The organism is Corynebacterium tardum (assembly GCF_046717785.1).
Classification (GTDB): domain Bacteria; phylum Actinomycetota; class Actinomycetes; order Mycobacteriales; family Mycobacteriaceae; genus Corynebacterium.
In genome coordinates, this window is the sequence record NZ_CP177104.1 from 617623 (window position 1) to 845823 (window position 228201).

Annotated in this window: 199 protein-coding genes, 1 tRNA gene, 3 rRNA genes, 1 other RNA gene and 14 pseudogenes; 115 read left to right on the top strand and 103 right to left on the bottom strand. The window is 62.1% G+C overall.

Features of this window, described 5'->3' with window-relative positions:
• Nucleotides 1-7: 7 nt before the first annotated feature.
• From ACLI1P_RS03045 to ACLI1P_RS03095, 11 genes and pseudogenes are all read right to left on the bottom strand, one after another.
• Nucleotides 8-184 (bottom strand): hypothetical protein, encoded by a 177-nt coding sequence (locus ACLI1P_RS03045; RefSeq protein ID WP_411709383.1) that lies wholly within the window; start codon nucleotides 182-184, stop codon nucleotides 8-10.
• A 94-nt stretch (nucleotides 185-278) separates the two neighbouring features.
• Nucleotides 279-437, bottom strand: a pseudogene (locus tag ACLI1P_RS03050) (IS256 family transposase); the annotation flags it as partial.
• Nucleotides 438-602: 165 nt separating this feature from the next.
• Nucleotides 603-1946 carry an IS256 family transposase gene (locus tag ACLI1P_RS03055; RefSeq protein ID WP_411709384.1) on the bottom strand — a complete coding sequence of 448 codons (1344 nt, stop codon included), beginning with the start codon at nucleotides 1944-1946 and terminating at the stop codon, nucleotides 603-605.
• Entirely contained in the window at nucleotides 1915-2823 is a 909-nt protein-coding gene (locus tag ACLI1P_RS03060; protein WP_411709385.1) for an IS3 family transposase, read from the bottom strand. Before ACLI1P_RS03060 ends, ACLI1P_RS03055 begins: the two co-directional genes overlap by 32 nt.
• A pseudogene (locus ACLI1P_RS03065) lies at nucleotides 2820-3207 on the bottom strand (transposase). Before ACLI1P_RS03065 ends, ACLI1P_RS03060 begins: the two are co-directional and overlap by 4 nt.
• Entirely contained in the window at nucleotides 3159-4376 is a 1218-nt protein-coding gene (locus tag ACLI1P_RS03070; RefSeq protein ID WP_411709386.1) for an IS256 family transposase, read from the bottom strand. Before ACLI1P_RS03070 ends, ACLI1P_RS03065 begins: the two are co-directional and overlap by 49 nt.
• Nucleotides 4345-5253: an IS3 family transposase gene (locus tag ACLI1P_RS03075; RefSeq protein ID WP_411709385.1), complete on the bottom strand. Its 909-nt coding sequence runs from the start codon at nucleotides 5251-5253 to the stop codon at nucleotides 4345-4347. The genes ACLI1P_RS03070 and ACLI1P_RS03075 overlap by 32 nt, the downstream gene beginning before the upstream one ends.
• Nucleotides 5250-5637, bottom strand: a pseudogene (locus ACLI1P_RS03080) (transposase). Before ACLI1P_RS03080 ends, ACLI1P_RS03075 begins: the two are co-directional and overlap by 4 nt.
• Entirely contained in the window at nucleotides 5589-6806 is a 1218-nt protein-coding gene (locus tag ACLI1P_RS03085) for an IS256 family transposase (RefSeq protein WP_411709386.1), read from the bottom strand. The pseudogene ACLI1P_RS03080 and the gene ACLI1P_RS03085 overlap by 49 nt, the downstream one beginning before the upstream one ends.
• Nucleotides 6807-7108: 302 nt before the next feature.
• Nucleotides 7109-9295, bottom strand: coding sequence for a 3-hydroxyacyl-CoA dehydrogenase/enoyl-CoA hydratase family protein (locus tag ACLI1P_RS03090; protein WP_411709387.1), 2187 nt, complete (start codon nucleotides 9293-9295; stop codon nucleotides 7109-7111).
• The gene (locus tag ACLI1P_RS03095) at nucleotides 9296-10456 is read right to left on the bottom strand and encodes an acetyl-CoA C-acyltransferase (RefSeq protein ID WP_296133545.1); all 1161 of its coding nucleotides are present in this window, start codon (nucleotides 10454-10456) and stop codon (nucleotides 9296-9298) included.
• Nucleotides 10457-10760: 304 nt separating this feature from the next.
• Between ACLI1P_RS03095 and ACLI1P_RS03100 the strand changes: the two genes are divergently transcribed.
• Both ACLI1P_RS03100 and ACLI1P_RS03105 read left to right on the top strand, forming a co-directional pair.
• Complete coding sequence (locus ACLI1P_RS03100) at nucleotides 10761-11924, top strand: NRAMP family divalent metal transporter (RefSeq protein WP_296133589.1); 1164 nt, start codon at nucleotides 10761-10763, stop codon at nucleotides 11922-11924.
• Nucleotides 11924-12694 carry a putative hydro-lyase gene (locus ACLI1P_RS03105; RefSeq protein ID WP_411709685.1) on the top strand — a complete coding sequence of 257 codons (771 nt, stop codon included), beginning with the start codon at nucleotides 11924-11926 and terminating at the stop codon, nucleotides 12692-12694. Before ACLI1P_RS03100 ends, ACLI1P_RS03105 begins: the two co-directional genes overlap by 1 nt.
• A 202-nt stretch (nucleotides 12695-12896) precedes the next feature.
• Here ACLI1P_RS03105 and ACLI1P_RS03110 read toward each other — a convergent pair whose 3' ends face one another.
• From ACLI1P_RS03110 to ACLI1P_RS03125, 4 genes are read right to left on the bottom strand one after another with little or no spacing between them, the layout of a single operon-like run.
• Nucleotides 12897-13496 carry a GntR family transcriptional regulator gene (locus ACLI1P_RS03110; RefSeq protein ID WP_408931920.1) on the bottom strand — a complete coding sequence of 200 codons (600 nt, stop codon included), beginning with the start codon at nucleotides 13494-13496 and terminating at the stop codon, nucleotides 12897-12899.
• A 6-nt stretch (nucleotides 13497-13502) separates the two neighbouring features.
• On the bottom strand, nucleotides 13503-15260 hold the full coding sequence (locus ACLI1P_RS03115; RefSeq protein ID WP_411709388.1) for an acetyl/propionyl/methylcrotonyl-CoA carboxylase subunit alpha: 1758 nt from the start codon (nucleotides 15258-15260) through the stop codon (nucleotides 13503-13505).
• Between the two features lie 18 nt (nucleotides 15261-15278).
• Nucleotides 15279-16826: a 5-oxoprolinase/urea amidolyase family protein gene (locus ACLI1P_RS03120; protein ID WP_411709389.1), complete on the bottom strand. Its 1548-nt coding sequence runs from the start codon at nucleotides 16824-16826 to the stop codon at nucleotides 15279-15281.
• On the bottom strand, nucleotides 16826-17587 hold the full coding sequence (locus ACLI1P_RS03125; RefSeq protein ID WP_411709390.1) for a 5-oxoprolinase subunit PxpA: 762 nt from the start codon (nucleotides 17585-17587) through the stop codon (nucleotides 16826-16828). Before ACLI1P_RS03125 ends, ACLI1P_RS03120 begins: the two co-directional genes overlap by 1 nt.
• A gap of 222 nt (nucleotides 17588-17809) precedes the next feature.
• Here ACLI1P_RS03125 and ACLI1P_RS03130 point away from each other — a divergent pair, with 222 nt between their 5' ends.
• Nucleotides 17810-19387 (top strand): ABC transporter substrate-binding protein, encoded by a 1578-nt coding sequence (locus tag ACLI1P_RS03130; RefSeq protein WP_411709686.1) that lies wholly within the window; start codon nucleotides 17810-17812, stop codon nucleotides 19385-19387.
• A gap of 86 nt (nucleotides 19388-19473) precedes the next feature.
• Here the strand turns inward: ACLI1P_RS03130 and ACLI1P_RS03135 are convergent, their stop codons facing one another.
• The 10 genes from ACLI1P_RS03135 to ACLI1P_RS03180 all read right to left on the bottom strand — a co-directional run bounded on the left by ACLI1P_RS03135 (nucleotide 19474) and on the right by ACLI1P_RS03180 (nucleotide 29895).
• Nucleotides 19474-20247 carry a hypothetical protein gene (locus ACLI1P_RS03135; RefSeq protein ID WP_411709391.1) on the bottom strand — a complete coding sequence of 258 codons (774 nt, stop codon included), beginning with the start codon at nucleotides 20245-20247 and terminating at the stop codon, nucleotides 19474-19476.
• 312 nt (nucleotides 20248-20559) lie between these two features.
• Nucleotides 20560-21450 carry a hypothetical protein gene (locus ACLI1P_RS03140; protein ID WP_411709392.1) on the bottom strand — a complete coding sequence of 297 codons (891 nt, stop codon included), beginning with the start codon at nucleotides 21448-21450 and terminating at the stop codon, nucleotides 20560-20562.
• Nucleotides 21451-21500: 50 nt separating this feature from the next.
• Nucleotides 21501-22508 (bottom strand): DUF2891 family protein, encoded by a 1008-nt coding sequence (locus ACLI1P_RS03145; protein WP_411709393.1) that lies wholly within the window; start codon nucleotides 22506-22508, stop codon nucleotides 21501-21503.
• 76 nt (nucleotides 22509-22584) lie between these two features.
• Entirely contained in the window at nucleotides 22585-22932 is a 348-nt protein-coding gene (locus tag ACLI1P_RS03150) for a DUF2200 domain-containing protein (protein ID WP_408930176.1), read from the bottom strand.
• Nucleotides 22933-22960: 28 nt separating this feature from the next.
• Nucleotides 22961-24214, bottom strand: coding sequence for an ATP-binding protein (locus ACLI1P_RS03155; protein WP_408930177.1), 1254 nt, complete (start codon nucleotides 24212-24214; stop codon nucleotides 22961-22963).
• A gap of 207 nt (nucleotides 24215-24421) precedes the next feature.
• Nucleotides 24422-25003, bottom strand: coding sequence for a hypothetical protein (locus tag ACLI1P_RS03160; RefSeq protein ID WP_408930178.1), 582 nt, complete (start codon nucleotides 25001-25003; stop codon nucleotides 24422-24424).
• A gap of 3 nt (nucleotides 25004-25006) precedes the next feature.
• Nucleotides 25007-25579, bottom strand: a complete 573-nt coding sequence (locus tag ACLI1P_RS03165; RefSeq protein WP_408930179.1) for a hypothetical protein — start codon at nucleotides 25577-25579, stop codon at nucleotides 25007-25009.
• A gap of 32 nt (nucleotides 25580-25611) precedes the next feature.
• A complete protein-coding gene (locus tag ACLI1P_RS03170; RefSeq protein WP_408930180.1) occupies nucleotides 25612-26895 on the bottom strand; it encodes a hypothetical protein in 1284 nt (427 codons plus the stop codon).
• Nucleotides 26896-27321: 426 nt separating this feature from the next.
• Nucleotides 27322-28635: an amino acid permease gene (locus ACLI1P_RS03175; protein WP_411709394.1), complete on the bottom strand. Its 1314-nt coding sequence runs from the start codon at nucleotides 28633-28635 to the stop codon at nucleotides 27322-27324.
• A 12-nt stretch (nucleotides 28636-28647) separates the two neighbouring features.
• Nucleotides 28648-29895, bottom strand: a complete 1248-nt coding sequence (locus ACLI1P_RS03180) for an arginine deiminase (protein ID WP_411709395.1) — start codon at nucleotides 29893-29895, stop codon at nucleotides 28648-28650.
• 596 nt (nucleotides 29896-30491) lie between these two features.
• Between ACLI1P_RS03180 and ACLI1P_RS03185 the strand changes: the two genes are divergently transcribed.
• Nucleotides 30492-31907: a hypothetical protein gene (locus ACLI1P_RS03185; protein ID WP_408930182.1), complete on the top strand. Its 1416-nt coding sequence runs from the start codon at nucleotides 30492-30494 to the stop codon at nucleotides 31905-31907.
• Between the two features lie 77 nt (nucleotides 31908-31984).
• Here the strand turns inward: ACLI1P_RS03185 and ACLI1P_RS03190 are convergent, their stop codons facing one another.
• Nucleotides 31985-32179 (bottom strand): LacI family DNA-binding transcriptional regulator, encoded by a 195-nt coding sequence (locus ACLI1P_RS03190; RefSeq protein WP_408930183.1) that lies wholly within the window; start codon nucleotides 32177-32179, stop codon nucleotides 31985-31987.
• A gap of 184 nt (nucleotides 32180-32363) precedes the next feature.
• On the opposite strand from ACLI1P_RS03190, the gene ACLI1P_RS03195 reads away from it, so the two are divergent.
• Nucleotides 32364-34031, top strand: a complete 1668-nt coding sequence (locus ACLI1P_RS03195) for a bifunctional metallophosphatase/5'-nucleotidase (RefSeq protein ID WP_408930184.1) — start codon at nucleotides 32364-32366, stop codon at nucleotides 34029-34031.
• 30 nt (nucleotides 34032-34061) lie between these two features.
• Here ACLI1P_RS03195 and ACLI1P_RS03200 read toward each other — a convergent pair whose 3' ends face one another.
• The 8 genes from ACLI1P_RS03200 to ACLI1P_RS03235 form a co-directional block, all read right to left on the bottom strand.
• The gene (locus ACLI1P_RS03200) at nucleotides 34062-34751 is read right to left on the bottom strand and encodes a hypothetical protein (RefSeq protein ID WP_411709396.1); all 690 of its coding nucleotides are present in this window, start codon (nucleotides 34749-34751) and stop codon (nucleotides 34062-34064) included.
• 35 nt (nucleotides 34752-34786) lie between these two features.
• Nucleotides 34787-35167: a thermonuclease family protein gene (locus ACLI1P_RS03205; protein ID WP_408930186.1), complete on the bottom strand. Its 381-nt coding sequence runs from the start codon at nucleotides 35165-35167 to the stop codon at nucleotides 34787-34789.
• Between the two features lie 257 nt (nucleotides 35168-35424).
• On the bottom strand, nucleotides 35425-37512 hold the full coding sequence (locus ACLI1P_RS03210) for a DUF262 domain-containing protein (RefSeq protein ID WP_408930187.1): 2088 nt from the start codon (nucleotides 37510-37512) through the stop codon (nucleotides 35425-35427).
• Between the two features lie 873 nt (nucleotides 37513-38385).
• On the bottom strand, nucleotides 38386-39237 hold the full coding sequence (locus tag ACLI1P_RS03215) for an alkaline phosphatase family protein (protein WP_408930188.1): 852 nt from the start codon (nucleotides 39235-39237) through the stop codon (nucleotides 38386-38388).
• Nucleotides 39230-40333, bottom strand: coding sequence for an ABC transporter ATP-binding protein (locus ACLI1P_RS03220; RefSeq protein ID WP_296131906.1), 1104 nt, complete (start codon nucleotides 40331-40333; stop codon nucleotides 39230-39232). Before ACLI1P_RS03220 ends, ACLI1P_RS03215 begins: the two co-directional genes overlap by 8 nt.
• A gap of 1 nt (nucleotide 40334) precedes the next feature.
• The gene (locus tag ACLI1P_RS03225) at nucleotides 40335-41180 is read right to left on the bottom strand and encodes an ABC transporter permease (RefSeq protein WP_408930189.1); all 846 of its coding nucleotides are present in this window, start codon (nucleotides 41178-41180) and stop codon (nucleotides 40335-40337) included.
• Nucleotides 41165-41950, bottom strand: a complete 786-nt coding sequence (locus ACLI1P_RS03230; RefSeq protein ID WP_296131912.1) for an ABC transporter permease — start codon at nucleotides 41948-41950, stop codon at nucleotides 41165-41167. Before ACLI1P_RS03230 ends, ACLI1P_RS03225 begins: the two co-directional genes overlap by 16 nt.
• A 131-nt stretch (nucleotides 41951-42081) precedes the next feature.
• On the bottom strand, nucleotides 42082-43221 hold the full coding sequence (locus tag ACLI1P_RS03235) for an ABC transporter substrate-binding protein (protein WP_408930190.1): 1140 nt from the start codon (nucleotides 43219-43221) through the stop codon (nucleotides 42082-42084).
• 207 nt (nucleotides 43222-43428) lie between these two features.
• On the opposite strand from ACLI1P_RS03235, the gene ACLI1P_RS03240 reads away from it, so the two are divergent.
• Complete coding sequence (locus ACLI1P_RS03240) at nucleotides 43429-44094, top strand: HAD family hydrolase (RefSeq protein ID WP_296131917.1); 666 nt, start codon at nucleotides 43429-43431, stop codon at nucleotides 44092-44094.
• On the opposite strand, the gene ACLI1P_RS03245 is transcribed toward ACLI1P_RS03240, so the two are convergent.
• The 3 genes from ACLI1P_RS03245 to ACLI1P_RS03255 form a co-directional block, all read right to left on the bottom strand.
• Entirely contained in the window at nucleotides 44080-44880 is an 801-nt protein-coding gene (locus ACLI1P_RS03245) for a GntR family transcriptional regulator (protein WP_366780291.1), read from the bottom strand. The two genes, ACLI1P_RS03240 and ACLI1P_RS03245, sit on opposite strands and share 15 nt — an antisense overlap.
• Before the next feature lie 196 nt (nucleotides 44881-45076).
• Nucleotides 45077-45649: a CAP domain-containing protein gene (locus ACLI1P_RS03250; protein ID WP_408930191.1), complete on the bottom strand. Its 573-nt coding sequence runs from the start codon at nucleotides 45647-45649 to the stop codon at nucleotides 45077-45079.
• Nucleotides 45650-46071: 422 nt separating this feature from the next.
• Complete coding sequence (locus ACLI1P_RS03255; protein WP_411709397.1) at nucleotides 46072-46959, bottom strand: glycine betaine ABC transporter substrate-binding protein; 888 nt, start codon at nucleotides 46957-46959, stop codon at nucleotides 46072-46074.
• 106 nt (nucleotides 46960-47065) lie between these two features.
• Here ACLI1P_RS03255 and ACLI1P_RS03260 point away from each other — a divergent pair.
• Both ACLI1P_RS03260 and ACLI1P_RS03265 read left to right on the top strand, forming a co-directional pair.
• A pseudogene (locus tag ACLI1P_RS03260) lies at nucleotides 47066-47357 on the top strand (gluconokinase); the annotation flags it as partial.
• A 233-nt stretch (nucleotides 47358-47590) separates the two neighbouring features.
• Nucleotides 47591-47968, top strand: coding sequence for a hypothetical protein (locus tag ACLI1P_RS03265; protein WP_411709398.1), 378 nt, complete (start codon nucleotides 47591-47593; stop codon nucleotides 47966-47968).
• A gap of 124 nt (nucleotides 47969-48092) precedes the next feature.
• Here the strand turns inward: ACLI1P_RS03265 and ACLI1P_RS03270 are convergent, their stop codons facing one another.
• The 4 genes from ACLI1P_RS03270 to ACLI1P_RS03285 form a co-directional block, all read right to left on the bottom strand.
• Nucleotides 48093-49469, bottom strand: coding sequence for a hypothetical protein (locus ACLI1P_RS03270; protein ID WP_411709399.1), 1377 nt, complete (start codon nucleotides 49467-49469; stop codon nucleotides 48093-48095).
• Between the two features lie 437 nt (nucleotides 49470-49906).
• Entirely contained in the window at nucleotides 49907-50515 is a 609-nt protein-coding gene (locus ACLI1P_RS03275; protein WP_411709400.1) for a cation transporter, read from the bottom strand.
• Between the two features lie 51 nt (nucleotides 50516-50566).
• Entirely contained in the window at nucleotides 50567-51934 is a 1368-nt protein-coding gene (locus ACLI1P_RS03280) for an MFS transporter (RefSeq protein WP_411709401.1), read from the bottom strand.
• A gap of 146 nt (nucleotides 51935-52080) precedes the next feature.
• A complete protein-coding gene (locus ACLI1P_RS03285) occupies nucleotides 52081-53202 on the bottom strand; it encodes a PucR family transcriptional regulator (RefSeq protein WP_411709402.1) in 1122 nt (373 codons plus the stop codon).
• A 90-nt stretch (nucleotides 53203-53292) separates the two neighbouring features.
• On the opposite strand from ACLI1P_RS03285, the gene ACLI1P_RS03290 reads away from it, so the two are divergent.
• The gene (locus ACLI1P_RS03290; protein ID WP_411709403.1) at nucleotides 53293-54879 is read left to right on the top strand and encodes an amidohydrolase; all 1587 of its coding nucleotides are present in this window, start codon (nucleotides 53293-53295) and stop codon (nucleotides 54877-54879) included.
• Between the two features lie 10 nt (nucleotides 54880-54889).
• On the top strand, nucleotides 54890-56125 hold the full coding sequence (locus ACLI1P_RS03295) for a M20 family metallo-hydrolase (protein ID WP_411709404.1): 1236 nt from the start codon (nucleotides 54890-54892) through the stop codon (nucleotides 56123-56125).
• Here the strand turns inward: ACLI1P_RS03295 and ACLI1P_RS03300 are convergent.
• Complete coding sequence (locus tag ACLI1P_RS03300) at nucleotides 56122-56568, bottom strand: MarR family winged helix-turn-helix transcriptional regulator (RefSeq protein ID WP_306507193.1); 447 nt, start codon at nucleotides 56566-56568, stop codon at nucleotides 56122-56124. The two genes, ACLI1P_RS03295 and ACLI1P_RS03300, sit on opposite strands and share 4 nt — an antisense overlap.
• Before the next feature lie 513 nt (nucleotides 56569-57081).
• Between ACLI1P_RS03300 and ACLI1P_RS03305 the strand changes: the two are divergent.
• From ACLI1P_RS03305 to ACLI1P_RS03335, 7 genes and pseudogenes are all read left to right on the top strand, one after another.
• A pseudogene (locus ACLI1P_RS03305) lies at nucleotides 57082-58376 on the top strand (IS3 family transposase).
• 95 nt (nucleotides 58377-58471) lie between these two features.
• Nucleotides 58472-59029: a bifunctional pyr operon transcriptional regulator/uracil phosphoribosyltransferase PyrR gene (gene pyrR, locus ACLI1P_RS03310; protein WP_411709687.1), complete on the top strand. Its 558-nt coding sequence runs from the start codon at nucleotides 58472-58474 to the stop codon at nucleotides 59027-59029.
• Nucleotides 59030-59034: 5 nt separating this feature from the next.
• Nucleotides 59035-59970 (top strand): aspartate carbamoyltransferase catalytic subunit, encoded by a 936-nt coding sequence (locus ACLI1P_RS03315; protein ID WP_306506955.1) that lies wholly within the window; start codon nucleotides 59035-59037, stop codon nucleotides 59968-59970.
• 24 nt (nucleotides 59971-59994) lie between these two features.
• A complete protein-coding gene (locus tag ACLI1P_RS03320; RefSeq protein WP_411709405.1) occupies nucleotides 59995-61281 on the top strand; it encodes a dihydroorotase in 1287 nt (428 codons plus the stop codon).
• 116 nt (nucleotides 61282-61397) lie between these two features.
• Entirely contained in the window at nucleotides 61398-62393 is a 996-nt protein-coding gene (gene argF, locus ACLI1P_RS03325; RefSeq protein WP_306506957.1) for an ornithine carbamoyltransferase, read from the top strand.
• Nucleotides 62394-62403: 10 nt separating this feature from the next.
• Nucleotides 62404-63342 carry a carbamate kinase gene (gene arcC, locus ACLI1P_RS03330; protein WP_408930198.1) on the top strand — a complete coding sequence of 313 codons (939 nt, stop codon included), beginning with the start codon at nucleotides 62404-62406 and terminating at the stop codon, nucleotides 63340-63342.
• Nucleotides 63343-63591: 249 nt separating this feature from the next.
• Nucleotides 63592-64441 (top strand): annotated as a pseudogene (locus ACLI1P_RS03335) (IS1249 family transposase); the annotation flags it as partial.
• Nucleotides 64442-64478: 37 nt separating this feature from the next.
• On the opposite strand, the pseudogene ACLI1P_RS03340 reads toward ACLI1P_RS03335, so the two are convergent.
• A pseudogene (locus tag ACLI1P_RS03340) lies at nucleotides 64479-65195 on the bottom strand (IS3 family transposase); the annotation flags it as partial.
• 66 nt (nucleotides 65196-65261) lie between these two features.
• On the opposite strand from ACLI1P_RS03340, the gene ACLI1P_RS03345 reads away from it, so the two are divergent.
• Nucleotides 65262-66478 (top strand): IS3 family transposase gene (locus tag ACLI1P_RS03345; protein WP_115021451.1). Its coding sequence is split into 2 segments (ribosomal slippage): nucleotides 65262-65523 and nucleotides 65523-66478, totalling 1218 coding nucleotides; the frame shifts between segments, so codons are not numbered across the junction.
• Nucleotides 66479-66525: 47 nt separating this feature from the next.
• Here ACLI1P_RS03345 and ACLI1P_RS03350 read toward each other — a convergent pair.
• A pseudogene (locus tag ACLI1P_RS03350) lies at nucleotides 66526-66999 on the bottom strand (transposase); the annotation flags it as partial.
• A 73-nt stretch (nucleotides 67000-67072) separates the two neighbouring features.
• On the opposite strand from ACLI1P_RS03350, the pseudogene ACLI1P_RS03355 reads away from it, so the two are divergent.
• Nucleotides 67073-67404 (top strand): annotated as a pseudogene (locus ACLI1P_RS03355) (IS256 family transposase); the annotation flags it as partial.
• A gap of 707 nt (nucleotides 67405-68111) precedes the next feature.
• Here the strand turns inward: ACLI1P_RS03355 and ACLI1P_RS03360 are convergent.
• From ACLI1P_RS03360 to ACLI1P_RS03385, 6 genes and pseudogenes are all read right to left on the bottom strand, one after another.
• Nucleotides 68112-69671 carry a YfcC family protein gene (locus ACLI1P_RS03360; RefSeq protein WP_411709406.1) on the bottom strand — a complete coding sequence of 520 codons (1560 nt, stop codon included), beginning with the start codon at nucleotides 69669-69671 and terminating at the stop codon, nucleotides 68112-68114.
• Between the two features lie 152 nt (nucleotides 69672-69823).
• Nucleotides 69824-70647: pseudogene (locus ACLI1P_RS03365) on the bottom strand (putative PEP-binding protein); the annotation flags it as partial.
• A gap of 79 nt (nucleotides 70648-70726) precedes the next feature.
• Nucleotides 70727-71527: an enoyl-CoA hydratase-related protein gene (locus ACLI1P_RS03370; protein ID WP_306506961.1), complete on the bottom strand. Its 801-nt coding sequence runs from the start codon at nucleotides 71525-71527 to the stop codon at nucleotides 70727-70729.
• A gap of 2 nt (nucleotides 71528-71529) precedes the next feature.
• On the bottom strand, nucleotides 71530-72501 hold the full coding sequence (locus ACLI1P_RS03375; RefSeq protein WP_296132779.1) for an NAD(P)H-dependent flavin oxidoreductase: 972 nt from the start codon (nucleotides 72499-72501) through the stop codon (nucleotides 71530-71532).
• 22 nt (nucleotides 72502-72523) lie between these two features.
• The gene (locus tag ACLI1P_RS03380) at nucleotides 72524-72934 is read right to left on the bottom strand and encodes an acyl-CoA thioesterase (RefSeq protein ID WP_411709407.1); all 411 of its coding nucleotides are present in this window, start codon (nucleotides 72932-72934) and stop codon (nucleotides 72524-72526) included.
• A gap of 86 nt (nucleotides 72935-73020) precedes the next feature.
• Nucleotides 73021-74463 (bottom strand): PucR family transcriptional regulator, encoded by a 1443-nt coding sequence (locus ACLI1P_RS03385; protein WP_411709408.1) that lies wholly within the window; start codon nucleotides 74461-74463, stop codon nucleotides 73021-73023.
• A gap of 118 nt (nucleotides 74464-74581) precedes the next feature.
• Here ACLI1P_RS03385 and gabT point away from each other — a divergent pair, with 118 nt between their 5' ends.
• Complete coding sequence (gene gabT, locus ACLI1P_RS03390; RefSeq protein WP_296132785.1) at nucleotides 74582-75910, top strand: 4-aminobutyrate--2-oxoglutarate transaminase; 1329 nt, start codon at nucleotides 74582-74584, stop codon at nucleotides 75908-75910.
• Between the two features lie 99 nt (nucleotides 75911-76009).
• Here gabT and ACLI1P_RS03395 read toward each other — a convergent pair whose 3' ends face one another.
• From ACLI1P_RS03395 to ACLI1P_RS03415, 5 genes are all read right to left on the bottom strand, one after another.
• Nucleotides 76010-76882: a DUF559 domain-containing protein gene (locus ACLI1P_RS03395; protein WP_296132790.1), complete on the bottom strand. Its 873-nt coding sequence runs from the start codon at nucleotides 76880-76882 to the stop codon at nucleotides 76010-76012.
• Nucleotides 76883-77063: 181 nt separating this feature from the next.
• Nucleotides 77064-78440, bottom strand: coding sequence for an NAD-dependent succinate-semialdehyde dehydrogenase (locus ACLI1P_RS03400; protein ID WP_411709409.1), 1377 nt, complete (start codon nucleotides 78438-78440; stop codon nucleotides 77064-77066).
• 25 nt (nucleotides 78441-78465) lie between these two features.
• Nucleotides 78466-80019 carry an APC family permease gene (locus ACLI1P_RS03405; RefSeq protein WP_411709410.1) on the bottom strand — a complete coding sequence of 518 codons (1554 nt, stop codon included), beginning with the start codon at nucleotides 80017-80019 and terminating at the stop codon, nucleotides 78466-78468.
• The gene (locus tag ACLI1P_RS03410; protein ID WP_411709411.1) at nucleotides 80016-80960 is read right to left on the bottom strand and encodes a universal stress protein; all 945 of its coding nucleotides are present in this window, start codon (nucleotides 80958-80960) and stop codon (nucleotides 80016-80018) included. Before ACLI1P_RS03410 ends, ACLI1P_RS03405 begins: the two co-directional genes overlap by 4 nt.
• A gap of 2 nt (nucleotides 80961-80962) precedes the next feature.
• Nucleotides 80963-82468 carry a flavin monoamine oxidase family protein gene (locus ACLI1P_RS03415; RefSeq protein ID WP_411709412.1) on the bottom strand — a complete coding sequence of 502 codons (1506 nt, stop codon included), beginning with the start codon at nucleotides 82466-82468 and terminating at the stop codon, nucleotides 80963-80965.
• Nucleotides 82469-82592: 124 nt separating this feature from the next.
• Here ACLI1P_RS03415 and ACLI1P_RS03420 point away from each other — a divergent pair, with 124 nt between their 5' ends.
• Nucleotides 82593-83267: a TetR/AcrR family transcriptional regulator gene (locus ACLI1P_RS03420; RefSeq protein WP_366780398.1), complete on the top strand. Its 675-nt coding sequence runs from the start codon at nucleotides 82593-82595 to the stop codon at nucleotides 83265-83267.
• On the opposite strand, the gene ACLI1P_RS03425 is transcribed toward ACLI1P_RS03420, so the two are convergent.
• The 3 genes from ACLI1P_RS03425 to ACLI1P_RS03435 are packed head-to-tail and all read right to left on the bottom strand — an operon-like array spanning nucleotide 83264 to nucleotide 87323.
• The gene (locus ACLI1P_RS03425; protein WP_296132802.1) at nucleotides 83264-84304 is read right to left on the bottom strand and encodes a histidinol-phosphate transaminase; all 1041 of its coding nucleotides are present in this window, start codon (nucleotides 84302-84304) and stop codon (nucleotides 83264-83266) included. The two genes, ACLI1P_RS03420 and ACLI1P_RS03425, sit on opposite strands and share 4 nt — an antisense overlap.
• 13 nt (nucleotides 84305-84317) lie before the next feature.
• A complete protein-coding gene (locus tag ACLI1P_RS03430) occupies nucleotides 84318-85655 on the bottom strand; it encodes an aromatic amino acid transport family protein (protein WP_296132804.1) in 1338 nt (445 codons plus the stop codon).
• A gap of 9 nt (nucleotides 85656-85664) precedes the next feature.
• Nucleotides 85665-87323 (bottom strand): thiamine pyrophosphate-dependent enzyme, encoded by a 1659-nt coding sequence (locus ACLI1P_RS03435; RefSeq protein WP_408930204.1) that lies wholly within the window; start codon nucleotides 87321-87323, stop codon nucleotides 85665-85667.
• A gap of 133 nt (nucleotides 87324-87456) precedes the next feature.
• On the opposite strand from ACLI1P_RS03435, the gene ACLI1P_RS03440 reads away from it, so the two are divergent.
• From ACLI1P_RS03440 to ACLI1P_RS03450, 3 genes are all read left to right on the top strand, one after another.
• Nucleotides 87457-87843, top strand: a complete 387-nt coding sequence (locus ACLI1P_RS03440) for a LysR family transcriptional regulator (RefSeq protein WP_411709413.1) — start codon at nucleotides 87457-87459, stop codon at nucleotides 87841-87843.
• Nucleotides 87844-87865: 22 nt separating this feature from the next.
• A complete protein-coding gene (locus ACLI1P_RS03445; RefSeq protein ID WP_411709414.1) occupies nucleotides 87866-88336 on the top strand; it encodes a LysR family transcriptional regulator substrate-binding protein in 471 nt (156 codons plus the stop codon).
• Between the two features lie 190 nt (nucleotides 88337-88526).
• Complete coding sequence (locus tag ACLI1P_RS03450) at nucleotides 88527-89495, top strand: DUF559 domain-containing protein (RefSeq protein ID WP_411709415.1); 969 nt, start codon at nucleotides 88527-88529, stop codon at nucleotides 89493-89495.
• Here the strand turns inward: ACLI1P_RS03450 and ACLI1P_RS03455 are convergent.
• The 6 genes and pseudogenes from ACLI1P_RS03455 to ACLI1P_RS03480 all read right to left on the bottom strand — a co-directional run bounded on the left by ACLI1P_RS03455 (nucleotide 89470) and on the right by ACLI1P_RS03480 (nucleotide 96735).
• Nucleotides 89470-90342 (bottom strand): annotated as a pseudogene (locus tag ACLI1P_RS03455) (IS481 family transposase). The gene ACLI1P_RS03450 and the pseudogene ACLI1P_RS03455 overlap by 26 nt on opposite strands.
• Nucleotides 90342-91586 (bottom strand): MFS transporter, encoded by a 1245-nt coding sequence (locus ACLI1P_RS03460; protein WP_411709416.1) that lies wholly within the window; start codon nucleotides 91584-91586, stop codon nucleotides 90342-90344. The pseudogene ACLI1P_RS03455 and the gene ACLI1P_RS03460 overlap by 1 nt, the downstream one beginning before the upstream one ends.
• A complete protein-coding gene (locus ACLI1P_RS03465; protein ID WP_411709417.1) occupies nucleotides 91583-93235 on the bottom strand; it encodes an ABC-F family ATP-binding cassette domain-containing protein in 1653 nt (550 codons plus the stop codon). Before ACLI1P_RS03465 ends, ACLI1P_RS03460 begins: the two co-directional genes overlap by 4 nt.
• A 317-nt stretch (nucleotides 93236-93552) precedes the next feature.
• Nucleotides 93553-94275 (bottom strand): sulfite exporter TauE/SafE family protein, encoded by a 723-nt coding sequence (locus tag ACLI1P_RS03470; RefSeq protein ID WP_411709418.1) that lies wholly within the window; start codon nucleotides 94273-94275, stop codon nucleotides 93553-93555.
• Between the two features lie 30 nt (nucleotides 94276-94305).
• Nucleotides 94306-95025, bottom strand: a complete 720-nt coding sequence (locus ACLI1P_RS03475; RefSeq protein WP_296132812.1) for a TIGR03089 family protein — start codon at nucleotides 95023-95025, stop codon at nucleotides 94306-94308.
• Between the two features lie 48 nt (nucleotides 95026-95073).
• The gene (locus tag ACLI1P_RS03480) at nucleotides 95074-96735 is read right to left on the bottom strand and encodes an LCP family protein (protein WP_296132813.1); all 1662 of its coding nucleotides are present in this window, start codon (nucleotides 96733-96735) and stop codon (nucleotides 95074-95076) included.
• Between the two features lie 54 nt (nucleotides 96736-96789).
• On the opposite strand from ACLI1P_RS03480, the gene ACLI1P_RS03485 reads away from it, so the two are divergent.
• The 3 genes from ACLI1P_RS03485 to ACLI1P_RS03495 all read left to right on the top strand — a co-directional run bounded on the left by ACLI1P_RS03485 (nucleotide 96790) and on the right by ACLI1P_RS03495 (nucleotide 99642).
• Complete coding sequence (locus tag ACLI1P_RS03485; protein ID WP_411709688.1) at nucleotides 96790-97701, top strand: glycosyltransferase family 2 protein; 912 nt, start codon at nucleotides 96790-96792, stop codon at nucleotides 97699-97701.
• 63 nt (nucleotides 97702-97764) lie between these two features.
• Complete coding sequence (locus ACLI1P_RS03490) at nucleotides 97765-98859, top strand: NDP-sugar synthase (RefSeq protein ID WP_296132818.1); 1095 nt, start codon at nucleotides 97765-97767, stop codon at nucleotides 98857-98859.
• Between the two features lie 534 nt (nucleotides 98860-99393).
• Nucleotides 99394-99642 (top strand): WhiB family transcriptional regulator, encoded by a 249-nt coding sequence (locus tag ACLI1P_RS03495; RefSeq protein ID WP_296132853.1) that lies wholly within the window; start codon nucleotides 99394-99396, stop codon nucleotides 99640-99642.
• 94 nt (nucleotides 99643-99736) lie between these two features.
• Here ACLI1P_RS03495 and ACLI1P_RS03500 read toward each other — a convergent pair whose 3' ends face one another.
• Nucleotides 99737-100207 carry a metallopeptidase family protein gene (locus tag ACLI1P_RS03500; RefSeq protein WP_411709419.1) on the bottom strand — a complete coding sequence of 157 codons (471 nt, stop codon included), beginning with the start codon at nucleotides 100205-100207 and terminating at the stop codon, nucleotides 99737-99739.
• A 93-nt stretch (nucleotides 100208-100300) separates the two neighbouring features.
• Here ACLI1P_RS03500 and ACLI1P_RS03505 point away from each other — a divergent pair, with 93 nt between their 5' ends.
• Together ACLI1P_RS03505 and ACLI1P_RS03510 are read left to right on the top strand one after the other, a co-directional pair.
• On the top strand, nucleotides 100301-100744 hold the full coding sequence (locus ACLI1P_RS03505; RefSeq protein WP_296132823.1) for a DUF3499 domain-containing protein: 444 nt from the start codon (nucleotides 100301-100303) through the stop codon (nucleotides 100742-100744).
• Nucleotides 100745-100771: 27 nt separating this feature from the next.
• On the top strand, nucleotides 100772-102139 hold the full coding sequence (locus ACLI1P_RS03510) for a phosphomannomutase/phosphoglucomutase (protein WP_296132825.1): 1368 nt from the start codon (nucleotides 100772-100774) through the stop codon (nucleotides 102137-102139).
• 129 nt (nucleotides 102140-102268) lie between these two features.
• Here the strand turns inward: ACLI1P_RS03510 and ACLI1P_RS03515 are convergent, their stop codons facing one another.
• The gene (locus ACLI1P_RS03515; protein ID WP_411709420.1) at nucleotides 102269-103621 is read right to left on the bottom strand and encodes an FAD-dependent oxidoreductase; all 1353 of its coding nucleotides are present in this window, start codon (nucleotides 103619-103621) and stop codon (nucleotides 102269-102271) included.
• A gap of 231 nt (nucleotides 103622-103852) precedes the next feature.
• On the opposite strand from ACLI1P_RS03515, the gene ACLI1P_RS03520 reads away from it, so the two are divergent.
• The 4 genes from ACLI1P_RS03520 to ACLI1P_RS03535 are packed head-to-tail and all read left to right on the top strand — an operon-like array spanning nucleotide 103853 to nucleotide 107557.
• Entirely contained in the window at nucleotides 103853-105523 is a 1671-nt protein-coding gene (locus ACLI1P_RS03520) for a nitrite/sulfite reductase (RefSeq protein ID WP_411709421.1), read from the top strand.
• Entirely contained in the window at nucleotides 105520-105798 is a 279-nt protein-coding gene (locus tag ACLI1P_RS03525; protein WP_408930208.1) for a hypothetical protein, read from the top strand. Before ACLI1P_RS03520 ends, ACLI1P_RS03525 begins: the two co-directional genes overlap by 4 nt.
• Nucleotides 105799-105822: 24 nt before the next feature.
• Complete coding sequence (locus tag ACLI1P_RS03530) at nucleotides 105823-106533, top strand: sirohydrochlorin chelatase (RefSeq protein WP_411709422.1); 711 nt, start codon at nucleotides 105823-105825, stop codon at nucleotides 106531-106533.
• Nucleotides 106526-107557, top strand: coding sequence for a sulfite exporter TauE/SafE family protein (locus tag ACLI1P_RS03535; RefSeq protein ID WP_411709423.1), 1032 nt, complete (start codon nucleotides 106526-106528; stop codon nucleotides 107555-107557). The genes ACLI1P_RS03530 and ACLI1P_RS03535 overlap by 8 nt, the downstream gene beginning before the upstream one ends.
• On the opposite strand, the gene cobA is transcribed toward ACLI1P_RS03535, so the two are convergent.
• Nucleotides 107554-108282 carry a uroporphyrinogen-III C-methyltransferase gene (gene cobA / locus ACLI1P_RS03540; RefSeq protein ID WP_296132837.1) on the bottom strand — a complete coding sequence of 243 codons (729 nt, stop codon included), beginning with the start codon at nucleotides 108280-108282 and terminating at the stop codon, nucleotides 107554-107556. The two genes, ACLI1P_RS03535 and cobA, sit on opposite strands and share 4 nt — an antisense overlap.
• 29 nt (nucleotides 108283-108311) lie before the next feature.
• On the opposite strand from cobA, the gene ACLI1P_RS03545 reads away from it, so the two are divergent.
• Together ACLI1P_RS03545 and manA are read left to right on the top strand one after the other, a co-directional pair.
• Entirely contained in the window at nucleotides 108312-109265 is a 954-nt protein-coding gene (locus tag ACLI1P_RS03545; RefSeq protein ID WP_411709424.1) for an exopolyphosphatase, read from the top strand.
• Nucleotides 109266-109274: 9 nt separating this feature from the next.
• Nucleotides 109275-110504, top strand: a complete 1230-nt coding sequence (gene manA, locus ACLI1P_RS03550; RefSeq protein ID WP_411709425.1) for a mannose-6-phosphate isomerase, class I — start codon at nucleotides 109275-109277, stop codon at nucleotides 110502-110504.
• Between the two features lie 84 nt (nucleotides 110505-110588).
• On the opposite strand, the gene ACLI1P_RS03555 is transcribed toward manA, so the two are convergent.
• Nucleotides 110589-111527, bottom strand: a complete 939-nt coding sequence (locus tag ACLI1P_RS03555; protein ID WP_411709426.1) for a hypothetical protein — start codon at nucleotides 111525-111527, stop codon at nucleotides 110589-110591.
• A gap of 304 nt (nucleotides 111528-111831) precedes the next feature.
• Between ACLI1P_RS03555 and ACLI1P_RS03560 the strand changes: the two genes are divergently transcribed.
• The 9 genes from ACLI1P_RS03560 to ACLI1P_RS03600 all read left to right on the top strand — a co-directional run bounded on the left by ACLI1P_RS03560 (nucleotide 111832) and on the right by ACLI1P_RS03600 (nucleotide 122262).
• Nucleotides 111832-112182 carry a DUF4259 domain-containing protein gene (locus tag ACLI1P_RS03560; RefSeq protein WP_411709427.1) on the top strand — a complete coding sequence of 117 codons (351 nt, stop codon included), beginning with the start codon at nucleotides 111832-111834 and terminating at the stop codon, nucleotides 112180-112182.
• Nucleotides 112183-112317: 135 nt separating this feature from the next.
• Nucleotides 112318-112953, top strand: a complete 636-nt coding sequence (locus tag ACLI1P_RS03565; protein ID WP_411709428.1) for a dTMP kinase — start codon at nucleotides 112318-112320, stop codon at nucleotides 112951-112953.
• Between the two features lie 12 nt (nucleotides 112954-112965).
• Entirely contained in the window at nucleotides 112966-113652 is a 687-nt protein-coding gene (gene mtrA / locus ACLI1P_RS03570; RefSeq protein ID WP_296132848.1) for an MtrAB system response regulator MtrA, read from the top strand.
• Nucleotides 113653-113721: 69 nt separating this feature from the next.
• Entirely contained in the window at nucleotides 113722-115494 is a 1773-nt protein-coding gene (gene mtrB, locus ACLI1P_RS03575) for an MtrAB system histidine kinase MtrB (RefSeq protein WP_411709689.1), read from the top strand.
• The gene (lpqB, locus tag ACLI1P_RS03580; RefSeq protein WP_411709429.1) at nucleotides 115491-117227 is read left to right on the top strand and encodes an MtrAB system accessory lipoprotein LpqB; all 1737 of its coding nucleotides are present in this window, start codon (nucleotides 115491-115493) and stop codon (nucleotides 117225-117227) included. Before mtrB ends, lpqB begins: the two co-directional genes overlap by 4 nt.
• 19 nt (nucleotides 117228-117246) lie before the next feature.
• Nucleotides 117247-117927, top strand: a complete 681-nt coding sequence (locus ACLI1P_RS03585; protein WP_411709430.1) for a ComF family protein — start codon at nucleotides 117247-117249, stop codon at nucleotides 117925-117927.
• A 147-nt stretch (nucleotides 117928-118074) separates the two neighbouring features.
• Nucleotides 118075-118728, top strand: coding sequence for a ribosome hibernation-promoting factor, HPF/YfiA family (hpf, locus tag ACLI1P_RS03590; protein ID WP_296132851.1), 654 nt, complete (start codon nucleotides 118075-118077; stop codon nucleotides 118726-118728).
• A 441-nt stretch (nucleotides 118729-119169) separates the two neighbouring features.
• The gene (gene secA, locus ACLI1P_RS03595; RefSeq protein WP_411709431.1) at nucleotides 119170-121731 is read left to right on the top strand and encodes a preprotein translocase subunit SecA; all 2562 of its coding nucleotides are present in this window, start codon (nucleotides 119170-119172) and stop codon (nucleotides 121729-121731) included.
• A 150-nt stretch (nucleotides 121732-121881) separates the two neighbouring features.
• Nucleotides 121882-122262, top strand: a complete 381-nt coding sequence (locus tag ACLI1P_RS03600) for a hypothetical protein (RefSeq protein WP_411709432.1) — start codon at nucleotides 121882-121884, stop codon at nucleotides 122260-122262.
• Here the strand turns inward: ACLI1P_RS03600 and ACLI1P_RS03605 are convergent.
• Nucleotides 122259-122693 (bottom strand): hypothetical protein, encoded by a 435-nt coding sequence (locus tag ACLI1P_RS03605; protein ID WP_411709433.1) that lies wholly within the window; start codon nucleotides 122691-122693, stop codon nucleotides 122259-122261. The two genes, ACLI1P_RS03600 and ACLI1P_RS03605, sit on opposite strands and share 4 nt — an antisense overlap.
• A 185-nt stretch (nucleotides 122694-122878) precedes the next feature.
• On the opposite strand from ACLI1P_RS03605, the gene ACLI1P_RS03610 reads away from it, so the two are divergent.
• The 5 genes from ACLI1P_RS03610 to ACLI1P_RS03630 are packed head-to-tail and all read left to right on the top strand — an operon-like array spanning nucleotide 122879 to nucleotide 124884.
• On the top strand, nucleotides 122879-123289 hold the full coding sequence (locus ACLI1P_RS03610) for an HAD-IA family hydrolase (RefSeq protein WP_411709434.1): 411 nt from the start codon (nucleotides 122879-122881) through the stop codon (nucleotides 123287-123289).
• Nucleotides 123290-123298: 9 nt separating this feature from the next.
• The gene (locus ACLI1P_RS03615; RefSeq protein WP_411709690.1) at nucleotides 123299-123808 is read left to right on the top strand and encodes a DUF6912 family protein; all 510 of its coding nucleotides are present in this window, start codon (nucleotides 123299-123301) and stop codon (nucleotides 123806-123808) included.
• Nucleotides 123809-123858: 50 nt separating this feature from the next.
• Entirely contained in the window at nucleotides 123859-124074 is a 216-nt protein-coding gene (locus ACLI1P_RS03620) for a hypothetical protein (RefSeq protein WP_411709435.1), read from the top strand.
• A 3-nt stretch (nucleotides 124075-124077) separates the two neighbouring features.
• Nucleotides 124078-124215: a hypothetical protein gene (locus tag ACLI1P_RS03625; protein WP_411709436.1), complete on the top strand. Its 138-nt coding sequence runs from the start codon at nucleotides 124078-124080 to the stop codon at nucleotides 124213-124215.
• Between the two features lie 54 nt (nucleotides 124216-124269).
• The gene (locus tag ACLI1P_RS03630) at nucleotides 124270-124884 is read left to right on the top strand and encodes a hypothetical protein (RefSeq protein WP_411709437.1); all 615 of its coding nucleotides are present in this window, start codon (nucleotides 124270-124272) and stop codon (nucleotides 124882-124884) included.
• A 16-nt stretch (nucleotides 124885-124900) separates the two neighbouring features.
• Here the strand turns inward: ACLI1P_RS03630 and rsgA are convergent, their stop codons facing one another.
• Nucleotides 124901-125920 carry a ribosome small subunit-dependent GTPase A gene (rsgA, locus tag ACLI1P_RS03635; RefSeq protein WP_411709438.1) on the bottom strand — a complete coding sequence of 340 codons (1020 nt, stop codon included), beginning with the start codon at nucleotides 125918-125920 and terminating at the stop codon, nucleotides 124901-124903.
• The gene (gene aroA / locus ACLI1P_RS03640) at nucleotides 125913-127232 is read right to left on the bottom strand and encodes a 3-phosphoshikimate 1-carboxyvinyltransferase (RefSeq protein WP_411709439.1); all 1320 of its coding nucleotides are present in this window, start codon (nucleotides 127230-127232) and stop codon (nucleotides 125913-125915) included. Before aroA ends, rsgA begins: the two co-directional genes overlap by 8 nt.
• On the opposite strand from aroA, the gene ACLI1P_RS03645 reads away from it, so the two are divergent.
• Nucleotides 127231-127908, top strand: a complete 678-nt coding sequence (locus tag ACLI1P_RS03645) for an SOS response-associated peptidase (protein WP_411709440.1) — start codon at nucleotides 127231-127233, stop codon at nucleotides 127906-127908. The two genes, aroA and ACLI1P_RS03645, sit on opposite strands and share 2 nt — an antisense overlap.
• A 30-nt stretch (nucleotides 127909-127938) precedes the next feature.
• Here the strand turns inward: ACLI1P_RS03645 and ybaK are convergent, their stop codons facing one another.
• Entirely contained in the window at nucleotides 127939-128442 is a 504-nt protein-coding gene (gene ybaK / locus ACLI1P_RS03650; protein WP_411709441.1) for a Cys-tRNA(Pro) deacylase, read from the bottom strand.
• Between the two features lie 37 nt (nucleotides 128443-128479).
• Between ybaK and ACLI1P_RS03655 the strand changes: the two genes are divergently transcribed.
• Together ACLI1P_RS03655 and rsrA are read left to right on the top strand one after the other, a co-directional pair.
• Nucleotides 128480-129115 (top strand): sigma-70 family RNA polymerase sigma factor, encoded by a 636-nt coding sequence (locus ACLI1P_RS03655; protein ID WP_411709442.1) that lies wholly within the window; start codon nucleotides 128480-128482, stop codon nucleotides 129113-129115.
• On the top strand, nucleotides 129115-129387 hold the full coding sequence (gene rsrA / locus ACLI1P_RS03660; RefSeq protein WP_411709443.1) for a mycothiol system anti-sigma-R factor: 273 nt from the start codon (nucleotides 129115-129117) through the stop codon (nucleotides 129385-129387). Before ACLI1P_RS03655 ends, rsrA begins: the two co-directional genes overlap by 1 nt.
• Before the next feature lie 142 nt (nucleotides 129388-129529).
• On the opposite strand, the gene ACLI1P_RS03665 is transcribed toward rsrA, so the two are convergent.
• Nucleotides 129530-129604: a 50S ribosomal protein bL37 gene (locus ACLI1P_RS03665; protein WP_100227335.1), complete on the bottom strand. Its 75-nt coding sequence runs from the start codon at nucleotides 129602-129604 to the stop codon at nucleotides 129530-129532.
• 80 nt (nucleotides 129605-129684) lie between these two features.
• Nucleotides 129685-129942: a WhiB family transcriptional regulator gene (locus ACLI1P_RS03670; protein ID WP_296133292.1), complete on the bottom strand. Its 258-nt coding sequence runs from the start codon at nucleotides 129940-129942 to the stop codon at nucleotides 129685-129687.
• Nucleotides 129943-130481: 539 nt separating this feature from the next.
• Here ACLI1P_RS03670 and ACLI1P_RS03675 point away from each other — a divergent pair.
• Nucleotides 130482-130949: a hypothetical protein gene (locus tag ACLI1P_RS03675; RefSeq protein WP_411709444.1), complete on the top strand. Its 468-nt coding sequence runs from the start codon at nucleotides 130482-130484 to the stop codon at nucleotides 130947-130949.
• Here the strand turns inward: ACLI1P_RS03675 and ACLI1P_RS03680 are convergent.
• Together ACLI1P_RS03680 and ACLI1P_RS03685 are read right to left on the bottom strand one after the other, a co-directional pair.
• Nucleotides 130946-132253 (bottom strand): hypothetical protein, encoded by a 1308-nt coding sequence (locus ACLI1P_RS03680; protein ID WP_408930219.1) that lies wholly within the window; start codon nucleotides 132251-132253, stop codon nucleotides 130946-130948. The two genes, ACLI1P_RS03675 and ACLI1P_RS03680, sit on opposite strands and share 4 nt — an antisense overlap.
• On the bottom strand, nucleotides 132250-133665 hold the full coding sequence (locus tag ACLI1P_RS03685) for a DEAD/DEAH box helicase (protein WP_411709445.1): 1416 nt from the start codon (nucleotides 133663-133665) through the stop codon (nucleotides 132250-132252). The genes ACLI1P_RS03680 and ACLI1P_RS03685 overlap by 4 nt, the downstream gene beginning before the upstream one ends.
• Nucleotides 133666-133795: 130 nt before the next feature.
• On the opposite strand from ACLI1P_RS03685, the gene ACLI1P_RS03690 reads away from it, so the two are divergent.
• Genes ACLI1P_RS03690 through ACLI1P_RS03725 form a run of 8 tightly spaced genes read left to right on the top strand, consistent with a single transcriptional unit; the run spans nucleotide 133796 to nucleotide 146141 of the window.
• The gene (locus ACLI1P_RS03690; RefSeq protein ID WP_296133288.1) at nucleotides 133796-134017 is read left to right on the top strand and encodes a DUF3107 domain-containing protein; all 222 of its coding nucleotides are present in this window, start codon (nucleotides 133796-133798) and stop codon (nucleotides 134015-134017) included.
• Between the two features lie 33 nt (nucleotides 134018-134050).
• Nucleotides 134051-135022 (top strand): DUF3152 domain-containing protein, encoded by a 972-nt coding sequence (locus tag ACLI1P_RS03695; protein WP_296133287.1) that lies wholly within the window; start codon nucleotides 134051-134053, stop codon nucleotides 135020-135022.
• 12 nt (nucleotides 135023-135034) lie between these two features.
• Nucleotides 135035-135808 (top strand): hypothetical protein, encoded by a 774-nt coding sequence (locus ACLI1P_RS03700; protein ID WP_306506991.1) that lies wholly within the window; start codon nucleotides 135035-135037, stop codon nucleotides 135806-135808.
• 42 nt (nucleotides 135809-135850) lie between these two features.
• Complete coding sequence (locus ACLI1P_RS03705) at nucleotides 135851-139027, top strand: PD-(D/E)XK nuclease family protein (protein WP_411709691.1); 3177 nt, start codon at nucleotides 135851-135853, stop codon at nucleotides 139025-139027.
• On the top strand, nucleotides 139020-142220 hold the full coding sequence (locus tag ACLI1P_RS03710) for an ATP-dependent helicase (RefSeq protein WP_411709446.1): 3201 nt from the start codon (nucleotides 139020-139022) through the stop codon (nucleotides 142218-142220). Before ACLI1P_RS03705 ends, ACLI1P_RS03710 begins: the two co-directional genes overlap by 8 nt.
• Nucleotides 142221-142262: 42 nt before the next feature.
• Complete coding sequence (locus tag ACLI1P_RS03715; protein WP_296133282.1) at nucleotides 142263-143372, top strand: potassium channel family protein; 1110 nt, start codon at nucleotides 142263-142265, stop codon at nucleotides 143370-143372.
• Between the two features lie 11 nt (nucleotides 143373-143383).
• Nucleotides 143384-144118, top strand: coding sequence for an NAD(+) diphosphatase (locus ACLI1P_RS03720; protein WP_296133281.1), 735 nt, complete (start codon nucleotides 143384-143386; stop codon nucleotides 144116-144118).
• Nucleotides 144087-146141 (top strand): ATP-dependent DNA helicase UvrD2, encoded by a 2055-nt coding sequence (locus tag ACLI1P_RS03725; protein WP_296133279.1) that lies wholly within the window; start codon nucleotides 144087-144089, stop codon nucleotides 146139-146141. The genes ACLI1P_RS03720 and ACLI1P_RS03725 overlap by 32 nt, the downstream gene beginning before the upstream one ends.
• Nucleotides 146142-146160: 19 nt before the next feature.
• On the opposite strand, the gene ACLI1P_RS03730 is transcribed toward ACLI1P_RS03725, so the two are convergent.
• Nucleotides 146161-146991 carry a TOMM precursor leader peptide-binding protein gene (locus ACLI1P_RS03730; RefSeq protein ID WP_296133277.1) on the bottom strand — a complete coding sequence of 277 codons (831 nt, stop codon included), beginning with the start codon at nucleotides 146989-146991 and terminating at the stop codon, nucleotides 146161-146163.
• A gap of 84 nt (nucleotides 146992-147075) precedes the next feature.
• Here ACLI1P_RS03730 and ACLI1P_RS03735 point away from each other — a divergent pair, with 84 nt between their 5' ends.
• A complete protein-coding gene (locus tag ACLI1P_RS03735; protein ID WP_408930222.1) occupies nucleotides 147076-147573 on the top strand; it encodes a M48 family metallopeptidase in 498 nt (165 codons plus the stop codon).
• An 18-nt stretch (nucleotides 147574-147591) separates the two neighbouring features.
• Here ACLI1P_RS03735 and ACLI1P_RS03740 read toward each other — a convergent pair whose 3' ends face one another.
• Nucleotides 147592-149022, bottom strand: coding sequence for a zinc-dependent metalloprotease (locus ACLI1P_RS03740; protein ID WP_408930223.1), 1431 nt, complete (start codon nucleotides 149020-149022; stop codon nucleotides 147592-147594).
• Between the two features lie 93 nt (nucleotides 149023-149115).
• Between ACLI1P_RS03740 and ACLI1P_RS03745 the strand changes: the two genes are divergently transcribed.
• A complete protein-coding gene (locus tag ACLI1P_RS03745) occupies nucleotides 149116-150192 on the top strand; it encodes a PDZ domain-containing protein (protein WP_408930224.1) in 1077 nt (358 codons plus the stop codon).
• A gap of 23 nt (nucleotides 150193-150215) precedes the next feature.
• Here ACLI1P_RS03745 and ACLI1P_RS03750 read toward each other — a convergent pair whose 3' ends face one another.
• On the bottom strand, nucleotides 150216-150899 hold the full coding sequence (locus ACLI1P_RS03750) for a beta-N-acetylglucosaminidase (RefSeq protein ID WP_408930225.1): 684 nt from the start codon (nucleotides 150897-150899) through the stop codon (nucleotides 150216-150218).
• A 52-nt stretch (nucleotides 150900-150951) separates the two neighbouring features.
• The gene (locus ACLI1P_RS03755) at nucleotides 150952-151494 is read right to left on the bottom strand and encodes a PPA1309 family protein (RefSeq protein WP_296133269.1); all 543 of its coding nucleotides are present in this window, start codon (nucleotides 151492-151494) and stop codon (nucleotides 150952-150954) included.
• A gap of 132 nt (nucleotides 151495-151626) precedes the next feature.
• On the opposite strand from ACLI1P_RS03755, the gene ACLI1P_RS03760 reads away from it, so the two are divergent.
• The 7 genes and pseudogenes from ACLI1P_RS03760 to ACLI1P_RS03790 all read left to right on the top strand — a co-directional run.
• Nucleotides 151627-154605, top strand: coding sequence for a UPF0182 family protein (locus ACLI1P_RS03760; protein ID WP_411709692.1), 2979 nt, complete (start codon nucleotides 151627-151629; stop codon nucleotides 154603-154605).
• Nucleotides 154606-154762: 157 nt separating this feature from the next.
• Nucleotides 154763-154839, top strand: a tRNA-Met gene (locus ACLI1P_RS03765).
• Nucleotides 154840-155009: 170 nt separating this feature from the next.
• A pseudogene (locus tag ACLI1P_RS03770) lies at nucleotides 155010-157520 on the top strand (type I restriction-modification system subunit M); the annotation flags it as partial.
• A 37-nt stretch (nucleotides 157521-157557) separates the two neighbouring features.
• Entirely contained in the window at nucleotides 157558-158046 is a 489-nt protein-coding gene (locus tag ACLI1P_RS03775) for a restriction endonuclease subunit S (RefSeq protein WP_232748495.1), read from the top strand.
• Nucleotides 158047-158136: 90 nt separating this feature from the next.
• On the top strand, nucleotides 158137-158784 hold the full coding sequence (locus tag ACLI1P_RS03780) for a restriction endonuclease subunit S (protein ID WP_227485839.1): 648 nt from the start codon (nucleotides 158137-158139) through the stop codon (nucleotides 158782-158784).
• Between the two features lie 9 nt (nucleotides 158785-158793).
• Nucleotides 158794-159570: a type I restriction endonuclease gene (locus ACLI1P_RS03785; RefSeq protein ID WP_070524725.1), complete on the top strand. Its 777-nt coding sequence runs from the start codon at nucleotides 158794-158796 to the stop codon at nucleotides 159568-159570.
• A pseudogene (locus tag ACLI1P_RS03790) lies at nucleotides 159468-159878 on the top strand (Sir2 family NAD-dependent protein deacetylase); the annotation flags it as partial. The gene ACLI1P_RS03785 and the pseudogene ACLI1P_RS03790, both read left to right, overlap by 103 nt.
• 18 nt (nucleotides 159879-159896) lie before the next feature.
• On the opposite strand, the gene ACLI1P_RS03795 reads toward ACLI1P_RS03790, so the two are convergent.
• The gene (locus ACLI1P_RS03795; RefSeq protein ID WP_070524723.1) at nucleotides 159897-160418 is read right to left on the bottom strand and encodes a hypothetical protein; all 522 of its coding nucleotides are present in this window, start codon (nucleotides 160416-160418) and stop codon (nucleotides 159897-159899) included.
• Between the two features lie 125 nt (nucleotides 160419-160543).
• Here ACLI1P_RS03795 and ACLI1P_RS03800 point away from each other — a divergent pair, with 125 nt between their 5' ends.
• Genes ACLI1P_RS03800 through ACLI1P_RS03820 form a run of 5 tightly spaced genes read left to right on the top strand, consistent with a single transcriptional unit; the run spans nucleotide 160544 to nucleotide 166433 of the window.
• Complete coding sequence (locus ACLI1P_RS03800; protein WP_070524721.1) at nucleotides 160544-162427, top strand: HtaA domain-containing protein; 1884 nt, start codon at nucleotides 160544-160546, stop codon at nucleotides 162425-162427.
• A gap of 43 nt (nucleotides 162428-162470) precedes the next feature.
• Nucleotides 162471-163529, top strand: a complete 1059-nt coding sequence (locus ACLI1P_RS03805) for an ABC transporter substrate-binding protein (protein ID WP_411709447.1) — start codon at nucleotides 162471-162473, stop codon at nucleotides 163527-163529.
• Nucleotides 163522-164565: a FecCD family ABC transporter permease gene (locus ACLI1P_RS03810; protein WP_180963883.1), complete on the top strand. Its 1044-nt coding sequence runs from the start codon at nucleotides 163522-163524 to the stop codon at nucleotides 164563-164565. The genes ACLI1P_RS03805 and ACLI1P_RS03810 overlap by 8 nt, the downstream gene beginning before the upstream one ends.
• The gene (locus ACLI1P_RS03815; protein ID WP_070524714.1) at nucleotides 164565-165371 is read left to right on the top strand and encodes a heme ABC transporter ATP-binding protein; all 807 of its coding nucleotides are present in this window, start codon (nucleotides 164565-164567) and stop codon (nucleotides 165369-165371) included. The genes ACLI1P_RS03810 and ACLI1P_RS03815 overlap by 1 nt, the downstream gene beginning before the upstream one ends.
• A gap of 3 nt (nucleotides 165372-165374) precedes the next feature.
• A complete protein-coding gene (locus ACLI1P_RS03820) occupies nucleotides 165375-166433 on the top strand; it encodes an HtaA domain-containing protein (protein ID WP_070524713.1) in 1059 nt (352 codons plus the stop codon).
• A gap of 15 nt (nucleotides 166434-166448) precedes the next feature.
• Here ACLI1P_RS03820 and ACLI1P_RS03825 read toward each other — a convergent pair whose 3' ends face one another.
• Nucleotides 166449-167624, bottom strand: a complete 1176-nt coding sequence (locus ACLI1P_RS03825; protein ID WP_070524711.1) for an esterase/lipase family protein — start codon at nucleotides 167622-167624, stop codon at nucleotides 166449-166451.
• A gap of 348 nt (nucleotides 167625-167972) precedes the next feature.
• Here ACLI1P_RS03825 and ACLI1P_RS03830 point away from each other — a divergent pair, with 348 nt between their 5' ends.
• From ACLI1P_RS03830 to ACLI1P_RS03855, 6 genes are all read left to right on the top strand, one after another.
• On the top strand, nucleotides 167973-169382 hold the full coding sequence (locus ACLI1P_RS03830; RefSeq protein ID WP_070524759.1) for a SulP family inorganic anion transporter: 1410 nt from the start codon (nucleotides 167973-167975) through the stop codon (nucleotides 169380-169382).
• A 190-nt stretch (nucleotides 169383-169572) separates the two neighbouring features.
• Nucleotides 169573-170223 (top strand): heme oxygenase (biliverdin-producing), encoded by a 651-nt coding sequence (locus ACLI1P_RS03835; protein ID WP_070524757.1) that lies wholly within the window; start codon nucleotides 169573-169575, stop codon nucleotides 170221-170223.
• A 126-nt stretch (nucleotides 170224-170349) separates the two neighbouring features.
• Entirely contained in the window at nucleotides 170350-171132 is a 783-nt protein-coding gene (locus tag ACLI1P_RS03840; RefSeq protein WP_083299245.1) for an HtaA domain-containing protein, read from the top strand.
• Between the two features lie 228 nt (nucleotides 171133-171360).
• A complete protein-coding gene (locus ACLI1P_RS03845; RefSeq protein ID WP_070524707.1) occupies nucleotides 171361-171849 on the top strand; it encodes a ferritin in 489 nt (162 codons plus the stop codon).
• Between the two features lie 129 nt (nucleotides 171850-171978).
• Nucleotides 171979-172353, top strand: coding sequence for a hypothetical protein (locus tag ACLI1P_RS03850; RefSeq protein WP_070524705.1), 375 nt, complete (start codon nucleotides 171979-171981; stop codon nucleotides 172351-172353).
• 442 nt (nucleotides 172354-172795) lie between these two features.
• On the top strand, nucleotides 172796-173002 hold the full coding sequence (locus ACLI1P_RS03855; protein WP_070524703.1) for an HAD-IA family hydrolase: 207 nt from the start codon (nucleotides 172796-172798) through the stop codon (nucleotides 173000-173002).
• On the opposite strand, the gene ACLI1P_RS03860 is transcribed toward ACLI1P_RS03855, so the two are convergent.
• From ACLI1P_RS03860 to ACLI1P_RS03875, 4 genes are all read right to left on the bottom strand, one after another.
• Nucleotides 172999-174045 carry an ROK family transcriptional regulator gene (locus ACLI1P_RS03860; RefSeq protein WP_070532436.1) on the bottom strand — a complete coding sequence of 349 codons (1047 nt, stop codon included), beginning with the start codon at nucleotides 174043-174045 and terminating at the stop codon, nucleotides 172999-173001. The two genes, ACLI1P_RS03855 and ACLI1P_RS03860, sit on opposite strands and share 4 nt — an antisense overlap.
• 19 nt (nucleotides 174046-174064) lie before the next feature.
• Nucleotides 174065-175257, bottom strand: a protein-coding gene (locus ACLI1P_RS03865) for an IS3 family transposase (RefSeq protein ID WP_102234021.1) whose coding sequence is annotated in 2 segments (ribosomal slippage) — nucleotides 174065-174978 and nucleotides 174978-175257 — 1194 coding nt in all. Because the reading frame shifts where the segments join, the coding sequence is not laid out codon by codon here.
• A gap of 75 nt (nucleotides 175258-175332) precedes the next feature.
• Entirely contained in the window at nucleotides 175333-176124 is a 792-nt protein-coding gene (locus ACLI1P_RS03870; RefSeq protein ID WP_408931834.1) for a vWA domain-containing protein, read from the bottom strand.
• A 247-nt stretch (nucleotides 176125-176371) separates the two neighbouring features.
• Nucleotides 176372-178237, bottom strand: coding sequence for a fibronectin type III domain-containing protein (locus ACLI1P_RS03875; protein WP_411709448.1), 1866 nt, complete (start codon nucleotides 178235-178237; stop codon nucleotides 176372-176374).
• A 233-nt stretch (nucleotides 178238-178470) separates the two neighbouring features.
• Here ACLI1P_RS03875 and ACLI1P_RS03880 point away from each other — a divergent pair, with 233 nt between their 5' ends.
• Nucleotides 178471-180237, top strand: a complete 1767-nt coding sequence (locus ACLI1P_RS03880) for an alkaline phosphatase D family protein (protein ID WP_411709449.1) — start codon at nucleotides 178471-178473, stop codon at nucleotides 180235-180237.
• Here the strand turns inward: ACLI1P_RS03880 and ACLI1P_RS03885 are convergent.
• The 4 genes from ACLI1P_RS03885 to ACLI1P_RS03900 are packed head-to-tail and all read right to left on the bottom strand — an operon-like array spanning nucleotide 180234 to nucleotide 182231.
• Nucleotides 180234-180683: a DUF1990 domain-containing protein gene (locus tag ACLI1P_RS03885; protein WP_408931831.1), complete on the bottom strand. Its 450-nt coding sequence runs from the start codon at nucleotides 180681-180683 to the stop codon at nucleotides 180234-180236. The two genes, ACLI1P_RS03880 and ACLI1P_RS03885, sit on opposite strands and share 4 nt — an antisense overlap.
• Before the next feature lie 14 nt (nucleotides 180684-180697).
• A complete protein-coding gene (locus ACLI1P_RS03890; protein ID WP_411709450.1) occupies nucleotides 180698-181015 on the bottom strand; it encodes a hypothetical protein in 318 nt (105 codons plus the stop codon).
• A gap of 57 nt (nucleotides 181016-181072) precedes the next feature.
• Nucleotides 181073-181756, bottom strand: a complete 684-nt coding sequence (locus ACLI1P_RS03895) for a DUF4232 domain-containing protein (RefSeq protein ID WP_411709451.1) — start codon at nucleotides 181754-181756, stop codon at nucleotides 181073-181075.
• A 55-nt stretch (nucleotides 181757-181811) separates the two neighbouring features.
• A complete protein-coding gene (locus tag ACLI1P_RS03900; RefSeq protein WP_411709452.1) occupies nucleotides 181812-182231 on the bottom strand; it encodes an NUDIX hydrolase in 420 nt (139 codons plus the stop codon).
• Between the two features lie 187 nt (nucleotides 182232-182418).
• Here ACLI1P_RS03900 and ACLI1P_RS03905 point away from each other — a divergent pair, with 187 nt between their 5' ends.
• Together ACLI1P_RS03905 and ACLI1P_RS03910 are read left to right on the top strand one after the other, a co-directional pair.
• Complete coding sequence (locus ACLI1P_RS03905) at nucleotides 182419-183594, top strand: S1 family peptidase (RefSeq protein ID WP_411709453.1); 1176 nt, start codon at nucleotides 182419-182421, stop codon at nucleotides 183592-183594.
• A 108-nt stretch (nucleotides 183595-183702) separates the two neighbouring features.
• A complete protein-coding gene (locus ACLI1P_RS03910) occupies nucleotides 183703-185187 on the top strand; it encodes an IS30 family transposase (RefSeq protein WP_411709160.1) in 1485 nt (494 codons plus the stop codon).
• A gap of 106 nt (nucleotides 185188-185293) precedes the next feature.
• Here the strand turns inward: ACLI1P_RS03910 and hisN are convergent, their stop codons facing one another.
• Together hisN and ACLI1P_RS03920 are read right to left on the bottom strand one after the other, a co-directional pair.
• A complete protein-coding gene (gene hisN / locus ACLI1P_RS03915) occupies nucleotides 185294-186067 on the bottom strand; it encodes a histidinol-phosphatase (protein WP_411709454.1) in 774 nt (257 codons plus the stop codon).
• Nucleotides 186060-186887: an inositol monophosphatase family protein gene (locus ACLI1P_RS03920; RefSeq protein ID WP_296134692.1), complete on the bottom strand. Its 828-nt coding sequence runs from the start codon at nucleotides 186885-186887 to the stop codon at nucleotides 186060-186062. The genes hisN and ACLI1P_RS03920 overlap by 8 nt, the downstream gene beginning before the upstream one ends.
• Before the next feature lie 69 nt (nucleotides 186888-186956).
• Between ACLI1P_RS03920 and prfB the strand changes: the two genes are divergently transcribed.
• From prfB to ACLI1P_RS03945, 5 genes are all read left to right on the top strand, one after another.
• Entirely contained in the window at nucleotides 186957-188063 is a 1107-nt protein-coding gene (gene prfB / locus ACLI1P_RS03925) for a peptide chain release factor 2 (RefSeq protein WP_296134690.1), read from the top strand.
• 33 nt (nucleotides 188064-188096) lie between these two features.
• A complete protein-coding gene (ftsE, locus tag ACLI1P_RS03930) occupies nucleotides 188097-188786 on the top strand; it encodes a cell division ATP-binding protein FtsE (RefSeq protein ID WP_296134689.1) in 690 nt (229 codons plus the stop codon).
• Entirely contained in the window at nucleotides 188787-189689 is a 903-nt protein-coding gene (gene ftsX, locus ACLI1P_RS03935) for a permease-like cell division protein FtsX (RefSeq protein WP_296134688.1), read from the top strand.
• 132 nt (nucleotides 189690-189821) lie between these two features.
• Entirely contained in the window at nucleotides 189822-190295 is a 474-nt protein-coding gene (smpB, locus tag ACLI1P_RS03940; RefSeq protein ID WP_408931822.1) for an SsrA-binding protein SmpB, read from the top strand.
• A gap of 25 nt (nucleotides 190296-190320) precedes the next feature.
• Nucleotides 190321-190677 carry a DUF488 domain-containing protein gene (locus tag ACLI1P_RS03945; RefSeq protein ID WP_296134686.1) on the top strand — a complete coding sequence of 119 codons (357 nt, stop codon included), beginning with the start codon at nucleotides 190321-190323 and terminating at the stop codon, nucleotides 190675-190677.
• Here ACLI1P_RS03945 and ACLI1P_RS03950 read toward each other — a convergent pair.
• Nucleotides 190674-191942, bottom strand: coding sequence for a septum formation initiator (locus ACLI1P_RS03950; protein WP_408931820.1), 1269 nt, complete (start codon nucleotides 191940-191942; stop codon nucleotides 190674-190676). The genes ACLI1P_RS03945 and ACLI1P_RS03950 overlap by 4 nt on opposite strands.
• 258 nt (nucleotides 191943-192200) lie before the next feature.
• Between ACLI1P_RS03950 and ssrA the strand changes: the two genes are divergently transcribed.
• Nucleotides 192201-192580: a transfer-messenger RNA gene (gene ssrA / locus ACLI1P_RS03955) on the top strand.
• A 37-nt stretch (nucleotides 192581-192617) separates the two neighbouring features.
• Here the strand turns inward: ssrA and ACLI1P_RS03960 are convergent.
• The gene (locus ACLI1P_RS03960; protein WP_411709455.1) at nucleotides 192618-193772 is read right to left on the bottom strand and encodes a tyrosine-type recombinase/integrase; all 1155 of its coding nucleotides are present in this window, start codon (nucleotides 193770-193772) and stop codon (nucleotides 192618-192620) included.
• Nucleotides 193759-194388: a hypothetical protein gene (locus tag ACLI1P_RS03965; RefSeq protein ID WP_411709456.1), complete on the bottom strand. Its 630-nt coding sequence runs from the start codon at nucleotides 194386-194388 to the stop codon at nucleotides 193759-193761. The genes ACLI1P_RS03960 and ACLI1P_RS03965 overlap by 14 nt, the downstream gene beginning before the upstream one ends.
• A gap of 184 nt (nucleotides 194389-194572) precedes the next feature.
• On the opposite strand from ACLI1P_RS03965, the gene ACLI1P_RS03970 reads away from it, so the two are divergent.
• The 11 genes from ACLI1P_RS03970 (at nucleotide 194573) to ACLI1P_RS04020 (ending at nucleotide 201806) form a co-directional block, all read left to right on the top strand.
• Complete coding sequence (locus ACLI1P_RS03970; RefSeq protein WP_144675412.1) at nucleotides 194573-194758, top strand: helix-turn-helix domain-containing protein; 186 nt, start codon at nucleotides 194573-194575, stop codon at nucleotides 194756-194758.
• Between the two features lie 151 nt (nucleotides 194759-194909).
• Nucleotides 194910-197231 (top strand): phage/plasmid primase, P4 family, encoded by a 2322-nt coding sequence (locus ACLI1P_RS03975; protein ID WP_411709457.1) that lies wholly within the window; start codon nucleotides 194910-194912, stop codon nucleotides 197229-197231.
• A 768-nt stretch (nucleotides 197232-197999) separates the two neighbouring features.
• Nucleotides 198000-198242: a hypothetical protein gene (locus ACLI1P_RS03980; protein WP_411709458.1), complete on the top strand. Its 243-nt coding sequence runs from the start codon at nucleotides 198000-198002 to the stop codon at nucleotides 198240-198242.
• A gap of 2 nt (nucleotides 198243-198244) precedes the next feature.
• Nucleotides 198245-198529: a WhiB family transcriptional regulator gene (locus ACLI1P_RS03985; protein ID WP_411709459.1), complete on the top strand. Its 285-nt coding sequence runs from the start codon at nucleotides 198245-198247 to the stop codon at nucleotides 198527-198529.
• 32 nt (nucleotides 198530-198561) lie between these two features.
• Nucleotides 198562-198915, top strand: a complete 354-nt coding sequence (locus ACLI1P_RS03990; protein WP_411709460.1) for a hypothetical protein — start codon at nucleotides 198562-198564, stop codon at nucleotides 198913-198915.
• The gene (locus ACLI1P_RS03995) at nucleotides 198912-199244 is read left to right on the top strand and encodes a helix-turn-helix domain-containing protein (protein ID WP_411709461.1); all 333 of its coding nucleotides are present in this window, start codon (nucleotides 198912-198914) and stop codon (nucleotides 199242-199244) included. Before ACLI1P_RS03990 ends, ACLI1P_RS03995 begins: the two co-directional genes overlap by 4 nt.
• A complete protein-coding gene (locus ACLI1P_RS04000; protein ID WP_411709462.1) occupies nucleotides 199244-200143 on the top strand; it encodes a major capsid protein in 900 nt (299 codons plus the stop codon). Before ACLI1P_RS03995 ends, ACLI1P_RS04000 begins: the two co-directional genes overlap by 1 nt.
• 13 nt (nucleotides 200144-200156) lie before the next feature.
• Nucleotides 200157-200555 (top strand): hypothetical protein, encoded by a 399-nt coding sequence (locus ACLI1P_RS04005; protein WP_411709463.1) that lies wholly within the window; start codon nucleotides 200157-200159, stop codon nucleotides 200553-200555.
• Between the two features lie 440 nt (nucleotides 200556-200995).
• Nucleotides 200996-201211, top strand: coding sequence for a hypothetical protein (locus tag ACLI1P_RS04010; RefSeq protein ID WP_411709464.1), 216 nt, complete (start codon nucleotides 200996-200998; stop codon nucleotides 201209-201211).
• Nucleotides 201208-201429 carry a hypothetical protein gene (locus ACLI1P_RS04015; protein ID WP_411709465.1) on the top strand — a complete coding sequence of 74 codons (222 nt, stop codon included), beginning with the start codon at nucleotides 201208-201210 and terminating at the stop codon, nucleotides 201427-201429. The genes ACLI1P_RS04010 and ACLI1P_RS04015 overlap by 4 nt, the downstream gene beginning before the upstream one ends.
• An 83-nt stretch (nucleotides 201430-201512) precedes the next feature.
• Nucleotides 201513-201806: a hypothetical protein gene (locus tag ACLI1P_RS04020; RefSeq protein WP_411709466.1), complete on the top strand. Its 294-nt coding sequence runs from the start codon at nucleotides 201513-201515 to the stop codon at nucleotides 201804-201806.
• Between the two features lie 540 nt (nucleotides 201807-202346).
• Here ACLI1P_RS04020 and merA read toward each other — a convergent pair.
• Nucleotides 202347-203771 carry a mercury(II) reductase gene (merA, locus tag ACLI1P_RS04025; protein ID WP_411709467.1) on the bottom strand — a complete coding sequence of 475 codons (1425 nt, stop codon included), beginning with the start codon at nucleotides 203769-203771 and terminating at the stop codon, nucleotides 202347-202349.
• A gap of 106 nt (nucleotides 203772-203877) precedes the next feature.
• On the opposite strand from merA, the gene ACLI1P_RS04030 reads away from it, so the two are divergent.
• Complete coding sequence (locus ACLI1P_RS04030) at nucleotides 203878-204267, top strand: heavy metal-responsive transcriptional regulator (protein ID WP_411709468.1); 390 nt, start codon at nucleotides 203878-203880, stop codon at nucleotides 204265-204267.
• 47 nt (nucleotides 204268-204314) lie between these two features.
• Here ACLI1P_RS04030 and ACLI1P_RS04035 read toward each other — a convergent pair.
• Nucleotides 204315-204560: pseudogene (locus ACLI1P_RS04035) on the bottom strand (LLM class flavin-dependent oxidoreductase); the annotation flags it as partial.
• Between the two features lie 192 nt (nucleotides 204561-204752).
• On the opposite strand from ACLI1P_RS04035, the gene ACLI1P_RS04040 reads away from it, so the two are divergent.
• The 11 genes from ACLI1P_RS04040 to ACLI1P_RS04090 all read left to right on the top strand — a co-directional run bounded on the left by ACLI1P_RS04040 (nucleotide 204753) and on the right by ACLI1P_RS04090 (nucleotide 219417).
• Nucleotides 204753-205439 (top strand): DJ-1/PfpI family protein, encoded by a 687-nt coding sequence (locus ACLI1P_RS04040; protein WP_411709469.1) that lies wholly within the window; start codon nucleotides 204753-204755, stop codon nucleotides 205437-205439.
• Between the two features lie 291 nt (nucleotides 205440-205730).
• Nucleotides 205731-207347: an AbgT family transporter gene (locus ACLI1P_RS04045; protein ID WP_411709693.1), complete on the top strand. Its 1617-nt coding sequence runs from the start codon at nucleotides 205731-205733 to the stop codon at nucleotides 207345-207347.
• The gene (locus tag ACLI1P_RS04050) at nucleotides 207348-208706 is read left to right on the top strand and encodes a M20 family metallopeptidase (RefSeq protein WP_411709470.1); all 1359 of its coding nucleotides are present in this window, start codon (nucleotides 207348-207350) and stop codon (nucleotides 208704-208706) included. It abuts the gene before it with no gap.
• A 101-nt stretch (nucleotides 208707-208807) separates the two neighbouring features.
• Complete coding sequence (locus ACLI1P_RS04055) at nucleotides 208808-209851, top strand: siderophore ABC transporter substrate-binding protein (protein ID WP_411709471.1); 1044 nt, start codon at nucleotides 208808-208810, stop codon at nucleotides 209849-209851.
• A gap of 173 nt (nucleotides 209852-210024) precedes the next feature.
• Nucleotides 210025-210897 (top strand): iron chelate uptake ABC transporter family permease subunit, encoded by an 873-nt coding sequence (locus ACLI1P_RS04060; protein WP_408932760.1) that lies wholly within the window; start codon nucleotides 210025-210027, stop codon nucleotides 210895-210897.
• On the top strand, nucleotides 210894-211952 hold the full coding sequence (locus tag ACLI1P_RS04065; RefSeq protein ID WP_411709472.1) for an iron chelate uptake ABC transporter family permease subunit: 1059 nt from the start codon (nucleotides 210894-210896) through the stop codon (nucleotides 211950-211952). The genes ACLI1P_RS04060 and ACLI1P_RS04065 overlap by 4 nt, the downstream gene beginning before the upstream one ends.
• Entirely contained in the window at nucleotides 211949-212704 is a 756-nt protein-coding gene (locus ACLI1P_RS04070; protein ID WP_306507908.1) for an ABC transporter ATP-binding protein, read from the top strand. Before ACLI1P_RS04065 ends, ACLI1P_RS04070 begins: the two co-directional genes overlap by 4 nt.
• 583 nt (nucleotides 212705-213287) lie before the next feature.
• Nucleotides 213288-214806 (top strand): 16S ribosomal RNA (locus ACLI1P_RS04075).
• 492 nt (nucleotides 214807-215298) lie between these two features.
• Nucleotides 215299-218373 (top strand): 23S ribosomal RNA (locus ACLI1P_RS04080).
• 125 nt (nucleotides 218374-218498) lie between these two features.
• Nucleotides 218499-218616, top strand: a 5S ribosomal RNA gene (gene rrf, locus ACLI1P_RS04085).
• The 16S, 23S and 5S rRNA genes sit together here, the layout of an rRNA operon.
• A 273-nt stretch (nucleotides 218617-218889) precedes the next feature.
• On the top strand, nucleotides 218890-219417 hold the full coding sequence (locus ACLI1P_RS04090) for a CPBP family intramembrane glutamic endopeptidase (protein ID WP_296135211.1): 528 nt from the start codon (nucleotides 218890-218892) through the stop codon (nucleotides 219415-219417).
• Between the two features lie 71 nt (nucleotides 219418-219488).
• Here the strand turns inward: ACLI1P_RS04090 and ACLI1P_RS04095 are convergent, their stop codons facing one another.
• Genes ACLI1P_RS04095 through ACLI1P_RS04110 form a run of 4 tightly spaced genes read right to left on the bottom strand, consistent with a single transcriptional unit; the run spans nucleotide 219489 to nucleotide 225075 of the window.
• Nucleotides 219489-220619 carry an aminotransferase class I/II-fold pyridoxal phosphate-dependent enzyme gene (locus ACLI1P_RS04095; protein WP_296135209.1) on the bottom strand — a complete coding sequence of 377 codons (1131 nt, stop codon included), beginning with the start codon at nucleotides 220617-220619 and terminating at the stop codon, nucleotides 219489-219491.
• Nucleotides 220620-221258 (bottom strand): DUF3239 domain-containing protein, encoded by a 639-nt coding sequence (locus ACLI1P_RS04100; protein WP_411709473.1) that lies wholly within the window; start codon nucleotides 221256-221258, stop codon nucleotides 220620-220622.
• 4 nt (nucleotides 221259-221262) lie between these two features.
• Nucleotides 221263-222900 carry a DNA repair helicase XPB gene (locus tag ACLI1P_RS04105; RefSeq protein ID WP_411709474.1) on the bottom strand — a complete coding sequence of 546 codons (1638 nt, stop codon included), beginning with the start codon at nucleotides 222898-222900 and terminating at the stop codon, nucleotides 221263-221265.
• Between the two features lie 12 nt (nucleotides 222901-222912).
• Nucleotides 222913-225075 (bottom strand): helicase-associated domain-containing protein, encoded by a 2163-nt coding sequence (locus ACLI1P_RS04110; RefSeq protein ID WP_411709475.1) that lies wholly within the window; start codon nucleotides 225073-225075, stop codon nucleotides 222913-222915.
• 227 nt (nucleotides 225076-225302) lie between these two features.
• On the opposite strand from ACLI1P_RS04110, the gene ACLI1P_RS04115 reads away from it, so the two are divergent.
• Entirely contained in the window at nucleotides 225303-225488 is a 186-nt protein-coding gene (locus tag ACLI1P_RS04115) for a hypothetical protein (protein ID WP_296134175.1), read from the top strand.
• 12 nt (nucleotides 225489-225500) lie between these two features.
• Here the strand turns inward: ACLI1P_RS04115 and ACLI1P_RS04120 are convergent, their stop codons facing one another.
• Entirely contained in the window at nucleotides 225501-226208 is a 708-nt protein-coding gene (locus ACLI1P_RS04120; protein ID WP_411709476.1) for a TetR/AcrR family transcriptional regulator, read from the bottom strand.
• 122 nt (nucleotides 226209-226330) lie between these two features.
• On the opposite strand from ACLI1P_RS04120, the gene ACLI1P_RS04125 reads away from it, so the two are divergent.
• Nucleotides 226331-227281 (top strand): ABC transporter permease, encoded by a 951-nt coding sequence (locus tag ACLI1P_RS04125; protein ID WP_411709477.1) that lies wholly within the window; start codon nucleotides 226331-226333, stop codon nucleotides 227279-227281.
• Nucleotides 227282-227380: 99 nt separating this feature from the next.
• Here the strand turns inward: ACLI1P_RS04125 and ACLI1P_RS04130 are convergent, their stop codons facing one another.
• The gene (locus ACLI1P_RS04130) at nucleotides 227381-228043 is read right to left on the bottom strand and encodes a resuscitation-promoting factor Rpf1 domain-containing protein (protein ID WP_411709478.1); all 663 of its coding nucleotides are present in this window, start codon (nucleotides 228041-228043) and stop codon (nucleotides 227381-227383) included.
• Between the last annotated feature and the right edge of the window lie 158 nt (nucleotides 228044-228201).

The window sequence follows — 228201 nt, forward strand, 5'->3', positions numbered from 1 at the left end:
TTCTTCACTACCGTTGATTGGGCCACACTGTTTCTGGCATGTCTTCGTCCCCGTTGGGAATGCAGTTCTCAGCGGTGCAGCCAGCGGCTTCAAGAATTCTGTCTGCAATCTCCATGTTGAAAAAGTCGGCAATCTCGGCAATCTCGGTTTCGGTCGCTTCCCGCGTCCACACAATCGCGTTCATGATCGTCCCCTTTGGGGGCTCTTCCGGTTTCAGAGTGCGTAGTGAGGTGAAGTTGGACAGAGCGTGTCAAGTTGTTTGTGTGTGGGGGTTAGGTTTATAGGTATTTGTCGAAGCGGTCGGGGTAGGCCACGGCCATTTGGTTGATGGCTTGTTTCCAGCCGGAAACTCGGGCTCCTTCCATGAGTCTGCCGGCTGTCGCTGAGACTCGTTTGCCTTGCTTTGCTCTCTTTGCAGCTCGTTTGTCTTCGATATTGAAGTGCCCCGGGTTTTGTTCCTAGGCGTTTGCCTTGATTTCTATTATTTCCTGTGGCGGGTTCTGCTTCCAAAATTCGGTTTCGACCTCGACCGGGGTTCGGTAGTCCAAGCTTTGGTGGAGCCTAGTCGAGCGTGTCAAGTTGTTTGTGTGTGGGGGTTAGGTTTATAGGTATTTGTCGAAGCGGTCGGGGTAGGCCACGGCCATTTGGTTGATGGCTTGTTTCCAGCCGGAAACTCGGGCTCCTTCCATGAGTCTGCCGGCTGTCGCTGAGACTCGTTTGCCTTGCTTTGCTCTCTTTGCAGCTCGTTTGTCTTCGATATTGCAGATCATCAGCCATAGTGTCTTGAGCGCTGATTCATCGTTGGTGAACTGCACCCTGTTGCGGGTAGCTTTACGCAGTTCATTGTTGAATGATTCAATCGAGTTCGTCGTATAGATAACCTTTCTGGCCGCTGGTGGGAACTGCAGAAACGGTACGAAACGCGCCCAAGCATCTCGCCAGACCTTGACTGAGCGTGGATACTTTTCTCCCAATTCAGAGGCTTCAAAGTCGTCTAAGGCAGCCTTAGCTGTGGGTTCATCCGCTGCGGTGTAAATCTTTTTCAACGCGGCCGATACGCCGCGGCGATCCCCGTAGGCTACCCACCGGTTAGCGGCACGAATCAGGTGCACGATACAGGTTTGCACCATAGAGTTCGGCCACGTTGCCTCGACTGCTTCAGGCAGGCCTTTAAGCCCGTCACAGCAGACGATAAAGACGTCTTTGACCCCACGGTTAGAAAGATTGGCGCATACCTGCGCCCAAAATGAAGCTCCTTCTTCTTTGGCAATCCACAATCCCAAAATGTGCTTGATGCCGTCGAGATCCACGCCGATAGCCATGTACGCGGATTTATTGACCACTCGGCCACCATCGCGGACTTTAATGCGCAGCGCATCGAGAAAAACCACGGGGTAGAACTCATCTAGCTGGCGGTTTTGCCAGATCATGACCTCATCGAGGACGGCATCGGTGACTGCGGAAATCGTCTCATGGGAAATATCAACCCGCATCGCCGTTGCCATATGGTGCTGGATGTCCCTAATTGTCATCCCCCCGGCATACAAGCTGACAATCATGTCATCGACATCAGTCAAGCGCCTAGAACCTTTAGGGACCATAGTCGGCAAGAATGTGCCAGCCCGATCCCTCGGGACATCAACGGTTAATGGCCCGTAGTTAGAATCCACGGTCTTTGGATACGACCCGTTGCGGTAATTGTCTGTCCCAGCAGCAGCTTTAGCGCTCCTGTCGCCAGACTCGTAGCCCAGGTGGGCATCCATTTCCGCGTTGAGTCCCCGGGTAATCGAGGCCTGCAACATGCCGCGAACCAGGTCATTGGCATCCGTTGTAGACGTGCCTAGGTCATCAATCAGCTTCGCGATTTCAGGGTTAGCAAGCAGTTTCTTTTCAATCGCATCAATCTTGGCCTTATCAGCCGGATCTCGTCGTGCCACAGTAGTCATTCTGGTCCATCTCCTCATGCAGGTTGGGAACCCACACACAAACCATCAGACACTCTCGCCTAGTCTCGTTCCACCATGACACCCACTCGAACGTCGCGATTTCTACCTCGACAACATCATCCCACCTGCGAGCATGGATCAGCTCGTTCTTGTAGGAACCATTAACATTTTCTGCCAGAGCATTGTCATAAGAATCCCCGACCGTTCCGGTGGAAGCGGCAATCCCGTGCTGGGCAAGTCGCTGGTTGTAGACAACGCTGACATACTGTGAGCCGTGATCTGAATGGTGAATGAGACCTGTTGTTTCCTCAGCACACACGATCGCCTGGTTAAGAGCTTGCAGCGGCAGTGCTTCCGTCCGCATCGAGTCTGATAACGCCCACCCAACGATCCGTCGAGAGTAAACGTCGGTGACAAACGCGGCGTACACAAAGCCTTTCTTCGTGCGCACATACGTAATGTCGGCCACCCACAGTTTATTCGGGCCCTGAGCTTTGAACTCACGCTCGACCAAGTCCGGGCGCAGATCAGGCACATTAGCCTTACGGGTTGTGAGAGGTGATCTGCCTTTGCCTTTGCCAGAAACACCGGCCAAGCGCATCAACCGAGCAGTTTGTTCACGACCGATATCAATTCCGTCACGGCGGAGAGCATGCCACATTTTCCGCACGCCGTAGACGCCGTAATTATCCCGATGAACAGCACTAATGCGGTCGACCAGCACAGCATCACGAAGGCGACGAGCACTTAACCCACGGGCCTTGGACTGGCGATACCCACGCGAGGTGATGAACCCACCAGCCCGGTTATCCTTCAACGTCTTACAGATGAACTCGACAGAGAAACGATTCCGGTATTCATCGATGAATCGGATCATTTCCGACGTTTTGGGTCGAGTTCCGACGCGAAAAAAGCTGAGGCAGCCTTCAGCAGCTCGTTAGTGTCGCGTAGCTCTTGATTTTCACGACGTAGCCTCGCGTTCTCGGCAGCCAAATCTTCAGGCACAGGTTCTGGAATGTTTCCCGCACGGCGGGCCTGCTGAGTCCATTGACGGGCCGTGTGCCATGAAACCCCCAGCTTTGGAGCTACTGCCTGGCACGCGGCTTGCATCGACATATTTTCCGCCAAGATGCGGTCTTCCACAAGACGGACCACACGGTCCTTCGCATCCTGGTCAAATTTCCTTGGCACGTTCCAAATTTTCCCATCTACTCAAACGGAACAAAACCTGGGACACTTCATATTGCAGATCATCAGCCATAGTGTCTTGAGCGCTGATTCATCGTTGGTGAACTGCACCCTGTTGCGGGTAGCTTTACGCAGTTCATTGTTGAATGATTCAATCGAGTTCGTCGTATAGATAACCTTTCTGGCCGCTGGTGGGAACTGCAGAAACGGTACGAAACGCGCCCAAGCATCTCGCCAGACCTTGACTGAGCGTGGATACTTTTCTCCCAATTCAGAGGCTTCAAAGTCGTCTAAGGCAGCCTTAGCTGTGGGTTCATCCGCTGCGGTGTAAATCTTTTTCAACGCGGCCGATACGCCGCGGCGATCCCCGTAGGCTACCCACCGGTTAGCGGCACGAATCAGGTGCACGATACAGGTTTGCACCATAGAGTTCGGCCAGGTTGCCTCGACTGCTTCAGGCAGGCCTTTAAGCCCGTCACAGCAGACGATAAAGACGTCTTTGACCCCACGGTTAGAAAGATTGGCGCATACCTGCGCCCAAAATGAAGCTCCTTCTTCTTTGGCAATCCACAATCCCAAAATGTGCTTGATGCCGTCGAGATCCACGCCGATAGCCATGTACGCGGATTTATTGACCACTCGGCCACCATCGCGGACTTTAATGCGCAGCGCATCGAGAAAAACCACGGGGTAGAACTCATCTAGCTGGCGGTTTTGCCAGATCATGACCTCATCGAGGACGGCATCGGTGACTGCGGAAATCGTCTCATGGGAAATATCAACCCGCATCGCCGTTGCCATATGGTGCTGGATGTCCCTAATTGTCATCCCCCCGGCATACAAGCTGACAATCATGTCATCGACATCAGTCAAGCGCCTAGAACCTTTAGGGACCATAGTCGGCAAGAATGTGCCAGCCCGATCCCTCGGGACATCAACGGTTAATGGCCCGTAGTTAGAATCCACGGTCTTTGGATACGACCCGTTGCGGTAATTGTCTGTCCCAGCAGCAGCTTTAGCGCTCCTGTCGCCAGACTCGTAGCCCAGGTGGGCATCCATTTCCGCGTTGAGTCCCCGGGTAATCGAGGCCTGCAACATGCCGCGAACCAGGTCATTGGCATCCGTTGTAGACGTGCCTAGGTCATCAATCAGCTTCGCGATTTCAGGGTTAGCAAGCAGTTTCTTTTCAATCGCATCAATCTTGGCCTTATCAGCCGGATCTCGTCGTGCCACAGTAGTCATTCTGGTCCATCTCCTCATGCAGGTTGGGAACCCACACACAAACCATCAGACACTCTCGCCTAGTCTCGTTCCACCATGACACCCACTCGAACGTCGCGATTTCTACCTCGACAACATCATCCCACCTGCGAGCATGGATCAGCTCGTTCTTGTAGGAACCATTAACATTTTCTGCCAGAGCATTGTCATAAGAATCCCCGACCGTTCCGGTGGAAGCGGCAATCCCGTGCTGGGCAAGTCGCTGGTTGTAGACAACGCTGACATACTGTGAGCCGTGATCTGAATGGTGAATGAGACCTGTTGTTTCCTCAGCACACACGATCGCCTGGTTAAGAGCTTGCAGCGGCAGTGCTTCCGTCCGCATCGAGTCTGATAACGCCCACCCAACGATCCGTCGAGAGTAAACGTCGGTGACAAACGCGGCGTACACAAAGCCTTTCTTCGTGCGCACATACGTAATGTCGGCCACCCACAGTTTATTCGGGCCCTGAGCTTTGAACTCACGCTCGACCAAGTCCGGGCGCAGATCAGGCACATTAGCCTTACGGGTTGTGAGAGGTGATCTGCCTTTGCCTTTGCCAGAAACACCGGCCAAGCGCATCAACCGAGCAGTTTGTTCACGACCGATATCAATTCCGTCACGGCGGAGAGCATGCCACATTTTCCGCACGCCGTAGACGCCGTAATTATCCCGATGAACAGCACTAATGCGGTCGACCAGCACAGCATCACGAAGGCGACGAGCACTTAACCCACGGGCCTTGGACTGGCGATACCCACGCGAGGTGATGAACCCACCAGCCCGGTTATCCTTCAACGTCTTACAGATGAACTCGACAGAGAAACGATTCCGGTATTCATCGATGAATCGGATCATTTCCGACGTTTTGGGTCGAGTTCCGACGCGAAAAAAGCTGAGGCAGCCTTCAGCAGCTCGTTAGTGTCGCGTAGCTCTTGATTTTCACGACGTAGCCTCGCGTTCTCGGCAGCCAAATCTTCAGGCACAGGTTCTGGAATGTTTCCCGCACGGCGGGCCTGCTGAGTCCATTGACGGGCCGTGTGCCATGAAACCCCCAGCTTTGGAGCTACTGCCTGGCACGCGGCTTGCATCGACATATTTTCCGCCAAGATGCGGTCTTCCACAAGACGGACCACACGGTCCTTCGCATCCTGGTCAAATTTCCTTGGCACGTTCCAAATTTTCCCATCTACTCAAACGGAACAAAACCTGGGACACTTCATATTGCAGATCATCAGCCATAGTGTCTTGAGCGCTGATTCATCGTTGGTGAACTGCACCCTGTTGCGGGTAGCTTTACGCAGTTCATTGTTGAATGATTCAATCGAGTTCGTCGTATAGATAACCTTTCTGGCCGCTGGTGGGAACTGCAGAAACGGTACGAAACGCGCCCAAGCATCTCGCCAGACCTTGACTGAGCGTGGATACTTTTCTCCCAATTCAGAGGCTTCAAAGTCGTCTAAGGCAGCCTTAGCTGTGGGTTCATCCGCTGCGGTGTAAATCTTTTTCAACGCGGCCGATACGCCGCGGCGATCCCCGTAGGCTACCCACCGGTTAGCGGCACGAATCAGGTGCACGATACAGGTTTGCACCATAGAGTTCGGCCAGGTTGCCTCGACTGCTTCAGGCAGGCCTTTAAGCCCGTCACAGCAGACGATAAAGACGTCTTTGACCCCACGGTTAGAAAGATTGGCGCATACCTGCGCCCAAAATGAAGCTCCTTCTTCTTTGGCAATCCACAATCCCAAAATGTGCTTGATGCCGTCGAGATCCACGCCGATAGCCATGTACGCGGATTTATTGACCACTCGGCCACCATCGCGGACTTTAATGCGCAGCGCATCGAGAAAAACCACGGGGTAGAACTCATCTAGCTGGCGGTTTTGCCAGATCATGACCTCATCGAGGACGGCATCGGTGACTGCGGAAATCGTCTCATGGGAAATATCAACCCGCATCGCCGTTGCCATATGGTGCTGGATGTCCCTAATTGTCATCCCCCCGGCATACAAGCTGACAATCATGTCATCGACATCAGTCAAGCGCCTAGAACCTTTAGGGACCATAGTCGGCAAGAATGTGCCAGCCCGATCCCTCGGGACATCAACGGTTAATGGCCCGTAGTTAGAATCCACGGTCTTTGGATACGACCCGTTGCGGTAATTGTCTGTCCCAGCAGCAGCTTTAGCGCTCCTGTCGCCAGACTCGTAGCCCAGGTGGGCATCCATTTCCGCGTTGAGTCCCCGGGTAATCGAGGCCTGCAACATGCCGCGAACCAGGTCATTGGCATCCGTTGTAGACGTGCCTAGGTCATCAATCAGCTTCGCGATTTCAGGGTTAGCAAGCAGTTTCTTTTCAATCGCATCAATCTTGGCCTTATCAGCCGGATCTCGTCGTGCCACAGTAGTCATTCTGGTCCATCTCCTCATGCAGGTTGGGAACCCACACACAAACCATCAGACACTCTCGTTGGACACGACGAGTTCAGTGGGTCACGGGCCTGACCCCCGGATGTTCAGAAGACTGAAATAGTAGCGGTGTGGTGAGTATCTGGTAGCGCCTTCAATCACCCCGGGGGGAACTGGGACATTCACAACTCCATTGGCAATAAGGGATAAGGGACCATCTCCACACCAAAACCACATACAAATGGTCCCTTTGCTGAATAGAGGGACCAGTGTAAAGGGAGCATTTGCGATGAGGGTGGCGCAGGCTAGTTGTTCAGCGGCTTGCGGGTCGCGGCCATGTGCTTGGCGCGCTCCACGTTGGCTGGCAGCATGACGAGGGGTACGTCGTACTCGACTTCGCGGTCGCAGAACTCGGTGAAGGTCAGCGAGCCGGAGCCGGTGTACATCTCCGCGAGTTTGGCCACGATGACGTGGTCGTTCTCGGTGGTGCCCTCGATTGGCCAGTCACGGTCGAGGGCAGGGTCGCCGGAGTACATGTCGATCTGGTTGTCGGCAGGTGGGGTGTACGAGCCTGCCAGGTTGCCGGCCTCCTCCAAAGCACGGGCGAGGACGTGGTCGTAGGACATGAGCACGACGTCGTCGGAGGAGAGGAAACCGGCCTTCTGGGCCTCAAAAGCCGAGGAGAAGTTGCGTGCGGAGGCGATGAAGTCGAAGGCCTTCTGGTGGTAGTCTTCAACGCCGGCTGCTTTGAGGCGCTCCAGTGAGGAGATGGTGCCGGTCCAGCCGGGGTAGAGGCCCACGGTGCGCTCGGGGAAGCCGAGGCGGGTATCGGCGTGAGCAACAACGCGGTCGCAGGCCAGTGCGGTTTCGAAGCCGCCACCCAAGGCCACTCCGCGCACAGCCGCCACGACCGGCACCGGGGCGAACTTGAGGGCGCGCAGGGTGGTGGAGCCGTCCGAAAGGAGGGATTCCACGAGCGACGCGTCGCCGGACTCACCCGCGGAAGCGATGGATCCAAGGTCGGCGCCCGCGCAAAAGACCGGCTTATCGTTGCCGATGACCAGTGCGACGAGGTTTTCCGAGGTCACCGCGCCCAGAGCAGCGCGGATGACTTCGAGGGCAGGAGTCGGCAGGGAGTTCATCGGGGTGTGTAGGTCGATGATGCCGATGCGCCCGGCCGGCGTGGAGACCGCATGGACAGCACCCGCGTCCAGGGAAACGATGGTCTCCGCATCCAGCGAAGCCAAGGTCACAACGCCCTCACGCGGTGCGAGCTCCTGGCGTTCTCCGGTAGAGGAGAGCACGGACCCCTTGCCGTAGAAACCGCCAGCCTGGGCAGCGGCGGAGACCAAGCCAGGAACGTTGGAGCCGTAGGCGGAGGCGACCCAGTCGATCCCGATGGCGTCGGCAAGCGCGAAGATGCCCTTCTTCCAGCCGAAGCCCAAGGTCAGGCCTTCGTCGATGAGACCAACGTGGTCCGCGATGGACGGGGCGACCTCGCAGCAGTATGCCAGGGTGTCGAGGAAGACCGCACGGGCGAAGCGGCCGCCCGGCGAATCGGTCTCCATGACCTCGCGCAGATCCTTGAGGCCCACGACCGGGTCAGTCGGCTGCGTGCGCGGAACGTACTCATAAGAGGAATTGATGACCTCGTCACGGCCGCGGTAGAAGCCACCGTCACCGGTACGGCCCGTGAGGCCACGCTCTACTAGGCCTTCGATGAAGGAGTCGTCCCCGAGGGGAACCTCCAGAAGCGGGTCACCCGCAGGCAGGGCTGTCTCCAAAGACGTCCAAATCGGCTTCACCAGCTGCAGACCGATGTAGTCGAGCAGTCCGAAAATACCGGTGCGGGGGATGCCGAAGGCGCGGCCGAAGGATGCGTCGGCAAGCTCGTAGCTCACATCGAACTCGCGGGCACGGGCCACACCGGCGGCCATCCAGTAGCAGCCCACGCGGTTAGCAATGAAGCCCGGGGTGTCGCGGCACTCGAGCGCAATCTTGCCCAGGGTCTGTTCGATGGTCGTGCGCAGCGTGTCTTCCGTCGAGCCGGAGGCGATGAGCTCCACCAGGCGCATCACCTTCGGCGGGTTGAAGAAGTGCGTGATGGCGAACTTGTCGCGGCGGGCCTCCGGAACGCCCTCGAGGAGGGATTCAAGCGGCAGGGTAGAGGTATTCGAGCTCAACAGAGCCTCCGTCGGCAAATAGGGCTCGATGGCGTCGTACAGCGCGTGCTTGGCGCCCAGGTCCTCGAAGATGGCCTCGATGACCCACTCGCGGTCCTCCAACAGCGCGTAGTCATCGCTGGCGCGCACGCGCTCGGCAAACTCCGGCAGGTGGAAGCCCTTGCGCTTGAGCTGGATGTCGACGCCGCGCTGGGCGCCCTCCGCGTTCTGGTCCAGCAGGACCACGTCCATGCCCGCGGATGCGCAGAGCGCCGCGATGCCAGACCCCATAGAACCTGCGCCGATGACGGCTACCTTGGTGATGCTCATTTACTTTTCTCCATTCTCAATAATCATGGCGATTCCCTGACCGCCGCCGATACACATGGTGACCAGGCCATAGCGCTTATTCTGGTGGCGCAGCGCGTAAGCCAGCTTGGTCAGCAGGATGACGCCCGTGGCACCCACCGGGTGGCCGTGCGCGACGGCGCCGCCGTAGACGTTGGTCTTGGCCGGGTCGAAGCCCAGCTCATCCTGCACGGCAATGGCCTGGGCGGCAAAGGCCTCGTTGGACTCGATGAGGTCGATGTCCTCCAGCTTCAAGCCGGCCTTGTCCAGGGCCTTTGGGACGGCGGCGATGGGGCCGATGCCCATGCGCGTCGGATCCACACCCGCGATGGACCAGGACACAATCTTGGCCAGCGGGTTGAGGCCACGCTTGGTCACTTCCTCCGCGGTGGCCAGCACGGCGGCCGCGGCGCCATCGTTGATGCCGGAGGCGTTGCCAGCGGTGACGGTTCCGTCCTTAACGAAGACTGGCTTGAGCTTCGCCAGCTTCTCGACGTTCGTCTCCCGCACCCCCTCATCAAAATCCAGCTCGCCCACCGGGACGATTTCCTCAGCATGCACGCCTTCCGCGCGGGCCTGGGCGGCACGCTCCTGAGACTCGGCGGAGAATTCGTCCTGGCGCTCGCGGGAGATGTCGTTGTCCGCGGCGACGTTCTCCGCGGTGACACCCATGTGGCCAGTGCCGAAGGGGCAGGAAAGTGCACCGGTGAGCCAGTCATAGAGCTTGCCGTCACCCATGCGCTTGCCAAAGCGCGCGCCTTCGACGGAATAGGGCGCGTTGCTCATGGATTCCGCGCCGACGGCCAGGGCCAGGGAGCCGTCGCCGGACTGCAGCAGCTGGGCCGCGCTGATGACGGCCTGGACACCGGAGCCGCACAGCCGGTTGACACCCATGGCGGTGGAGGAATCCGGCATGCCCACATTCTTAGCGATAGCGCGGGAGAGGTACAGGTCCTTCGGCACCACGGGCATGACGTTGGAAGCCACGGCGGTATCAAGGTCCGCGCCGCTCAGGCCCGAACGGTCAATAGCCGCTTCGGCGGCGAGGGAGCCGAGCTCGGTGAGGGAGAGGCGGGCGAGGCTGCCGCCGAATTTGCCGATGGGCAGGCGCGCAGCGCCCGCGATGTAGATGTCCTGGGGCACGATTTCCTCCATGTGTGAAACGAATGGTGATTAGTTAACTGTGTATCCTAGGGCACTTTTTGCCCGCGCGCCACCCCCGTCTATTTACAGATTGTTCAACAACCTTTATGCTTTCACCAATAATTAATGCGACCTGCGTCACGAAAGGTTCCCAAAAGTGAGTTCCGAGTCAAACGCCGTGCCCGCTCAGGGCGGCGCGGGCCCTGCCACCACCAACCAGACCAGCCCCGAAACCCAGGCAACCCCTGAAGCCCAGGCAAACCCAGCCGTCGACAAGCCCGCCGCACCCAAGGGCATCGGCGCCATGGCCGGCGCCATGTTCCTCATGGCCACCTCCGCCATCGGCCCCGGCTTCCTTACCCAGACCTCCGTCTTTACTGTGCAGATGGGCGCGGCCTTCGCGTTCGCCATTGCGTTGTCGATCATCGTGGACATTGCCATCCAGCTCAACGTCTGGCGCGTGCTGGCCATCTCTGGCATGCGTGCCAACGAGCTGGGCAATACCGTGCTGCCGGGACTGGGCTGGTTCCTCGCCGTGCTCGTCTTCATCGGCGGCATCGTCTTTAATATCGGCAACATTGCCGGCACCGGCCTGGGCGTCAATGCCATGCTGGGCATCGACGCTCGCCTGGGCGGCATCATCGCCGCCGCCATCGCCGTGCTGGTCTTCCTGTCCAAGCGTGCAGGCGTGGCGCTGGACCGCATCGTCGCGGGCCTGGGTGCCATCATGATTCTGCTCATGCTCTACGTGGCCATTGTCTCCCAGCCCCCGGTGGGCGAGGCCCTGAAGAACACCGTCATGCCGGAGTCCGTGGACTTCTTCGTCATCACCACGCTTATCGGCGGCACCGTGGGCGGCTACATCACCTTCGCCGGCGCGCACCGCCTCATTGACTCGGGCCTGTCCGGCCCGGAGAATGTCGGCGCAATTACCAAGACCTCGGTGCTGGGCATCATCGTCACCGGCATCATGCGCGTACTCCTCTTCCTGGCGGTCCTGGGCGTCGTCGCCACCGGCGTGGCCCTGTCTGAGGACAACACGGCTGCCGACGCCTTCTACAACGCCGCCGGCGAGTTCGGCCTCCGCGCCTTCGGCGTGGTCCTCTTCGCCGCGGGCCTGTCCTCCGTCATCGGCGCCTCGTATACGTCGATCAGCTTCGTCACCACGCAGAAGACCAGCCCGCGCACCCGCAACCTCCTTACCGTGGGGTTCATCGTGGTGTGCACGGTTCTCTTCGCGCTGCTCAACTCCGCCCCGCAGAAGCTGCTCATCTTTGCCGGCGCCTTCAATGGCATCATTCTGCCCATCGCCTTTGCCATGGTCATGTGGGTGGCTTTCCGCCGCCGCGACCTCACGCACGGCGTGAAGCAGCCGATGTGGCTGCTCATTCTGGGCGTGCTGGCCCTGGGGCTGGAAATTATTGTCGGCGTTAAGTCGATTTCTGGAATCGTCAACCTGTGGGCATGATGCGTACCCCGGAAGAAGTTCGCGCCTTTGCCCGCACGCACGCTATGGCCACGACTGCGGGCCATGCGCGCGGCTTCATGCAGGCCAACCTCATCGCCCTGCCGCGCGAGTACGCCTTCGACTTCCTGCTCTTTGCCCAGCGCAATCCCAAGCCCTGTCCTATCGTCGGGGTGCTGGAAGTCGGCGAGTACACCTCTGACCTCATCCCGGGCGGGGACGTGCGCACGGATATCCCGGCCTACAACATCTATGAGGACGGCCAGCTCACGCATACGCTTGTCGACGCCACCCCCTTCTACTCCCCAGACACCATTTCCTTCCTCATCGGTTGTTCTTTTACCTTTGAGAACGCACTGCTGGATAACGGCATCCCGCTCGCCCACATTGACCAAGGCCGCAACGTGCCGATGTATCGCACCACCATCGCCACGACGCCCGCTGGAGTCTTCTCTGGTCCGATGGTGGTGTCCATGCGCCCCATTCCCGCGAGCCAAGTGTCCGATGCCGTGCGCATCACCTCCCGCTATCCGGCCGTCCACGGCGCGCCCGTCCACGTGGGTGACCCAGCCGCCATCGGCATCGAGGACCTATCTCAGCCCGACTTCGGTGACGCCATCGACATCCCCGCGGGCAGCATCCCCGTCTTCTGGGCGTGCGGCGTGACCCCACAAGCCATCGTCATGAACTCGCGGCCCCGCCTGGCCATTACGCACGCCCCGGGCAAGATGCTGGTCACGGACATCCCGGACCGCGAGTTCCTTATTCCGTGATTACTCCTTGCCTCATTTCCGGCACCTCCGCTCATGGCTTCACTCATAAGGCATTAGTCACAAGGTTCGCCTGGGGGTAAACGAACCATCGTTAAACATGCAGAAGGTTCATATGGGGGGCAAGGAAACCTTGTGACTCAAGCCTTCTGACTCGAACCTTATGTGGTACGTCGGTGAAACCGCACGCCAGGGCCCGGTGAAGTTAGAGGACGCGGAGGATGGCGTTCATCGCGCGCATGAGGTCGGCGCGGGAGGCGTCGGCCGCGGCATCCCGCTCGCCGCGGGCGATGAGCTGGGCCAAGTCGATGTTGGACTGCACGTGGTCGTCGTGGATCTGCGGGTAGCGCTCCATCGTGAGCAGGAACGTCACGCGCATGCGGGCCAGCAGGTGGGACATCGTGCGGTCCAGGGTGGCAGAGCCCAGTCCCGCGACGAGCTGCCGGTGGAATTGTTGGTTGAGGAGGGGGCGGGGAGCGCCGGAAAGCGCGGCGGATTCGGTGAGGTGGATGAGCTCGCTGGGATCCGGGAAGGTCCCATAGCGCGCGGCGGCCGGCTCGATGGCGGCGCGGGCCAGGTAGAGATCGCGCACGAAGTCCTCGTCCGGTGTCGCAATAAAGACGCCGCGGTGGGGCAGGCGCTCAACAATGCGCTCCGCGGCCAGCATGGCGAAGGACTCCCGCAGGGTGTTGCGGGAGCAGTCGAAGCGCTCGGCTGCGCGGACCTCGCTGAGCTGCTGGCCGGGCATGTACTCGCCCTCGGAGATAGCGGCGCGCAGAGCGGACGCGACGGAATCAGCAAGCATCGTGGCTTAGCTGACGGTGGCGATGACCGCGCCCGGCTCGAGGCGGTCGCCTTCTGAGGCCACGAGGGAGACCTTGCCGGAGGTGGGGGCCTTGACGGCGGATTCCATCTTCATGGCCTCGATGGTGGCGATGGCCTGGCCTTCTTCGACGGTTTCGCCGTCGGCCACGTTCCACGCCACGAGGTTGGCCTCGTAGGGGCAAGTCACCTCGTTCTCACCGGTGCCGCCGCTTGTCTGCGCTCCTGCCGCCTGCGCCGCCGGCGCACCCGCCGCGAGGAGTTCAGCAGGAAAGCCCACGCTGACGAGTTTGCCGTCGATTTCCAGGGCCACGCGGGTGCGCTTGGCGTAGATGGTCTCGACCGGGGCGACGTGGCTCGTGGCCTCGGCGGACGGGCGGTAGTTGTGGTCCAGCCAGTCGGTGTAGATGCCGGCGGTGGCTTCAGGATCGCCGTGGTCCACCAGAACCTGGGAGTCCACCATGTCGCGGTGGAAGGGCAGCACGGTGCGCACGCCGTCGATGTCGAACTCCTGGAGAGCCTGCTTCGCGCGGCCCAACGCAATCTCGCGGGTAGGTCCCCAGACCAGGAGCTTGGCCACCAGCGAGTCGTAGTAGGGCGGGACGATGGAGCCGGAGCGCACGCCGGCGTCCACGCGGATGCCGGGGCCCGTCGGCGGCTCGAAGCGCACGACGGTGCCCGGGCAGGGGGCAAAGCCGTTGAGGATGTCCTCGGCGTTGATACGGAACTCAAAGGCGTGGCCGTTCGACTCGGGGTCCGGCGCCGTTGCGCCGGACGCGAAAGACAGCGGCTCGCCGGCGGCGATGCGGAACTGCTCCGCAATGATGTCCACGCCCGTGACCATTTCGGTCACCGGGTGCTCCACCTGGACACGGGTGTTGACCTCGAGGAAGGAGATGGTGCCGTCCTCGGAGACGATGTACTCAACGGTGCCGGCGCCGGTGTAGCCCACCTTGGCGCAGATGGCGCGGGCGCCTTCGTGGATGCCGTGGCGCTGGTCGTCGGAAAGCGCGGGCGCCGGTGCTTCCTCGATGAGCTTCTGGAAGCGGCGCTGGGTGGAGCAATCGCGGGTGCCCAGGACGGCGACGTTGCCGTGCGTATCGGCCAGAATCTGCGCCTCGACGTGGCGCGGGTGGGTGAGGAACTTCTCCACGTAGCACTCCGCGCGGCCGAAGGCCTCCTTGGCCTCGCGGCCAGCGGAGTTGAAGGCCGCCTCGATGTCCTCGAGGTTTTCGACGACCTTGAGGCCGCGTCCACCGCCGCCGTACGCGGCCTTAATGGCGATGGGCAGGCCGTGCTCCTCGGCGAAGGCGCGGGCCTCCTGCCAGTCATCGATGGGATCGGAGGTACCGGGGGCCAGGGGCGCGCCGACCTCCTCGGCCACGCGGCGTGCGGCAATCTTGTCACCGAGTAGCTCGATGGATTCCGGCGACGGGCCGATCCACGTCAGGCCCGCCTCAGCCACGGTGCGGGCAAAGCCGGCGTTCTCGGAGAGAAAGCCGTAGCCCGGGTGGATGGCGTCCGCGCCGGCGCGCACGGCGATATCGAGGAGTGCTGGAACGTTCATGTAGGTATCCGCCGCGGAGTTGCCGGGCAGCGCGTAGGCCTCGTCGGCCACCTGGGTGTGCAGGGCGCCGGCATCGGCCTCCGAGTAGATAGCGATGGAGCGAATACCCAGGTCGCGGGCGGTGCGGGCGATACGGACGGCGATCTCGCCGCGGTTAGCAATAAGGACTGCAGAAATCATGATTATCCTTCAGAGTGTTTAAGCGAGTTCAAAGCGGACCGTGGCCCCCGAGGGGAGCTGCGCGGCAATGTCGATGTCTTCTTCGAGGACGGTAGCGATGACCGGATAGCCGCCGGTTACGGCGTGGTCCCGGAGGAAAATGACGGGCTCGCCGCTGGGCGGTACCTGGACCGAGCCAGCCACCATGCCCTCTGAGGGAAGCTCTCCCTCCCGGGAGCGCTCCAGGCCCTCGGAATCCTCCGGGCCCACAAGCCGCACGCCCACGCGGTTGGACTGCGGGGTGACGGTCCACTCTGTGGTAAGGAAGGCATTGATGCTGTCCGGGGTGAACCAGTCATCGCGGGGGCCGAGCACACAGCGCAGCACGCCCTGGGTCTGGCCGTGGCGGCCCTGGCTCACGCGCAGCGGGTTGGCCAGCTGGCCGTCGGTCATGGCGGTGGAGCGGGGCAGAACGCCGATGACGTCGCCCTGCTGCACCGGCGAGGGGCCCAGCCCGGAGAGGACGTCCGTGGAGGCGGACCTCAGCTCGGCGTCCGCGACGATGCCGCCGCGGATGGCAATGTAGTTGCGCAGGCCAATCTGCGCCGGCTCCACCGTCACCGTGGACCCGGCCGTCACCAGCACCGGGCGGGCCAGGTGGACCGGCATGTCTCCCAGCAGCACGCGGGACTGGGCGCCGGTGACGCACATGACGGCGTCGGTCAGCGCGCGCAGCGTGATGCCGCCGATGTTTTCTAGCACCGTCGCCCCGCGCGGGTTGCCCACCGCCACGTTTGCGGTGGCCGCTGCCGCCAGGTCCGCCGCGCCCGAGGGGGTCACGCCCAGGTTGCCGCGGCCGGGGCGGCCCTGGTCCTGGAAGAGGGTGAGCAGGCCGGCGTCGAGGACCTCCATGCGCGGCAGGCGCGCCGGGGTACGGCGGGCCTCGAGGTTGGTGGACACGAAGTCCGGCAGGGAGTTCACGGCACGGTAGCGCACGCGGTCGCCCGGCTGGACCAGTGCGGGCGGCTGGGCGTCGGACTCCCACATCGGGGTTGTGGTGGTGCCTAGCAGCTGCCAGCCGCCGGGGGACACGCGCGGGTAGACCGCGGAGAACCCGCCGGCGATGCCCACCGCGCCCGCCGGGACCGCGGTGCGGGGAGTGGCGCGGCGCTCAATGTTGAAGTTCTGGGCCGGGTCCGCCGGGGTGCAATAGGTAAAGCCCGGGGCGAAGCCGCCAAAGGCCGCGAGCCATTCGGTGGAGGTGTGCCAGTCAATGAGCCCCTCGCGGGACATGCCCATGAGTTCTGCGGCTTCCTCGAGATCTTCGCCGTTGTACAGCACGTCGATCTCCACCAGGCGCGGGTCGTCGCCAGCCTGGGCGCTGGGGTGGAAATCCTCCAAGCGCTCCGCGGCCGCGGCAGCGGAGTTCGGCGTGGCGAACGTCAGGAGCAGGGTCGTGGCGGCGGCGATGGCGTCGACCTGGTCCTTGAGCGGGTGGGCGTCCAGCGCGGAGTGCCACGCCATGACCTGGGACAAATCCTCCAGCTCAATGAGCAGCGCGCGGGTGCCTACGGGGTGAATGCGCATTAGATGACGCTCCGAATCTCGATGCCGCGGGCCTTGAGCTCTTTCACCACGCCGCGCAGCAGGGCCACCGCGCCGGGGGAGTCGCCGTGCGTGCACACCGACTGGGCGTCCACGTTGAGCACGGTGCCGTCGAGGGCGGTGATGGCGCCGGTTTCGGCGACGTCGAGCACGCGCTTGACGACGTCTCCCTCATCCCCCATCACCGCATTCGCCTCCCGGCGAGAGACGAGCGTGCCATCGGGGTTGTAGTTGCGGTCCGCGAAGGCCTCGCGGATGACGGTGAGCCCCTTCTTCTCCGCGATGTCCACGGCCACGCCGCCCGGCAGCAGCATGACCGGCAGGTCGCCGAAGGCCTTGATGCCGTCGATGACGGCGTGGGCTTGGGCCGCGTGATGGACGATGGCGTTATACATCGCGCCGTGCGGCTTGACGTAGGCCACCTGCGTGCCGTTGGCCTGGGCCAGGGCCTGGAGGGCACCGATTTGGTACGTGACTTCGTCGGCCAGCTCGGCAGGCGCGTAGTCGATGAAGCGGCGGCCGAAGGCGGCGGGGTCGTTGTAGCCCACGTGCGCGCCGACGGTCACGCCTGCCGCGGCCGCTGCCTGCAGCGTGCCGGCAATGGAGTGCGGATCGCCGGCGTGGAAGCCGGTGGCCACGTTGGCGGAGGACACCAGCTGCAGCATGGCGGCGTCGTCCGCCACGGGGTTGCCCGCGGTGGTCTCACCCAGGTCGGCGTTGAGGTCTATGCGTAGCGCGCTCACGGTCTCGTCCCCTTCAGGAAATTGTTGAACAATCTGGCGGGGTTTAGTGTAGCCCGCGTCACGTGGCTTTGTGAAGTGGGTCCACCCCCTATGGTTCGTGTGAGCGAACTGCCCTAGTGATGCTCGAGGCGCCCCGGCAACCCAGGTGGGTTAAATGCAACATACACAGATTCAAATATGAGACAATTCACATCACGTTAATTGTTTCAAGGAGAATTTATGATGTGGACAAGGGTGGGCGCAAGCCTTGCGGTAATGGGCACGGTGGCCGGACTGGCAGCATGCGGCAGTGATGGATCCAGCAGCGCCTCGGGCTCTGAATTCATCACCACCAACTCGACTGAGCCGCAAAAGCCGCTCATCCCTGCCGATACCAGCGACGTCCCAGGTGCGACGCTTATTGACCTCATCTACTCCGGGCTGGTCTACTTCGACGAAAACGGAGAGGTTCACAATGACCAAGCGGAGAAGATTGAGAAGACCGATGACGTGACCTACAAGGTGACGATCAAGGACGACGCGGTGTTTTCTGACGGCACGCCCGTGCGCGCGCAGGACTACGTCAACACGTGGAACAGCGCGGTACACAACAGCATGATCTCCGCCTACTTCTTCGAGCCCATAAAGGGCTATGAGGAGGGCGCGAAAACCATGGAGGGGCTTAGCGTCAATGATGACAAGACCTTCACCATCGAGCTGGCGGAGCCCACCGCGGACTTTGAAACGCGCCTGGGCTACTCGGTGTTCTTCCCTATGCAAGAGGCCGCTTTCGATGACCTGGATGCCTACGGTCAAAAGCCGGTGGGCAGTGGCCCTTACAAGCTGCAGGAATGGAACCACAACCAGAACGCGGTCCTGGTCCCCAATGAGAAGTACACCGGGGACCGCAAGGCGCAGAATGACGGCCTGAACTTCGTCTTCTACGCGGATGCCAGCGCGGCCTACGCGGACCTTCTCTCCGGGAACCTGGATGTGCTGGAGTCGATTCCATCCTCGGCCCTGGCCAACTTTGAGACCGACCTGGGGGAGCGGGCAGTCAACGAGCCCGCGGCCATCTTCCAGTCCATCACTATCCCGGAGGGGGATAAGAACTTCCACGGGGAGGCGGGCGCCCTGCGCCGCCAGGCGCTGTCCATGGCCATTGACCGCGAGGAGATTACGGAGACCATCTTCCAGGGCACGAATACGCCTGCGGTGGACTTTACCTCGCCCGTCGTCAACGACGGCGCGACGGACATTCCCGGCCACGAGGTGCTGGACTACAACCCGGAGAAGGCCCGGGAGCTGTGGGCGAAGGCGGAGAAGATGCAGCCCTTCGAGGGGCCGTTTACCGTGGCCTATAACTCCGACGGCAGCCACAAGGAGTGGGTCGACGCGGTGGTAAATTTCATCCGCAACACCCTCGACATTGACGCCCAGCCGGCGCCGTACCCGGATTTCAAGTCTCTGCGTGACGAGGTGACGGGCAAGACGATTACCGGCGCGTTCCGTACCGGGTGGCAGTCGGTGTATCCGTCGCCGTCGAGCTTCCTGGAGCCGCTGTACGCGACGGGTGCCGCGACTAACGACGCCGCTTATGCCAACCCCGAGTTCGATTCGCTTCTGAAGAAGGCTGCTGCTGCGCCCAACGACGACGAATCGGTGGCGAAGGTCAACGAGGCTCAGGCAGTGCTCATGGAAGATCTCCCTGCAATTCCGCTGTGGTACACCAATTCCACCGGTGGCTACTCCGAGCGCGTGGATAACGTGACCTTCACGTGGAAGTCGAAGCCGCTGTATTACAAGGTCACGCTGAAGTAGAACGCGGCAAGCAGCAGAAAACGACAACAGCGCTCCTTGCCCCACAACCGGGGCAAGGAGCGCTGTTGTGCGTGTAAAGCGAACTCTTAGAAGAGCTGCTTGCGGCGGGCGACGACGGCGCCAGCTGCCAGCATGGCGGCGATAGCCAGTGCGGCGAGGCCGCGAGCCACGGTATTGGAGCCGGTCTCAGCGGAGATACCGCGGTTTGCTACCTGCGGCTCCTGGGCTGCGTCTGCAGCGCCCTGGCCCTGGGCAACCTTGCCGCCCTGGGCGATGACCTCATCGTGGTTGTCCTTGAGGAGCTGCTCGGACTCGGCCTTCTCTTCGGCGGACAGCTCAGACTTCTGGGCAGCCTCTTCGGACTTGACGTAGGTCTTGCCGTCCTTGGCCAGGTACCAGGTCACGCCACCGATGACGAGTGCGGCCGGCAGGGCCAGCCAGGCCAGCTGCTTCTTGTCGAACTCGGAGGTGGGCTCGCCGTTGAGCGGGTAGTCCACAGAAGACGGTGCGGTGGACTCGCCCGTGGAGGCCATGTCTACTTCCGGTGCGAGCACGCTGGTGGTGGTCGGAGCGGTCTCGGTCTCGGTGGTCTCCTCGCTAGCCGGTGCGTCAGCAGTCTCCTCGCCTGCCTGCTGCTCCTGGAGGCGCTCCCAGGCAGCCTGTGCCTGAGGGCCTGTCAGGGTGGTAGCGCCGAACTCGTTCGTGCTCTTGTACTTGCCGTCGGCCTGCTTCTGGTAGGTCACGCCATCGAGCTCGAACTCGGCCGGGGCCGGGATCTGTGCGGAGGCAACGGCGGTGCCGCCGAGTGCGAGTGCGCCGGACAGTGCGGCGGCGGTCAGGGTGCGGGTCATGCGCTTCATAGGGAAAACTCCTTGTAGTTCTGTGAGAGGAACGCGTCGACGCCAACCACACTAGTCCCAACTTTCACATTGGCCACAGAGGTTGGTGGGTGATTTTCACGATAAGTTCCAGTAATTCCTACTGGTAGACGTGGTAAGAGGCATAAGCTTGTATAGATAACAGCAGGTGTAGGGTGCTAAATGCGCGCGGAGGTGGACACCGTGTCCGCCGGCTTTAGAAAATCTCCCCGGGCAGGTTCGTGGCGGAAAGTTCACCCCCGCTTGGGGCTATAACATTGCTGTTCGCGGTGTGAAAGGGGGATGTGTGGGGAGCTACGAGGTCTGCTCGGGAGCGGTGGCCACACCATCGAATTGCCAGCCCACCACGGCATTGCGTACCGCGGTGGCAAGCAGGTTCGCCGGCTGGATGCAGCTGATGGTGAGCAGCCGGCCCGGCATCGGTCCCTCGCCCCAGATGCTCGTGTCTTGCTCCAGGCCGTCCTTGGACGGATCGTGCAGGTCCGTCGCGGTGTAGACCAGCCACTCATCGCCGGAGTTCTCCGTGCGCAGGTAGAGCTTGTCACCGATCGAGACCTTGTGTTCGTTTGCGCGGCCATCATAAAGATTGTTAAACACCGCCGGCACGCCCGCACCCGTGTGGCCGGCGATGACCACGATGTCTGGGGAGTCCGTTCCCGGCAGCGAATAGGGCTTGCCCTCGGCGGTATAGGTACAGGCCTCCCGCATGGAGTCAGGGTTGATCTTGTCGTCCTTGACCCGGCACGAGCCGTCCTCGAAGTTCGCGCGCACATCGATGGAGGGGATGGAGATCTCCACTGCAGGCGAGGGCTCGATGGCCGCCGCGGGTTCGGCGGCGACCTCCGTGGACGGTGGGGGAGTAGGAGCCTTTGGCCTGCCGCTGAGGCCGACGGCCGCGACGATGCCGAGGACCACAACTGCCAGGATGGCTGCGAGCGACAGTCCACGGCGGCGGGTCACCGTGCGCTGGGATGGCGTGCGGTGGGCTGGCTGAGTCGACGGGCGCGTGCGCTGCGGCCGGGGTGGCGCAGGACGCTGTGGGCTGGTGCGGCGCTGCGGGGCAGGCGCTTGCCGACGCCGCCCGGATCCCGCCCCCTGACGAGCGCGCTCGGCGCGAAGATCGATGCGGATTCCCTTTTCGGGCAAGCGGTAGCTATCGCGCTGCGCCGTATAACGAGAATCCATGGTGAACTCCTGAGACAAAGAATCCTTAAGAGAATTACAGTACTACTTGATTACTCGAGCTTCTCCGTTGCAGCCAGCTGGTAGCGCAGCGCGTAGGTGATAAGCCAGTGGGTGGACATAAAGTCGCCGTCGGTAAGCTGCGGCTCCGCGCTCGCTGCCAGTCGTGCCGCGTGCTCGTGCACGGAGTCACCGAAATGATCGGCAAGTTCTGTAAGCATCCACGCGCGCGAGAGCGCCAAGCCGAACAGGTGGGCCAGGCGGCCATCGGTGGGATCGCGGACCTCGGGCACCTGGCTAAGAAAGTCTAGCGTCGCGGCGTGGTCCGGGAGGAAGTCGTCGAGCCAGCGCTCAAAGTCTGTGCCTTCAGGCCCGCTCGGCAGCACGCGCGACATGAGGAGTGCCTCCGCCAGGCCATTGGACAGGAAGTCGTGGCCGGAGAGCTCCCAGTGGATGGGGTAATTGCGGTCGCTGCCAAACATCCGCAACGCCGCCGCGCGCACCGACTCTGCTAGGCCGGAATACTCCAGCTTCTCGGCCGCTTCCAGGAGGAGGAAGAGGTTGAAGGCGGTATTGGCGTGCATTCCGTGGCGAATGGGCTGGCTGAGCGTGGAGAGCCAGGACTGGCAGTGGCCGGCGCTCAGCTCTGCCAGCGCGAGCAGCGGCTCCGTCGGGCGGGCCGCGGCCAGCTGCATCAGCCAGGCGCGGCCATAGGGCATCTCGTAGCCCGGGTGAGCAGTGAGATAGTCCTGTTCCACCGCAAGGGCAGTGGGGCTCAGGCGCTGGCCCAGGACGGCGGTGAGGGCCGGTGGGACGTCGTCAAGCACTGCGTGAAGCAGCACTCCCGAGTACTGCATGTGGACGCTGGAGTGCCAATCGAAGCAGCCGTAGAAGCTGGGGTGGAGCTCACGCGGGCGCACGACGCAATCGGCGGCGGAGGAGCTGGTGTGGTGCATCGCGGCGGGAAACTCGCGCTCCAGCACGTCGACGATTGCCTCCGCCCAGGCGGGGAAAGCGTGGGCGAAAGGCTGAGGTGAGTCCGTGCGGTCCGTGTGATCCATGCAACTAGTATGTCAAAGCCGGCGGGCCCGTACGGTGGCTTTGCGGGCCTGAAGAGTTCTCAACGCTCTAAGCGCTCTAAGCGCGCAGTATCTTCTCCATGGCCTTGCCCTTGGCTAGCTCGTCAACAAGCTTGTCCATGTAGCGGATGTTTTGCATGAGCGGATTCTCGATGTCTTGCACCTTGTACCCGCACATGCTGCCGGTAATGAGTGAGCGGGACGGGTTCAGCGCCGGGGCTTGGGCGAAGAACCCCTCTAGGGTGACCTTGTCCTCGCGAACGCGGTTGAGCTCTTCTACTGAGTAGCCGGTTAGCCACGTGATGACTGCGTGGAGCTCATTAACGGTTCTGTCCTTGCGCTCGACCTTGGTGACGTAGTGCGGGTAAATATCAGCAAAAGGAACAGAGAAAATCCGGTGGGACATGGGACGCAGTATATTCGTGGCCGCTGGTTTAACCGTGCCATAGGGCCGAGATGGGCATTGCCCAGAGGCTCTCACCCATCGGTAGGACGTCTTTGCCTGTATACAAGACGATTCCTGCACGGAAGGAAGAGCCTGCAACTTGTTTAAGATAGCGCAGTCCGGCAAAGTCCTTCGACTGAATTGACATAGCAGCTTTGACCTCGACGCCGACAATGTCACGGGATCGTGATTCCAGTACGAGGTCAACTTCTTTTCCAGTGGAAGTACGAAAGTGGAAGAGGCGATAGTCAATGGATGACCACGCCTTTTGCTTGAGGAGCTCGTTGGCGACAAAGGCTTCGCAGATGCCTCCGGTAATCGCGCTGGAGATATTCATCTCCATTGCTTGTGGATCAAGCCCTGCCAGGCTTGTGGCAAGTGCTGTATCCGAAAGAAAAACCTTGGGTTTAGAAATAGCGCGCTTCTCAAGGTTGGTTCCCCATGATGGCAACTGGTTGAGCAAGAAGACATCGCTCAATGCAGACACATAAGTGGGAACCGAGCGTTGGGGAATATCGAGCGCGCGGCCAACGTGCGCCGCTACAAGCTCAGCGGTTCCTTGTGCGGCGAATTTATTGAGAAGATTCTGTAAGCGGTCGGGGAATTGAATTCCATATAGCTCGGCAGCATCTTTTGACAAGATGCGCTCAACGTAGGCGTCGAACCAACGGTGCTGTCGCCGCCGACTTGTGTCTCTTAGCCCTGGGAAACTGGGGGTGCAGAAGAGCTGAAAATAGTCATTTCGAGAAGGTGTAGATGTGGGATTCACGCCTGCTTCCTTCAATGACCACACTCGACCTGCAAAGTCGTCGTGGATACCCAAACGTTCGCCCACACTAAGGCCGTGGAGGCGGATTGTTTCCGCGCGACCAGCGAGAGATTCTTCAGCTCCTGTGGGGCTGAGGAGATTGGAGGACCCAGTGAGAATAAAACGACCTGGCCGTCGATCTTCTTCGAGGGCGCCTTTGATCGCACGAAAGAGTTCAGGTGCGCGCTGTATTTCATCAATGGCTAGTGTCCCCTTGGGGAGCTGTCTGACGAACCCGTCTGGGTCTGCTTTAGCTGACGCGAGAGAAGCGCTCTCATCAAGGTTAAAGAACCTATGCTCTCTGTTTCCGAGTAATTGATGAACGAGAGTGCTCTTTCCCACTTGGCGTGCGCCAGAAATGGTCAGCACGGGGGTATCGGATAGGATTTCCTCGGCCAATCCTCGTGCGTTTCTGTGTAGGAAAGTATCGGTCATGGCGGTAAATCTACCTGCAAATTTGCGGTTTTGCAAGGGTTTCGTTGCCGTTCTGCAATGATCTCGCTGCCGTTCTGCAAGCCCTCCATTGCCGTTCTGCAATGCTCTCGTTGCCATTTGATCAGGCTGGAAACGTCAAAAAGAGGGCACCCGCAGACGCTGAGAAGCGTTCTGTGAGTGCCCTCTGCGTGGGCTGGGGGAGGAGAGTTAGTTCCAGACGGGGGCGTCGGAAAGCTGCAGCTCGGAATAGCGCGCCTCCGGCACGGTGGCGGAGTAGGGCTGGCCCTGAGCCTCCCAGGTGAGGTCCTGGGTGCAGCGCACGTCCTGGCCGTCGGTGTCCAGCATGGTAAAGCCCCACACCAGCTTGCCCTGGGAGTTCGCCGGCAGCTCGTAGGGGCCGACCTCCTGGTTGAGCTTCCAGTGCTGCTCGTTGACGTAGGTGAAACCGTAGGTCTGGGTCAGCACCTTGGCCAGCTCGCCCTCGCCCTTGAGCGACCCGGAGACCTCGATGGTCTGGGTGCGGGACTGAGTGACGGTGTGGCTGACCGGGACCGGCTCGGCGTTGCGGTTGGCCACGCTCGTGGCGTCGGTCTGCTTGAACCAGCGGCGGGTGGCGGTGACGTAGGTGCCGTTCTCACCCGGCGTGGAGCAGTGCGTGCCCGGCTTGTGGTCCTCGTTCCAGCGCTGCGGCAGCTCGAAGTCCCCGCCGAAATCCGCGGCGTGGGCAACGGGGGCGGCCGCCAGCAAACTCAGTGCGGCGAAGGTGCTCGCGATGGACTTCTTCAGCACGCCTTAGCCCCAATCGTTGTTGTCGCGCGTGGAGACCTCGATGTGGCGCTCCTTCGGCAGGGTAGCGGTGAAGGTGCCGCCGTTGGCCTGCCAGGTGTTATCGGAACCGCAGATGGTCTTCTGGCCCTCGAAGTCGGAGACGACCCAGCCGGCGCGCAGCACGGCGGTCTTGCCCGGTGCGATGTTGTACGGGCCGACCTGCTCGCCCACCTCGTAGGACTGGGAATCGGTGTAGCTGGAGGAGAAGGTGAAGTTGATGAGGTCCATCAGCTTGAAGTCCACACCGGCGGACACGTTCCAGGTCTTGGTCTTGGTCTCCGTGATGGAGCGGGTGACCGGCAGCGGCTCGTCGTTGTAGTTGGAGACGGTCCAGGAACCGGCGGAGCCGTCGAAGTAGGTGCGCTTGATCTGCACGGTCTGGCCGGTATCACCCGGGTTGGCGCAGTGCTCGCCGATGGTCGTCGGATTGGCCGGGCCCAGGTCGCGCGCCGGCAGGGCGTTGGCGGCCGGAGCGAAGAGGATGCCGGAGGCAACGGCCAGCGCGGCGGCGGTGGAGGCAATCTTGGTCTTGAACATAGTGATAACTCCTTGAGAAGTGTGGGTGATGATTAGTAGATGGTCTGGGTGGCTACGGGCAGGTCACGGTAGTCATCCGGGGTGACGTCCTCGGTGCGCGTGGAGCCGTCCTTGCCCGTGATGGTGGCCTCCGCCCAGAAGCCGCTGGGAGCGGTGGTCTGCTTGTAGTTGGAGGTCAGGCTGTACTTGCCGTCCTGGCCGCAGTGAATCTCGCGGTAGTTGATGCGGGTCATGGTGGTGCCGTACTCCACGCGCACGCGCTCACCCGGGGCGAGGTCGACGTGCTTGAGCTCGGTGCCCACCGGCATGTAGGCGCGCTTGACCGCACCGACGGACTCCAGCCAGCCCTTCGGAATATCGCCGCGGTTGCCCTGCCAGTTGGTGTACGGCGCGTGCTCCGCACCCACGACGAAGTCCGTGACCGGCGCGTACTCGTAATCACCCTTGGACCAGTTGAGGAAGTCGGTGGAGTAGCCCGGCTTGCGGAAGGTAGGGGTTACCGCGGTGATGTCCAGCGGGTACCAGGAGCTATCGCGGCCCTCGCAGGTCTCGCCCTCCTTAGGCCAGGAGGGATCGCGCTGCAGGTCCTCAGAGGGCTGCATGACCTCGTCCTTCTTCGGGTCCGCAATCTTTTCCAGGCTGGGGCCGGAAACGGAGGTGTAGTTGCCCTCTACCGGCTTGGAGTTCGCGCCCGGGGAGCGGGACGGGATTTCCATGGCCAGGTCAGAGATGGAACCGTCTGCCTTGATGATGTAGGCAAAGGCGTAGCGCTCCGCTGGGCCCTTGCCGCGGATGACGTTGGCGCCCGGCATGTTCTCTACGCGGTCGTCGTTGCAGCCGACGAACATGGAGATGAAGTCCTTTTCCACTACGCCGTACTCCACGCGGAAGGACTCGCCCGGCTTGAGGGTAACGGGGCCGAAGGTTTCCTTATCGTGCCAGCCGTTGCTCATCTTCAGGCCGATATCGGACTTAGCGGTGGTGTCCCAGCCAGAAGGCATGGCGGCCTTGGAGTTGGCCTCAATCTTGTGATTGGTGCCCGTCTCCACGGAGGCGGTGTATGGCACCTCCTGGTTGGTGGTGTTTTTAAACTGCAGGGTGCCGTCGCTCAAGTAGCGGCGACCCGTCTCCGCAAAGTGCCACTCCGGGGTATCCGACTTTTCACCGGTGAGGCTGCAGCTCTTGTAGAGGTTCGTGATGGGGTAGGCCTGCGGCATGGGCGGAACGTTGGCCGCCTGCGCCACCGGCGCGAGGAACGCTGCCGCAGCCACCGTGGCGGCCAGCGGCGCGAGCGCGCGTACTCCCTTGATGTGCACCTGTATACCGTCCTTAAAGAAAGTTTAATAATGGTTGGTAACTTCTTGAATCCTGGGATAATCCTAGGTCCCGGGGTGGCGCAGTATCAACGTTGCTGAAGAAATAATTTTCACGTTCGCAAGAAAGTTAGCGATGTTAATGGGCGCCCGTCCAGCCTTTTGATCTTTCGTGCACCAACTATTGATTGACCCCGTGTGGAGGTGGTTGTATCTGGCGTGCTGATGGGCAAAGAGCTGGCAATAGCCTGAAAAGGCGGGCGCGTCCGCCGTGGAGGCGCCCGAACTAGTTTCCCCGATCTCCTCCCCCGTGGTGAAACCCCGCCGCGACTGTCGACGTGTCACGGTGTATCAAGCTTGGACGCGCCTTCCCCAGAGTCCCCGCCCTCCCGCGGCGCTCAAGGGGAGGGGACTGTCGAACCTGCGTTCTTAGAACAGGTCCCAGATGGTGATGCCCAGGATGATAGAGCCCAGGACGAAGACGAAGTAGTTCCACGGATCTCCGCGGAACTTCTTGTACTCCTTGACGCGGTGGAACATGTACACCGGCAGGAGGAAAATGAGGACGGCATCGAATACGCCGCCCACCACGTAGATGAGGTTGAGGATCGGCGGGTTGAATACCGAGACCAGCGTGCCAGTGATGAAGATGAACGTGTAGACCACGGTGAGCAGCGTGCGGCGGTTGAGGCGGTTCGCCGTGCGCGGCGCCAGCAGGCGCACCATGTAGGCGGTGCCTTCCTCCGCGCCCAGCATGGTGCCGAAGTAGGACGTGACGATGGCGAAGATGACGATGAGGGGAGCCAGCCACGCCAGAACTTGCACGCCGGTGACGTTGGCAAAGTAGGACAGGACCGGGATGTTCTGCTCGGAGGCCTCCTGCATTCCATCGGCACCCAAGGCCAGCACACAGGACCACACGAAGAGCATAGTGAAGATAACCAGCAGTGCGGCGGTGTAGAACTCGATGCGGGATACGCGCTTTTCGGTGTTCTTCCCGTAGGTGGGCTGCATGTCCACGGACATCTGCGACAGGGCCGCCATGTGGGAGAAAGAAAACGCCAGTACCGGCAAGATGAGCACCGCGCCGAGCAGCACGTACGGCCAACTGCCGTCCTCATACTTCACGTCCACGAAGGCCTGGAGGTCCCACTGCGGGATGAGGTACAACGAGGTCGCCGCCAGGGAAATGATGAGGGGGTAGACCAACATCTGGGCCAGCCACAGCATGGGCTTGCGGCCGACGGCGAAGATGCCGGTCAGGATTCCCACGCACAGCACGGAGAGAACCCAACGGTTCACGGAGGGGCCGTGAAGTTGGTTCACAATGAAGCTGTCGATGGCGTTGGTCAACGAGATGGCGTAGATGAACACCGTGGGAACATTCGCCAGCGAATACATCAGGGCCACGAACAAGCCGGTGTTGCGCCCGAGGTACTTGCGCACCAACTCCAGGATGTCCAGCCCGTAGTCTTGGCGGGGCGCTCCCGCGACGATCCGCGCGTAGGTACGGTGGGAAAAATACACCAGGGGGAAAATTATCACCGTGGCAAAGGCCAGCGGCCAGAAGCCGAAGGAGCCCGCTTGCAACGGTAAGAACAGGATGCCGGCGCCCATGGCGGTGCCGAAAAGGGCGAGCACCCAGCTCAGTGCGGTGCCCTCGGACTTGGCAGGGGCGCCCGGGTTGGGGGCGCCGTCGGCCGTTGCGGAATACGGCACGGCGTCTTCATTGGAAGTAGTCATTAATATTATTCTCTAGTAGTCAATGGCGTCACGGATAATCGGGCAGGTCATGCAGTGTCCACCACCGCGTCCACGCCCCAGTTCCGCAGAGCCAATCTCCACTACCTCCACGCCCGCAGCCCTCAGCTTCTGGTTGGTGTGCTTGTTGCGGTCATAGGCCACCACCACGCCCGGCTCAATGGCCACCACGTTGTTGGCATCATCCCACTGCTCGCGGGCGGCGGTGTAGGAGTCACCACCGGTCTCCACGACGTGGAAGCTGCCGATGCCGATCGCCTTGGCGACGACGTCGAGGAAAGACTCGGTGGGCAGTTCGACGTCGAAAGGCGCCGTGCTTGTGGCCGGATGCAGGACAATCGGCCGAATCGTATCCACCACCTTGGGGTAGGCGGTGACCTTGTCCGCGTCCAGGAAGGTAAAGACGGTATCCAGGTGCATCGACGCGCGGTCCTCCGCCATGGCAGCGATGATGATCTTGCTGGCCGCGCCCTCCTCGAACAGGCGCATGGCCAGCTGGCTCACGCCCTGCCACGTGGTGCGCTCGCCCATGCCTACCAGGACGATGCCCTTGCCTATCGGCATGATGTCACCGCCCTCGAGCGCCGCCAGGCCCGGGTCCTCATCCGTGTTGCCATACCAGAACTTAAAGTCCGCCTCCGCAAACCGCGGGTGGTAGTTATAGATGGCCCGGGTGAGCAGGGTTTCCTGGTGTCGGGCAGGCAGACACATGGGGTTGAGTGACACCCCACCGTAGATCCACGCGGAGTTGTCCCGGGAGAACTGCGTATTGGGCAGCGGGCGCAGTGCGAACTCCGACGGTCCGCTGACCTCCCGCATCGCGTCGATGATGCCGTGGCCCAGCCCCTTTGGGATTTCGGCGAAGGGAACCCCGCCGATGAGGAGCTCCGCCAGGCGCGCGGTGGGCATCTCCTCAAACCAGTGGCGCAGCTCGCCGCCCACGCCCACGCCGACGTTCTTATCCAGCAGCTTGAAGTCCAGGACGAAGTCGCGCCCAGCCGGGGTGTTGAGCGTCTCCTCCAGCAGTGTGTGCATCTCCAGCACCTCGACGCCATAGCTGCGCAGCTTGGCGACGAACTCCGCGTGGTGCCGCTTGGCCTCGTCGACCCACATGACGTCGTCGAAAAGCAGTGCTTCACAGTTGCTAGGAGTCAGCCGCTCGTGAGCCAGTCCCGGTGCGCACACCATGACTTGGCGGAGCGTGCCCGCCTCGGACCAGACGCCCAATGGAGGAGTTGTCATCTGAGTGAACCTCTCTGTGCTCGGTGGATACCGCCCAGCAACGCGGTGAACCGCGCCACCGAACGGTGGTTAGTGTGAGTTGGGTGACAACACTATGACGAGGCGGGGATATTTTCAAACACCTAGCCTCGTGCGAAAGTCCCTGTGTACGCGGGTTTTGCGGCGAGATGCATAGTATTACGGAAAGCTATTCATTCCGCGGGGTGACCCGGCTGACTGTTGGGGTGTGTGCGCCTTCGCTGAGGGGAATGCCATCTATGTGGGGCGATGCTCTGGCGAAGGATGCGGGCTACAGATTGTGACACACGTGAATAAGATGAGAGCTGGCGAAAATTCTGCGCGGAAATTAGAAATGCCTAATGTGGGGGTGTGTGCAGGGGTGGGGTTCGGTTGGGCGGATTGTGTGCTGTCGGGTCGTGCTGGACGCTACATATTTAAACTATTTTAACGCCTTAAACATCTATATAAATTGATGTATAAACTCGCTTTCAATGTTTCCTTTTGCGCCTAGAATGAATCGGGCGTACTTACTGCGGGCGTGTGTTAGTTCATTGCGCCGGGTGCGTATATGGGATACCCAAAAGGAATGGAAGCATATGGCAACACGAAGCGATATGTCGCGCCGGTATAGCGACATGACGTCAAGCGTCAATCAACTGAGAGACACTGCGCAGAAACAACTTCGTGCAACACGTGTCGGAAACGCGATTGCTGCGTCCGCCGCTGCATTGAACCACCGTGACCAGCAGACTACGCACCGTCTGTTGGAAGAGTCTATTGAAGCGCAGAGAGAGCAGACTCGCCAAATTGTGGGTGAACTACGCACGATTGATAAGTCAATCAATGCTTTTGCCCAGAAAACGGAAGAGCAGCTTGAGGATCTCAAGCACATCAACTTCGCTCAATGGCGCGATGGCGTGGGTAGAGATTACTACTACAACTACAGGCCACAAGCGAAGAAGTATCTTGAAAATTTCGAGAACCTATCCAATGCATGGCTGCGCGTAGTTTCGGCGAGAATGGTTGATGTGGTCCAGGAGTTCCCGCAGTGGAAGGAGCAGCACTGGCGCTCCGATGCCCTCCACACCGGTGTGTTCATCGATCCCCCTAAGCTGGAGGCTCCGCCGGTAGACAAGGAATTGCCACCGCAAAAGGTTCCAGACGGAGTTGCAGGGTTCGCCATGATCATCGGCCCGTCCGTGGTGATCATGATCTTGGCTGCAATTCTTGTTCCGATCATCGGCGGAATTGGTGGAGCCCTCACGCAGGGGTCGGTCAGTAGCGACGTACAGAGCAAGTTCGATTCGTTGGCTGAAGAATACCCTGAATTTGTGGAAAATCAGGAGGATCTCATTCCTGAATTCTATGATGCGTCTGAAGCCCAGATGCTGCTCAATGAAGGCTGCACGGCGGAGACCATGCAGGAAGACCTCGATCGCGCTTCTTCGAAGGGCGCTGAACTTGATCCGGCAGCCTTCCCCCAGGACCCTGCGGGCGTGGAACGGTACTGCTCGACGCGAACGGACGTGTTGGAAGCTGCCCGCGACATGGAAAGCCAAGCCAGCCAGGGCGTGAATAAGTTTGCAAGCATTTCAGTGGCGGTCCTTGGACTGGCGTTTGTTATCGCTTGTATTCTTCCGTTCCTCATCGCCTACCTCCGGCGCACTATGCGGCAGAAGCGGCGTGAAGTTGAGCAGCAGAATCAAGCTGCTATTGAGGCTTGGCGGCAGCGCGCCGAACAAAGCAAGGTCGAATTCCAGCAGCGAAACGAACAGGCACGCGAAGAAGCTTTTGAAAAATTCCAACAAGTTTTGGGCGTTCGACTCAATAAGAACCTCGGCACCCTCTGGGCAGATACGTCGACGCGCAATATGGCCCAGACGTTGTCCTCCATCATAGAAAACGAATTGCGCCGGCCGCCGGTGGTGGAGGAGCTTCCGGAGGTTGGAGAGCTTAGGATCAATCCTCAAATTCCGACCGTACTGGGTAAGGCGCTCGTTAGCACTAAGTAGGCTACCGCAGCTCTAAGCATCCTTGTCTGGGACGACCTGGGGCAACCTAGGGGAAACAATTCCAGACAAGGATGTTGTCATTTTGCGATGCACGAGCTCTGGGCTCCTCCACGTGGAACCGCTAACATCGTGGCGGGCGCTTCAGCCTTGACCTTGTCAATCGTTGACGCGGGAATTCGCGAGCCCGGCTTCCTGTTGAGTACCATGCTTACCGTCGCTGTATAGACACCAGCCGCCTTCGCGACGTCGCCCAAAGTTACTCGTTTAACCACGTCAAAAGTATAGGAGACGCAGCGGGACTGAGAACATCGAGCACAGTAAGAGAACAGACGATTGAGGGGAGTGCACGCTTCATGGAGTTCGGCGGTTGAGAAATTGAGTCGTGGGATTGAATGTTCACCCAGAGTTTGCTCGAAATACGAAAGTTCTCAAGCTGCGCCCGATAAGAATTTTTCCATGCGCACAACTCACATTGCTCTAGCCCTGTTCTCTCTTGTCTCGCTGCCGGCTGCTCATGCAACTGCGGTGGAAGCCGAGCCTGCTCACTCTGGCACCGTTAACGGGGACGTCGTGTACTTCCAAGACATGAAGGAGTTTGAACCTCGTACATGGGATGACGGTTCCCGCCAGGGCGGAATTGCCTACCTTGCCACCGCGCTTGAACGCCTGCGGCAGCAGGAAGGCGATCCGATCGTTGCTTTTGGCGGAGAGCTCGCTGCCGGAAGCCTCTTCGGGTCCGTATTCCGTGGTGAGCCTTTCGTAGATGCCTTCAATGACCTTGGCGTAGACGTGGGAAACTTTGGAAACCATGACTTTGATTACGGGGTGGACCACACCCGCGACCTAATTGACAAGGCCGAATTTCCGTGGATTTCGAGTAATCTAACCACGCAGGGCGGTAACCCAATCAGCGAAGACGGGACAACGTTTCAGGCTAAGTCTGGTGACCTCAACGTTGGGTTCGTATCCCTCACGGCTGATCTTGACCGCACTGTTGCTGCCAAGGACGTCGTGGTTGGGGACTTCGTTGAGGCGGCACGGGGAGGCGTCGACAGGCTGCGTGCACAAGACGTGGATGCAATCATCCTGCTGAGTCAGATCTCCAAGGATGACACGATTCGAGTGATGGATGCTGTTCCCGAACTCGCTGCGGCGCTGCGCGAAGAAAATGAAGCGCAATCGCCGGAAGAGGTGACGTTTACCGCGGATGGCCGGCCCATCGTCGCACCGCGCGCTGATTACGGCACGTTAGTCCACCTGGATATCTCCGTTGACCGTTCAACTCAGAAGAGCTCGGTGAAGGTAGAAAATCACGCGGTAAACCCTTCCTTGCCTGCTAACGCACAGTGGGCGGCGCGCTCCGAAGAGCTTTATGGCGAGCTGGACCGTCAGCTCAGCGAGGAGCTAGGCACGGCGTCGAAGCCGCTGACCAAGGCCGAGCTTGGTCCCTTGGTGGCCGACGCCTACCGGGAGCACTTCGACACCCAACTGGGCTGGCAGAACGGTGGCGGTCAGCGTGCGGACCTCGAAGCAGGAACTCTGACTCGGAGGGATGCACAGTCGGTGCTGCCGTTCGGGAACTCGCCCGTGGCGATTCGTGCAACGGGCTCTCAGATCAAGGATGCCCTGGAAAAGGGCATTGAATCCAACCCAGCGGGCGGAAACGGATTCCCCCGGACCGCCGGATTCACCTTTGACTACGACGAGTCAGCACCCTTTGGTAAGCGCGTGACCTCAGTTGAGCTCGAGGACGGCACCCCGCTGGATATGGACTCAACGTATTCGCTGGCCATTAGCAACTATGTGGTCAACGGAGGCGACAAGGTCGATTCTTTCGGCGATGCTGACGTCATCTCGACGGGCACGGCAATCGACGTCGATGTCTTTGCCGAGTACATCAAGCGGCATCGCACCGTTCCTCCCGTAGAAACGAGCGATAGCCCCGACCACCCAGCACAAGAGGGGAGCGCCGACGTGTCCTCCGGCGGGTCCTCGCGTAGTGCAATCATCGCTGTCGGAGCAGTCGTTGCCCTGCTCGGTGCCCTTGCAGCATTCATCCCCAAGTCTGTTTGGGAAGACGTCGCTCGGTATCTCTGGTCATTGGTTCCACCTGCGTGGAGGTAAGGAGGCGCTTGAGTCTTTGGTTACGGCTCCTTAACCAATCTGCGCACGCGTAGTGCAGTCAATCTGCGCGTAGGGTTGTCCCTTTTTGTCAATGCTGGTCATTGCGTAGTTTCCACCGTAGGCGCGGCAACCGGTATATGTGTCTACCGGGTTGCTGGGTGCAGGTGCGGCCGGGGCCTGGTACGCGGGCGCGGCCTGTTGAGCTTCTTGCTGCGCGCGACGGGCAGCCTCGGCTGCTTCTTGCGCGGCCTGGCGTTGTGCAGCTTCTTCGGCTTCGCGCGCGGCTTGTTCTTCGGCGCGCTTCTTTTCGCGTGCCTCCTCAGCGGCCGAGATCTTGCGATTAAGATTGTCTTTTTGCTCAGTGGCGTCTGCATCTAGCTCTTGCAGGAATCTTGCGTATTTATCTCCGAAGGCAGCCTTGTGGAAATCAGACTGTTCGTTCAGTGACTTCTCCAACTTGGAGATTACGTCCTTTGCAGCTAATACGCGCTCCGCATAGTGGCGCGCCTTGTCTAGTTCCTCGTCGTTCCACATGTCATCAAAGCGGAACTGCTGTGCTTCGTCGACTGCTGCTCGTGCATCCTCATAGGACTGGTACGAGTTGGTAGTGCCGAAAACGCATTCCGGGCCTACCGAGTTAATGCCCTTGCCAGCGGCTCGGGCTCTGTCGGCAGCTGCGGATACGTCGGGGAAGAAGCGGGTGTTGCTGCCCACCTTCATCGGGACGGCAAGGCCCTCCTCAGCTACCGATGCATTTACGAGTGAGCCTTTTTGAACACACCGGCTAAGGTGCGACCGTACTGATCCTCGCGGTCTGTGTCGTACTCGAGCGTCACTACTGTTCCTGTGGGGAGCAAATCCGCAAGGTACTGCTTTGCTTCTTCTGCCAAACACTCCTTGCCCATTTCTGGTGTATCGATGTTGAGCAGGCGAACGCGCGTAGACGTGCCGTCCTGAGTGACGTCGATTGTATCGCCATCGACGATGCTCTGGACTGTAATCACGTCATCGGACGCATCCGGTCCAAGGACCGAATACGCGCCGTAACCTACGCCACCTATTGCCAGCAATCCAGCAACAGCTTTGAAGAATCCCATTTCAGAAACCTCATGAGAGAAAGAGAGTAACAAGAACATCAGGAGTATACCCTCATGGATTTGGGGTCACGGGCGGCCGGTCAACGGTGCACTTGCGTCATCCATGTGCGTGGTGAGGCTTCACGCCGCACTTGCCGACGCCCCTCCCTCTGCCACTGCGGAAGCACCCGCGTCGACAGGTGTTGCATTCCCGGCAAGCGGAGGAATAACTCGGGATATGGAAACTCTGCGCGAATAGTAAAGAAGCAAACGTGCGGGGGCAGGGGTGGCGTGCAGTCCGGGGCGAAGACAACCGCCTATGAACTAGCAGACAACCTAGACAGCGGCACCAAGTCATCGCCATCTTCTAAGGCCCAGAACTCTTCGCCCCTAAGGTTCGTCACGCCGAGGGAGTGCGCGGCTTCATCCAGTGAGTCAAAAACATTGATGCCATCGATGACAAGGTGGCCGTCCTCATTAATGACGGCATCAACAATCCAATCTGGATCAACCGGATCGAGAAGGTCGCCGGATTTCAAAAGTTCGGCCTCAAAGAACTCTTGCAGGGTCCGGGATGCGGCACGCTCCTCCACGTCAGTCGTTGAAATAACGGGTGCAGAATCAGCTGTGATGTGTGCGAAAGCATCACGGATAACCACGGCAATGAGCTTGCGGCGGTTGGAAAGGAACTCGTCGTAGTCCATGTCTTCCCAACCCTCAGGAATGGCATGCCAGTACATTTGCTGCTTGAGCCATTCTTCGCCTTGCGAGCGCTTATCGACGAGCTCCTGCCAGTAATCCTTCGGAGCTCGATCCGAAATATGGATGTTGGTAGCCCAATCTGTGGGAGCAAAGTTAGCGACCTGATTGATGCGCTTGAAGTCCGTAATTCCCAAGACCTTTTCCTGGTATTTGCGCGGGAAAAGATGGTGCCCCTCGGTACCTTTAGCTGCGGGCTGGTTGGGATCCATCCAGTCACGAACGCGCTCGTTGAGCATGAACATCTTTGCATCCAGAATGTTCAACGCTGCAAGGTAGCACTGGTAGTGCGGTGACAGCGAAGCACCGGATGTAACCAAATTCTGCGGCAGATTGAAACGCCAGTAGTCCTCGGTGAGCTGAGTAGCGATTGTGCGGTTGAGCAGCTCTTCGAAACCATACGCATCCCCTTTGTCCAGCGCAGCAATCTGGTCGAGGTCTTTTTGAATTTGGGACTCGGACGAGCCCGTATAGCGGCCGGTGAGCTGCGACATGAAGAGCCAGCGGGCTACCAATGCACGAAGTCGAGCGAGTTCAACACCAAAGTCATTGCGACCAAGCAAGAAGATCACGTAAGAGTAGATGATATTCATGTGCGAGGTAACGTTCCGGTTGGTTCGGAATCCGGCTGCCTGAATCGAGCGAATGAATTCCGTCCAGTTCGTAGGATTCACAACGACCGGAAGGGCTTCCTTGAGTAGTCCGAGCTCGCGTTCTTGGCGCTCGGGGTTTACTCGGCCGGTGTGACGTTCCTTTGCCTGAAGGGCCGCGTAGGCGTCTTGCAAGCGGCCGCGCCTTTGTCCGACAGCAACCATCGCGCGAACAAGGTGGCCATTCTCCACGTCGATATAGGGATTGTGAGCAGTCCAACGGACTTCCTTTCCCAGTGCGGAGCTTGCATGCGCAGGAGACATCCGCGAGTTGCGTGAGAATTCTTCGATTTGCTCACGGCCTTCGGGCCAGAAAACACTCAGCCACGTCAGAATGTAGTCGTAGGCTTTCAGTCGAACGCCTTCTGAGTTGATGCGAACGAAGACGTCAGCAACGAGGCGCTTGTCAGCCTCGCTTTGAAGATGGACGACGTTGAATTGATATTTCTCAAGACCAGAAAGCTTGCTGAATACCGCGTGAATTGCCTCTTCCTCATCATCGCTGAGGGAGCCCCCTGATTCTTCATACCGGTTGAAGAAGGCCTTCATTGCTTTGAATGGGTTGGCGAAGTAGGTAGATATATCTTCGATCCATTCAGGAGACTTGGCAATAGGTGGCGTACGAACCTCAAACTTCTCACTGAAGGGATTAAATGCGATGCGGATCTGCTTCTCGTTGTAGTTGACGTCTCGGACAGGAAATCCTTTAATCGCCGCATAGAGGCTGGTCAAACGTTGTTGACCATCAATAATCTGGTGCTGGCCGATGAAATTAGCGTCACCCGAGATGGACCGTGACTCACCATCAGCAGCAACGTCCCAAAACATGAGCTCGCCTACGGGGTAACCGCGGTACATCGAATCAAAGAGGTCACGGACTTTCGACGTGGGCCAGACAAATGGCCTCTGGAGGTCCGGGAGTTGAATCTTTCCGGAGTGAACGTCATTGACTAGTTGCTGCACTTCCCACGAGACAGTGCGAAAGATGGAGGCCATGGAGAGAGACCTTTCTAAAGGGACGGGAAAGAGTTGGTACGTCTATAGAATATCGCGCGCCTCTGACACCTCATCATGGGAGCGCGCTGGTGTGTCCCAGTAGTGAAATTGCTTCCGAGAGAAAGCTCTCGACTTTTGGCAACTCTGGCATCTTGGTCGAGCCCGTCTCTGATGCCAAAGGATTGAGACATTTACACCCTTGAGCTTTCCGGGCCTTGGCCAAGAGGTGAATGATGTCGCTACGTAGGCGTTCGACAAGGCCGGTAGTCGAATTTTTGCTCAGAGTCATCCAACTGCGTATGAGTGAAGTGCTTCGTCCTTGACAGTATTGAAGGGCTCAGTTTGCCTATACTTTGCGCCAGTGATGAGGGAAGTCCTTTCGTGAGTGCCGGGGTCATCAGCAGGGGCAAACCCACAATCCTGTATTACCTCATTGCGGCCTACCAGCAGTGATGGTGTTGCTTCGAATGTAGCCGTAAGACGGATTGGCGTGCCGAGTGTGCATGACGGGACAATGGCACACTGCCCCTTTGAAGACTTGTGAAGTTTATGAATTTTGTGAATTCTTTGAAGTTTCTAGGCGGACGGCGGCAGTCAGGCCGGTTGTCCGTCGGAAGACGACTCTGATGACCAGCGGGCCTAATCCTTGCTAGGGAGACACCTGAATTCCAGCCCTCTTGAAGCGATCTGGCTAAGTTCTGCTGAATGACTACTACCTTGGCCAACCTGGTCTCTCGTGCGTTACGCGAATTCGCCTTAGCATGTGTACAACGCGCCTCGCCGAATACGATTGGGGGTTAAAAGTGTGTCCGCCCGGATGTAATCCTCAGCCGGGCGGGCGACGTCGCCGACAATGTGTTTGACGGTTGACTACTAAGATTCCCGTTCAGCGAGAATTAGAGAGGCCAGTTTGTGCGGTTCAATTTCAGATGGCCAGCACGGCAGCGAACCAGTCGGACTCCATGCGATAACCCATGATTCGCGCTCTCTCTCGGAACTACCGCCATGACCTCCTTCATCAACGTGACCGTGGTCAGTGGTCACGACGACGAGCCAATCTTCGTCGTAGTTGGTTGCGCGCTGCTCTACTGCAGAAACAACTCGCTCAATATGCTGATCAACTGACTGGATCGCCTTGCGATATTCGCTCCCCATCAGACCATATACGTGACCGGCATCGTCCACGCTGCAGCAATACATGAACCCCACATCAAAGCTACCGCTGCGGACTGCTGCCAGGGTGAAGTCAGCAATCTCCGCATCGATGCGTTCATAACCATAAGTCTCGCCATCGCGGGCAATTACACGGTGGAGACCGGCGTATTGCTGCTCGATTCGAGGATGGATGATGGGGCCAAGGCCGCTGGGATCAACAAGTACTGGCCAACCTGCTGCGGCGAATGTTCGTGTTGACTGGTCCCTGTAGAAGGCTTGCGACAGGAAATCAGGGCAGTTCCATGTTCGCCCACCCACGCAGCTGTTATCCCTAAGTCCGTGTTCTGCGTGTGTGGAACCCGTAAGGATACTGGCCCAGCCTGGTGCAGAAATCGTCGGAACTTCCATGTGCATGGAGAACCAATGCCCTTCCCCTGCGAGCTTTTGAAGGGTCGAACCGACTTCCTGCTCGGCAGCAATGTCCCATCGAACCCCATCCACACCGATCAGCAAAATTCGTCTCTTTGCGCCGGCATTTTCGCTGTTCTGAACATTTTCGGGATTACGCATTCGCATTTCTCTTCCTGTTGGCCCTTGCAGATTCAGCTAACTCGGAGTCAGTCGGGAGGTCCACAACGGCATCGTGGCGCATGGTCTCTAAGCGCACCTGACTTCCAGAGGGGAGCTCATTGGCTTCACGGTCGGGCATGTCTACACGAATTACTCCGTTCCCGGGCCCCGCAAGCATTACCGAAGTGAAAATTCCGCGAAGCTGCTTGTTAAGCACACGATAGGAGCCAGTGGAATCCGGAGTCACGCGGAGATCTTCAGGGCGGATGAGACAGACCAATGGATCGCCGTCAGATGCCTCCACTTCAGAATTCACGACGTCGACCCGGGTATTGAGTACGTCTACAGCGCCAGCGTTGTACTCACCGCAGATACGGTTTACAACCCCAACGAACTGGGAAATGAAGGGGGAACGCGGGTGGTGGTACAGCTGTGAAGGGGTCCCGATTTGCTCGATTACTCCATTGTTCATGACACCAATCCTGTCGGCCATGACAAGAGCCTCCTCTTGATCATGCGTGACCAGGAGAGTGGAAATTCCTTCAGAGAGCTGAATCCTTCGGATTTCATCTCTCAATTGAGTTCGAACCTTTGCATCGAGTGCAGATAGAGGCTCGTCGAGAAGCAGCAGCTGGGGCTCGATAGCCAGTGCACGCGCAAGTGCAACACGCTGTTGCTGGCCGCCTGACATTTGCCCGGGGAACTTCATCGCATGCTCTGAAAGCCCTACGAGTTCTAGGAGCTCACCTGCGCGATTACGGCGATTGCTCTTGCTGTGACCTCTAATCTTCAAGCCGTATGCAACATTGTCAATTGCATTGAGATGGGGAAACAGTGAATATGCTTGGAAAACGATCCCCATGTTGCGGCGACGGGTAGGAAGGTAGGAGATTTCGTCGCCATCGATACAAACAGAACCTTCATTGGCCTGCTCAAGACCTGCAAGGATTTTAAGGGTTGTCGACTTGCCGCAGCCCGAAGGTCCAAGGAGAGCTACAAGTTCAGCCTTGCCGATCTCAAGATTGAGGTTGTCAAGGACGGTCTTTGAGCCGTAACGCTTGGTAATGTTTCTTAATTCTACGTGTGACGGTGTCACCTTACTTTTCCTTTCGGGCGGAGTCGATCTTTGCGATAGCGGAGATAGACGCCATAAGCGCCCAAGTGATGAGAATCGTAATGAAAGAAAGAGCAGCAATGCCTCGGGGGTTATTGCGTGAGACTTCCACAATGAAGACTGGGAAGGTGTAGTGCAAGAGCAGTGACGCAATCGCGAACTCACCAAGAGTCATCGCAATAGAAAGCAGGGAAGCCGAGAGCATTGAGACCCGGAGATTTGGAAGCACGACATTGAACAAGGTTTGGGATGACGTTGCACCGAGTGAAGAAGACGCCGCGAACATGGTTTTGAGGTCCAAAGCCTTGACTCCGGCGTCGATTGCGCGATAGCACAAGGGAAGCGCCACAATTACGTACAGGGGCACTAACGACCATTTTGATACTAAGAAGGATGGGGCCACTGCGCGATAGAATTCCGACACACCTGATACCAACGCAACCGCAGGAATCACTAGTGGAAGAACAGACAGGAGCTCAGCTATTCTTGCCAACCCTGGGGAATGGAGGTTGAGGAATACGATTGTCGGAACCAAAAGGATGAGCATTAATAGGGTGGTCGCAACAGCAAGCAACAAGGTGTCGAGCACTGCTGAGACTGCACGTGGATTGTCGAATGCCGAGAGAAGCGGTTCGAGCGTAAATCCGTCGCCAGGTCGTGTGAATCCAAAGACGGCGGCAGCAATCCAAGGGCCGAAGAAAAAGACAAGTGCCACAACAAGAATGGTCGTAACCACCCAGTTAGAATTCCGTGTTCCATCCTTGCGGTGAACGCTTTCAGGTGTCTGGTTCGACCTATTGTCGAGTTCTGTGGCTAATTGCTGAGCCATTTGTCACTCCTTCGGGTGAGAACAAGTCGCAGACCCATCGCAATAAGGATGATGATCATCATCCAAGTCACCAGTGCAGCGGCTAGGCCAGGGTTCAACAGCACGTTTCCACTAATGAGGAATCCGATCACGATTGGAATGAGGTTGAGTGAGCCTCCTGCCAAAGCGTAAGCCGTTGCGTATGCCGCAAAAGCATTAGCAAAGAGAAGGAGCAATGAACCAACAATTGGGGGCCAAAGAACTGGTAGCGCAACATCTCGAAGAAATTGCATTCTTGTAGCTCCGAGTGATGAGGCGGCGTCAAACCATTCCTTTTTGAGCGAACTCATTGATGGAAGCATCAGTACGGTCATCAGGGGGACTTGGAAATAGAGATATACAAGTGCGACACCAGCAAAGTCGGTGATTGAAAATACCTCACCGAAGTTTGGAAATACTTTCCGAATTACTCCGGTCAGCAGGCCGTTGGTTCCAAGAAGTGCGATAAATGCATACGCCAGTTGTACTCCGCCTGATTGTGCCGCCAAGGCGGAGAAACTATTAACCAAGTTAGATAGCCATTTTGGCCCGGAATTCCTGGAGGTTAACGCCCAAGCGATACCTAGCCCAAAAATGCCTCCAACTATCGTCGTGAGTAGTGACAAATTGAAGGTTAAGAGGAAGGCGTCACGATAAGTCGAACTAACCGCCTCAGCCATAGTTTCAGTTGAAGGCTGACCAGTAGGATCCTTGAATGCCGTAACTACATTGGCAATGATCGGGATGATCAAAAAGGCTGAGACGAAAGCGAAATATGGGAGGGCGCCGACGAGCGCTTTGACATTAATCGCGCTACTTTGGGCACTCTTTCGTTTCTGTTTCCGTGAACTGGGTTCTCTGGAAGGGATTGTTGTCACCGACATCAGAACTTTACCTTTTGGGCCCACTGAGTTGCGATGACAGAATTCGCCTTGTCACCTTGGTCTGAGTTTGGCAGCTTGACCTTCTCCACGATCTTCGGATCCGGAAGGGTTTCAAGGGCCTTGGAAGATAGTTTTCCTGCCTCGGCAAGTTCCGTAAAGCGTGCTGGAACGGCACCTCCCAAAGCATATTGCTCAGACCCCTCATCCGAGGTAAGCCAGTCAATCCAAAGGCGGGCAGCGTTAGGATGGGGAGACTCGATAGTGCACGGTTGTGCGTAGTAATTGCCGAATACACCATCTTCGAGAACTGTCATCTCAAAATCAACGCCATCCTTTATCAACTGGTCCTGCACACCCACCCAGTTGTAATTCCAGTCGAAAATGACCGATGCTTCACCAGTGGTCATTCCCGAAGCAGGATCTGCTGTCGGCACAAGGTGGCCCATTTCTGCGAGCTCGGCAAAGAAGTCGATTCCTGGTTGAATATCGTCCAAAGATCCACCATTAGCTAGCGCCGCTGCGAAGACGGTAGCGATGGAAGAGGCGCCCTGGCGTGGATCGCCCGGCAGAGAAATCTTCCCCTTGTACTGCGGGTCTTTCAGATCTTGAAAGGTGGTCGGAACCTCGACGTCCTTCTTGTTGACACCAACAGAGAGGACACCGTAGTAGGCACCTACCCACATGCCGTCCTTGTCTTTGAGGTTTTCAGGGATAGCGTCCCAGTTAGAAGGCTTGTATGCCTCAATGAGCTTCTGGTTGATCGCAGGAGTGGTGAATGAGTAGCCAATGTCGAGGATGTCGGGCTGCGTTTCTTGACCCCGAAGGTTCTTTACCGCTTCAAGTTCTTCCGCAGAAGAGGCGTCTGGGGAGTCGACCTTGATTTTTACGCCGTATTTTTCTTCGAACTTTTGGAAGTGGCCTTTGTAGTTTGCCCACGTTTCAGGATAGGCAATGAGACGAACTTCGCCTTCTTCCTTGGCAAGCTTCACAATCTCGTCGAGGTTGCCACCTGCATTGCGGTTGGCCGTAGTTGAAGAGCTATTTCCTCCGCAGGCTGCAATAGTCGTGCCGGTAACGGCAAGTCCTGCGCCTAGGCCGAGAGCCTGGAGAATTGAACGTCGGGAAAGTGTGCTGGACATTGAGTAATCCTTTCGAGTCCGGAGTGAGCTTGAGGACCAATTTCTGGACACTGAAAAGTCTGGCACTCGATGATTTCCCCTAGGTTCCCTCCAGGTTAACTCTAGTGGAAGACAATTTAATACCTTTAAGCAAGAGTTCCTGTCCTTTATAGGGGCCACTTATGCTGGCTTCCGTAACGGTTGACGGAGTTCTTGATTGGAGAAAATATGCCTTTTGTAGAGCTGGTATTAGAATCTTCGGCAGTAATTTTCGATTTTAACGGAACGCTGAGTAACGATGAGGCGGTCTTGGAGAAGGCCTATGACAATGCGCTTAGAAAGTTGAAACTTGAACCATTAAAAGAGGGTGAATACGAAGCCTTGCTTGGGCTAAGTGACCGAGATATTTCACGGATGCTGACGGAAGCTCGTTCTGCAGAACACCGTGTAGAGGAGTTACTTGAAGCTCTGACTGCGAGCTATCTTGAGCAAAGCCGTGGAAATGAGCTGATTGGAACCAAGACGGTGAGCATGATCCAGGCACTCCAGAGCCGAGACATAAGGGTTGGAATCGTCACCGGTACTTTTAGGAAGCTCATTGAGCCTGTGTTGTTTGAGAGTAACTTATCGGCCCTCATCCCATTTGCTGTGACAATCGAAGATGTAAAACGGGGAAAACCGGACCCGGAAGGTTTCCTTCTTGGGGCCAAGGTGCTGGGAGTAGACCCTAAGTCTGTGTTGGTATTTGAGGATTCCGCGGCAGGGATTGCTAGCGCTCATTCCGCAGGGATGGCAGCTGTTGCCGTGGGGCCGAAATCGAAGGGCATGGAGCTCTGTGACTACTCCTTTGACGCAATGGAGAATGCGGCAGAGGTCGTCCTACGCGGTATCTAGCGGATCTGTGAAAACTTCCACTTGAGCTAAATCGCAACGAAGGACATCGAGAGAGTGCTCGATTGGGGTGTCGTCTTTCGAATATGTCGTTCTCTTAATCCTTAGGATGGGCTGGTCGGAACGTAGTTGAAGCTTCTTCTGCTCCCATGCTGTTGGAAGAGCAGGAGTGATCGTTTCCCTCTTGTGAGAGGGTTTCGCGCAATATCGCTTAGACAGGAGCTCATACAAAGACCCTGTCAAGTCTTGACTCAAGAGGTCCGGAGCGACTGGGACTGGGAAGAAAGAATCTTCTATCAACATCGGTACTCCGCTGACTCTGCGTAGTCTAACAATGCGGAATACCTGAGCGTGCTGCTCTAGACCCAATATTTCGGCGATTTCTGGACGTGCAGATTGCAAGTCAGTGTCCAATACTTGGGACTTAACAATGCGGCCCCTCTCTCGGAGCTGGGGAAGGAATCCTTCTATTCTGTTGAGTTCGACGGTGGGCGGTGTCGACTTAATGTAGGTTCCGCCTCCGCGGCCTCGGCGACGCTCAAGGAGGTCTTCGGCCTCGAGTATGTCCAAGGCTCGGCGTAGCGTAATTCTTGATGCATTGAAGGACTCAGAGAGTGTGCGCTCTGAAGGAAGTACATCACCGGGCTTCAAATCGCCATTTGTAATCCGTGAGCGTAGCTCGTCGGCGATATGAAGGTAGAGGTGCGTCTGGCGTTCGAGGCTGTACACACGGACTATCGTACTGTCTGCCTTAAGTGACAATTGGATTGATAGCTCCGTGAATTCCACGTGGGGAGAAGCGACGGCGACGACAACCGTGTCTACCTCGGCGACGAGTTAATGGTCGGCGGTGGAGACGACAGCACCGACGGTCTTAGCTCCAAGCTCCTGCGGAACGGGTACCCCTGCCGCCGAAAACGACCAAGGGCCCAGCCCTCCACGCACTTGCGGTGGAAGAGGCTGGGCCTTCGGGCTGTCGCGGCGCTTAGCGGCCGAAGTTCTGTACGGCGAAGAGCTTGCCCTCCGGGGTGACGGCCATGCCGATGCCCACGGACTTCGCGCGAGGGTCGAGCAGGTTCTTGCGGTGGCCCGGGGAGTCCATCCAGAGCTGAACCAGGCGGGCGTCGCTGTAGTCGTTCCAGGCCTGGAGGACGTTCTCGCCACCAGCCGGCAGGCCGGCGGGGTAGTGGGTCCAGTAGTTCGGACGATGGCGGGTAACGCCATCGCGGCTCAGGGTGTTGGCCCAGTCTTGCGCCAGGTTGGAGAGGCTGGGGTCGACGCGCAGCGGGGCCAGGCCGTTGGCCACGCGCTGAGCATTGGTCTGGTTGATGAGGCCCTGGACGCTGGCTGCTGCCGGGGCCGGGTGCGCGACGGGGCCGGCGGCGGCCGGGACGTGCTGGGTGATGTTCTGCGGCAGGCCGAAGGCGGAGGCATTGAACGGGCCGAAGGAGCTGGCGGCGTAAGCCGGGGCGGTGACGGAGCCGGCGAAGAGGGCTGCGGCAGCCGCGACCGGGGCGACGAACTTCTTAGTGGTGGAACCAAACTGAAGGCGGAACATTGACGGTGCCTTTCTTTACTTCAAGCCTGAATTGGCGGGTGATTACTGCGCTTCCGCAGCTCTTTTCACTTAAAAGTAAAGCTCTCCATAGCTATCAAAAGCCAGCTGACCAGCAACTTTAAGGTTCGAGGGCGATTTTGCGAAGGTTTGCGGTCGGGTTCTCAGAGAAATTCTGAGTTTCGGCGCTTTTTGCCTGAATTTGCATAGATAAATCCAGTTAGCTTCGAATCTGGGGGTGACACCCGGGGGTGGTGGCTCAGGTAGGGGGTTTGGCGACCTGCGTTTTTAGTTGGTGACGGGGCAGCCTTTAACGATTACTTGTCTATTTCTTTAAAAAAATATGGACATTCACTGGGAAACTGGATTTTGCACTTATGGAAGCCCGATGCGGCGAAGGTCAGCGCGGTGGTGTCGCGGGTGAGTTACTTGATGTCCGTGACCGCGTCTGGGTTTTTGTCAAGCCATTCCTGGACGGCCCTAGGCTCCTCGCCCTCGCCGTACTCGTTGACAATGAGATCTTCGAGGCTGCCATAGTGATCGTCGTCAAGCTTTAGCTCCCTGAGCCACTCAGCGACTTCCGGGTTGTCGGACTCGAAGCCCCCGCGTGCTAGCCAGTGCAGGCCCTCGGTAGTGCCCAGGGTGCCCTCCGGGTCCTGCAGATCCTTAACGGCGAATGTGGAGTTGGCCCAGAAGGGGCGCCACAGGGTGACCACGATGTCCTTCTTGGCAGCGGCGGCGGATTCCAGCTCCGAGAGCATAGCCGGTGTGGAGGACGTAGCCAGGGTGTAGTCGGTGAGATCGTAGGCGTCGATGGTCTTCTGAGAGGCCCTGGTCAGGCCGGCACCTGGCTCAATGCCCACGACTCGGCCGTCGAAGCGGCCGGCCTGGCCCTTAAGATCCGTAATGGAATCGACGTCTTCGACATACTCCGGCATCGCCCAGGTTAGGCGCGCATTGTCATAGAAGGCGCCATAGTCCTCAATGGTCCTGCCGTGCTCGTCCATGTACTGCTTGTGAGTGTGCTCCGGCCACGCGGCCGGGTAGATATCGATCTCGCCGGAGGCGAGTGCGGTGTAGACCGAGGAGGCGTCGCTAAGCGGCGTATGCTCCACCGCGTAGCCGGCTGCCTTGAGCTTATTGTCCAACAGGAAGGCGGCGGACAAGCCCTGCGACCACGTGGGAATGTAGCCCAGCGTGATGGTCGCGGGATCCTTATCCGTGGTGGAGGAGGAAAGTACTGACGCGCACGATGCAAGGGGAACGGCCAGTGCTGCCGCAAGGATGGTGGGCAATACCTGACGGGGAAGCATGGTGTGTCCTTTCGCGGAGTGTGGTGACAACATCGCTACAGCAATGGGCCGCGAAAATACAGTAGCGCGAGTGGGTAGGATCGGTGCAAGGTATGAAGGAGGGGCGATGCGCAGGCACGTTGTGGTTATGGGGGGTATCGAGCTGCGGAAAGTCTACGGTGGGGGAGCTGCTGGCGCAGCGCACCGGCCTTCCTTTTCGTGACGGTGACGATATGCACCCAGCGGCGAACATAGAGAAGATGGCGGCGGGGCGCGCGCTTGACGACGATGACCGCAAGCCCTGGCTCGAGTCCATCGGACGATTTCTTGCTGCTCAGGAGTCCGGCACCATCGTGGGATGCTCCGCACTCAAGCGCTTCTACCGCGATCTCATCCGGGCCGCGGCGCCGGAGACCGTCACCAGCGTGGCGAAGGCGTGCACCTTGAAGAAGATGACCATAACCAAGATGGCGGCGATGGAGGCGACTGCAATTCCGAGCAACGGACCGGCGCCCAGGACCGGTTCCCAGGTATCCATGACGTTCAAGAGGCAAAGCCTTCTCTGCGCTATGTGATCTAGGTTTACCCCCGTTTTCTATGTGGTTACAACCACCGGGTGTGAGGTTGCCACCCATGCAGTAGTGTGTGAAACATGAAGAACCGCATTCTTGCCGCAGCTGCCGCTGCGGTTGTATCTCTAAGCCTCTCCGCCCCCGTCGCCAGTGCCGAGCTCACCCAGACCGAGCGCGATCAGTTCCGCACCGACCCGGTAGGTGCCATCGCGTGGCAGTCCATTAAGGGCTCCTCCAACGCTTTGCGTGCCGACGGCGGATCTTTCACCGCTGCCTCCCTCTATTCCATGACCTCCCCGGGTCAGAATATCGGCATGCCCGCGCTGCAGGGCTGTGCTGAGCGGGTTGGTTCCTCCTCGCCGGCGGGCGGAGTGCGCTTCGTCGCCGCGGCACTGTGTGCCACGTTCGATTCGAACGCGCGTGCCGAGGTGCAGCGCGCGAACCTGCCCACCCTGTAGCTGTGCCTCGCACGATCCTTACCTATATATAAAGGAACCCCGACCGAGAACAATGCGGTCGGGGGTTCCTTGCAGTTGTGCTATGCGCCGAGGGCGCTGCACTAGAAGGGGCGGGGGCTGTGTTTTAGAACAGGCCCTCAGCCTCCTTGCCAAAGTCGTTGACGGTTGCCTTGCGGGAATCAACGTTCTGGTCGTTGGCGGTGGAGTTGTCACCCTTCAGGCGGGAAATCTGGGTAACCTCGATGAAGTTCTTCAGGCGGCCTTCCTTGGTGTTGCCGTCGCCGAAGTCCAGGTTGGCAACGCGAGCGGACTCACCAGCGTTGATCGGGTTGGCCAGGGTCACCTCGAAGGAGCGGGTGGAGGTCTTCTCGTCGAAGCCCAGGTCGCGGATGTGTGCACCGTTGGAGGAACGCGGGGTGATGAGGCGGTCAACGCCCTTCGGGCCCTCAGCGGTCTTCACGTCAACGCGGTACTGAACAGCCGGGAAGTCGCCGTAGTAGCGCTCGGTGCCGACGTTCTCCAGGCGGAGAGCAACGGTACCGGCGAAACCAGCGTGCTTAGCACCGGAGGTGGTCAGAATCGGCTTCAGGTCCAGCTTCTCGTTGGAAGCGGTGCCGTTGTCGATCTGCTCCTGCTTCTTCTTGTCGGCTTCCTCTTCCTTCTTGCCCTCAGCCTCGGACACGGCCTTCTCCTCCGGAGCGACCTCGTTGTCCTTCAGGACCTCAGCGTCAGCCTCCGGGGACTTCTCCTCCTCAACAACCTTCGGGTCGTTGACGTCGGTGGTGTTCTGAGCGTCCTTGTTCGGAGCGTAGGAATCCGCGATGTCGTCGTACAGCTTGACGCGAACCTCGTTCTTCATCGGCTGCATTGCGGACCAGAAGGTCGGGGTGGACCAGGTGCCGTTCGGCTTGCAGTACTGCTGGGTACCGGTCATGTTCAGAACGCGGAAGCCGTAGGTGGCCTCACCGGTGTGGTTCGGCGGAACGTCGTACGGTCCGATGGACTGGCCGGCCTCCCAGGACAGGGAGTAGGACGCGGAAGCGCCCAGCTTGGTGGCAATCTGGTGGGAGACGCCGAAGGAGCCCTCAGCACCCTTGCCGGAGCCCTTGCCGCCCAGGTTCATGGACGTGGTCTCGGTGCGGTCACCGTTGACGGAAAGGGAGATGGACTGAGACTTGGACAGATCCTGCTGCAGCGGGATGTCCTTCTTGGTCTGGTTGGTGGTGGAGATGGTGCCGGCCGGCATGAAGTTGTCGGTCACCTTGTAGACCACGGTGCGGTGGTCCTCCCACGGGTTGCACACCGGGCGCGGGTTGAGGACGTTTGCCTTCATGTGGTCGGAACCGTGGGTGGTGTGAACGATGGGGAGCTTGGCGTTGACGGCCGGGGTCTCCGGGTAGGACTCGGTGTGGGTTGCAGCAGAAGCTGCCGGTGCGATGAGGGCGGTGCCTGCAATCGCGAGGCCGGCGACGAGGCCAGCGGTACGACGACGCATAGTCATGGTGAAATCTCCTGGAAATGTTGGTTTGGGTCTTCGAGAAGAACTCGAATGTCGGGCGACGCACTGTGTATGCGCTGTACGGCTCTGTGTGTTTCCGTACGGCTCAGTGCGTGACGTGAAGTAACCATAAGGCGGATTTCAGGAAAGCGCACCCTTAACGTTGTTTATACTTTTGTCCTTAAATTGAATTTCGATAGGGTGACACGAAGGTGAACAATTGGCTAAGAAATTTGCCTCTACCTCGAAAATGTCCCTATAGACCGTATGGTGCGAAAACGTCTGCTTGACCGATTGGACATAGACTAAAGTTTGACCTCATCCAGGGGTGAAATCGGGTTGCTGGAAGGTGTCGGGAAATTACTTTTTAACCCGCAAGAAGCAAGCAAAATTGCAAAAATTAACACCCGCGGCTTAAAACCTGCTGAAGTTAACGCCGTCTAATCCTCTTCGATCTCCGGATCCTCGGCGCGTGCCTGTTCAAAGACCTCGGCCGCTGCGCGCAGGTTGATAGCGCCGATAAGGAGCCCAACGACGATGTCCGGCCACGGGCTTGCCCACGCCAGCATCACCAAGCCAGCCAACAGGATGAGCACGTTCGCGGCCACGTCGTTGCGTGCCGCCAGCCACGCCCCGCGGGTGAGCGCCCCACCGCGGCGCAGCCGCACCAGCAGCAGGGCGCACACGAGATTGATGAGCATCGCCACCACGGCAGTGCCGGACAAGGTAAAGGGTTCCGGGACGGCTCCAGTGATCATCTTCCATATGGCAGTGCTTAGTGACGCCACCGCGGGCACCAGAATTAGCCCCGCCAACACGTAGCTTGCCTTTCGGCGTCCCTCCGGGCGCCACCGTAGCGCTGCGAGCACGAGCGCGTTGATGAGGAAGTCCTCCAAGAAATCGGCTGCGTCCGCGAACAAGGAAGCGGAGCCAATAATGGAGGCGACGAGGACCTCGCCGAAGAACCCGAAGAGGTTGAGCGCAGCCACCCAGGCCACGATGCGGCGCGCGCGGGCATCCAGGGTGGAGGAGGACAGATCGGAACTCATAGCGGTTCAGCTTACTGTGTTGCCGCTGCGTCACGCGCTCAGGGGGGTGGGCTAGTCGGAGACGACGATGTCGTCGTCGCGGCGGTGCTTCTCACCGGCAAACCCGCCGTAAGCGGTAATCAGCGCGGCGACGGCCAAGATGATGATTCCGGGGATGGGGCTAGGGGCGTCGTTGGACGCATTCATCGCTGTGGCGAGGAAGGGGAGCAGTCCGGCGACCGCGGAGGCAATGTTGGCGGAAATCGCCACTCCGGAATAGCGGACGTTTGCCGGGAAGATCTCGGACAACAGTACGCCGGATACCGAGTAGGTGATGGTGACGAGGGAAAGCCCCAGGCAGACTGCCAGGGTGAGCAGTACAACGTTGCCTGAATCAATCATGGCCCACAGTGGCCACGCCATCACTGCAGTGGCCACTCCGCCAAAGCCAATGATGCGCCCGGGGCCGAATTTTTCGCCGAGGCGGCCAAAGCTGAGGTTGATAAAGATCTGGCACACAGCGGCCAACAGGGTTGCGTTGACAACTGTCTGGCGTTCAAAATCTAGGGCTGTGGTGGCGTAGGAAAGTACGTAGGTGCTCATGACGAAGAATCCGCCGATGCCTAGAAAGGCCGCAGCCGATGCCAGGCAGATCTGCGGAAAGTGGCGGGTGAACAGCTCCTTGAGTGAGCCCTTGTGGGCAGCTTCGTCGGCCTCCGCTTCCTCCTCTAGGGCCTTGTAAACGGGGGACTCTTCGGCCTTGGTGCGGATCCACAAGGCAACGCCCAAGAATGGGAAGGCGATGAGGAAGGGGATGCGCCAGCCCCATGAGTTGACAGCGTCGTCGCTCAGCATAAGAACAAGTGCGAAGGCGCCGGAAGATAGGAGTGTTCCCGCGGGGGAGCCGATCTGAACGAACGCTGCGTAGCGCCCGCGCTTTTCCGCGGGAGCGTGCTCGATTGCCATCGTGGTGGCGCCGCCCCACTCGCCGCCTACAGCGACTCCTTGAAGAAGGCGGAGAATCACTAGCGCGATGGGAGCCCAGACGCCGATCGAGGCGTACGTGGGGAGTAAGCCAATGATGCCGGTGGCTACGCCGATGACAACGATGGAGATGATGAGCGCTGGGCGCCGGCCCATCTTGTCGCCGATTTGGCCGAATAGCACGGCGCCGAGTGGGCGGGCGAGGAATCCGACGCCGAACGTAGCGAAGGACGCGAGCGCTGCTCCCGTGCCGGACATTCCGGAGAAGAACAGGTCATTGAAGACGAGAGCGGCGGCGGTGCCAAAGAGGAAGAAGTCGTACCACTCGAGCGCAGTTCCTACGAAGGCTGAGCTGGCGATGCGGAAGACGTCCTTGGAATCGACCTGGATTTCTGCGTGCTGAGGCTCTGCGGGCAGGCTCTCAGCAGGAATTGCTGAAGGTGCGGGAGTGCTCATGTCGAGGTGCTCCTTGTGTGAGACGGGTTACCTTTCTCAACACGATAGAGGTAGATCACCTCACGGTGTGGCGTCTTGAGTGTTGTTTATGCATGGCACCAGCTTCTGGGCGGTTCAACTGTGACCGTGCACAGCTCTGGTTCGATCTAGTTTGGCGCGCGGCGAAGGGCGAGGAGTGCCTTAGCTGCATCCTTCGGGTGGGAGATGTCCAACCCGGTAGTGTCCGTGACCTGGCGAAGGCGATTAATCACCGTATTGCGATGGCAGCCTAAAGTGCGCGCGGTGTCCTTTACTGATCCAGAATCCAGAAAGGCCACGAGCGTCTCGTAGACCGGCTCATGCTCCCAGCGTAGCGTGTCTATGTCGCGGGTGAGTTCGTTGATTCCGCTGTGCTCAAAGTTGGCCAGGGCATCCCCGGCCACGGCCCAGAGAAGCTCGGGCGCGTCGTACAGCATGCTGAGCTTGCCGGTTGCCGCAAAGACGCTCGGGGCCTGCCGCGCGGCGTTCCGGACGCCTTCGAGGCCCGCGGTGTGGGAAAACCGTACTCCCGGGACGGTGACGAGTAAATCACTGGAGAGTTGAGTGGATGCTGGCTGATTGGCCATGGGCCAGAAGGCCACAAAAGTGCCGCGAAAGCCATGGCCAAAAGCCTTTCCTGCGGAGATTGGGCTGCGCAGCAGGCTATTGAGGCGAATTGCTGCACTGGGGTGGGCTACTATAACGTCAAAGGAATCGGTGGGGCCGACCCCGAGCGCGCGGGCGACCTCTGCAATGTCGAAGGGGTCCAATTGTTCCGCGGAGAATAGCCGTTCCACGTGGCGGGCGTGCGCAAGCTGCGCGTCGTTGTGGCTGCGGGCTTCCTCAAGGAGAAAGGCATCACGCACCATTAGGTTGTACGAAGTCACAACGGAATGTATCTGCGACACGTGGTCAATCAGTGTGTCCTGATCTGCGCCTGCGGCGGTGCGAAGGTGTGACCAGAGGATGGTGAAGTCGAGCTGGATGGCGTCGATAAGCCAGGCCAGTTCCACGCCTTGCTGTGCGCGCCGACGCCCCAATGTCTGCGAGTGTGCCTGCATGTCCTCTAAGGGGATCGCGCCTGTCAGGACATCAGTGATGTGGGCGAAGGCTTCGAAGGCGGTGAGACGTAGCTCTTCGTCGCTCACCTGCGCGTCTCCGTACCGGTCCCCAAATTGCGTCAGGAAGTCCTCCACCATCTGCGGGACGTGGGTGCGGGAGACAATGGCTCGCCACCTGTCATCGTGCATGTGCACAAGCCTACACAGTGATGCTTAGTACTTTGCCCGGTGTGTGTCACAGTACGAACTAGTATGTGGTGAACCGCACAAGGAGGATGCATGATTACGCTTATTGACAATGCCCACATCCTTACCCAAGACCCGGAATACCCGGTGGCGTCAGCAGTTGCGTGTGCCAACGGGCGCGTTCTGGCGCTGGACCAGGCAGCGCGATCGTTGTCTGCCGATGAGACTTGGGACGCCGGCGGGCGCACACTCACCCCCGGGTTCAATGATGCGCACGCCCACTCAGTATGGTTCGGCCAAACGCTGCTGGATGTCTCCCTGAACCGCGCCACCACGCCCGATGATGTCTACGACGCGCTTTCTGCTGCTGAGCCTAACCCCGATGGGTGGATCGTTGCTGCCGGTTTCCGGCCCTCAGGGTTGGACGCTCCCGTTGACATTGCAGCGCTTGATCGCGCGACGAACGGCAAGCCTCTGCTCATTAAGCACAATTCTGGGCACGCCTACACAGTTAATACGGCTGCGCTTCGCGCCGCGGGCGTGGACCCCGCAGATCCCCCTGAGGTCGAAGGCGGGGAGTTCCTCACCGATGACAATGGGTGCACCGGTGTGCTGGATGAAAACGCGATGCGCTACATCCAAAAGGTCACGCTGCCTGAATCCGGAACAGAGATTGGTCGTGCGCTGGAGAAGGCTACCCGGCAGTACCTGGAATGGGGCCTGACGTCAGTGACGGATGCTGGCGTGGCTGGCGGGTGGATCGGGCATAGCCCCAGAGAAATTGCTGCCTATCAAGACGCCACCCTGCACACACGAATGCAGGTGATGGTCACCATGGACGTACTGCATGCAGTGGCAGGGCACGCGGCAGACGGACCCGGCTGGGGACTTGATGGCGGCATCCGCACGGGATTCGGTGACGAGTGGCTGCAGTTGGGACCGGTCAAAATATTTAGCGACGGATCGCTCCTGGGCACCACCGCCGCCCTCACGGAGGACTATGCCTGCTGCGCGCACCATGGCTACTTTCAAGGAGATCCGTCCCAGATGCGCTCCCGCGCTCTCGACGCGGCGGCCTCCGGCTGGTCCCTAGCCATTCACGCGATTGGGGACGCCGCAGTGGACTTTGCCATTGAAACCTTGGAGGAAGCCACTGCACGCTATGGCGCCCCGTCGATGCCGCACCGCATCGAGCACGGCGGGGTGGTGCGGCCGGATCAGATAGAGCGGCTGCGCGGTCAGCCCATCGTTGTGGTACCGCAGCCATTGTTCATCTCCGCCTTCGGAGACGCCATGGCAGAGGCCTTGGGGCCGGAGCGCGCTGCGCTGAGCTACCCGGGCAAGCGCCTACTCGAGGCATCCCTGGTCCTTCCCGGCAGCTCCGATCAGCCCGTCGCGCCGGGCCGGCCGCTGGACGTCATGCAGGCTTTCGTGGAGCGGCGCACCGCTTCCGGCGAGCTCTATGGCCCAGATGACCGGCTCACACCTGCGGAAGCCTTGTACGCCTACACCGCCGGCTCGGCTGCAGCGACAGGCTGGGCGGGGCGCAAGGGGCAGGTGATCCCGGGCCAGTTGGCGGATTTCGCCTTGCTGTCCCACGACCCTTTGACCACTGCATTCACAGACATCAGCGTGGACGCCACCATCGTCGGCGGCGAGCTACGCTACGGAACTATCTAAGGAGAACATCATGCGAGAGACCACCAACGAGCAATTCCTGGCAGACTTCCAGGCCATGTCCGCTAATGGCGCGACGCCGGGCGGCGGCGTGGAGCGCCAGGCGGCGAGTGAGGGCGATAACCTCAACCGCGCCTGGTTCCACGAGGTGCTGGAGTCCCTCGGCGCGCGGGTCATCTATGACGAGATTGGTAACCAGTACGGCCTCTTCGAGCTCGTGCCGGGCGCGGACTACGTCGGCCTGGGCTCGCACCTGGACTCGCAGCCGCTGGCCGGCCGCTTCGATGGCGCGTATGGCGTGCTGGCCGCGGCGCATGCGGCGGGCCGGGTGGCGCAGTCCGGCGTGGACGCGCGCTACAATCTCGCTGTTATCAACTGGTTCAACGAGGAAGGCTCGCGCTTCGCGCCGTCCATGATGGGCAGCTCCGTCTTTACGGGGGTGCTCGCGCTTGCCGACGCCCAATCGGTCACCGATCTCGCCGGCGTCACCGTCGCGCAGGCGCAGGAAGCAGCGGGCTGGGCCCCGCGCGAGAAGGCACCGACGCTGGCAGCGTACGCGGAGATCCACGTGGAGCAAGGCAAGGAGCTCGAGGCCGCGGGCAACACCATTGGGCTTGTCACCGCCACGTGGGGAGCGCGAAAGTTCCAGGCCGTGGTATCCGGTGAGCAGGGGCATACCGGGTCAACGCTCATGGCGGACCGGCGCGACGCGCTCTTCGGCGCTTCGCTCATCATCTCCGCGGTCCAGCGGCTGACCCGCGAGTTCCCGGAAGGTCAGCTGCAGGCCTCGGTGTCGCAGTTGACGCTGGAGCCGAACTCGCCGGTGACGATCGCCCGCGAGGTGCGCTTCAACGTGGACCTGCGCTCGCCGTCCTCGGAGGTCCTGTCCCAGGCGCAGGAGAAGCTGCGGGAGCTCATCGCCGCGGCGGAGGAAGAATCCCGCACGTCCGTGGAACTGGATCTCACGCACGAGTGGGCGCTTAACCCGTATCCGGACGCCGGGGTAAAGCTGGCGCGCGAGGTGGTCGACGAGCTGGGCTACCCGCACCAGGAGATCTACACGGTGGCCGGGCACGATTCTACGAACCTCAAGGAGTTCGTGCCCACGGTCATGCTGTTCATCCCGTCTAAAGACGGCATCTCCCACAACGAGAAGGAATTCACCACCGAGTCCGACTGTGTGGCCGGTCTGGACGTGCTCACACACGTGACCCGCCGGCTGGTCGTCTCCGGCTGCGGGGAGAGCTAGTTCGCGTCGCTCCAGGGCTCGTAGCCGTAGGCGCGCAGCGCGATCTCGAATCCGCGGCGCATGGCGGCGAGCTCGTCCTCGCTGACCTCGTAGGTGCGCAGGCGAGCGGGCCCTGCCATGGGGACATGAAGCAGGAAGCGTCCTCCCTCCTCGGTGATGCGGCAGACGCGGCGGCGCAGATCCGCAGGGTCGTCGGTCAGCGTAATGAGATCGTCGCGTACCAAGCGCTTGACGGCTTGGCCGATGGTGGCAGACTGCCAGCCCAATTCCTTTCGCAATTCGAGCAGGGAAATGGGGCCCTGCTTGTCGATGAGCCGGAGAAGTGCGAGATGAGAGCCGGAGATTCCGTAGCGGCGGCGGGCCTCGGTATCAAAGCGGTTACGAGCGCGCTCGAGCCGCAGCCATGCCGAAATGGTCTCCTGGACGGATTCGTTGTGTGTCACGTTTTCTAGACTAAAAGTGTTGCCGGGGAGTCTGCAAGCAGTTCTGAGGGCTGTAAACATAGAACTTAAAAAACTTCAGCGCCCGGGCCGCGCGCAGTGGGGGCCTCGGACGCTGAAGCTTCTCTATCTCTCTCTGTGTGCGTTCTCTCCAACGCACGAGAGATAGTATGCAACTTTTTTATTAAAAATGTGTGTGGCAATCTCGAATCTTTCCTCCCAGATCCCTGTGAGTGTCCTATCCTCGGCTTTCCTCCTCGAAGCAGCCGGCGGGGGGAGTGCGCGGGGGATGCGAGCGGGGGTGAAGGAGGCGAAAACACCATCGAGCCCCCGGGTTTTGAACGGGGGCTCGACGGTGTCTCTATCACGTACCTTCGTGTATCGGCCTAAGCCGCCCTCCGAAGGGATGAACTGCTCCCCATTAGTTGGACTGAGAAAATCAGTTACCGACTAGTGGGGAGTAGTTTTCATTGAGAGCTCGAAGTTCGCTGAGTGAGCATCAGCGCGAGCAGTTGGTTGAACTTTTTGAGCAAGGCATGGGCTTTAAGGCTGCTGTCACTGCTCTTGATGTCTCCAAATACGCCGTCCGTATGCTCTATCGTCGGTTTACGCTGCATGGCAGGTTATGTCTCGTGGAGAAACCGACTAAGCAGCAGTATTCGTTCGAAATCAAGAAGGAAGTTGTCCAACGTCACCTTGCTGGTGAGACAGCGATGGATCTCGCGCGTGAATTTGGCCTGTCATCAGAGCAGCTAGTCAGCCAGTGGTCGTGGAAATGGCGTAAAGGTGGCGATGACGCGTTAAAACCGAAGTCGAAAGGCAGGCCTAAAGGTTCGGCCGCGCCGAAGCTGCTCACGGAGGAGGACAAGCTGCGTCGCCAGATCGCACGGTTGGAAGCGGAAAACGCTTACTTAAAAAAAGCGGGACTTGAGGAATCAGGGACGCGCCTGAAAGTCCAGGCGATTGTCATCCTCAAGTCACAGCATCGTCCGCAATACCTTTTGGATGCGGCAGGCATGCCGAGATCGACGTTCTTCTACCACCAGAAACGACTCAGCGAGCCGGACAAGCACGCTGCGCTCAAAGACGCGATCCGGGAAAGCTTCGAACGTAACAAGCATCGCTACGGCTACAGGCGAGTGCTACTTGACCTGCGCAACCAGGGGTGGGTGGTCAACCACAAGCTCGTCTACAAACTCATGTGCGAGTTGGGGCTTCGAGCCAAGGTCCGCCAGCGCAGGCTATATGTTTCCTACAACGGGACGATCAGCCACATTGCCGAGAACACACTTGACCGCAAGTTCACCTCAGATAAGCCAAACACCGTCTTTGTTAGCGACGTCACCGAGTTCAGGATCGCAGGCCGCAAAGTCTACCTGTCACCGGTGATGGATCTGTTCGACCGTTCAATCGCTGCCCACACCGTGGCTACATCACCGTCGACAGCCTTTACCGCCGATGCTTTAACTCAGACGATTAAAATGTGTGCGCCTGAGACTGGGTGGATGATGCACACCGATCAAGGTTTCCAGTACCGGCATTCGTCCTGGCGCAACCTCATTCATGACAACGGCGGTGTTCAGTCGATGTCGCGTAAAGCCAACTGCTACGACAACGCGGTCATGGAGAACTTCTTCGGCCACTTGAAAACCGAGATGTACCACGGAGAAGTCTTCGACACCGTCGCAGAGTTCAACCAAGCGATCGACGACTACATCCAGTGGTACAACACCGAACGCATCCAATAACGACTCAAGGGCCTGACCCCGATGCAATATCGAAATCAGACCCTTGAAGCCCTAACCACCTAGAGTTAAACCAGTCCAACTTTCGGGGGCCAGTTCATTGTGCTACCATCTCCCTCAGCCCGAGAGGGTGCCACAACAGATCCTTTAAGGACCGCGCACTGACGCGGAGAAGGAGCACAATAATGAGAGAACTCATGGACGCTGCGGATATCAACCGCACGCTCGACCGCATTTCGCACCAGATCATTGAAAAGACCGCGGACGCTGACCACGTTGTCCTCTTGGGAATCCCCTCCGGCGGCGTTCCCTTGGCGAAGCGGCTCGCCACCAAGATCGAGCAGTACGGGGGAAAGACGATCCCCTCCGGCTCTCTTGACACCACGCTTTACCGTGATGACCTGCGCGGACGCCCGCACCGCGCGCTGCAGCCCACCTCCATCCCCGACGAGGGGATCGACGGCGCCACCGTTGTGCTGGTGGACGACGTGCTGTACTCCGGCCGCACCATCCGCGCCGCGCTCGACAGCCTGCGCGACTTGGGCCGCCCCGCGCGCATCCAGCTGGCGGTCCTAGTGGACCGCGGCCACCGCGAGCTGCCAGTTCGGGCGGACTACGTGGGCAAGAACCTGCCCACCTCCACCGAAGAAAAGGTCGCTGTGCTGCTGGAAGAGATTGACGGCAGCGACTCGGTCATCCTCACTCGAAAGGAAGCGTAAGAAGCGTGAAGCACCTCCTGAGCATTTCTGACCTGTCCAAGGACGAGATCGTCGCCCTGATGGACACCGCCGACCGCTTCCGCGAGTCGCTCGAGGGCCGCTCTGTGCCCCAGCTGCCCACGCTGCGCGGCCGCATGGTGTTCAACCTCTTCTACGAGAACTCCACGCGCACCCGCTCCTCCTTCGAGGCCGCGGGCAAGGCACTGTCGGCCAACATGATGAACATCGCCGCCTCCACCTCCTCGGTAAAGAAGGGCGAGTCCCTGCGGGACACGGGCCTGACGCTGAAGGCGCTGGGCGCCGACGCGATCATCATCCGCCACCCGCTCTCCGGCGCGCCCCAGCACCTGGCCGAGGTTGTCGCCCCGGGCGGCAAGGGCCCGAGCGTGGTCAACGCCGGCGACGGCCGCCACCAGCACCCCACCCAGGCCCTGCTGGACGCGGTGACCATGCGCTCGCGCATCGGGGACGTGGCAGGCAAGAAGGTTGTCATCTGCGGCGACTGCCTGCACTCGCGCGTGGTGCGCTCCAACGTGGACCTGTTGTCCACCCTCGGCGCGGAGGTGGTGCTCGTGGCGCCGCCGACCCTGTTGCCGGTGGGCGTGGAGAACTGGCCGGTACGCACCTCCGCCGACTTCGACGCGGAACTGCCCGACGCGGACGTGGTGATGATGCTGCGTGTGCAGGCCGAGCGCATGCTGGGCGGCTTCTTCCCGTCCAACCGCGAGTACTCCGCGCTCTTCGGCATGAACGAGGAGCGCTCCGCCGCGATGAAGCCCGGTGCGATTGTCATGCACCCCGGCCCGATGCTGCGCGGCATGGAGATGGACTACGTGGTGCCGGACCAGGACAAGTCCACCGTGCTGCAGCAGGTGGCCACCGGCGTGCACGCCCGTATGGCTGTGCTCTACACCCTTCTTGCCAACGAGGATCTGGCCTAACCGGGCCGCGAAAGGACGACTTCCATGACTTCCCTGCTCATCACCAACGTCCGCCCCTACGGCGAGGGCGAGCCGGTTAACGTGCTGGTGGAAAACGGCGTGATCGCCTCCGTCAACGCGGGCGCGGACGCCCAGGCGGATTCCACGCTCGACGGCAAGGGCGCCGTGCTCCTGCCGGGCCTGGTGGACATGCACGTGCACCTGCGCGAGCCCGGCGGCGAAGACGCCGAAACCATCGAGACCGGTTCCCGCGCCGCCGCGCGCGGCGGGTTCACTGCCGTGTTCGCCATGGCGAACACCACCCCGGTGAACGATTCCCCGGTGATCTCCGAGGCCATCTGGCACAAGGGCCAGCAGGTGGGCCTGTGCGACGTGCACCCGGTGGGCGCCGTTACCAAGGGCCTAGAGGGCGAGACGCTCACCGAGTTCGGCCTCATGGCCCGCTCCGACGCCAAGGTGCGCATGTTCTCCGACGACGGCAAGTGCGTTGAAAACCCGCGCGTCATGCGCCGCGCCATCGAGTACGCCCGCGGTACCGACGTGTTGCTGGCCCAGCACTGCGAGGAGCCGCGCCTGACCGAGGGGGCCAGCGCCCACGAGGGCGAGAACGCTGGCCGCCTCGGCCTGGGCGGCTGGCCACGCGTCGCCGAGGAGTCCATCGTGGCCCGCGACATCCTGCTTGCCCGCGACTACCACGGCCGCGTCCACTTCTGCCACGCCTCCACCGCCGGCTCCGTCGAGCTGATCGCATGGGGCAAGCAGCAGGGCGCGGACATCACCGCCGAGGTGACCCCGCACCACCTCCTGCTCTCCGACGACCTGCTGGACACCTACGACGGCACCTACCGCGTCAACCCGCCGCTGCGCGAGGAGACCGATGTGGAGGCGTTGCGCAGGGCGCTTCTCGACGGCACGGTGGACGTCGTCGCCACCGACCACGCACCCCACACCCCCGAGGACAAGGCATGCGAGTTCGAGCTCGCTCGCCCGGGCATGCTGGGTCTGGAGACCTCCCTGGCCATCATCGCCGAGATCTTTGTCAGGGGCGGCCTCGCCGACTGGCGCTGGGTGGCCAAGGTCATGTCCGAGCGCCCCGCCGAGATCACCCGCCTCGCCGACCAGGGCCGGCCCATCGCCGAGGGCGAGCCGGCCAACCTGACCCTGGTCAACGAGGACGACACGTGGGCGGTGGACAAGGCCGGCTTCGCCTCCAAGTCCAGCAACACGCCGTACCGCGGCCACACCTTCAGCACCCGCGTCGCCGCGACGGTGTTGCGGGGCGAGGTGACGTTCGCTGGGGATCGTCGATAAGCAAACAGTGATAATTCTCATACGCGTTAGGCATAGAACAAGCAGCCGCCTCGGCGTTACCATCGACAGTGGACGGAATTCCCACCGTCCTCTTCCAACTCGAAAAGGAGTTTCCAATGCCTGTCAGCCTTAGCGGCCGCAAATTCACCAAGCTACTCGACTTCACCCCCGATGAAATTCGCTACCTGATCAAGCTCTCCAAAGAGTTCAAGAATCTGAAGCTCACCGGCACCCCGCACCGCTACCTTGAGGGCAAGAACATCGTCCTGCTCTTTGAGAAGACCTCCACCCGCACCCGCTGCTCCTTCGAGGTCGCCGGCATGGACCTGGGCATGGGCGTGACCTACCTGGACCCGGGCTCCTCGCAGATGGGCAAGAAGGAATCCATCGAGGACACCGCCCGCGTGCTCGGTCGGATGTACGACGGCATCGAGTACCGCGGCTTCGCCCAGGAGATCGTCGAGGACCTGGCCGCCAACGCCGGCGTGCCGGTGTGGAACGGCCTGACCACGGAGTTCCACCCCACCCAGATGATCGCGGACATGCTCACGGTGGAGGAGAACTTCCCGCAGGGCCTTAAGGGCCTCAAGTTCGTGTTCATGGGCGACGCCCAGAACAACGTGGCCAACTCGCTCATGGTCGTCTGCGCCAAGCTGGGCTTGGACTTCGTCGCCTGCGGCCCGCAGGAGCAGATGCCCAAGGCCGAGCTGGTGGAGCAGTGCAAGGAGATTGCCGCTGAGAACGGCGGCTCCGTTACCCTGACCGAGGACGTGGACGCGGCCGCCACCGGCGCGCACGTGATCTACACCGACATCTGGGTGTCCATGGGCGAGCCCGACGACATCTGGGAGTCCCGCATCAAGCTCCTCGAGCCCTACCGCGTGACCAAGGACGTCATGGCCAAGGCCGCCGACGACGCTATCTTCATGCACTGCCTGCCCTCCTTCCACGACACGAAGACCACCATCGGCGCCGACATCGCCGAGAAGTTCGGCGTGTCCGAGATGGAAGTCTCCGACGAGGTCTTCGAGTCCGCGCAGTCCAAGGTTTTCGACGAGGCCGAGAACCGCATGCACACCATCAAGGCCGTCATGTACGCCACCCTCAGCTAGGAGAATCAACATGGGACACCGTTTGGTTGTCGCCCTCGGCGGGAACGCCTTGGGCAACTCGCCCCAGGAGCAGCTCGAGCTGATCCAGGGCACCGCCACCGCGCTGGTCGACCTCATCGAAGGCGGCCACGAGGTGATCATCACCCATGGCAACGGTCCTCAGGTGGGCATGATCAAGGTTGCCACCGACAATTCGGCCGAGAAGGTCGGCGGCACGCCGGAGATCCCGTTCCCCGAGTGCTCCGCCATGAGCCAGGGCTACATCGGCTACCACCTGCAGCAGGCGCTGGAAAACGAGCTCCACAAGCGGGACATTGCCAAGCCCGTGGCGTCGCTGATCACCCAGACACTAGTTCAGGCCGATGACCCGGCCTTCAACAACCCGAACAAACCCGTCGGCTCCTTCTACTCCGAGGAGGACGCGAAGCGCCTCATGGAGGAGACCGGCGAGACGTACGTGGAGGACTCCGGCCGCGGCTGGCGCTGGGTTGTGGCATCGCCGCAGCCGACGGAGATCGTCGAGGGCGAGGCCATCACCTCGCTCGTCAACGCAGGCGCAGTGGTTATCTCCACCGGCGGCGGCGGCATCCCCGTTGTCCGCCGCGACGGCGGCGGCTTCGAGGGCGTGCCCGCCGTGATTGACAAGGACCGCTCCGCCGCGATCATGGCTGACCAAGTTGGCGCGAGCCACCTGATCATCCTCACGGCCGTGGCGAACGTGGCAGTCAACTTCAATACGCCCGAGCAGCGCGACCTGACCGAGATCACCGTCGACGAGGCCAAGCAGCACATGGCGGACGGCCAGTTCGCCCCCGGCTCCATGCTGCCTAAGGTGGAGGCGTGCGTCTCCTACGTCGAGGGCGGCGCCGGGCGGACCGCCATCATCACCTCGCTGGAGAACGCCGGCGAGGCCCTGAACGGCACCGTGGGCACCTCCATCAAGAGCTAAGCCCGCCGCCCAATCGCGGGGCGCGGAACCTAGAAAGGTTTCGTGCCCCGTTTTTCGTGGCCAAATAGTTGGCGCGCACCAACTTGTCGGGTAAAGGGTCAGAAAGCGTGTCTGGGATCGGAGATTTTTAGGTTCTGACCTGTAGGTTAGCGTCAGATATACGCTTTGGGAGCATATATCTGGCCTCAACGCGGTAAATCCACAGTGTGGCTGCCCGCCTGTGGTAGTAGGCGGTGGTGTGGTGGCTCAATGCCAAAGAACCGACCACGCTGCTACTGCGGCGGTGATACCAAACGCAATGGAACAACCCGCAAAGGCACTACCCGATGGCGATGCAAAGCCTGCGGTGCTTCAGTCAGCAAAAGCCGGCCAGATGTCGCCAAAGCAGCTACATTCGCCCAGTTTATCGAGCACTGCACCACCACAACCACGCTTTCAGCAGTAGCCAAACACAATGGTGTCAGCACTTCAACGATTAAACGACGCTTCAGCTGGTGCTGGCTTGTTGACGTTCCTGATCCCACTATCGGGCATACAGGCCGAATCTACGATCAGGTTTTTATCGATGGGCCCTACACCACCAGTGGATGCTTAATCGTGGCCGCCACCATCGACCACGTCATCGCCTGGCACTGGTGCAAACGCGAAACCACCCACGCGTATAAACAGCTTTTGCAGCGCATCCCAGCACCGTTTATCGCTGTCATCGATGGCGGTCAAGGAGCTGCCAGCGCTATCAAATAATGCTGGCCTTCTACGGTTATCCAGCGCTGCCTGGTGCATGCTCAACGCGTAGTCCGCCGCTACACGACCTCACGCCCACGCACTGATGCCGGGCGCACCATCTACCAGCTAGCGCTAAAACCCACACGTATTAGCACTATCGACCAAGCCAGCCAGTGGGGTGCTCAACTGCGTGAATTCGCCTCGGTCTACCGCAGCTGGTTAGACGAAAAGACGCTTGTTAAAGACCCTCAGACCGGTCGTTGGACGCGCACCTGGACTAATGCCAGCGTGCGCAAGGCCCTACAGCAGTTTGAACCACCTCTGGCGCAGCAACCTGCTGTTTGTCTTCCTCAACCCACCCGACGGAGTCCTGGGTCTGGCCCCCGGAAAGTAGACACGTCGGGGGTTAGCTATGCTGCTTGGGTCAGTGTAGCTGATGTGAGTGCTTCGAAGTCATCGGGGGCTAGAAGGTTGCACCAGGAGTGTCGTCTGCGCGTGTTGTAGCGCATGCACCATCGAAAGACTTCTTGGCGGCAGATGATGGGATTGTCAAAGACTTTCCGATCACGCAGAACTTCACGCTTTAAGGTGGCGTTAAATGATTCTGCTAGGGCATTATCGGCACTCGTTCCCACTGCTCCCATGGATTGGCGAACACCAAGTTGGGCGCAGTGGTCCCTAAATGCTTGTGAGGTGTACACACTGCCATGATCAGAATGGAAAATTGCCCCTTTAAGGCTTCCGCGGACTTTTCTGGCATGAGACAAAGCTTCGATAACCAGCGATACCCGCATGTGATCGGCGAGTGCATGTCCGACGAGTTTGCGCGAGTAGACGTCGATGACTGTGGCTAGGTACATGTTCTTGCCGCCCTTACACGGCAGGTAGGTGATATCGCCTACGTAGACGTGGTTCGGCCTGTCAGCGGTGAATTTGCGGCCTATTAAATCGGGCATGACTCGGTGGCCAGGCTTGCGCCTGGTGGTGATGCATCGACGCCGTTTACTAAAGCCTTTAAGCCCCATGGATTTCATGATGCGTGCGACCTTCTTATGGTTGGCCGGAGGAAAGTCCGTATCGTCGTTGAGGCTTGCAGCTATGCGTTTAGCACCATAAAGTCCGTGCTCGTCATCTGAGGTTACCCTCGTTTAGTGGACACCCTATTTGTACGGATCTTGTGTCCGTAAGAGAGGATGTTCATTGTGAGTCAACAGCGCAAGAAGTACACGCCGGAGTACCGGCGTGAAGCCGCGAACCTGGTAATCGAGTCAGAGCGACCGATCGCTCATGTGGCTAAGGAAATCGGTGTTTCCGCCGGGCTTTTGGGCCGGTGGGTCAAACTCGAACGTGAACGCCGAGGATCCTCCGATGGGATGAGCGAGGCTGACCTCCGAGCTGAGAATGCTCGTCTGCGCCGGGAGCTGGCAGAAGCCAAGATGGATAACGAGTTTTTGTCAAAAGCGACAGCCTTCTTCGCCGCGAAGCAACGCGAGCAGAAAAGTTCGAACTAATGCAGCAGGAGAAGGCGAACTACAGCATCAAGCGCATGGCACGACTATTAAAAGTATCTCGGTCTGGATACTACAAATGGGCCCATGCGCAGCAGAAACGACTATCCGGCGAAGATGATCGGGCAGCATTTTACGATGATGTTGACCGAAAGATTCATCAGATTTGGAAAGACTCCGATGAGGTTTATGGTGCTCCGCGGATCACCGCAGAGCTTGCCGAGCGCTACCAGATCACCTTGAATCGCAAGACTGTGGCTAAACGGATGCGCATGATGGGCATTGAAGGGATTTCACCGCGTGCCTTTGTCCCGGTGACAACGATTCAAGCCAAGCGTAAGTCAACTCTTCCTGACCTGGTCAAGCGCATGTTTGATACTGGTCAGCTCAACCGAGTGTGGATGTCAGATATTACCTACCTGCGCACCGGTGAGGGCTGGTTGTACTTGTGCGCGGTCCGCGATGGTCATTCCCGCAGGGTACTGGGCTGGGCTATGGATAGCGTTCAAGACACACACCTGGTTGAACGGGCCCTGCGGATGGCGCATACGCTACGCGGTGATGTTCCTGATGGGCTGGTGTTTCACGCTGACCGCGGAACGCAATTTACCAGTGAGAAGCTCTGGGAGGTCTGCCGCAACCTGGGCATTGCCCAGTCTGTGGGGCGTACTGGTGTGTGCTTCGATAACGCGATGGCTGAGTCGTTCTGGTCGACGCTAAAGACTGAATTCTATGACCGGCAGCGCTGGGCGACCCGTGATGCTGCACGCAAGGCCGTTGCCTACTGGATTGAAGTCGTCTACAACCGCCGACGCCGGCACTCTGCACTCGGGATGGTCAGCCCCGTCGACTTCGAAAACCACATTGGTCTAACCACCAGTAGAAAAGAAATAGCTGCCTAACCACTAGGTAGCTCCACTACGTGTCCACGATTTGCGGGCAACCCCACATCGAAGATGGTTTTGATTTTTGCGCCAATAAGGGCATCAGAGCACATATTTACCCTGCGTTTTTCGCGAGTGTTGACCCATTTGTAGAACGAGGAGCGATTGAGCTTTAACACGTGGCACATCCGCTTGACCGAGTATTCGGTTCGATGGTCATAGACAAACTGGAAGCGGATTACCAGCGTGTCTCTTTAAGCAAAATACTTCGCGGCCTTGCGCAGGATGTCGCGTTCTTCGCGCAGCTTTGCGTTTTCTTTTTCTAGCTGGCGGATCCGCTCAGAATCAGTCGTCGCCTGAGCCTCATCGCGCAAGGTCTTCGTGCGGGCACGCTTGCCGGTGCCGTACTGCTTAAGCCAGGAGAAAAGTGAGGAACGATTGACTCCAAGCTCTGCTGAAGCCGCGTGAAGTGAGAGGTCCTCATTGTTTTCGTAGAGGGCCACAGCATCACGTTTGAACTGTTCGGAGTACCTAGGCATGGTGGTAGATTACCTTTCTTCCCAGCCCAACCGGGCTGGATATCAGGTGTCTACCTAACGGGGGTCAGGTCCCCTTGACACACAACGGATAAAAGTCACCACCAACAGCCTTGAAGGCGGTATCAACTCCCAGCTGAAACTACTAGCACTCGTTCACCGCGGAAGACGCGGTGAACACCAACGCCGAATGCTTAAGTGGTGGCTGTATCTAAAACAGAACTGCCCGACGATCCCGTAGAAATCGCCAGGCAGTCCAACTGGGGCCAGGACCAACTCGCCAAAGTACCTATCCTGACCCACAACGAGAACCAAGCAGACCACGAAACAGGACGACCAGCCCTCTACGACAACGCTATCGACACCAACTACACCCACTCAATCGGCATCCAAAAAGGACAAATCTAACCCAAGCGACACGCCGAGCCAGACACACTTTTGACCCTTAACCCAACTTGTCCGCAATGCGGAGGTTTGAGGCGCGGAGGGGGCAAAAACACGCACGTTATAGGCGCCGTTTCCGCTGATAGAAAGCCTGTGGGAAGCAATTTTATAATGCCAACGAGCGGGAGCTGGGCTATCACGAGCTCGAGATTGCGCTGACCGCGTACGGCGAGACCGGCGGGGAGGACGTCGAGAAGCAACCCGGGTACTACCGGCGGCGTTAAAGATCGGGGAGATCGCGTACAACGGCGTCGACGAGCTACTGGGCGGCGGAGGTGGCGTGCGCTCCGCTGCAGACGGTATCCGGGTACGGTCTGCCGATCGGCCGGAAGCTGGTGCAGGCGCTGACGGGCATCGTTCACATCGCCCGCACCACCCCGAAAGCCACCCTGGCCACGCCTACTTGCCCAACAACATCGGCGTGCCGAGCGCCGGGGTGCACGCACACGCGCTTCATCGAGGTCCACCACGTTAAGGAATGGGAAAACGGGGCCACACAGATCTGGAGAATCTGCTGCCCCTGTGTTCCGCGTGCCATTCACTGGTGACGGACGGCTACCTGCGCATCGTTCGGGAGGCGTCGCACCTCCACTTCATCTACGGCGACGGTAGCCGGTACGTCTCCGTGAACCACTCCTTGCCCCGCCGAGGGCGGGGGGAGGGCGCCGGCCCTAGCTGTAGATGAGCACCTGCGCGACAAGCATCGCGCCGCCGAAGACGAACATGAACACCACCATCGGCCAGACGAACTTCAACCAGTGGGAGTACTTGATATGCAGCATCTGCAGCGTGGCCATAACCAGGCCGGTCGGGGCGATGAAGAGCATCGCGTACTGGCCCCAGTTGTAGGCGGACACGGCGATGAAGCGGGGGATGCCCACGGAGTCCGCGAGCGGGGCTATGATCGGCATCGCCAGCACGGCGAGGCCGGAGGACGAGGGCACCACGAAGCCGAGGAAGAAGAACACCATCATCAGCATCAGGATGAACACGGGGCCGTGCATGCCGGAGACGAGGCGGGTGGCGGCGTCGAGCATGGTGTCGGAGATCATGCCCTCGTTGAGGACCAAGTTGATGCCGCGGGCGAGGCCGATGATCAGGGCCACGCCCACCATCTCGGAAGCGCCCTGCGAGAAGGCCTCAACTACCTCGCCCTCGCTGAGCTTGTGCTTGCCAAACAGCGACAGGATCATGATGGTGATCGCGATGATGAGGAAGGACGCTGCCATGGTGGGGAACCACCAGCCCTGGCCCATCACGCCCCACACCATGATGGGGAAGGCCGCGGCGAAGAGGATCAGGATGACCTTCTGCTTCAGGTCGAACGACCGGATGTCCTCCTCCGCGGTGTCGAGCTGCCACTGCGCGTTGAACTTCTCGCGGTCCTCGTAGGCGATGGAGGCCGAGGGGTCCTTCTTAATCTTCTTGGCGTACCAGTGCAGGTAGGCAATCACCACGATCGCGCCCACCACCGCGCCGGCGACACGCCAGCCGATACCCTCGGTGAACTTAATGCCCGCGGAGTTGGAGGCGATGATGACCGAGAACGGGTTGATGGTGGAGAATGCCGAGCCGATGGAGCCGGCGAGGAACACCGAGCCAACCACAATGATCGCGTCGAAGCCGAGCGAGATGAAGATGGGGGCGAGGATGGGGTAAAACGCCACCGCCTCCTCCTCAAGGCCGCAGAAGGAGCCGCCCATCACCATGAGGATCGACACCGCGGCGACGAGAATGAACTCGCGGCCCTTCGTCTTCTTGGTCAGCGCGAACAAGCCGGATTCGAACGCCCCGGTTGCGCGCACTACGCCGATGAGGCCGCCGAGCACCAGGATGAACACGATGATGTCCACGCCCTCGATGGTGCCGTGCACCATGCTGAGCGGGATGTCCATAAAGCCGGCGTGGTTCGGGTCAACGCGCTCGTAGGTGCCGGGGATGGAGACGGGGTTGGTGATGTCCCCGCCGGTGAAGCTGTCGATGTTGATCGGCACGCCCAGCTGGTCCAGGGTTTCCTGGGTGGCGGGCATGTCGCTGGTTTCGCCGCTCGGCGCGGTGACGACGAGGTCGCCGGCGCCCTCGTTGTACTCCACCTTGGAGTAGGAGCCGGCTGGCACCCACCAAGTACAGAGCACCGCGATGACGGTGAGGAAAAAGAGAATGGTGAAGGCCGACGGGAATTCGAATTTCTTCTTCTCAGGGGCCTGTTTCTGGGGAACTGCCGTGGTCACGGTGTTAGTCCTTCCCTGGCTAGGTGCCCGGGGCAAACGTCCCAGGCGAGTGGTCGGTACAAGAACAAGAATAAGTGTAAACCCGCCACCATGCGCCACAGGCACTGCGAGAGGGTGATTATTCCTACAGCAATTGCCGTCGGGTATCAGAGCAGGTCGTTCGTGCCGATGGAGGCGAAGTCCGCAGCACTCAGGAGCTGTTCGGCGGTCAAGGCAGCGGCCGGGGTCTCCACCATCACGCCGACCTGGGGCAGGCCGAAGGAGCGGGCGCGGCGCACAAACCACTCGGCCTCCTCCTGCGTGGCCACCATAGGGGCCATGACCCACAGGTCGCAGCCGTCGACCGCCTCGCGCGCCGTGGAGAGGCGCAGCCCGCGGCGGCCAAGGGCGAGGTTGGGCTCCGCGCCGAGGTCGGCGAAGCGCAGCGGCTTGACGGCGCCGGCGTCCAGGGTGCGCACCACCACGCGGCGGCGCCCGAACGCCTGAGCACGCCCGCATACATCTCCGCCTGCTCCGTCACGGTCGGCGCGCTCTCCCGGTCCACGAAGAGGAACTCGGTGCGGAGCAGGCCGCAGCCCTCCAGGTCCAGGCCGGACGCTGCGGCGGCGTCTGCGACGGTGCCGATGTTGGCCAGCAGCGCCACCCTGTGGTTGTGCTCCGCTGAGCCCGTGGAGCCCGCCAAAGCAGCCGCGCGGCGGCGCGACCGCTCGGCCAGGGCGGCGGTGTCAGTGCCGCTGGGGGTGATGATGACGTCGCCTGAGGTGCCGTCGATAGCTACAAAGCTCCCGGGCGCGACCCCGAGGATACCTTTGGCCTGCACCACGGCAGGGATGCCCAGCTGAGCGGCGAGGACCGCGGTGTGGGAGGTCGCGCCGCCGGCCTCGGTGACGATGCCGAGGACCCGGGCCGGGTCCAGGGTGACGGTTTCCGCGGGGGCGAGGTCCGCGGCGACGAGGATCGAGGGGTTCTCTCTCGCATACGCTCTCTCAAACGCACAAGAGTGAGTATGGCCAAACGCACTGACAGGGCCATGGAATCAGCGTGGCAATCAGCTGCTAGTCAAACTGGGCGGGGCGCTTCTCCAAGAAGGCCATTACGCCCTCTTTGTGCCCGGCCGAGGACATCTGGGCGTACTGCGTCGGCTCCTCCCAGGCTAGCTGCTCCTCAAGCTGGCCCAGCGCGGTGCGGTTGATGGCCTCCTTGGCCTTCGCCAGGGCGTCGCGCGGCGCGGCGTGGAAGCACTCGGCCACCTTCAAGGCGGTCTCTAAGGCCTGGCCCCGGGGCGCGCGCTTGGCGACGATCCCCGCGTCCTCCGCCTCCTCGACCCCCAGCTTGTCCTGCAGCAGGGATAGCGCCAGGGCGCGGTGGCGACCCAGCGAAGCGTAGGCGCTCAGGCTCACGCCACCATCCGGGATGAGGCCGATCTTTCCGAAGGGCAGCGTGAAGTAGGATTCCTCTCCGCCCACGATGAGATCGCAGGCCAAGGCCAGCGAGGCGCCCGCGCCGGCGGCCGCGCCTTCGACCGCGGCGATGACAGGAACCTCGGCGGCCTGAATCTGCGTGATGAGCGCGTTGAGCTGCGGCAACATCGTCGACTCCGCCGGGTCCGGTACCTCGCCTGACTGCTGCGCGGCGGCTGCGGCCTGGGCGGCGGCCACGATATCCGCGCCGGCACAGAAGGCGGTTTCGTCACCGGTGATGATGAAGGCGCGGACGGAGGGGTCGCGGGAGGCGCTATCAAGCGCGGCAGACAAGGCGAGGCAGTGTTCCTTGGCAATGGAATTGCGGCGAGAGGAATTGTTGATCTGGGCGATGAGGGCAGCACCCTCGCGCCGGATCAGGATAGCGTCAGTCATGGTTAGTCCTTTACAAGGTCGGTGAGGGAGGAGATGATGCGCTCGGCGTCGGCGGTGATGCGGGAGACGATGTCGGCGCACGGGGCGACATCGTGGATGAGGCCCTGCGAGGTACCGCAGGTCCACACCCCGGCATCCAGGTCACCGGTTTCGTAGACTGCGCGGCCGCGCTTGCCGGCGACCAGGTGGCGGATATCGCCGAATTCCGCGCCCTGCGCTAGGCGCTCGGCCACCTCGTCGCTCACGGCGTTTTTGGCCACGCGGGTGGAATTGCGCAGCTCGCGGAGGATGAGCTGGGTATCGAGCTCAGAGCGCTCCACGATGGCTTGTTTGACGTTCTCGTGCACCGGCGCCTCCGCAGACGCGACGAAGCGGGTGCCCATGTTGATGCCCTCGGCGCCCAGGGTCAAGGCAGCGGCGAGCCCGCGGCCATCGGCGAATCCGCCGGAAGCGATGATGGGGATATCCAGCTGGTCCGCTGCCGCCGGGATGAGTACCAGGCCCGGAATGTCATCCTCGCCCGGGTGTCCGGCGCACTCGAAACCGTCGATGCTCACGATGTCGACACCCACCTTCTGCGCGCTAAGCGCGTGGCGCACCGAGGTGCACTTGTGGATGACGGTGATACCGGCGTCCTTGAAGGCCGGCATGTGGTCCTTCGGGTTATTACCGGCGGTCTCGGCGATCTTCACGCCTTCTTCAATAATGACGTCGCGGTACTCCGCGTACGGCGGCGGCGTGATGGCCGGCAGCATGGTGAGGTTGACGCCGAAAGGCTTGTCCGTGAGCTCCCGGGCGCGGCGGATCTCCTGGCGCAGGTCCTCCGGGGTGGGCTGGGTCAGGGCGGTGATGATGCCGAGTCCGCCGGCATTGGACACAGCCGCGGCGAGCTCAGCGCGGCCGACCCACTGCATGCCGCCTTGGATGATTGCGTGCTCGATGCCGAGCATCTCAGTAACGCGGGTGGAAACCATGGTGAACTCCTTAGGTGAATGGCTATTCGGAAAGATGGGCGCGCAAGCGCTGGATGAGGTCTTCCGGAAGGGGGGTGGGCCGGCGCTGCGTGGTGTCAATGACTACGAGCGTGGCCGTCGCCGTCACGCAGGACTTTCCCTCCTGGATGAGCTCGTGGGTGACGGTGTAGGAGGTGTTCCCGATGTGGGAGACCCACACGCGGGCCTCGATGGAATCGGCGTAGGTGAGCTCGGTGTCGTAGACGACGTTAAGGGAACGCACCACGTGAACGATGCCTTCCGTGGAGAACGGGCCGGTGAGATCTTTCGCCGCGCGCACCCGGGCTTCCTCCACGAGGGTGACGATGGTGGCGTTATTGACGTGGGCGTTCGCGTCCTGGTCGGACCACCGCAAGGCGAGGGTTATCGGGATAGCGTTGGCGGGGGCGCGCATGGTCCTCCTTGAGCGAGCAATCTAAGTGTTGCGTATCACTATACATACGAATTATGGTTCGCAGCTCTCGTTCGTGGAGAAATGTTTCAGGCACTAACACTGAGCAGAAGTAGCTCCGCCCGTGTCACTGGATTGCTCAGGTCGACGCCGCACAGCTTCTCAAGCTTGTCCAGTCGCGCGCGCACCGTGTGGCGGTGCACACCCAGCTCCGCAGACGCGGTGGCGAGGTTCGCGTTGCCCACGAGGAAAGCGCGCAGGGTGGCGGCGAGCTCGGTGCCGTGGCGTGCATCGTGCGCGGCAAGCAGGTCTACAGTTCTCGCGCGCCGAGTGGCCAGCGCCTCCGGCACGCCTGGTTCCGCCAGCCAGGTCGGAGTCTCCGAGCTGTACAGGGAGGTGGTGCCCATGGGGAGGCTGTGTGCGTGGGCGGCCAGCGAGGCTGCCAGCGTGGAGCTCAGCTCCTGCCACTGCGCATTCCGCAGGGCGGCAACGCGCAGGTAGCGCGCATGCTTGCTCCACAGCTCGTCCTGCGCAGTCCCGGGCGGTAGCGCGATGAGGGCGGAATCGTGGTCGGGCCGGACAAAGAGCACCGGCTCGGCCTTGTCGAGATCGGCGAGGGTGCGGGCGAGGCGCGACGGCGACGGGGCGGCGATGTGGACAAGGTCGATGGCTCCGTGGCGGTCCACCATATGAAAGGCAGCCTGCAGGGCGGGGCTGTCCAGTCCGGCGAGCTGTGCGTCGAGCGCCAAAGCGCCCAAAATGGTCTGCGCCGTGGTGTCGGGGTGGTCTAAGAGCAGGCTGCTCAAACCCGCCAGGTGGCGAATGAGGGCGCGGGCGTAGGAATCGAACTTTTCTGTGCGGGTCACGGCCACGGCGAAGCGGCGTCCGGTGGAGCCAAAGACGCTGGTGATGGTGGCGCCCGCGCTTGTTGACGTCCCCGCGCCCCGCCCCGTCTGCTCCGCCGCCTCTCGTGCCGCTGCCTCGGCGCTTCGTCCGCCGTGGTCCACTCGGCTCACCGTGGTGGACGTGCTGGACACCGCCACCGCAGCGCCGAGCTCCTTGCTGGCCTGCGCAATAAGCGCGCCGATGCCGTCGGCGGCTGCCTTGTTGAGGCGTTCTTGTTGGCGGTGAAGAGCGAATTGCGCGTTGTTGTTTAGACGCGACTGCTCCTGCGATACCGCAGACATGATGGCGATAAACCGCGTGGCGCGGGGAACCTCGATGAGGGTGAGGTGGTGGCGGCGGCAGGCGTCGACAAGCGCCTGTGGAACCTGGGAAAATGCCAGGCCTGTGCCGAATCCAATGCCGTGCACGCCCGCGGCGGTCAGGGAGGCGGCATAGTGCTCGAAGCCCTCCTCGTTGTCCTCGAAGGCCAAGCCAAGGGTGAGAATGAGCGCGCCCGGCGTGGTGAACTCGGTGGGGTCTGAAAGCTCAGAGCTGTGGATGGTGTCGAAGTGGGCGGGGCCTTCGAAGATGGGGCGCAGGTTGAGCGAGCGCTGATTGCTCAGCCAACGGAATGAGATCTCACGCATGGTGGACACACTACACAGTCGGTGGTCCTAAATTTGTACACTTCGTCCATAGAGTTGTGCGAGTGTTGTGGGACACACTATGTGCATCGCAGTTACCTACAGAACGTAAAGGAGCATCATGCAGGAACTTGAGTACCACATCGAGCAGTCCCGCCACCTGGGCCAGCAGGTCCCCGGCCCGAAGAGTGCCGCGCTGGATGAGCGCCGCAAGAACGCCCTGCCGGCCGGCATGGCGCCGTCCCTGCCGGGGTACGTGGTCGACGCCGACGGCGGCATTCTTGTCGACGCCGACGGCAACCGCTTCATCGACCTTGCCTCCGGCATTGCCGTCACCTCCGCTGGCGCATCCAACCCGGCCGTCGTTGCCGCCGTTCAGGAGGCCGTCGCGCACTTTACCCACACCTCTTTCACTATCTCCCCGTACGAGTCCTACGTGGCCGTGGCGGAAAAGCTCAACGAGGTCACCCCGGGCGACCACCCGAAGAAGACCGCGCTGTTCAACTCCGGCGCCGAGGCCGTGGAGAACGCCGTGAAGATTGCCCGCAACTACACCGGCAAGCGCGGAGTCGTGGTCATGGACCGTGCCTTCCACGGCCGCACCAACCTCACCATGGGCATGACCGCGAAGCAGCAGCCGTACAAGAACGGCTTCGGGCCCTTTGCCCCGGAAATCTACCGCGCGCCGATGTCCTACCCGCTGCGCGACGGCCTCAGCGGTGCCGAGGCCGCCAAGCACACCATCACCATGATTGAGCAGGAAGTCGGCGCCGCCAACCTGGCCTGCGTGGTCACCGAGCCGATTCAGGGCGAGGGCGGCTTCGTCGTCCCGGCCGAGGGATACCTGGCCGCCATCCAGAAGTGGTGCAACGACAACGACGTCGTCTTCATCGTCGACGAGATTCAGGCTGGCATGATGCGCACCGGCACCTGGTTCGCCTCCGACCACGAGGGCATCGTGCCGGACATGGTGACCATTGCAAAGGGTATTGCCTCCGGCATGCCACTGTCTGCCGTCACGGGCCGCGCCGAAATCATGGACGCCCCACAGCCGGGCGGCCTGGGCGGCACCTACACCGGTAACCCGGTGGCCTGTGCCGCAGCACTGGCTACCTTCCAGGAATTTGAGGAAAAGGACTTCGGCGCTCGCGCTCAGAACCTGGAGAAGATCGCCCGCGAGGAGCTGGAGCCAATTCTTGGCGATTCCCGCGTTGCTGAATTCCGCGGCCGCGGCGCCATGCTCGCCCTCGAGTTCGTCACCGCCGACGGCGAGCCGGACTCCGAGCTCGTGCATAAGATTGCCGGCGGTGCCAAGTCCGAAGGCGTACTCCTTCTCACCTGCGGCTTGGACCACAACGTCATCCGCTTCCTGCCGTCCTTGGCCATCCCGGAGGACCTGTGGCGCGAGGCGCTGCAGGTAGTGGTGAAGCAGTTCAACGAGTTTAAGTAGGCCGGGCAGGGTCGCAGCGCGCGGTGCCTGTGTGGAAATCAGCCGAGGAAGCTCTTGGAGCCCAGTGGTTCGAGAGGCTTCCTCGGCTGCTTTCGTCGGTTAGAGCGACAGTTCAAAGCCTTGCTCGGGGTAGGCCTCACGCAATATTCCCTCGTGCCAATCCCACACTCCTTGCTCCGGCATGGGCACCGGCGCCTTGCGAGCGGAGAGGATGTTGTCCACAACCCGCTGAAGCTCCCACTTGATGCACGTGCCGGTGTAGCGCAGGAAAATGTATCCAGCTAGTACTGCGTCGTTTCCCTTCCAACGGTCCCTGATAAACACGGTGCGATTGTCAGCCCGGTGTACCGAGTAACCGTCGATCTCAATGATGGCATTGAGCTGGGGGAGATAGATGTCCCAGTAATAGGCCCCCATGTACACATTATTTTCTACACGCAGGCCACGTTCTTTGAGGGCGCGGATGAGGATCCTTTCTGCGCCGCTGTCAGTGGCAAGGGCTGCTCTGCTGAGTAGAGCCTTAGCTCGCGCGGATAGTCGGGTTCCTGCGTTATCTCTTTCCACGAATGCGTTTCCTTGGCGCCTCCGGTAAAAGCTCTCCAAGACGGTGATGGCGAGGGCATCATCATCGAGATGCTCGATGGCCAGGCACGGTATGTGAGCATCTATCCCATCAACGCATAGCGAGGAAAGGCGGTTCGTGCGGACCCCTGTGAAGTACGTCGACGAAGGCAGGCGTTGGTCATGTGCGACGGTGAGGGGGAGGGTTAGTTCCTGCCCCAAATAGAGTTCTGCGGCAGACTTGCCTGTGGCGAGAAGCCCCGGCCACCGCGCCGACAGTACGGCGATGAGCTCGCGTGCGGTGGGTTCGCGATGAAGGTAGACGCGGTTACAGATCTTGACGTAGCGCCCGGAAGCTACTCCGCGGTAGATCGCTGAGCTACTGATGCCGGTGACGACCAAAGTGGTCATGATATCCCCCTGAAATGATTGAGTGCTGCACCCCGCAGCACTGTCAGCGTAGCTTCATGGGGACGATTGCGCAGGGCGGAGTCTCCCTATCCCGAAGAAAACAGCCAAGGAGACCGCGAGATCCAGCAGGATCAGGCAGTCTCCTCGGAAGATTTCTCCGGCTTAAGGAGGCGAAGAAGCTTTACTTCTCCACGTAGTACATCTGCTTGTTCACGAACTCATCCATGCCCAGCGGACCCAGCTCGCGGCCGAAGCCGGAGCGCTTCACGCCGCCGAAGGGGATTTCTTCGCCTTCGCCAGCCGGGGTGTTGACGTTGGCCATGCCGCACTCGAGGCGGCGGGAGATGGCAGCAGCGCGCTCGGGATCCTGGGAGAAGACCGTGCCGCCCAGGCCGTACTGGGTGTTGTTGGCCAGGTCGAGGGCCTCGTCGTCGCTGCTGACCTTGTACACGGCTGCGACGGGACCGAAGAACTCCTCGTAGTAGATGTCGGAGCCAACCGGGATATCGGTAATGACGGCGGGGGAGATGTAGGCGCCCTTTTCGGCGAGCTCGCCGCCCACGCGCAGGTTGGCGCCGGCTTCAACGGCGCGGTCGAGCTGGTCGCGCAGCTTCTCAGCGGCATCGCGGGAGGACAGTGCGGAGTAGCCGCCTTCCTTCTCATTGTCCGGGGTGACCGGAACGGCAGCGCCGGCGAGGCGCTCGAGCTCGGCGACGAACTCGTCGTAGATGTCCTCCATGACAATCATGCGCTTGTTGGAGTTGCAGGCCTGGCCGGTGTTGTACATGCGGGTCTTCCATGCCAGCTCGGCGGCAGCCTTGACGTCGTCGGTGTCCAGCAGCACGTACGGGTCGGAACCGCCGAGCTCCAGCACGGCCTTCTTGAGGTTCTCGCCGGCCTGTGCGCCGACGATGGAACCAGCACGCTCGGAACCGGTGAGGGACACGCCTTGCACGCGGGAGTCGGAGATGATGGTGGAGATCTGGTCGTGGTTGGCAAAGACGTTGTTGTACACGCCTTCCGGAACGCCAGCGTCATCCATGATCTTCTGCACAGCGAGTGCGGAGCGCGGGCAAATCTCGGCGTCCTTGAGAATGATGGTGTTACCCAGCATCAGGTTCGGGGCGACGAAGCGCGCGATCTGGTAGTAGGGGAAGTTCCACGGCATGATGCCCAGCAGCGGGCCGAGGGGCAGGCGACGGATAACGGCGGTGCCGTTGGACGCGGTCGGAATCTCCTGGTCCTTGGTGAAGTCCTCGCCGTTCTCGGCGTAGTACTTGATGATGGCGCCGGAGAACTCGGCTTCCTCGACAGCTTCGGAGTGGATCTTGCCCATCTCCTCGCCGGCGATGGTGGCGAGCTCGTCCTTGCGCTCTACAAAGAGCTCGGACACGCGGGTCATGATTTCTGCGCGCTCGGACATCGGGCGCTCAGACCAGGCGCGGTATGCGGCGGCGGACTTGGCCAGAACGGCCTCGATCTCGGCGTCGGTAGCCTGGTCAAAGTTTTCGACGACTTCGTTCGTTACGGGATTTTGTACTCGGTAGGTGTTAGACATTAGTCACTCCTTATCTCGTATGCGTTTATACCAGGGTTTCCTGGACGTCGTCTCGGGACGTGATGCGCGTGAGCGTCTCACCCTTGAAGAAGCCCGGGTGGGCAAAGCGGGTGAAGAGCATGAGCACCACGCCAAGGCCCAAGATAGCGACACTCAGAATGAAGACCATTCCGATGCCCCCGATCTCGGACCCCGAGCCGTAGGACGGGTCCATGGAATCGTAGGCGGTGATGAAGAACATCATGAGCAAGAATCCGCCGCCCACGGTGGGGAAGAGGAACTTGAACACGATGCTGTGCAGGGAGCTAAACAGCTCGTGGCGGAAGTACCAGATGCAGGCCACTGCGGTGATGCCGTAGTAGAAGCACACCATGAGGCCCATGGTGGCGATGGTGTCCCACAAGGCGTTCTCTGAAATCAGACGCGTGGCTGCATAGAAGACGGCAGCTGCCACCGCGGAGGCGATGGTCGCCGTCGATGGGGAGCGGAAGCGCGGGCTGATTTTGGCGAAGGCCGGGGGCAGCGCCCGGTAGTAGCCCATCGCGAGCAAGGTGCGCGCCGGGCCCACCATGGTGGACTGCAGGGAGGCAAAGGACGAGGACAGGACCGCGATGTAGATGAGGATCGAGGCCTTGCCCAGCACCGGCTCCGACAGCGCGGCGAAGATAGACTCCTGGTTGTCCGGGTTGCCGGCGCCCAGGCCGGTATCACCGGTGCCCGCCCAGCTGATGACGGCGAGCGCTGTGAGGATGTACAGGGCGATGATGATGAGCACCGTAATCGTCGCTGCGCGGCCCGGGGTCTTCTCGGGGTTCTTCGTCTCCTCGTTCATTGTGAGGGTCACGTCCCATCCCCAGAACATGAAGATGGACAAGGAAATGCCGGCGGCCACCAGGGAGAAGCTACCGATTCCTGCGGGGTTGAACCACTCCAGGGAAATCGGTGTGAAGTCGAAGCCACCGTGGGTGTAGGCGTTGTGGATCGCCACGACGTCGAAAAGCACGATGGCGGAGATCTGGATTGCCACGAGCACGTATTGCAGCTTCTGGGTGGAATCAAGGCCGCGGTAGGAGATGTAGCCCGCGATGGCGATGAAGATGAAGGTGGTGGGGATGTTGACCCACAGGTTGCGGGTCAGGTCGCTGATGGCAGGGTTGCCAAGGAGCTGGCCCAGGAGCAGGTAGAAGAAGTCTACGGCGACGGCGGCCAGGTTCGACAGAACTAGGATCGTCGCGGTGATGAGCCCCCAGCCGCCCATCCATCCGGCCCATGGCCCGAAGGCTTTGGTGGCCCACGTGAACGAGGTGCCGGAGTCCGGGACCGCGTTGTTGAGCTCGCGATAGGCAAAGGCCACGAGCAGCATGGGGATGAAGCCGAGCAAGAGGACGGCGGGGACGTACTGGCCCACAGCGGAAATGGTGGGTCCAATACCGGAGGTCAGAGTATAGGTCGGGGCGATGCAGCTGACGCCAATGACGACGGCGCCGAGAAGGCCTACGCGGCCGGTGGCAAGTCCCTTGTCGGAGGAGCTGCCGCTTGTCGTCGTAGTGGGGGCGGTTGGGGGAGTTGCGGTGGTCATGTGTTCTTGCCACCTTTCGGGATGAGGTTCTCGTCCTCGCCGGCTTGCATGTAGCCAGCCGGCACGACGAGCATAGGGACGGGGATGAGGCGCAACATGCGCGAGGCGGTGGTGCCGAGGAACAGGCGGCCGGGGACGGCCATGCGGGAGGAGCCGACGACAGCCAGCTCGCCGTGGTCCCAGTCGAGTTTCTCCAGGGCTTCGGCAACGTCTTTGCCGGAGGCCACTTCGGTGGTGGCGTGCCCGGCGTCGAGCATGTGCTGGGCGACGTCTCCGAGACGTCGATTAGCGTAGGCGCGGACGGCGCTGGGAACATCGGTGCCGACGCCCTGCATGTCCGACTCGCCGCTGAGGACGAGCGAGACAAGCCGCAGCGACACCCCGCGGCGGCGGGCGCGGTCGAGTCCGATGGCGATGACGTCGGAGGTTCCCTGGCGGGGGCCAAAGAACGTGGTGATGCGGGAAATCGGGCCAGGGTGGGAATATCCTCGCGGGGCCAGCGCGACCGGTACCGGGGCGGAGTGCAGCAGCGCGTTGACTGCGGAGCCCATCTTGAAGCGACCGAGGATTCCACCCTTGCGCGCGCCGACGACGAGGATATCCGCGCCCAACTCCTGCGCCGTGGCGCTCAAGGCCGCGGCCTCGGAATCACCCGGCACGATGCGCGCGGTGGCGTTGATGCCTTCGGGGACTTCAGCCAGTGCGTCTTCGAGCCAGCCAGCAATCTGTTCTTCCAGGATGGAGTCATAGCCGCGGTCGTGCGGGTAAACGCCGGAGAACGAGTTCTGGGCTGGGGCAACCATGACGATCTCGAGGCGGACGTTGCGCTCCTTGGCAAGGGCAATGCCCAGGCGAAGGGCATCCATGCCGTAGTCGGTAGCAACGTAGCCGACGAGGATCGCGCCACTGGCGCCACGCCGAGGGAAGTCTGAGGCGGACATGGCTACTTCGCCTTCTCAGCGATGGTCAGCGCAGCGATCTCACCCTGGCGAATGGCGCCGTCGACGTGCTGGTAGCCCTCGGCGGCGATGTCGGAGCAGGCGTAGTAGATCGGACCGGTCGGCTCGTTTTGCAGGTGGCCCCAGCGCGAGAGTCCGCCCAGATCGTAGGAGGTGGCGTAGGCGCCACGAGTCCACTCTTCCGCCGCCATGTCGGAGAGGTAGAAGGCGATGGGCTCCTTGGTCTTCGGGCCCAGGTAGTCCGCCATGGCCTCGAGGATGCGCACCTTGCGCTCCTCTGCAGACAGGTGCCACATCTCTTCGGCGTAGACGTCGGAGACGAAGCCGACAAGGGTGCCATAGCGGTCCTCTTCTCCGTCGGTGGATTCCGCGAAGTTCTTGCCGTAGTTGGTGTTGTCGTACACTTCCTGCACCAAGCGGCCGCCGCCGAAGCCGGTGCCGGACAGACCGTCCTCGCGCCAGAACGGGGTCTCGTAGACCGCGTGGACCTTAATGACCAGGCCCATGGAAATGTGCTGGTGTGCGATCTGCTGGTCGCGCGGCATCGGCGGCACAAAGGAAATGCGGTTGTAGAGGTTCGGCGGCACTGCCAGTACGGCGAAGCGCGCCTTAACCGTGACCTTCTCAGAGTAGGCGGTGACGTTGCCCGGCTCGCCGTTGCCGGCCACACCGTTGCGCACGTCGGCCTCGATCTTGTTGAGCTCATCGGCCGTGGAGGGGTCCGGCTCGACCCAGTGCAGCTCGCGGACCGGGGTGCCCAAGTGAACGTCCTCACCCAGGCCCTCAGCCAGCGTCAACGACACGGACTGCATGCCGCCGACCACGCGCTTGTCCAGGATGAAGTCCTCGTCCACGAGGTTGCTAAAGGAGCCTGCGGAGCACGCCATGAGGACTGCCTGCAGGGTGGAGAAGGCGTAGGAAGGCTTGGTCAGCATGCCGGAGGCAACGTAGATGGAGACGTTATCGATCGCCTCGGCATCGTCGGAGAGCGTTTCCAGCCAGTTGCGGAAGGAGATGGAGTCCAGCTCCTTCGCCTTCGGGTGGGACCACGGGTTGGCCGGGTCCATCTCGGCGGCGAGGTCATCCATGATCTTGATGAGGCGGTCCATCTCGGCGATGGTCTTCTCGTCGGCGGGGAAGACAGTGCCCTCGTATTCGTGGCGGGTGCCGTCTGGGGCCACGTAGATGGACTTGCCCTCGCGGTAGCGGGAGAAGGTTTCGAGGCCGAGCTCGTCAACGAGCTCGATGAGGCGGGTCTGGTCTGGGGAAATCCACTGGCCACCCAGCTCAACGAAGTGCTCCACGCCGTTCGCGTCCTTGACCTTGCCGTTCCAGGTGCGGCCACCGACGCGCTCGCGAGCCTCGAGGACGGCGACGCTCAGCCCCTTCTTCTTGAGCGTGTGGGCCGCCATGAGGCCGGCGGGGCCGGCGCCGATGACGACGACGTCACGCTCGATGACGGGATTGTCGGATGGGATAAGGGAAGTCATGATGGTGTCTCCGTTCCTATGGGACGATGGAAGGACAAGTGAGACGAAAATGAACTATATTCATTTTGTGTCACGTATCACTGTACAGAACAAACGTAATCTAAGACAAGGACTTTGGACTGTGGTGCGTAACCGATCTAAAGGTCGTCCGACTAAGCCGCTGGTCAATCGCGATAAAATCGCGCAGGCTGCGCTCACCATTGTGGGGGAAGAGGGGTATGAAAAACTGACCATGTCCCGCATTGCACGGAGGCTAGGTGTGGGAACCAGCGCGCTCTATAACCACGTTTCGGGGAAAGACGATCTGCTGGCCCTCGTGGAAGATGCCGTCATGGAGCAGGTCGAGTGCGGGCCTTTGCGCGCGGTACTTGCTGGAGCCCCAGAGCGCACGCCCCACGGGGCCTTGATCGAGTGGGCTATGTCCTACCGCGACGTGTGCGCGCGGCACGCGCCACTTGTGCAGTTCATTGCCACCACCCCCATCTCCGGAGCACCCCGCACCGTGGAGATGTATGAGCTGGTGGCGCGGGTCCTCGAGCACGCCGGTGTGGCGCGCGAAAACATCGTCCCCCGCATTGTCGCGCTGGAGTCCTTCATTTACGGCAGTGCCTACGATGTCCATGCCCCCACGGACATCTTTGAGGTACTGCCCGGAAGTCAGGAGAGCGCCCCCACGCTCATGGCGGCACAGGCTGCCTTCCTGCCGGCGGAGGACGCCGGGGAGCCGGACACGAACCCCTATGCGGACGAGCCCTTTCGTGTAGGGCTCGCCGCGTTATTGGCAGATCTTGCTGGTTAGCCCTCCCAGGGCTCAATCCCAGCCCGCTCCCAGGCCTCGAGGAACTGCGTCGTCTCCTCTTCGTTGGTGATGGACACGCGCACGCCTTCGTCGAGGTAGCGGCGGATAACTACACCCTGGTCCAGGACCTTCTGCTCTACGTCGCGGGCATCCCCGCGGGGCAGCCACACGAAGCTGCCGTAGGACTGCTGGGCGCCGAGGGCCTGAGTCACGCGGTCGCGCTGGGCCTTGGTCTCCGCCACGGCGTCGTCAAGCTCGTCGTGGTGCTTGAGCACTTCCACCGCGGCCATCTCTGCCATGGTGGTCACCGTAAGCGGCAGGGAGAGCAGCTGCAGGGCCTTGATGAGCTGAGGGCCGGCCACCGCGTAGCCTACGCGCATGCCGGCCAGGCCCCACGCCTTGGAGAAGGTGCGCACGCCGAGCAGGTTGGGGTAGCGGGTGTATTCCTCCACGGAATCCGGGGTATCGGGGGCATCGTTGTACTCCCAGTAGGCCTCGTCGAGCAAGACCACGACGTCCTCCGGGACGCGGTCCATGAAGGCACGGAATTCGCCGCGGGTGAAGACCGTTCCGGTGGGGTTGTTGGGGTTGCACAGGATGATGAGCCGGGTCTTGTCGGTGATGGCGGCCAGGGCGGCGTCGAGATCCACGGCGTAGTCGTCGGTAAGCGGGGTGAGGATCGGCTCGGCGCCGGCCATGCGCACGTAGAGGGGGTAGGCCTCGAAGCTGCGCCAGGGGACCACGACTTCGTCGCCGGTCTGGCAGCAGGCCAGAATGGTGGCCTGCAGGATGGGAGTGGAGCCGGCAGAGACGAAGATGTGCTCGGCGGGCACGTCGAGGTAGTTGCACAACGCGTTGGTGAGCTCGGGGCTGCCCGGCTGCTGATAGCGGTTGGTGGAGGAGGCGGCCTCCGCCACCGCGGCGATGATGTCCTTCGAGGGCTCGAACGCTACCTCGTTGGAGGACAGCTTGAGGGCATCCGGGTAGTCCTTGCCCGGCTGGTAGTCGGGGAAGGCATTGAGGTCATTGCGAAGCACAGATCAGTCCTTTCTAAATCATGTCCCAGATGGTCACGGCCATAATGAGCAGGCCCATGCCGAAGACGAAGTAGTTCCAGGGGTCGTTGCGGAATTTCTTGTACACGTCCAGCTTCTTGAACATGTATACCGGTACGAGGTACACGATGAACGCCACGAACACGCCGGAGACCACAGAAATCATGGAAATGATGGACGGGTTGAACACCGCCACCAGCGTGGTGCACACGAAGGCGATGACGTAGATGATGTTGAGCAGCGTGCGGTGGGAGACCCTTTCTGCCAGCGCCGGGGCGGCGTTGCGCAGCAAGTATTCCGTGCCCTCCTCGGTGCCCAGCATGTGGCCGAAGTAGGAGGAGACGATGGCGCAGATGACCACGACGGGCGCCATGTAGGCCATGAACGGGGTGCCGGTGACGTTGGCAAAGTACGACAGGACCGGGATGTTTTGCTCCAGTGCCTCATTCATGCCGTCCGCGCCCAGAGCGAGGACACAGGACCACACGAAGAACATGGTGAAGACCACCAGCAGGATGGAGGTGTAGAACTCGGTGCGGGACACGCGCTTTTCTGTCTTCTCGCCGTACTGCGGCTGCATGTCGATGGCGAACTGGGACAGGGCCGCCATGTGGGAGAAGGAGAACACCAGCACCGGCAGGATGAGGAAGATGCCCTTGAGGATCTGTCCCAGGCCGTCCGCGCCGTCGTCGTAGTGGATGAAGCTGTGCAGGTCCCAGCGGGGGATGAGGTAGATCGAGGTCACCGCCAACGCGATGATGAGCGGGTAGACCAGCACCTGGGCCAGCCAGATCATGGGCTTGCGGCCGATAGCGAAGGCACCGGTCATGACGCCGACGCAGATGACGGCGAGCAGCGGGCGGTTGATAGACGGCCCACCCAGCTGGTTGACAATAAAGCTGTCTACGGCGTTGGTAATGGACACGCCGTAGATGAGCACCGTGGAAAAGACGGTGATCCAATACAGCACCGCGAAGATGATGCCGGAGCGCTTGCCTAAATACTGGGAGACCAGCTCCAGGATGTCCTTGCCGTGGTCCTTCTGCGGGGCACCGGCGACGATGCGCGCGTAGGTGCGGTGGGAGAAGTACACCAGCGGGAAGATAAAGACCGTGGCGAAGACCAGTGGCCAGAAGCCGAAGCCGCCGGCGTTGAGCGGCAGGAAGAGGATGCCGGCGCCCACGGCGGTGCCGAAGAGCGTGATGATCCAGGAAGCGGTGGAGGCGGCTGGGCGCTGCTTCGCGTCTCCGTCGGTCCCGTCGGTGCTGTGCTGGGGCGGGGCGTGGTCGTCCTCGGTGAGGCGAATCGGGCGGGAGTTGCTAGTGGTACTCATGATGGGTCCTTAGGCGGTCCTTGGTGCGATGGGGAGGGAATGGTCCTGGTCGGTGATGATGTTGATGAGCGCGGGCACGCCCTGGTTCTGGATGGCGTCGAGCGCGCGGGCGACGGCGCCGGCGGCCTGGGAGTCCTCGGTGACGAGCTCGCCGTGGGCGCCGAAGCTCTTGGCCACCTCCGCAAAGTCCGGGTTGACCAGCTGCGTTCCGGAGACGCGGTCCGGGAAGTGGCGCTTCTGGTGGTCACGGATGGTGCCGAACTCACCGTTGGACATGACGATGATGAGGAAGGGCGCGCCGTATTGCAGGGCGGTGGCCAGCTCCTGGCCGTTCATGAAGTACTCGCCGTCGCCGGCGATGGTGACGACGGTGCGCTCGGGGAACTGCAGCTTGGTGGCCACGCCCGCGGGCACGGAGTAGCCCATGGAGCCGTTGCGCACGCTGAACTGTGAGGGGTAGACCGCAGAGCGCAGGAACTGCTGCGCCCAGATGCAGTGGTTGCCCGCGCCGAAGGTGTACAGGGAATCCTGCGGCAACTGCTCATGGAGCGCGGCGAGGATGGACTCCAGGTGGGCGGTGCCGTCCTTGCCCGGGCGGTAGTCCGCCGGCTGGGGCAGGGTGGCGAACTCGAGGTGGTGGGCGTGGGCGGTGTCGAACCATTCGCCGCGCTCGGCCGTACCCTCCAGGGTGAGGTCCTCCAGCGCGGCGGCGAAGGCCACCGGGCTGGCCACGATGTGGCGCTCAAGTGCTACGGAGTGCCCGCGCAGGCTGGTGTCCGGGTTGATGGCGATGTTGCGGGCCTGCGGGGACTGGCGCAGGGTGTAGCCGTCCGTGGGGACGTCGCCCAGCACGGCGCCGATCTCAACGACGAGGGAGGCTGCCTCGAGCAGCTGCGCGGCGCGCGGATCGCGCCCGTAGCCCAGCCACCCGGCGTTGGCGGGGGAGTCAAAGGGCACGCGGTCGGCGGCGCGGAAGTCCTGAATGATGGGGATGCGGTGGGCCTCTGCAAAGCGCGTAATCTGCTCCGCTGCCTCCGGCGTCCAACGCGGGCCGCCGGCGAAGAACAGGGGGCGCTCGGCGCGGGCTAGCTCATCGGAAAGGAAGTCCAGGTCCGCGGCCGAGAGTGCGCCCTCCGATACCGGGATAGGCTGGTGGATGGTGCCCGTGAACTCTTGGTGGAGGACATCCTCCGGCAGGCCCACGATGACGGGGCCGGGGCGGCCTTGCTTGGCCTGGAAGAAGGCCTCCGCCACCACGCGGGAGGCGCGCGCGGGATCGTCGAGAACGAAGACCTGCTTGGCCTGGGTGCCGAACCACGCCTTGGGGTCGAACTCTTGGAAGGACTCGCGGTCGCGGTCGGAGACCGGGATGAGGCCGACGAAGAGGACCAGTGGGGTGGCGTCCTGCCAGGCGGTGTGGATGCCCACGAAGGCGTTGGCCGCGCCGGGTCCGCGCGTGACCATGGCCACGCCCGGCTCGCCGGTGGCCTTGCCGTGGGCCTCTGCCATGTACGCCGCGCCGCCTTCCTGGCGGGTGACGATGGCCTCCACCGGGGAGTCGTAGAGTCCGTCGAGGACCGGCAGGAAGCTTTCGCCGGGCACAAGGAATGCGCGGCTGACGCCGTGCGCGGCGAGGGTTTCGGCGATAGCGATGCCGACGTGTGACATTAGGAACCTCCCTAGATTTACTGTGTTGGTGGTCTCATTATTCTGGGCTGATTCCATGTTGTCTAATGCCGACAAAGCTGGATAGTCATGCATGTAGGGCATGGCCCGTGGTAGAAGTAGGGGAATGGATATGGTGAAGGCCAAGTATCTCCTTGCCCTGGCGGAGAGCGGAACGGTCACCGCAGCCGCGGAGCGCTTAGGGATTACACAACCGGCGTTGAGCCGGCAGCTGCGGCGCTTCGAGGAGGAGCTCGACCTGGAGCTCTTCGCGCGGGCGGGATCGACGCTGGTGCTTACCGACGCCGCCCGGGCCCTCCTCCCCACCTGCCGGCGTCTCCTTGCCGAAGCCGCCCGCGCCGGCAGGGCAGTGGAGATCCTCCGTGCGGGCACGGCTCCGGCGCTGCGGGTGGCGGCTACGCCGACGACAATCTCCACGCTGCTCGCTCCCTTTATTGAGGAGGCCGGGCCTCGCAATTCCCCTGCTCACCAGCATCCCCACCTCGCACTACGAGGTCTTTGACGCCCTGGAGGGGGCCGCGGACATGGTTATCGCGCCGATCCCGCCGGGGCGCGAGGTGGCTTCGCTGCCGCTGGGCTCGGTGCCCGTGCGCGCCTGGGTCCCGCCCGCGCACCCCTTGGTGGCGGAGTGCAGCGGCGCGGCCACGGTGGAGGCTCGGCGCCTGCTGGAGGAGCGCTTGGTTTTACCGTCGCGCAGAAGCGTCTCGCGCGGCGTGATTGATTCGTTCATTGGTTCCGCGGGACTGAGCCTGGGCCCGCACGTAGAGTGCGATGACACGGCGACCCTGTGCGCGCTGGCGCGCGCCGGTCGCGCCGTGGCGCTCATGACGGAGCTGCAGCCGGACAGGCTGGTGGGCTTTGACATCGTGGCCGGGGAAGAGAGCATCGGCGGGGTCCCGCTGGTGGCCGCCTGGCGCCCCGGCCACTTCGCGGGGGAAGAGATTGCGCAGATTGCTGGGCGGTTCCGCAGTTTTATTGCGGGCTCTCTTCGCTAGAGCCGCCTTCTTGAGGCTGGGAGGTGTGCGCCGGATGCGCCCTGGACATAGGTCTGCTGTGGATTTTACTGCCCTTGTTGCCAAAGATTCGGCCAGTTTTTGAGTCAGAGGCAATAACTTTGGCAGATCTGGCAGTTACTCAGCACTCAGCGGTGCGCCGTGTTAGTTTGGGGCCTGCGGGGGAAATGACATGAAACACGGTATTGTGCGCGGACTATCTAAAGGTGCGCTTGCCACTCGGGTGCGCCGAGGAGAGATTACGCGACTCGCCAAGGGCCTCTACGTCTGGGGCATGCCCGAGCCAGTAGAACTATTAACGCTGTTACAGGAGCACCGGCCATTCCTTAAGGCGACAGGTACAACGGCTGCTCAGGTACTCCTTGGCCAGGATGTCACTTTCCCACTGAAGCTTGCCAGTGCGGAGAGAATGCCGGTATCAACCTTTTATGTGCACGCGCGGGTGAGTGTCAGAAGCTTTGTTAGCGTGTCTGGGCTCCGGGTCCTTAACCCACTTGTCGCTATGAAGACGGTTAGCCCTGAGCTGGGAATTCGCGTTTTCGAGTCCATCTATTCCTCAAAGGCCGGGCGGGCTCGCTTGGATAATCACCGTGAAGCACTCAAGGTCGTCCCTGTTGCCAGCCAACGGATGCTGGAGCAGGCCGCGTTGTTCACGGATTCCGGGGCCGAGGTCAAGGTGGCCAAGGGATTGAAGAGGCGTGGGCTCAAGGTTGAGTGCAACGTTGTTATCGGCCACTACACCTGGGACATCGTGCTCCCCGAGCTCAAGGTTGCGGTAGAAATCAACGGGATGAAATTTCATTCCCAGCAAGAGGCATGGCTGCGGGACCACTGGAAAAACAACGAGGGTGCACTGATTGGGTGGCTAACTCTTCGCTACACAGGCCATTGTGTGGCGCATCATCTGGACTATGTCGTCGATCAAATTGCCAATGCCCGGAATCCGAACTTTGAGAAGCGCTACTTCAAGTTCATCGGCTTCTGGCACGAGGGAGTGTTGGCACCCAAACCAAAACCATGGGAGTACAGCGAGCATTTGGGATATCTTCCGCCAGACGTGCCTGAACCACCCGATTACCCAGCGCCATCTGTTTTCCCAGAGTCACCCAACTGCCCTAGTCGTACTGCTCGGGGACGTTGATCAATCGTGAGAACGGCGGCTGGTTGTCGCAGGCCGTGTGCGGGCGGTGCTGGTTGTACTGGTGCAGCCAATCCGGCAGGGCGTCGCGTCGTTCTTGCTCGCTGGTGTAGCAGCGGGCGTAGGCCCACCCGTCGGCCATGGTCCGGTGGAAGCGCTCTACCTTGCCGTTGGTCTGCGGCCGGTACGGACGCGTCCGCTTCGGGGTGATCGAGAGGGCCTCGCAGGTGTCCCGCCACAGGTGCGAGCGATAGGCGCCACCGTTGTTGGACAGCACCCGCTCCACGGCGACGCCGCGATCGGCAAACCACGCCACAGCCCGATGCAGGATCCCGACCGCGGTGACGGCGGTCTCGTCGTCGTGGACCTCGGTGTACGCGACGCGGGAGTGGTCGTCAATGACGGTGTGCACGAACGCGTATCCGGCCCTGGGGTTGTGCCACTTGCTCTTCGGCTTACCCGGTGGCGCCGTTCGGTTGGGGTCGCCCTAGCGGCGGCCGACGTAGCGCCAGCCGCCGCCGTCGGGAATGTTCCCGAGCTTCTTCATGTCCACGTGGACCAGGGAGCCGGGGTGGGGGTGTTCGTACCGGCGGCTCGGTTCGCCAGTCTCGCGGTCCACGTAGGAGAGCCGCTTCGTCGTCGCCTTGTCCGTCTTGTTCGGTGAGGTCTTCGGCCGGGACGAGTGAGCCTGCATCGACTCGCCGGCGCGATAGCAGTCGCCCCACCTCTTCACGGTCGGCCAGGAGACCTGGAAGCGGGCGGCGACTTCGCTGATGGGCCAACCGTCGTCGACGACGAGCTGGGCCACCTTGAGCCGGTGGCGAGGTGTCAGGGTGGCGTTGGCGTGCATCACTCCTCACCTGCTGCGACGGGCGTCGTCCGCGGCGTTCGGAGTTGCCCCAGGACTGCAAGGAGGATCGTCGTGGCGAGCGGCACGAGTCCGGCGGCGATGAACAAGCTGGCAGCGGCGATGTGTCGGCTGAGGAGTCCGGTGAGTGCGATGGACAGTGGCATGAAGGCGATGGAGATGAAGAAGTCGAGGCTGGCGACTCGGCCAAGCATCTCCAGCGGTACGTGTACCTGCAGGACCGTGCCCCAGATGACCATCCCAACTCCGATCGACGCACCGTAGACCGCCAGTCCGGCGCTGATGATCCACGGATTGTTGGTGAGTGCGGGGATGGCCAATGGAAGGCAGCCGAGTGCCCATGCGCCGACCATTACGGGCAGGAAGTGTGAGGGGGTGGGCCATGAGCCGGCGACGAGGGAACCCACCAGGCCGCCGACGCCCAGAGCTCCGAGGATGAATCCGTACACAGCCGGACCGTTGTCATGCGTCGAGCGTATGAGCGCGGGCAGGAGAACTTCCAGCGGGCCGGTCACGGCCAGGCCCATGGCGGCCGCCAACAGCACGCTGGAGCGAACCCATCGCGTGCGGGCGACGTAGCCGAACCCGTCGAGCAGGTCCCGCAGCGCAGAGGTGGCCGGAGCTTCGGCGTCGGTCTCGGCTGAGCAGGGGGCAGGAACCCGCAGGGCGGCTATCAGGGCGAGTCCGAGCGCGCCGGCGATGAGGTACCCGCCCGCGGCGGGCACGCTCGCGCCGATGACGGCACCGACGACGCCGGGGGCGAGGGTCTGTCCTACCAGCGGCCGGGTGGTCCCTTCGAGCCCGTTGACGGCCATCAGGTCGTCGCTTCCCACGAGGACGGGCACGAGCGCGGTGTAGGCCGGGAAGAAGAAGGCGGTCGAGACGCCGATGATGAACGCGGACACTGCCAGCATCCAGAAAGTGGCCGCGTCGAAGATGGCGGCGGTGGAGGTCGTCGTCGAGGTGGCGAGGTTGACAGTGAGGACGCCGACGATGACGGACTTCTTGGTGACGCGGTCCGCAAGTACCCCGGCGGGCAAGGATCCTGCGAGCAGGCCGATGCCGCTCCACGCCACGACACCCGACAAGGTGGTCGCCGTGGCGCCCAGGTCGAGGGTCTGCATGGCTAAGTAGAGGGCCCAGGCACCCTGGGCGAAGACGGTGAGCACCATCGCTGCAAACAGCGGTCGGTAGCCGGGGACGGACAAGGGGCGAAGGGGGTTCATGGCAGGTCCTTTGTGGCAAGGCTGAGGTGGGGCCAGTCGGTGAGGTCGTCGAGCATCTGCCGGTCGTGCGTGGCGACGATCGTGGCGCAGGAGGTCCGCAGGAGCTCGGTGGTGATGTCGTCGACGAGGCTCGATGACAGATGGTTGGTGGGCTCGTCCAGGAGCAACAGGTCCGGGTCCACCGCCAGGCACATGGCCAGATGGAGGCGGCGTTGTTGCCCTTGCGACAGGTGCCCCACGGGTGTGCGGGTTGCCGCGGGCTCAAGCAGCCCGAGTGAGCCGAGGGAGGGTGCCTGTGATCGGCGGCCCTGCGTGGCCAGGTACGTCTCGTAGACCACGTGTGCGGGGAGGGCGTCGTCCCAGTCAGGGACCTCTTGAGACAATAGGGCGACGCGCACCCTCGGGTTCACCCGCAGCTGGCCTGTACTCGGGGCCAGTCGCCGACCGAGAAGCCCCAACAGTGTGGACTTCCCAGCACCGTTCGGCCCGGTGACCACCAACCGGTCTCCACCGCTGATGTCCACCGAGACCGGGGTGGTCAACTGGTCAGTCACGGTGAGCATGGAGGCGTTGACGATGTTCTGACCGGTCCGCGCTGACGATATGGGCCATGCCAACCGCAGCGGTGGCTCTGGCACGTCGATCTGATGACGCTCTAGGTCCACGATGCGGCGGTTGAAAGCCTGGACCACCCCGGCAGCGCGCGTGGCCCGTTGGTGCTTGCCCGTTCCCTTGTCGGGTCGCCAACCGCCTTGCGACAGGCGGGAACGTGCGTCGTCGGCGGCGCGGGTCAGTTCCTGATGCCGGGCGACCTGGGCGGCATAGTCTTGCTCCCAGGCGGCCCGTTCTCGTTGCCGCCCTTCGATCCAGCCCTCGTAACCGCCCGCGTAGGTGCGCGGAAGGCCATCGCGGGTCGGGTCGAGGTCCAGGAAGCTGGTCGCCACGTCGCGCAGCAGGGCGCGGTCGTGGCTGACTAAGGCCAGGCCACCGGGGTGGTCCCGCAGGCGCTCAGTCAGGAACGACAGCCCTGCCGCGTCCAGGTGGTTGGTGGGCTCGTCCAGCAGCAACAGGTCAGGGGTCGATCCGAGGGCGACCGCCAGCCGTACCCGGTACCGCTGACCGACCGACAAGGTCGACAGGACCCGATCGCGGTCGCTACAGGCGTTTAGGCCCGCCAGGGCGATGTCAACACGGCGGTCTGCATTCCAGGCGTCCAGCCGCGTGGCCGCCTCGAGTGCGGCGGAATAGGCGTCGGCCGCGTCATCGCCCGCGGCCAGCGCCGCGGTAGCCACGTCGAGGGCCTGCAGAGCGGCCCTGGATGGGGCGGTAGACTCGGCAATGAGGTCACCGACCGTGCGATCGCCCTCGGTGGCCATGTCCTGTTTGACCAGGACGAGGGAACCCACCCGGGTCACCACTCCCGAGTCGGGTTTCAAGATCCCCGCCAGTATGTGGAGCAAGGTGGTCTTGCCCCGGCCGTTGTCGCCGACGATCGCCAGTCGCGACCCGGTGGAGACGGTGACGTCAGTCCCACTCAGCAGCGGCCTGTCGCCGATTGTCAGGTGGAGTGATTCAGCGCGGATGTGTGCAGCGGATCCTTGGGATGTCCCGATCCAAGCACATGACTGTAAAGGTTCTGTGGTTGGCATTGTGTACTCTCAGCTCGTCATGGAGCCGGGCACCACGAAGCGGCCGCCCGGCAGATGGCCAGGACGGCAGACGAGAGGTCATAAGGGGTCCCGCCGCCGTCAGCGGACGGAACGCAGCTTCATCGAGGCGATTCCTGAGTACATGCGGCCGAGTATACAGAGCCCGGGCGATGCCACGCAAGTCAACTAATGTCCCCGGTCAGTACACTTCGTTGACAAAGTTATCGCCAGATCTTGAGCCGGAGACGATAACTTTGGCAGATCGGGCAGTGTCGAGCGTGATCCTGGCAGTTGAGTTTGACAGCAGGTCGCGGACGCTAGGCTGCAACGAGCCCCTCAACAATGAGCGCCAAGGCCGCGCTGATGGCCACGATAAGAACGATGCGGTTGAGTACCTTGGCGTTGATGAAACGATTGAGGTAGCTGGCCGCGATGAGTCCCACGATGGCCACGGGTAGGTAGGCCGCAGCGGCGGTGAGGTGTAGCTGGGTGACCTGCCCGTGGAGCGCCAGGATTACCAGGGAAATGAGCGTGCCGACGATAAAGGTGCCAGACAGGGTGCCGCGCACGCGGTCCGGATCGTAGCCCTTGAGCACCAGCGCCATGGGCGGGCCGCCGATGGAGGTCGAGGTACCTAAGAACCCGGAGGCCACCCCCGCTACCGCGATGGTGGAGGTCGTGCGCTTGGGGGACCAGCCCAGGCTGGACAGCGTCATGGCCAGGATGACGGCGCAGCCAATGAAGAGGGATAGGCCGCGGTGGGAGAGCGCGGCAATCGCCCACGCGCCGAGCATTGAGCCCGGGATGCGAGCGAGGGAGGAGATGGCCACGATGTCCCAGGACACCGCCGCGCGGGCCTTGAACATAGTGGTCGTGGCAATAACGAAGGCCAGCAGCAGAACCAGCGTGGGCACGAGATCCGGTGCAATGAGCGCCAGGATCGGGGTGGCAATGGTGCCGAGCCCAAAGCCAATTGTTCCCTGACAGATGGTGCCCACGAGGATGAGCACACCGATGAAGATGTAGAGCCCGCTAACCATTGCTCTACTATCTCACAGCACTTCTGCACCCTAAGAGGCGCGCACGGTGACCTTTTCGTTGGACGCGATTTCTTCCAAGCGGTCGGCGGAGCACAACCCGGACACGACAACGGCGGAGCCGCCGGCCGCCAGCGGCTCAAGGACCGCGCGCTGGAAGGACGCGAAATCCTGCCAGCCCTGGGAGAGCACGCGCTCGGCTTCGAAGTCGGTGGGGAAGAGCTGGGGCAGCGGGGTGGTCCGGCCATAGAACTGATCCCCGTAGAAGCGCACGGTGGGGCCAAAGTCAATGGTTCCCAGGGGCAGCTCCCCGCCGCTTTCCACCACGCCGCGCCCGAACGGATCCTGGGTGACGAGCACGGTGTCCGCGCCGGGAACGCCGCCGGCGGCAAAGGACTCGGGGGAGGTGAAGACGACAGCAGGGGCGTCGGTAGCTGGGGCGCCGGCGGCAGGGGTGTTGCCAGCTGCTTCGTTAGAGCGGGGCGTGCCGTCGGTGATATCGAAGTCCACGCCCGCGGCCAGCGCCCCGAGCGCGATGACCGCCGCCTGCCAGGACACGGGCAGGTCGATGCGGATGCGCGCCTCACCGCCGGGCTCTAGGTCCAGCTCCTCCAGCAGCATGTTGGCAATCTTGGAGGCCCAGTTGTCCAGGGTCTGCGCCGAAAAGTCCATGCGCGTGCCGTCGGCCTCGTTGTAGACGCTCAGGCGCGGGGCGGCGGCGTCGGCGGACAGGAGGTGCTGTAGGAGTTCCATGTCCGCCCATCGTAGGTGGCGGGCCGGATACCCGCCACGATCCTTCTGCTAGTTCACGCAGCGCGGGCCGTCGCCGCCGGCATCGATCTCCGGGGCGACCTCGGCGGTGCCGAAGTCATCGCCCGGGGTACCCACCTGGTCCTCCGAACCCGCTGCAGAGTCGGCTTCGCTGGCCTGGGCGGCCTCTTCCTCCATGGCGGAATCGTCCTTGGGGCCGGCGTAGTCGTCGGTGGCGACGACGATGAAGGTATCCGGATCGAGGTTCTCGTTCGCCGTCACCGGCAGGCCACCCATCTGCTCCGCCAGCGCTTGGGCGCGCTCGTCGTTCGCATCGGCGGCGACAATCTGGGACTCCGAGTAGAGGCCCGACTGTGCGTTGGCGGTGCGCTCGACGGAGTAGCCCACGTTCTTCATCCACGTACCGATACCGCCGGCCATGCCGTCCACGGTGCCGGCGTTGAGCACGTGCAGCTCCATGTCGTCCGCCACGGGCTTCTCATCCACCTCGGTGTTGTCCTCGGACGGCGCGCCCTCCGGCTGATCGCTGGCCTCGGCCGCCTCCTGCGACTTGGCCAAATCATCCATGAAGCGGTGGACCTCGGCCGTATCGATGGTGACCACGGACTCGCCGTAGTCGCCCGTGCCGGTAATCGAGGTCACCGGGATGGTGGTAAAGGTGACGTTGCCGCCGGCCAAGCCAGCGAGCTGGGTGACAAAGCCCATGATGTCCCAGTCGTCATCGATGACGACGGATCGCTCCACGGCATCCGCAATCTTGTTGAGCTTGCCGGGCGAGGTCAATGTGCCCGAGTCCAGCACCTTGGAGGTCAGCGAGGCCATGTAGGCCTGCTGGCGCACGATGCGGTCCAGGTCGCCGCGCGGCAGGTCGTAGCGCTGGCGCACGAAGGACAGGCCCTGGGCACCGTGCAGAGTCTGGCGGCCCTTGGGGAACTTCGCACCCGACATCGGATCATCCACGTCGTTGTTGAGACAGACGTCGACGCCCCCGACGGCGTCGGTAAGCAGCACAAAGCCGAGCAGTCCCACCTCGGCGTAGTGATCCACGCTGACATCCGTGAGCGTGCGCACCATGGAAATCAGCCCCGCGCGGCCGGCCTCCGTGCTTTCCTTCTCCATCTCCTTCTCGGTATGCGGAGCCTTCTTGCCGGCTGCCTCGGCCTCGGCGTTTTCCTGGATGAGCTCCTGCATCTTGTCTTCTTTGTGCAGCGCAAAAACGGCGTTGATCTTGGTGTTGCCGAATTCGCCGTCGTGCACGTAGGTATCGCGCGGGATGGAGACCGCGGTGGCGCGGGAGCCGTCGTTGGGGATGCGGATGACCATGATGGTGTCCGTATTTTCTTCACCCTCGGCCACGCCGGCGTGCAGGTCCGCCAGCTCCTGCTCGGAGAGGGGATTGCCCTTGGCGTCCGTGCGTGAGTCCTTGCCCACCAGCAGGATGTCCACGGCGCCATCGAGACCGTTGTCCTTAAAACCACCGTCGTTGCCCAAGGACAGGTTCGAGGCAGACGAGATGTCATTGCCCAGCTTGCCGACGGTGAAATATCCCACGCCGGAGAGCACCAGCACCACCGCGGACAGGAAGGACACGACTGCCTTGACCGGGGTGGAGCCGCGCTGCGGCGCGGACACGGGGGAGGACGGCGCGGCCTGGATGCGGCGGGCGGCGCGTGGGGAATTCGGGGAAGTCACGGCACATAGTCTAAGTGAGCGAACCCGAAAACCGTGAAGCAGTGTCGCGAGCGCGTGCAGCGTGGCAGGTTTAGTACTCTCAATGCCATCGTGAAAGAAATACGCAAACCTCTCGCCGTCGTGACGGTGACGTTCTCCCCCGGCCGCTACCTCGGCGCCTTCCTGACCTCGCTGCGCGCGGCCACGGCGCGGGACACGTATGTGGTCCTCGCGGATAACGGATCCACCGACGGCGTGCCGCAGGCCGCAGCCGCGGAACACTCCGGCGTGGAATTCTTCGCCACCGGCGGAAACCTGGGCTACGGTGCCGGAATGAACGCCGGCGCGCGCTACGCCCGCGAGCGCGGCGTGGACGAGGAGTTCTTCCTCATCGCCAACCCGGACGTCACCTTCAACCCTGGCTCCCTGGACGAGCTCATTGAGTGCGCTCAGCGTCACCCGGAGGCTGCGGCGGTGGGACCGCGCATCGTGGAGCCCGACGGCACCAACTACCCCTCGGCGCGCGCCGTGCCGACCCTGGCCACCGGCATCGGGCACGCCTTGCTGGGCTCGGTGTGGCCCTCCAACCCGTGGTCGACGGCCTACCGCGACGACGCTGACATGGACACCGAGCGCCCCGCGGGCTGGCTCTCCGGCTCCTGCCTCTTGGTGCGCTGGGAGGCCTTCGAGCAGATTGGCGGCTTTGACGAGCGCTACTTCATGTACCTGGAAGACGTGGACCTAGGAGACCGCTTCACCCGCGCTGGTTGGGACAACATCTTTTGCCCGACTGCGGAAATTACCCACGCCAAGGGACATTCCACCCAGGCGCACCGCGGCGCGATGCTGCGCGCCCACCATGATTCGGCCTACCGCTTCCAGGCGGACCGGCATCCGCGGTGGTTCGAGGCGCCGCTACGCGCGGCCCTGTGGCTGGGCCTGCGGCTGCGCGGCGTGGCGGTTAGCGCGTGCCGCGACCGCTCCTAGGGCCGTGTGGCGGATACACTAAGCCTGATTTATCAGTAAGAGTTAAAGGAACGCAGAGACACTATGACTGATGCAGCACCCCAGTGGGGTTCCACGGCAGATGCCGTGATTCTGGTCGGTGGCCGCGGCACCCGCCTGCGCCCGCTGACGATTGGTACGCCGAAGCCGATGCTGCCGACGGCGAACTACCCCTTCCTGCAGCACCTTTTGGCCCGCATCAAGGACGCCGGAATTGAGCACGTGGTGCTGTCTACGTCCTTCAAGGCGGAGGTCTTTGAGGAGTACTTCGGCGACGGCTCCGACTTGGGCCTGGAGATTGAATACGTGGTGGAGGAGACCGCGCTGGGTACCGGCGGCGGAATCCGCAACGTCTACGACAAGCTGCGCCACGACGCCGTTATGGTCTTCAACGGCGACGTCCTGTCCGGCATGGACCTCAACGGCATCTTGGACACGCACCACGCCAAGGATGCGGACGTGACGATGCACCTGCTCAACGTGGCGGACCCCCGCGCGTTTGGTTGCGTGCCGACGGATTCCAACGGCCGCGTGACCGCCTTCTTGGAGAAGACCGAGGATCCGCCGACGAACCAGATCAACGCCGGCTGCTACGTGTTCAAGCGCGAGGTCATCGAGACCATTCCGGCAGACCGCGTGGTCTCCGTGGAGCGCGAGACCTTCCCGCAGCTGCTGGAGTCCGGCCGCCTCGTGGTGGGCCACGTGGACAACTCCTACTGGCGCGACATGGGCCGCCCGGATGACTTCGTGCGCGGTTCCTCTGACCTTGTGCGTGGCATCGCCCACTCGCCGCTGCTGGCGGGCCGCACCGGCGAGTCCGTGGTGGATGAGTCCGCCGGTATCGCCGGCGGCGTGCTCCTGCTCTCCGGCACTGCGGTGGGTCGCGGCTCCGAGATCGGCGCGGGCTCGCGCCTGGATGGCACCGTGGTCTTCGACGGTGTGAAGATTGAGCCGGGGGCGATCATTAGCAACTCCATCATCGCCTCGGGCGCGCACATCGGCGCCAACGCCCACATCGACAACTGTGTGATTGGCGAAGGCGCGACCATCGGCGCGCGCTGCGAACTGCAGGGCGGCATGCGCGTCTTCCCGGGTGTGAGCATCCCGGATGCGGGCGTGCGTTTTAGCTCGGACGCTTAAGCGCCGAGTGCGGCATCGACGTAGCTAGCCGGTCCGGCCTGCCGGCAGGCAGGCAGGGGCGCCGAGGGAGGACAGCTTCCTTCGGCGCCTTTTTGTCGTTTCTTGTTGCTTCTACGTTCTTGCCGCCATGTGCCGCGTGGTGTGTGAGGGATCCACGAGATCTCTGTGCTTGGGTGGCGACACGCCGAGGAAACCTTGGAATTGTTCACAGGGTTAAGGGGTGCCACTACATGTAGTACCCCCTACGTTCACCCCCGCAGGGTGGGTTGTGTGACTGGTGTGAAAATTGGGGATCGTGTGCTGCGTTTTTGTCGAGTTCGCGGAGAAATCACTCGGGACAGGTTGACGATATTTAGTGATCCGGTGTGAAATGACATCAGTGTAATCAACGGCACGGCGGGCACGGCACCAGAAGTAATTCTCGGTGTAGGGTCGGTGCCACCGACTAAGAGAGAAACGACCTCGGAGAAAGGAAGCGGCGTGGACAATAAATCGAATAACAGCGCTATTCTCCGTGGCGGTGCTGCTGCAGAGATGTCGCTCGATGAACTCTTTGGTGCCGTCGAGCAGGAGTGGCAAGACCAGGCGCTGTGCGCCCAGACGGATCCGGAAGCCTTTTTCCCAGAAAAGGGCGGCTCAACCCGTGAGGCCAAGCGTATTTGCCAGGCCTGCGCGGTGCGCGATGAATGCTTGGAGTATGCGCTCGAGCACGATGAGCGCTTCGGTATCTGGGGCGGTCTTTCGGACCGTGAGCGCCGCCGCCTGAAGCGGGAAATCAGCTAGTTCTGAAGAATCCTTCTCCCCGTCGTGGTGCTCATCAGCCTTCTGTATGTGTAGCGAGGCTGGTGGGGTACTGTGACGGGGAGATTTTTATGTCTTACCAGCTAAAGCGCGGGTCAATATCCTCCGGGTCGAGGTTGAGGTAGTTAGCCACCAGGGCGGTAAGCACGGTGGAGAGGAGCTCTTCTCGCTCGCGGGCCGAGCGCACCCGCTCTTCCACGGGCATGCGGAAGATGACTAGGCGGGCGCGGGTGGGCTGGCCGTGAGAATCCACGCCGGCAGGCACGATGCGCCCGAGTGGTACGGGGCCATCCGCGATGATCTCGTCCGGCAGCACAGTCATGTCCACGGACAGGCGCATGCGGGGCACCGTATCCACCGCCAGATCTAGGCCGGCGAGCTGTTCCGCGAAGGAGTTCTGGATGGGGGCGTAGGCCTCCAAGACCGCCATATCGAAGCGCTCAGCGGCGCTGCGGTAGCGCGGGGTGGCCTGCGGCAGCAGCGGCCCGCGGGCGCCGTGGCCGTGGCGGTGGCGGGCCGGGCGGATGTGCGGGCGGGGAGCGTTCATGCGGCTAAGTCTAAAGCGCGGACGCGGGGCGAAAGGCGCAGACTCGCCGCGCAGGACTATTCAAATCTCAAGTTAGGGTTTAGACTTGGGCGCGTGACTTCCTCCCGCCATTGCTCTCGCCCCGGCTGCGGCCGTCCCGCCGTGGCAACGTTGACGTACGCCTATGCCCAGCAGACTGCTGTGGTCGGTCCGCTTTCTGAGGAAGCTGACCCACACAGCTGGGATCTGTGTGAGAAGCACAGCGAGCGCATCACTGCGCCGCAGGGCTGGGAGATGGTGCGCGTGGACCGCATCGAGCTGGATGAGGACGATGACCTCACCGCCTTGGCGGAGGCCGTGAAGGAGGCCGGCCGCGTGACCACTGGGCTCGTCGACGATTCGACGACGGGTTCTGGTGCCGATCCCATTGATTACGCTGCCACCTTCGACGGCGCGGATCCCCGCAATTCCAACCACCCGGTCTTCCGCACGCGCCGCGTGCACGACGCCCGGCAGCGCCGACGCGCACATCTTACGGTGGTGCCCGACGTAGAGTAGCCGGGTACGCGGGTATGCTTGTGGTCTATGCGAACTCGTGAACAGCTCAATGCAGTGATCAAGGCCTATGACGTCCGTGGCGTCGTGGGCGAGGACATCGATGAAGCCTTTGTGCGGGATACCGGCGCGGCCTACGCTGCCATCCTCCGCGGTGAGGGCGAGACCACCCTAGCCGTGGGCCACGACATGCGCCCGTCCTCCCCGGACCTGGCGGCGGCTTTCGCTGAAGGCGCTGCGGCGCAGGGCATCAACGTCATCCAGTTGGGCCTGACCTCCACGGACGAACTCTACTTTGCAGCCGGCAACCTGAACTGTGCTGGCGCAATGTTCACCGCTTCCCACAACCCTGCCAAGTACAACGGCATCAAGCTGTGCCGCGCGGGTGCGGTGCCGGTGGGGCAGGAGACCGGCCTGGAGCAGATCAAGGACATGCTGATCGACGGCACGCCGGCCTTTGATGGCGAGCCGGGGACCGTCACTGAGCGCGAGGTGCTGCCGGATTACGCGGCATTCCTGCGAGGCTTGGTGCCGCTGGAGCAGTCCCGCCCGCTCGTCGTCGCGGTGGATGCCGCGAACGGCATGGGCGGCCACACCGTCCCGGCCGTATTTGAGGGCCTGCCTTTCGACGTGCGTGATTTGTACTTCGAGCTGGACGGCACCTTCCCCAACCACGAGGCCAACCCGCTGGACCCGAAGAACCTGGTGGACCTGCAGAAGTTCGTGGTGGAGCAGAAGGCGGACATCGGCCTGGCCTTCGACGGCGACGCCGACCGCTGCTTCGTGGTGGATGAGAAGGGGCAGCCGGTGTCCCCGTCCGCCATCTGCGCGCTGGTGGCGGAGCGCTACCTGGATAAGTTCCCGGGCGCCACCGTCATCCACAACCTGATTACCTCGAAGACGGTTCCGGAGCTCATCGCGGAGAAGGGCGGCAAGGCCGTGCGCACCCGCGTGGGTCACTCCTTCATCAAGGCCCAGATGGCCAAGGAGAAGGCGGTCTTCGGTGGCGAGCACTCCGCTCACTACTACTTCCAGGAGTTCTGGAACGCGGACTCCGGCATGCTCGCCGCCATGCACGTGCTGGCTGCACTGGGTGAGCAGGACAAGCCGCTGAGCGAGCTCATGGCGCAGTACTCGCGCTACGAGGCCTCGGGAGAGATCAACTCCACGGTAGAGGACCAGAAGGCCACCACGCAGCGCGTGCTGGATGAGCTGGCGGACAAGATTGAGTCCGTCGACGAGCTTGATGGCGTGACCGTACAGCTCAAGGACACCGACGCATGGTTCAACGTCCGCGCTTCCAATACGGAGCCGCTGCTGCGCCTCAACGTCGAGGCCAAGACGGAGGACGAGGTCCAGGCAATCGTGGACGAGGTCCTCGGCATCATCCGCGCCTAGAGAAACTCACTCAACGCGCAAGCGGGCGCGGGGAGAAGCGTAAGTGCTTTCTCCCCGCGCCCGCTGTGTCTGTGCCGACTGCGCCAGTGAAGCACCGGTGAGGTGCCAGTGAGGCGCTGAGCGTGCGCTTTAGCCGCGCGAGTTGAGAACCATCTCTTCCCACTCGACGAACTTCTTGCGCTCGCGGCCCTCGGCCTCACCCAGGGCGCGCTCGGCGGCGTCCAGCTTCTTCCAGCCCTCCCAGGTCAGGTGCTCCAGGCCCTTGGACTCGAAGAGCTCGACGATGTCCTCCTCGCGCTCGTGAGAGAGGTTGCCCGCTTCGTTGTCCTCCAGCAGCATGGCGATGGTCTCGTTGGCGTCGGACTTGGTGTTGCCGATGAGGCCCACCGGGCCGCGCTTGATCCAGCCGGTGGTGTAGAGGCCGCTGACTACGTTGCCGTCCAGGTCAATGACGTGGCCGCCGTCGTTGTTGATGACGTTCTTCTCGGTGTTGAAGGGCACGCCCTCAATGGCGTCGGACCGGTAGCCCACGGCCAGGTAGACCGCCTGTGCCGGCCACTCGGTGAACTTGCCGGTGCCGGACACGGAGCCGTCGCCGTTGAGCGCGGTGCGCTCGGTCTTGACGGCCGTGACCTTGCCGTTCTCACCGATGAACTCCACCGGCTGCTCGAAGAGGTGGATCTGCAGGGTGTGCGGTGCGTCCTTGGGTTCGCGAATGGCGTAGCCCTCCAGCGTCTGGCAGACCAAGTCGCAGGACTTGGCTTCTTCGCGGGCCTTGAGGGAGGCCTCGTCGTAGTCGATGTCCTCCGGGTCCACCACCACGTTGATGGTCGGGGAGTGGTCGAGCTCCTTGAGCTCCAGTGGGGTGAACTTGGCCTGCGCCGGGCCGCGGCGGCCGAAGACTCGCACGGTGGTGGCCTGGTTCTTGGCCAGGGACTCGTAGACGTTATCCGAGATCTCGGTGGATTCCTTGAGCTCGTCGCCAGTCTTGGCCAGGATGCGGGCCACGTCCAGGCCCACGTTGCCCACGCCGATGACGGCTACTTCCTTAGCGGAGAGGTCCCAGGAGCGCTCGAAGCGTGGGTTGCCGTCGTAGAAGCCGACGAACTCGCCCGCACCGTGGATGCCCTCGAGGTCGGAGCCCGGGATCTGCATGCCGCGGTCTGCTACGGCGCCGGTGGCAAAGACGATGGCGTCGTAGTATTCCTCCAGTTCGGAGACGGTGACGTCGCGGCCAACGGTGATGTTGGACAGCAGGCGGATCTGCTCGGTGTCGAGCACGCGGTGCAGGGAGTTAACAATGCCCTTGATGCGCGGGTGGTCCGGGGCCACGCCGTAGCGGATGAGGCCGAAGGGGGCCGGCATCTGCTCGATGAGATCGATCTCAACGTTGCCGCCGGTCTTCTTCACCAGGATGTCGGAGGCGTAGATGCCGGCCGGGCTGGCGCTGATGACGGCTACTTTCAGGGGCTGCTGAGTCATGATGACCTTTCGGAGTGGAGTGCTAACTAACGAAAGTTTAGTTCTTTAAAGAGCGTGGGCTTCATTGAACCGGTTAGTCTGGTGTCTGAGCAACTTTTTCTAATTACATTCGGGAATCATTGTGGCATAGACGCAGCGTGCTTTGCATATTCCACTGCAAATAAAAAAGACTGCTTTGTCTGTTTCGTCTAGACCGGTAGGTTTTCAGTATCCAACGAAAGGCAGCAGACTATGACCACCGCCACACAGCGAAAGCTGCGCGCGAAGAAGCCGGAAGGCCAGTGGAAGATCGACGGCACCACACCGCTCAACGCTGACGAGGAGATCAAGCAGGCGGACGAGGCCCTCGCCGTGCGCCAGCGCGTGATCGACATCTACTCCAAGGAGGGATTTTCCTCCATCCCCGCAGAAGACCTGGCCCCGCGCTTTAAGTGGCTGGGACTGTACACCCAGCGCAACCAGAACCTGGGCGGGGAGATGACCTCCAAGCTCACCAACGCTGAGCTGCAGGATGAGTACTTCATGATGCGCGTGCGCTTCGACGGCGGCCGCGCCGATCCGGCGAAGCTGCGCGCGGTGGGGGAGATTTCCCGGGATTATGCCCGCTCTACCGCGGACTTCACCGACCGCCAGAACATCCAGCTGCACTGGATCGAAATTGAGAACGTCCCCGCCATCTGGGAGAAGCTGCGCTCCGTTGGCCTGGATACCCTGCTGGGCTGCGGCGACGTTCCCCGCGTCATTCTTGGTTCCCCCGTGGCGGGCGTGGCTGCCGATGAGATCATTGACGCCACCCCGGCCATCGAGGAGATCAAGAACAACTATCTTCCGCGCGAGGAGTTCCACAACCTCCCGCGCAAGTTCAAGACCGCCATTTCCGGCAATGCCCGCCAGGACGTCACGCACGAGATTCAGGACATCGCCTTCGTCGGCGCCGAGCACCCTGAGTACGGCCCGGGTTTTGACTGCTTCGTGGGCGGCGGCCTGTCCACCAACCCAATGCTCTCGCAGTCCCTGGGAGCCTGGATCCCGCTTGAGCGCGTCCCGGAGGTCTGGGCCGGCGTGGCCCGCATCTTCCGCGATTACGGCTTCCGCCGCAACCGCAACCGCGCCCGCCTGAAGTTCCTGGTGGCGCAGTGGGGCATTGAGAAGTTCCGAAAGGCTCTGGAGGAGGAATACCTGGAGGAGCCGCTTCTCGACGGCACCCCGCTCCCCGTCGCCCCCGGTACCCGCGATCACCTGGGCGTGCACCGCCAGCAGGACGGCAAGTTTTACGTCGGCGTCAAGCCCACCGTGGGCCATGCCACCGGCGAGCAGCTCATTGCCATCGCCGACGTGGCCGAGAAGTTCGGCATCACTCGCATCCGCACCACCCCGATGAAGGAGCTGCTCTTCCTTGACGTGGAGGAAGAGGACATTCCGGCGCTCTCCCGCGCGCTGGATGAGACCGGCCTGTATTCCCAGCCTTCCGAGTTCCGCCGCGGCGTCATTTCCTGCACCGGCCTGGAGTTCTGCAAGCTGGCGCACGTGACCACCAAAGCCCGTGCCATCGAGCTCGTCGACATCCTGGAGGACACCTTGGGTGACCTCGATGTCCCGATCTCCATCGCGCTCAACGGCTGCCCCAACGCCTGCGCGCGCTCGCAGGTCTCCGATATCGGACTCAAGGGCCAGATCGTCACCGACGCCGACGGCAACCGCGTGGAAGGCTTCCAGGTGCACCTCGGCGGCGCGCTCGGCCTCTCTCCGGACTGGGGCCGGAAGCTGCGCGGCCACAAGGTGGTGGCTGACGAAGTTCCGGACTACGTCATCCGCCTGGTCAACAAGTACAAGGAGCAGCGCGAGGACGGCGAGCAGTTCCGCCACTGGGTCCTGCGTGCCGACGACGAGGATCTCCAGTGAATTTCCGCCGCACCCCCAACCCGAACCGCAACCACCCGGCCTACTGCCCCTATTGCGCCGGCACTGACCTCTTCCCGGATGAGGAAGACGACTTTGCCTGGAAGTGCCAGGAGTGCCTGCGCATCTTCTCGCTGCGCTTCCACGGCCAGGACGACGCCCCCGTGGCCCCCGCGCCGGCGGTATCCGCCAACGAGGCGCTCAAGCGCTCCCTGGCTCGGCGCGGGCATTCCACCGCGCCCCAGGCTCACCAAGCCCCCGAAACCCCCGAGGCCTAAGCACTGTATTTGAGGAAGGCCACCATGACCGCACTGATTACCCTGTCGCACGGCTCGCGCCACCCGGAGGCGGCAGCGAGCGTGGAGGCGTTAACCCGCGCCGCCGGCGAGGAAGCCGGCGTTCCGGCCGCCGCCGCGCATCTAGAATTCTCCTCCCCAGCGCTGGGGGCCGCGGCCTGCGACCTCGCCGCGCAGGGCGTGCGCGAAGCCGTGGTCGTGCCTCTGTTGTTCACTGAGGGATACCACCAGCGCGTCGATGTCCCCGCCGCACTGAAAAGCGCTGCCGCCGAGTCCGGCCTTACCCTGCACCGCGCCCGCGGCCTGGGAACCGGCGAGGACATGGCCCAGCTGCTGGCGCAGCGGGTCCCGGCCGGAGCACAGAAGGTCGTGGTCTACTCTGTCGGCTCCTCCGATGCGCGCGCCAACGCCGTCGTGGCCCAACTTGCCCGCCGCGTGGGCGAGCTGACCGGCTGCGCCGCCGAGGTGTCCTTCGCCACGCAGCCAGCACCGGCCGCCCTCACTGACACTGCCACTGCGCACGAAGCAGCCCACGGAGAAGGCGCTACCCGTGAGGTGGTCGTGCCCTTGTTCGTCAGCCCCGGGCTGTTGTTGGATCGCCTCACCACGGCCTCTGACGACGATGACTCCTGCCCGCACCGTACGGTGCTGCCCCCGCTGGGGGAGGCCCTGGCGGGAATTGTGGCCCGACGCTTCGAGGAGGTGGCGCATGCGTAGCCTCATCCTCATTGCCCTTGCGGGTGCCGCGGCCCAGCTTGTCGACGGCGGCATTGGCATGGGCTTCGGCGTAACCTCCACGACGATTCTGCTGCTCGCCGGCCTAGGCCCGGCGACGGCCTCGGCCGTGGTCCACACCTCGGAGCTGGGCACCACACTGGTCTCAGGCATTAGCCACTGGCGTTTTGGCAACGTGCATTGGCCCACCGTTCTCAAGCTTGGCGTGCCCGGCGGGCTTTCCGCGTTTCTGGGCGCGACGGTGCTCTCAAGTCTCTCCCTGGAGGCCGCGGCGCCCGTGACGTCTGCCATCCTCATCGTCATGGGCCTGAACCTGGTGTGGCGCTTTTCTCGCTTGCGCCCGCGTTCTGAGTCGGCTTCCCGAAGGGCGCATTCCACCCCGTTCCTCGCCGGTCTGGGCATGGTCGGCGGCTTCATTGATGCCTCCGGTGGCGGCGGCTGGGGCCCGATTTCGACCTCGACGCTGCTGGCGGTGGGCCGCGAGCAGCCCCGGCGCATTGTCGGCACGGTCAACACCGCGGAGTTCCTCGTCACATTCGGCGCGACGGCAGGATTCATCGTGGGCCTGTGGGACGAGATCGTGGCGAACGCGGCGGCGGTAGCAGCACTACTCATCGGCGGCACCATCACCGCACCCGTGGCAGCGTGGCTTATCTCCCGCATCAATCCCACCCTGTTGGGCGGGTTCGTGGGCACCGCCATCGTGGCGCTCAACGTGCCGCGGGCGCTGGGCTGGCTGCTGCCGCACGCGGCGATTGTGGGCCTGCAGGTAGCCGTGCTGGTGGCGGGCGTCGGCCTCACCGTGTGGGCAACGCGGCGCCGCAAGCGCTTAGAAAAGCTCTCGGAAGAGCAGGAGGGGAGTGCGCAAGCACAGCCGGGGACCGCGCGGGAGCGCGGCGGCCAGCACGGCGGCAGCCGAGTCGTCTCCTCGACCGAGCCGAGCTCTCCTGCCGAGGCGAACGCTGCTGACCAGACGGCACCCGTCACCGCTGGCAGACGGAGCTAGAGCCCGGCGACGTCACCAATCACAATGACCGCTGGGGGCTTTACCGCATTATCCTCCATCGTGGCGCCGAGCTGGGCCAGCTCGCAGCTAAAGGTGCGCTCGCCATCCAGGGAGCCTTCTTGGATGATGCGGACGGGGGTGCGGGGGTCCCGGGAGGCGTCGATCAGCGCCGCGGCAATGGCGCCGGCATTCTTTACTCCCATGATGACGGAGAGGGTCGCCCCGGAGCGCGCCAGCGCTGCCCAATCCACCAGGGACTTGGGGTGCCCGGGAGGCAGGTGGCCAGAGACCACCGTGAAGGCGTGCACCATCCCGCGGTGGGTAACCGGCGTGCCCGCCAGCGCCGGGACCGCCACCGCCGAGGTCACCCCGGGGACGACCTCCACGGGCACGCCGGCCTGAGCCAGCGCGGTGAGCTCCTCAAAGCCGCGCCCGAACACGTACGGGTCCCCGCCCTTGAGGCGCACCACCCGGCGCCCGGCCAGAGCATGGTCGATGAGAATCTCGTTGATACGCTCCTGGGCCACTTGCCTGCCGTAGGGGATCTTGGAGACGTCGATAAGCTCCTTGGCGTCAACGTCACACAACTTATCCAGCTGCGCGGTGGGGCCCAGGTGATCCGCCACGATGACCTCCGCGGACTGCAGCGCGCGCTGTCCACGCACCGTGATGAGATCCCAGGCGCCCGGGCCGCCGCCGACGAGGATGACCGGATGAATGCTCATGACCATTCATCCTAGCTATGCTCGGGCCTATGACTTCCTACGACCCCGAAACCGTCCGCTTCTTCGACGCCGCACACGAAGGCGCCCAAGCCCGGCTCGTGGCCGCGGCGGTTCCAGCCCTGGCCCGTGCGGTGGGTGGCATGCAGCCGCGCAGCCTTGTCGTGCTCGCCGCCGATCAAGTGGCTCGGGCCGCCGCCCACGTGGCCGCGGGCCTCGCAGAGCCGGCTGAGGTCCCCGTGGTCGTCGCCGAGTCCCTGCCCCGCTTCACCGGTGCACTTGATGTCGTCGTGGCAGTCGGGGAGAGCCCCTGGCTCGAGCGCGCCCTCGTCACCGCAGACCGCCGGGGTGCCACCACCGTCCTCGTCGGGAGCGTGGAGGAACCGCCAGAGGACACCTTCGTCATCGACACCTTGCCCACCACGCAGGGCCGCTCCCCAGTGCGCGACATCGCCGCGCTGCACGCAGTACATGCTGTGCTCTCTGAGGACCCTGAGTTGGTGGCGCGCCGCCTGGAGGACGTGGCGGACGCGGTGGACCGGGAAATCGAGGCACTTTCCCCGCAGCGAGATTCCACAACGAATCCGGGACGCGCCCTGCGCGAATTCACCGAAGGCGGGCACGTGGTGCACAGCAGCGGGCCGGATGCCTATTTATTCTCCGAGGAGCGCACGCGCGTATCTCTGGGAGCGCTGGTCGCGCGGATGGCCGGCGCGGTGTGGGCGGCCCATGGGCTGGGCGGAACCGTCGTGGACGCCGAGGGGCTGGGTCCACTCGTGGAGAACGCTCCCCGCGACATCTTCTATGATCCGTTCGAATCCGAGGAGCCTTTGGTACCCTTGAAAATTGTTTTATGGGGACAGGAGGAGGCGAACTTGCCCCATTCTTTCGCTGCGGCGAGCGCCGACCCCGAGTCCGGTGATCTGGCCCGCGCGCTGCAGCTCATCACGCGGAGTTACGCCGCGACCGCCTATGACGTGAAATAGAGGTTTTCTATGCAGTTGCTTGCCAGTGCCACCCGCAATTACTCCTGGGGCTCGCGCACGTTGATCCCGTCCCTGCTGGGACAGCCGGAGTCCGACAGCCCCGTGGCGGAGCTGTGGTTCGGTGCCCACCCCGCCGACCCGTCCACCGTGGACGGCACGCGCCTCGATGACATCATCGCGGCGGACCCGGAAGGTCAGATCGGTGCCCGGGTTTCCGGCGAATACGGCTCGCGCCTGCCGTTCCTGCTCAAGATCCTGGCCGCTGCGGAGCCGCTGTCTTTGCAGGCGCACCCCTCCAAGGCGCAGGCGGAGGAAGGGTTTGCCCGCGAGAACGAGGCCGGGATTGAGCTGACGGCCTCGAACCGCAACTACAAGGATGACAACCACAAGCCGGAGCTCATCGTGGCCCTCACAGAGTTCTATGCCATGGCCGGCTTCCGCCCGCTGGAGCAGACCCGCCGCCTCTTCGCGGCGCTGGAGTGCGAGGAGCTCAACCACTACGAGGGCATGCTGGCCGACGATCCCGCGGCCGAGGGCGACAACCTTCGCGCGCTGTTTACCACCTGGATCACCATCCCCGGTGCCAAGCGCAAGGAGCTCATCGCTGCCATCGTGGCCGCCGGCGAACGCCTGCAGGCGCGCGGCGCCGACGAAGAGTGGATGGGCACCGTGATGGGCACGGTGGCTAAGCTCAATGAGCAGTACCCGGGAGACATCGGCGTGCTCGGCGCACTCCTGCTCAACCACGTGGTGCTGCAGCCGGGCGAGGCCGTTTACCTCGACGCCGGCCAGCTGCATGCCTACGTCTCCGGTCTCGGCGTGGAGATCATGGCGAACTCCGACAACGTCCTGCGCGGCGGATTGACCCCGAAGTTCGTGGACGTCCCCGAGCTGGTCAAGGTCCTGACCTATTCCGCCGCCGCGGACCCGCGCGTGCCGCAGGAGGATAAATCCGCCGCGGAGGCCGCGCACGGTGCGCAGGCATGGTCCTACCCGGTGCCCATCGACGAGTTCGCGCTTGACCGCGTGGAGCTCGCCGGAGAGGAGTCCCTCGACGTGGACTTCGACGGCCCCGTCATCGTGCTGTGCACCGGGGGCGCAGCGAACCTGCGCAACTCCGCCGGCGAATCCGTGGACCTGACCGCGGGCCACGCGGCGTGGTTGCCCGCGAACGATCCCGCAGCGACGGTCACCGCCGCCGGCGCGGATTCCGCGCAGGTCTTCATCGCGCGCGTCTAAGAAGAAGGCGCCGAAGAAGAAAGTAAACGAGAAGGGCTCCCCGCAGAAACGATACGGGGAGCCCTTTGGGCTTATTCAGTGAGGCTATTCAGTAGGTTCCAGTCCGGTGGGAGCGGCCGCAGTTGGTGCTTCGGGAGTCGGTGCCTCATTGGACTTGGAGGCCTGGGAGTCGCTCCCAGACTCCTCGCTCGGCGCGGTGAACTGCGCAAGCTCCGGCAACCCGTCAGGAGCCAGGGCCGCGGCGGCTGGTGCAGCGACGGGGGACGGTGTGCTCTGCGGGGCGGCGTTCGCGGCCGGTTGAGACTGCGCAGAAGGCTGCGTGTTCGGCTGCGAGTCGTTGTTGGCAGGGCCAATCGGCTCGTTCTGTGGCTCCTGCTGGGGGCTGGGGGCCGGCGCTGCGGAGTTACCCTCCGGGGTGGAGGGCTCCACGTTTCCAGCGGAGTCATCAGACTTGTTGTGGTTGTTGCTCTCGGTCGGCTCGTTCGGTCCAGTCTGCGTAGCCGGCGCGGAGGTGGACGGCGGGCCAGACGGCGTGCTCGGCGCCGGCGTGGTCGTGCCCAGAGTTCCCGGCTGGGGTTGCTGGTTCTGCTGATTCTGCTGGTTCTGCTGAGCAGTCGGACTCTGCGGGGCCTGCTGGTTTTGCTGGCCCTGCTGCCAGTTCTGCTGCAGGGAGGAGACGTTATCTGGGCGGTAGATGGCCGTCGGTTCCGCCGGCTCCGTGCGGTCGAACACCGCGTTGGGTGCTAGGTACGGATCGTTAACGATTCCTGCGTTGCCGCCGGCCGCCAGAGTGGAGTTCTGGGAGGTCTTAGGCTCCGGCGTCGTCGACGTCGTGGTGTAGGTGTGCTGTGAGGACGTGGTCGAGCGAGTGGTCGAGGAATCCTTCGCCTCAGTGGAGGCCTGCTCCGCCACGACGACGGGAGAAGAGGGCGCGCTCATGCGCCACACGATGACCCCTAGGGCCAGCGCGCAGAGGAGACCTACTGCCACGAACGTCATCATGCGGCGAGTAGAGCTGGTCATGGCACATCTCCTTTCTGCGGGCCAAAGGTCACAAGTCGATAACAACGATAGCACGAATGTCAACAAAATCTACGGTTCACCATGTAATCCTCGCGTTGACACAGCCGGGGCACAGGGATTTGGCAGATTTATGCGTGCGGGCAGAACCTGCTAAGAGGGCGTGTGCGGGGCGCTGCGCAGAGGGCTGAGGGGAGCTCGAGGTGGAGGGGCCGCGTGGAGAGGAGTAAAGAATGGTAGTAATTGGTTGAGATACCGCGCTTGCTTTCCAGGTGGACCAACACTTCCGATAACTAAGGAGAAACCAATGAGCTCATGGGATGAGGACATCTTCAGCGACGAGGCCGTCGTCGAATTTCTTGACGAACTCGCAGACTTGGACGACGAAGCCGTCGCCGCCGTGGAGGATGCCTGCGCGCTGGCCGTTTCCGGTGAGGAGCAGGGCGACGAGGAGCGCCGCATCGCGCTTGCCGCCGCTACCATCGCCGCCATCTGGAGCGGTGCGCCGTTCAGCGCCGGCGACGTGGTGGAGGACTACCCCTTCATCCGTGACCTGGCGGGGTCCGGCAGTGAGACGCTCAATGAACACGCGCTCGAGCTGCTGGAGAGCGTGGAGGAAGACTACGACCTTGAGGCCTTCATCGAGGCGCTGTCCTAGAAGAGCCCCTGAGGATTCCACAAGGAGACCGACGGAGCCCACGCAGGGCGCGGAGTACACGCACGGGTATGCTCGGCGGCCCGGGCTGCTGTCAAGCCCCCGCGGAACCCCACCAGAACGAGGCTAAACACACGCATGCTGATCAGTATTGAAGGAATCGACGGCGCCGGAAAGAACACCGTCACCCAGCGCCTGCGCCGCGAAGTCGACTGCCCGGTCGAGGTCCTAGGCTTTCCCCGCTACGAGGACTCGGTCCACGCGCAACTGGCGCAGGAGGCGCTCTACGGGCGCATGGGGGACCTCACCGATTCGGCCTACGGCATGGCTACGCTCTTTGCCCTCGACCGTTTGGGTGCCAAGCAGCAGCTGGAGGAGGCCGCGGCGAGCAAAGACTCCCTGCTCATCTTGGACCGATACGTGGCCTCTAATGCCGCCTACTCCGCCGCCCGCGTGGGCGAGGAGTCCGTGGTGGACTGGGTGTATGACCTAGAGTTCGGGCGCTTCGGGCTGCCGGTGCCGCAGCTGCAGATTTTCCTCGACACGGACGTCGAGGAGGCGGGGCGGCGCGCGGTGAGCCGAGCGGCCGAGAACGAAAACCGCACGCGCGACCGCTACGAGCGCGACGCCGGGCTGCAGGCGCGCACGGCAGCCGCGTACCGGCGCTTGGCGGCCCAGCAGTGGGCGGGGCAGTGGATCGCCACCGCCGATGCCGATATGATTATCCAATCAGTCAAGGATCTCCTGGCGGGGTCCCTGCAGGTCAACAACTAGGAGAACAGCAACGTGGCACCGAAAATCTTGGTCGTGGATGATGACCCGGCAATTGCCGAAATGCTCACCATCGTGCTGGAAGCAGAGGGCCTTGACCCCATTGCCGTCAATGATGGCAATGAGGCCATCCCTGCCTTTCGTGAACACGACCCGGATCTGATTCTGCTGGACCTCATGCTCCCGGGCATGAACGGCGTGGACATTTGCCGCGCCATCCGCACCGAATCCTCCGTGCCGATTGTGATGCTCACCGCCAAGACGGACACCGTGGACGTGGTGCTGGGCCTGGAATCCGGCGCGGATGATTACATCACCAAGCCCTTCAAGCCCAAGGAGCTCATTGCTCGTATCCGTGCCCGCCTGCGCCGCACGGAGTCCACGTCGAGCGAGATGATCGAGGTGGGCGACCTGCTGATCGACGTCCCAGAGCACACCGTCACCCGCAAGGGCGGCGGGGAGATTTCGCTGACGCCGCTGGAGTTTGACCTGCTACTGGAGATGGCGCGCAAGCCCGGCCAGGTCCACACGCGCGAAGCGCTACTGGAATCCGTCTGGGGCTACCGCCACGCGTCGGATACGCGCTTGGTGAACGTGCACGTGCAGCGCCTGCGCGCCAAGATCGAGCACGACCCCGAAGACCCGCACATCGTGCTGACTGTGCGCGGCGTGGGCTACAAGACCGGAAAAGTCGGCGAGTAAAGGACTGCCGTTATCTTTGGATGGTTAAGGCGGGTACAGGGGACCGTCGCTGAGCGCTGGCGCACCTCCCTGCAGACACGCGTCATTGGCATGATTCTGGTGGCCTCCGCGGTGGTCATGTTGATTTTGGCGTATGCCTTGGTCTCCGTGCTCACCCAGCGCCTGGTGAGCCAGAAGGAGGACGCCGCGTTCCAGGAGCTGGAGCGCGCCCGTGTGGCCGTGGAGCAGCAGATCGATGCGACCGGTACCGCGAACTCCACGCAGGTGCGCATCAACTCCGCCCGCGCTGCCTTGGGGCAGATGTCCGCCCAGCAAAACGACGCGCAGGCGGCCTATGAGCCGGTGGTGGTCGTTGACAACGGGGATGGCACGGCAACAACCTCCCCGGAGGGCTACCGCATCCCGGAGAGCATGCGTCAGCTGGTGAGCCAGGGTCAGATTGTGCAGCAATACGCCCAGGTGGACCAGCAATCGGGAGCCACGTATAACGCGCTGATGATGGGCACGCCCATCGAGAGCGATATCCCCAATACCCAGGTGTACCTGGTGATGTCCATGGAGTCGGAGGAATCCACCATGGCGCTGATGCGCGGCCTCCTGTCGGCTGCAGGTGTCGTCGTCGTGGTCCTGCTCGTGGGCATTGCCTGGCTGGCCACCCAGCAGGTCATCACCCCGATTCGCTCCGCCTCCCGCATTGCGCAGCGCCTGGCGGCCGGGCACCTGCGCGAGCGCATGGTGGTCAACTCGGACGACGAGATGGGCCGCCTGGCGTCCTCCTTCAATGACATGGCGGACACGTTGTCCCGGCAGATTACCCAGTTGGAGGAGTACGGCGACTTGCAGCGCCAGTTCACCTCCGACGTTTCCCATGAGCTGCGCACGCCTTTGACGACGGTGCGCATGGCTGCCGACGTCATTGCGGCCGACGCCGACGATTTCAGCCCCTACACCAAGCGCTCGACGGAGCTGCTCATCAACGAGCTCGACCGCTTCGAGGAGCTGCTCGCGGACCTGCTGGAGATTTCCCGCCACGACGCCGGCGTGGCGGACCTGTCCACGGCCTCTATCGACATTCGCTCGTGCGTCGACTCGGCCATGAGCCAGGTGGCGCACCTGGCAGGCGAGCTCGGTGTGGAGATCCGCGTCAACGCCCCAGAGGAGCCCGTGTCCGTGGAATGCGATTCCCGCCGTGTCGAGCGCATCCTGCGCAACCTCCTGGCCAACGCCATCGACCACTCGGAGGGAAACCCGGTGACGGTGGACATTGCCGCGACTGACGACGCCGTGGGGATCGCCGTCACCGACTCCGGCGTGGGCCTCAAGGAGGGACAGGAGGAGCTGGTGTTCAACCGCTTCTGGCGTGCGGATTCTTCCCGCAAGCGCCACTCCGGCGGCACCGGCCTGGGCCTGGCCATCGCCCGCGAAGACGCGGTCCTGCACGGCGGCACCCTCGACGCGGTGGGAGAGTTCGGCGTCGGCTCGCGCTTCCGCCTCATCCTGCCGCGCACCCCGGGTGCGACCGTGGAGTCCGAGCCGATTGCCCTGGTCCTGCCCGGAGCGACACTGCCGAAGACCGCCTCCCAGGCAGCGCTTCCGGTGGGAGAAGACGGCGCCACCGTGACGAGCACCGCCGAGGCTGCGACGGCCCCGAACTCGGCAGACGGCTCAGACACGTACCCGGCCGCGAGTGAGCCCGGGGAGGCGTCGGAAAGCACGGCAGCCATCGCGGACGCTGCCGGAATCGTGTGGCCCTCCGAGCGCCAGGGCCGTGGCCCGGTAGCCGAGGAGGCGCCCTTCAACCAGAACAGTGTCCCCGAGTTCGATGAGGAGGCGCAGCGATGACCCGAGCAGTGCACCCTCGGCTGAGGCGTACTACCCGCGGCACTCTGGCCGTGCTCAGCTGTGTCTCCCTGACCGCGCTGGTGGGCTGCTCCACCCTGCCGCACGATACGGACCCGCAGGTCATCGGTTCCTTTGAGCCGCACGACCGCGCGGATGACGCCGTGGTGGAACCGCGCACCAACAGCGAGCCGGACTTGCTGGTTCGTGACTTCTATTCCGCCGCGGCCATCCCCGTGGGCAACTACGCCGCGGCGCGCACTTTTTTGTCCTCGGACATCTCGGAATCGTGGGACCCCACCAGCACGGTGCTGGTCGTGGACTCCCTGGACCTGGTGACCTCCAAGATGGAGGACGGCGAGCTGGAGTATTCCGTGCGCGGCAACATCATTGGCCGCTTGGCCGATGGTGGGGCGTACGTGCCCGATAACTCGCGCCTGGAGGCCACGGTGCGCCTGCGCCAGTTCGACGGCCAGTGGCGCATCACGGACCTGCCTACGGGAGCGGTGATTGAGCGCACCGAGCTGCGCAACCGCTACCGTCCGCAGTCGCTGTACTTCTTTGACTCCACCCAGCGCCTGCTGGTGGCGGACCGCCGCTGGCTTTACAGCGGTAAGGACTCCATCGCCGCGGAGCTGGTCACCCTGCTGCTGCAGGGCCCGTCCTCCGATATTGCGCCGGCGGTGTCCAGCCCGATCCCGAAGGATGCGACCTTCCTGGGCCTCAACGACGGGGTGTACGAATTCGGCGGCATGGCCGGCATGTCCCAAGAGGATCGCCTGAAGTTCGCGGCGCAGCTGGTCTGGACGCTCAACAACGCAGAGGCGGCGAACTCAGTGCGCGCGACCATCGATGGCAGCCCACTCGTCGATGGCATGGAAGAGATGACCATCGATGACTTCGCGGAATTCAACCCCGAGGATTCCGCCCAGACGGTCTCGACCCTCTACGCCGTGAACGAAGGATCGCTGCTGGAGGTTTCGTCCGAGGGCAGCGCCGAGGTGAGCGGATCTGCCGGGCAGATTCACGACATTCAGTCTGCGGACGTCTCCGACGAGGGCGTGGTGGCCGCCGTGCGCAAGCGCTCCGAGGAGGAGTCGCAGCTAGCCATGGGCAAACTGGGGCAGAACCTGGAGAACTCCATTAAGGGCAAGACCCTGGCGCGGCCGACATTTGAAAATAGCGGCCAGGTGGCGTGGACCGTCATCGACGGTGACCGCGTGGTACGGGTGACGCGTTCGCCGGCCACCGGTGAGCTCTCCACCTCCGAGGTGGACATGTCCGAGCTGGAGGACATCGAGGGCGAGATTTCCGTCCTCCGCCTCTCCGCCACGGGTGCGCGCGTAGCCATGATCATCAACGGCAGCATCTACACCGGCGTGGTCGCGCGTGCGACGTCGGGCGAGCGGCGCATCGTCAACGTGCACCGCGTCGGCCCAGAACTGACCGGCTCCGCGCTGTCCCTGGACTGGCAGGCCGATGGATCGCTGCTGGTGGGCACCTCGTCGTCGAATTCCCCGGTGTGGCGCATTGAGCAGGACGGCTCCTCCTCCACGACGCTGCCGACGGGCAATATCACCGCCCCGGTCGTGGCGGTGGCGGCCTCGCCGTCGACGCTTTACGTCACGGACTCCCACGCCCTCTTGCAGCTGCCGGCCGGCGGCTCCTCGTCGTCCTATTGGCGCGAGGTGGATGGCTTGCAGGGCGTGCGCTCGTCCCCCATCGTGGCACGCTAGCCAGCGCTAGAGTGGGGGCATGTCACAGCGGTGGGGGATAGGTGAGGCGGCGGCCTCCCTGGTAGAGCTCATTTTGCCGCGCCCGTGCGCCGGGTGCGGCGGGGAAGCAGAGGCCGGTGAGGCGCTCTGCGCGCGGTGTCAGCAGCTGCTGCGCCGGGTTCCGCATCCGATTGACAGGCCCCGTCCCCTTGGCTTCCCGGCCTGGGCGCTGGGACCGTATTCGGACACGCGCCGGGGGATCATCATTGCGATGAAGGAGCGCGGCAATCGCGCGGTGCGCGCGCATGCGGGGGCGGTAGTGGCGGCGGGGATCGACTTCCTGCGTGCCCGTGGGGAGATTCCGGAGACCGCGGTGCTGGTGCCTGCACCGACGCGGGCGTCCTCCGCCCGGGAAAGGGGCGGCGACCCCGTGACAGCGATGTGCGCGGCAGCGGCTGCGCGCCTGCCCGGCTGGCGGGTGGTACCCGCCCTGGCCACGGCGGAGGGCAGCGCCGACCAGTCGGGGCTCAACGCGGACGAGCGCGCGGACAATATGCGCTCGGCGGTGTTGCTCACCCCGGCCGCGGCACAGCTGCGGGGGAGGCAGGTGCTGCTTGTCGACGACGTCGTGACCACCGGCGCGACCCTGCGCGCCAGCGCGGCGCGAGTGCGGGGTGCCGGGGGTGACGTTGCGGGCGCGATTGTGCTGGCAGATGCCTAAGTGGGGGTCGGTGTGACAGGTTGGTTATGACCAGTGGTAGCATGAGGGGTGTCACAGGGAAGCGGACATGAAGCTTTCATCACAAACTTCTTAAGTCCGCGGAATGTGCAGTCATTCAGTCCCCACGAGTACAGGGAGGCATTGTCCATGTCCCAGCAGACCAACGCTCAGGTCACCATCACCGGCCGTAACGTCGAGGTTCCGGAACACTTCCAGGAGCGCGTCTCCGAAAAGTTGGCCAAGATCGAGCGCCTTGATCCGACTCTGACTTTCTTCCACGTGGAGCTGCAGCACGAGCCGAACCCGCGCCGCGAGTCCGAGGCAGAGCGCCTGCAGATCACCGCCACCGGCAAGGGGCACATCGCCCGTGCTGAGGCGAAGGAAGATTCCTTCTACGCTGCCCTGGAGACCGCCCTGGGCAAGATGGAGCGCTCCCTGCGCAAGGTGAAGGTCCGCCGCGAAAACGTCAAGTCTGGCCACCGCGCCCAGAAGGGCACCGGCGAGATTGCCGCGGAAATGGTCGCCGAGGCTGAAGCCCAGGCCAAGCAGGCCAAGGAAGACCGCTACATCGACCCCTACGCTGAGACCGTCGAGGACGTTCGCCCCGGCCAGATCGTGCGCTTCAAGGAGCACCCGGCCACCCCGATGTCTGTCGACGACGCACTCAGTGAGATGGAGCTGGTGGGTCACGACTTCTTCCTCTTCGTCAATGAGGAAACCAACAAGCCCTCCGTGGTTTACCGCCGCCACGCCTACGACTACGGTCTCATCTCCTTGACTGAGGAGAATGCTGAAGGCTAAAGGCTAGAAGCCATAGGACCCCGCTGCCACGTGTGGCTGGGTCCTCTTTTTGTGCTCGCTCCTAGCGCGTGGGAGAGAAGTACTTAGCCGTTGAGCCGGTTGGACAGGCAAACCTCCGCCGCTGCCAGGAGGTCGGTAAGGGGTGGGGTGAGTGACAGGGGGAAATAGGGGAAGTGGGGCCTGAGTTAGCTGCGTGGGTGCGCAGTAACGTCCTCAGTAACACCCTCAGTGTGGCATTCGTTCAGCGGGCAGAATCTGTTACATGGGGCTTGCATGGGGCCTACATGAGGCGCAGGTGGCACGCGTAGAGGGAGCGCGTGCGGTAGGGGAGAAGTGGGGTGGAGCGCCCTTTTGAGCGAGGTGGGGAGCGAGACTTAAAACTCAGTGAGTACAATGGCGCGGAGTTAACTATATTGTCGCGACAAGAAGGACTATCTAGACGTGTTTGGACTTTCCAAGCTGCTCCGCGCCGGTGAGGGACGCACCGTTAAGCGCCTGGCCAAGATGGCCGATGATGTTATTGCACTCGAGGACAAGTACGCCGCGCTTTCCGACGATGAACTGAAGGCCAAGACCGACGAGTTTAAGAAGCGCCTGGCCGATGGTGCCGAGATGAATGACATCCTTCTCGAGGCCTTCGCCACCGTACGCGAGGCGGCCTGGCGCGTTCTGGACCAGAAGCACTACAAGGTGCAGATCATGGGCGGCGCTGCCCTTCACTTTGGCAACGTGGCGGAGATGCGCACCGGTGAGGGTAAGACCTTGACCTCGCTGCTGCCGGCCTACCTCAACGCGCTTGGGGGCAAGGGCGTGCACATCGTTACCGTCAACGACTACCTGGCCAAGCGTGACGCCGAGATGATGGGCCGTGTCCACCGCTGGCTCGGCCTGTCCGTCGGCGTGATCCTGTCCGAAATGCGCCCGCCGGAGCGCAAAGAGGCCTACGCCTGCGATATCACCTACGGCACCAACAACGAGCTGGGCTTTGACTACCTGCGCGACAACATGGTCCGCTCGCTCGATGACGCCGTTCAGCGTGGCCACAACTTCTGCATCGTCGATGAGGTGGACTCCATCCTTATCGATGAGGCCCGTACCCCGCTCATCATCTCCGGCCCGGTGGACGGCTCCTCCCAGTTCTACGGCGTCTTCGCACAGCTGGCCCCGAAGATGCGCGAGGGCATCCACTACGAGGTGGACCACAAGAAGCGCACCATCGGCGTGCTCGAGGACGGCGTGGAGTTCGTCGAGGATCAGCTGGGCATTGAGAACCTGTACGCCCCGGAGCACTCCCAGCTGGTGTCCTACCTCAACAACGCGTTGAAGGCCAAGGAGCTGTTCGCCCGCGACAAGGACTACATCGTCCGCAACGGCGAGGTGCTCATCGTCGACGGTTTTACCGGCCGTGTGCTGGCTGGTCGCCGCTACAACGAGGGCATGCACCAGGCCATTGAGGCCAAGGAGCAGGTGGAGATCAAGAACGAGAACCAGACTCTGGCCACCGTTACCCTCCAGAACTACTTCCGCCTCTACGACAAGATTTCCGGCATGACCGGTACCGCAGAGACCGAGGCAGCCGAGCTGCACTCCATCTACGGCCTCGATGTGGTGCAGATTCCGACGAACAAGCCGAACCAGCGTGAGGACCACTCCGACCGCATCTACAAGACCCAGGAGGCGAAGTTCGCCGCCGTTGTCGATGACATTGTTGAGCACGTGGAGAAGGGCCAGCCGGTGCTGGTGGGTACCACCTCCGTCGAGCGTTCGGAGTACCTCTCCCAGCTGCTGAGCAAGCGCGGTGTTAAGCACTCCGTGCTCAACGCCAAGCACCACGAGGAAGAGGGTCAGATCGTCGCCCGCGCCGGCCGCCCGGGTGCGGTGACCGTGGCCACCAACATGGCCGGCCGTGGTACCGATATCGTGCTGGGTGGTAACCCCGAGGTCATCCTGGATGAGAAGCTGCGTGAGCGCGGCCTCGATCCGTTCGAGGACGAAGAGAAGTACCAGGAGGCCTGGGACGCCGAGATCGATGCGGAGAAGGAGCACTCCAAGAAGCTCGGTGACGAGGTCCGTGAGGCCGGTGGCCTGTACGTGCTGGGTACCGAGCGCCACGAGTCGCGCCGTATTGATAACCAGCTGCGTGGTCGTTCGGGCCGCCAGGGCGATCCGGGAGAGACCCGCTTCTACCTGTCCATGCGCGATGAGCTCATGGTGCGCTTCGTGGGCCAGTCCATGGAGAACATGATGAACCGTCTTAACGTTCCGGACGATGTCCCGATCGAGGCCAAGATGGTGTCTAACTCCATCAAGGGCGCGCAGGCGCAGGTGGAGAACCAGAACTTCGAGATGCGTAAGAACGTGCTCAAGTACGACGAGGTTCTCAACGAGCAGCGCAAGGTTGTCTACGCCACCCGCCACGACATCCTGGACGCCGGTGACATCAAGGACAACATTCGCACGATGATCGATGACACCGTGTCGGCCTACGTGTCCGGCGCTACCGCCACCGGCTACGTCGAGGACTGGAACCTGGATGAGCTGTGGAATGCACTGGAGTCCCTCTACGGCCCGACGATGTCCCACGAAGAGCTGGTGGACGGCACCGAGTACGGTTCCGCCGGCGAGCTTTCCGCGGAGCAGCTGCGTGACGCGCTGGTCGCGGACGCCAACGCGGAGTACGACAAGCTGGAGGAAGCAGTGACCGCCATCGGCGGCGAGAGCCAGATGCGCAACACCGAGCGCATGGTGATCCTGCCGGTCATCGACCAGAAGTGGCGCGAGCACCTCTACGAGATGGACTACCTCAAGGAGGGCATCGGCCTGCGTGCGATGGCACAGCGCGATCCGCTGGTGGAGTACCAGAAGGAGGGCGGCGACATGTTCAACGCTATGAACGACGGCGTGAAGGAAGAAACTGTGCGCCAGCTGTTCATGCTGCGCAAGCAATTCAAGGCCCAGGAAGAGGCGAAGGCTGCCGAGTCCGCAGAGAATACCGAGGCCTAGCTCCTCAAAGAGCTCATCGCAGGGCGCTAGCGCGCCATTGAGAGACGGTGCGGGGTGCAATCCCCGCACCGTCTTTCCATTGGAGGCACTTAGCTATATACTGGCAAGATATTAATTGTTCGTGCCGTTGTGCCTTCGGAGGTCTTCACCATGCGCCGCATCTCTCTGCGAGTAGGTTTGTCCGTCTTCGCCTCCGCCACCCTGCTGGGCGGCGGTGCAGCCGCCTCTGCTCTGCAGGTCGCCCCGGAGGAGCAGTGCCAGCTCTCCGCAGTCTTGGATGCTGCGGACGGCACCCAGGACGCGGAGGCCCCGGCTGCCGCAGTGAAGGACAAGGACCACGTTGCCTCGTGCGCCGAGACCGCCGCAGAAGAGGATGCCGCGCAGTACAGCGCCGCGGAGGCGCAGGCGCCGAATCCCGCGACTCAGGCCACCATGTTTGGTGGAATTAGCTTGGCGCTGGTGAGCGCCTCTGCCGCCTTCGCCGGCATTGATTGGACCCCGATCCTGATCAAGCTTGGCTCGATGTTCTAGAGCTTGCTTGCCGGCCTTGTTGCTGCGGCCGGCAACCGCGTGCCTACGGTGAGGAGGCGGAAGGAGCGTAGATAGCGCCCAGTGGCCGCCCCCGTAAAAGCGCGCTGTTGTCCGCCGATGAAGGCGGACCCAAAGTATTCGCCGTTGGCTCGGGCATGCAGGCTGGTTAATGAGAATCGGCCGCGCTTTCCGCTGGTGTGCTGGCCTTTGATCCACGCCTTGATGTGGGTCACTATCTCTGGCGCGAAGCGGTTCTTATCCAAGTGATGCATGGGGCGCAACGTCGCCGCTACTTCGAGCGCGATGAGGACGAGCCCATGAATATCGCTGCGGGTGGCCACGTCGGCGGCGGTCGGCTCGCGCTCGTAGCGGATGCGCTGCGGGGCAACGTAGAGCTGTAGGTGGCTCATGCCGGGGATGGGGGTGTACACGAGGATGTACCTTTCCGCGGTTGGCTGGCGCGGAGAGGAAGAGACGGACGCGGTGCTTATTCTACCCACAAACTAGGTGGCGCGCGCTGGGCAGTGCCGTGGGTGGTGGCGGCATAGGTACTGGATGTTCGCTATACTTTCGGACGATAAACACAGCTCAACGCGAAGGACCAAGGATAGAGAATATGCGTGGACTCATCGTCGATTTTGTGGGTGTGCTCGACGGCACCGAAGAGGACGTCAAGCGCTGGCGCGCCCTGTTTGCCGCCGCCAAGTCTAATGGCGTGGCCACCGCAATCCTGTCCAACGATCCGGGCGGTCCCGGTGCGGAGCACATCCGTGAGTGGGAGTACCGCGGCATCGTTGACGCCGTTGTGCTCTCCGGGGAAGTGGGGGCGGAGAAGCCGGATCGCGCAGCGTTCCAGGCGGCAGCGGATGCCATCGAGCTTCCGATCAATGATTGCGTGATGGTGGATGATTCTATCGTCAACGTCCGCGCCGCGGTGGAGAACGGAATGGTGGGCATGCTCTACACGGTCTTCGACCGCACCAGCGTGGAAGTCCAGGCGGTCTTCGATATTGAGGGTGAGTTCTAAGTGGCGGACGTGCGTGTCTACCTGCCCGCCACCTTTGCCATGTTGGCGGAGCTCGAGCAGACCGGCCAGTTGGCCGCGCGGTCGGGCTGGGGGTTCATGGTGACCCCGGCGCTGCGGGAGTTCTACACCGAGGGCGGCGATGAGGAGGAGATTGCCTACTCCGCATTTTTGGAGGCCTCCATGGCCTCTCTGCGCTTGCTCGCCATTGGTGATGAAGAGAAGTTCCCGCACCGCCGAGTGGTCATCTCCGTCAACGTTGATGAATCCGTGGTGACGCCCCAGCCCGATATGGGCGAGCCCGTGGTGAAGCTGGCCCCAGCGGTCATCACGAAGGACAACCTGCAGTGCATCCACGTCGACATCGAGGAATCAGAAGCGGCCACCGCGAAGGCCATTGAAGCCATCGATACGGCCGATTTGGGCGACGAGGACGCGGAGCTGGCCGTGGGCGACGCGCTGGATAACTTCATGGCCTTCTATGACCCGACGGAGCTTCCCTTCCTCGTGGAACTGCTCTAATCACAGAGCCCAATCCCCACGTTCTTTTATCCAAAGGAGAATCCATTCTCATGCGTAACCTTATGACCTCGTCGATGAAGACGCGTTTCGTGGCCGCCGCCGCGGCTGTAGCCCTAGGCGCGGGCGCGTGCGTAGCGCCGACTGCTGGTGCCGAAGAACCCAGCGGGGCACAGGCACCGGTAGCTGCTAGCGCTGCTGGCACGACCGACGGAGAGCAGGCCAACGGCGGCACGCTCACCGCGCCGGACCCGAAGATTGCTGAGTAGCCGATGACGCCGTGGCTGCGCATCCTGGAGGGCTCATCCAACGGACCTGCGGGTGTTATCTTTGCCGTCCTGTTCGGCATCATTAGCGTGGGCATGGCCGCCTACAAGGAGTTTGGAAAGTACCTGCCCACACTCGGCTAAAACTTGATAGTCTGCTGAAGTAAATTCTCCCGCTTCACCGAAAGGCTCTCTATCATGTCCTTCACCCGTCTCCACCGCGTGCTCGCCACCACGACCCTAACCGCAACGCTCGTTGCCGGCGGCGTTGTTGCTCCGACCGCCGGGGCGGTGACCACCACGCTGAAGGACAACAAGTGCACGATCCGCCTCAGCGACGATGAGGCGGGGGACCTGTCCAAGGCTGAGGGCAAGGCCAACGACGTAGACTCCTCTCTGCTGAAGGACGACTACAAGATCTGGCTCAAGGATGCAGCTTCCCGCGCCCGCGCCGTGGAGGACCAGGCCGACGAGCTGTACCGCGAGATCCCCAGCTACGAGGCCACCGCGGAGCTGAGCAACGATGAAGATGAGGTAAAGCGCGCCAAGAACAACATCGCGGTGGCAGAGACCTTCCGCAAGATCGCGCCGGACTACGTCAAGGCCCTCAACGCCTGCGCGAAGAAGGAAAAGTACGGCACCGACAAGGATGACGATCGGGATAACACCCTCGGCAACATCGATAAGGGCGGCGCCATCATCCTCGGCACCACCGCTGCGCTGAGCATCCTCATGTTCGCCTTCCGTGTGGCCGTCCCGCAGTTGAAGAACATCCTGCCGCCGGAGATTGCAGCCATGCTCCCGAACTACTAAGTCCGGGGTGGAGTTCTTACTCCCAGTCCACGTTGGTGCGCAGGGCAGCGAGAAGCCCGCGCACCGCATCGCGGCGCCGCGCTGACGCGGTGCCTTCTTCGATATTCAGGTCCAGCCCGCATTCCGGGTCGGCCGGGGGACCGGCGTGGGTGCAGCCGCGGGGGCAGTCTTCGATGGCGGCTGCGAGGTCTTCGAACACCTCAATGACGTTTTCGGCGTCGATATGCGCCAGGCCAAAGGAACGGATACCGGGGGTATCGATGATCCAGCCGCCGTGCGGGGTGGATTCTGACTCCGGCAGGCGGAGTGCTACTGACTGCGTCGAGGTGTGGCGGCCCTTGCCCACAGCAGATACTTCACCGGTTTCGCGGTGCGCATCGGGGACTAGGCGGTTGACCAGGGTGGACTTGCCCACGCCGGAGTGGCCAATCAGTGCTGTCACGTGGCCGTCGATAGCCGCGCGTACCTGCGCCAGCTCGTCGTCGACGCCGGCCTCGACCACCTCGACATCCAGGTCCGCGAACTCCGCCGCAAAGGGCGCAGGATCGGTGAGATCCGTCTTGGTCAGGCACAGCACGGGGCGGATGTTGCCGGCAAACGCGGCGATGAGGGCGCGCTCCACAAAGCCGGAGCGCGGCGGGGGATCGGCCACCGCGGTGACGATCAGCAGGCGGTCCGCGTTGGCCACCACGATGCGCTCGTAGGCGTCGGTGTCGTCGGCGGTGCGGCGCAGTACCGAGGTGCGCTCTTCCAACTTCACAATGCGGGCCAGGGTGTCCTTCTTGCCGGAGGTATCACCGACCACGCCGACGCGGTCGCCCACCTCCACTGCGGTGCGGCCCATCTCGCGGGCGCGCATGGCGGTCACTACCGGCCCGCCGTCCAGCGCCACGCCCCAGCGCCCGCGGTCCTTGGTGATGACCATGCCGAACTTTGCGTCCTTATGCTTCGGGCGGTCCTTCGTGCGCGGCCGGGAACCCTTGCCGGGGCGGATACGGACGTCGGACTCGTCGTAGCTGCTAGCGCGCCTAGCCACGGAGCATCTCCTCCCACATCGTGGCGAAACCGGGCAGGGTCTTCGACGTGCACTCGATGTCGTCGACCTCAACCCCCTCGACCGCCAGGCCAATGATGGCGCCGGCGGTGGCCATGCGGTGGTCCGCGTAGGCATGCCACTTTCCGCCATGGAGCGGAGCGGGGGTGATCCGGAGACCGTCGTCAAGCTCGGTGACGTTGCCGCCCAGCCCGTTGATTTCGGCAGCCAGGGCTGCCAGTCGGTCCGTCTCGTGGCCGCGCAGGTGCGCGATGCCGGTCAGGGTCGACGGCGTTGAGGCCAGTGCGCACAGTGCTGCGACGGTGGGGGTGAGCTCCCCAATATCGGCCATGTTGAGATCTACGCCGCGCAAGCCCGTCGCGCCCTGCGCGGGGCCGGTGACCTTCAGCTGCTGCTTCTGCTGTGGGGTGCTGGGGACTAGCTCCACCCGCGCCCCCATCTGCTCCAGGATTCCGCGGAAGGCATCCCCCGGTTGCGTGGTCTCCTCCGGCCACTCTGGGATACTCACGCTGCCTCCCGCCACGGCGGCTGCCGCCAGGAACGGGGTGGCGTTGGACAGATCCGGCTCGATGGCCCATTCGCGGCCCGCGATGGCGCCCGGGCGTACCACCCAGGTGTCCGCGCCTGCGTCGACGTGGACGCCGGCCTCCTGCAGCATGCGGATGGTCATGGTGATGTGCGGCTGGGAGGGCACTGCGCCGCCTTCGTGGTGCACGCTGATGCCGTGGCGGAAGCGGGCGCCGGCCAAGAGCAGGCCGGAGACGAACTGGGAGGACGCGGAAGCGTCGATAGTCACCTCGGCGCCCTCCGGCACGCCGTGCGGCGTAATCCTCAGCGGCAGGCTATCGCCCTCGACGTCAACGCCTAAGTCCCGCAACGCGGCGGTCATGGTGGACATCGGGCGCTTACGGGCGTACGCGTCGCCGTCGATAAGCACCGGCCCATCCGCCAGTGCTGCCACCGGCGGCAGAAACCGCATCACGGTGCCGGCCAGGCCGCAGTCAACCTCCGCGCCGTGCAGCCCGCCAGCCGGGTCCACGCGCAGGTGCGGCCCGGACTCAGCCCCGGATTCGACAATGCCCACGCCCATGGCCCGCAAGGCGTCCTTCATCAGCTCCGTATCGCGGGAGACCAGCGGGTTGTAGATGGTGGAGGGGGAGTCCGCCAACGCCGCGAGGATGAGGGCGCGGTTGGTCATGGACTTCGACCCCGGCACCTCCTGTGTCCAGGACAGGGGGCCGGAGGGTTGCGGGGCACTCCAGAAAGCAGACATGTAGTCCATAATAAAGGGCATGTGCGGAAGATTTGTTTTGTTCACCGAGTCTCTTCTGGATGAGGTTGGTCAGTGGGAGTCCATCACGGAGGTGCACGCGCCCGAAGGCCTGCCACCGGCGCGCTACAATATCGCGCCTACCCAGCAGATCGCCATCGTTCGGGTGGAGGAGTCCGTGGCGCGCGTGGAGCCGGCGCGGTGGGGTCTCATCCCGCACTGGAAGAAAGACCTGGATGGGCCTCCGCTGTTCAACGCGCGCGCGGAAACGGTGGCCTCTAAGCCGTCCTTCCGGGATGCCTTCAAGGCCCAGCGCTGTGTTATCCCGCTGGATGGCTATTACGAATGGAAGGCGGACGAGGACTCCGCGGGTAGCGGGAAGGGCAAGCCGAAGAAGCAGCCGTACTACGTCACGGGGCCGGAGGGGATGCTGTGGGCAGCTGGACTGTGGGCCACGGGCATGGACCGCCTGTCCGCCACGATGGTGACCACGGCAGCTACAGACGAGATGGAGTGGCTGCACCACCGGCTGCCCAAGTTCCTGACGTCTGAGGAGATTGGTCCGTGGCTGGCGGGGGAGGAGCTGTTGGAGCCGAGCTCGGTGCGGGGCTTTGCCGCGCAGCCGGCAGACCCGGCGGTGGGCAACGTCCGCAACGACTACGCGGAGCTTATCGACGCCTCCTCGGCAACCCTCTTCTAGCCCTTTTGGCTAAGCCCTACTTCTTGGGCGCTAGTCCGCGAGGACGTCCTGGAAGGACACCTCGAGGACTTGCGCCAAGTCCTCGGCGTTCATCTCGATGTCCAGCCCGCGCTTTCCGCCAGAGAAGAAGATGGTGTCCCACATCAGCGCGGTTTCATCCACCACTGTGGGCAGGACATTCTTGTGGCCCAGCGGGGAGATGCCGCCGGGGATGTAGCCGGAGGACTTGGAGGCATCCTCCGGCTTGGCCATCGTGGCCTTGGAGGCGCCGAATGCGGCGGCGGCCTTCTTGAGGCTGAGCTGGAAGCTCACTGGCAGCACACACACCGCGAGCTGCGGCTTTGGGGCCTTGCCCGCGGTGAGGTCAACAACGAGGGTCTTAAAGATGCGCTCCGGTTCGACGTCGAGGGCCGCGACGGCGGTGTCTCCAAAGTGATCACTGCCGCCCTCAAAGGTGGTGACGCTGTGTTCCACCCCGGCCTCCTCGAGGATTTTCAGGGCGGGGGTGGCGGCATGCGGGGTCTTCTTAGACATATCTTCCAGCCTAGTCCGGGGCGCTACCATGGTAGACATGGCCACAGAAACAACGAGTGCGCGCCAGGCGCCGACCCAGCACCGCGAGCAGCAGCGGCTATTTGAGGAACAAGCCCTGCCCCTGCTGGACCAGCTCTATGGCGGCGCGATGCGGCTGACCCGCAACCCCCAGGACGCCGAGGACCTGATCCAGGAAACCTACCTCAAGGCCTACAACAACTTCGGCTCCTTTAAACAGGGCACGAACCTCAAGGCGTGGCTCTACCGCATCATGACGAACACCTACATCAACTCCTACCGCAAGGCCAAGCGCCGGCCGACGGAATCCTCCGCAGACGAGTTGAGTGACTTCCAGCTCTACACCACGGCTGGGCATGACTCGACCGGTCTGGAATCCGCCGAGGTCGAGGCCCTGAAGCAGATGCCGGACTCGCAGATTTCTGATGCCATGAATGACCTTCCGGAGGACTACCGCATGGTGGTCTACTACGCGGACGTGGTGGGCTTGGCCTACAAGGAAATCGCGGAAGTAATGGACACTCCGCTGGGTACGGTGATGAGCCGGCTACACCGTGGAAGAAAATTGCTGCGGACGGCGTTGAAGGACGTGGCACGAGAACAGGGCATTGGCCGCAACCACCCTGACATGCACCCAGAAATGGAGGAGAAGTAATGGAACGCGCAACCGGACGCAACTGCGGTGCGTGCAACTCTCCGGAGGTCGAAGCACTCTTCCGAGAGTTGCTCGATGATTCGACGAGCTACGCGCGGGCCCTGGCCATTCGAGAGCACATCGCCCAATGTGATTCCTGCCAGGAGCGGCTCGACAGCGAAGAAGTGGTGCGGGCGCTGGTGCGCAAGTGCTGCGGCGGGCAACGCGCTCCCCAGTCGCTGCGCCAGCGCATCTCCGTGCAGATCACGAGCACGGAGATTACCTGGGGCTAGTCCCCATTCTGGGCGCATTCTCCTGTAGGGCGGCTCGGCATTCTCCTGTAGGGCGGCTCGGCGCTGTGGCTTGCCGCGCATAGCAAAAGGCTCGCTCCCTGCCGTTGGGAAACGGTGGGGAGCGAGCCTTTAGTTGCTGACGTTATGCGTTAGGACGCTTGCCGCGGTTAGCGGACTTCTTACGGCGATCCTTGCGCTTACGGCCACGCTTGCTCATCGCGTACTCCTTCTTTTAAGGGTAAATGAACTTATTCAACTGTAGCGGCAGGGTATGCCGGAGCGGAAATCGGGGTCTGCTTATGCGGACACGCGGGCACGGCCGCGGCTGCGGTTGCGGCGCTTGAGGGCGCGGCGCTCCTCCTCGGAGAGACCGCCCCACACGCCGGCGTCCAAGCCGGACTCGAGGGCCCACTTGAGGCAGGAAGAGGCAACCGGGCAACGGTTGCAGACCAGCTTGGCCTTAGCGATCTGGGTGAGTGCGGGGCCGGAGTTACCGACCGGGAAGAACAGCTCCGGGTCTTCGTCGCGGCAAACAGCTTCGTGGCGCCAATCCATGATTGAAATCTCCTAACAAAATTTAGACAGCAGGGTGTGCACCAGGACAGTCCACGGACGTAGACGCACGGACGTGTGCTGCCCTGAGTTTTAAAGGGTGGAAGTGAATTGGTCTGCGGTCAGTGGGGCCCTGTCTCGAGTTAGGGCCAGCGTCGACGCCGCCGTGATTCACCTGTTGTTTACCCGGATGTTGCTCCGAGTTTCGAACTGATTAAACAGCCCGTTGTTTTTGCTACCTGAGAATAATGACATGTTTACTCACAGTCCGCTAGAGGTAAAGCCCAAAAAGTGGTGAAGCTCACTAAAAAATATGCTCTCGGGGCGCGGCACTGACGCGAAGTCTTGCTGTAAGAAGCCTGTCAGAAACCGCTCTAACAGGCGGTTTAACGGTAGAAGTGTGAGTGTGGTGACGCAGATCGCGTCAAATCCTCCGGCCGCCCCCTGCCCCCGAAATGGCCCCTTCGGATAGCTGGGTTGGCATCAACGCGCGGGTTAACTCGTATTAAATCGAGGAAATATACACAGTAGACTGAGAGCTCGTGAGCAAGAAGAAGACACCATCCCCCAAGAACTCCATCCCACTGCGCAAGGAACGCAAGGAACAGGCACCGCGCCCAGTACTCCTGGCCGCCGGAATTGCCGCCGTACAGTCCATCGCGGTGATCATCTTCGGCATCTTCCTCATCGTTCGGGAGATGTCCGGGGCCGATAACGCGTCGATGGTCTCCGACTCGGGTGCCTCGCCCTTCGTGGGCCTGGGCACGGCGATCTTCCTCTTTATTGTCTTCGGGTTCGTCATCATCGGCTCGTGGGCCTTTGTGAAGGGAAAGCGCTGGGGACGCGGCGCCATTGTGCTGGTGGAGTTCATCCTCGCTGCCATGGCTTTTCAAATGTTTAATGGCGGCGCCATCGCCTTGGGCATTGTCACGCTGGCTAGCGCGGCCGTCGTCCTCTACCTGATGATGGCAGTACCTGCGACCGCCCAGTGGGCGGAGCAGAACTTCTAGGAAGCTGTCAGCGCCACGGCGGTGCTGCCGCGCTGCTCGACGATGGCAGTGCCGGCAAGGGTCAGGGAGACCGGGCCCGAGTAGCCTTCGCGGTCGACGTCGATCGTTCGCTCCACCTCGCCGCTGGACCAGTTCACCACGGCGATGCCTTCCGCAGTGGGAACGAGGAGCCGGTCGTCGACCGCCACGCCGGTACCCAACGCGCCGTCCACAATGTGGTCAACGCGCAGCTCCGTCGGGGTAAACAAGTAGAGGCGCTCCCCGTCGAACCACGTCATGTTGTGGGGCAAATCAGCAATCGCCGGTGCGAAGGGGGCGGAGGCGTCGGTAAGCGCCTTAGAGGGCTCCACTTCGGTGGACGCGATGGTCTCGCCGTCGAAGTTATAGGACACGATACGGGGAGAATCGCTGGGCAGGAATACTGCTGCGGCCTCTTGGCCGACGGCGACTAGGCGCGCGCCCGGGTCATTGATCTCAATATCGCGCGTGATTTCTGGCGCGCGAGAATCCTCTGGGGTGGTCTTCTGGATGCGCAGCCACGTGGAGTCCGGGGAATCGGGGCAGGATTCCGTGACGGCCAGGTTTTCGGTGCGCGTCAGCGCGGAGGTGATCGTGCAGTCCTCGTGCGGCTGCTGGCCGGGCTCCTGCTTGGCGTCGACCTCGCCGTACTCGACAGTGCGCACCATGTCATCGCGCCAGAGTTCAATGCGCTCCGTGGATACCGTGCCGACGTTGCTGTTGGAGGAAATCGGCACGACCTCTTGAGCGCTGCGGGCACTCCGAGTGCTGTCGTACTGGCCGCTCGCGGCGTCGAGCGCCACGACGTCTCCGCAGCCGTTGCCCGTTCGGTACGTGGCCACAATCTTGTTCCAGGCAGTTCCCAGAGAGCAGAGGTCGGCATCGCCGCGGCGATAAGTCCACGCCGTCTCCCCAGTCGGGGAAGTGGCGGTCAAGGTATCGCCGTCGTGGGTGACAAGCACTCCCTGTGCGCTCACCACGCGGGACTGTCCCGGAACTGGGGTGTTGGGTAGCGAAAACGACTCGGTGAGGTGCGCGGGGATGGAATCCAGGGGCTCCGCGGAGGCGTCGGCCTCTGTGTCAGCAACCGTGTCCGCGGCGGGGCTAAGCTCTGCTTGCCGGATCGGTGCGGTCACAAACGCGCCGGCGAGGGCAATGGCGCTGACTGCGGAGATAGCGCCCACGGCTACCCAGTCGGCCTTAGTTGAGCGCAGGATCGGGGCCGAGGGCTTGGGCCGTGCCGAATCCTTCATGGGGGATTCCTGGTCCAGATTCTCAGCGCTCATCGGCGTCCTCCTTGTCGGGTACGGCGGCTAGTCGCCCGCGTGCGGCGCCCAGCGCGGGCGGAATTCGTGGCGTGGCGCGGCGAGCGCTCCGCGCGCTCGGAGCGCTGCGAGTGAGCCCCGCGCTTAGCCGGCGCGCCCAGCACCTTGGTGGCCGGGCCGACGGATTCGGTAACACCCTCCGGAATGTCGAGTGCTTCCGCCAGCTCCGGGGAGGTGCTAAACCACTGCGGCGGAGTGGGCTCGCCGAGGTTCAGTTCATCATTGATCACCTGCCACTTGGGCAGCTCATCGTATCCCACCAACGTTACCGCGGTGCCGCTGTGTCCGGCGCGGCCGGTCCGGCCGATGCGGTGCACGAAGGTCATCGGATCATCCGGCACCTGATAGTTGATGACGTGGGTGACATCGTCCACGTCGATGCCGCGGGCGGCGACATCCGTGGCCACGAGGATGTCCACCGTGCCGTCGCGGAAAGCAGCCAGTGAGCGCTCGCGCGCGGACTGATCCATGTCCCCGTGTACCGCGCCCACGCGGAAGCCGCGCTGCGCCAGGTCTTCGGCCACGGTTGCCGACGCGCGTTTAGTCCGCGCAAAGATGATAGTGCGGCCGCGGTCCTGCGCCTGCAGGATGCGGGAGAGCACCGCTACCTTGTCCATGCGGTGGGCCTGGAACGTGACCTTGCGGGTGGAGGCGTGCGTCTGCTCCTCCTCGCCGGACTCCGCGCGGATGTGGACCGGCTTGTTCAGGAAGGTGCGCGCCAGCGTCATAATGGGCCCCGGCATGGTGGCGGAAAAGAGCATGGTCTGGTGCGGATTGCCGTGCAAGAGCTGGAGAATCTTTTCGATGTCCGGCAAGAAACCCAGGTCCAGCATCTCGTCCGCCTCGTCCAAGACGAGGACGCTGACGTTGTCGAAGGACAGGTGCTTGCGCTGGCACAGGTCAAGGAGGCGGCCCGGCGTGCCCACGACCACGTCGGCTCCCTTGTCAATCTCCGTCAGCTGCTTCTCAAAGCGGCGCCCACCGCACAGCGTGACGACGCGCAGCGGGAGGTTCGCGGCCGCCGCCGCAAGGTCCCCGCTGACCTGGATAGCTAACTCGCGGGTCGGGGCGATGACCAGCGCGCGGGGAGTGCCATCGAGTTCCGGAATGTCGGCATCGTCAAAGACGCGGTCCAGCAAAGGAACGCCGAAGCCCAGCGTCTTGCCCATGCCGGTGCGGGCCTGACCAATGAGGTCTTGGCCATTGAGAGCGATGGGAAGAGTGAGCTCCTGGATGGCGAAGGTGCGCGTGATCCCCTGGTCAGCGAGTGCGTCACAAATTTCAGCGGCTACGCCGAGGGACGCAAACGTCGGGGATGCGGATGGTTCATTGCGCTGATCGCGGGAAGCGTTTGAGGAATTCGGGGCATGCACACCTCGATAGTAGAGGACGTGGCTATAGTGGGGCCATTAGAGCGCTGGGGCGCCGGACGACGACGGTGGTCTCCGGGTTGACCGGGGCTCCGGCATGAGAAGAAGTACTGAGTATAAGGAGCATATGCACATGGATATCAAGATTGGTTTTGCTGATACCGCTCGCGAGCTGGTTATTCACGCTGAAGGAACCCAGGAGGAGCTGGCGCAGACCATCAACGGTGCCCTGGCGGATAACTCCACGCTCGAGCTGGAGGATTCTAAGGGCCGCAAGTACATCGTGCGCACCGAGCGCGTGGTGTACGTCGAAATCGGCACCGCACGCGCCCACACCGTCGGTTTCGCGGGTTAACAACCATCCGAGTAAGCCGGCGCGGTAGCCTAAATGGCCATGGACAACCCTGCGGATTTTCAGCACCGCCCTCAGCAGTCTTCCCGGTCTAAGCACCAGCGCCCTTCGGCGGTGGTGCGGTTTGCTAACGAATACGGCTGGTGGCGGGTTGTCGCCATCCCCGTGATGGTGGTCATCACCGTCTGGATGCTGGTTGATGTCGTGCGCAGCCCTGCCGAGAACACCGCGGCTGACGCTGGGGACGCGGGGGAGGCGTCGCACAGCAGCGCAGGTGCTACCGCGTCCGCGCGCAAGGGTCCCGATCCCGCCAATGCCAGCGCAGTGGAGGCCGCTAAGGAGGGGCTGCCCGCCGGCGGCGCGTTTACGGAACAGGGCGATCAAACCTACCGTAACGCCGGCCCGTCCACCATGCACGTGGGCAAGGGCGGCAAGGAAACCGTCCGGTTCTCTGTAGAGATTGAAAACGGCGTGGACACGTCGGCGTACGGCGGAGACGTGGCGGTAGCAGCGCTGATCGACGCCACCCTGTCGGACCCCCGCGGCTGGACCGCCGCTGGCGACTTCGAGTTCATCCACGTCAAGCCGGACGACAACCCAGATACCCGCTTCCGCCTGTCCTCCCTTGCCACCACCGCGGAGATGTGCGGCGCACAGCTCGAGATGGAAACTTCGTGCCACACTGCGATCACGGGCGAATCCGTTGTTAACCTCAACGAATCCCGCTGGGTGCGCGGCGCGGTGCCTTTCGAAGGGGACCTGGGTAACTACCGCCAGTACCTTATTAACCACGAGTTTGGCCACGCGATTGGCTATGCCGCGCACCAAGCGTGCGGCGGAAATGGCAAGCTGGCTCCGGTTATGATGCAGCAGACGTTGAGCTTGAACAACGGCGTGCTGGCGAAGAAGGAGCCGGAGGAGATCTATCCGGACGAGGACGTTACGTGCGAGCCCAACCCGTGGCCGTACCCGAATCCGGCGAACCGCGACCCCCACAACCCTGACTAGGAGGATGTGCTCATGCCGCTGCCACCCGAACCAGTTCTGGCTGCTTTTCATGCTGAGGCAAGCCCGCGCCGCGCTGCCGGCGAGGTGCTAGGAACCGCCTGGGACAATGGGATCCACTTAGGGGATGTGGTGTATGCCGAGGCTCGCGAGTGGTCCGGTTGGTCCGCTAAAGTGCGGGAGAAGCTGGAGCTGCCTGGCGCGCGCATTGCCCGTCCCGTGCTCACCACGGACGGCCGCTATACCTTCTCCGGTTGGAAGGCGACGCAGTTCGTCCCCGGCCACCTGCGCGGGCGCGTTGACGAGACAGCTCAGCTGGCGCTGCGGCTAGACGACGCCATGGTGGCCTCACCACTGCCCACCGTGGGGCACCGCGAGGACGTTTTCGCGCGCGCTGAGCGCGCCGCGTGGGAGGAAACAGGTGAGGCCTATTCCGATGCCGAATTGGAGGGCGTTGAGTTGGTCACGGCGCACATGGACCTTCTGGGGACCACCATCTTTTCAGGGGTGAATCCGCCCGCGCTCACAGATATTGTGCCCTCGGCCAGCCCCCGGCCGCGCGGATGGTCGGCGGCATTAGTCATGGTGGATGGCCTGATCGCCGGCGTGGTGGATGACGACATTTGCGACCGTTTTGCTGCCGTGCCCGGCATTCGCCAACTTTTGTTGCGCGCGGTGGCGTACCGGCGCTACGTCAATACGCTGCACCCACAGTCCAAATCGACAGTGCGTTCGAGCATTGAAAGGGTGGAAGAGACGCTCGTGTCCGTGGCATCTGACAGACTGTAGGGCGTGAAATACTCCAGCCAGTCAGCCACCCACACCGGCGCCATGCTTCCGCCTTCGCCGGATGTCCGCCTAGTTCCCCGCACCCGCCGCGCTTCCACGCGCGACTGGGACATTCTCCTTCCCACCACCGGCACCTGGCGAGTGCTGGGAACAGCGGGTGCGGGCGTATCGAGCCTGCTTATTGACGTCGTTGTGGGGCGCCTTCGCGCCGGCATGGACGCCTCCGGCATCCTCGTGGTCGCTCCCTCCAAGGAGTCGGGGTCGATGCTGCGCCGTGAGCTAGCTGAGCATCTCGATGACTACGCGGCGCAAGCCTCCATGGTGCGCTCCGTACACTCCCTGGCCTTCGCTCTGTTGCGCCGGGGGAGTGAGGAGGACGTGCGGCTTATTACCGGTGCCGAGCAGGATGCGGTGATCCGGGAACTCCTCTCGGGTCAGGCAAGCGATGGGCGTGGCGCGTGGCCGGAGGAGATTCGCCCTGCGCTTGATTATGTAGGCTTTGCCCGGCAGTTGCGTGACTTGCTGCTGCGCTCGATCGAGCGCGGCCTGGGGCCGGCTGACTTGGAAGAACTGGGGGCGAAGCACCAACGCCCGATGTGGAGCTCAGCGGGCGAATTTTTGCGTGAATACGAGCGCACACAGGCCTTGGCTGGTTCGCATTCCTACTCGGCTGCGGAGTTGGTGAGCCAGGTGCTGCTGCGCCCGGAGCTCCTTCAGAACCATCCCTGGCACACCATCGTGGTTGATGACGCACAGCTTTTGGACCCGACCGCCGGAAAGCTCATCGCCGAGCTTTCCAAGAGCGCGGAACTAACTGTTATTGGTGGAGACCCCGATCAGGCAGTCTTTGCGTTCCGCGGCGCCAATGCCGAGTTTCTCACGTCTTGGAAGGCAGATACTGAGTTGCGGCTGACTGCGCCCCGCCGGACCCCGGCGCCGGCCTGCGTGAGTGTGGTGGACTCGCGCGGGGTTATGCGCGATGTCGTCGCAGATGCAGTACGCCGCCGTCACCTAGAGGAGGGCGTGGACTGGCGCGATATCTCCGTGATTGTGCGCTCCACCAAGGATATCGGTCCGATTCGCCGCGCGCTCTTGGCAGCGGGCGTGCCGGTGCACATTAGCCCCACGGATGTGGTGCTGGCTGAGCAACGACTGGTGAAGTCCGTGATGCTGGCCCTGCGCGCGCTGGAGGCCGAGCTCACACCGGCCGAGTTGGAAGACCTCATCACCGGCCCTGTCGGCGGTGCCGACCCGGTAACTCTGCGCCGCCTCATCCGCGGTCTGCGCCGCTGGCGCCCGGAGCAGCGCGGCATGGACACGCTGCGGGAATTGCTCGACGGCGAACTGCCGGATTTCAACAACCTTCTCACTGAGCGCGAGGAGGCCATCCTCACCCGTATCCGCGGTGTGCTGTCCGCCGGGCGTGAGGCGCTGCGGGCCGAGGCGGAGGTGGAGGAAGTCCTGTGGGCGGTATGGAATGCCACTGGTCTTGATGGTCGCCTGCAGGCCGCGGCCCTGCGCGGCGGTGCGGCCGGCTCGCAGGCGGACCGCGACTTGGACGCCATGATGGCGCTCTTCGATGCCGCCGGTGACTATGCCGAGCGCCGCCCGGGCGCATCGCTGGATTCCTTCATCCTGCACATCACCGAACAAGAGCTTCCCACGGGCGTGCGTGACCGCCGCTCCGCGCTGCCGGACGCGGTAGAGATCCTCACCGCACACGGCGCTGTCGGCCGCGAATGGGACACGGTCATCGTGGCCGGAGTGCAGGAGGGAACCTGGCCCTCGGTGGGGGAGACCGGTTCGCTCTTTGACCAGGAAGGGCTCATCAATCTTCTAGACCGTAACATCTCGCCGGGGACCCCGGTCAGCCACGTCGCGGGCCGCTTGGCAGAAGAACGCCGTCTCTTCCACGTAGCTACCACCCGGCACCGTCACCGCCTCCTCATCGTCGCGGTGGACGCCCCGGAGGGCGATGAGGTCGAAGAGCCGTCGCGCTTTATCACCGAGTTCTTGTCCGTCGAGGGGGTAGATGTCCCCGGACAGCGTGCACGCCGGGACGCCGCCCGGCGGCTGGCGCGTCAAAGCCTGCCGCGCGAGCTGGGGCTTGACGTTCCGGAGCCCGGTCCAGTGACGCTGCGCGGCGGCGGCTCTGCCGACGAAGAGCTTGACCCTCTGCAGGTCTCCGTACTGTCCGTGTCCGCCTTCGTGGCCCAGCTACGCCGCTGTGCTGCCGACCCGGAATCGAGCGAGCTTGAGCGCTCCCAGGCGGTGCGGCAGCTGGCCCGCCTTGCCCATGGCGGTGTTCCCGGGGCGCATCCGGACGAGTGGTGGGCGGCACGCTCCATTGCGTCGCAGCCGGCCCTGCGCGGATCCAGCACCGTGTCCCCCTCGCGCGTCGAGGCGCTGATGAAGTGCCCGCTTAATGCGGTACTGGGCCGGCTCGTTGAGGACGATTCCTCCACCCTCAACCTCGTCCGCGGCAACCTAGCGCACGCGTTCTTAGAGGCCCTGGGGCGCGGCGTTGAGACCGGCCCCGCAAAGAAGCTCGTGGTCGATGCTTTTGAGACCATCCTCGATGTTCCGGCGTGGAAGCGGGAGCGCGAGCTGGAGGACTTTGCGCGTCTTATTGATAGGACTGCGGAGTGGTCCGTGAGCTCCACGGTACGGCTCACCCCCGTCGGCGTGGAGGTTCCCGTGACGGTAGACGTCGCGCCGGACGTGACCATCCACGGCTACATCGATCGCCTTGTTAAGTCCGGCGAGGATTACATGGTGGTGGACCTGAAGACGGGTAAGACGGTGCCGTCGAAGCAGACCGTTAAGGAAAACCAGCAGCTGCTGACCTATCAGCTGGCGCTAGAACACGGCGCTATCGTCCCCGGTCAGCGAAGCCCCGGCGAGGGCCCTGATGCCGACGCGGATGCGGGGCAGGAGCACGGCGAGGAATGGGTATCCGAAATCCGCACGGGTGCTGGTCTCTCCCGCGCCGGCGGCAAGCTGGTCTACCCGCGCTCGACCAATCAGTCCGTGGCCACGCGGGACCAAGATCCCGTCCCTCCCGAGGAACTTGAGGAGTTTGCCCGCAAGCTACCGGAGCTGGTCGCCGAGCTGCGAGGTCCCGGCCTGACGGCTCGCGAAAACAAGGATTGTGAGAGGTGCCCCATCCGTTCTATCTGCCCCATCATGAATGAAGGAGGTCTGGTGACCAATGCCTAAGAATTCAGCTCACCACTTCAGTCCGGACGCCCTGGCGCACGCGTTGGGCAAACCCTTCCCACCTACGCCGGAGCAAGCAGCGGTCATCGACGGCCCCTTGGGCCCCAAGCTCGTCGTGGCGGGTGCGGGCGCTGGCAAGACTGAGACGATGGCCTCCCGCGTGGTGTCCCTCGTGGCCAACGGTTTGGTGCGCCCGGAGCAGGTGCTTGGACTGACCTTTACGCGCAAGGCGGCACAGCAGCTGGAGCAGCGAATCCGCCGCCAGTTGCTTACGCTGCGTTCCTCCGGGCTGGTCGCGCCGGGCACTGCGGCTGCGGACGCCCTAGAGAACATCGCCCCCAAGGTATCCACTTATGATTCCTACGCAGGTGATCTGGTCCGGGAATACGGCCTGCTGATGCCGGTAGAGCCGGATGCCCGCATGATCACCGCCGCCGAGCGCTACTCCATCGCGCATGAAGTAGTAAGCAACTTCACCGGTGCGCTGAGCGCCGACAACGAAGTGGCGTCGGTGACTCAAACCGTCATCGCGTTGTCGGATGCCCTCGACGGAGAGCTCATTGACACCACGCTGCTGCGCGAGCACGAGCACGCCTTCCGCGCCACGGCAGAAGACCTGGAGAAGTCGTCGCGAACCAAAGGCGAGTTCAGCAGAGATCTGCAAAAGTATCTCGATACACAGCGCCTGCGCTTGCAGTACCTGCCGCTGGTGGATGCCCTCAAGAAGGAACAGGCGGAGCGCGGGGTCATCACGTTTGGTGAGCAGATGTCCATTGCCGCTACCTTGGCGCAGAGTTTCCCCGTGTTGGGGGAGGAGCAAAGCGCGCGCTACCGCGTCATCATGCTCGACGAATACCAGGACACCTCTCATGCACAGCGCATCCTGCTGCGTTCCCTGTTTGGTGGCGAGCGCGAAGGCCTATCCGTGACGGCCGTGGGTGATCCCATGCAGTCCATCTACGGATGGCGTGGCGCCACGTCGGAAAACCTCGCCGCCTTCGTTGAGGACTTCCCGCAAAACGACGGGGAGAATGCTCCCAAGGATCAGCTCACGACGTCGTGGCGCAATCCCTCCACGGTGTTGACGCTAGCCAATGACGTGGCCGCCGAGCTGTTTTCTGCTGCGCCGGGTAAGCGGCCCGTCGATGAGCTGGCACCGAAGCCCACCGCGCCGGCTGGTGATGTGCAGTTGGGCTACTTCGCCACAGAAGACGAAGAACGAGACTTTATTGCCCAGCACCTGCGTAAGCTGTATGACGCTACTCCGGAAGGTGAGGACTTTAGTGCCGCGGTGCTGGTACGCACCAATAAGCAATCGCCGTTGATCGCCGCTGCCCTGGATGAGGCCGGCGTGCCCAACGAAATTTTCGGCCTGGGTGGCCTGTTGTGGAAACCAGAGATCCAGGATCTCGTAGCAGTGGCAACGCTGTTGGTCCGGCCGCAGGACGCCGCCGCTGCGCTGCGCGTGCTCACCGGTCCCATGTGCGGGCTGGGCATCGCAGATATTCAGGCTCTTCACTCACGCCAGCGCAACCTGGCTGGCGCCACCGAGGGACGCACCAGGTGGGAGGGCGGTGACCCGTTGGCGCACTTAACGGAACAGGTCGAAGCCATCGTGGCAGAAGGACCAGACCAGGTCTTGGGATTGGCCGATGCGTTGGCGGACTTGGGCGAGCGCGAGCGCTATACCCCGGAAGGGCTGGAGCGCATGGAAGCCGTGTCGGCGAAACTGCGTCACCTGCGCACGTACTCCCTGGGCAAGTCCTTAAATGACATTTTCGCTGACATCGAGACCGTATTCGGTCTGCGCACCGAGGTACTCGCCGCGGGAACCCCAGGCGGGACGACGCACCTTGACGCCTTCGCGGATATTGTCGCTGGGTTCCACGGTGACGGTTTGGCCGCCTTCTTGGACTACCTCAAGTTGGCGCGCGAGGAAGAAAACGGTCTTACTCCCGGTGAGGTACCTGCAGTGCGCAACCGCGTCCAGATCATGACGGTGCACAAGGCCAAGGGACTGGAGTGGGAGCACGTGTGCGTTGCCCACGCGGATTCCTCGAGCTACAAGGCGCAGGCGGAAACCTTCCTGACCAAGATCCAAAAGGTCCCCGGAGATGAGGACTACATCGACGTGCCCGATGACGCGAAGGACCGGTCGGCCTTTGAAAAGGCATGCAAGGCCTTCCTTGCGCAGGACCGCGAGTTCCAAGCCGAAGAGGCAGCGCGTTTGTTCTACGTAGCCATCACGCGCACTGAGTCCTCGCTGACGGTGACGGGCTCGGGCACGAACAAAAGGAAGAAGGGGCCGTACCACTACCTGACACTGCTCAAGGACAAGCACCCTGACTTGGTCGTGCACTGGGATGTGCCGGAGGCTCCGGAGGAGAAGGCCGAAGGCGCAGAAGAGACGGCGCACTTCCCAGCGCTGTCCCCGCGGCCGGAGGCAATCAGCGCAGCAGACGCGGTACGAGCGGCTATGGAAGAACTGCCGCCACTGCGCGATGGCGAGACTTTCGAAATTTGGGAGCGGGAAGCTACCGCGCTGATTGAGGAGAACGAGGCGCTGAAGGCCCCCGTGGTCGATGTGGAGCTGCCCGGTGAGCTGACGGCGTCCGACATGGTGGCGATGGCGGCCGATCCCATACAGTTTGCCCGCCGCCAGCGTCGCCCCGTTCCCTTCAAACCGAACTCCTACGCCAAGCGCGGCACCGCCTTCCACGCCTGGCTGGAAGACCGTTTTGGTTCCCCAGCGCTGCTCGGGGAGGACGAGCTTCCGGGCTCCCACGACGAACCGAATCAGGACCTTGAGGCCCTCAAGGAGTCCTTCCTGTCCTCGGAGTGGGCGCAGCGCACGCCGTCCTATGTGGAGGCGCCCTTTGAAATCACCATCGGTGACTCCGTTGTGCGCGGCCGCATGGACGCCGTATTCCAAGAGGCGGACGGCACCTGGTTCGTGGTGGACTGGAAGACCGGACGTCAGCCCAAGGGAGAGGCACTCACCGCGGCGGAGATTCAGCTTGCCGTGTACGCGGAGGCATGGCGGCGAATCCACAAGGTAGATTCAGTTCGCGCGGCCTTCTACTACGTCAGCGAGGGCTACCTCCTGGAGCCGAAGAGCTTGCCCAGTGGCGAAGAGTTGGCCAACCTTCTAAACTCTGCAGTTTCGACCCCACCCGGGTTGAGTCTAAGGTAGTTTCTCGGTATATCCGCTCCGGTCAAGGGAGGATGGCACTTCGTGGCCAAGCACATAGGAAAGCGCTTTAAGTCGCGGTTCTTACCGCAGGTGGAACTGACGTCGCAGCCAGATCACGCGCTGATCGACGTGATCACGTTGCCCCGCACGGAGAGCACCAGCCCGTGGAAACAGCTTGCTCGACGCGTTTTCTGGGCCATGGGCCTACTCATCTTCGTCACAGTGGTGGTCTACCTCGATGGGGACGGCTATAGCGAGGGCCTCTCCTTGCTCGACGCCGCATACTACGCCGCAGTGTCACTGACTACGGTGGGATACGGCGATATCGTGCCGGTAACCCCGCCGGCGCGGTTCATTAACCTCATCATCGTTACCCCAGCCCGCCTGCTCTTCCTTGTGTTATTGGTCGGCGCGACCCTGTCGGTGCTTACTGATCGGGCCCGCCGCACGTTTGAGATCCAGAATTGGAGAAAGCAATTGCGTAACCACACCGTCGTCATCGGCTACGGCACCAAGGGCGCCGGCGCGGTCTCCGCGCTGATCGCCGACGACGTCCCGGCCTCCCAGATCGTGGTCATCGATACCAACCGTGCCTCCCTGGCCAATGCTGAGCACCACGGTCTGGTGACCATCTACGGCTCCGGAACCAAGCAGGACGTGCTGCGTATTGCCGGTGTGGAGCACGCGTCTTCGGTCGTCGTGACCCCGTCCACGGACGATACCGCGGTGCTGTGTACGCTTTCGGTGCGCGAGCTCAACCCGAAGGCCAAGATCGTGGCCTCTGTGCGCGAGTCCGAGAACCGCCACCTACTGCTGCAGTCCGGCGCTGATTCCGTGGTCACCTCCGCCGAGACGGCCGGCCGCCTCTTGGGCTTGGCCACCGTGACCCCGACCGTGGTGGAGATGATGGAGGACCTGCTGTCCCCGAACGAGGGCTTCTCCGTTTCGGAGCGCCCCGTGCGCGAATTTGAGGTCGGCTCCAACCCGCGCCACCTGGCAGATATCGTCCTCGCCGTCCTCCGCAACAACGAACTGCACCGCGTGGATACCGCGGATGCCTATGCGCTGAAGCCGGGTGACCGCCTGCTCTACATCAAGCACGAGATGCAGCAAGCGGTCGAGGACACCGACGAGTCTGACGACGAGAAGTAGCAGCTCGCCGCATGTATCTGCCTGTCACCGCCTCTGGCCGCATACCCGTTACTGAGGACGGTCACCCAGTGCTGGTGGATCACCCCGCCGGAGAGGCCCTCGTGGAAGTTGGTCAGCTTCGCGCCTTCTTTCTAGAGGAGGAGCTCGCTGCTGATCTGGGACGCTTGGAGGATGCCACCTTCTTTGCCGGGCACGGCGAAATCCTCAAAGTCCTGCACCTCATGCGCAACCGCCGGGAAATGCGCTTCCACCCGCGAACTGGCCGGGAACTATCTTTTCCCGAGCCGGGAGCGGTGGGGCGCGATGCGGATGCTTTTGTCTTCCCGCGCATTGACCCCGCCGTGATCGGCATCATCCACCACCCGGAATCAGACCGAATTCTGCTCGCGCGCAATCGTGCGCGGTCCGGGTTCTTCTCCCTTATCGCCGGGTACGTCGAACCGGGGGAGGGCCTCGAGGAGGCTTTCCAGCGCGAAGCTCTGGAGGAGACCGGCCGGCGGGTGGAGCAGGTGACCTATTGGGGCTCGCAGCCGTGGCCGCCGAGTGGTTCGCTCATGGTGGGGTTTTCCGCGGCCACGGGGGATGTCCGCCCCGTGTGCGATACTGACGGTGAGCTCGCGGAGGTGCGGTGGGTGTCCCGCGCAGAGCTGCCGAGTTTGACCATTGCCCGGAAGGGCTCAATTGCACACACGATGATTATGGAGTGGTTCCACGGTGAAAAGACCGGATCTGTCCCTGCTCGATGAGGACCAGCGCGCCGCCGCCACGGCGCCGCGCGGCCCGGTCTGCATCCTGGCCGGTGCCGGAACCGGCAAGACCCGTACGGTCACCTACCGCATTGCCCACATGGTGGACCAGGGGTTCGTGAACCCGCAGCGCGTCCTCGCCGTCACGTTTACCACCCGCGCCGCCAGTGAGATGCGCGAGCGCCTGCACCAGATGGGCGTCGGGGGAGTGCAAGCCCAAACCTTCCACGCCGCGGCGCGCCGGCAGTTGAAGTATTTCTGGCCGCAGGTGGCGGGTGATCTGCCGTGGCAGCTCATCGATAACAAGTTCAGCCTCGTCGGCCGCGCGGTGCGCTCCCTGGGACTGGATAACTCGAAGGACACCATCCGTGACTTCCTGGGGGAGATCGAGTGGGCCAAGTCCTCCCTGGTGAGCCCGGATGGCTATCCCGGGATCATCGAGAACACCGACCGCGAAGCCCCGGGAGATCCGGCGGCCGTGGCGGAGGTGTTCCGCCGCTATGAGCAGATGAAGTCCACCCCGGACCTGATGTACCTCGACTTCGACGATCTCCTCATGCACATCGCTGGGGCCATCGAAAACGTGCCGGCCGTGGCGGAAATATTCCGTGAGCAGTACCGCACCTTCGTGGTCGATGAGTACCAGGACGTCACGCCGCTACAGCAGCGGGTGCTGGAGGCGTGGCTGGGAGAGCGCGATGACCTCACCGTGGTCGGGGACGCCAACCAGACCATCTATTCCTTCAACGGCGCCTCCCCGGAGTACCTGTTGGACTTTTCGCGCACGTACCCGCAGGCGACCGTCGTCAAGCTCCAGCGGGACTACCGCTCCACGCCGCAGGTGACCACCCTGGCCAATGAGGTCATCGCCAAGGCCAGCGGGCGTGCCGCGGGCACCCGCCTGGAACTGCAGGGCATGCGCGAGCCCGGCCCCGATCCCACCTTCAAGGCCTATGAGTCAGAGGAAGTGGAGGCCAAGGAAGTCGCGGGCCAGGTGCTTACCCTGCTCAACCAGGGCGTGAAGGCCTCAGAAATTGCCATCCTGTACCGCATCAACGCCCAGTCTGAGCAGTTTGAGCAGGCGTTAGCGGACGCCGGAGTGGTGTACCAGGTCCGCGGTGGCGAGGGATTCTTCCGCCGCCCGGAGATTCTGGAGGCCATTCGCGTGCTTATCGCCGCCACCCGACGGGATGATCTGCCCGATGACCCGGTGGCGATTGCGCGCGCGGCGTTCGTGGAGCTGGGCTTGAGCGCCACGGAGCCGCAGGGCGCGCAGGCGCGTGAGCGGTGGCAATCCCTCAACGCATTGGTGGACCTCATCCAGCAGATCGTGAACGACCACGAGGATATTGACCTCAACGGAGTGCTGGGGGAGCTGCACCGCCGCTCGGAGAATAAGCACAATCCCACCATGGAGGGCGTGACGCTGGCAACGATTCACGCCGCTAAAGGCCTGGAGTGGGACGCGGTGTTCCTGGTGGGGCTGACGGAAAAGCTGCTGCCCATCAACCACGCCATCAAGGCCGGCGATGAGCAGGTGGAGGAGGAGCGCCGCCTGTTCTACGTGGGAATTACCCGCGCGCGCGAACACCTGGCCCTGTCGTGGGCTTTGGCTAAGACCACGGGCTCGCGCGCCTCGCGCGAGCGCACCCGCTTCCTCGACGGTCTGGTGCCTGGCATCGAGGACACCGCGCATTCCAACCGCCGCTACCGCCCGCGGCGCTGCCGCGTGTGCTCCGGCGAGCTCACCAGTCCGGCGGAGAAGGTGCTGGGCCGCCACGAATGGTGTGAGTACGAGGGTGACGAGGAAGTCTTTTCTGCCTTGCGTGCGTGGCGCGCGTCAGTGGCCAAGGACTCGAAGGTGCCGGCGTACGTTGTCTTTTCGGATGCCACGCTGCAGGCCATCTCGGAGGAGCTCCCGGAAACCGAGGCGGAGCTGCTCGGCGTCTCCGGGGTCGGCCCGGCCAAGCTGGAGCGCTATGGCGCGGAGGTGCTGCAGATTATTGCCGCCGCGCGGGGCTAGGACTGACGCAGCATCCTCACTAACCGCCCGCGCAGTGCGGGCAGCGCGGGTGCTGGGAGACCAGGCGGTGCTGCTCTACACCGTAAAGGTCGACCTCCTTGAGCTCCCCGGCAAGCGGCTTGCCGCGCGGCGCGCCCGGCGGGGAGGGCCTGCCCAGCAGCCGGCGCACTGCTACGACGGAGTGGAGGACCACCGCGGCGCGCACGACCGGATCCCCGGGTGCGTCAGCCTTCTCGGCGCGGCGGGCCACCTCGTGCCAGTGCTCATCGGCGTCAATGCGGTGCAGGTGCGCACACAGTGGGCAGGGCCCTGAGCCCGCGACGCGGACGGGGCCGATGATGCCGCGTGCGTCCATCATGGAGACCGGTAGCCATGTGGCCGGTCCGGCCTGGAGGGCGTCGGCCCAGTCGACAGCACCGGCGAGCATGTCCACGGCCACGATGGGCAGGTGCCCGGCCACGGCGGCGATGTAGTCGGCGGGTTTATCTGCACGCAGGGGAGCGCGGGGCTGAAAGCCGTCTGCCATGAGCGCGTCCCGCAGCTCCGTTGCTAGTTGCGAGCTGCCCAGTACGGCAACGCGCTGCGTGCGCGGCGTGGGCCACAGGATGTGGTATCCAATGAGATCGTCCACCAGACTCCGGGCGGCAGCCTGGCTGAGGCCACCGTTGACCAGCGAGCGCTCAATGGTCTGCCGGGTCAGCGGCGTGCGCAGCCGGTTGAGTAGCTCTGCAAGCCACGGCTGCGCCTGCAGCACGCCCACCCGCGTGGCATCCATGCCGCATTGGACGACTCCCGGTTCGCGTTCCAGCGCCGTGATATCCGGCGCCAACCTATAGGTTTCTGCCCCCATGACAGTCCTTCCCCCTTATTCCGCGCCGGGCTGGTTCCCAACCGCGGTATGTCTCTCATTGCACCACAGGTAGAATTCCCTGTCATGTCGAGCAAGCCCGAAGTCCGCGTGATCCGCTCCGCTAAGCGCAAGCGCACCGTCCAGGCCCGTCTGGTGGACGGGGTGCTGGAGGTGCGCATCCCGGCGTGGATGTCGGCGGTGGAGGAGGAGAAAGCCGTCGCGGACATCGTGGCGAAAGTGGAGAAGAAGCACTCATCGGCGCCGCTTTCCGACACCTCCCTGGCCGCCCGCGCTCGCGACCTCAATATGCGCTACCTCGAGGGCCGCGCGAAGCTGGGGTCCATTCGCTGGGTAGGAAACCAAAAATCCCGTTGGGGTAGTTGCACTACCTCAACGGGAGATATTCGGATTTCGGACCGGCTACAGGATGTGCCTGAGTACGTCCTCGACGCGGTCATTATCCACGAGCTGACCCACACCTTCGTGCCCGGGCATGGTCCGGAGTTCTGGGAGTGGGCCGACCGCGCGCCGAAGGCGGAGCGCGCCAAGGGCTACCTGGAGGCCTACCAGCGCTTCCGCTGAGGCCAGCTACTCCGGCGGCTACTCCTTGTCCGGGTTTTCTTCGCCGTCGTCGTTGCCGCCGGACTGCTTATCGTCTGAGTCTTGGCCTTGGTCCTGGTCCTGCGACGCAGTGCCATCGGACTCCTGCTTGAGCATCTCCTCCAGCTTGGAGAACTCCTCTTCAAAGCCCTCATCGGTGGAATCATCGAGCAGTCCGTCGATAAAGGAGGCGGGATTGTCAATGTGCTCCGCCGTCGGCAGCAGGTCCGGGTGGTCCCACGCCGAGTCGCGCTTATCGGCACCGACCGCCACGGTGGCGCGGCGCCACAGCTCGGCGGCGGCCTCGACCTTCGGGGCGTTGAGCTCAATGCCCACGACCTGAGAGAAGGCCTTCTCCGCGGAGCCGCCGGTGGAGCGGCGGTGCGACCACGCCTCCGTCATCGTCTTCGTCGACGGGATGCGCTCCCCCAATGCCTCGGTGACCACGTGCTCCACCCAACCTTCGACGAGCGCCAGCAGCGTCTCGAGGCGGGAGGCAGCACCTGCGTTGCGGGAGGTGATCCGCGGAGACAGGTCCATGCCCTGCAGCTTGCCCATCGCGTCCTGGATTGCCTGTGGGTCGCCAGATTCCAAGTTGAGTTCGCGGGTAGCTTCCTCGATGTGGGAGGTATCAATGACCAAGCCCATGGCGTATTCCTCAACGGAGGACACGAGGCGCTCCACCAGCCACGGAACGTGCTTGAACAGGCGCTGGCGGGCGGCCTCTCGGGCACCGATGTAGACCAGCACCTCTTGGGCGGGGACGTTGAGGTTGCGGGCGATGGCCTGAATATTGTGCGGCAGAAGGGCGGTGGTGCCGGCGGGGGAGACCGGCAAGCCGAAGTCAGAACCGGTCAGTGCCTGCGCCGCTAAGTCACCCAAAGCGTGGCCCAGCTTCATACCGAAGTTCATTCCGGACATGGAATTCATCATGGAAGACAGCGGGCCCATCATCTCGCGGGCTTCCTCTGGCAGGGAGTCCAGCTGCGCATTGTTCATGTGCTCGGCCACGGGGGTGACCATGCGCTGCCACATTGGCAGCGTGGCATCCAGCCACTGGCCCGAGTTCCACGCGGTCACGGTGCCCGAAGCAGTGGGCAGCGAGGTGGCGTCATCCAGCCACAGCTCCGCTAGCCGTACTGCCTCCTGCACGGCGTCACGGTCCTTGTCGTTGACCTCCTTGTCCTCGGAGATCTGCTGGTGCGCGATGCGCTTGGCCAGGTCGTAGTTCACCGGACCGCTGCCCTCCGGCGAATTCATGGAGGAGCCCATGCCGGAGAGCATCTGGCCAAATTGGTTTAAAAGGTCGCCCAGGCCACCGCCAGCGCCATTCGCGCTGAAGCCGAAGGCGCCGAACGGGTTCTGGTCGCGACGATCCTTGTCGTCGTCATCATCGTTGTTGGGGAAGGAAAAACCGAAACCGTTGCTCATGCGCCCCAATGTACCGGTATTGGTGCCACTGATTCTAGGGTCCCGGCAACGCTGAGAGCGAACAGCGCAGAAAACGTTGTAGGCTGTTTCTCCGTGAATTCACCGCAGAACCCCCACGCCCGCCGCCTCCGCACCCTGACTTGGGGAGCGATCCCGGTGGTGCTGACTGGCGCGCTGCTGAGCATTGACCACATCCCCGGCACAGATATCGCGCTGACCGTGCCCTATGCAGCAGAGGGGCCGGGGCCGACGGTGAATACCTTGGGCCAGGTGGAGGACGCGGACGTGGTCAAGGTGGACGCCCCTGAGACCTTTCAGCCCGCCGGGCATCTCAACATGACCACGGTGTCCGTGCGCACGAACATGACGATGGCGCAGGCCCTGGGCCGGTGGATGTTCACGGATGACACGCTGGTGCCCATTGACACCGTTATTCCGCAGGGCAAGACGGATCAGGAGGTCAATGAGGCCAACCAGCAGGCCTTTACCCAGTCTGAGTCCGCTGCGACGGTGGCGGCCATGGACTACCTGCACAAGCCGGTGCAGGTGGAGGTGGCGCAGGTACTGGAGGATTCCCCGGCAGCGGACGCGCTGGAGGACGGCGACACCATCACCGCGGTCAACGGGGAAAAGGTTTCCGAGCCGGGCCAGGTGCAGGACAAGATACGTGACTTGGCGCCGGGCGACGAGGTTGAGCTCGGCATTCGCCGCGCGGATAAGGAATCCACTGCCCGCGTGACGCTGGGCAGCCATTCGGAAGACGAAAACATGCCGCTGCTGGGAGTGCTGATGACGTCGGTGCCCGCGGGGGATATCTCGGTGGAGTACAACCTGCAGGATATCGGTGGACCTTCGGCGGGCATGATGTTCACTCTGGCGGTGATTGACAAGCTCAACGAGGAGGATCTCACGGGCGGAAAGTTCGTGGCCGGCACCGGCACCATTGGTGAAGATGGCGTGGTTGGCCCCATTGGCGGCATCGTCCACAAGGTTCGTGCCTCGCGCGATGCCGGTGCGGAGCTCTTCCTCTCCCCAGAGGAGAACTGCGCGGAGGCCACCAGCCGGGATACCGGAGACATGGTGGTGGCGAAGGTGCATACGCTTGACGACGCCATCTCGGCCATGGACGCCTTCGCCCACGGCGGTGAGGTGGACACCTGCGGCAGCTAGGCCCCTGCCTATAGTCGCTGCCTTTAGACCAGGCCGAGCTCGGTGAGGCGCTCCTCTGGGTCCTCCTGATCCGTGGAGATCATCTGCTGCATGATGAGGCCCTCGTCGTTATTGACTACGGTGAGGATGGCGGTATTGCCCAACATGGACCAGCCCACCACGCGGCTGCCGCTGTCTTCGACGACGCGGGAGCTGCGCAGCTCCGTGAGCACCTGGGTGGTCTGGGAAGCCTTGGTCTTGGACTTGAAGAACTGGAACTGGCCCACCTTCGAGCCGGAGCAGTTGAAGGAATCCTCCACCCCGTTGGGGTCACAGCGGTCAAACTCCGCGAAGATCTCTTCGGGGACAAGGTCGCCGAAGATGGCGTAAGCCTCATCCACCGAGGCGGTGAACTTCGAGCTCTTCTCCCCGCTCGGTTCCGCAGAGCCGGAGGCCTTCTCGGACTGTGCGGCCGCGGAGGACCCAGACGAGACAGACGCGGAAGTGGTGGACTCGGAGCTGGCGGTCTCCGAGCTGGACCCCGCGGCAGACTTCTCGGCTGATTCCGTGGTGGATTCGGCGGCGGACTCAACGGCGCTTTCCGCTGCCTCCGCGGGGGAGGAGGGCGCCGGGGTCGGTGCCGGCTCATCGTTGCCGCAGGCGGCAAGCAGGCAGCCGGAGGCAAGAAGAGCCGCGCCGGCGGCGGTAAAGCGGGAGATCAAGCGCACGAGAGACTCCTTCGAGAAGCGAATAAGGCCACTAGAGGTCGAGTTTAGCCCATTAGGCGAGATCGTCCGGATCCTGCTCCAAGCCGTAGCGCAGCGCAGCAATCACACCGGGGGCGACGTTGGGGCCGCCGCGCAGTTGGATATCGTCCTGCGCGAAGGGGCCGGCCGCCTCCAGCTCGTCCTCGGTCGGTCGCAGCTGGAGGAGGGTGAGCTCCGCGTCCTCCGTGCGGAGTACTCCGGAGAAGAGGCGGGCCGGGTGAGCGTCGGCAAGCGCGGCGTCCTCCGTGTCCTTAAACGTGATCTCCTGCGCCAGGATGACGCCGGCGATCTCCCGCGGCCACGCCAGGCGCGCCACGTATTCCGCCAGGTGCTCCGAACCCGGCTCGATGCCCTCCGGTAGGTCCTGGACCACGAGGGTGAGCGGGGAGGAATCGTCGACGTCACCCAACTGCGCCGCCACCAGCTGCGTCGGCACTAGGGCGAACAGCGTGGGCGGAGCATCCCATCCTTCGGCGTGGATGAACTCTACGGCTTCACGCATGGCCTTGTTGAGAGCGCGGTTGGCAGCGGGCTGGGAAGTTGATGGGGAACTCATAAGCGTCCTCGTTCGTTGATGTTCACAGTGCTTCTAGTGCTTCTCTAGACTAGAAGCTTGATACCTCTATATTCGCACGACACTTGATTGGAGCTGGAGTTGGCTTCCGGACTGAACCGACCCGCCGCCCCGATGAAACGTCCTCCCAGGGTTGTGTCCTGGGTCGTCGTCATCATCGCCGCCCTCTTGTTCATCGGCCCCATGCTGGTGGGCTTCTATACGGACTGGAAGTGGTTCGGTGCGATTGAGTATCGCGGGGTCTTTACCAAGACCCTCATCGCACGCATCGTGCTCTTCGTGGTCTTTGGACTCGTGGCCGCCGGAATTAGCTACGTGGCCGGCATGCTGGTCTGGCGGGGGCGCGGCAGCTCCTTGGACATGGCGGATCTGAACTCGCCGGTCTACCAGTACCGTCAGTCCATCGAGCGCACCATGGGCGTCTTCCTCAAGACCATCCCGGTCCTCGTGGGCGTCGTCTCTGGCCTGCTGGGCCAGGCGAACTGGCGCACGGTGATGCTCTTCCTCAACTCCCACGACTTTGGCGTTGAGGACCCGCAGTTCCACCACGACCTAGGCTTCTACGCCTTCCAGCTGCCGGTGTGGTCCATGCTGGTCAACGCCTTCTCCATGCTGTTTGCGGTGTGCTTTATCATCGCGCTGGTGGGCCACTACATCCTGGGCGGCATTCGCATTGGCAACCGGGCGGCCGGTGTGCGCGGTGCGGTGTCGAAGCCGGCGCGCACCCAACTGGTGGTCACCGCCGGAATCTGGATGCTGCTGCAGGTAGCTGGCTACTGGCTCGAGCGCTACCAGCTTCTTTACAGTGAACACAGCCTGTTTACCGGTGGCTCCTACACGGATATCAACGCCTACCTGCCCGCCAAGATCATCCTCATGATCATTGGCGTGTTCGTGGCCGTGGCGATTTTCTCTGCGCTAGTCATTAAGGATCTGCGCATCCCTGGCCTAGCCGTGGTGCTCATGGTGGTCTCCTCCCTGGTGATTGGCCAAGGCTGGCCGCTGATTATGGAGCGCTTCTCCGTCAACCCGAACCGCCAGGCCAAGGAAGCGGAGTCTATCTCCCGCAACATTGAGTCCACGCGCTTTGCCTATGGTCTGGGTGATGACAAGGTCACCTACGAAAACAACTGGGGCGAAGGGGAAGTCTCCGATGACAAGGTAGCGTCCGATTCCTCCACCATCTCCAACTTGCGCCTGCTCGACCCGGACATTCTGGCCCCGACGTTTACGCAGATGCAGCAGCTGAAGAACTTCTACGGCTTCCCGGAAACCTTGGCCATGGACCGCTACCAGATTGATGGTGAGATGCGGGACTTCGTGGTGGCGGCCCGCGAGCTGGACCCGAACGAACTGCAGGAAAACCAGCAGAACTGGATTAACCGCCACACGGTCTACACCCACGGCAACGGCTTCATTGCGGCCCAGGCCAACAAGGTGGATGAGGTGGCCCGGGATGCAGGTTCTGCCCGCGGCGGTTTCCCCATCTTCACCGTGGCGGATCTGCAGACCCAGTCCGGCAAGGACGCCGAGGGCGAGGGCGAGACCCAGAACGCCGAGGAATCCCTGGGCATCAAGGTGGATCAGCCGCGCACCTACTACGGCCCGGTTATCGCCAGCGCGCGCGACGGCATGGACTACGCCATCGTGGGCAAGACTGGCGACGAACCGGTGGAGTACGACACCGATACCTCTACCTACACCTACGACGGCAAAGGCGGCGTGGACATCGGCAACGTGGTCGACCGCACTGCTTACGCGCTGAAGTACCAGGAGCTCAATTTCCTGCTCTCGGACCGCGTGGGCGCGGATTCCAAGCTGCTCTATGACCGCGATCCGCGCGAACGCGTGGAGAAGGTGGCCCCGTGGCTGACCACGGATTCCTCGACCTACCCGGCCGTCATCGACGGGCGCATCAAGTGGGTCGTGGATGGCTACACCACCCTGGATTCGCTGCCATATTCGCAGCGCACCTCCCTGACGGAGACCACCCAGGACACGCAGAACCCCAACGGCACCACGCAGCGCCTGGTCAACGACCAGGTGGGCTACATCCGTAACTCGGTCAAGGCTACTGTCGACGCCTACGATGGCACCGTTGACCTCTACGAGTTCGACACCGAGGACCCCGTGCTCAAGGCGTGGGAAGGTGTGTTCCCGGGCGTCGTCAAGCCAGAGTCGGAGATCTCCGACGAACTGCGCCAGCACCTGCGCTACCCGGAGGACATGTTCAAGGTGCAGCGCAATCTGCTGGCCAAGTACCACGTGGATGACCCGGGCGTCTTCTTCAACAACGATGCCTTCTGGTCCGTGCCGGAGGACCCCACCGCCGGTGAATCTCAGGGACTGAACCAGCCGCCGTACTACGTGTTGGCAGCCGACCCGGAGACCAAGAAGCCGAGCTTCCAGCTCATCACTTCCTACCGTGGCCTGAACCGTCAGTTCCTCTCCGCACACATGGCGGTGTCCTCTGACCCGGACAATTACGGCAACATCACCGTGCGCGTGCTGCCGACGAATACCCAGACCCAGGGCCCGAAGCAGGCACAGGACGCGATGATGTCTTCCGACCAGGTGGCGCGTGACCGCACGCTGTGGCAGGGCTCGAATGACCTGAAGAACGGTAACCTCTTGGCGCTGCCAGTGGGGGATGGGGAGATCCTCTACCTCGAGCCGATTTACTCGCAGCGTAAGGGCCAAGAGTCCGCGTTCCCGAAGCTGCTGCGCGTGCTGGTGTCCTACAAGGGCCGTGTGGGCTATGCCCCGACCATCGGTGAGGCCCTGGACCAGGTTGGAATCGACCCGAAGGCCGCGCAGAACATCACGGAGATCGAAGGCGATACCGGCAAGGACGGTGACCAGGCTGGAAACACTGGCGGTGACAAGAAGGACGCGGCTGACTCCAAGGACTCCGACGCTTCCGCACCGGCCTCCGCTCCGAAGGCATCGAGTGAAGGCGAGGCTATCGACGCCATCAACAAGGCTCTCGATGGCGTGGACAAGGCTAAGAACGGTTCCTTTGAGGAGTACGGCAAGGCCTTGGACGAGCTGGACAAGGCAGTGGAGGAGTACCGCTCGCTGCAGTCTCAGTAGTAGCTCCACGTAGTCCAGAGAAATGGCGCCTGCCCAGGGGATTTGGGTAGGCGCCATGGCGTCTGTATAGTTACATGAGTCGCCGGCACACGGGGTAAAAATCCTAGTGATTAACCACAGTGTGCTGAAGCGCTTGATGTTCGGAAGTACATCTCGACGCGGGGTGGAGCAGCTCGGTAGCTCGCTGGGCTCATAACCCAGAGGTCGTAGGTTCGAATCCTGCCCCCGCTACCAACTTCCCGCCCCTACCAGTGGAAACACCGGTAGGGGCCTTTTCTGTTTTGTGCTGGAATCGCCATTTGGGGCTTTGAATCCTGCACCACGTAGGACTTCGCCGCTCCCCCCCCAAGCCATGCACTTAGAAAGTAAAATCTTCTCGCTGTACGGTATCGTCGGTACGCTCAAAGATCGAAGCGCAGGATTACAAGGACTACATTCTCGGCTTCATCTTCTATAAGTTCCTGTCCGACCAAGTAGAGCAGTTCATGCTCAATAACGACGCTGAACCGGAAGACCTGCCCGATGCGCTCGTTGAGACCGACACTGACACCGTGGCCCTGGTGCGTAACAACTTGGGCTACTTCCTCACTTACGAGAACCTGTACTCGACGTGGCGGGACATGGGTAACGACTTTTCCATCGCTCACGTGCGCGACGGCCTGGCTACCTTCAAGCGCAACATCGCCCCGGAGCACAAGCACGTCTTCGAGGGCATCCTTAACACCCTGGACACCAGCCTGTCGAAGCTGGGCACAACCGACGCTGCCCGTACCTCAGCCATCAAGAAGCTACTGGACCTTATCGATGACATCCCCACTGATGGCAAGCAGGGCTATGACGTGCTGGGATACATCTACGAGTACCTCATCGAGAAGTTCGCGGCTAACGCGGGCAAGAAGGCAGGCGAGTTCTACACCCCGCATGAGGTCTCGCTCATCATGAGCAACATCGTCGCTGACCACCTCAAGGACCGCGACGAGATTCAGATTTACGACCCGACCTCCGGCTCTGGCTCCCTGCTGCTTAACATCGGCCATGCCGTCGCCAAGCGCATGGGGGACCCAGACCGTATTAAGTACTTCGCCCAGGAGCTGCGCGAGAACACCTACAACCTCACCCGCATGAACCTGGTCATGCGCGGCGTGAAGGCGGACAACATCGTCGCCCGCAACGGTGACAGCTTGGCCCATGACTGGCCGATGTTCGACGAGTTCGACCCGGTACAGACCTACCAGCCGCTCTATGTGGACGCCGTAGTCTCCGACCCGCCCTACTCCCAGAAGTGGGAACCCGAAGGCAACGAGGCTGACCCGCGATTCGCACGGTTTGGTCTAGCTCCGAAGACCAAGGCCGACTACGCCTTCTTGCTGCATGAGCTGTTCCACGTCAAACCCGACGGTATCCTCACCATCGTCCTGCCGCACGGCGTGCTGTTCCGTGGCAGCTCGGAGGCCGACATCCGCCGCAATCTCATCGAGGCCAACCACATCGATGCCATTATCGGCCTGCCTTCCAACATCTTCTACGGCACCGGTATCGCGACCATCATCATGGTGCTCAAGCAAGAACGTGACCGCGATGACGTGCTGTTCATCGACGCCTCGCAGGGCTTCATCAAGCAGGGTAAGTACAACCACCTGCGTGCCCGCGACATCCAGCGCATCGTCGATGCCGTCCGCAACCGCGTTGACGTGCCACACTTCGCTAAGGTCGTGACCCGCGACGAGATTCGTGCCAACGACCACAACCTCAACATCCCGCGCTACGTGTCCGCCACCCTGCCGCCAGAGTCTGTAGACCTGTACGCCACCATGCACGGCGGCATCCCCACCAGTGAGATTGCCGCCTTGGAGCACTACTGGACCGCCCTACCGGGACTGCGTGAGGCGCTGTTCACCGAGAAGGTAGAAGGCTACGCGGAGCTGAAGACCGCCAACCTGCGCGAGACCATCGACAAGCACCCTGCAGCCCAGGCACTGCGTAACCAGGTTGACGCTGCACTATCCGACCTCCCGGAGAAGCTGCACGCGCTGCTGGTGGACGGCGCGGCCACCGTGCCCATTACCACCACCGAGGACCAGCTTAAGGCAGACCTGTTCGACCGACTCGACCCTGTACCGTTGGTTGATGCCTACGAGGGCTACCAGGTACTGCATGACAGCTGGGTCAAAACCGCCGGTGACCTAGAAGTCATCCAGACCGAAGGCTTCGATGCCCTGCGGGTCAACCACCCCGTGATGGAGTGGAAGACCAAGGAAAAGAAAAAGGTCTATGTCCAAATCGGATGGGACGGGCGCGTTGCTCCCAACGAGTTGGTGCAGACCTTCTACCTGGCGCAACAGAAGGACCAGGTAACGCAGCTAAGTCGCGACGTGGACACAGCTGTATCTGAGCTAACACAGCTTGTCGAGGGCTTAAGCGAAGTCGACAAGACCGACCTGACCGAGATACTTAACGACAAGCAGGACGCCTTCAAGAAGACCGAGCTGAACAAGGCCATCAAGGACCTGCCGAAGCTGGCCAAGGGCGAGACCTGGCCGGAGGACAGCACTGAGGCTGCCATGCTCAGCGCCAAGGCACTTATCGCCCAGCGGGACAAGCTCAAGAAGAACCTCAAGGCTGCGCAAGAGCAGTTGGAGAAAGACACCTACGCGACCATTGAAGCGCTTACCGAAGCGCAGGTCGATGAGGTGCTCACCGCCAAGTGGATTACTTCACTTATGGATGACCTGCGCGAAATCCCTGGTCACGTGCTTGCAGGCCTGGCCGGCCGCGTCCAGGCGCTGCACGACAAGTACGCCGTCGCGCTGACCGACCTCGACGTGAAGATTCGCGAGACGGAGCAAGAACTCGCTGGCCTACTGAGCGGGCTTACCGGCAACGCCGCCGACATGCAGGCCGTGGCTGCACTCTAGGAGCTGCTGGGCGGTGGTCGCGATGCATAGTCACAACGTGCCCGCACTGCGCCTGGAGGGCTTCGATGGTGAGTGGGAATTGAAAGCCATTGGAGACCTCAGCGAAAGGACTTACGGTGGCGGTACGCCATCTAGCGATGAACCGGGCTACTGGTCCGGGGACATCCCTTGGATTCAATCCTCTGATGTTGCGGAGCAGGGGGTCGCCCCGGTCGCCCCTCGTAAGCACATCACCGAGGAAGCTATTTCACGCTCTGCTGCTATGCAGATTCCTGCCGACTCTGTTGCAGTCGTCACTCGTGTTGGCGTTGGCAAGGTCTCTTTTATGCCGTTCCCTTACGCCACCAGCCAGGACTTTGTATCGCTATCAGACCTTTCCGGTGACCCTGAATACATCGCTCTTACTGTTAAGCGGCGTATGGAGGGACTCGCTGACCAGCTGCAGGGTAGCACCATCAAAGGTATCACGAAGACTGAGCTGTTCAATCAGGCTGTTTATTTCCCGCCCGCTCTCGAAGAACAGTAGGCCATCGGCGCTATCTTCACCAACCTCGACGATGCCATCAACCAGCACACCAAGAAGCACCAGGCCCTGCAGCAGGCCAAAACTGCTCTCATGCAACGGATGTTCCCGCAGGAGGAGGGGCAGACGGTGCCGGAGTTGCGGCTGGAGGGCTTCGACGGTGAGTGGAAGACGACAACACTGGGTGAACTCGGCTCGTTCAAGTCAGGCGTCGGATTCCCGGAACGTGAACAAGGCGGGGAAGCAGGCCTACCTTTCTACAAGGTATCGGACCTCTCCGCACCAGGGAATGAGCTGCAACTGCGCTCCGCCAACCACTATGTGACGGAGGAACAGATTGTTCGTAATCACTGGGTGCCTGTAACAGCTGTACCTGCGATTCTGTTCGCCAAGGTTGGTGCTGCTGTCTTCCTAGGGCGCAAAAGACTCGCTACCGATACATTCCTCCTCGACAACAATCTCATGGCGTTTTCCTTGGACACCAAATCTTGGGATGTTCAGTTTGCCGATACCTACCTCAAGACGGTGGACCTGACCCGATTCACTCAGAGCGGTGCTTTGCCGTCACTGAACGCCCGTCACTTGGCAGAGGCGGCGGCTACCATTCCACCCACCCTTGAAGAACAACAGGCCATCGGTGCAGTGTTCACACGGCTGGACACGCTCATTGCTACCGAGGCCAAGTACATCGAGTCCCTTAAGCAGGCCAAGGCGGCGCTGCTGCAACGGATGTTCATCTAAGGAGCAGCTATGACCACACCATTTCGTTCTGAGGCTGAGTTCGAGGCGGTACTCATCGACCTGCTAACCCGCCACGGCTGGAGCAAGGAGTTGCTGCGCTTCCCGACAGAGCAGCAGCTCATCGACAACTGGGCGAACATTCTTTACGCCAACAACCGGGGCCGTAACCTGCTTGGCGACGTGCCGCTCACCGAGGGCGAGATGGCGCAAATCATCGAGCAGGTCAACAACCTGCGTACGCCGCTGGCGCTCAACGAGTTCATCAACGGTAGCACCGTGACCATTACCCGAGATGCACCGCAGGCCGCCAACTTCGGCTCTGAGGTTAGCCTGAAAATCTACGATCGCCTAGAGATTGCCGGTGGCCAGTCGCGCTACCAGATTGCCGTCCAGCCGCGCTTCCAGACCGCCAATGAGCTGCTGCCCACCCGACGTGGCGACTTGATGCTGCTCATTAACGGTATGCCGGTCTTCCACATCGAGCTGAAGCGCTCCGGCGTGCCGGTCTCTCAAGGTGCGAACCAGATAGCCAAGTACGCCCACGAGGGCGTCTACCAGGGAATCTTCTCACTGGTGCAAATCTTCGTCGCCATGACCCCAGAAGAGACGATCTACTTCGCCAACCCGGGCGCAGGCAAGTTCAACCCGGACTACTTCTTCCACTGGGCAGACTTCAACAACGAGCCGCGAATCCGGGCTATCTGGAGCGCTGGGTCGTGCGCGCGGATGAAGTTAACCCGGACGGCGACGTCGCGCTGTCGCAGCAGGCGGTCGACGAGTTCGTGATGGCGCCGTGCGTCCGCTGCGGTTCGGAGCTGCTCAAGCCGGACGTCGTCTACTTCGGCGAGCCGGTTCCGGTGGAGCGGCGGGACGCCGCGCGTGCGCTGCTTGCGGACTCGCGCTCGCTGCTTGTCGCCGGTTCGTCGCTCGCCGTGATGAGTGGCTATCGCTTCATGCTCGACGCGCTCAAGCAGGGCAAAGAGGTCTCTGTGGTGAACGGCGGCCCCGGACGCGGCGACCCGAAGGCGACGACGCTGTGGCGCACGCAGGTAGCGCCGGCTTTTGATGAGCTACTGGATCTGCTTGATGTGTAAGGCTGGGGTACGGCAGGCCTAAAGCTTCTCGAAGTACATGACTGCGGTGTCGGTGTTTTTCTCTGGTGCCGGGGGATCGGTCTGCTTGCCTCGCCACAGGGGGCTGATGCCTGGCATGAACCAGGCGAGCAGGGCAACGAGAACCGCGATGACGATGGCGGCGGGAGTTGCATATTCGAGCGGCACGAACCAGTATCCGGCCGCGCACAAGGCGATGATGATGCAGACCCACAAGGGGACTAGGACGCCGAGGTTGAGCCGCCGCGTGGCGCGGTATTCGGCCCAGTCTTCGCCGGGGAAGCGAGTGCGCGCTTCGGAGCGAATCCGACGCGCGGTCTTGTGCTGTTGCAGCACCGAGGCGATGAGGGTGAAGGCCACGCCGGCGCCTGCAACGAGCATGTCTGCGGTGACGGCTCCATAAGCTGCAATCGCGAGCGCGAGAGACAGCGCAAGGCGCTCGGAGACGCTGAGAGGTAGCCCACGCGTGGGGTCTACGTCGGGATACAGATTTTTGAAGGCGCTGGTAGACGACGATGTCATGACCGAATGAGGGTGTCCTTTGTTGGGGGTTGCTTACCTAATCTAGGTTAGTATAGCCTATACAAAACTGCTTAGGTATGTGTAGCCTAACTTCTGATTCTTTTTGTTCATCGCATCAATACTTCATGAGGACTCTCTCCGTGATTCTCCGTCGAATATTGGGCACTCTTGCTGCCAGTACTCTCATCGCACTCCCTTCGGTCGCGCTCAACGCTCCTGTCGCCTCGGCTGCCGGCACTTGCTCCTGGAATTGGGGCATTAAGCAGTCCTACCGAAGCTATATCCAAGGCCAAGTCGCCAAGGGCCAGTGGGAAACGGACGGCATTGGTTTTACCGGTTCCGAAACCGGCGCAGACGGTGCTTTTACCTTCACTCCGGGCAAGGCTTCCGTAAACGGCGATACCGTCACCGTCCCCTTCGGCGGCGTCATCCACTTCACTGGACACAACTACGGCGGCGACGATCTGTTGGATATGACGCTGACAGACTGGCAGATTCAGGCCTCCGGCAACCGGGCGGCGATCGTGGTGGATTACGTCTCTTATGAATCTGACATGGTGGATAAGTCCGCACGCGGCCCGCAGATTACCGGCGATAACGTGGTCATCGCGGGGATCGATCTAGATCAACCCGTCGACGCGTCCGCGCACACGCTCGACCTTTCCGGCGACGTCACGCTCACCGACGAAGGACACAAACTCTTCATTGCCTATGAGTCGGGACAGTCGATGGACCCCTCGTCAGGGACCGTGGCCACGGATGGCAGCTGCGGCGGGTCCTCTGGCGGTTCAGGCAGCGGTTCGAAGTCCTTGGGGACAATCTCGGGCACGTTTACTGGTCGCAATGCAGAAGCCATGGCGATTCTGAAGGAAACGAACGACACCATGAATGGCCTGACCACCTTCATGGGCAACACGGAGTCCTTCCTAGACCAGCTAGAATCCTTCCGTTCTCGCACGGAAGCCGCCACGGGCACGACCACCAGCACTACCACTAGCACCACGAGTGGTTCAGGCGCGTCGGGAGCCAACACTTCGGGCACCGCGAGCCCTTCGGGTGCTTCGGGTAGTACTTCGAGCACTTCGGGTAGTACTTCGGGCAGTACTTCGGGTACTTCCGGCACTACTGGTGCTACTGGAACCACAAGAACCGCGCGGCCACAGGACCCCGGGTCCGCGGCTAGTGATGGGCAGTCAGAAACCTGCGTAGCCACGGGCGTGCAGGCTGCGACCGCCGAGTGGGGTGTCAAGAAGTCCTTCCAGTCGTATATCACCGGCTCCATCGCCAAGGGCGCCTGGACGCTCGACGGCGTAGGGTACGACAACTCGCGTTTCCAGTTCACGGGCACCGGCGGAGATGTGGATACTGCGGCGCAGTCAGGTTCCATCCGCTACGGCGGCGCTATGCATTTTACCGGCCACAACGGAGTCCTCGATCTCAATATCGCGAACCTGGAAGTCCGGTTCAACGGGACGAGCGGTCAACTCATCGCCGACGTGCGTTCCTCCAACATGGAGGGCGAGCGCAAGGACTTTGGACGCACGGTGCTCGGAGACGTGTCGTTTAGCCTGCTCGACGTGAGTGACTCCGCCGTCGACGGCGAAGCCACCGTCACGCTGACCGCAGCGGGCAATGATGCGTTCGCGAATTTCTATGAGCCGGGCACGACCCTTGATCCGCTTTCGTTGCATGCACAACTTGGCGGATCCGGGGACTGCGCCGGGGCGAGCGGAACTACGGCACACACTGGTGCGGCGACGACCTCCGGCGGTCAGAGCGCTGCGGCGGCAAAGCGGGCGGCATCGGAAAGCTCTGCGGGAGACGGCCCGCAGGCCGCGGCCGGCACGAGCACGTCTGGTTATGAAGACGGCAGCGGCAACTTCCAGATCAAGAAGGCCGCGGCCGCGGGCTCCTCGCCGGAGGCGAGCACGTGGCTCCTGCTGCTTATCGCAGGCCTCGCCATCGCCGGCGGTTCCATGGGCTCCGTCGTCCTGCGCAACCCGGCGTAGCGCACCCCTTGTTACCCAAGACTTGAGAAAGGATACGTTTCGCATGAAACGACTTTTGGCGGCGTTGGCGTGTGTCTTCGCCCTCACAGGGTGCGGCGTCCAAGGCGCCTATGAATCCCAAGACGCGCAGCTGCGCGACGCCCTCCCAGACGCGCAGTCGGCCAAAGACCCGCGCTCGTTTACGGGTGTGTCGAATGTGACGGACTTCGAGGATGTCGTCGCGGTGGCGGAGTCGCCTACTCCCGCGCTGCCGGTAGAGCTCACGGATGCTGACGGCTACGACGTCTCCGTTACGGATGTGTCCCGAATCGTGGCATTGGATCTCTACGGTACGTATACGAAAACCCTCGAGGGCCTAGGGCTTACGGACAATATCGTGGGTCGCACGGTGTCGTCGACGGAAAACGCTATCGCCGATCGCCCCGTCGTGACCCAGGGCGGACACAACATCAACGTGGAAGCCGTGCTCGAACTCCGGCCCACGCTGGTCATCGTCGATCATTCGATCGGCCCACGCGACGCCATCGACCAGATTCGCGCCGCAGGGGTGACCACCGTGGTCATGGAGCCGAAACGCACCATTGACTCGGTGGCCGAGGACATCACAAACCTGGCCGCGGTCGTGGGTCTGCCAGACGAAGGCGAAACGCTGGCCAACCGCTCCGTCGAAGAAATCGAAAAAGATAAGGCGGCCATCGCAGACATCGTGCCGGAGGAGCCAATGCGCATGGCGTTCCTCTACGCGCGCGGCAACGGCGGCATCTTCTTCATCATGGGAGAAGGCACGGGTGCCAAGGACCTCATTGAGGGTGTGGGCGGCGTAGACCTCGGCACCGAATACCACCTCTCTTACGCCGAACCTGCCAACGCCGAATCTTTGGCAAAGATTAACCCTGAGGTCATCATCATGATGACGGGCGGCCTGGAGTCGACCGGCGGCGTCGAAGGCCTCCTCGAGCGCCCCGGCATTGCACAAACCACCGCGGGCCAAAAGCAGCGGATCGTGACCATCCCAGACGGGCAATCGCTCGCCTTCGGGCCCTTGACCGGACAGACCCTTCTCAAACTTGCGCAGGCAATCTATGACCCAGACAATGCTTAAACCGGCGGCCCCCACGGAGGTTTTCGCTCGGCGCTCCCGCCTGCGGGTTGGTGTATTCGTATCGCTTGGGGTGCTGCTTGGTGTCGCCTTCATCCTGTCGCTTGCGCTGGGGCAGTACTACGTCGCGCTGGGTGACTTGGTGCAGATTATGGCCGCGGGCCCTGGCGGTGGCTTGACGGCCAACGTCGTGTGGCAGATCCGCCTGCCGCGCATTCTGCTCGGTTTCTTGGTCGGCGCGTGCTTGGGAGTGGCGGGCACGCTCATGCAGGCCGTGTTCGCCAACCCGCTGGCTGAGCCCTCCATCGTGGGCGTGACCTCCGGTGCCGGTGTAGGCGCGGCCGTGGTAATCGTCTTTAATATCTCCGTCCTGGGTACCTTCACGGTGCCGCTCGCGGCGTTTGCTACGGCGCTGCTGGTTACCGCGCTGATCTACCAGTTGGCGCGCTCACGAGGGCGTGTGGCGGTGGTCAATCTGATCCTGACCGGCATTGCTATCAACGCGGTGTGCAACGCCATCATCTCCTTCATGATGTACCTGGCGCCTACCGCGAACCGCGAGCAAATCATCTTTTGGCAAATGGGTTCGCTCAACGGTTCCCAGTGGAAACACGTGTGGGTGGGCCTCCCCATCGCCCTCCTCGGGATGGCCATTGCGCTGCGTCTTGGCCGCCAGCTAGATGTGCTCGCGCTGGGCGAGCGCGCCGCGGAACACACTGGCGTCGACGTCAAGCGACTGCGCATTATCGCCATCGCTGCCTCGGCGATCCTTACCGCCGGCGCAGTTGCTTTCGCCGGACTTATTGGGTTCGTCGGCCTTATCGTGCCGCACCTGCTGCGTACGATCATCGGCCCAGAAAACAGGGTCTTGCTGCCGGCCTCTGCGGTGGCGGGCGCCGTACTCATTGGCTTTGCCGACGTCGCTGCGCGCACGCTCATTCCTTTCGCCGACCTTCCCATCGGTATCTTTACCGCGCTCGTGGGTGGCCCCACCTTCTTCGTGCTGTTGCGCCGGATGATGAAGAAGGGAATGCATTGATGATTAACGTTGCGAATCTTTCCGTTTCGATCGGCGAGCGGAACCTGCTTTCCGATGTCTCCTTTGTCGCCCGCCCAGGGGAGGTCACCGGCCTCATCGGCCCGAATGGTGCGGGCAAGTCCACGCTGCTGGCGGCCATCGCCGGCGATATTGATTACACCGGTTCCGTTTCCCTCGTGGGGCAGGATCCGGCGGTGTCCTCCCCAGGGGCGTTGGCCCGTGCGCGTGCGGTGATGCTGCAGGACGTTACTGTGTCCTTCCAGTTTCTCGTGCGTGATGTAGTGGCCATGGGCCGGCGCCCTTGGGAGGGCACCGCCAGGCAGGCCGAGGACGACGCGATCATCGACGCAGCGCTTGCGGCGGTGGATGCGACGCACTTGGCCGGCCGCGATATTGCCACGCTCTCTGGCGGGGAGCGTGCGCGTGTGGCGTTGGCCCGTGTACTGGCGCAGCAGACCCCGGTGATTCTTCTCGATGAGCCGACTGCGGCGCTGGACATCCGCCACCAAGAACAAGTCTTGGGATTGGTGCGCTCGATCGCGGCGCAGGCTGGAGTGGCGGTGCTGGTGGTACTCCACGATTTGGGCGCCGCTGCGGCCTATTGCGATCACATCGTGTGCCTAGCAGACGGGGCAGTTGCCGCCGCCGGCCCGGTGCGCGAGGTCTACACCGACGAGATTTTGTCGCAGGTCTATCGCTGGCCCATCCAGGTGAGCAAGGCAGACGGCCACATCTCAGTCCATCCCGCGCGATGTCAGGTCGCCGATCCCGAGCAGTCTTTTGTCGATCTACTTAAGGAGTCTTAACTCATGCGTATTGTCTCTTCTTCTCTCGCGCTGGCGCTGACCGCCTCGGCGCTGACCGTTCCGGCAGCCTTTGCTGCCGATGCCCCCACCTGCGCCCCTGGCCAGACCCTGGAGACCCGCATTGTCTCCGGAACTGTGAATTGGGGCATCAAGGAATCTTTCCGCAACTACATCACCGGCCCCATCGCGAGGGGTGGGTGGACCACGTCCGGCGCGGTAACGCAGGACGAGGGTAACAAAGGCGGAGCAGACTTTCAGTTCCACTTCGAGGTGGATCCTTCTGCGTCCTCGGTGAGCCTGGGCGAAGACGGCACCGTCACGAAAGCCGATATTCGAACCAAGGATTCGACGCTGGAGTTTGAGGGCCACCACGGTGCGCTGTACACCAAGATGCTCTCGCCTTATGTCCTCACGGAGGCAGGGCAGGCAAAGGCGGGCACGTCCTACGAGGGCTACTACGTGCCGGGCAAGGGCATGACGGAATACACCCCGGAGGACCGCACGGAAGAAAACAAGAAGTCGGGCACGGATACCTTCGCTGAGGGCAATGCCGCATGGTCGAAGGACGGCGATATGCTCACGCTGAATGCGACCGACGTGACGTACAAGCCGAAGGCGGGTACCTACTACGATCGCGAGTCGAAGATCCAGCACATCGAGGGTATCGACGTGATCTTCATGGGCATGTACAACGAGAGCTACAAGCCGGAACTTGATGATGCACAGGTGACCTTGAAGACCGCGTCCGAGTGTGTGGGTCCTGCCGATGAGGGCACCGAGACCACCCCAGGGGAGCAGGACGAGCCGGGCCGCGACGAGCAGGGCAAGGACCAGGCAGGAGACCAAGGAAAGACTCCTGAGAAGGACCCAGAGAAGAAGCCGGAAAAGGGGCGGGATCAGAACCAAGGCGGCACGGATAACAAGGGCGAAGAAGGCTCTTCTTTTTCCAACGTGTGGAATATCGTGTTGGCGCTGACCGCTCTGGGCGGCATGTTTGCGGTCATCGGCGGCGCCATCGTGCAGTCCGGCGTTCTTAATCCCCTGCTGGCGCGCCTGCGTTAGCGAACCTGCACGGGTCTATTCCGAGTCGGCGTGACCCGCGTTGGCAAGGGCGTGGCTTTGGGCGTCGTGAGGATTGTCCAGGGTGGGGGAGAGCTGTTTGAGCACCGTGCGCACGATGGCGCGCACGCGCTTGTCCATGGGCATATCCATGTGTGAGACGACGGCGCGTTTGTCGACGTCTTGCACATAGACATTGCGCACCGTTCCGTCGGGAGTGTCGCCGGGATCCAAGAAACAGGTTTCCGGCGGCACGACGATGGAGTCTTGCTTAGTGGCCACGCACGTGTAGCTCACACCGGGGGCCAGGTCACCGTTGCGGTTGAGCTCCTCCAGCGTCGCGCTGCCCACGATTTGTTCCATGCCGGCTGGGCCGAAGTAAGCGTCGATGATGGAGCGCATGACGTGTTCTTGGCGGCGGCTGGAAATCAACGAGCTGACGATTCCACCTTGGGTGGTGCCGTGGTTGGGCGCCGACAGGCAGATGATGTGGCGCACGCGGTCCACCGCATCGTGGTTATGCATCCAGTAGCGGGCGACGATACCGACTTGAGAGTGTCCGATGAGCACGACCTGTTCCGCGCCGGTGACGGCTTGGACCGCGTCGATATACGCGCCGACCTGATCGGCGGAGGCGGCGATGGGGCCGGTGGCGCGGGCGCCATAGTCCGGTGCGAACACGGTCCAGCCGTCCTCGCGCAGCTCGGAGCCGAGCAGCTGCCATACGCCTTTCGTATCCGTCGTCCCGTGGATGAGAATGATGGGCCATGGGTGGTCTTCATCCGGGCGCGCTGCCCAGTCGTCTTCGAAAACGCCGCGTGGCTTCAGGCGTGCGCCGAGCGGTAGCGATGCCAGGCGTGCCGCGGTCTCTGCCTCGTGGTCGTCGCCTGCGGACCCGCGTGGATGGCGAAAGTCGAGGTCGAAGAAGCTGCGGCGCTCGGCACGCAATAGCTCGGCGATTTCGTCGGCCACTTCCTCGCGCAAGGCGTTAGCGGGCGCAGGGGTGGTAATGCCGTGGCGCGGAGAGTCTGAAACTTGTTCCGCCGCCGGTGTCTCCGGCAGGCCTTCGGTGGCGTCGTAGCTGACGGAAGGGGGAGTCGGGTCTGAACGCCAGAACCGCCCGAGTCCCTCGGAGATGAGGGTTTCGAGTTCTTTGAGCGGTTCTTTGAACGAATCTGTTGCCATAACTCTCATCCTATTTCGTGCCGCGATACATTAATTTTTCGGAATTATTAGTGGTAACGGTGATATTTCGCGGGATCGCGGGAGAAAGTTCTCGTTCCCCCTTGACCATCCAACTAAAGGTTTATAAACTAAGCCTTGCCTAATCACGGGCGGTTGCTTACTAGGAAGGTCGCGCTCCACTTCCTTCTCACGGTAAGTGCCGAAAGATTAGTCATGGGGAGAAGGCCCGTCAGCGCGCAGCTGACGGGCCTTCGTTTATCTCTGGAAGTGGTAGTTGGGGGACGAGCCCAAATTCCTGCGCCTACCGGCGTGCTCGCGAGCTTTCGCTACGTCTTTTCTTCCCCCGCGCGCCTGCGCATGGAAGTCTTCGGCGGCCTCGCCGTCGCCCTCGCGCTTATCCCCGAGGTCTTAAGCTTTTCGATCCTGGCGGGGCTGGATCCACGCGTTGGACTCTTCGCGTCCGTCATCATGGCAATCTCCATCTCCTTTACTGGTGGTCGTCCTGCCATGATCTCCGCCGCGGCCGGCTCGGTCGCGTTGGTCATTGCTCCCTTGTCTGCCTCCCACGGTCTGCAGTACGTCCTCGCGGCGGTGCTGCTGGCGGGAGTCCTGCAGATCGTTCTCGCTTTCCTCGGGGTCGCCAAGCTCATGCGTTTTATCCCGCGCTCCGTTATGACTGGCTTCGTCAACGCGTTGGGCATCATGATGTTTACCGCGCAGCTGCCGCACCTCATGCACGTCCCGTGGATCGTCTATCCCCTCGTGGCGCTCGGTGTGGTCATCATGCTTCTGTGGCCGAGGCTCACGGAGGTCGTCCCCGCCCCGCTCATCACGATCCTCGTCATCACAGTGCTCGTCGTCGTCTTCCGCTGGGACATTCCGGACGTCGCGGACCAAGGCGAGCTACCCACGAGCCTGCCGGGCTTCGTTTTCCCTGACGTGCCGCTCACGCTCGACACGCTCACGCTCATCGGCCCGTACGCGGTAGGCGTGGCCCTCGTCGGCCTCATGGAGTCGCTGCTCACAGCCAAACTTGTCGACGACATTACGGACAGCCACTCGGATAAAACGCGCGAGTCCCTCGGTCAGGGTATTGGCAACGTCCTTGCGGCGAGCATCGGCGGCATGGGCGTGTGTGCGATGATTGGCCAGACGATGATTGGCGTCAAAGCTTCTGGTGCTCGCACGCGCCTGTCGAGCCTGCTCGCTGGCATCTTCCTCCTCATTCTCATCCTTGTGTTGGGCGATACCGTGGGTGCGATTCCCATGACTGCGCTTGTCGCCGTCATGATCCTCGTCGCCGCGGACACGGTGGATTGGCACTCGGTGCGCACCATCCACCGCATGCCGCTGTCGGAAACGCTGGTCATGCTCGTGACGGTTGTGGGGACATTGGTTACTCACAACCTGGCGGTCGGCGTCATCGCCGGCGTGCTCACGGCCATGATTGCGTTCGCGCGTCGCGTCGCGCACCTCACCCAGGTCGAGCTCGTTGCTTCCGATGCCACCCGCGCCGCGTACCGCGTCACCGGCCAGCTTTTCTTTGCTTCGTCCAACGACCTTGTCTATTCCTTTGACTACACGCTGGGAGTCTCTGAGGTCGATATCGACATGTCGGCTGCGCAGGTATGGGATGCCTCGACTGTGGCGACGCTGGATGCGGTGCGTGAGAAATACGCGCAGCGCGGCGTGACCGTGGATATTCGGGGTCTTGATCCGGTCAGTCAGCAGCGCCTCGACCGGCTCTCGGGCAATTTGGGGGACTAAAACCTGGGGGAGAGATGTGCGCTGAGCATGGGGGTGCGACGATTAGTCATACTTTCGGTCGAATATGCGTCACTGTGGGCATGAAGTATGGCATAGGTCTTGATATGTAAGGCTTGCCTTGTTTAGACTATCCACATTAAGGTTAGGCAAGCGTTACTTAATCAGGAGGAATTTGGCCATGACCGTTGCCATGACCACGACGCCGCTTTCGCAGATGCTGCGTGAGGAAACCGCGCGAGCGCACGCCAGCGCAGAGGGCTCAGATTTTATGACCCGCTTGATGGCGGGTGAGCTCAGCGCAGAGGCACTCGCCACCTTTACTGGGCAGTTGTGGTTTATCTATGAGGCGCTTGAGCGCGCGGTCCGCACGGTAGCGGATACTCGCATCGCCGGAGCGGTGGCCGACCCCCGGTTGGAACGCCGCGATGCGCTGGAACTCGACCTCGCGGAAATGTACGGCCCGCAGTGGCGCGACGAGGTGCGTATCCTTCCCGCCACCGCACGCTACGTCGCGCGCCTGGAATCGCTCGATACGCCGGGATCGGAGCCCCGGGTCGTTGCTCACCACTACGTGCGCTACCTTGGCGATATCTCGGGTGGGCAGGTTATTGCCGCGCGCCTGGGGGCTCTCTACGGTATCGACCCGGATGCGCTCAATTTCTATAACTTCGCGGCGATTGGCAAGATTCCGCCCTACCGCAGCGCGTACCGCAAGGCGCTCGACGAGCTCGCGCTTTCTGATGCCCAGCGTGCCGCTCTCATCGCCGAGGCACAGGCCGCCTTCGCGTGTAACTCGGCAGTCTTCGCCGAGCTAGCGAAGCTGTATCCGGGCGCAGCGTAGCGCCGGGTTCACTATTTCCTCTCTTCCCCCTTCTTGTTTTATCTGTATTTCTAAAGTGACCTGGAGGTCTGTCGCGTGAAGAAAATCTCTTCTGCTTCTCTCGCATCTGCTCTTATCGTCTCTGCAATGGCTGTTCCGGCTACTGCTGCAACGCAGGACCTGACGGCGGGTACATTCGCCTGGCCCATCAAGACCTCATTTATGGAGCATCTTGCTGGCCCAATGGCAGCTGGCCGTTGGACGACCACGGATGGGGCGACGTATAAGGACAATCAGCTGCTCTTTCCGGTCAACGTCGCTGAGACGACGTTAGATGCGGACGGCAACGGCACCATCGTCCTTGACGGTTCGGCGCATATCGTGGCCTACAAAGGCCTGGGCGCGGGCGGCTCGGCCGGCCTCGATCTCACCTACTCAGATCTCAAGCTGCAGGTGCAAGGCACGAAGGTCGAGCTCGTTGGAGACTACGTTTTGTCCGGGGATCCGGGCGATAAGGGCGCGCAGGTCGACAGGGATGGCGATGATGACGTGCTGGTCACGTTCACCCTCGATGCCCCCATCGCGGTTGGGACCGATGTGAGCGCGCAGGATCGCCAGGCCACCGCGGGTGCAGGCCTGGAGGGCTCGCTACTGCGCTATAAGGAAGGTCAGATACTTGAGGGCGGCGACGTTGATCTCGTGCTGGACTTCGCTGATGGCAAGGATGCCGGGGTAGTCGAGGGGCATAAGTCGACGGGACTTGCCCGGGCTTCCGCGCAGTTGGGAACGCTGAGCTCGGAGGAACCGTCGAGCGAGGGTATCGGCATCCTCGTGGGGGTGATTGCGGGCGTTGTGGCGCTCGTGGGTACCGCGGTGGCAGGGATGCCTTTGGTGCTTGATGCGCTCAAGCGGGCGGGCATCCGACTCTAGTTCGATTGCTTCCGTTTGTGTGGATTCGGGCGTTGATCAGGTTGCGGTAACTTAGGTTACCGTGACCAAAATTGTCTTTGGCCTGCATGTTTGGGAACCCTAACCTAGCTAGCGGCATTTTTGAATATCTGTATTATGGGAGACTATACCGCCGGAAACCCGTTGGATAGCCGTCGGAAAAGACAGAAATTTACCTATTGAACAGGTACCGAAAGGCAAGGATATTCAATGAACGAGAAGCTGCAGAGCCTGCTGAACGCACAGGTTATTAACGAGCACGGCGCCGCCCTCATCTACACCCAGCTGGCCTACGAGATGGATGATCTTTCCTTCCCGGGCATGCGTGACTGGTTCTACGCTCAGGCTGCGGAGGAGCGCGAGCACGCTCAGAAGTTTGCCAACCACCTCCTCGCACGCGGTTACCGCGTGGAGCTCACCGATGTCCCGGTTCCGTCTGTGAAGGCCGCGACCCCGCTCGACGCTTTCGAGGCTGCCTACGCACACGAGCAGAAGGTCTCCGAGCAGATCCGCGAGATCGCTCGTACCGCTGATGAGGTGAAGGACCTTGAGTCCCGCCAGATCGTGAACTGGTTCCTCGACGAGCAGATTGAGGAAGAGGACACCGTCACCGAGATTATTGACCAGATCAAGCTCGTGGGCAACGATGGCTCCGGCCTCCTGCGCATCGACGCCACTCTGGGCTCCCGCGCAAAGTAGTCACGCGTGGCCATCAAGGCCTAGCTAATACACAAAGGTCAAGGGACAGTGACCATGCGGTAACAAACCCATCAAGATTGTCCTAATATCTCCCACCAACCCCATGGTTGGTGGGAGACTGCGTTTTATATGTCTATGAAGCAGAAAACCTGGACCGTGGTCGTGCTCCTCGCGCTCGCCGTCGCCTTGGGCGTCGGCATGGCGTTGAGCAGTACGCACGTTGCGCTCGGCACTTTTCTGCTTGGTGCGGCACTCATGCTGGGGCCCTTCGCGGGGGCGGGTCTCTTTCTTTTTGCTGCGCTCATCGCGGTGAGCCTGCCGCAGAAGTCCATTGCGTCAGTCGGCGGCGCGCTCGTGCTTGCCGCCGTGGGCTTGGTGATCTTCACGCCGCTCGGCATCATTCCGGACGCCATTGTGCCGCTGTATGCAGGAGGCGCGGCGCTGGGTGCCGTGGCGGTGCTGCTCGTGCCCACGGGGCTGCCCGGACGCTTGTTCCGTTTCTAGAACTCTGTCGTTTTGGGACGAGTCTGCGCGGCTTTCCGTAGTCTGGATGTATGTCGACGTATCTTTTCGATTTCTACGGAGTCTTGCTCCGTCATCGCCCACCGGAGCCGAAGGAGGCGCTGCTACGTCTCGTCGGTGCCGAGGATCCGGCCGCTTTTTGGACGGCGTATAACGAATTGCGCCCGGCCTATGACGCGGGCGTGGTGAGCGACGAACGCTGGTGGCGCCAGATGCAGGTGCGCCTAGGCCTTCCGGACTTCGATATCTCTGAGGCCGTCGCTCAGGACTTCGAGCCGTGTACGGCGCCGGACCTCGACGTCGTGGGGTCGCCCAGGAGTTGCTTGGCGCGGGCAATGCGGTGGGCGTGCTGTCCAATATTCCGGTGGGACTCGGTCGTATGGTGCGCGAGCGCAACGACTCGTGACTCAAGGAATTCACCGCCGTGGTGCTCAGTGGCGAGATTGGCGTGGTCAAGCCCGACAAGCGGGCCTTCGACGTGGCGATGGACGCGTTGGGTGCGAGTGCGAAAGACACACTCTTTATTGATGACACCCAGGGCAACGTCGACGCAGCACGGGCGGCAGGGCTGCGCGGGTATCTCTACGACGGCAACCTTGCCGAACTGCGTGCGGAGTGCGGGCTGGCCTAGGCGGCGCGCACCTTCGCGGTGTTCAGCTCAAGCGGCGTGCGCAGGAGCGGGTCGAGCGCGACGGCGCGGGCGATGGAGCGGACGATCTCCTTGTGGTTGGGGATCATGCGCAGCTCCGTCGCGGACGCGAGATCGGGGTCGAGCTCGCCGCGTGCGGCCGAGGCAAAGAGCTTCGGCGCGGTGGGCACGTCGTAGAAGGCGGAGCCGGCGATGACCACGGTGTCGGGGCGGTGGGCATCGATAAGCTGGGCCGTAAGGCGGCCGAGGTCGGAGGCGCGCTGGGCAAGGACCGAGGGGGCATCGGCAGCCTCAGCGAGACGGGGCGCAAGCGCGGCGTTGACGAGGGTGTCGCGTGGGTCGGCGCCGTCGAACTGTGGGAGCTCGATGGAGGCAACGCCGTCCTCATCGGACAGGGCGGCGCCAATCGAGTCATCCGCGAAGAGGACGAGCGTGCGGGCTTCGTCGCCGAGAGGAGCGGCCTGCGTCTCCGAAGCGAGGATGGCGGGCACGGCCGGGGTGACAGTGACGGGGACGCCGAACTGGAAGTCGAGGCGTCCTGCGATATCCATGCCGTCCCAGCCGAGGTTGGCCGCGTGGACCTTGCCTTCTTCGTCGACGGAGCCGGAGGTGGTCACGCCGACGGAAACGAGTGTGCGGTCGACACCGGTGGTGAGCCGGTTGACGCCAGCGATGACGTGCTCGACGAAGTCATCGGGGCTGAGCTTCGAGACCGGGGTGGGAACGTTGTCTTCGCGGATAATGCGGCCGCGGGTGTCGTAGAGGCCGATATACGTCGAGGTGGTGCCGACCGCGATGCCGGAAAGGAGCCAGCCGTTATCGGAGGCCTCGAGCGGAACCGTGGGGCGGCCGCGACCTTGGGAGCGGGTGAGGTCCGTGCGCTCTTGGATGAGGCCGGCCTTGAGGAGAGCGGCGGTGGCGCGGGTGATGGTGGGCTGGGACAGTCCGGTGGCCTCCACGAGCTCGCTGCGCGTGATGATGGGATTGAGGCGTACGAGGTGGAGACGGGCCTGACCCCCGGACAGTGGACACGTCGGGGGTTAGCTATGCTGCTTGGGTCAGTGTAGCTGATGTGAGTGCTTCGAAGTCATCGGGGGCTAGAAGGTTGCACCAGGAATGCCGTCTGCGCGTGTTGTAGCGCATGCACCATCGAAAGACTTCTTGGCGGCAGACGATGGGATTGTCAAAGACTTTCCGATCACGCAGGACTTCACGCTTTAAGGTGGCGTTAAATGATTCTGCCAGGGCATTATCAGCACTCGTTCCCACCGCTCCCATGGATTGGCGAACACCAAGCTGGGTGCAGTGGTCCCTAAAGGCTTGTGAGGTGTACACACTGCCGTGATCGGAATGGAATACAGCCCCGTCAAGACTGCCACGCACACCGTGCGCGTGGGCTAGTGCATCGACGACCAGTGACACTCGCATGTGGTCTGCGATCGCATAACCTGCAAGTTTCCGTGAATACGTGTCAATGACTGTGGCCAAATACATGTTCTTGCCACCCTTACAGGGCGGGTAGGTAATGTCGCCAAGATAAACGCGGTTCGGCTCGTTGGCTGTGAATGTACGGCCTACTAAGTCCGGCATGACACGGTGGCCAGGCTTGCGCCTGGTAGTGACACATCGGCGGCGCTTGGTAAAGCCTTTAAGTCCCATGGATTTCATGATGCGTGCGACCTTCTTGTGGTTGATCGGAGGAAAGTCCGTATCGTCGTTGAGGCTTGCAGCGATGCGTTTAGCACCATAAAGCCCGTGCTCATCATCGAAGATGGTTGTAATTCTCGCACCAATAAGGGCATCGGAACACATCTTTAACCTGCGCTTTTCACGGGTTTGGACCCATTTATAGAACGAGGAGCGATTGAGCTTTAAAACGTGGCACATCCGCTTGACCGAGTATTCGGTTCGGTGGTCATAGACAAACTGGAAGCGGATCACCAGCGTGTCTCTTCGGCAAAATATTTAGCAGCTTTACGTAGAATATCGCGTTCTTCGCGCAGCTTCGCGTTTTCTTTTTCCAGCTGGCGGATTCGCTCAGAATCAGTCGCCGCTTGGGCTTTATCATGCACGGCTCTAATGCGGGCACGCTTTCCGGTGCCGTACTTGGTGACCCAAGAATGCAGCGAGGCACGGTTGATACCGAGCTCTGCTGATGCTGCGTTCAGCGAGAGGTCCTCATTGTTTTCATAGAGGGCCACAGCATCGCGTTTGAACTGTTCGGAGTACCTGGACATGGTGGTAGATTACCTTTCTTCCCAGCCCGACTGGGCTGGAATGAAAGGTGTCCACCAAAAAGGGGTCAGGCCCAATCACCACGCGCTCGCCTTCAGCAATGGGGTAGTGAAGAAGGTAGTCGATTCAGCGGAGTGCCCCTCACCCTCCGTCGGAAGAAGAGTGGTGGAGAAGGCTTCCACGTCACGGTCTACCTTGGCCGGAGAACCCTTGGTTTCGCCGCCTTCGATCTCCTCTAAGTCTGACTCGTAGGCGTTGAAGGTGCGCGGTGCTGCGCGGCTAAGCTCCTTGGCCAAGCTATCGGCGTCGGAGGCGTCGGCATAGGTGCCGCCGGTGGCGTCGGCAATGCACTGCAGTTCCTGCTGAGCCTCGGGCTCAACGTTGAAGCCGACGGTGTTGATGACCAGGTCGATACCCTGTTCCTTGAGTTCCTTCGCCACATCGCAGACCGGTGGCGGGGTACATGTCGCAACGCCATCCGAGACCAAGATGATGCTGCGCTGGCCTTCCTTTGGAAGCTCAGCCGCGGCCTTGCGCAGAGATTCACCGATGGGCGTAAAGCCGCGCGGTTGGAGGCCATCCATGTGGCCAATCATCTTCTCAGAATTGCCGGCCTCGGGTGGCGTTACCACGGTGATGTCCTGGCAACCGGCAGCTTCATCTTCAGGAGCCTCGCCGGTGTTCCCACCGTAGGTGACAAGTCCCAGAGGGGCGTCGTCCCCGGCTTCGGTGATGAAGGTGCGGGCGGCATCTTTGGCGGCGTCGATGCGGGTCTGGCCGCCGGCATCGTTGGTGATCATGGAACCGGAGGAATCGAAGACCACCATGGTCGGGGCCATGTCACTAGAAGCAGTGGGGGAGCTCGGCACGGAGCTACTAGTGGAGGTTGAGCGTGAATCTTCGGCGGTGGCGGTGAGGGGAAAGAGAACGCTTACGACGGAGAGAGCGACTGCTGCGAGGAAAAGAATCGCCGTGAGCAATGGTTTTGGTATGAAACGTGACTTTGTGTGCATGTGAGTTAAATTACACACAGGAGGCGATCTGCGCTTGGGAACGGGGAATACAGGGGGATTAACCCCCGTGCATTCCGTTTCCGTTTGCGTGTTTTAGGGGGCCTTAGAACAACCGGGTATACATCCGGTAAAGCGAGTCGAGCATGCTCTGAATGTTGTTGCGGACCGGGCTGTTCGGGTCCAGCGCCGCCACGCCGCCGGCGACAATCAGCGCGCTGATGGCGCCCAAGAGGAAGCCGATCACGCCGCCACGGGAGGAGGAGCACGAATCATCCGAGGACCCATCGGAGGAGCCCGCCGTGCTTGCCGACGCCCCCGCAGAGCCCTCGTCACAGTTCTCATCCGGCTTGGCTGGCTCATCTGGCTGGGAGGGATCCGAAGGCTCGGATGGCTCAGCAGTTTTGGTAGTGGTAATGGTCGTTGGCACCTTGGTGGTGATGGTCTTTTCCTCAGTGGTGGGCACCATCGAGGTCACCACCTTGGTGGTCTTTTTCGCAGGCAAGGTGGTGGTCACCGTAGTGGGGACCTCCTTGGTCTCCGTGGTGGTCACAGTAGTCGGAACCTCTGTGGTGACAACCTCAGTGGTGGTTTCCGGCGCTGGGGTAGTGGGGTCCTGCTCGCGCGGATCCACAATGGCGCGGTCGTTGTTCTTCAGTGTGACCTTATCTACCAGGTTTGGGTTGTTGGCGTTGTAGGTGCGGAAGGTGAGTTCATCACCGGTAACGTCGACGACCATGTAGTCCTCGTCGTAGTCTTGGCGCCAGAACGCCGTGGAGGCGTGCGGGAGGGCCGGGTCAATGTTTTCCATGCGGGCGTTGGGGTACTTCTGCCCGTCCTCACCCTGGAAGTCGTAGAACTTTCCGCCGCCTGCGGAGGTAGTGGTGATGTAGAGGACCTCGCCATCGTTGGGAGAGAGGACGTCGCCGCGCTTCGCGGGAGCCTTCACTGGCTCGAGGCCGTTCATGAGGTGGGTACGAGTGTAGATGTGGTCGTGGCCGCTGAGGACGGCATCGATGTCTAGCTCAGACATGACCGGAGCGAGTTTTTCACGGAGCTTGGTGACATCGCCATCGGTGTAGTGGGTGCCCTGGGAGAAGAAGGAGTGGTGCATACCCACGATGATCCAGTCGTTGAAGGCGCCGCGGTTCTCAATGGTCTTGCGCATGAACTCCGCGTGGCGCTCGATGTCCGCATCGCTGCTGGCGTTGGTGTCGAGCCCGAGGAAGAGCACGTTGTTGCGCTCAAAGTAGAAGTCCCGGACATCCGGCTCCTGGTTCGGGTTAATGAAGTGCTCATCGTAGTGCTTCATTGCCAGGTCCGACGGGTAGGTCTCGTGATTGCCCGGCAGCGCGTTGGTGGGCAGGTTACGGATCTCCGGGGAGGAGAAGTAACCGTCGTACTGCGCGAGGGTGGAGCCCCAGCCCTCAACCTGGTCGCCGAGGGACCAGATCATGCTGGCCTGAGGAGCATCGGCTACCGCCGTGCTGATGGTCTTGTTCCACTGCTCGGTTTGACCCTTGATGTCAGTACCGACGCCAATCTGTGCATCGGCGACGGTGACGAAGCTCCACTTTTCACCAAAGCTACCGGTATTAAAGGTCTCAGCCTCGGACCAGCCGCCTTTCTCGGAGCCGACGCGGTAGGTGTATTCGGTGTTTTCCTTCAGCCCCGTCGCGGTGGCGTAGTTGGAGACGTACGCAAGTGCGCCGCCGTCCTTTTCCTTTGCTTCAAAGGTCTGGGTTCCGTCGGGGCCGGTGACCTCGAGGACTTCCTTATCTGCTGGACCCTGGGTGCGCCACGAGACGATCACGGAGCTCTCAGTGCTGCCCGGCTGCAGAACCATGCGGGATACGGGGTTGGTCTGGGCCGTAGCGACGACAGGGACGCTGACCTGGGAGGTGATTGCCAGGGCAGCCGCAGTGATAACGGCTACGCCCGCGGAAGCAGGAGAAAAACTAAAACGCTTCATGATTGTTGTGTTATGCCTTTGTGCGAGAAATATCGGGAGTTTCAGGAGTGGGACGTGAGAGTGACTTTCTGCTAAGAAAACAGAGAATCAGACATGACTAAGACACAGAAACATCTCAAGGTGAACCCCTGGTTAAGTAGAATAAAAATCTGGGGAACATGCCCCCGATATGGGGGATAATGGGCGGGTTCTCGCGTTGAAATAGCAGTTTTGGTGAGCTTAAGTTTAGCCCCATGTCCCACGTAATCGGGTCCGCAGATACCCCGCACTCTTCAGAATCTTCAGAAACCTCTCAAACCTCATACTCTGGCACCTCTCGCTTCAACCGCCGCACCGCTCTGCGGTGGGGCGCTGTCGGCGCATCCACCGCGGCAGCGGGCTACGGCCTGTCCACCGCTGCGGCTCAGCGCGGCACCCCACGCCAATCCCCGCTGGAGACGTACAACCAGTACACCGGCGACCAGCTGCCCTTCCTGCACGGCGTTGCCTCCGGCGATCCGCTCCCCACCTCGGTGGTGTTGTGGACCCGTGTTACCCCGGACAGGGACGCCCTGCCCGGCTCCGGCATGGGAGAAGACGTGGAGGTGGCCTGGGAGATAGCCACCGATGAGGCGATGGGCTCTGTCGTGGCCCACGGCCAAGAGGTTGCCTCTGTCGAGCACGACCATACCGTTCACGTGGATCCCTTTGGACTGACCCCGGATACCGTGTACTACTACCGCTTCCAGGTGACCTCCGGGGAACACGCCGGGGCGTATTCGCCGGTAGGCCGGACCAAGACTGCGCCCGCCGTCGACGCCCAGGTAGAGAGCCTGAAGTTCGCCGTGGCCTCCTGTGCCAACTACGAATCGGGTTTCTTCAACGCCTACAAGGACATGGCGGAGCGCGGCCGTAGCGGAGAGCTCGACTTTGTGGTCTTCCTGGGAGACTACATCTACGAATACCCCACGGGGGAGTACGCAGGTAAAAGCGGTGTGGCGCGTGAGCACCAGCCGGTGTGGGAGATCGTCACGCTGGAGGACTACCGTATCCGCTACGGCCGCTACCGCACCGATGCGCACCTGCAGGCGGCGCACGGCGCCGCCCCGTGGGTCGTGGTGTGGGATGACCACGAAACCGCGAACAATTCCTGGCGCGATGGCGCGGAGAACCATACCCCCGGGTTTGTGGAAGGCGAGTGGACCCGCCGCTGGAACGACGCCCTGCAGGCTTATTACGAGTGGATGCCGCTGCGCCAAAAGCAGCTGAGCGAGGGCGGAAAGCTCTACCGCAACCTGCGGTTCGGCTCCCTCATGGAACTCACCATGATGGATCTACGCACCTACCGCGACCAGGAAACCACCTCCAGCAACTTCGGGGATCCCAACCGCACCATCGTGGGCAATGAGCAGCTGCAGTGGCTGCGGGACACCATTTCGATGTCGGACGCGACGTGGATGGTGATGGGCAACTCCGTGATGATGGCCCCCATGCGCCTACTCACCATCCCCGGCAACGACGCCGCCAACGAGGGCTTGCGCTTTGTGAAGGGCAATACCTCCGGCTTCGCGGTGAACTCGGATCAGTGGGATGGCTACACCGCCGACCGCGACCGTGTGCTGGAGGCGCTGGATGCCCGCGAGGGCAACTCCTTCTTCATCACCGGAGATATCCATTCGGAATGGGCCAACGACATCTACCTGCATGACAAGCGCGTGGCCTGCGAGCTGGTGACTACCTCCATTACGGCGCCGAATATCGACGAGATTCTCACCACCTACACGGGCATTTATCACGCGGAGGACAACTCCACGTCCTTGCTCATCGAGGACGCCATTAAGGGGGCCAACCCGTGGGTCAAGCACCTGGACTACGACTCCCACGGTTACGCAGTCGCGCACCTCTTTGCTGACCACGTGGATATGCACTACTACCGCGTCTCTGACGTGGAGGCTCCCGATGCCTCGGTGGCGCTCGCGGTGAGCAAGACGTGGAACCCCAAGGACGGATTCACCGCCTAGCTGGCATCGAGCGCTCGGAGGTAGAAGCAGCGAATGAGCGCGCGCCGCGGGATATCGAGCAGTGGGCGCAAAAACGTGAAGTGGGCGGGCTCCGATGAGGCGTCGACAAGCACGAGCGTGCGCCCGTCCCGCAGGCGCTCCACGGTGAAGGTCTCCTCGCCGCGCTCAAGGTGACCAGGAAGCGTGCCATACGTAAAACCGGCCCGGCCCTCGTCCCAGAACACGTCCACCACGCGGCAGCGCCAGTGCCACGGGCCGAGACCCAGGCTCACCTCGGCGCCCCGCTCCACAACCTGGTGGGTCGGGCGAACCCGGAACAGCCCGCTGCGCTGCAGGCCCCAATGGAAGAGCCGCTCAGCGGCAGTATCAAAGTCGGTATCGATGACGCGGGACATGCGCAGCCGCGGCATGCCGGCAGTGGAAGAATAGGACAGCGGTTGTGTCATGCGCGGCGTGTGGCCTAGGCGGGAGTGGACTCGCCGGCCTCATTCATGAGCCAGGCACACAATTGCTTTTGCGCGCGCTCCACGCCGCCGGGGTAGCTTTCCTCCAGCTCGAGCGTGACGCTATCAAAAATGCGCTCCGAAATGAGGTCCGCGCGCTCGCGGCTCAACTGACCGCGCAGCTCATCGAGCGGCACCTTGAGCTCCGTGTAGGGGCTGGGCCGAAAGTACCAGGAGCGCATGTCCTCGGCGTAGACCGTAATGACCGTCTTGTTCATGTGAGATTCCAGAACGACGTTGCCGAACACCAGCGACGTGAGTGACTTTGCTTCCATGGCCGCGAGTGTAATGAATTTATCTTCCCCGGCGCGCCGGGCGACGACTAATTCCAGCTAATTCGCGGTAACGGGCTGGATGGATAGGTAGTTGGCGTCGCCGGCACAGCCCTCCAAGCCGGGCACCGGGATGAAGGCACTTGCGGTTTCTCCCGGCGGGTAGACTCGGAGGCCATCGGCTGCCTGCGGCTGGCAGGAGGCGGGGTCGAGGACGCCGACGACGGTCATGTTCAGCCCCGCGCGGGCGGAGCCGCCGGGCTGGACCGTCACCGGGGACGCACCGCGCCCGGTCTCGCGCGCAGCGGCTGCTCCGAGCTGCGTGCCATCATTGTTGGTCACGGCGGACACGCCTGGGAAACCATCGAGCGTGCAGGGTTCGGTAGAGGTGTTGCGAAAGACGATATCTGCCAGGCGGGAGCCGGCCGCTCCCTGCTCATTGGCCAGGCTGACGTCTAGCTGGCTCGTGGCGCAGGAGCTGCCGCCCACCCCTGCGTGTACGGTCGTGCCACTGTCTTCCTCGGCTGATTCGGCCGGGTGCGGGGCGGAGCTTTCTGTGTGTGCCGTGCTTGCCGGTACCTCCGCAGCGTTAGCGCTCGCGCTTCCGGGCGCGGTCACAGTGGTGGTGACAGGGGAGTTCGTACCTGGCGAAGCGGGCTCGTCGTGGGAGCTCGCGCTGCAGCTAGCAAGCAGCACGGTCGCGCCACCGACGGCGAGGAAAGGGATGAGTCGCTGCGTAATCATGCCTTTGAGCCTAGTGCTTGTCCCGTTAGGTCAGGCTGGATTCAGGGAATGTTCTCTACAGTGCGGGGAAGACTTGATCGTTGAGGAGCGGGGCTACCGTTACGTCGGGCTGTGCGGGATCCACCCAGGCTAGCTCCGCAATGTCCTTGTCCGGATGAGCAACGCTAAGTTCCTCTTCGTAGACGTACACGTGGGCACAGATTTGATTCCCGCTCCGGTTGGCCGCGGGGGAGCAGTAGGTGCCCAAGCGGCGCAGCCGGCTTTCGTCGATGTCCACGCGCACCACGTCGTGGGCAATGAGGCGGGCAGCGAGGGCTGGATTTTCGGCTGCCGGAGTGCCCGGGGTGATGGAACCGAAGGGGAGGACGAACTCGGGCAGACCAGCGGTGCGGAGCACCATGACGCGTCCGTGACGATCACGGAGAACCACAGCGACAAGTTCGTTGCTCTTTGTCGAATCAGGAGTCTCAGCCATGGCCCTCATTCTAGTTCTCCGCGTCCGCCTCGGTGCCCAAAAATGGAGAGGGGGCACCCACAGTCTGTCAGTCTTGTAACGGCTTGGACACAGTCCCACATGATGCGATCCGGCGCCGCGGAGAGCGTGCCATCATGAGGAGGATTTCATAGACCAATACGAGAAGAAGTGAAAGAGGAATAGTTTAATGCGACGAATCCCGCACCTTAAGAAAGTCCTTGTGGGCTCGGCTTTCGCAGGTGCGTTTTTCCTGGGTAACCCGTCTGCCGGGGCCGAGGAACTCCCCACCCTCCCGGAGCTTGATTCGGCCGGCATCGTGGACCAGGTGCGCTCTGACCTGGCCACGGTTGGAATTCAGACCAAGCCGGTGGACATGCAGCTGACCGGTGCGCTGGATACCGCGGTGAATGACGCCGCTGATGCGTTTCATGCCACCGCCGCGCAGGTGAGCGAACAGGCTCAGCTGAACACGCAGGTACCGGCACAGCAGAACGTGCAGTATGCGGAAAACGCCGGGGTAGCTCTGGACGCCAAGTCCGGCGACCCGCTGACGAATCCGACCCCCATCGGGCTTTTGGAAGACGCCACCCAGCCGACGTTTGAGCCGAAGGGAACCGACCCGAACTACGTGTGGAAGAACGACCAGTTTTCCAAGATCGCGGCCATGAAGCCGCAGGCGGACTACGTGCTCCACCGCGTGCCGGGCTCCTTCTACGATGCGCCCAGCATCCCGGAGGAATCCAACGCCGCGATGACGGAGGGCAAGTCCCTCTACGGGCCGGGCACCCCGCTGTATATCCGGGAGGACACCATGTGCACGCTGACCGCAGCGGGCACCGACTCCCAGGGCCGCAAGGTGGGCATCACCGCCGGTCACTGTGGCGATGTCGGTGACCCAGTGTCCTCGGCAGACTCCTGGCAGGTGGGGCCGACCGGTACTGTGGCTGCACGCAATACCCAGCTGGATTACTCGGTCATCGAGTTCGGTTCCAAGGCTGAGATCTCCCGCAGCTACAACGGCGTTACCGCCAACGGTGTGGGTGGCACCACCAACCCGGGCGATGTCACCTGCAAGCAGGGCGTGGCTACCGGCCGCACGTGCGGCGTGACCTTCCAGCACGATGAGAAGATCACCGTCAACCAGGTATGCGCCATGGTGGGTGACTCCGGTGCGCCGGTCTTCCGCAACGGACGCATTGTCGGCACCGTATCCCGCGGCCTAGTCCCGGGGCTGCCGTCGTGCCGCACCCCGTGGCAGGGCGCGCTGCACAACCCGACCGTGGTGACGAACACCGACGCTATCTTGGCGGATCTGAACCGCCGCGAAGGCGTAGGTTCTGGTTTCACGCTTCCGGAGAACTAACCTCCGCGGGCGCGTGGTTGGGAGAGTACGTTTCTAACAAATAAGGCCCCAGATCCTTAAGGCGGGCTCAGGTGGTGAATGCATCTATACAGCTGGGAGGTTGTGTAGATGTCAGGTGACAAGAAGCTACGTGAGCAGTTTGTGGAGGCGTATCTGCATGATGCGCGTCCGATGCCATTGATCCTGAAGGAGTTGGGGGTTTCGAAAGCTCAGGCGAGGGCGTGGCGTCAGGCTGAGGGCCTTAGCCGTGCTCGGCGCCAGCGGAGTTTGGTTGACGAGCAGTATCAACACGTTGTTGCTTTGGTTGAAAGCGGCCGGTCTGTGCTCAGCGCAGTTAAAGAGGTCGGGTTCCCTCAGCGGTTGGCCTATAGCTACCTTGCCCAGGACGGGTTTGAGCTCGTCCAAGGCAACCGTGGTGGAACCGCACAACACCAGCGGGATCGCATCGCTAAAGCTTTACAGCTTGTTGATGCTGGCAAAAGCTATAAACAGGCCGGTCAGGTAGTTGATCGCAGTGATGCCACGGTTAAAGCGTGGCATCATAATCGCATGTCTGGGCGTTTGATACTCAATGATCATCCCACTGAATCCGAATCGAAGGTAGGACGCGGAAAGCGTCTTATCCGCCATGACCGAATAGCGATAGGCTACCTGCTTAAACAGGGGCTTACTCACCGTGAGATTGCAGCCCAACTGGGCCGCAACCAGTCGACGATTAGCAGGGAAATCGCCCGTGGGATGACTGAGCATGGCTACGATGCCCTCGTGGCACAAAAGCGGGCTGTGGACCGTTTAGCCAGGCCTAAACCCCGCAAACTCGATACCAACCCGCAGCTGCGTGCCTTGGTCATCGAGGGATTGAACACGAAGTGGTCGCCTGAGCAGATTTCGAACTATCTTGCCCGCTGCTTCAGTAAAGGTGGGGATATGTCAATTAGCCATGAAACCATCTACCAAGCTCTCTACATCCAAGCTAAAGGTGCTTTGCGCCACGAGCTGAAAGTAGAAAAAGCGCTGCGTTCTGGGCGGACCGGACGAAAGCCACAATCACGCCTGCCAGCCCGCGGTAATCGAAGCTGGATTGGTGAGGACTACCGCATCAGCGAGCGCCCTGCCAGCGTTGAAGACCGCGCTGTCCCAGGACATTGGGAAGGCGATCTCATCATCGGACAAGGAGGAAGCACTGCACTCGTGACCTGTGTGGAACGCAGTACTCGCTACACCATGATCCGCAAACTGGATGTTCATGATTCCGCCACAACTGTCGACAAGTTAATCGAGATGTTCACCGGCAAAATACGCAACATCACCAAGACTCTCACCTGGGACCAAGGCGTTGAATTAGCCCAAGTAGACAAGCTGAGCATCGCACGTGGACTAGCAGTCTACTTCTGTGATCCGCACTCGCCCTGGCAGCGCCCTACCAACGAAAACACTAACGGGCTAGTCAGAGACTTCCTACCTAAAGGAAGCGACTTTAGTACCCTGACCGACAAGGATGTCCAACACATTCAAGACCTTCTCAACGGGCGCCCCAGAAAGGTCCTCAACTGGTATAAACCCGAAGAGAAGATACAAGAACTATTCAAGTGATGCATCCACCACTTGAAACCGCCTAAGGATCTGGGGCCTTATTTGATCGAAGCGTCATCGGGCGCGACGTTGGGGCATGACTCTGGCGCGCGGCGCCGCGCGGGAGTTAGGAGAGGGCGGAGAGGGCGACGTCGTGAAGCTTGCCGTTGGTGGCTAGCGCAGAGCTGCCGTGCGGGCCCTCTTCGCCGCGTACGTTGGTGAACTGCCCGCCGGCTTCGGTGACGATGAGCGCCGGGGCGGCCAGATCCCAGAGGGAGACCTCCGGTTCGGCCGCGATGTCCACAGCGCCCTCGGCCACGAGGCAGTAGTTCCAAAAGTCGCCGTAGCCGCGCAGGCGCCACACCTTGTCGGTGAGGGAAATGAAGGTATCGCGCGTCGGGCCCCAGCCGGCCAGGGAGCTCATGGCCAGGGAAGCGTGCTCGAGCTGGGAGACCTCGGAGACGCGCAGGCGCTTCGGTTCGCCGCCGAAGACGCGGTAGGCGCCCGCCCCCTTGGCCGCGTACCAGCGGCGGCGCAGTGCGGGGGCGGAGATAACAGAGACGACGGGCACGCCGTCTTCCAGAAGCGCAATGAGGGTGGCCCACACGGGCACGCCGCGCACGAAGTTCTTCGTGCCGTCAATGGGATCGATGACCCACTGGCGGCCCTCGTAGCAGGCCTCGCCGCCGAACTCCTCACCCAAAACCTCATCGCGGGGGCGGGAGCGCTTCAGTGCGTCGCGGATGGCCTTCTCGCACGCCAAGTCGGCATCCGAGACCGGCGTCATATCCGGCTTGTCCTTGACCGACAAGTCAGCGGCCTCGAAGCGGTGCATCGTAATGGCATCCGCATGGCCGGCCATCTCTAGCGCTAGGCCCAGATCTTCCTTGAACTTACCCACGGAGCCATTCCTCCATCTGATCCACTACATGTTTGTTGCCAGCGATACACCATTCCACACCGCCGGCGGTGACCTTGCGCGCCGCGCCGCCGGCGGCGATGACCAGAGCCTGGCCCGGGTACCAGTCCCAGTCCTTCACGGAGTGCTGCATCCACGCACCCCAGGTGCCATCGGCTACGGAAGATAGGTCTACCGAGCCGGCGCCGAGCATGCGCACGGTAGCAAAGTGCGGGGCCACCTTCTCCCAGGCAGAAGAAATAGCGGGGTCAGTAATACAGGAGGGGTGCAGGTAGGTTGAGAGGCAGAGCTGTTCTGCCGGGGCGTCTTTAAGCAGGGTGACGTCCTTGCCGTCCCGGCTGGTGGGGAAGTCGCGGCCACCAAACCACGTGTAACCCATGGCGGGGCGGTGGACGGCGCCGAGGATGACCCCGGAAGCGTCGGTAAGCGCGAGCGCGGAGCACCAGTAATCGAAGCCGGAGGCGAAGTTATAGGTGCCGTCCACCGGGTCGATGACCCAGGTCCGGCCGGACTGGGACTCGCGGGCCGCGCCCTCTTCGCCCACGATGCCGTCCTCGCCGCGCAGGGCCTCAAGGACCCCGGCGACAAAGCGCTCGGCAGCAAAGTCGGCATCGGTAACGACGTCCGCGACGTCAGTCTTCTGCGACACGTCCACGCCCTGCTCGCGCAGGCGCCAGGCCAGGCGGCCGGCGTTATACACAAGCGCCTGGGCAAGGTGGGCGTCGGAGTCGTCGGCGTGGGCGACGATGAAGGTCTTAATGATCGCGTCGATCATCTCGGTGAGGCTTGGCTGGTCACTCATGCCGCCTATTGTCGCGCTAAACGCGGCCGATGGCTAATCAGAGGGCAAGAATTTGTAGAATAGGGGGCTATGCGTCCGGAACATACAGCACGACTCGAGGAACTTAGCGCCACCCTGACCTCCATTGAAAAGGTGATGGACCCGGAAGCGGTGGCAGAGCGCGTGCGCGAGCTGGAGGCCCAAGCAGGAGACCCCACGCTGTGGGACGACCCCGATCACGCGCAGAAGGTGACCTCGGCGCTCTCCGCGGAGCAGGCCAAGCTACGCAAGCTGTCCTCCCTGCGCGGGCGGATTGAGGACCTGCCCGTCATGGCGGAGCTGGCGGAGGAAGAGGGAGACGAGGCCTCGAAGGAACTGGTGGCCACCGAGCTAGAGGAGCTCGGAGAGGCCATCGAATCGCTCGAGGTCACCACCATGCTCTCCGGCGACTACGACGAGCGCGAAGCGGTGATCAATATCCGCTCCGGCGCCGGCGGCGTGGACGCCGCCGACTGGGCGGAGATGCTCATGCGCATGTACACCCGCTGGGCGGAAAAGAACGGGCACAAGGTGGACGTCTATGACATTTCCTACGCCGAAGAGGCCGGCATCAAGTCCGCCACCTTCGTGGTGCATGGGGACTACATGTACGGTCAGCTCTCTGTGGAGCAGGGAGCGCACCGCCTGGTGCGCATCAGTCCCTTCGACAACCAGGGCCGCCGCCAAACCTCGTTTGCGGAGGTGGAGGTCTTGCCCGTGGTGGAGCAGACGGACTCCATCGAGGTGCCGGACTCGGAGGTTCGCGTGGATGTCTACCGCTCCTCCGGGCCGGGTGGCCAGTCTGTCAATACCACGGACTCCGCGGTGCGCCTGACTCACATCCCGACGGGCATTGTGGTGACCTGCCAAAACGAGAAGTCCCAGATCCAGAACAAGGCGTCTGCCATGCGCGTGCTGCAGGCCAAGCTGTTGGAGCGCAAGCGCCAGGAGGAGCGCGCAGAGCTCGACGCCTTGGGCGCGGGCGGCAACGCTTCCTGGGGCAACCAGATGCGCTCTTACGTGTTGCACCCCTACCAGATGGTCAAAGACCTGCGGACAAACTACGAGGTGGGCGACCCGTCCAAGGTGCTCGACGGCGACATTGACGGCTTCCTGGAAGCGGGGATTCGCTGGAGGATGGCGGAGCAGCAGGCCTAGGCGCGCGCAGCGTTTGTTGCTAGTGTTGCTTGAGTGATCACTTTTGAGAATGTGTCCAAGGTCTACGAGACATCGACCAGACCGGCGCTCGATAACGTCTCCTTCGAGATAGCGGACGGCGAATTCGTCTTCGTCATCGGCCCGTCTGGCTCCGGCAAGTCCACCTTCCTGCAGCTCATGGTGCGTGAAACCAACGTATCCTCGGGCAATATCTACTTCGGGGATCTGCACGTCAACGCGCTCAAGGGCCGCCAGATTAACCAGCTGCGCCAATCCATCGGCTACGTGTTCCAGGACTTCCGCCTCCTTCCCAAGCTCAACGTCTACGACAACGTGGCGTTTGCGCTACAGGTCATTGGCAAGAAGAAGTCCCGCATTGCCAAGCAGGTCCCGGAGGTGCTCGACATGGTGGGCCTCGGTGCTAAGCAGCACCGCATGCCGCACGAGCTGTCCGGCGGTGAGCAGCAGCGTGTAGCGGTCGCCCGTGCCTTTGTGAACCGCCCGAAGCTGCTGCTTGCCGACGAACCCACGGGCAACCTCGATCCCGCCACGGCCGCGGAGATCATGTCCTTGCTCACCAAGATCAACCGCCGCGGAACCACCGTGGTGATGTCGACGCACAACGCGCGCGCTGTGAACGAGGCGCGTCAGCGCGTCATCGAGCTGCACAACGGCACCCTGGTGCGCGACGAGGCAAACGCGGTCTACGGGGAGGCGATCTAAATGAACCTGGGATTTGTTTTCCGCGAGGCCATCAAGGGCCTGGGGCGCAACATCACGATGACCATCGCCATGGTGATCACCACCGCCATCTCGGTGGCGCTGGTGGTCGCCGGCATCCTGGTCACGCAGATGACCAACGACACCAAGGACATCTACCTGGAGCAGGTGGAGGTCATGGTGCAGCTCAATGAGCAAATTTCTGCCGACGATCCGGAGTGCCAGGACCCGGCCTGTGCCGATTTGCAGAAGAAGCTTGAGTCGGACGACGCCATCGAGTCGGTGACCTACCGCAACCGCGCGGAGTCCTACGAGCGCTTCGTGGAGCTTTTCAAGGAGACCGATCCGGTCATGGTGGAGGAGACGTCCAAGGACGCGCTGCCCGCGGCCTTCCACGTGCGCCTTAAGGACCCGACGGACACCGCGCCTATCGACGCCGTGGCGGACAACCCCGCCGTCTCCGACATCATCGACCAGCAGGAGGACGTGCGCAGCGCCGCCGGCAACCTCGACGCCATCCGCAACGCCACCTTCATTCTCGCGGCAGTCATGGCCGTGGCCGCCATCATGCTCATTGCCAACATGGTGCAGATCGCCGCCTTCCAGCGGCAGCGAGAGACGGCGATTATGCGCATGGTAGGTGCCTCTCGCTGGATTACCCACGCGCCGTTCATCCTGGAAGCCGTCCTCGGTGCCCTGGGTGGTGTGGTGCTGGCCGGCGTGGGAATGTTGTTGGGCAAAAATCTGGTTGTGGACCCGGCGCTGAGCGGGCTCTACCAGCGCCAGCTGCTGGCCCCGATCACCTCCGGGGACCTGTGGACGGTCCTGCCCATCGTCGGCATCGTGGCGCTACTCTTCGCCGCGCTGACCGCGCAGGTCACCATGCGCGCCTACGTGCGGACCTAGGATCCGCTGCCACTCCGGCCGCGCAGCGCTTGGGGAGCGCCTACGGGGCGGCGGACCGGATGTGGCTTTTGCCTGGCCGTGGCGTAACATAGTTCGAATTATGGCGAAGAAGGCAAAGAAGAAAAAGGGGCAGTGGCCGATAACAACTCGACCCTGGCCACTAACCGACGTGCCCGCCACGACTACACCATCCTCGATACTGTCGAATGCGGCATGGTGCTCGTGGGCACCGAAATTAAGTCGATGCGCGAAGGCAAGATTTCCCTGACGGATGCCTTCGCCACCATCGACGACGGCGAGGTCTACATCCGCAACCTCCATATCCCGGAGTACTCCCAGGGAACGTGGACGAACCATTCGCCCAAGCGCACCCGCAAGCTGCTGCTGCACCGCCGCGAGATTGACAAGCTCATGGGCCAGGTGCGTGACGGCAACAAGACGCTGATCCCGCTCAAGGTTTACCTCAAGAACGGCCGCGCCAAGTGCGAGCTGGGGCTGGCCAAGGGTAAGCAGGATTACGACAAGCGCGAGGACATCAAGCGCCGCGATCAAAACCGCGATATCACCCGTGAGCTGGGCCGCCGCGTGAAGGGGATCAACGCCTAGCCATTGTGCGTCTAGCCTGGGTGCCATGATTTACACGGCAAAGGTACATGACGTTATTCACGGCGATGAGGAGCTGCGTGGGGACGCGGTGCTCGTCGATAAGCTCTGGCCCCGCGGCGTGGCCAAGCACCGCCTCGACTACGACCACTGGTTCAAGCACGTGGCCCCCAGCGTGGAGCTGCGGAAGTGGTGGGGGCACGACCCGGATAGCTTTGAGGAGTTTTCGCGGCGCTACCGCGCGGAGCTGGATGAGAACGACCACGCGGAGCTGGAGCAGTTGCGCCAGTGTGCCGCCGACGATGATGTCACCCTCCTCTTCGCCGCCAAGGACAGAGAAATTAACCACGCCGTCGTGCTGAAGGCGTGGCTGGAGGAGAATTAGGCGAAGAGCCCCCAAATAGTCGCGCCGACGGCGATGAGACCGGTGACGACCACGAAGTAGTTGCTCACGCGCCCGCGGAACTGCGCCAGGGCGTCGATGCGATGGATGGCGTACATCGGCAGCAGGTAGAGAATCGATGCGATGAACGGCCCGCCGATGGCCTCGATAAGGCCCAGGATCGAGGGGTCAATAATGGCCACCACCCAGGCGGAGACGAAGATGATGCCGTGCATGATGGAGTTGACCTGCTTCTCCGTGAGCTTCTTTGTAGCCTTCGGCGCCACGGTGCGCAGGAGGAAGTTGCCGCCCTCGGTCGCACCCAGCACGTGGCCGAAGTAGGAGGAGATGATGGCGATCATCGCGATGATGGGGGACAGGAAGGCCAGCACCGGAACACCCGTGACGTTGGCCAGGTAGGACAATACCGGCAGATTCTGCTCGCGGGCTTCAGCCAAGCCATCCGCGCCGAGGGTTAGCGTGCAGGACCACACGAAGAACATGGTGAATACGGTGAGCAGAATGGCGGTCAGCGCCAGCGCGCGCGAGGCGTTTTCGGAGCTCTTTTCACGGCCGTGCGCGGCCACCATGGCCAGGGAGAACTGGGAGATGGCGGGGGAGTGGTTAAAGGAGAAGACCAGCACCGGAATGATGAGTGCCACGGCACCCACCACGCGCCAGTCGTTGTTGCCGACCTCCATGAAGGAGGAGAAGTCCCAGCGCGGGATGAGGTAGATGGACAGCGCTCCCAAGCAGAAGATGAGCGGGTAGACCAAGAACTGCGTGACGGCCAGGACCATGCGCTGGCCAAACGTAAAGACGACGGTCATGATGCCGACAAGCAGGAAGGACAGCAGTGGTCGGGGCACAGACGGCCCATGCAGCTGGTTGACAATAAAGCTGTCCACCGTGTTGGTGATGGAAACGCCATAGATGAGCACGATGGGGAAGATGGCGCAGAAATACACCACCGAAATGACAAGTCCTGCGGTCTTGCCAAAGTAGTCCGTGACCACGGCGGTGATGTCCTCACCCTGGTGCGGGGAGGCGCAAATCATGCGGGCCAGACCACGGTGGGAGAAGTACGTCATCGGCCCGATGAGGATGGTGGCCACGAGCAACGGCCAGAAACCGAAACTGCCGGCGTTGATGGGGAGGAACAGGATGCCGGCGCCCACGGCGGTGCCGAAAAGGGATATAGCCCATTCAGTGTTGCTGGCTTGCTTGCCCGCGGACGCAGTGCCGTGCTTCTCGACGGTCGAACTCACTTCGCTACCTTTACTACCTTGAGGAGTGTGACTTGCACAGCTTAGCAATGAACGATTTGGCGCCGATCACAAGTGCAGCTTTATGAAATATCCAAGCCAGCCCAGGCCGGATAAGACAGGGTGGAAGGAGGGGGACGCTTCTTGCGGGAATAGGCCGCGGTGCAGTAGCCTTATACGAACCGTAGAGAGACCTCGAAGTCTTGCGAGTCTTTCTGCGTCGCTTTCACAGCGATGTGCAGTCACGGTGACGTGAATCAAGGGGTCGACTTGGTTTCGACTTCGTACATTGAGCCAGGGGAAGCGTGCCGGTGCAGGCTAGAGACCACCGTTAAGCGTCGTAGCAACCAATAAACGCAGAGAAGAACTCTCAGCGTGACTACGCCCTCGCTGCCTAATTACAGCGACGCGTGTCTGTCAGCCTAGGTTTGGTTCCTGACCTAGATCCTGGCATCGACTAGGGAACTTGCCTGACCGGTTTGTTGTTCGGCCGGTTGGGGACTTCTAGAGCAACTGGGCCCATCATCCGGAGCGTGTTTGCCCGAGCCGGAGGGCCGAGTAGAGATCCTGTGCAGACTGCGCACGGAGAAGCCCTGGCAAGGTGACGAAGGACCCGGGTTCAATTCCCGGCGGCTCCACCGAGGCCCCTCATTTGTTTTAGCAGGTGAGGGGCTTTTTCTATGCCGCGTCGGCGGGCTTGTCGCCCTCTGTGACTAACCGGTGACTAACGGGGGCCTGGAACAAGATGGCGTCCATCGCCTCGGCAATTGTCCCCAGGTCATGCGGGAACAAGTGGCCGTACTGGTCCAACGTCATCATTGCCGACTTGTGCCCCAGCTGCTGCTGAACCACCTTCACGTTAGCGCCGGAGGAAATCAGCAGCGAAGCAGCTGTGTGCCGGAGGCTGTGAACCGCTAAGTGTGCAGGGAACGTGGAATCGGCTGCGTGGCACCTCGACACGGCGGCTCCCAGCCAGTGTTCTGGACGAGGTGGTTTCAGGGGCCCGCCCTTGCGCGGGGCCTCCCATAGTAGGGCGTCGTGTGGTTTACCTTCGGCCAGGGCGAACAAATCTTGCTCGACCTTAGGCGGCACTGCGACAGTTCGCATAGCGTGCCCCTTGAGGTCAGTCAGTACCGACTTGTTCCCTGCTTTTGAATAGGCTCGTCGCAGCCGGACGACGCCGTCTCCGACTAAGTCCATGGGGCGCAGCGCGGCGGCTTCACCGAAACGTACTCCAGAAGTGACGAGGAACCAGAATAAGGTCTTATAGAATTCGGGCACCTCGTCCGCGAGGGCGTGCACCTGGTCGGCAGTCAAATAGACCTTCTCGGTCACTGGCGTGCGCGGTAGCTTGACATGGTTTCGCGCTGGATTGTCGTAAATCCGGCGTTCATTAACTGCAATGTCCAGGACAGCTTGGAGAACTCCGAGGTTTGTCCGGATAGTCTTAGCGGCCAGGGGCTTGTCGCGCTCCACCTGTTGGTTTATCCACGCTTGGATACCGGCGGGCGTGATGTCTTTAACCTTCACGTCTCCCCAGTAGGGCTTGACGTGCGTAAAGTAGGCGGACTCCTGGCGCTCCCGCCAGCTGACTGAGCTAGATATCAGCGAGGAGCGCCAGGCCTTGGCCACCTCTGCCAGGGGGACCAGTCCGGCGGAGTAGGGCACGAACGAACCTGTCGCCTTGTCCACCTCGACAGTGGCAGCAAAACGTCGGGCCTCTCGCTTGGTCTTGAACCCTCGTTTGCCGGTGAGCTTGCCGTCCGGTTTGGCGTACTGGACGCGGTAGCGCGTGGAACCGTCCTTTAGCGTGTACTGATCAATCGTCGCCAAGACGGCCTTCTTCCTGGGCCTGGCGCAGCTCGTCCAGGAGCTTACCAGATACGCGGCCCTTCTTCTGTGGGCTAGCGCCCTCTCCGGCCAGGCGGTCGCGACGGGCTTCAATAGCTTCGCCCCACAATTGCTGGGACCAGTCCTGCAGCTGCTCTGCCGTGGTTCCCAGTTTGGAGGCCAGGCGCTCCTCGCCGGGCGTAACTAGGGCTGGAAGCCTGTCCATTAGGTTGAGGATTCCCTGGGCGCTTTCGAAACCTCTCTTTAGTACCTCTGGGTCTCCGGTTTCGAACCATGCCAGCACGTCCGAGACGAACAAGTAAGACCCCTCTGACCACTGGACGAGCTTATCTACGCCCCAGTAGTCCTCCTCGTTGTGGAATACCCCAGTTTGGGTCTCCTCGTCCCACTCGTCCCAGTGTTCGTTTGGGTTGAAGCTCGGGTCGAAACCTAGGAGTTCGTGCAATTCGACCTTGCGCCCGAGCAGGTTAGAAAGGCCCAGTTGGAGCAGCGTTAGCGTTTCGATGGTCATGCGGGCGTTGCCGCGTTCAAACGAGCCGATGGAACCGGCTCCCCACCTCACGCCATAAGGGCGGGCGGCGGTAATTAGGTCGAACATTGGGTAATCAGACCGTAAGCGGTGGAGGTTCTTTCCGACTACTTCGGCCAGTGTGGGGATACTTCGATTTTTTGCCATGAACAGAGGTTAACACGTTGCGAACTTGTGAACAAACAGGCGTGCGTGCTTTACTAAGAAACGCGGGCACAGGTTCGCAACGTTTGAATTTCTCAAAGGAGGGCTAATGGACGCCAAGTTCATGACAACAAAAGACCTGATGGAGATGTTTCCAGGTTCGTCTAAGGCGTACTGGTGCAAACTACGCCGCGAGGGCACTGGCCCCCGCTCGATAAAGGTGGGGCACCGCGTGTACTACCGCCCCGAGGACGTCAACGCCTGGATTGAATCCAATATGCGAGAGGTCGCGTGATGGAGAGGAACTGGTGCAGAAATGCGTCGTCCTGGCGACTGGCTGCGATTGCAACAGGGGGCGATATCCATCACTTCTAAGAGCTGTTTCAAGTCAGAAATGGATGAAGCCCCGCCTGTGGACGCAGGCGAGGCTCCAGAAAGGATAAGAAATGTCAAAGATTCCTAAACCCGATTTTACCAGGGAGAACAACCCGAAACAACCTCGGCCCATGCTGGAGCTGGCACTTTGGTACGCCAACCAAGGAATCGCGGTGTTCCCCCTCAGGCCAGGGCGAAAAGACCCGGTGCTGCCAGGAGGTTTCAAGAACGCGACGCGCGACGAGGTGCAGATTCGGGACTGGTGGACCCAGTACCCGCAAGCCAACATCGGCGGGCACCCTGGGGCGGACCAGGTCGTGCTCGACGTGGACGGACCGGACCACAACGACCGGGACGACGCGCCTAACGGTTTCGAGTCGCTGGACGGGCGGGAGCTGCCGGAGACCTTCAAGTGCTACACCGGTAACGGTGGTGAACATCACTGGTTTAGCCTGCCTGGCACCGAGGAGGAGTGGTCAACCTATAAGACCACCCAGGCCAGAGCGCTACCTGGTGTGGACCTGCGCGGTGCGAAGGGCTACGCCGTGCTGCCAGGGTCGATTCATCCGAACGGCCAGCCCTACTTGCTGGACGTTGACGGCGAGAAGGTGGACCCTCGCACCCTGGACGAGCTGCCTGCGCTCCGTGGTATCCCCGTGGCTCCCGGCTGGCTTCTCGACCTGTGCCGGGGCACCAGTACCGGCCAGGCCACGAAAGAGCGCGGGAAGGCCAAGGAGACCCTGCAACAGCTACTAAACAACCCGCCCGAGGAGGGCGGGCGCAACGACTGGTTGACTAGGGTTGCTGGCCACTATGCGCACAAGTACGCGCAAGACCGGGACAAATATGACCGCTGCATCGCGGACGCGGCCAACAAAACCACCCCGCCCATGGACCAAGACGAGGTCGCCCGAGTGGCGGAGTCTATTTGGACAACTGAACAGGACCGGCGGCAGTTTGAATTCGAGCGCTTGGAAGAAGAAGGGCGACTCGCTCCGCCTCCAACTGACCCGGTGGCTGTCGTGCGGTGGCTAGTGCCTCGGACATGGCAGCATGAGGGCTTAAAAACTCTCATTCGCTGGAATGGAGAGTTCTACCACTGGCGCGGCGACTGGTGGGAGGTCTATCAACCAGAGAAATTGACTGCTACCATCACCGCCGCCCTGGAGCATGTCTACTACAACCACCCGAAGAATGGCCTAGTGCCCTGGGCACCGACTCGGGCGAAGGTGGGCGAGGTCGTCTACGCACTGATAAACACGCTGCAAATCGACCTGGATGTGGATAACGGTCGAGCTTGGATTGCGGAGCCTACATGCGACGCTGCCGCCATCGACCTGTTGCCAGTCAAGAACGGACTGCTGAACCTACGCACCCGCGAGCTGGTGCCAGCGACTCCGGCGCTGTTTGCCACCTGGGGCACGCCTTACGAGTACGACCCCGAGGCGAAGGCCGAGCACTGGGCAGAATTCATCGGCCAGGTCTACGAGCCGTTGACGGCGAAGGCTCTGCAGGAGTGGTTCGGCTACCTGCTATCCGGTGAGACGAACATGCAAAAGATGTTTTGGCTCTGGGGCGCTCCAGGCTCGGGCAAGGGGACTACGCACCGAATTCTGGAACGACTTCTAGGTTCAGACTTCGCCAACACGACGGTTGGGGCAGAGATTGGCGACCTGCGTACCGAGTTCGGCGCGATGCACTGGCCGGGCAAAAGCCTGGTTACGTTTACTGACTCCGCCTCGGGCCTGTACGCCGGAGGCCAGGGGTTGGCCCGCCTGAAGTCGTTCACCGGCGGCGACCGGGTCTCAATCAACCGTAAGAACTCCGGCTATTGGCAGGGCGTCCCATCATTCCGTCTGATGTTCCTCTCGAATGAGCCGCCAGCCTGGTCCGGCGACGCCAAGCCGATGGTCCGCCGCCTAATCGTTGGTCGAACCACGGGCGAGCGCGTCGAGGGAGACCAGGATTTGGAGACCCAGTTCGTGACCGAGATGCCCGGTGTGTTGAACTGGGCGCTCGAAGGGTTGCGGCGTCTGCGTGAAACTGGTGAGTTCAGCGAGCCGGAGACCCAGGCCGAGGACTTGGAAACCATGACACACTCGGGGTTAACAGTGGCCGAGTTCTTTAGCGAGTGCTTCGTGGATGCCAAGAACCCCGACGGCACCTCGACTTACACGAACGCGGAACTCTACGAGCGGTACAAGCGCTGGTGGGAGACCGAAGGCGGACACACAAAACCGTTGAACTCACACGCGTTCTATAACGCAGTGACTGCTCTCAACGACCCCACCATCGTCACTGCCTACGTAAAAGAGAACGGCAAACGCGTGCGCAAGGTGTCGGTGGTTGGGCGTCTCCTGGAACGCGAGCCACACCCCGCCTACGGCCCCTAGCGCAGGGAGGGGAGGGGGTCTGCAGTGGGAACACCGGGAACGGTGGGAACACGGGAACGCAGGGTTTCACCCCCTCTGACCTGCGACGGAGCGGTTCCGGAGGTTCCCGTGTTCCCGTGTTCCCGTGTTCTCGCAGGTTGCCGGTTGAACTGGGGAATACCCCCTCCCCTCCCCTCCCTTCCTTCCTTCTGCGGTAGTAACAGGGAAGGGGGGTATATATCTCGCGCGTTTTTAAGATTTTAAGGAACACGGGAACACGGGAACACAAAGTTCTTCATACCCTCTGACTTTGGACGCTTTATTTCTAGCCTTCTCCTCGTGTTCCCGCTGTTCCCGCTGTTCCCGCCCCTCGTGGTGTGACGCTGGTGGGGGATGCCAGAAAAGTTGAGGGGGTATATCTTCCCGACTCCCCCCACGGCTCTGATAGTCGAGCTCTCTCTCCCGTTTTGGGCTTGAAAAGATTTCCGGTCGAAAGCACTGGTAGAGAATTCGGACCCTCGGAAGGCGTTTTCGAGGCTGTTTGGACCCCCTCTCCGGTACCGACGCCCGGCGACGCCCTCCCAGGCGCTCGGAGATACCTTCGAGATACCTTCTCGGGCCTCTCCCGGTCGCACCGCTGCCCCCAGAAAATGCCCCGTGGCATTCTGCCCTGGCTGAATCCCCCAGGCGGGTGATTAACGGGGCGTAGTAATTCCTTCCTGGGGATATTGGCGGCGTGTTTTGATTTCCAAGAGTTCAAGCCACCACAGCTGCGTGCAAGGAGCACCCATGAAACCAAGTGAAATGCCAGAAAGTCGCCCCACAACCAGGTTCCACACCGGTGTGGGCAAGGCCCAGGTAATGGGCGAATCTCCGTACCTGGTGGACTTCACCCTGCGAGCTAACAGCCGGACTCGCAACGGGGTTCGCGAGCAGGCTTTCTACCTCAAGCTTGGCGACTGCTCCTACCGGTTGCACCCTCCGGCGGCTCGTCGCCTGGTGCGTGCACTGGCTGACGCCCTGGAGAGTTAAACGTGCCGGACTCCGAGAAGCCGCCGATGTTGTGTGTCGGGCGCTCTCCCTGGTTCGATTCTCGCTTTCACGGCGAGGCTAAACGCCTGTACGAGGACCGCATGCAGGTCTGCCGGGATATCTGCGCCCAGTGTCAGCACAAGCGCTCGTGCAAGTTCACCGCCGAGCAGCTCACCGTCGCTGAGCGCACCGGCGTGTGGTGCGGCGTCGATATTGGCACCGTCCAGCACCGGCGGGGTATCGACTGGTCTAACGCGCCGCCGGAAAGGCCCCAAGACTCCTACTAAACCAAACTTTTATCTTTGAAAGGATTTACAGAATGACTCACCCAAACATGGCCAATTTGGTCCCCCTGGCCCGAACGGCCCTGGTGTGTGCCGTTGACGGCTACGACCCGAAGAAGGTCCGAGTGGACCTAGGCGGTGTCGGCGCTACCCAGAAGACGAACCGCAATGGCGAATCTGACCTGGACGCCACAATCAAGCTGCTGGCCCGCATGGAAGTGACAGATTTCTGGCTCTTAAAAACCTTGGCGGTCCAGTCCGCGAACCAGTTGCGCAGCTTGGCTGACCACTTCGGTCTCGACCCCGAGGAGGTCAAGAAATTCGTCTGGGACCGCCACCGTAGCCTCTCGGAGGCTGAAACGCGCTACCACCGGGAACACCAAGAATGAGGGCGCTGTCCCTGGAGCCGGGGTCGGTGGTCCTCCCGCCAGAGTCGGTGGCCTGCTTGGTGGAGCACCTGCGCCGCGCCCCGCAGCCGTCCTCCCTGGCGGCGCGTGCTTTGGTGGCGGACTTGGTGCAGCTGTCACAGCGTCCTGTCTCGTCACGTGACGTGCTTGTCCTGGAGAAACAGCAGCTGGTGAACTCGAAACTGACGACCGAGCAGGCTGCGCGATGTTTAGGAATCACCCCGGGGGCTGTTCGGCAACGAATTAACCGTGGCTGTCTACCGGCCTCATTTGAGGGCGGTAGGTGGCTGATAGATGCAAAGGAGCTTTAATGGCTGCGACAGAATTCCGCCGTTCGCGCTCTTCGGTCTTGGGTTCGAAAGAAACCGACAAGACCTCGGCGCGCGCGCTTTTCGACGACACTGACCATCTAGCCGACGTGCTGGAGAGCTACGCGACTAACTCTATTCCGGGCCTGGTGTTCCCAGACGTCTCCGTGCCGACGGGTGTTGCCCAGTACACGCAGGTCAGCGCCGAGGACATGAAGGTCGAGGGCGTTGGCGTGCGCTCTGAGCACTCCGAATACCCTATGGTGCGCTTTACTCCGGGTGATTTGAAGAAGGCACACACGTCAGACATCGGTGGTAAGTTCCGAGTCTCTGACGAGGCTATCGACGCGGGCGACACCTCCTTGATTGAGGACGGCCTGTCACTGCTGGGCACCTCGATTAACGACACGCTGAACACCATGATGGTCGAGGCCCTGGCCCAGGTGACCGACGAGAAGAACGGCGGCTTGTCGATTGGTGCGAACTCCTTCCACGGCGTGACTCTCGACGGCGCGAACCCGACGCCTGCCGAAAAGCGCCCGTGGGCGTCCATCGTTGCCGCCCGTGGTCTCCTGCGCAAGCACGGCCTGTCTGCTAATGCGAACGTTCTCCTGCTGGATTGGGACTCTGCAGACGCATTGACCTTGCTCTATGACCAGAACAACTTGGAGGAGCAGTGGGGACTGACTATCTACGGTTGCGACAAGCTGCCTGAAGGCACGGGCTACCTACTCGACGCCCGCCACTTCGGCAAGCTCGTAACCAAGGACGGCCTGCAGGTCGAGACCTGGCGCGACCCGTCAATCCGCGCCACCTGGTGCCAGTCCTACATCGAACCGGTAATTACTATTCAGCGCCCCCGCAACGTGGTTCGCCTCTTCGGTCTGGGCCTGCAGGACTAAAGGAGATTAAACAGTGTTTAACTTCACTCCGTTTCTAGACGAGCTTTTCACCCCAGGACAGGCAATCACCGCGACTGCTACCGAGGACATTAAGCTCGGCCAGCTGGTCGAAATTGTTGCAGCGGATGGTCTGCACACGACCGCGAAGACTCCTCAGCTGGCAGTCCGGGTAGCTACCCCGGGCGCTGTGGCTTTTGGCCTGGCTGGCCATGACGTGGAAAAGGGAGGCGACCTTACCGTGCAGCGCGGCGCTGGTCGTTGTTTCCGTGTCCCGGCTAAGGGTCCACACATGGCGGGCGACCTCCTGGAGGTTGCCGAAGCTGGCGGTTTCGCCCAGGCCTCGACGGGCGCTCCAGTCGCCCAGGCTATCCGCAACAGCGAAGACGGCCACGTGGACGTGACGTTGCTTTAGTCCATCAGTGCCAGGGCCGCGTTAAGCGCACCGCCTACTCCTTTTTTGGCGATACGGTCTGAGTAGCGGAAGTAAGGCCCCCATGACCGCGAAAGCGTGAGGGTTTACCTGCGTCGTCCTGGCACTGACTGCACTGGTTTAAGACCCCCTCTAACGGTTCAACGTCGTTAGAGGGGGTCTTGCTATGTTTAGAGCCGCTACTAGGACGAATGTGACCTAGGCGACCGTTTCCGTGGGGTCTCCCGTGGCCTCTCGTCGTCTCCGAAGGTGAAAGTACCGGAGAGGGGGTCTAGGCGCTCGGAAATACCTTCCGAAGCTCCCTTTGGCCTATACCCCCGAGCAGGGGTTTTGTTGAATAGGTTCACAATTGTGCCGACTGGGTGGTCCCTGTTTTCCTGGGGGAGGAAACACCGTTTTACCAGCACAGACAGGAGAACCAAATGAACGGCAACGAACTAACCCAGGAACTGAACCGCCAGCTCGGTGGCTACGGTTTCGAGCTTGACAGCTCCACCCTTGAGGCCCTGGCCTTCCTCGTGGACGAGGTCGCGCCGGAGGGGCACGAGCGCGTGGCTGACTTCTTCCAAGCTCTGGGAGATTCTGCTGGCCTGGTTGCCGAGTCCGTGCGCTACGACGAGGGGGACGAGGATCAGTGAGCTACTACGGCTACACGAATTGGGACACCTGGACCGCGTACAACTGGGCGTCCTCGGAGTACTGGGGGTACCGATACGTTATGGGCCTGTCGGTAGAGGAGCTGGCGGACTACGTGGCCGAGCACGCCCAGGAGTGGGACAACCTCGACCCCAGGGCGGTCAACGTGAATGAAGTCTACGACGCCCTGCACGACGAGGGGGAGGCCGCAAAATGCTAAACGACTACGTCTTGGAGTTATGCGCCCAACATGACTGGCACACTAGCGCCGTCAGCCCTGCCGAACTAGCTACCGCCGAGCAAATGATTCTGGTGCTCTGGCGTGCCTGCGATTTTGACCAGGAGGAGGGCGCGACGGTTTGGGCCAGTGACAACGACGCGGTTCTAATCTGTGGCGATTACTACCTGGAGTTGTTCCGTGACGTCGAGGAGGACCTGCTTTGGGACATTCTCGGCTTTAACTACGAGGCCAAACGGCGTACAACAGACGGCCAGTTTGTCTCCCTGGCGAAGGGGCGAACCAGCGTCGTTTGGGGCCTGGACTCTCTCGACCGGGTGGCACAAGACCTGGTGGAGCTGGTCGACGCCACGGCTTAACCCCCTGCCCTAAACATGAATGAAGCCCCAATCCTGGTAACAAGGATTGGGGCTTCATGCTATTACCCAAGTGACGTGGGTTCCCCGCCCTCCCAGGAAAACACGCAGAAAATCGGGCTGTCAATACTGTGACTTGGTGACTAACCAATGACTAAGAACTGTTTAGAAACTGGTGTACTGGGCTCAACCCCCGCAGCCCTGGTGCCCAGGTAAAAGACAGTGCGGTCAGTAGCGCCGGTGGCCTGGACGGGTTCAATTCCCGGCGGCTCCACCAAATATCAAAAAACCCGCTGGTCAGAACGTCCAGCGGGTTTCTTGTTCGAAGGGTTGGCCCTGCCGCTGGCGCTGGCGGTGCTAACGACAGTCGCGATGAGCGGCAGGCCGCAGCAGAGCAGCAACGGAAGCGCGCAGCATGCCAGTAGGAGCAGCCCGGTCCCTGCGGCGACGATGGGACCGGCGCGCCGTTCGTCGCGGTCGTGATCGGCGCTCATCGTCTGGACCTCTTCCGGATGAGATCTCCCCGATTGCATGCGTTGCCGTTCATGCGCAGCACGAGAGCAGTGACGGGTCGGTGGTGAAGGACTTCGCGGCGATCCGGATGCCTTCGGTCATGGTCAGGTAGGGGGCCCAGGCGTCGGCGACTTCGGCGATGGTCTTGCCGAGCACGTGGACGCCTGCGGCGGCGAGTTCCCCGGCGTCCTTGGCGACGGCGGTGAGGCCGAGGATCTCGCTCGTATCGGCGTTCACGACGATCTTGATGAACCCGCGGGTGTCGCGGTTGATCACCGCCCGGGGCACATACTCCAGGGGCAGCACGCGGCAGTCGCAGCGGATCCCCGCGGCGACGACCTCCTTCTCGGTCATCCCGACCGCGCCGATCGCCGGTCCGGTGAACGTCACCCGCGGCAGATGGGAGTAGTCGACGGACCGGTCGGCGTCGGCGAACGCGTTCTCGGCGACGAGGGTGCCGTGGCGGGCCGCGACGTAGACGAACTCCGGGTGCCCGGTCACGTCGCCCGCGGCCCAGATCCGCGGGTTCGACGACTGCAGATGGTCGGAGACGACCACCTCGCCGGAGTCCCCGGTCTTCACCCCGACCGCATCGAGGTTCAAGCCGTCGGTGACGGGACGGCGTCCGAGGGCGACGAGCACCTGGTCGGCGCGGAACTCCTGCGAGCCGCCGGACACGTCCGCGGTAACCACGACCTGCCCGGTCGCCGCGTCCCGGGACACCCGGGTCGGCACCGCGCGGCGGACCACCCGGATGCCCTCGTCGGCGAACACCTCCTGCAGTGTCCGGGACACCTTCGGCTCCTCCTTCGACGCGAGCCGGGACCGCACCAGCACGGTGACCTGGGAGCCGAGGCGGGCGAACAGCTGCGCCTGCTCCAGGGCGACGTAGCCGCCGCCGAGCACCAGCATCGACTCGGGGACCTCGGTCAGGTCCATCGCCGTGGTCGAGGTCAGGTACCCGGCCTCGTCCAGGCCGTCGATCGGCGGAGCCCACGGCCGCGCACCGGTGGCGACCAGGTAGTGCTCGGCCTCGATCGTCTCGACCGCTCCGTCTGCGGCGGTGACCTCCAACACCGGCGCGTCCGGGGTGCCCGCGAACCCGGCGTCTCCCCGCCGGACGTGCCACCCGTATGAATCGGCGACGTCGGCGTACTTCTCGCCCCGCATCGTCTCGACCAACGCCTGCTTCCCGGCGATCAGCGCGGGCATGTCCACTGGGCCTGCCGTCGTCGCGATCCCCGGGAACCGGTCGGCGGCGTCGGCGGCGACGTGCCGTGCATCGGCGGCGGCGATGAGGGCCTTCGACGGCACGCAGCCCGTGTTCACGCAGGTGCCGCCGAGCGTGCCACGCTCGATCATCACCACCGACTTCCCGAGCATGGTCGCGCGAATCGCGGCGGCGAACGCTCCGCCGCCCGATCCGATGATGGCGAGATCGTACTTCGTAGGCATCGCTGCTCCCGTCAAGGCTTGGACTTCTGTTCCGTTTCAGCCATACTAGACCTTCCAGTGCAGGGGAAGGTCAAGCGTGGCCCCTGCCGAATGATCGGAGGCCGCAATGCGCATCGGAGAACTCGCCGAACGCGCGGGCACCACCTCGAAGACGCTTCGGTTCTACGAAGAGCAGGGACTGCTGCCCCCGGCCGACCGGACGCCATCCGGGTACCGCGACTACGCGCCCGACGCCGTCGCCCGGATCGACTTCGTTCACCGTGGCCAGGCCGCAGGCCTCACCCTCGCCCAGATCCGCCAAATCCTCGACATCCGCGACAGCGGCCACGCGCCCTGCGAGCACGTGCGAGACCTCCTCGACGCGCGCCTGGCCGAGATCGAGCAGCAGCTCGCCCAGCTCACCGCCTTGCACGGCACCATCGCCGACCTCCGGCACGACGCCGCGCACCCGGACCCCGACACATGCAGCCCAGACCAGGTCTGCCGGTACCTGTAGAGGGACGCGGACCGAGAAAACGAGAGCCATAACACGAACATGCGCTAGCGCATATCGATCACGCCAGTGCCCACCTCAATGTTCTTGGTGGTGGCGGCCACTGCGCCGAGCAGCGGCATCGGGGCTGAGGCTTGCGGTACGAAGTGGTGGACGCGGAAAGACGCGTTGTTCACACCGATCTCATCTGCTGCCTGGGCGATTTCCAGATGGATCTTCGCAATTTTTTCAGCGGACGGACCATGCTGGTTCCCGAAGGCGTAGTGCCCGAAGCTTAAGAATCTGAATGCTTTCATTGGTTGAATACTTCTAATGATGACGTATCAACAAATAGGGTAGTGTCTCGCCTGCAGATTGTCACGGCCCAAGGTGGGCCACGCTATAAACTCTGAGTGGAGAAGCCCTGGCGAGGTGATGAAGCCGCCGGGAATTGAACCCGAGTCCCAGATGCTCGTCCGTGCTCATGGGGCCTGATTTAGGATGGCCGCATGGATACCGAATCTCTCCGGATTACAGTCGTCTTGTTTGAAGGCTTTGAGCTTCTCGACGTCTTCGGACCCGTCCAGCTGCTTCAAGCGGTGCCTGATGTCGCCGTTGTTTTCGCAGGACCGGATGGTGGGCCAGTTGCTAGCTCGCAGGGCGTGGAAATGGTGCCGACAATCTCTTATGGGCAGATTGAGTCGGCCGACGCCCTCCTCGTCCCGGGCGGAAAGGGAACCCGGAAGCTCGTGGAAGACGAATCTTTTCTGTCGTGGCTTTGTGAGGTGGGTGCGCAAGCGCCGGTGGTTGCCTCCGTGTGCACGGGTTCTGCGGTCCTGGCGGCGGCTGGGCTCTTGGAGGGCTACGCCGCAACAAGCAATAAGCGTGCTTTTAGCTGGGTCACGTCCTTCGGGGGTGATGTGTCTTGGCAGCCGGAGGCGCGGTGGGTGCACGACCGTAATCGATGGACCTCCTCAGGTGTGGCGGCGGGCATGGACATGACTGTAGCGCTCATGGCGCACCTCGTATCAGACAGTGCTGCCATCGATGCTTCCAACTTTGCGGAATATGAGCCACACCGCGACAGTGGATGGGATCCTTTCGCGCGGATAAACGGGCTGGTGCCGGCGAGCGGTGACGAAACTGAGCGTGGGGACGTAACGTTCGGGCAATCGGGTGACGCTCACGGTAGATAAGGGCTAAAAACTGGCGGCGGGCTCAGGTGGTGAATGCATCTATACAGCTAGGAGGTTGTGTAGATGTCAGGTGATGAGAAGCTACGTGAGCGGTTTGTGGAGTCGGAGTAGGTCTGGACGAACAAACTGTGACAGAGTCTGAATTATTTGTTACTTGAGTTACATTCGCGTGGTAGCCTTTCTCCAACAGTGTGACGTGGTGCACTGGGACTGACCCCTACGACAGGAGTACCCATGAACAGCCCAACCAACGCAGCTCCGCACGGCGGCGCTGGCACCGAGGAGAAGCCTATGGCGACCTCCGTCAAGGCAGGGCAGAAGAAGAGCCCACAGTCCAGCGGGGGAGTGATTGATAAGTTCCTCAACGGCGTGGAGTACATCGGCAACAAGCTGCCGGAGCCGTTCACCATCTTTTTGATTCTGTTTCTGATTACTGCGGTGCTTTCCACCATCATGGCGTGGATGGGCGTCGAGGTGAAGGTGCCCGGGACCGACGAGGTGCAGCCGGTCAAGGGCCTGTTTACCGGTGAGGGTCTGGCGTGGATTACCACGACCATGGGAGAGAACTACATCAACTTCCCGCCGTTGGTGACGGTGCTGCCCATCATGCTGGCCGTGGGCGTAGCGGAGCGCTCCGGCATGCTGTCCGCGCTCATCCGCAAGCTCTTCGGCTCAGCTAAGCCGTGGCTGCTGCCGTACGCCGTCGGTGTTATCGGCGTGACTGCCTCCGTGATGGCAGACGCCGCCTTCGTCATCGTGCCGCCGCTGGCGGCGATGGTGTTCAAGGCCGCTGGCCGCCACCCGGTGGCGGGACTCATTGGTGGCTTCGCCGCCGTAGGTGCGGGTTACTCCACGGCACTGGTGCCGACGTCCCTCGATGCTCTCTTCGCAGGTATTACGACTGCGGTGATGGACACGTTGCCGAACACCGACTTCGCGCCGGTCAACGCCATGTCGAACTACTACTTCAACGTGGCCTCCTCCATTGTGCTGGGTGTACTTGCCGGCCTCATCATTGACAAGGTCATTGAGCCGCGCATGTGGAAGCAGCAGGTTCCCACGGAAGAGGAGATCGATCCGGAGGACGCCGCAGAGCGCGGCGACCGCGATGCGAATGGCGAGGAGCTGAGCGCCGAGCTGAAACCGGCAGAGGTCAAGGGCCTTATCTGGTCCGGCGTGGCCACGGTTCTGCTGACCGCGCTCATCCTGTTTGCGGTGCTGCTCCCAGAGTCCCCGTGGCGCAACGAGACCGGCGGCTTCTTGCCCAAGTCTCCGCTGTTGAACTCCATCGTCTTCCTGGTCTTTGCCTACTTCATGGTCTTGGGCGTGGTCTACGGCCGCGTGGTGGGCACCGTCAAGGGCATCGGGGACGTGGTGGCGATGATGATCGGTGCGCTCAAGGACATGCTGAGCTTCCTCATCTTGGCCTTCATTCTGGGGCAGTTCGTGGCCCTGTTTGCCTGGACTGGAATCGGTACGTATACCGCAGTGAAGGGCGCGGCGTTCTTGGAGTCCATCGGCCTGACGGGATTCCCGGCCATCTTCGCCTTCATCGCCCTGGCCTCCATCCTCAACCTGCTGATCATCTCCGGCTCCTCCATGTGGACGCTCATGGCCGCGGTGTTCGTCCCGATGTTTGCCCTGCTGGGCTACGAGCCGGCGTTCATCCAGAGCGCGTTCCGCGTCGGTGACTCTGCCACCCAGATCATCACGCCGCTCAACCCCTACATGATCGTGATGCTGGGCTTCCTCCAGCGCTACGAGCGCGATGCCGGCCTGGGTACGCTGATGTCACGGCTCATGCCTTTTGTCATTCCGTTCTTCACGGCATGGGCAATCCTGCTCGCTATCTGGTTCTACGGCGATCTGCCGCTGGGGCCAGGCAACAACGTCATGATTGGTTCATAAATGTCCTCACCCAACACCCCGTCAACGGCCTACCTGGAGGAGATGGAGGGAGACGTCGCCAAGCGCGTGGCGTTAGCCACCCCGCCCGAGCGCACCGGGGAAGACTACCCCGGGCAGGGTGAGGTGTGGGACGCTGCCGCCGCGCTTGTCGACGTCTCCCTGGCCCGCCACATCGTCACCGACCTGCACGCGCACCCGGAGACCGCGTTTGCGGAGCACCGCTCCATGGCTGTGCTCGCTGACTGCGTGGAACAGCGCGGCTATGCGCCCCGCCGGGGAGTCTATGGCGTGGAGACCGCCTTCGAGGCGGCATGGCAGAGCGACGATTTTGATCCGGACACGCATCCCACCGTGGCGATCCTGGCCGAATATGACGCCCTGCCCACCATCGGCCACGCCTGCGGGCACAACATCATTGCGGCGGCGGGGGTGTGCGGCTTTCTTGCCGCCGTGGAAGTTGCGAAGAAGAACTCCAGTGCTGGCCGCATCCTCCTGCAGGGTACGCCCGCTGAAGAGGGGCATTCCGGCAAGGAATATATGATCCGCGGCGGCAGCCTCGACGGCGTCGATGCCGCGGTGATGGTGCATGGCTTCGGCTATGACATCGGCGCCCACGCCTGGGTAGGCCGAAGAATCCTTCGCGTGAACTACCGGGGAGTAGCGGCGCACGCGAGCTCCCAGCCGTTTATGGGGCGCAACGCCCTCGACGCCGCGAGCCTGGCGTACCAGGGCATTGGCCTCATGCGGCAGCAGATGCCGCCGAGCGATCGCGTCCACGCCATCATGTCCGGGGGAGACCGGCCATCCATCATCCCCGGTGAGGCGCAGATGCACATCTACGTGCGTTCTTTGGGTACTCGTACCCTCATGGACCTGTCCTCCCGAGTGGAAGACATCGTCCGCGGTGCGGCGTTGATGGCCGGCGTGGACCTTGACCTGGACTGGGATGAACACCCCATGACGTTGCCGGTGCGCAACAACTCCGCGCTGGTGGAACGCTGGTCTGCCACCCAGGCGCGCCGGGGTCGCACGGTCCTGCCGGCGGGGACCGTGCCGGATACGGTGGCGGCCTCTACGGACTTTGGCAATGTCTCCCATCTGGTCCCGGGGCTACACCCTATGGTGAAAGTCTCCCCGGCGGACGTGGCCCTGCATACTGAAGACTTCGCGCGCTGGGCGGCCGGCCCCGAAGCGGTCACCGCGGCGGTAGATTCCGCAGTAGGGTTGGCGCAGGTCACGCTGGATTTCCTGGCGGATAAGGGGTTTCGGGATGCCGCGCGTCGCGACTTTCAGCGCCACGGTCAGGTTGCGGTGGAGGACCTTCTTGGGGAGGCTCAGCAGGGGGAGAATGCGAATTAGGAAACATTACTGTGTTTGAAAGGTGAACCTTACTTAGGTTAGGTTGGTCGGTGATACACCTGCCAACAGTGGTTAGCTACACCTAAATATTCAAGGATGTCATGATCTCCTTTACTCGCCGTAACCTCCACGCCACGACCGTGAAGGTCGCCGCCGCCGTCTCCGTGGCAGCGCTGGCACTGACCGGTTGCTCCTCCGAGTCCGCCGACACGAACAGCGCAGAGCCTGCGAGCGGCGAGGCTGTGGCCGGCGAGTCCGTGACGGTGGAGGACAACTACGGTTCCAAGACCGTGGAGCAGCCGGTGGAGAACCCGGCGGTCGCCGATAACCGCGCCTTTGCCGTGCTGGCGCAGTGGGACATCAAGCTGGCCGCCGCGCCGCTAACGCTGGTGCCGAAGTCCCTGCGGGATACCTACAACCAGGACACCGTCGAGGTGGACCTTGGCTCGCACAAGGAGCCGGACCTGGAGAGCCTCGTCGCCGCCGAGCCGGACGTGGTGTGGAATGGCCAGCGCTTCGAGCCGCACCAGGAGGACATCGAGGCGCTGCTGGAAGACACCCCGGTGCTCGACTTCGAGCCGCGCGAGGACAAGGACTTCTTCGACGAGCTTAAGCGCCACACCGAGGCCATGGGCCAGGTATTTGGCCACGAAGAGGACGCGCAGCAGCTCATCAAGGACTTCGACGCCGCCGCTGCGCGCGCCAAGGAGGCGTACGACCCAGAGAAGAAGGTCATGGCCGTCAACACCTCCGGAGGCGAGATCGGCTACATCGCCCCGGGCATCGGCCGCACCTACGGCCCCGTCTTCGACCTGCTGGGCATGACGCCGGCCCTGGAGGTTTCCAACGCCTCCAACGACCACGAGGGAGATGACATCTCCGTGGAGGCTATTGCCGAGTCCAACCCGGACTGGATCCTCATCATGGACCGCGACTCTGCGGTGGCCAAGGATGGCGAGCAGGTCACCCCGGGCACGCAGCTGGTAGAGGAAAACGCCGCGCTCAAGAACGTCACCGCTCTCAAGGAGGGCAACGTCTACGCGGCCCCGGCCGATACCTACATTGACGAGTCCATCGTCACCTACACCCAGATCCTCAACGACATGGCCGATTCCTTCGAGAAGGCAGACAAGGCCGGCGCCTAAGCGCGCGACGTTAAGCAGTCAGAGTAGTCAAGGAGTACAACGCAACCGTGACGGTGGGGACGACACATCAGCGAGCCCGCGGCCCAGAACCGCGCCGCTCGCGCCAGCCCGTGCTCTCGTGGCAGCTGGGCGTGGGCGTGCTCGCTGTGGTGGCGCTCCTCATCGGCTCCTTGATGGTGGGGGAGTACAGCATTCTGGATAACCAGGATGGCTGGACCATGTTCTTCACCACCCGCGTACCGCGCACCATCGCTTTGATTCTCGCCGGGGCCGCCATGGCCATGAGCGGGCTGGTCATGCAGCTGCTCACCCAAAACCGCTTCGTGGAGCCGACCACCACCGGTACCACCGAGTGGGCAGGACTGGGCCTGCTCTTTTCACTCATCGTGCTCCCGCACTCCTCAGTGCTGGTGAAGATGGTGATCGCCGTGGTCTTCGCCTTTGCGGGCACGATGGTCTTCTTCGCCTTTCTGCGGCGGGTGACCCTGCGCTCTTCCCTCATCGTGCCGATTATCGGCATCATGCTGGGCGCGGTGGTCAGCGCAGTCTCGTCCTACGTGGCACTGACCACGGATACCCTGCAGCAGCTGGGCATCTGGTTCATGGGATCCTTTACCTCCGTGTACGAGGGGCAGTACGAGGTACTGTGGGTGGTTCTCCTCGTCCTTGTGGCCGTCTACTTCTATGCCGACAAGCTCACCGTCGCCGGCTTGGGCGAGGATATCGCCACCAACATCGGTCTGAACTACCAGCGGATGATTCTTATCGGCACGGGGCTCATCGCCGTGGCCACCGGCGTGGTCACTGTGGTCGTCGGCGCCCTGCCGTTCCTCGGGCTCATTGTTCCCAACGTGGTGAGCATGCTGCGCGGCGATGACCTGCGTTCCAACCTTCCCTGGGTGTGCCTGCTGGGTATTGCCATCGTGACCGTCTGCGACCTGCTGGGCCGTATCATCATCGCGCCCTTCGAAATGCCTGTCTCTGTCATCCTCGGCGTGGTGGGTGCCGTCGTCTTCGTCGTCCTGATTGTGAGGTCCACGAAATGAGTCTCAGTCTGTCCCTCCCAGCGTCGTCCAGCGCCCGCCCATCCACGTCTCGTCGGCGCGGCGTGGGCAGCTTTCAATCCGTCGCCGCGGCACGGAAGTACTGGATTATCCTGGGGGTTCTTGTGGCCGTCGGCGTCGCGTTTGCATTCGGGCTGTTGGCTTACGACAACCCCATGGACTTCGGCACCCACAAGTGGTGGCTCATTGCCAAGCGCCGCGCCGATGCGGTTACGGCGATGGCGATTGTGGCGGTCTGCCAAGCGGTAGCCACAGTGGCCTTCCACACCGTGACCAATAACCGCATTCTTACCCCGTCCATCATGGGCTTTGAGTCCCTGTACGTGGCAATCAATACCGCCACCGTCTTCTTCGTCGGCGCGGCTGGGCTAACGCAGTCCCGCAACATGGGCATGTTCCTCCTCCAACTGGTTCTCATGGTGGGACTGTCCCTACTTCTGTACTCCTGGCTGTTGACCAGCCGCCGCAACAACATGCACGCCATGCTGCTGGTGGGCATTGTCATCGGCGGCGGCCTCGGATCCGTGGCCACGTTCATGCAGCGCATGCTGACACCTAGCGAATTTGACGTGCTCACCGCGCGCCTCTTCGGCTCGGTGAGCAACGCGGAAACGGCCTACTATCCCATCGCCATCCCCCTCGTCATTGCGGTCACGGTGCTCATGTTCTTGAATTCCCGCCGCCTCAACGTGCTGGCGCTGGGGCGCGACGCCGCCACCAACCTGGGCGTGAACCACAAGACGAATGCCATCTACACCCTGATTTTGGTTTCCATCCTCATGGCCACCACCACTGCGCTCGTGGGTCCGATGACCTTCCTGGGATTCTTGGTGGCAACCTTGGCGTACCAGGCGGCGGAAACCTACGACCACCGATTCCTGTTTCCAATGGCCATGGCCACCGCGTTTGCGGTATTAACCAGCGCGTACTTCCTCATGCAGCACGTGTTCTACGCTCAGGGCGTGGTATCCATCATCATCGAGCTGGTGGGCGGCAGCGTCTTCCTCTTTGTCATTCTGCGAAAGGGCAAGCTGTGATCAAGCTTTCCAACGTATCGAAGTCCTACTCCGGCGAGACCCAGATTGGTCCCATTGATCTGGAGATCCCCTCCGGAGGCATCACGGCGCTCATCGGGCCCAACGGCGCCGGAAAGTCCACGATGCTCACCATGATTGGCCGGCTTCTCGACGTCGACGAGGGCACCATCGAGGTCGCCGGCTACGACGTCTCCTCCACGAAGTCCCAGGACCTGGCGAAGATTCTCTCCATCCTGCGTCAGGAGAACCACTTCATCACCAAGCTCACGGTGCGCCAGCTCGTGGGCTTTGGCCGCTTTCCCTATTCGCAGGGCCGCCTGACTGCGGAGGACGAGGATATCGTCTCGCGCTACATCGACTTCTTCCACCTGGGGGAGCTGGAAAACCGCTACCTGGATGAACTCTCCGGCGGGCAGCGCCAGCGGGCGTATGTAGCGATGGTGCTGTGTCAGGAGACGGACTACGTGCTTCTCGACGAACCCTTGAACAACCTCGACATTGCCCACTCCGTGGAGATGATGCGCCACCTGCGCCAGGCCGCGCAGGAATTCGGCCGCACCATCATCATCGTCCTGCACGACATCAACTTTGCCGCTCGCTACGCCGATTACATCTGTGCCGCCAAGGGCGGCGAAATCGTGGCGTTCGGCTCGCCGCACGAGATTATGCGCGACGAGCTTCTGACCCCGATCTTCGAAACGGACATCAAAGTCATCGACGGCCCGGACGGGCTGTTGGCCTGCTATCACTAGAAGCCGTTGAAAAGTCGCCATGTGAGCCCGCGAAGAAATGTGGGTTTGCCTGGCGATTTGTTGTTTGTTGGGGGTGTGCGTATATTAATTCGAGTCGCCGCGAGGTAGCCGAGAGGTTAACAAGTGGTGACGTTGGACAGCTTGTTCAGCACTGATGAAGTGCAAATTTTTTCGAGAGTTTGACTTCGTTTGGTTGGTTGTGTAAGTTAGTTCGGGCCGCCAACGAGAGGTTAACGGTTGGTTAACTGATTGTGGTGTGCGGATGATGTGTGAGAACTCAATAGTGTGCCAATGTACTTTTTGTGTTGGTTGGTTTTTGATTGTTCTGGCTGCGGTACATCGTATGTGTGCCGTGGTTGGTGTATGCCGGATGGCGCTTTTTCTTAAGCGGCGTCATTGTAAATAACATAAGTTGTTTGGGCGTAGATTGAAAATCTTCTAACTAGGCCAGCCTCCTTTTTGTGCCCCGTCGGGTTGGGGGTTGGTTGGATTTTTTCTTTATGTAGTTTTTGGATATGCCAGTCCGTGCTGTGCACGGTTTGGTTTGTTCTTTTTTGTTAGGTTTGGGCTTTTCACGGCCTTTTTTGTGGAGAGTTTGATCCTGGCTCAGGACGAACGCTGGCGGCGTGCTTAACACATGCAAGTCGAACGGAAAGGCTCCTGCTTGCAGGGGTACTCGAGTGGCGAACGGGTGAGTAACACGTGGGTGATCTGCCTTGTACTCTGGGATAAGCTTGGGAAACTGGGTCTAATACCGGATAATAACTGCCTTTAGTGTGGTGGTTGGAAAGTTTTTTCGGTGCAAGATGAGCTCGCGGCCTATCAGCTTGTTGGTGGGGTAATGGCCTACCAAGGCGTCGACGGGTAGCCGGCCTGAGAGGGTGTACGGCCACATTGGGACTGAGATACGGCCCAGACTCCTACGGGAGGCAGCAGTGGGGAATATTGCACAATGGGCGGAAGCCTGATGCAGCGACGCCGCGTGGGGGATGACGGCCTTCGGGTTGTAAACTCCTTTCGACAGGGACGAAGCTTTTGTGACGGTACCTGTATAAGAAGCACCGGCTAACTACGTGCCAGCAGCCGCGGTAATACGTAGGGTGCGAGCGTTGTCCGGAATTACTGGGCGTAAAGAGCTCGTAGGTGGTTTGTCGCGTCGTCTGTGAAATTCCGGGGCTTAACTCCGGGCGTGCAGGCGATACGGGCATAACTTGAGTGCTGTAGGGGAGACTGGAATTCCTGGTGTAGCGGTGAAATGCGCAGATATCAGGAGGAACACCGATGGCGAAGGCAGGTCTCTGGGCAGTAACTGACGCTGAGGAGCGAAAGCATGGGTAGCGAACAGGATTAGATACCCTGGTAGTCCATGCCGTAAACGGTGGGCGCTAGGTGTAGGGGGCTTCCACGTCTTCTGTGCCGTAGCTAACGCATTAAGCGCCCCGCCTGGGGAGTACGGCCGCAAGGCTAAAACTCAAAGGAATTGACGGGGGCCCGCACAAGCGGCGGAGCATGTGGATTAATTCGATGCAACGCGAAGAACCTTACCTGGGCTTGACATACACCAGATCGCTGCAGAGATGTAGTTTCCCTTGTGGTTGGTGTACAGGTGGTGCATGGTTGTCGTCAGCTCGTGTCGTGAGATGTTGGGTTAAGTCCCGCAACGAGCGCAACCCTTGTCTTATGTTGCCAGCATTTTAGTTGGGGACTCATGAGAGACTGCCGGGGTTAACTCGGAGGAAGGTGGGGATGACGTCAAATCATCATGCCCCTTATGTCCAGGGCTTCACACATGCTACAATGGTCGGTACAACGCGCAGCGACACTGTGAGGTGGAGCGAATCGCTGAAAGCCGGCCTTAGTTCGGATTGGGGTCTGCAACTCGACCCCATGAAGTCGGAGTCGCTAGTAATCGCAGATCAGCAATGCTGCGGTGAATACGTTCCCGGGCCTTGTACACACCGCCCGTCACGTCATGAAAGTTGGTAACACCCGAAGCCAGTGGCTCAAACTCGTTTAGGGAGCTGTCTAAGGTGGGATCGGCGATTGGGACGAAGTCGTAACAAGGTACCCGTACCGGAAGGTGCGGGTGGATCACCTCCTTTCTAAGGAGCATTATTTTTGTGCACCAGTTGGTGCTTTAAGCAATCATCGTCATTCATTTTTCTTTGTGTGGTGGTGGTTGTGTGGTGGTTGAGTAGGCGTAAGTTCTGCTGCCACTTTTTGTTTAATCGGGTGGAGATACATCTTAACCAGTGGTGATTAAAGGTTAATTGACCAACGCGTTTGTTTGTGAAGTACTTGGTGCATTGTTGGGTGTCTGGGGCATTATCCCCTGGTTGTAACCCGCACTTTTTCAGCAGTCGTGATGCAATAGGCATGGTTGTTGGCCTGTGTGGGGTGTTGTGTGAGAACTGTATAGTGGACGCGAGCATTAAACTGCATGCTGTTATCACCATGTGTAGCTGACCTTTGTTGGTTGGTTGTTGTGGTGGGTGTGTGGTTTGTGTGATTTCTGTTCTTTTGTGTTTTGTGTAGTTCACGCCGGCATGAATGATGCTGCTGCTTTTGTGGTGGTTGTTGTTTGTGTTGGTTGTGTGTTCGTTATTTAGGGCGCATGGTGGATGCCTTGGCATGCTGAGCCGATGAAGGACGTGAAAGGCTGCGTTAAGCCTCGGGGAGTTGTCAATTAAGCGTTGATCCGAGGATGTCCGAATGGGGAAACCTGGCACCTGTTATGGGGTGTTACCCTTCAGTGAATTCATAGCTGTTGTGGGGGTTTACGCGGGGAAGTGAAACATCTCAGTACCCGTAGGAAGAGAAAATAAATTTATGATTCTGCTAGTAGTGGCGAACGAACGTGGATGAGGCTAAACCGTGTGCATGTGATACTTGGTAGGGGTTGTGTGTGCGGTGTTGTGGGCCCCAACGTGCGGTGACTACCATCATCGTGCTTGTGTGTTGTTGTTAGGTGAAGTGGTGTGGAAACGCCTGCCGTAGAGGGTGATAGTCCCGTAGTTGAAGACTTCAGCATTTAAGTTGTTGGGTTGCCCGAGTAGCAGCGGGCTCGTGGAATCTGCTGTGAATCTGCCGGGACCACCCGGTAAGCCTAAATACTCAGTGTGACCGATAGTGTATTAGTACCGTGAGGGAATGGTGAAAAGTACCCCGGGAGGGGAGTGAAATAGTTCCTGAAACCGTGTGCTTACAATCCGTCAGAGCACCTTCTTGTGTGTGATGGCGTGCCTTTTGAAGAATGAGCCTGCGAGTCAGCGGCATGTCGCGAGGTTAACCCGTGTGGGGTAGCCGTAGGGAAACCGAATCCTAATGGGGTGTATTTAGTGGCATGTCCTGGACCCGAAGCGGGGTGATCTACCCATGGCCAGTGTGAAGCAGCTGTAAGAGGTTGTGGAGGCGCGAACCCACGTAGGTTGAAAACTGCGGGGATGAGCTGTGGGTAGGGGTGAAAGGCCAATCAAACTCCGTGATAGCTGGTTCTCCCCGAAATGCATTTAGGTGCAGCGTCGCATTAGCTTGGTGGAGGTAGAGCTACTGGTTGGTTGAGCGGGACTACAATCTTAGCAATGTCAGCCAAACTCCGAATGCCATCAATTGTGTTGTGCGGCAGTGAGACTGTGGGGGATAAGCTTCATAGTCGAGAGGGAAACAGCCCAGATCGCCGGTTAAGGCCCCTAAGGGTGTGCTAAGTGGAAAAGGATGTGGGATCGCGAAGACAGCCAGGAGGTTGGCTTAGAAGCAGCCATCCTTGAAAGAGTGCGTAATAGCTCACTGGTCGAGTGGTCCTGCGCCGACAATGTAGTGGGGCTCAAGCACACCGCCGAAGCCGCGGCAAACTTTTTTGTTTGGGTAGGGGAGCGTCGTGCATGTGTTGAAGCGTTACCGTAAGGAGGCGTGGAGTGTGTGCGAGTGAGAATGCAGGCATGAGTAACGAATTGGAAGGTGAGAATCCTTCCCGCCGGATGACTAAGGGTTCCTGGGTCAAGTTCGTCTTCCCAGGGTGAGTCGGGACCTAAGGCGAGGCCGACAGGCGTAGTCGATGGATAACCAGTTGATATTCTGGTACCCGTATGTCCGCGCCCATGATAAAGCACTGATACTAACCACCGCGGATACTTGCTGAATACTCTTTGAGTGTTTGGTTTGTTGATGTCGTGGGGCCTGATGTGTGGTTCAAGTGATGGGGTGACACAGTGTAGTAGCCATGCCGCTTAGTGGATTGTTGGTGTAAGCGTGTGAGGTGGTGTGTAGGTAAATCCGCACACTTTTTGCCTGAGGCGTGATGCGTAGCCCGATTGGGGTGAAGTTGGTGATCTAGTACTGTCGAGAAAAGCCTCTAGCGATGTGGATGTATGGCCCGTACCCGAAACCGACACAGGTAGTCAGGTTGAAAATACTAAGGCGTTCGGGTGAACTGTGGTTAAGGAACTCGGCAAAATGCCCCCGTAACTTCGGGAGAAGGGGGACCACACGACTTCGGCACTTCTTTGCGAGTGTTTGGGGTTGTGGGGTCGCAGAGAATAGAGGGAAGCGACTGTTTATCAAAAACACAGGTCCATGCGAAGACGTTAAGTTGATGTATATGGACTGACGCCTGCCCGGTGCTGGAAGGTTAAGAGGACCGGTTAGTCACCTTTTGGTGGCGAAGCTGAGAATTTAAGCCCCAGTAAACGGCGGTGGTAACTATAACCATCCTAAGGTAGCGAAATTCCTTGTCGGGTAAGTTCCGACCTGCACGAATGGCGTAACGACTTCCCTGCTGTCTCAACCACAGGCCCGGTGAAATTGCACTACGAGTAAAGATGCTCGTTACGCGCGGCAGGACGAAAAGACCCCGGGACCTTCACTATAGCTTGGTATTGGTGTTTGGTTCGGTTTGTGTAGGATAGGTGGGAGACTTCGAAGCGCGCACGCTAGTGTGTGTGGAGTCGTTGTTGAAATACCACTCTGATCGGATTGAGCATCTAACCTTGGCCCATGATCTGGGTTGGGGACAGTGCCTGGTGGGTAGTTTAACTGGGGCGGTTGCCTCCCAAAATGTAACGGAGGCGCCCAAAGGTTCCCTCAGCCTGGTTGGCAATCAGGTGGCGAGTGTAAGTGCACAAGGGAGCTTGACTGTGAGACAGACATGTCGAACAGGGACGAAAGTCGGGACTAGTGATCCGGCACCTACTTGTGGATGTGGTGTCGCTCAACGGATAAAAGGTACCCCGGGGATAACAGGCTGATCTTCCCCAAGAGTCCATATCGACGGGATGGTTTGGCACCTCGATGTCGGCTCGTCGCATCCTGGGGCTGGAGTAGGTCCCAAGGGTTGGGCTGTTCGCCCATTAAAGCGGCACGCGAGCTGGGTTCAGAACGTCGTGAGACAGTTCGGTCTCTATCCGCCGCGCGCGTTGAAACTTGAAGAAGGCTGTCCCTAGTACGAGAGGACCGGGACGGACGTACCTCTAGTGTGCCAGTTGTTCCGCCAGGGGCATCGCTGGTTGGCTACGTACGGAAGGGATAACCGCTGAAAGCATCTAAGCGGGAAGCCTGTTTTAAGATGAGGTTTCATTATTAGGTCCCCCAAAGACGATGGGGTTGATAGGCCAGAACTGTACGCACCGCAAGGTGTTTAGGCGACTGGTACTAATAGACCAAAACAAACACACACTTACCCCCAAGAGGGAAGTGTTAACAACACAAACACACGATTGTGTAATCACATTGTCCGTGTTCGCGTCCACTACACAGTATCTGACACAACACCCACGGCCAGAAAATGCCCTGGAAGTTTGTCGGTGGCCAATAGCAGCAGGGAAACGCCCGGACCCATTCCGAACCCGGAAGCTAAGCCTGCCCGCGCTGATGGTACTGCAACCGGGAGGTTGTGGGAGAGTAAGAAACCGCCGACACCAAACAACAAAACAATAACTCGATACAACACCGAAAAAGGGGACCGTTGAAGCACCACCGCTTCAACGGTCCCCTTTTTTCACGTTTTCCACCTCACTACCGACCAACACTCGTCCTAGTGTTGAAGACGGCTCTTGGCTCTAAGCGCCCGGAGCAGTATGACTTACCCCACCGCTGATGGGCCGTCGCGTTCACATGCGAATCTTACAATGGGGGTTGCGAGAACTTTATGGCCACGCCGCCTCGCCCAGTCACGGTAAAGGAAAAGAAGCATGATTGAATTTCTTTTATTCCTCTGTCCCTCAGTGCTCTACATCCTTGTCCGGCGCAAGTCAATTGGGGTGTCCCGCGCCCTTGCACATGTGGGGTGGCGATGGGGAAGCTGGCAAGCGGCAGGGCTAAGCCTCGTTTTGTTCCCTGTGCTGCTAGGAACTGGTTACCTCGGTATCCGTCTCGTGTCGACAGCTAGTCTGACGCTCCCAGGTGTCGTTCTCGTCCATGGGGTAAGTGGTGCCGCGATTCTGAGAGCCGTAGGCGAGGAGATTTTCTTCCGAGGATTCCTCGGCGGCTTGTTCTTTCGACGCTGGGGACTATGGGTTGGGAACACTCTTCAGGCCGCTCTTTTTCTCGTTCCTCACCTCGTGCTACTGAGTATTGATGTGCATCTGTGGCCGATACTTCCCGTTCAGTTCCTCGGCGGCTGGATACTGGGCGTGGTGAGATATCGTTCGGGTAGCGTCATTGAGTGCTCAGTTCTACATGCTGCCGTTAATATAGGGATTGGACTGCTGGCGGGTTAAGTGAAGGATTGCGTTCGCGTGCTCGGGGCGATTAATCGTCGACCCTGGGCACATAGCTCTGTGCCGCAGGTCTATTTTTCGTTCGTTAGGCGTCGCACTGCCTCGCGGATGACCTCCGGACGCTTGCAGAAGGCGAAGCGCACCTTGTTCCTCCACGGTTCGGGGTTGTCGGTGAAGGCGGCGAGTGGAATGGCTGCCACCCCGCTCGCCGCGGGCAGTTGCATGCAGTATTCCACGCCGCTCATACCGGTGGAGGAGACGTCCGCGACGACGTAGTAGGTGCCGCCAGTGTCGTGAACGTGGAAACCGAGCTGCGTGAGTCCTTCCACCAAGATGGCGCGGCATTCTGCTAGCTCGGAGACCATTCCGTTCAGCCAGTCCCGTTCGTAGCACAGGGCGTGGGCCACGGCCGGCTGGAAAGGCGTGGTGGAGACGAAGGTAGTGAATTGCTTGGCCTTAATGACACCGTCGAGAAGCTTCGGCTCCGCAATGGCCCAGCCGGTCTTCCACCCGGTGCAGTTGAAGGACTTGGCGGCAGAAGAAACCGTAACGGTGCGCGAAGCCATCCCCGGCAGGGAAGCGATGCTGACGTGTTCGGCATCGGCGAAGGTGAGGTTCTCGTAGACCTCGTCGGCAAGCACCACGAGGTCCTTCTCCACGCAGAGCTCGGCGAGCTCGGTGAGCGCCTCGCGGGAAAAGACCGAACCGGTCGGGTTATGCGGGGTATTGATGATGACCATGGCGGTCTGGTCCGTGACGGCCGCGCGCACGGCGTCGACGTCGATGTCCCAGCTGTTGCCGGATGCTTTGAGGGGGACGGGGACCCGGGAGGCGTCGGCAAGCGCGACGGCAGCGATGTACGCGTCGTAGTAAGGCTCGAGGACGATGACCTCCTGGCCTGGCTCCACCAGGCCTAGGACGGTGGCGGTGATGGCCTCGGTGGCACCCGCGGTAACCACGACGTGGTCCTGGGGTACGGAATACGTGTCAGCGATAGCTCTGACCAGCTCCGGAACCCCGCGCAGAGGAGCGTACTGGTTGTTGCCGCCGGCAATGTTTTCCTGCGCAATCTCCAGCATGCGCTGCGGGCCGTCGCTATCGGGGAAGCCCTGGCCTAGGTTCACCGCGTCATTCTCCACGGCGAGCGCGGTCATGGTGGCGAAGATGGTCTCGCCGAATTCCTGCAGCCGTTGAACAGTCATTTAGAGCACCAGCAAATCGTACTTGGTGGCCTTTACATCGGACAGGCGCTTGCGGGCGCGCTCCAGGCGCTGCCACTGGTCCTCCGGGATGGACTTGCGGGCCATAGCCACGGTCTCTGCGTCCGGCGTGCCCCAGGCAATCGGCATGGGAGTAATCTGCTGCCAGTGCTCCTTGGCGTTGGAGCTGCGTTGGCCGGAGACAGCGGCAACTGGAACCTTGGTTCCCACGGTGCGCTTGATGCCTGGGATGCTGGTGACCGTGCGCAGGCACGCGCCCCACCGCGGCGGTGCCTTTGGGTCAACATTGGTGTTTACCAAAGCCATGAGCACCATGTCGCGCTCATTGACCTCCGCCACCACGGCGGGCGCGAGGGGATAGGAATCATAGAGCTTCTGCGCGGAGCCCACCTGGCGGGAGGCCAGCACGCCGATGAGGGCGCAGAAGATTCCGAAGAGCACCATGCCCAGGGCTAGGGTGATGCGCCAGGTGGCGGTCAACGCCAGATACACGGCAATGCCGCCGACGATGAGCAGGGCACCCATGATGAGACCGGAGTTGCGCAGGCGGGAGGAATCCCGCAGGAGCTCGTTGTTCTGCTTGGCAAAGTCCTCGTGGACGTCAAACTTGAAAATCTTCATTGGTTCACAAGTCTACTGCGTCCACCAGCCGGTAGGCATAACCCTGCTCCGCCAAAAAGCGCTGGCGGTGCATGGCGTACTCCGCATCGAGCGACTCGCGCGCGACCAGCGTGTAGAACGTCGCTTCCTGGCCGTCCTCCTTGGGGCGCAGCAGGCGGCCAAGCCGCTGGGCCTCCTCCTGGCGCGAGCCAAACGTGCCGGAGACCTGGATGGCCAGGGCGGCCTCCGGGAGGTCGATGGAAAAGTTCGCCACCTTGGAGACTACGAGGGTTGTCAGCTCCCGGTCCCGAAATTGTTGGAAGAGCCTTTCCCGCTGAGCGGTGGAGGTCTTACCGTCGATGACGGGGGCGCCCAGGTGCGCACCGAGCTCCTCCAGCTGGTCCACGTAGGCGCCGATGATGAGCGCCTGCTGGCCGGCATGCTGGGCCAGCAGTGCGTCCACGGCGGGGAGCTTGGCGCTTGCCGACGCCGCGATTCTATACCTATCCCGCGCGTTCGCCGTGGCGTAGAGCATGCGCTCTTCCTGCGTCATGTCCACGCGCACCTCGACGCAGTCCGCGGTAGCAATGTAGCCGGCGGATTCCAGTTCCTTCCACGGGGCGTCGTAGCGCTTCGGTCCGATGAGGGAGAAGACGTCGCCCTCGCGGCCGTCCTCGCGCACGAGGGTGGCGGTGAGGCCTAGGCGGCGGCGCGATTGAAGGTCGGAGGTCATGCGAAAGACCGGGGCGGGCAGAAGGTGGACCTCGTCGTAGATGATGAGGCCCCAGTCGTGGGAATCGAAGAGTTCCAGCGCCCGGTACTCGCCCTTCGTCTTGCGAGTGACCACCTGGTAGGTGGCGATGGTCACCGGCTTGATCTCTTTCTTCTCGCCGGAGTATTCGCCAATCTCGTTGGGCGTGAGGGTGGTGCGGCGCAGCAGCTCGTCGCGCCACTGGCGCCCGGCCACGGTGTTAGTGACCAGGATAAGCGTGGTGGCCTGTGCCTTGGCCATGGCGGCCGCGCCCACGATGGTCTTGCCCGCGCCACACGGCAGCACGACGATGCCGGAACCACCAGCCCAGAAAGACTCGGCGGCGTACTGCTGATAGTCGCGCAAGTGCCAGTCCACCTCGTCGGTGCTGAGCTGCATGGGGTGGGACTCGCCGTCGACGTAGCCGGCGCGGTCATCGGCGGGCCACTTGGCCTTGAGCAGCTCCTGCTTGAGCCGCCCGCGAGCAGAGGGTGGGACCGCACTGGTCGTGTCGTCGATGCGCTGGCCCAGCAGCTCGCCCACCTTCTTGTGGCGGGTGAGCTCCTCCAGAATGGCGGGCTCGTCCGCTTCAAGAATGAGGCCCTGGGCTGGGTGCGCCAGCAGGCGGACGCGGCCGTAGCGGGACATGGTCTCGGCGACGTCGACCAGCAGCGCCTGCGGTACCGGGAAGCGCGAGTAGGTTTCCACAACGTCAACGACCTGCTCCGCGTCGTGGCCGGCGGCGCGCGCATTCCACAGGGCTAGCGGGGTGATCCGGTAGGTGTGAATGTGCTCGGGCGCGCGCTCCAGCTCCGCGAAGGGCGCTAGTGCTGCGCGGGCCTGGGCGGCCTGTGGGTGGTCGACCTCCAGGAGAACGGTCTTGTCCGACTGGACGATGAGGGGTCCGGGCACCACAGCTCCTTTCTATTCGTCCGGGTTGTGTAGCTCGACTGATCTTAGGCGGTGCAGCGGAAAGCGAACAGCCTTGCCATCTGCAGTGAGTGCGTCGATGACTCCACCCTCCACGCGCAGTGGGGTGACCGTGAGCGTTTGCAGCACGCCGGACTTGTCGGCGTAGCGCACGGTGACCGGGCGCTGGGCACGCGCGGCGGCCCGCGCAATGTCGGCGCTAGTAGCCGTGTCAGCCGTGCCGGCGCTGTCGAGGAGCGAGTCTTTGCCTGCGGCCGCGGGACGTTGCTGGGGCGAGCCCGCGGAGCGCAACGCCGCCACCGCTGCGTCTACGGAGGAAGCCGGGCGTTTTCGCGCGGTGGTCCGGGCTAGCGGGAGCGTGTACGGCTCCGGGGCCACGGCAATTGACGCCCCGGACTCGTCCTCCGCGGTAGGTGACAGGCCCTTGTCCCGCAGCTTGTCCAGCAGCTCGCCCACGCGCAGGGAGGACACCGCCACGGTGGGGGCCAGCTGGCGCAGCTCCGGCACACTGACGACGGCGAGCTCCAGCAGCGCGGGATCGTCGCTGCGCAGGTAGGACAGGGCGGGGCCGCTGCGCAGCGTGCCGTGGCGCTTGGACACGTCCCGAATGGCGAACTCCAGTGCCTGCGGCAAGCCCGTGGGGCAGTGCTGGCTCAAGAACTCGGTGATTTCCTGCGCAGTCATGCCGCGGTCCATGCCGCGGCGCAGCGTGGATTCACTGATGCGGAACACGCTGGCCAGGCCCGGTGATTCGAGGTCCGCCAGGGACGCCAGTGTGCGGTGCGCGGCCGGCTCCAGGGGGCCGGGCACCAGCACGGTGAGATCTGCTTGAATGATGAACTCGGAGACCGTCTCCGGAACGAGCTCTGCCGCCGCGGACGAGTCGAAGAGGATCCGTGTTGCTCGGCCCAGTGCCACGGCGCCGATCCATTCGGCCTCGTCCCGTAGGTGGTCAATGGTCTCCGCGCGGGAGTTGCTGGCGAAAAGTGGGGATCCGAAGCGCAGATCCTCCCAAAAATCCTGGGAATCTAGCGGGTCGGCTGAGTGTGCGTATACCCCCAACACGAAGCGCCGGAAGCGCGGCAGGCGGTGGTTGAGGGTGTCCTCGCCGAACACGCGGGGCCCAGCCCAGGTGGCCCAGGGTGAGTCGCGCCAGGCGTCCACGAGGACCCGCCACTTGTCAGCTAGACCGGCCTCAAGCCATTCCGCAGCGCCCTCGGTGACGGCCAAGAAGTGGCCTTCCAAGCCCTCCGGTTCGCCGAGGCCGAGCAGGCGTGCCTGGTGGCCCAGGCTGATGAGCCGCGCGACCTCGTCCGACTCCAGCGCTAGTTCCTTGACCAGCTGTTTGAGCGCGCGCACGCCCAAGGTTCCGTCTTTGAGCAGCGCGACGGGTCGCGTGCCGAGGACGCCGATGAGGTGCTCCATGTCCCGGACTACGCCCAGCCCGGCGGCGGTTCCGGCATCGTCCGCCTTGGAATCCGGTACGGGCTCGCCGACGCGCTCCGACGGGGTCAGCGGTATTGGTGCGGTGGGTTCTCCGGCCAAGAGCCGCCGCAGCGCGTGGGGCAGGCGCACCGTGCGGCTGCTGGTGCGCTCAAGCAAGCCCTTGGCAATAAGCCGCGGGACCGGCTGCGTTGGATCCGCATCGGGCGCGGCGTTGTGGGTCTGGCCCACACCGTCGCCGGCAGCGAGTGTGTCGAGCACCCGGTGCTCGTCGGCAGGCAGGGCGTCAATGCTGTCCTGGCTGACATCGAGCTGGTGGAGGAGCGTCCAGCCCGGGGGAAGCGCGCCCATGACACCGGTGACAATCTGTACGGTGCGCGGGTGGTCAGCTTCCTGCGGGTCCCCGAATACCAGGCCGCGGTGCAGCAGCTGCTCGGTGACGTCCCGGTCGGTCACCTCGACTGGTTCCAGCTCGCCGCCTCGCGCGGCGATGTCTTCCAGCGCTGCCAACTGTGCGGCATTACACGCGGCTAGTGCGTCCACAATGCACATAGGCAGCGTGAGACGGGTAGCCAGGGAGCCAAAGTCCGGCGGGGCCGGTGTGAGCGCTTCCGGGCGGTTGCTCAGCAGGGCGCGCAGATCCTCCTCCGGTAGGTGCGCAAGCCAGGTGCGGAAACTCTCGGTGCCGCGGGTGCGGTTGCGTGGGGAAGTCATAGGCCCCCAAGCCTAGCGCTCCTGCCTCCTCGGCGGAGAAAGGCAGAAGAAGGGAAGATGAGGCGCAGCAGCCTGAAGGAACTGTTGGACGTGCCGCGAGGGGAGCGCAGCAACACCGGCCGGCGGGGCGCGGTCAACGTGGCGCGCGTACCAAACGGGGGAGAAGGCGGGGCACGAGTTGCTCCGCCGAGTTACTTTTCGGCGCGCTGTTTGGAATAATGAGGAACATGTCGAATGAGAACAAAGGCTTCGTTTCCCCGGCTTGGCCGAAGAACAGCCCCCGCGAGCACGCCATCACTGAAATCTCCGCACCGTTTGCTGGCGCTTCCAGCCCGTTCGGTGACGATCTGATCCTGCCCATGCCGGCAGAAAAGCTCAACTACGTACACCCGTACACCCGCATTAACCGCTAATCCGGTTCGCACTCAGCTGCGCTCAGCCGCGGCCGAGCGAGTGTAGTCTAGCCCCTCCGAGATAGTTCTCCTCGGTGGGGCTAGTCGTGTGTGGTGGGGGCGTTGGGGGCGCTTTGACTCGCCTTGGCTTTGGGCTTGGGCTTGAACCTTGAGGCCGTCGAGGAATGTGTCAATGAGCGTTTCCCGTATGCGGCCCATGTGCTCAGGGTCTAGGGGGACGGCAGGTAGAGGCCTAGTGATGAGGCCGATGGAGAGGTGAAGCTCGAGGGGGTTGAGAGAACGGGGGCAGAGTTCGGCGCGCTGAGCCGGCTCGATGAGGCGGCGATACAGCCTCTCCAGCTCGGCACTGCGCTGTTGGGTGATGTGCGCGATCTCGTCCTTGGAGAAGGCCGCTGCGGTTACTTCTGCGGAGGCGACCTGCACTAATGCTGCAAAGTTGAGGCTGGCGATGCGGTGAATGGTGCCGCGCCACGTGCCCTCGGGGTCGGCCGGAAAGTTCTCCAGCTGCTTGTCTACTTCCTCCTCAATTCGGCGTACCTCGGCGCCGCTGATGGCGTCGATCAGCGCGAGCCTTTCCGGGAAGTGGCGTGACACGGTGGCCACCCCAACGCCGGCCTTCTTAGCGATTGCTCGCATGGATACGCCTGGTCCTTCGCTAATGAGCAGTTGCCGCGCTGCGGTAACGATGGCTTGCTTGTTTTCTGTTGCGTCTTGTCTCACAGCTTGCATCATAACAAATGGAACACTATGCTCCACTTCTGTAATTGAAACACAGTGTTCCATTTGGAGGTTGGGTAATGACATCGCAAGCAACGAGGGACAAGAAGGGTCCCTCAACTATCGTGAAATCTATTGGTGTGATCCTGGGGATCCCCGTCGTCATCGGGCTTATGTTGTGGGCCTTCTTGGCCCCCACCTTTGCCTCGGGGCCTGCCGGGGTGCCCATCGCGCTGTCGGCGCCGGAGCAGATGCAGGACAGCATCGAGCAGAAGATTGAGCAAGGGGCAGGCGACGACGCCCCCGAAATCGTGATCAAGAACAGCGAGGACGAGGTGCGGGACGCGGTCCTCGACCGTGAAGCCGTGGGCGGCCTAGTGCTGACCCCGCAGGGGGCAAGCGCGTTCACCGCTTCAGGTAATGGTGCGCCTTATGCAGCGCTTATCGACGGCCTCGCCGGCAACCTAGAGGCCCAGGGCATGACCGTGGAGAAGCGGGATCTCGCCCCGGCTACTGCTGATGACCCGCAGGCCAGCGGTATCGGGCTCCTGGGGCTGCCCCTAGCCTTCGGCGGAGTAATCTCCGCGGTCATCGCCACCTTCGTCTTCCGCGGCAAGAAGTGGGTCAAGCTGGCGGTGTTGGTGGGTATCGCGCTTCTCGGCTCGCTCGTGGCGACGTGGATGCTGCACTCCGTCTATGGGACGCTGAATGGCAGCTTTGCGGCCGAGTGGGCTGCTATCGCCTGTGGCATCCTCGCCACGTCGATGTTCACGGCCGGCCTTGCCGGACTTCTGGGCGCAGGCGGTATTGGAATCGGCGCAGTACTGACGATCTTCCTGTCGAACCCGCTGTCCGGCTTGGCTACGGGCCCGTGGTTGCTGCCGGCGGGCTGGTCCACGCTGGGACAGTGGATGCCCATCGGTGCGACGGGCTACCTGGTGCGTTCGCTGTCCTTCTTCGACGGGCGGGGCATTGGCCACGCCTGGTGGACCCTGGTGCTGTGGATTGTTGTCGGCGCGGTGCTGCTTGCCTGTGACCGCTCTCGTAGCAAGGCTGAGGCGGCCGCTAAGGCCTGAACCAAGGGTGAAAACGCCACAGGCCCGACTGGCACATGCCAGTCGGGCCTGTGTGCTCCCCTCTAATCGCTGTGCGCGGGGAGCGCGGATGAGTAGTCCTTACTTGGACAGGGACTCAATGAACTGCGCAACCGGGTCGATGACGTGGCGGTTGGCGGAGTAGAAAGCGTTGAAGTCGTGGCGGTTGGCCTTGTACTGCTCAGTGAAGGAGGCCGGGATGGTCAGGCCGTACTGGGTAGCAGTGTTCTCGATGAGGGAGTACAGGGCGTCCACGGCGAGCTCGTCGTTCGGCTGCTCGGCAGCGTCCTGGACCGGCTCCGGAGCCTCAGCCGGGGCCTCCGGGGCGGCCGGCTGCGGGGCCGGTGCCGGTGCCGGAGCGGCATCCAGGTTGCGCGGGGTAGCAGCGGAGTTCAGGCCCAGGGAAGCGGAGCAAGCCGGCCATGCGCCCCAGCCCTGGGAAGCCAGGATCTTCTCAGCGACAGCGATCTGCTGCTCGCGGGTTGCCTGGTTAGCGGTAGCAGCGTACTGGCCGCCACCGAAGGCGTTCCAGGTAGCGCCGGAGAACTGCAGACCGCCGTAGTAGCCGTTGCCGGTGTTGATGGCCCAGTTGCCGCCGGACTCACACTGAGCCAGGCGGTCCCAGTCGGAGTCCGGGGCGGCGGCAGCGTTCGGTGCCATGATGGCGGCAGCGGCGCCGACGGCGACGGTGGAAGCGGCGAACTTGGAAGCGATGGACTTGTTCTTAGCGGAGTGGCGTCCCATGAAAGTATTCCTTCTCTAGGTTGTCTCTTGCGTTCTCGCGCCCAGATGATGCCCAGTCCGGCAGGTGTCTTACAAACTTCTGCACGTAAAAAATATGGCCACACGCGTGAAAGCCCGGACTGTGTCTGGGGCGAGACTTCCACGGCCTGTGGCCGAAG

Bases quoted from the DNA above. Each gene is read 5' to 3' on its own strand.
- ACLI1P_RS03045 (WP_411709383.1), bottom strand. From the start codon at position 184: ATGAACGCGATTGTGTGGACGCGGGAAGCGACCGAAACCGAGATTGCC.
- ACLI1P_RS03055 (WP_411709384.1), bottom strand. From the start codon at position 1,946: ATGACTACTGTGGCACGACGAGATCCGGCTGATAAGGCCAAGATTGAT.
- ACLI1P_RS03060 (WP_411709385.1), bottom strand. From the start codon at position 2,823: ATGATCCGATTCATCGATGAATACCGGAATCGTTTCTCTGTCGAGTTC.
- ACLI1P_RS03070 (WP_411709386.1), bottom strand. From the start codon at position 4,376: ATGACTACTGTGGCACGACGAGATCCGGCTGATAAGGCCAAGATTGAT.
- ACLI1P_RS03075 (WP_411709385.1), bottom strand. From the start codon at position 5,253: ATGATCCGATTCATCGATGAATACCGGAATCGTTTCTCTGTCGAGTTC.
- ACLI1P_RS03085 (WP_411709386.1), bottom strand. From the start codon at position 6,806: ATGACTACTGTGGCACGACGAGATCCGGCTGATAAGGCCAAGATTGAT.
- ACLI1P_RS03090 (WP_411709387.1), bottom strand. From the start codon at position 9,295: ATGAGCATCACCAAGGTAGCCGTCATCGGCGCAGGTTCTATGGGGTCT.
- ACLI1P_RS03100 (WP_296133589.1), top strand. From the start codon at position 10,761: ATGGCCGGCGCCATGTTCCTCATGGCCACCTCCGCCATCGGCCCCGGC.
- ACLI1P_RS03105 (WP_411709685.1), top strand. From the start codon at position 11,924: ATGCGTACCCCGGAAGAAGTTCGCGCCTTTGCCCGCACGCACGCTATG.
- ACLI1P_RS03110 (WP_408931920.1), bottom strand. From the start codon at position 13,496: ATGCTTGCTGATTCCGTCGCGTCCGCTCTGCGCGCCGCTATCTCCGAG.
- ACLI1P_RS03115 (WP_411709388.1), bottom strand. From the start codon at position 15,260: ATGATTTCTGCAGTCCTTATTGCTAACCGCGGCGAGATCGCCGTCCGT.
- ACLI1P_RS03120 (WP_411709389.1), bottom strand. From the start codon at position 16,826: ATGCGCATTCACCCCGTAGGCACCCGCGCGCTGCTCATTGAGCTGGAG.
- ACLI1P_RS03130 (WP_411709686.1), top strand. From the start codon at position 17,810: ATGTGGACAAGGGTGGGCGCAAGCCTTGCGGTAATGGGCACGGTGGCC.
- ACLI1P_RS03135 (WP_411709391.1), bottom strand. From the start codon at position 20,247: ATGAAGCGCATGACCCGCACCCTGACCGCCGCCGCACTGTCCGGCGCA.
- ACLI1P_RS03140 (WP_411709392.1), bottom strand. From the start codon at position 21,450: ATGGATTCTCGTTATACGGCGCAGCGCGATAGCTACCGCTTGCCCGAA.
- ACLI1P_RS03145 (WP_411709393.1), bottom strand. From the start codon at position 22,508: ATGGATCACACGGACCGCACGGACTCACCTCAGCCTTTCGCCCACGCT.
- ACLI1P_RS03150 (WP_408930176.1), bottom strand. From the start codon at position 22,932: ATGTCCCACCGGATTTTCTCTGTTCCTTTTGCTGATATTTACCCGCAC.
- ACLI1P_RS03155 (WP_408930177.1), bottom strand. From the start codon at position 24,214: ATGACCGATACTTTCCTACACAGAAACGCACGAGGATTGGCCGAGGAA.
- ACLI1P_RS03165 (WP_408930179.1), bottom strand. From the start codon at position 25,579: ATGTTCAAGACCAAGATTGCCTCCACCGCCGCCGCGCTGGCCGTTGCC.
- ACLI1P_RS03175 (WP_411709394.1), bottom strand. From the start codon at position 28,635: ATGACTACTTCCAATGAAGACGCCGTGCCGTATTCCGCAACGGCCGAC.
- ACLI1P_RS03180 (WP_411709395.1), bottom strand. From the start codon at position 29,895: ATGACAACTCCTCCATTGGGCGTCTGGTCCGAGGCGGGCACGCTCCGC.
- ACLI1P_RS03185 (WP_408930182.1), top strand. From the start codon at position 30,492: ATGGCAACACGAAGCGATATGTCGCGCCGGTATAGCGACATGACGTCA.
- ACLI1P_RS03195 (WP_408930184.1), top strand. From the start codon at position 32,364: ATGCGCACAACTCACATTGCTCTAGCCCTGTTCTCTCTTGTCTCGCTG.
- ACLI1P_RS03200 (WP_411709396.1), bottom strand. From the start codon at position 34,751: ATGAAGGTGGGCAGCAACACCCGCTTCTTCCCCGACGTATCCGCAGCT.
- ACLI1P_RS03205 (WP_408930186.1), bottom strand. From the start codon at position 35,167: ATGTTCTTGTTACTCTCTTTCTCTCATGAGGTTTCTGAAATGGGATTC.
- ACLI1P_RS03210 (WP_408930187.1), bottom strand. From the start codon at position 37,512: ATGGCCTCCATCTTTCGCACTGTCTCGTGGGAAGTGCAGCAACTAGTC.
- ACLI1P_RS03215 (WP_408930188.1), bottom strand. From the start codon at position 39,237: ATGCGTAATCCCGAAAATGTTCAGAACAGCGAAAATGCCGGCGCAAAG.
- ACLI1P_RS03225 (WP_408930189.1), bottom strand. From the start codon at position 41,180: ATGGCTCAGCAATTAGCCACAGAACTCGACAATAGGTCGAACCAGACA.
- ACLI1P_RS03235 (WP_408930190.1), bottom strand. From the start codon at position 43,221: ATGTCCAGCACACTTTCCCGACGTTCAATTCTCCAGGCTCTCGGCCTA.
- ACLI1P_RS03240 (WP_296131917.1), top strand. From the start codon at position 43,429: ATGCCTTTTGTAGAGCTGGTATTAGAATCTTCGGCAGTAATTTTCGAT.
- ACLI1P_RS03250 (WP_408930191.1), bottom strand. From the start codon at position 45,649: ATGTTCCGCCTTCAGTTTGGTTCCACCACTAAGAAGTTCGTCGCCCCG.
- ACLI1P_RS03255 (WP_411709397.1), bottom strand. From the start codon at position 46,959: ATGCTTCCCCGTCAGGTATTGCCCACCATCCTTGCGGCAGCACTGGCC.
- ACLI1P_RS03265 (WP_411709398.1), top strand. From the start codon at position 47,591: ATGAAGAACCGCATTCTTGCCGCAGCTGCCGCTGCGGTTGTATCTCTA.
- ACLI1P_RS03270 (WP_411709399.1), bottom strand. From the start codon at position 49,469: ATGACTATGCGTCGTCGTACCGCTGGCCTCGTCGCCGGCCTCGCGATT.
- ACLI1P_RS03275 (WP_411709400.1), bottom strand. From the start codon at position 50,515: ATGAGTTCCGATCTGTCCTCCTCCACCCTGGATGCCCGCGCGCGCCGC.
- ACLI1P_RS03280 (WP_411709401.1), bottom strand. From the start codon at position 51,934: ATGAGCACTCCCGCACCTTCAGCAATTCCTGCTGAGAGCCTGCCCGCA.
- ACLI1P_RS03285 (WP_411709402.1), bottom strand. From the start codon at position 53,202: ATGCACGATGACAGGTGGCGAGCCATTGTCTCCCGCACCCACGTCCCG.
- ACLI1P_RS03290 (WP_411709403.1), top strand. From the start codon at position 53,293: ATGATTACGCTTATTGACAATGCCCACATCCTTACCCAAGACCCGGAA.
- ACLI1P_RS03295 (WP_411709404.1), top strand. From the start codon at position 54,890: ATGCGAGAGACCACCAACGAGCAATTCCTGGCAGACTTCCAGGCCATG.
- ACLI1P_RS03320 (WP_411709405.1), top strand. From the start codon at position 59,995: ATGACTTCCCTGCTCATCACCAACGTCCGCCCCTACGGCGAGGGCGAG.
- argF (WP_306506957.1), top strand. From the start codon at position 61,398: ATGCCTGTCAGCCTTAGCGGCCGCAAATTCACCAAGCTACTCGACTTC.
- arcC (WP_408930198.1), top strand. From the start codon at position 62,404: ATGGGACACCGTTTGGTTGTCGCCCTCGGCGGGAACGCCTTGGGCAAC.
- ACLI1P_RS03370 (WP_306506961.1), bottom strand. From the start codon at position 71,527: ATGACTGACGCTATCCTGATCCGGCGCGAGGGTGCTGCCCTCATCGCC.
- ACLI1P_RS03375 (WP_296132779.1), bottom strand. From the start codon at position 72,501: ATGGTTTCCACCCGCGTTACTGAGATGCTCGGCATCGAGCACGCAATC.
- ACLI1P_RS03380 (WP_411709407.1), bottom strand. From the start codon at position 72,934: ATGCGCGCCCCCGCCAACGCTATCCCGATAACCCTCGCCTTGCGGTGG.
- ACLI1P_RS03385 (WP_411709408.1), bottom strand. From the start codon at position 74,463: ATGCGTGAGATCTCATTCCGTTGGCTGAGCAATCAGCGCTCGCTCAAC.
- gabT (WP_296132785.1), top strand. From the start codon at position 74,582: ATGCAGGAACTTGAGTACCACATCGAGCAGTCCCGCCACCTGGGCCAG.
- ACLI1P_RS03395 (WP_296132790.1), bottom strand. From the start codon at position 76,882: ATGACCACTTTGGTCGTCACCGGCATCAGTAGCTCAGCGATCTACCGC.
- ACLI1P_RS03400 (WP_411709409.1), bottom strand. From the start codon at position 78,440: ATGTCTAACACCTACCGAGTACAAAATCCCGTAACGAACGAAGTCGTC.
- ACLI1P_RS03405 (WP_411709410.1), bottom strand. From the start codon at position 80,019: ATGACCACCGCAACTCCCCCAACCGCCCCCACTACGACGACAAGCGGC.
- ACLI1P_RS03410 (WP_411709411.1), bottom strand. From the start codon at position 80,960: ATGTCCGCCTCAGACTTCCCTCGGCGTGGCGCCAGTGGCGCGATCCTC.
- ACLI1P_RS03415 (WP_411709412.1), bottom strand. From the start codon at position 82,468: ATGACTTCCCTTATCCCATCCGACAATCCCGTCATCGAGCGTGACGTC.
- ACLI1P_RS03430 (WP_296132804.1), bottom strand. From the start codon at position 85,655: ATGAGTACCACTAGCAACTCCCGCCCGATTCGCCTCACCGAGGACGAC.
- ACLI1P_RS03435 (WP_408930204.1), bottom strand. From the start codon at position 87,323: ATGTCACACGTCGGCATCGCTATCGCCGAAACCCTCGCCGCGCACGGC.
- ACLI1P_RS03445 (WP_411709414.1), top strand. From the start codon at position 87,866: ATGGTTATCGCGCCGATCCCGCCGGGGCGCGAGGTGGCTTCGCTGCCG.
- ACLI1P_RS03450 (WP_411709415.1), top strand. From the start codon at position 88,527: ATGAAACACGGTATTGTGCGCGGACTATCTAAAGGTGCGCTTGCCACT.
- ACLI1P_RS03460 (WP_411709416.1), bottom strand. From the start codon at position 91,586: ATGAACCCCCTTCGCCCCTTGTCCGTCCCCGGCTACCGACCGCTGTTT.
- ACLI1P_RS03465 (WP_411709417.1), bottom strand. From the start codon at position 93,235: ATGCCAACCACAGAACCTTTACAGTCATGTGCTTGGATCGGGACATCC.
- ACLI1P_RS03470 (WP_411709418.1), bottom strand. From the start codon at position 94,275: ATGGTTAGCGGGCTCTACATCTTCATCGGTGTGCTCATCCTCGTGGGC.
- ACLI1P_RS03475 (WP_296132812.1), bottom strand. From the start codon at position 95,025: ATGGAACTCCTACAGCACCTCCTGTCCGCCGACGCCGCCGCCCCGCGC.
- ACLI1P_RS03490 (WP_296132818.1), top strand. From the start codon at position 97,765: ATGACTGATGCAGCACCCCAGTGGGGTTCCACGGCAGATGCCGTGATT.
- ACLI1P_RS03495 (WP_296132853.1), top strand. From the start codon at position 99,394: ATGTCGCTCGATGAACTCTTTGGTGCCGTCGAGCAGGAGTGGCAAGAC.
- ACLI1P_RS03500 (WP_411709419.1), bottom strand. From the start codon at position 100,207: ATGAACGCTCCCCGCCCGCACATCCGCCCGGCCCGCCACCGCCACGGC.
- ACLI1P_RS03510 (WP_296132825.1), top strand. From the start codon at position 100,772: ATGCGAACTCGTGAACAGCTCAATGCAGTGATCAAGGCCTATGACGTC.
- ACLI1P_RS03515 (WP_411709420.1), bottom strand. From the start codon at position 103,621: ATGACTCAGCAGCCCCTGAAAGTAGCCGTCATCAGCGCCAGCCCGGCC.
- ACLI1P_RS03520 (WP_411709421.1), top strand. From the start codon at position 103,853: ATGACCACCGCCACACAGCGAAAGCTGCGCGCGAAGAAGCCGGAAGGC.
- ACLI1P_RS03530 (WP_411709422.1), top strand. From the start codon at position 105,823: ATGACCGCACTGATTACCCTGTCGCACGGCTCGCGCCACCCGGAGGCG.
- ACLI1P_RS03535 (WP_411709423.1), top strand. From the start codon at position 106,526: ATGCGTAGCCTCATCCTCATTGCCCTTGCGGGTGCCGCGGCCCAGCTT.
- cobA (WP_296132837.1), bottom strand. From the start codon at position 108,282: ATGAGCATTCATCCGGTCATCCTCGTCGGCGGCGGCCCGGGCGCCTGG.
- ACLI1P_RS03545 (WP_411709424.1), top strand. From the start codon at position 108,312: ATGACTTCCTACGACCCCGAAACCGTCCGCTTCTTCGACGCCGCACAC.
- manA (WP_411709425.1), top strand. From the start codon at position 109,275: ATGCAGTTGCTTGCCAGTGCCACCCGCAATTACTCCTGGGGCTCGCGC.
- ACLI1P_RS03555 (WP_411709426.1), bottom strand. From the start codon at position 111,527: ATGACCAGCTCTACTCGCCGCATGATGACGTTCGTGGCAGTAGGTCTC.
- ACLI1P_RS03560 (WP_411709427.1), top strand. From the start codon at position 111,832: ATGAGCTCATGGGATGAGGACATCTTCAGCGACGAGGCCGTCGTCGAA.
- ACLI1P_RS03565 (WP_411709428.1), top strand. From the start codon at position 112,318: ATGCTGATCAGTATTGAAGGAATCGACGGCGCCGGAAAGAACACCGTC.
- lpqB (WP_411709429.1), top strand. From the start codon at position 115,491: ATGACCCGAGCAGTGCACCCTCGGCTGAGGCGTACTACCCGCGGCACT.
- ACLI1P_RS03585 (WP_411709430.1), top strand. From the start codon at position 117,247: ATGTCACAGCGGTGGGGGATAGGTGAGGCGGCGGCCTCCCTGGTAGAG.
- hpf (WP_296132851.1), top strand. From the start codon at position 118,075: ATGTCCCAGCAGACCAACGCTCAGGTCACCATCACCGGCCGTAACGTC.
- ACLI1P_RS03600 (WP_411709432.1), top strand. From the start codon at position 121,882: ATGCGCCGCATCTCTCTGCGAGTAGGTTTGTCCGTCTTCGCCTCCGCC.
- ACLI1P_RS03610 (WP_411709434.1), top strand. From the start codon at position 122,879: ATGCGTGGACTCATCGTCGATTTTGTGGGTGTGCTCGACGGCACCGAA.
- ACLI1P_RS03620 (WP_411709435.1), top strand. From the start codon at position 123,859: ATGCGTAACCTTATGACCTCGTCGATGAAGACGCGTTTCGTGGCCGCC.
- ACLI1P_RS03625 (WP_411709436.1), top strand. From the start codon at position 124,078: ATGACGCCGTGGCTGCGCATCCTGGAGGGCTCATCCAACGGACCTGCG.
- ACLI1P_RS03630 (WP_411709437.1), top strand. From the start codon at position 124,270: ATGTCCTTCACCCGTCTCCACCGCGTGCTCGCCACCACGACCCTAACC.
- ACLI1P_RS03645 (WP_411709440.1), top strand. From the start codon at position 127,231: ATGTGCGGAAGATTTGTTTTGTTCACCGAGTCTCTTCTGGATGAGGTT.
- aroA (WP_411709439.1), bottom strand. From the start codon at position 127,232: ATGCCCTTTATTATGGACTACATGTCTGCTTTCTGGAGTGCCCCGCAA.
- ybaK (WP_411709441.1), bottom strand. From the start codon at position 128,442: ATGTCTAAGAAGACCCCGCATGCCGCCACCCCCGCCCTGAAAATCCTC.
- ACLI1P_RS03655 (WP_411709442.1), top strand. From the start codon at position 128,480: ATGGCCACAGAAACAACGAGTGCGCGCCAGGCGCCGACCCAGCACCGC.
- rsrA (WP_411709443.1), top strand. From the start codon at position 129,115: ATGGAACGCGCAACCGGACGCAACTGCGGTGCGTGCAACTCTCCGGAG.
- ACLI1P_RS03670 (WP_296133292.1), bottom strand. From the start codon at position 129,942: ATGGATTGGCGCCACGAAGCTGTTTGCCGCGACGAAGACCCGGAGCTG.
- ACLI1P_RS03680 (WP_408930219.1), bottom strand. From the start codon at position 132,253: ATGAGCGCTGAGAATCTGGACCAGGAATCCCCCATGAAGGATTCGGCA.
- ACLI1P_RS03690 (WP_296133288.1), top strand. From the start codon at position 133,796: ATGGATATCAAGATTGGTTTTGCTGATACCGCTCGCGAGCTGGTTATT.
- ACLI1P_RS03695 (WP_296133287.1), top strand. From the start codon at position 134,051: ATGGCCATGGACAACCCTGCGGATTTTCAGCACCGCCCTCAGCAGTCT.
- ACLI1P_RS03700 (WP_306506991.1), top strand. From the start codon at position 135,035: ATGCCGCTGCCACCCGAACCAGTTCTGGCTGCTTTTCATGCTGAGGCA.
- ACLI1P_RS03705 (WP_411709691.1), top strand. From the start codon at position 135,851: ATGCTTCCGCCTTCGCCGGATGTCCGCCTAGTTCCCCGCACCCGCCGC.
- ACLI1P_RS03710 (WP_411709446.1), top strand. From the start codon at position 139,020: ATGCCTAAGAATTCAGCTCACCACTTCAGTCCGGACGCCCTGGCGCAC.
- ACLI1P_RS03720 (WP_296133281.1), top strand. From the start codon at position 143,384: ATGTATCTGCCTGTCACCGCCTCTGGCCGCATACCCGTTACTGAGGAC.
- ACLI1P_RS03730 (WP_296133277.1), bottom strand. From the start codon at position 146,991: ATGGGGGCAGAAACCTATAGGTTGGCGCCGGATATCACGGCGCTGGAA.
- ACLI1P_RS03735 (WP_408930222.1), top strand. From the start codon at position 147,076: ATGTCGAGCAAGCCCGAAGTCCGCGTGATCCGCTCCGCTAAGCGCAAG.
- ACLI1P_RS03740 (WP_408930223.1), bottom strand. From the start codon at position 149,022: ATGAGCAACGGTTTCGGTTTTTCCTTCCCCAACAACGATGATGACGAC.
- ACLI1P_RS03755 (WP_296133269.1), bottom strand. From the start codon at position 151,494: ATGAGTTCCCCATCAACTTCCCAGCCCGCTGCCAACCGCGCTCTCAAC.
- ACLI1P_RS03760 (WP_411709692.1), top strand. From the start codon at position 151,627: ATGAAACGTCCTCCCAGGGTTGTGTCCTGGGTCGTCGTCATCATCGCC.
- ACLI1P_RS03780 (WP_227485839.1), top strand. From the start codon at position 158,137: ATGCAACGGATGTTCCCGCAGGAGGAGGGGCAGACGGTGCCGGAGTTG.
- ACLI1P_RS03785 (WP_070524725.1), top strand. From the start codon at position 158,794: ATGACCACACCATTTCGTTCTGAGGCTGAGTTCGAGGCGGTACTCATC.
- ACLI1P_RS03795 (WP_070524723.1), bottom strand. From the start codon at position 160,418: ATGACATCGTCGTCTACCAGCGCCTTCAAAAATCTGTATCCCGACGTA.
- ACLI1P_RS03800 (WP_070524721.1), top strand. From the start codon at position 160,544: ATGAGGACTCTCTCCGTGATTCTCCGTCGAATATTGGGCACTCTTGCT.
- ACLI1P_RS03805 (WP_411709447.1), top strand. From the start codon at position 162,471: ATGAAACGACTTTTGGCGGCGTTGGCGTGTGTCTTCGCCCTCACAGGG.
- ACLI1P_RS03810 (WP_180963883.1), top strand. From the start codon at position 163,522: ATGCTTAAACCGGCGGCCCCCACGGAGGTTTTCGCTCGGCGCTCCCGC.
- ACLI1P_RS03815 (WP_070524714.1), top strand. From the start codon at position 164,565: ATGATTAACGTTGCGAATCTTTCCGTTTCGATCGGCGAGCGGAACCTG.
- ACLI1P_RS03820 (WP_070524713.1), top strand. From the start codon at position 165,375: ATGCGTATTGTCTCTTCTTCTCTCGCGCTGGCGCTGACCGCCTCGGCG.
- ACLI1P_RS03825 (WP_070524711.1), bottom strand. From the start codon at position 167,624: ATGAGAGTTATGGCAACAGATTCGTTCAAAGAACCGCTCAAAGAACTC.
- ACLI1P_RS03830 (WP_070524759.1), top strand. From the start codon at position 167,973: ATGGAAGTCTTCGGCGGCCTCGCCGTCGCCCTCGCGCTTATCCCCGAG.
- ACLI1P_RS03835 (WP_070524757.1), top strand. From the start codon at position 169,573: ATGACCACGACGCCGCTTTCGCAGATGCTGCGTGAGGAAACCGCGCGA.
- ACLI1P_RS03840 (WP_083299245.1), top strand. From the start codon at position 170,350: ATGGCTGTTCCGGCTACTGCTGCAACGCAGGACCTGACGGCGGGTACA.
- ACLI1P_RS03845 (WP_070524707.1), top strand. From the start codon at position 171,361: ATGAACGAGAAGCTGCAGAGCCTGCTGAACGCACAGGTTATTAACGAG.
- ACLI1P_RS03850 (WP_070524705.1), top strand. From the start codon at position 171,979: ATGTCTATGAAGCAGAAAACCTGGACCGTGGTCGTGCTCCTCGCGCTC.
- ACLI1P_RS03875 (WP_411709448.1), bottom strand. From the start codon at position 178,237: ATGAAGCGTTTTAGTTTTTCTCCTGCTTCCGCGGGCGTAGCCGTTATC.
- ACLI1P_RS03880 (WP_411709449.1), top strand. From the start codon at position 178,471: ATGTCCCACGTAATCGGGTCCGCAGATACCCCGCACTCTTCAGAATCT.
- ACLI1P_RS03885 (WP_408931831.1), bottom strand. From the start codon at position 180,683: ATGACACAACCGCTGTCCTATTCTTCCACTGCCGGCATGCCGCGGCTG.
- ACLI1P_RS03890 (WP_411709450.1), bottom strand. From the start codon at position 181,015: ATGGAAGCAAAGTCACTCACGTCGCTGGTGTTCGGCAACGTCGTTCTG.
- ACLI1P_RS03895 (WP_411709451.1), bottom strand. From the start codon at position 181,756: ATGATTACGCAGCGACTCATCCCTTTCCTCGCCGTCGGTGGCGCGACC.
- ACLI1P_RS03900 (WP_411709452.1), bottom strand. From the start codon at position 182,231: ATGGCTGAGACTCCTGATTCGACAAAGAGCAACGAACTTGTCGCTGTG.
- ACLI1P_RS03905 (WP_411709453.1), top strand. From the start codon at position 182,419: ATGCGACGAATCCCGCACCTTAAGAAAGTCCTTGTGGGCTCGGCTTTC.
- ACLI1P_RS03910 (WP_411709160.1), top strand. From the start codon at position 183,703: ATGTCAGGTGACAAGAAGCTACGTGAGCAGTTTGTGGAGGCGTATCTG.
- ACLI1P_RS03920 (WP_296134692.1), bottom strand. From the start codon at position 186,887: ATGAGTGACCAGCCAAGCCTCACCGAGATGATCGACGCGATCATTAAG.
- prfB (WP_296134690.1), top strand. From the start codon at position 186,957: ATGCGTCCGGAACATACAGCACGACTCGAGGAACTTAGCGCCACCCTG.
- ftsX (WP_296134688.1), top strand. From the start codon at position 188,787: ATGAACCTGGGATTTGTTTTCCGCGAGGCCATCAAGGGCCTGGGGCGC.
- ACLI1P_RS03945 (WP_296134686.1), top strand. From the start codon at position 190,321: ATGATTTACACGGCAAAGGTACATGACGTTATTCACGGCGATGAGGAG.
- ACLI1P_RS03965 (WP_411709456.1), bottom strand. From the start codon at position 194,388: ATGTTCGACCTAATTACCGCCGCCCGCCCTTATGGCGTGAGGTGGGGA.
- ACLI1P_RS03970 (WP_144675412.1), top strand. From the start codon at position 194,573: ATGGACGCCAAGTTCATGACAACAAAAGACCTGATGGAGATGTTTCCA.
- ACLI1P_RS03975 (WP_411709457.1), top strand. From the start codon at position 194,910: ATGTCAAAGATTCCTAAACCCGATTTTACCAGGGAGAACAACCCGAAA.
- ACLI1P_RS03980 (WP_411709458.1), top strand. From the start codon at position 198,000: ATGAAACCAAGTGAAATGCCAGAAAGTCGCCCCACAACCAGGTTCCAC.
- ACLI1P_RS03990 (WP_411709460.1), top strand. From the start codon at position 198,562: ATGACTCACCCAAACATGGCCAATTTGGTCCCCCTGGCCCGAACGGCC.
- ACLI1P_RS03995 (WP_411709461.1), top strand. From the start codon at position 198,912: ATGAGGGCGCTGTCCCTGGAGCCGGGGTCGGTGGTCCTCCCGCCAGAG.
- ACLI1P_RS04000 (WP_411709462.1), top strand. From the start codon at position 199,244: ATGGCTGCGACAGAATTCCGCCGTTCGCGCTCTTCGGTCTTGGGTTCG.
- ACLI1P_RS04010 (WP_411709464.1), top strand. From the start codon at position 200,996: ATGAACGGCAACGAACTAACCCAGGAACTGAACCGCCAGCTCGGTGGC.
- ACLI1P_RS04020 (WP_411709466.1), top strand. From the start codon at position 201,513: ATGATTCTGGTGCTCTGGCGTGCCTGCGATTTTGACCAGGAGGAGGGC.
- merA (WP_411709467.1), bottom strand. From the start codon at position 203,771: ATGCCTACGAAGTACGATCTCGCCATCATCGGATCGGGCGGCGGAGCG.
- ACLI1P_RS04030 (WP_411709468.1), top strand. From the start codon at position 203,878: ATGCGCATCGGAGAACTCGCCGAACGCGCGGGCACCACCTCGAAGACG.
- ACLI1P_RS04040 (WP_411709469.1), top strand. From the start codon at position 204,753: ATGGATACCGAATCTCTCCGGATTACAGTCGTCTTGTTTGAAGGCTTT.
- ACLI1P_RS04045 (WP_411709693.1), top strand. From the start codon at position 205,731: ATGGCGACCTCCGTCAAGGCAGGGCAGAAGAAGAGCCCACAGTCCAGC.
- ACLI1P_RS04050 (WP_411709470.1), top strand. From the start codon at position 207,348: ATGTCCTCACCCAACACCCCGTCAACGGCCTACCTGGAGGAGATGGAG.
- ACLI1P_RS04055 (WP_411709471.1), top strand. From the start codon at position 208,808: ATGATCTCCTTTACTCGCCGTAACCTCCACGCCACGACCGTGAAGGTC.
- ACLI1P_RS04060 (WP_408932760.1), top strand. From the start codon at position 210,025: ATGGTGGGGGAGTACAGCATTCTGGATAACCAGGATGGCTGGACCATG.
- ACLI1P_RS04065 (WP_411709472.1), top strand. From the start codon at position 210,894: ATGAGTCTCAGTCTGTCCCTCCCAGCGTCGTCCAGCGCCCGCCCATCC.
- ACLI1P_RS04090 (WP_296135211.1), top strand. From the start codon at position 218,890: ATGATTGAATTTCTTTTATTCCTCTGTCCCTCAGTGCTCTACATCCTT.
- ACLI1P_RS04095 (WP_296135209.1), bottom strand. From the start codon at position 220,619: ATGACTGTTCAACGGCTGCAGGAATTCGGCGAGACCATCTTCGCCACC.
- ACLI1P_RS04100 (WP_411709473.1), bottom strand. From the start codon at position 221,258: ATGAAGATTTTCAAGTTTGACGTCCACGAGGACTTTGCCAAGCAGAAC.
- ACLI1P_RS04110 (WP_411709475.1), bottom strand. From the start codon at position 225,075: ATGACTTCCCCACGCAACCGCACCCGCGGCACCGAGAGTTTCCGCACC.
- ACLI1P_RS04115 (WP_296134175.1), top strand. From the start codon at position 225,303: ATGTCGAATGAGAACAAAGGCTTCGTTTCCCCGGCTTGGCCGAAGAAC.
- ACLI1P_RS04130 (WP_411709478.1), bottom strand. From the start codon at position 228,043: ATGGGACGCCACTCCGCTAAGAACAAGTCCATCGCTTCCAAGTTCGCC.